Origin of the sequence: Saccharothrix tamanrassetensis, from assembly GCF_014203665.1 — a bacterium.
Taxonomy (GTDB): Bacteria; Actinomycetota; Actinomycetes; order Mycobacteriales; family Pseudonocardiaceae; genus Actinosynnema; species Actinosynnema tamanrassetense.
Map to the genome: position 1 here is coordinate 229,208 of NZ_JACHJN010000005.1, position 230,686 is coordinate 459,893.

General features: G+C 72.3%; 198 protein-coding genes, 1 tRNA gene, 3 pseudogenes and 2 riboswitches (2 of these 204 cut by a window edge). Of the genes and pseudogenes, 93 read left to right on the forward strand and 109 right to left on the reverse strand.

All coding sequences use genetic code 11. The features are described 5' to 3' along the window. Positions 1-235, reverse strand: partial view of a glycosyltransferase gene (locus FHS29_RS17495; RefSeq protein ID WP_184691731.1) — the beginning only. 911 nt of this gene lie to the left of the window's left edge; only the first 235 of its 1,146 coding nucleotides appear in the window; the start codon lies at positions 233-235; its stop codon lies beyond the left edge, outside the window. 144 nt (positions 236-379) lie between these two features. After that, positions 380-877, reverse strand: a complete 498-nt coding sequence (locus FHS29_RS17500; protein WP_184691732.1) for a MarR family winged helix-turn-helix transcriptional regulator — start codon at positions 875-877, stop codon at positions 380-382. A 76-nt stretch (positions 878-953) separates the two neighbouring features. Here FHS29_RS17500 and FHS29_RS17505 point away from each other — a divergent pair, with 76 nt between their 5' ends. The 3 genes from FHS29_RS17505 (at position 954) to FHS29_RS17515 (ending at position 5,313) form a co-directional block, all read left to right on the forward strand. After that, the gene (locus tag FHS29_RS17505; protein WP_312864964.1) at positions 954-2,954 is read left to right on the forward strand and encodes an MMPL family transporter; all 2,001 of its coding nucleotides are present in this window, start codon (positions 954-956) and stop codon (positions 2,952-2,954) included. A gap of 317 nt (positions 2,955-3,271) precedes the next feature. Then, the gene (locus FHS29_RS37710) at positions 3,272-3,973 is read left to right on the forward strand and encodes a LysM peptidoglycan-binding domain-containing protein (RefSeq protein ID WP_184691734.1); all 702 of its coding nucleotides are present in this window, start codon (positions 3,272-3,274) and stop codon (positions 3,971-3,973) included. A 287-nt stretch (positions 3,974-4,260) separates the two neighbouring features. After that, positions 4,261-5,313 carry a VanZ family protein gene (locus FHS29_RS17515; protein ID WP_184691735.1) on the forward strand — a complete coding sequence of 351 codons (1,053 nt, stop codon included), beginning with the start codon at positions 4,261-4,263 and terminating at the stop codon, positions 5,311-5,313. Positions 5,314-5,341: 28 nt separating this feature from the next. Here FHS29_RS17515 and FHS29_RS17520 read toward each other — a convergent pair whose 3' ends face one another. The 6 genes from FHS29_RS17520 to FHS29_RS17545 form a co-directional block, all read right to left on the reverse strand. Continuing rightward, positions 5,342-6,160 (reverse strand): intradiol ring-cleavage dioxygenase, encoded by an 819-nt coding sequence (locus FHS29_RS17520; protein WP_184691736.1) that lies wholly within the window; start codon positions 6,158-6,160, stop codon positions 5,342-5,344. Positions 6,161-6,276: 116 nt separating this feature from the next. After that, the gene (locus FHS29_RS17525) at positions 6,277-7,278 is read right to left on the reverse strand and encodes an alpha/beta fold hydrolase (RefSeq protein ID WP_221456196.1); all 1,002 of its coding nucleotides are present in this window, start codon (positions 7,276-7,278) and stop codon (positions 6,277-6,279) included. A gap of 134 nt (positions 7,279-7,412) precedes the next feature. After that, positions 7,413-9,041 (reverse strand): ABC transporter substrate-binding protein, encoded by a 1,629-nt coding sequence (locus FHS29_RS17530; protein ID WP_184691737.1) that lies wholly within the window; start codon positions 9,039-9,041, stop codon positions 7,413-7,415. Further along, positions 9,038-10,882, reverse strand: coding sequence for a dipeptide ABC transporter ATP-binding protein (locus tag FHS29_RS17535; protein WP_184691738.1), 1,845 nt, complete (start codon positions 10,880-10,882; stop codon positions 9,038-9,040). The genes FHS29_RS17530 and FHS29_RS17535 overlap by 4 nt, the downstream gene beginning before the upstream one ends. Further along, positions 10,879-11,679, reverse strand: coding sequence for an ABC transporter permease (locus tag FHS29_RS17540; RefSeq protein ID WP_246440426.1), 801 nt, complete (start codon positions 11,677-11,679; stop codon positions 10,879-10,881). The genes FHS29_RS17535 and FHS29_RS17540 overlap by 4 nt, the downstream gene beginning before the upstream one ends. Positions 11,680-11,732: 53 nt before the next feature. Then, positions 11,733-12,713: an ABC transporter permease gene (locus tag FHS29_RS17545; protein WP_246440427.1), complete on the reverse strand. Its 981-nt coding sequence runs from the start codon at positions 12,711-12,713 to the stop codon at positions 11,733-11,735. 51 nt (positions 12,714-12,764) lie between these two features. On the opposite strand from FHS29_RS17545, the gene FHS29_RS17550 reads away from it, so the two are divergent. The 6 genes from FHS29_RS17550 (at position 12,765) to FHS29_RS17575 (ending at position 19,328) form a co-directional block, all read left to right on the forward strand. Then, the gene (locus FHS29_RS17550) at positions 12,765-13,304 is read left to right on the forward strand and encodes a GNAT family N-acetyltransferase (RefSeq protein ID WP_221456198.1); all 540 of its coding nucleotides are present in this window, start codon (positions 12,765-12,767) and stop codon (positions 13,302-13,304) included. Between the two features lie 79 nt (positions 13,305-13,383). Beyond that, positions 13,384-13,707, forward strand: a complete 324-nt coding sequence (locus tag FHS29_RS17555) for a RedY/HapK family protein (RefSeq protein WP_184691740.1) — start codon at positions 13,384-13,386, stop codon at positions 13,705-13,707. A gap of 5 nt (positions 13,708-13,712) precedes the next feature. Continuing rightward, positions 13,713-14,648 (forward strand): LLM class flavin-dependent oxidoreductase, encoded by a 936-nt coding sequence (locus FHS29_RS17560; RefSeq protein ID WP_184691741.1) that lies wholly within the window; start codon positions 13,713-13,715, stop codon positions 14,646-14,648. Continuing rightward, positions 14,645-16,900 carry a N,N-dimethylformamidase beta subunit family domain-containing protein gene (locus FHS29_RS17565; protein WP_184691742.1) on the forward strand — a complete coding sequence of 752 codons (2,256 nt, stop codon included), beginning with the start codon at positions 14,645-14,647 and terminating at the stop codon, positions 16,898-16,900. Before FHS29_RS17560 ends, FHS29_RS17565 begins: the two co-directional genes overlap by 4 nt. Beyond that, a complete protein-coding gene (locus FHS29_RS17570) occupies positions 16,897-18,273 on the forward strand; it encodes a transaminase (RefSeq protein ID WP_184691743.1) in 1,377 nt (458 codons plus the stop codon). Before FHS29_RS17565 ends, FHS29_RS17570 begins: the two co-directional genes overlap by 4 nt. After that, positions 18,270-19,328, forward strand: a complete 1,059-nt coding sequence (locus FHS29_RS17575) for a hydroxymethylglutaryl-CoA lyase-like TIM-barrel protein (protein ID WP_184691744.1) — start codon at positions 18,270-18,272, stop codon at positions 19,326-19,328. Before FHS29_RS17570 ends, FHS29_RS17575 begins: the two co-directional genes overlap by 4 nt. Positions 19,329-19,367: 39 nt before the next feature. On the opposite strand, the gene FHS29_RS17580 is transcribed toward FHS29_RS17575, so the two are convergent. From FHS29_RS17580 to FHS29_RS17610, 7 genes are all read right to left on the reverse strand, one after another. Beyond that, positions 19,368-20,333 carry an NAD(P)H-dependent flavin oxidoreductase gene (locus FHS29_RS17580; protein WP_184691745.1) on the reverse strand — a complete coding sequence of 322 codons (966 nt, stop codon included), beginning with the start codon at positions 20,331-20,333 and terminating at the stop codon, positions 19,368-19,370. A 43-nt stretch (positions 20,334-20,376) separates the two neighbouring features. Next, on the reverse strand, positions 20,377-21,996 hold the full coding sequence (locus FHS29_RS17585; protein WP_184691746.1) for an AMP-binding protein: 1,620 nt from the start codon (positions 21,994-21,996) through the stop codon (positions 20,377-20,379). Beyond that, positions 21,996-22,766 carry an enoyl-CoA hydratase/isomerase family protein gene (locus tag FHS29_RS17590; RefSeq protein WP_184691747.1) on the reverse strand — a complete coding sequence of 257 codons (771 nt, stop codon included), beginning with the start codon at positions 22,764-22,766 and terminating at the stop codon, positions 21,996-21,998. Before FHS29_RS17590 ends, FHS29_RS17585 begins: the two co-directional genes overlap by 1 nt. Beyond that, positions 22,763-23,965, reverse strand: coding sequence for a CaiB/BaiF CoA transferase family protein (locus FHS29_RS17595; RefSeq protein WP_184691748.1), 1,203 nt, complete (start codon positions 23,963-23,965; stop codon positions 22,763-22,765). The genes FHS29_RS17590 and FHS29_RS17595 overlap by 4 nt, the downstream gene beginning before the upstream one ends. Positions 23,966-23,970: 5 nt before the next feature. Continuing rightward, positions 23,971-24,735 carry an enoyl-CoA hydratase/isomerase family protein gene (locus tag FHS29_RS17600; protein WP_246440428.1) on the reverse strand — a complete coding sequence of 255 codons (765 nt, stop codon included), beginning with the start codon at positions 24,733-24,735 and terminating at the stop codon, positions 23,971-23,973. Continuing rightward, the gene (locus FHS29_RS17605; protein WP_184691749.1) at positions 24,735-25,685 is read right to left on the reverse strand and encodes a hydroxymethylglutaryl-CoA lyase; all 951 of its coding nucleotides are present in this window, start codon (positions 25,683-25,685) and stop codon (positions 24,735-24,737) included. Before FHS29_RS17605 ends, FHS29_RS17600 begins: the two co-directional genes overlap by 1 nt. A gap of 75 nt (positions 25,686-25,760) precedes the next feature. Then, positions 25,761-26,273, reverse strand: a complete 513-nt coding sequence (locus FHS29_RS17610; protein WP_184691750.1) for a MarR family winged helix-turn-helix transcriptional regulator — start codon at positions 26,271-26,273, stop codon at positions 25,761-25,763. A 147-nt stretch (positions 26,274-26,420) separates the two neighbouring features. Here FHS29_RS17610 and FHS29_RS17615 point away from each other — a divergent pair, with 147 nt between their 5' ends. The 10 genes from FHS29_RS17615 to FHS29_RS17660 all read left to right on the forward strand — a co-directional run bounded on the left by FHS29_RS17615 (position 26,421) and on the right by FHS29_RS17660 (position 39,788). Continuing rightward, on the forward strand, positions 26,421-27,863 hold the full coding sequence (locus FHS29_RS17615) for an NAD-dependent succinate-semialdehyde dehydrogenase (protein ID WP_184691751.1): 1,443 nt from the start codon (positions 26,421-26,423) through the stop codon (positions 27,861-27,863). Between the two features lie 11 nt (positions 27,864-27,874). After that, positions 27,875-29,224, forward strand: a complete 1,350-nt coding sequence (locus FHS29_RS17620) for an aminotransferase family protein (RefSeq protein WP_246440429.1) — start codon at positions 27,875-27,877, stop codon at positions 29,222-29,224. Between the two features lie 141 nt (positions 29,225-29,365). Then, the gene (locus FHS29_RS17625; protein WP_184691752.1) at positions 29,366-30,301 is read left to right on the forward strand and encodes an extracellular solute-binding protein; all 936 of its coding nucleotides are present in this window, start codon (positions 29,366-29,368) and stop codon (positions 30,299-30,301) included. A 5-nt stretch (positions 30,302-30,306) separates the two neighbouring features. Further along, on the forward strand, positions 30,307-31,224 hold the full coding sequence (locus tag FHS29_RS17630; RefSeq protein ID WP_184691753.1) for an ABC transporter permease: 918 nt from the start codon (positions 30,307-30,309) through the stop codon (positions 31,222-31,224). Between the two features lie 58 nt (positions 31,225-31,282). Continuing rightward, positions 31,283-32,023 carry an ABC transporter permease gene (locus FHS29_RS17635; protein WP_312864965.1) on the forward strand — a complete coding sequence of 247 codons (741 nt, stop codon included), beginning with the start codon at positions 31,283-31,285 and terminating at the stop codon, positions 32,021-32,023. After that, positions 32,020-33,066, forward strand: coding sequence for an ABC transporter ATP-binding protein (locus FHS29_RS17640; protein WP_184691755.1), 1,047 nt, complete (start codon positions 32,020-32,022; stop codon positions 33,064-33,066). The genes FHS29_RS17635 and FHS29_RS17640 overlap by 4 nt, the downstream gene beginning before the upstream one ends. Positions 33,067-33,069: 3 nt before the next feature. Further along, positions 33,070-34,098: an extracellular solute-binding protein gene (locus FHS29_RS17645; RefSeq protein WP_184691756.1), complete on the forward strand. Its 1,029-nt coding sequence runs from the start codon at positions 33,070-33,072 to the stop codon at positions 34,096-34,098. A gap of 16 nt (positions 34,099-34,114) precedes the next feature. Continuing rightward, positions 34,115-35,194 carry a zinc-binding dehydrogenase gene (locus FHS29_RS17650; RefSeq protein WP_184691757.1) on the forward strand — a complete coding sequence of 360 codons (1,080 nt, stop codon included), beginning with the start codon at positions 34,115-34,117 and terminating at the stop codon, positions 35,192-35,194. Then, positions 35,194-38,142 carry an aminotransferase class III-fold pyridoxal phosphate-dependent enzyme gene (locus tag FHS29_RS17655; RefSeq protein ID WP_184691758.1) on the forward strand — a complete coding sequence of 983 codons (2,949 nt, stop codon included), beginning with the start codon at positions 35,194-35,196 and terminating at the stop codon, positions 38,140-38,142. The genes FHS29_RS17650 and FHS29_RS17655 overlap by 1 nt, the downstream gene beginning before the upstream one ends. Before the next feature lie 2 nt (positions 38,143-38,144). After that, positions 38,145-39,788 carry an amidohydrolase gene (locus FHS29_RS17660; RefSeq protein ID WP_312864966.1) on the forward strand — a complete coding sequence of 548 codons (1,644 nt, stop codon included), beginning with the start codon at positions 38,145-38,147 and terminating at the stop codon, positions 39,786-39,788. A gap of 96 nt (positions 39,789-39,884) precedes the next feature. On the opposite strand, the gene FHS29_RS17665 is transcribed toward FHS29_RS17660, so the two are convergent. The 5 genes from FHS29_RS17665 to FHS29_RS17685 all read right to left on the reverse strand — a co-directional run bounded on the left by FHS29_RS17665 (position 39,885) and on the right by FHS29_RS17685 (position 44,806). Continuing rightward, the gene (locus FHS29_RS17665; RefSeq protein ID WP_184691760.1) at positions 39,885-40,100 is read right to left on the reverse strand and encodes a hypothetical protein; all 216 of its coding nucleotides are present in this window, start codon (positions 40,098-40,100) and stop codon (positions 39,885-39,887) included. A gap of 10 nt (positions 40,101-40,110) precedes the next feature. Then, positions 40,111-41,364: an NAD(P)/FAD-dependent oxidoreductase gene (locus FHS29_RS17670; protein ID WP_184691761.1), complete on the reverse strand. Its 1,254-nt coding sequence runs from the start codon at positions 41,362-41,364 to the stop codon at positions 40,111-40,113. Between the two features lie 112 nt (positions 41,365-41,476). Beyond that, positions 41,477-43,021, reverse strand: a complete 1,545-nt coding sequence (locus tag FHS29_RS17675; protein WP_184691762.1) for a PucR family transcriptional regulator — start codon at positions 43,019-43,021, stop codon at positions 41,477-41,479. 49 nt (positions 43,022-43,070) lie between these two features. Next, a complete protein-coding gene (locus FHS29_RS17680) occupies positions 43,071-43,892 on the reverse strand; it encodes an SAM-dependent methyltransferase (protein ID WP_184691763.1) in 822 nt (273 codons plus the stop codon). A 119-nt stretch (positions 43,893-44,011) separates the two neighbouring features. Continuing rightward, positions 44,012-44,806 (reverse strand): alpha/beta hydrolase family protein, encoded by a 795-nt coding sequence (locus FHS29_RS17685; RefSeq protein ID WP_184691764.1) that lies wholly within the window; start codon positions 44,804-44,806, stop codon positions 44,012-44,014. An 813-nt stretch (positions 44,807-45,619) separates the two neighbouring features. Here FHS29_RS17685 and FHS29_RS17690 point away from each other — a divergent pair. The 3 genes from FHS29_RS17690 to FHS29_RS17700 are packed head-to-tail and all read left to right on the forward strand — an operon-like array spanning position 45,620 to position 47,836. After that, the gene (locus FHS29_RS17690) at positions 45,620-45,772 is read left to right on the forward strand and encodes a hypothetical protein (RefSeq protein WP_184691765.1); all 153 of its coding nucleotides are present in this window, start codon (positions 45,620-45,622) and stop codon (positions 45,770-45,772) included. A gap of 11 nt (positions 45,773-45,783) precedes the next feature. Next, positions 45,784-47,352, forward strand: coding sequence for an acyl-CoA carboxylase subunit beta (locus FHS29_RS17695; RefSeq protein ID WP_376774440.1), 1,569 nt, complete (start codon positions 45,784-45,786; stop codon positions 47,350-47,352). Between the two features lie 13 nt (positions 47,353-47,365). Continuing rightward, the gene (locus FHS29_RS17700) at positions 47,366-47,836 is read left to right on the forward strand and encodes a tetratricopeptide repeat protein (RefSeq protein WP_184691766.1); all 471 of its coding nucleotides are present in this window, start codon (positions 47,366-47,368) and stop codon (positions 47,834-47,836) included. Here FHS29_RS17700 and FHS29_RS36865 read toward each other — a convergent pair. Beyond that, positions 47,812-47,991 carry a hypothetical protein gene (locus FHS29_RS36865; RefSeq protein ID WP_184691767.1) on the reverse strand — a complete coding sequence of 60 codons (180 nt, stop codon included), beginning with the start codon at positions 47,989-47,991 and terminating at the stop codon, positions 47,812-47,814. The two genes, FHS29_RS17700 and FHS29_RS36865, sit on opposite strands and share 25 nt — an antisense overlap. A gap of 106 nt (positions 47,992-48,097) precedes the next feature. On the opposite strand from FHS29_RS36865, the gene FHS29_RS38490 reads away from it, so the two are divergent. Next, positions 48,098-48,184, forward strand: coding sequence for a DUF397 domain-containing protein (locus FHS29_RS38490; RefSeq protein ID WP_376774450.1), 87 nt, complete (start codon positions 48,098-48,100; stop codon positions 48,182-48,184). 92 nt (positions 48,185-48,276) lie between these two features. Here FHS29_RS38490 and FHS29_RS17715 read toward each other — a convergent pair whose 3' ends face one another. The 3 genes from FHS29_RS17715 to FHS29_RS17725 form a co-directional block, all read right to left on the reverse strand. Continuing rightward, a complete protein-coding gene (locus FHS29_RS17715; RefSeq protein WP_184691769.1) occupies positions 48,277-49,683 on the reverse strand; it encodes a vWA domain-containing protein in 1,407 nt (468 codons plus the stop codon). After that, on the reverse strand, positions 49,680-50,099 hold the full coding sequence (locus FHS29_RS17720; protein WP_184691770.1) for a hypothetical protein: 420 nt from the start codon (positions 50,097-50,099) through the stop codon (positions 49,680-49,682). The genes FHS29_RS17715 and FHS29_RS17720 overlap by 4 nt, the downstream gene beginning before the upstream one ends. Before the next feature lie 168 nt (positions 50,100-50,267). Beyond that, positions 50,268-51,011, reverse strand: a complete 744-nt coding sequence (locus FHS29_RS17725) for a class I SAM-dependent methyltransferase (protein WP_246440430.1) — start codon at positions 51,009-51,011, stop codon at positions 50,268-50,270. Positions 51,012-51,250: 239 nt separating this feature from the next. Between FHS29_RS17725 and FHS29_RS17730 the strand changes: the two genes are divergently transcribed. Together FHS29_RS17730 and glyA are read left to right on the forward strand one after the other, a co-directional pair. Beyond that, entirely contained in the window at positions 51,251-52,522 is a 1,272-nt protein-coding gene (locus FHS29_RS17730; protein ID WP_184691772.1) for a hypothetical protein, read from the forward strand. Positions 52,523-52,594: 72 nt separating this feature from the next. Beyond that, positions 52,595-52,681: riboswitch (ZMP/ZTP riboswitch) on the forward strand. Positions 52,682-52,697: 16 nt separating this feature from the next. Beyond that, the gene (glyA, locus tag FHS29_RS17735; RefSeq protein WP_184691773.1) at positions 52,698-53,954 is read left to right on the forward strand and encodes a serine hydroxymethyltransferase; all 1,257 of its coding nucleotides are present in this window, start codon (positions 52,698-52,700) and stop codon (positions 53,952-53,954) included. Positions 53,955-54,134: 180 nt separating this feature from the next. Here glyA and pip read toward each other — a convergent pair whose 3' ends face one another. Then, on the reverse strand, positions 54,135-55,073 hold the full coding sequence (gene pip, locus FHS29_RS17740) for a prolyl aminopeptidase (protein ID WP_246440431.1): 939 nt from the start codon (positions 55,071-55,073) through the stop codon (positions 54,135-54,137). Between the two features lie 207 nt (positions 55,074-55,280). On the opposite strand from pip, the gene FHS29_RS17745 reads away from it, so the two are divergent. Continuing rightward, positions 55,281-56,663 carry a carotenoid oxygenase family protein gene (locus tag FHS29_RS17745; protein ID WP_184691774.1) on the forward strand — a complete coding sequence of 461 codons (1,383 nt, stop codon included), beginning with the start codon at positions 55,281-55,283 and terminating at the stop codon, positions 56,661-56,663. A 61-nt stretch (positions 56,664-56,724) separates the two neighbouring features. Here the strand turns inward: FHS29_RS17745 and FHS29_RS17750 are convergent, their stop codons facing one another. Next, complete coding sequence (locus FHS29_RS17750) at positions 56,725-57,003, reverse strand: isoamylase early set domain-containing protein (protein WP_184691775.1); 279 nt, start codon at positions 57,001-57,003, stop codon at positions 56,725-56,727. A gap of 130 nt (positions 57,004-57,133) precedes the next feature. Between FHS29_RS17750 and FHS29_RS17755 the strand changes: the two genes are divergently transcribed. Next, on the forward strand, positions 57,134-58,027 hold the full coding sequence (locus FHS29_RS17755; RefSeq protein WP_184691776.1) for an ankyrin repeat domain-containing protein: 894 nt from the start codon (positions 57,134-57,136) through the stop codon (positions 58,025-58,027). Positions 58,028-58,069: 42 nt separating this feature from the next. On the opposite strand, the gene FHS29_RS17760 is transcribed toward FHS29_RS17755, so the two are convergent. Then, on the reverse strand, positions 58,070-58,891 hold the full coding sequence (locus FHS29_RS17760; protein ID WP_184691777.1) for a class I SAM-dependent methyltransferase: 822 nt from the start codon (positions 58,889-58,891) through the stop codon (positions 58,070-58,072). Between the two features lie 128 nt (positions 58,892-59,019). Here FHS29_RS17760 and FHS29_RS17765 point away from each other — a divergent pair, with 128 nt between their 5' ends. The 3 genes from FHS29_RS17765 to FHS29_RS17775 all read left to right on the forward strand — a co-directional run bounded on the left by FHS29_RS17765 (position 59,020) and on the right by FHS29_RS17775 (position 62,046). Continuing rightward, positions 59,020-59,625, forward strand: a complete 606-nt coding sequence (locus tag FHS29_RS17765; RefSeq protein WP_184691778.1) for a TetR/AcrR family transcriptional regulator — start codon at positions 59,020-59,022, stop codon at positions 59,623-59,625. Positions 59,626-59,650: 25 nt separating this feature from the next. After that, positions 59,651-61,204, forward strand: a complete 1,554-nt coding sequence (locus FHS29_RS17770; RefSeq protein WP_184691779.1) for an MDR family MFS transporter — start codon at positions 59,651-59,653, stop codon at positions 61,202-61,204. Positions 61,205-61,455: 251 nt separating this feature from the next. Beyond that, positions 61,456-62,046 carry a TetR/AcrR family transcriptional regulator gene (locus tag FHS29_RS17775; RefSeq protein WP_184691780.1) on the forward strand — a complete coding sequence of 197 codons (591 nt, stop codon included), beginning with the start codon at positions 61,456-61,458 and terminating at the stop codon, positions 62,044-62,046. On the opposite strand, the gene FHS29_RS17780 is transcribed toward FHS29_RS17775, so the two are convergent. Both FHS29_RS17780 and FHS29_RS17785 read right to left on the reverse strand, forming a co-directional pair. Next, positions 62,043-63,308 carry a cytochrome P450 gene (locus FHS29_RS17780; RefSeq protein WP_184691781.1) on the reverse strand — a complete coding sequence of 422 codons (1,266 nt, stop codon included), beginning with the start codon at positions 63,306-63,308 and terminating at the stop codon, positions 62,043-62,045. The two genes, FHS29_RS17775 and FHS29_RS17780, sit on opposite strands and share 4 nt — an antisense overlap. Before the next feature lie 92 nt (positions 63,309-63,400). Beyond that, the gene (locus tag FHS29_RS17785) at positions 63,401-63,952 is read right to left on the reverse strand and encodes a TetR/AcrR family transcriptional regulator (protein WP_246440433.1); all 552 of its coding nucleotides are present in this window, start codon (positions 63,950-63,952) and stop codon (positions 63,401-63,403) included. Between the two features lie 100 nt (positions 63,953-64,052). On the opposite strand from FHS29_RS17785, the gene FHS29_RS17790 reads away from it, so the two are divergent. Both FHS29_RS17790 and FHS29_RS17795 read left to right on the forward strand, forming a co-directional pair. Further along, positions 64,053-64,517, forward strand: coding sequence for a MarR family winged helix-turn-helix transcriptional regulator (locus FHS29_RS17790; RefSeq protein WP_184691783.1), 465 nt, complete (start codon positions 64,053-64,055; stop codon positions 64,515-64,517). After that, a complete protein-coding gene (locus tag FHS29_RS17795; protein ID WP_184691784.1) occupies positions 64,514-66,088 on the forward strand; it encodes an MDR family MFS transporter in 1,575 nt (524 codons plus the stop codon). The genes FHS29_RS17790 and FHS29_RS17795 overlap by 4 nt, the downstream gene beginning before the upstream one ends. A 51-nt stretch (positions 66,089-66,139) precedes the next feature. Here the strand turns inward: FHS29_RS17795 and FHS29_RS17800 are convergent, their stop codons facing one another. Then, a complete protein-coding gene (locus FHS29_RS17800) occupies positions 66,140-67,102 on the reverse strand; it encodes a beta-propeller fold lactonase family protein (RefSeq protein ID WP_184691785.1) in 963 nt (320 codons plus the stop codon). Between the two features lie 11 nt (positions 67,103-67,113). After that, positions 67,114-67,917: a hypothetical protein gene (locus tag FHS29_RS17805; protein ID WP_221456203.1), complete on the reverse strand. Its 804-nt coding sequence runs from the start codon at positions 67,915-67,917 to the stop codon at positions 67,114-67,116. Between the two features lie 422 nt (positions 67,918-68,339). On the opposite strand from FHS29_RS17805, the gene FHS29_RS17810 reads away from it, so the two are divergent. The 3 genes from FHS29_RS17810 to FHS29_RS17820 all read left to right on the forward strand — a co-directional run bounded on the left by FHS29_RS17810 (position 68,340) and on the right by FHS29_RS17820 (position 71,998). After that, positions 68,340-69,011 carry an arsenate reductase/protein-tyrosine-phosphatase family protein gene (locus FHS29_RS17810; protein WP_184691787.1) on the forward strand — a complete coding sequence of 224 codons (672 nt, stop codon included), beginning with the start codon at positions 68,340-68,342 and terminating at the stop codon, positions 69,009-69,011. Further along, positions 69,008-70,132: a chromate efflux transporter gene (gene chrA, locus FHS29_RS17815; protein ID WP_184691788.1), complete on the forward strand. Its 1,125-nt coding sequence runs from the start codon at positions 69,008-69,010 to the stop codon at positions 70,130-70,132. The genes FHS29_RS17810 and chrA overlap by 4 nt, the downstream gene beginning before the upstream one ends. Before the next feature lie 279 nt (positions 70,133-70,411). After that, entirely contained in the window at positions 70,412-71,998 is a 1,587-nt protein-coding gene (locus FHS29_RS17820) for a pentapeptide repeat-containing protein (RefSeq protein WP_184691789.1), read from the forward strand. 177 nt (positions 71,999-72,175) lie between these two features. Here FHS29_RS17820 and FHS29_RS17825 read toward each other — a convergent pair whose 3' ends face one another. Then, positions 72,176-73,858 (reverse strand): PHP domain-containing protein, encoded by a 1,683-nt coding sequence (locus FHS29_RS17825; RefSeq protein ID WP_184691790.1) that lies wholly within the window; start codon positions 73,856-73,858, stop codon positions 72,176-72,178. A 324-nt stretch (positions 73,859-74,182) separates the two neighbouring features. Between FHS29_RS17825 and FHS29_RS17830 the strand changes: the two genes are divergently transcribed. Continuing rightward, positions 74,183-74,259, forward strand: a tRNA-Arg gene (locus FHS29_RS17830). 43 nt (positions 74,260-74,302) lie between these two features. Here the strand turns inward: FHS29_RS17830 and FHS29_RS17835 are convergent. From FHS29_RS17835 to FHS29_RS17850, 5 genes are all read right to left on the reverse strand, one after another. After that, positions 74,303-75,007, reverse strand: a complete 705-nt coding sequence (locus FHS29_RS17835) for a DUF899 domain-containing protein (RefSeq protein ID WP_184691791.1) — start codon at positions 75,005-75,007, stop codon at positions 74,303-74,305. Between the two features lie 20 nt (positions 75,008-75,027). Further along, a complete protein-coding gene (locus tag FHS29_RS37715) occupies positions 75,028-75,162 on the reverse strand; it encodes a hypothetical protein (RefSeq protein WP_281391615.1) in 135 nt (44 codons plus the stop codon). Further along, on the reverse strand, positions 75,155-75,538 hold the full coding sequence (locus tag FHS29_RS17840; RefSeq protein WP_184691792.1) for an ArsR/SmtB family transcription factor: 384 nt from the start codon (positions 75,536-75,538) through the stop codon (positions 75,155-75,157). The genes FHS29_RS37715 and FHS29_RS17840 overlap by 8 nt, the downstream gene beginning before the upstream one ends. Continuing rightward, positions 75,528-75,959: an SRPBCC domain-containing protein gene (locus FHS29_RS17845; protein WP_184691793.1), complete on the reverse strand. Its 432-nt coding sequence runs from the start codon at positions 75,957-75,959 to the stop codon at positions 75,528-75,530. Before FHS29_RS17845 ends, FHS29_RS17840 begins: the two co-directional genes overlap by 11 nt. Before the next feature lie 139 nt (positions 75,960-76,098). Then, entirely contained in the window at positions 76,099-76,947 is an 849-nt protein-coding gene (locus FHS29_RS17850) for a helix-turn-helix domain-containing GNAT family N-acetyltransferase (protein WP_184691794.1), read from the reverse strand. A gap of 101 nt (positions 76,948-77,048) precedes the next feature. Between FHS29_RS17850 and FHS29_RS17855 the strand changes: the two genes are divergently transcribed. After that, positions 77,049-78,356 (forward strand): NAD(P)-binding domain-containing protein, encoded by a 1,308-nt coding sequence (locus FHS29_RS17855; RefSeq protein ID WP_184691795.1) that lies wholly within the window; start codon positions 77,049-77,051, stop codon positions 78,354-78,356. Between the two features lie 69 nt (positions 78,357-78,425). Here the strand turns inward: FHS29_RS17855 and FHS29_RS17860 are convergent, their stop codons facing one another. Then, complete coding sequence (locus FHS29_RS17860) at positions 78,426-79,142, reverse strand: polyamine aminopropyltransferase (protein WP_184691796.1); 717 nt, start codon at positions 79,140-79,142, stop codon at positions 78,426-78,428. A 163-nt stretch (positions 79,143-79,305) separates the two neighbouring features. Continuing rightward, entirely contained in the window at positions 79,306-79,890 is a 585-nt protein-coding gene (locus FHS29_RS17865) for a TetR/AcrR family transcriptional regulator (protein WP_184691797.1), read from the reverse strand. A 111-nt stretch (positions 79,891-80,001) separates the two neighbouring features. Here FHS29_RS17865 and FHS29_RS17870 point away from each other — a divergent pair, with 111 nt between their 5' ends. Continuing rightward, positions 80,002-80,949 (forward strand): SDR family NAD(P)-dependent oxidoreductase, encoded by a 948-nt coding sequence (locus FHS29_RS17870; RefSeq protein ID WP_184691798.1) that lies wholly within the window; start codon positions 80,002-80,004, stop codon positions 80,947-80,949. A 165-nt stretch (positions 80,950-81,114) separates the two neighbouring features. Here the strand turns inward: FHS29_RS17870 and FHS29_RS17875 are convergent, their stop codons facing one another. Both FHS29_RS17875 and FHS29_RS38145 read right to left on the reverse strand, forming a co-directional pair. Then, positions 81,115-82,155, reverse strand: coding sequence for a CU044_5270 family protein (locus FHS29_RS17875; RefSeq protein ID WP_184691799.1), 1,041 nt, complete (start codon positions 82,153-82,155; stop codon positions 81,115-81,117). After that, positions 82,148-82,729 (reverse strand): RNA polymerase sigma factor, encoded by a 582-nt coding sequence (locus FHS29_RS38145; protein ID WP_184691800.1) that lies wholly within the window; start codon positions 82,727-82,729, stop codon positions 82,148-82,150. The genes FHS29_RS17875 and FHS29_RS38145 overlap by 8 nt, the downstream gene beginning before the upstream one ends. 361 nt (positions 82,730-83,090) lie before the next feature. Here FHS29_RS38145 and FHS29_RS17885 point away from each other — a divergent pair, with 361 nt between their 5' ends. The 4 genes from FHS29_RS17885 to FHS29_RS17900 are packed head-to-tail and all read left to right on the forward strand — an operon-like array spanning position 83,091 to position 86,055. Continuing rightward, the gene (locus FHS29_RS17885) at positions 83,091-83,465 is read left to right on the forward strand and encodes a lycopene cyclase domain-containing protein (protein WP_184691801.1); all 375 of its coding nucleotides are present in this window, start codon (positions 83,091-83,093) and stop codon (positions 83,463-83,465) included. After that, positions 83,458-83,772 carry a lycopene cyclase domain-containing protein gene (locus tag FHS29_RS17890; RefSeq protein WP_184691802.1) on the forward strand — a complete coding sequence of 105 codons (315 nt, stop codon included), beginning with the start codon at positions 83,458-83,460 and terminating at the stop codon, positions 83,770-83,772. The genes FHS29_RS17885 and FHS29_RS17890 overlap by 8 nt, the downstream gene beginning before the upstream one ends. Beyond that, positions 83,769-84,500, forward strand: coding sequence for a class I SAM-dependent methyltransferase (locus FHS29_RS17895; protein ID WP_312864967.1), 732 nt, complete (start codon positions 83,769-83,771; stop codon positions 84,498-84,500). The genes FHS29_RS17890 and FHS29_RS17895 overlap by 4 nt, the downstream gene beginning before the upstream one ends. Continuing rightward, complete coding sequence (locus FHS29_RS17900) at positions 84,487-86,055, forward strand: FAD-dependent oxidoreductase (RefSeq protein ID WP_184691803.1); 1,569 nt, start codon at positions 84,487-84,489, stop codon at positions 86,053-86,055. Before FHS29_RS17895 ends, FHS29_RS17900 begins: the two co-directional genes overlap by 14 nt. Here FHS29_RS17900 and FHS29_RS17905 read toward each other — a convergent pair. Next, positions 86,019-86,996, reverse strand: a complete 978-nt coding sequence (locus tag FHS29_RS17905; protein ID WP_184691804.1) for a DUF5914 domain-containing protein — start codon at positions 86,994-86,996, stop codon at positions 86,019-86,021. The genes FHS29_RS17900 and FHS29_RS17905 overlap by 37 nt on opposite strands. Before the next feature lie 30 nt (positions 86,997-87,026). Continuing rightward, positions 87,027-87,959, reverse strand: coding sequence for a phytoene/squalene synthase family protein (locus FHS29_RS17910; protein ID WP_184691805.1), 933 nt, complete (start codon positions 87,957-87,959; stop codon positions 87,027-87,029). 165 nt (positions 87,960-88,124) lie between these two features. Between FHS29_RS17910 and FHS29_RS17915 the strand changes: the two genes are divergently transcribed. The 9 genes from FHS29_RS17915 to FHS29_RS17955 all read left to right on the forward strand — a co-directional run bounded on the left by FHS29_RS17915 (position 88,125) and on the right by FHS29_RS17955 (position 97,701). Beyond that, positions 88,125-89,228 (forward strand): polyprenyl synthetase family protein, encoded by a 1,104-nt coding sequence (locus tag FHS29_RS17915; RefSeq protein WP_184691806.1) that lies wholly within the window; start codon positions 88,125-88,127, stop codon positions 89,226-89,228. A gap of 7 nt (positions 89,229-89,235) precedes the next feature. Further along, a complete protein-coding gene (gene crtI, locus FHS29_RS17920) occupies positions 89,236-90,699 on the forward strand; it encodes a phytoene desaturase family protein (RefSeq protein ID WP_312864994.1) in 1,464 nt (487 codons plus the stop codon). Positions 90,700-90,883: 184 nt separating this feature from the next. Further along, complete coding sequence (locus FHS29_RS17925; RefSeq protein ID WP_184691808.1) at positions 90,884-91,426, forward strand: hypothetical protein; 543 nt, start codon at positions 90,884-90,886, stop codon at positions 91,424-91,426. Between the two features lie 723 nt (positions 91,427-92,149). Continuing rightward, positions 92,150-93,406 (forward strand): ABC transporter substrate-binding protein, encoded by a 1,257-nt coding sequence (locus tag FHS29_RS17930; protein ID WP_184691809.1) that lies wholly within the window; start codon positions 92,150-92,152, stop codon positions 93,404-93,406. Then, entirely contained in the window at positions 93,403-94,380 is a 978-nt protein-coding gene (locus FHS29_RS36875) for a carbohydrate ABC transporter permease (protein ID WP_184691810.1), read from the forward strand. Before FHS29_RS17930 ends, FHS29_RS36875 begins: the two co-directional genes overlap by 4 nt. Further along, complete coding sequence (locus FHS29_RS17940; RefSeq protein ID WP_184691811.1) at positions 94,373-95,206, forward strand: carbohydrate ABC transporter permease; 834 nt, start codon at positions 94,373-94,375, stop codon at positions 95,204-95,206. The genes FHS29_RS36875 and FHS29_RS17940 overlap by 8 nt, the downstream gene beginning before the upstream one ends. A 3-nt stretch (positions 95,207-95,209) precedes the next feature. Beyond that, positions 95,210-96,385 (forward strand): Gfo/Idh/MocA family protein, encoded by a 1,176-nt coding sequence (locus tag FHS29_RS17945; protein ID WP_184691812.1) that lies wholly within the window; start codon positions 95,210-95,212, stop codon positions 96,383-96,385. Positions 96,386-96,480: 95 nt separating this feature from the next. After that, a complete protein-coding gene (locus FHS29_RS17950; protein ID WP_184691813.1) occupies positions 96,481-97,119 on the forward strand; it encodes an acetoacetate decarboxylase family protein in 639 nt (212 codons plus the stop codon). A gap of 165 nt (positions 97,120-97,284) precedes the next feature. Continuing rightward, on the forward strand, positions 97,285-97,701 hold the full coding sequence (locus FHS29_RS17955) for a VOC family protein (RefSeq protein ID WP_184691815.1): 417 nt from the start codon (positions 97,285-97,287) through the stop codon (positions 97,699-97,701). A 250-nt stretch (positions 97,702-97,951) separates the two neighbouring features. On the opposite strand, the gene FHS29_RS17960 is transcribed toward FHS29_RS17955, so the two are convergent. Continuing rightward, positions 97,952-98,824 carry an SDR family oxidoreductase gene (locus FHS29_RS17960; RefSeq protein ID WP_184691817.1) on the reverse strand — a complete coding sequence of 291 codons (873 nt, stop codon included), beginning with the start codon at positions 98,822-98,824 and terminating at the stop codon, positions 97,952-97,954. A gap of 670 nt (positions 98,825-99,494) precedes the next feature. After that, a complete protein-coding gene (locus FHS29_RS17965; RefSeq protein WP_184691819.1) occupies positions 99,495-100,520 on the reverse strand; it encodes an LLM class flavin-dependent oxidoreductase in 1,026 nt (341 codons plus the stop codon). Between the two features lie 410 nt (positions 100,521-100,930). Here FHS29_RS17965 and FHS29_RS17970 point away from each other — a divergent pair, with 410 nt between their 5' ends. Continuing rightward, the gene (locus FHS29_RS17970) at positions 100,931-101,557 is read left to right on the forward strand and encodes a GNAT family N-acetyltransferase (protein WP_312864995.1); all 627 of its coding nucleotides are present in this window, start codon (positions 100,931-100,933) and stop codon (positions 101,555-101,557) included. A 130-nt stretch (positions 101,558-101,687) separates the two neighbouring features. Here FHS29_RS17970 and FHS29_RS17975 read toward each other — a convergent pair whose 3' ends face one another. Next, a complete protein-coding gene (locus FHS29_RS17975) occupies positions 101,688-102,269 on the reverse strand; it encodes a TetR/AcrR family transcriptional regulator (RefSeq protein WP_221456205.1) in 582 nt (193 codons plus the stop codon). Positions 102,270-102,494: 225 nt separating this feature from the next. Then, positions 102,495-103,490, reverse strand: coding sequence for a hypothetical protein (locus tag FHS29_RS17980; RefSeq protein ID WP_184691825.1), 996 nt, complete (start codon positions 103,488-103,490; stop codon positions 102,495-102,497). Positions 103,491-103,698: 208 nt separating this feature from the next. On the opposite strand from FHS29_RS17980, the gene FHS29_RS17985 reads away from it, so the two are divergent. Together FHS29_RS17985 and FHS29_RS17990 are read left to right on the forward strand one after the other, a co-directional pair. Continuing rightward, positions 103,699-106,260, forward strand: a complete 2,562-nt coding sequence (locus FHS29_RS17985) for a sensor histidine kinase (RefSeq protein WP_184691827.1) — start codon at positions 103,699-103,701, stop codon at positions 106,258-106,260. Beyond that, positions 106,257-106,934: a response regulator gene (locus tag FHS29_RS17990; RefSeq protein WP_184691829.1), complete on the forward strand. Its 678-nt coding sequence runs from the start codon at positions 106,257-106,259 to the stop codon at positions 106,932-106,934. The genes FHS29_RS17985 and FHS29_RS17990 overlap by 4 nt, the downstream gene beginning before the upstream one ends. A 13-nt stretch (positions 106,935-106,947) precedes the next feature. Here the strand turns inward: FHS29_RS17990 and FHS29_RS17995 are convergent, their stop codons facing one another. The 3 genes from FHS29_RS17995 to FHS29_RS36880 form a co-directional block, all read right to left on the reverse strand. Beyond that, complete coding sequence (locus FHS29_RS17995; protein WP_184691831.1) at positions 106,948-108,336, reverse strand: alpha/beta hydrolase family protein; 1,389 nt, start codon at positions 108,334-108,336, stop codon at positions 106,948-106,950. Between the two features lie 93 nt (positions 108,337-108,429). Then, positions 108,430-109,089 carry a response regulator gene (locus FHS29_RS18000; protein ID WP_184691833.1) on the reverse strand — a complete coding sequence of 220 codons (660 nt, stop codon included), beginning with the start codon at positions 109,087-109,089 and terminating at the stop codon, positions 108,430-108,432. Continuing rightward, entirely contained in the window at positions 109,086-110,204 is a 1,119-nt protein-coding gene (locus tag FHS29_RS36880; RefSeq protein ID WP_184691835.1) for a sensor histidine kinase, read from the reverse strand. The genes FHS29_RS18000 and FHS29_RS36880 overlap by 4 nt, the downstream gene beginning before the upstream one ends. Before the next feature lie 153 nt (positions 110,205-110,357). On the opposite strand from FHS29_RS36880, the gene FHS29_RS18010 reads away from it, so the two are divergent. Beyond that, positions 110,358-110,948, forward strand: coding sequence for a hypothetical protein (locus tag FHS29_RS18010; RefSeq protein ID WP_184691837.1), 591 nt, complete (start codon positions 110,358-110,360; stop codon positions 110,946-110,948). 527 nt (positions 110,949-111,475) lie between these two features. Here FHS29_RS18010 and FHS29_RS18015 read toward each other — a convergent pair. After that, positions 111,476-114,298, reverse strand: a complete 2,823-nt coding sequence (locus FHS29_RS18015) for an AfsR/SARP family transcriptional regulator (RefSeq protein WP_184691838.1) — start codon at positions 114,296-114,298, stop codon at positions 111,476-111,478. A 210-nt stretch (positions 114,299-114,508) separates the two neighbouring features. On the opposite strand from FHS29_RS18015, the gene FHS29_RS18020 reads away from it, so the two are divergent. After that, positions 114,509-114,730 carry a hypothetical protein gene (locus tag FHS29_RS18020; RefSeq protein ID WP_184691840.1) on the forward strand — a complete coding sequence of 74 codons (222 nt, stop codon included), beginning with the start codon at positions 114,509-114,511 and terminating at the stop codon, positions 114,728-114,730. A 287-nt stretch (positions 114,731-115,017) separates the two neighbouring features. Here FHS29_RS18020 and FHS29_RS36885 read toward each other — a convergent pair. Beyond that, a pseudogene (locus FHS29_RS36885) lies at positions 115,018-115,368 on the reverse strand (transglycosylase SLT domain-containing protein); the annotation flags it as partial. A gap of 994 nt (positions 115,369-116,362) precedes the next feature. Between FHS29_RS36885 and FHS29_RS18030 the strand changes: the two are divergent. Continuing rightward, the gene (locus FHS29_RS18030) at positions 116,363-117,952 is read left to right on the forward strand and encodes a TlrC/CarA/OleB/SrmB family ABC-F type ribosomal protection protein (RefSeq protein ID WP_184691844.1); all 1,590 of its coding nucleotides are present in this window, start codon (positions 116,363-116,365) and stop codon (positions 117,950-117,952) included. A gap of 87 nt (positions 117,953-118,039) precedes the next feature. Here FHS29_RS18030 and FHS29_RS18035 read toward each other — a convergent pair whose 3' ends face one another. Further along, positions 118,040-118,879, reverse strand: coding sequence for a bifunctional 5,10-methylenetetrahydrofolate dehydrogenase/5,10-methenyltetrahydrofolate cyclohydrolase (locus FHS29_RS18035; RefSeq protein WP_184691846.1), 840 nt, complete (start codon positions 118,877-118,879; stop codon positions 118,040-118,042). 27 nt (positions 118,880-118,906) lie between these two features. Beyond that, positions 118,907-118,986: riboswitch (ZMP/ZTP riboswitch) on the reverse strand. A gap of 409 nt (positions 118,987-119,395) precedes the next feature. On the opposite strand from FHS29_RS18035, the gene FHS29_RS18040 reads away from it, so the two are divergent. Together FHS29_RS18040 and FHS29_RS18045 are read left to right on the forward strand one after the other, a co-directional pair. Next, positions 119,396-119,656 (forward strand): hypothetical protein, encoded by a 261-nt coding sequence (locus tag FHS29_RS18040; protein WP_184691847.1) that lies wholly within the window; start codon positions 119,396-119,398, stop codon positions 119,654-119,656. Between the two features lie 40 nt (positions 119,657-119,696). Beyond that, on the forward strand, positions 119,697-123,059 hold the full coding sequence (locus FHS29_RS18045; protein ID WP_184691848.1) for a CHAT domain-containing protein: 3,363 nt from the start codon (positions 119,697-119,699) through the stop codon (positions 123,057-123,059). A gap of 100 nt (positions 123,060-123,159) precedes the next feature. Here the strand turns inward: FHS29_RS18045 and FHS29_RS18050 are convergent, their stop codons facing one another. Next, entirely contained in the window at positions 123,160-123,732 is a 573-nt protein-coding gene (locus FHS29_RS18050; protein WP_184691849.1) for a DUF4232 domain-containing protein, read from the reverse strand. A 52-nt stretch (positions 123,733-123,784) separates the two neighbouring features. Continuing rightward, a complete protein-coding gene (locus FHS29_RS18055; RefSeq protein WP_184691850.1) occupies positions 123,785-125,251 on the reverse strand; it encodes a flavin-containing monooxygenase in 1,467 nt (488 codons plus the stop codon). Positions 125,252-125,391: 140 nt separating this feature from the next. Here FHS29_RS18055 and FHS29_RS18060 point away from each other — a divergent pair, with 140 nt between their 5' ends. Next, on the forward strand, positions 125,392-126,618 hold the full coding sequence (locus FHS29_RS18060) for an NAD(P)/FAD-dependent oxidoreductase (RefSeq protein ID WP_312864968.1): 1,227 nt from the start codon (positions 125,392-125,394) through the stop codon (positions 126,616-126,618). 147 nt (positions 126,619-126,765) lie between these two features. Here the strand turns inward: FHS29_RS18060 and FHS29_RS18065 are convergent, their stop codons facing one another. Next, a complete protein-coding gene (locus FHS29_RS18065) occupies positions 126,766-127,704 on the reverse strand; it encodes a lysyl oxidase family protein (protein ID WP_184691852.1) in 939 nt (312 codons plus the stop codon). A 143-nt stretch (positions 127,705-127,847) separates the two neighbouring features. Here FHS29_RS18065 and wecB point away from each other — a divergent pair, with 143 nt between their 5' ends. Further along, positions 127,848-128,960, forward strand: a complete 1,113-nt coding sequence (wecB, locus tag FHS29_RS18070; protein WP_184691853.1) for a non-hydrolyzing UDP-N-acetylglucosamine 2-epimerase — start codon at positions 127,848-127,850, stop codon at positions 128,958-128,960. On the opposite strand, the gene FHS29_RS18075 is transcribed toward wecB, so the two are convergent. Both FHS29_RS18075 and FHS29_RS18080 read right to left on the reverse strand, forming a co-directional pair. Then, entirely contained in the window at positions 128,883-130,481 is a 1,599-nt protein-coding gene (locus FHS29_RS18075) for an FAD-dependent oxidoreductase (RefSeq protein WP_312864969.1), read from the reverse strand. The two genes, wecB and FHS29_RS18075, sit on opposite strands and share 78 nt — an antisense overlap. Next, positions 130,478-131,278, reverse strand: coding sequence for a glycosyltransferase (locus FHS29_RS18080; RefSeq protein WP_184691854.1), 801 nt, complete (start codon positions 131,276-131,278; stop codon positions 130,478-130,480). The genes FHS29_RS18075 and FHS29_RS18080 overlap by 4 nt, the downstream gene beginning before the upstream one ends. A 391-nt stretch (positions 131,279-131,669) precedes the next feature. Here FHS29_RS18080 and FHS29_RS18085 point away from each other — a divergent pair, with 391 nt between their 5' ends. Continuing rightward, positions 131,670-133,067, forward strand: coding sequence for a sugar transferase (locus FHS29_RS18085; protein WP_312864970.1), 1,398 nt, complete (start codon positions 131,670-131,672; stop codon positions 133,065-133,067). After that, positions 133,049-134,536: a putative glycoside hydrolase family 15 protein gene (locus tag FHS29_RS18090; protein WP_312864971.1), complete on the forward strand. Its 1,488-nt coding sequence runs from the start codon at positions 133,049-133,051 to the stop codon at positions 134,534-134,536. Before FHS29_RS18085 ends, FHS29_RS18090 begins: the two co-directional genes overlap by 19 nt. 61 nt (positions 134,537-134,597) lie before the next feature. On the opposite strand, the gene FHS29_RS18095 is transcribed toward FHS29_RS18090, so the two are convergent. The 9 genes from FHS29_RS18095 to FHS29_RS18135 are packed head-to-tail and all read right to left on the reverse strand — an operon-like array spanning position 134,598 to position 144,249. After that, positions 134,598-135,686: a glycosyltransferase family 4 protein gene (locus FHS29_RS18095; protein WP_184691856.1), complete on the reverse strand. Its 1,089-nt coding sequence runs from the start codon at positions 135,684-135,686 to the stop codon at positions 134,598-134,600. Further along, positions 135,683-136,771 (reverse strand): glycosyltransferase, encoded by a 1,089-nt coding sequence (locus FHS29_RS18100; protein ID WP_184691858.1) that lies wholly within the window; start codon positions 136,769-136,771, stop codon positions 135,683-135,685. Before FHS29_RS18100 ends, FHS29_RS18095 begins: the two co-directional genes overlap by 4 nt. Next, positions 136,768-138,174: an oligosaccharide flippase family protein gene (locus FHS29_RS18105; RefSeq protein WP_184691860.1), complete on the reverse strand. Its 1,407-nt coding sequence runs from the start codon at positions 138,172-138,174 to the stop codon at positions 136,768-136,770. Before FHS29_RS18105 ends, FHS29_RS18100 begins: the two co-directional genes overlap by 4 nt. Continuing rightward, a complete protein-coding gene (locus tag FHS29_RS18110; RefSeq protein WP_312864972.1) occupies positions 138,171-139,448 on the reverse strand; it encodes a glycosyltransferase 87 family protein in 1,278 nt (425 codons plus the stop codon). The genes FHS29_RS18105 and FHS29_RS18110 overlap by 4 nt, the downstream gene beginning before the upstream one ends. After that, the gene (locus FHS29_RS18115; protein ID WP_184691861.1) at positions 139,445-140,278 is read right to left on the reverse strand and encodes a hypothetical protein; all 834 of its coding nucleotides are present in this window, start codon (positions 140,276-140,278) and stop codon (positions 139,445-139,447) included. Before FHS29_RS18115 ends, FHS29_RS18110 begins: the two co-directional genes overlap by 4 nt. Beyond that, complete coding sequence (locus FHS29_RS18120) at positions 140,275-141,339, reverse strand: glycosyltransferase family 4 protein (RefSeq protein ID WP_184691864.1); 1,065 nt, start codon at positions 141,337-141,339, stop codon at positions 140,275-140,277. Before FHS29_RS18120 ends, FHS29_RS18115 begins: the two co-directional genes overlap by 4 nt. Next, positions 141,321-142,493, reverse strand: a complete 1,173-nt coding sequence (locus tag FHS29_RS18125; RefSeq protein WP_184691865.1) for an O-antigen ligase family protein — start codon at positions 142,491-142,493, stop codon at positions 141,321-141,323. The genes FHS29_RS18120 and FHS29_RS18125 overlap by 19 nt, the downstream gene beginning before the upstream one ends. Continuing rightward, entirely contained in the window at positions 142,490-143,428 is a 939-nt protein-coding gene (locus FHS29_RS18130; protein ID WP_184691867.1) for a polysaccharide deacetylase family protein, read from the reverse strand. The genes FHS29_RS18125 and FHS29_RS18130 overlap by 4 nt, the downstream gene beginning before the upstream one ends. Next, the gene (locus tag FHS29_RS18135; RefSeq protein WP_184691869.1) at positions 143,425-144,249 is read right to left on the reverse strand and encodes a hypothetical protein; all 825 of its coding nucleotides are present in this window, start codon (positions 144,247-144,249) and stop codon (positions 143,425-143,427) included. The genes FHS29_RS18130 and FHS29_RS18135 overlap by 4 nt, the downstream gene beginning before the upstream one ends. A gap of 372 nt (positions 144,250-144,621) precedes the next feature. Between FHS29_RS18135 and FHS29_RS18140 the strand changes: the two genes are divergently transcribed. Then, positions 144,622-146,061 (forward strand): GMC family oxidoreductase, encoded by a 1,440-nt coding sequence (locus tag FHS29_RS18140; protein WP_184692345.1) that lies wholly within the window; start codon positions 144,622-144,624, stop codon positions 146,059-146,061. Between the two features lie 51 nt (positions 146,062-146,112). On the opposite strand, the gene FHS29_RS18145 is transcribed toward FHS29_RS18140, so the two are convergent. From FHS29_RS18145 to FHS29_RS18160, 4 genes are all read right to left on the reverse strand, one after another. Further along, positions 146,113-147,291, reverse strand: coding sequence for a family 2 encapsulin nanocompartment cargo protein terpene cyclase (locus tag FHS29_RS18145; RefSeq protein WP_184691871.1), 1,179 nt, complete (start codon positions 147,289-147,291; stop codon positions 146,113-146,115). A gap of 143 nt (positions 147,292-147,434) precedes the next feature. Beyond that, on the reverse strand, positions 147,435-148,916 hold the full coding sequence (locus tag FHS29_RS18150; protein WP_184691873.1) for a sugar ABC transporter ATP-binding protein: 1,482 nt from the start codon (positions 148,914-148,916) through the stop codon (positions 147,435-147,437). After that, positions 148,916-149,962 (reverse strand): sugar ABC transporter substrate-binding protein, encoded by a 1,047-nt coding sequence (locus tag FHS29_RS18155; protein WP_184691875.1) that lies wholly within the window; start codon positions 149,960-149,962, stop codon positions 148,916-148,918. The genes FHS29_RS18150 and FHS29_RS18155 overlap by 1 nt, the downstream gene beginning before the upstream one ends. A gap of 26 nt (positions 149,963-149,988) precedes the next feature. After that, positions 149,989-151,014: an ABC transporter permease gene (locus tag FHS29_RS18160; RefSeq protein ID WP_184691877.1), complete on the reverse strand. Its 1,026-nt coding sequence runs from the start codon at positions 151,012-151,014 to the stop codon at positions 149,989-149,991. 147 nt (positions 151,015-151,161) lie between these two features. On the opposite strand from FHS29_RS18160, the gene FHS29_RS18165 reads away from it, so the two are divergent. Then, the gene (locus FHS29_RS18165) at positions 151,162-151,968 is read left to right on the forward strand and encodes an SDR family NAD(P)-dependent oxidoreductase (protein WP_184691879.1); all 807 of its coding nucleotides are present in this window, start codon (positions 151,162-151,164) and stop codon (positions 151,966-151,968) included. A 154-nt stretch (positions 151,969-152,122) separates the two neighbouring features. Here FHS29_RS18165 and FHS29_RS18170 read toward each other — a convergent pair whose 3' ends face one another. After that, entirely contained in the window at positions 152,123-153,850 is a 1,728-nt protein-coding gene (locus FHS29_RS18170; RefSeq protein WP_184691881.1) for a LamG-like jellyroll fold domain-containing protein, read from the reverse strand. Positions 153,851-154,071: 221 nt separating this feature from the next. Here FHS29_RS18170 and FHS29_RS18175 point away from each other — a divergent pair, with 221 nt between their 5' ends. Both FHS29_RS18175 and FHS29_RS18180 read left to right on the forward strand, forming a co-directional pair. After that, positions 154,072-154,917: a hypothetical protein gene (locus FHS29_RS18175; protein ID WP_184691883.1), complete on the forward strand. Its 846-nt coding sequence runs from the start codon at positions 154,072-154,074 to the stop codon at positions 154,915-154,917. Then, entirely contained in the window at positions 154,914-156,089 is a 1,176-nt protein-coding gene (locus FHS29_RS18180; RefSeq protein ID WP_184691885.1) for a helix-turn-helix domain-containing protein, read from the forward strand. Before FHS29_RS18175 ends, FHS29_RS18180 begins: the two co-directional genes overlap by 4 nt. Here FHS29_RS18180 and FHS29_RS18185 read toward each other — a convergent pair. Next, the gene (locus FHS29_RS18185; RefSeq protein ID WP_246440435.1) at positions 156,079-156,294 is read right to left on the reverse strand and encodes a Rossmann-fold NAD(P)-binding domain-containing protein; all 216 of its coding nucleotides are present in this window, start codon (positions 156,292-156,294) and stop codon (positions 156,079-156,081) included. The genes FHS29_RS18180 and FHS29_RS18185 overlap by 11 nt on opposite strands. A 55-nt stretch (positions 156,295-156,349) precedes the next feature. On the opposite strand from FHS29_RS18185, the pseudogene FHS29_RS38150 reads away from it, so the two are divergent. Both FHS29_RS38150 and FHS29_RS38155 read left to right on the forward strand, forming a co-directional pair. Then, positions 156,350-156,577, forward strand: a pseudogene (locus tag FHS29_RS38150) (LysR substrate-binding domain-containing protein); the annotation flags it as partial. Positions 156,578-156,597: 20 nt separating this feature from the next. Further along, positions 156,598-156,813 (forward strand): type 2 periplasmic-binding domain-containing protein, encoded by a 216-nt coding sequence (locus FHS29_RS38155; protein WP_312864996.1) that lies wholly within the window; start codon positions 156,598-156,600, stop codon positions 156,811-156,813. A gap of 52 nt (positions 156,814-156,865) precedes the next feature. Here FHS29_RS38155 and FHS29_RS18195 read toward each other — a convergent pair whose 3' ends face one another. After that, positions 156,866-158,290, reverse strand: coding sequence for an APC family permease (locus FHS29_RS18195; protein WP_246440436.1), 1,425 nt, complete (start codon positions 158,288-158,290; stop codon positions 156,866-156,868). A gap of 138 nt (positions 158,291-158,428) precedes the next feature. Here FHS29_RS18195 and FHS29_RS18200 point away from each other — a divergent pair, with 138 nt between their 5' ends. Together FHS29_RS18200 and FHS29_RS18205 are read left to right on the forward strand one after the other, a co-directional pair. Then, positions 158,429-159,034 (forward strand): TetR/AcrR family transcriptional regulator, encoded by a 606-nt coding sequence (locus FHS29_RS18200; protein WP_184691887.1) that lies wholly within the window; start codon positions 158,429-158,431, stop codon positions 159,032-159,034. Next, a complete protein-coding gene (locus FHS29_RS18205) occupies positions 159,035-160,108 on the forward strand; it encodes a DmpA family aminopeptidase (protein WP_184691889.1) in 1,074 nt (357 codons plus the stop codon). A gap of 262 nt (positions 160,109-160,370) precedes the next feature. Here the strand turns inward: FHS29_RS18205 and FHS29_RS18210 are convergent, their stop codons facing one another. Continuing rightward, positions 160,371-161,111: a zf-HC2 domain-containing protein gene (locus FHS29_RS18210; RefSeq protein WP_184691891.1), complete on the reverse strand. Its 741-nt coding sequence runs from the start codon at positions 161,109-161,111 to the stop codon at positions 160,371-160,373. Between the two features lie 63 nt (positions 161,112-161,174). On the opposite strand from FHS29_RS18210, the gene FHS29_RS18215 reads away from it, so the two are divergent. Further along, on the forward strand, positions 161,175-161,369 hold the full coding sequence (locus FHS29_RS18215) for a hypothetical protein (RefSeq protein WP_221456208.1): 195 nt from the start codon (positions 161,175-161,177) through the stop codon (positions 161,367-161,369). Between the two features lie 469 nt (positions 161,370-161,838). Here the strand turns inward: FHS29_RS18215 and FHS29_RS18220 are convergent, their stop codons facing one another. Continuing rightward, positions 161,839-162,972, reverse strand: a complete 1,134-nt coding sequence (locus tag FHS29_RS18220; protein WP_184691893.1) for a hypothetical protein — start codon at positions 162,970-162,972, stop codon at positions 161,839-161,841. A 696-nt stretch (positions 162,973-163,668) separates the two neighbouring features. On the opposite strand from FHS29_RS18220, the gene FHS29_RS36890 reads away from it, so the two are divergent. After that, a complete protein-coding gene (locus FHS29_RS36890; RefSeq protein ID WP_246440437.1) occupies positions 163,669-164,274 on the forward strand; it encodes a hypothetical protein in 606 nt (201 codons plus the stop codon). 1 nt (position 164,275) lies between these two features. After that, complete coding sequence (locus tag FHS29_RS18225; protein WP_246440438.1) at positions 164,276-164,473, forward strand: hypothetical protein; 198 nt, start codon at positions 164,276-164,278, stop codon at positions 164,471-164,473. 25 nt (positions 164,474-164,498) lie between these two features. Here FHS29_RS18225 and FHS29_RS18230 read toward each other — a convergent pair whose 3' ends face one another. The 5 genes and pseudogenes from FHS29_RS18230 to FHS29_RS18250 form a co-directional block, all read right to left on the reverse strand. After that, a complete protein-coding gene (locus tag FHS29_RS18230; RefSeq protein ID WP_312864973.1) occupies positions 164,499-165,092 on the reverse strand; it encodes an HD domain-containing protein in 594 nt (197 codons plus the stop codon). 210 nt (positions 165,093-165,302) lie between these two features. Beyond that, entirely contained in the window at positions 165,303-166,811 is a 1,509-nt protein-coding gene (locus tag FHS29_RS18235; protein ID WP_184691895.1) for a hypothetical protein, read from the reverse strand. Between the two features lie 30 nt (positions 166,812-166,841). Beyond that, a complete protein-coding gene (locus tag FHS29_RS18240) occupies positions 166,842-168,407 on the reverse strand; it encodes a PH domain-containing protein (RefSeq protein WP_184691896.1) in 1,566 nt (521 codons plus the stop codon). Between the two features lie 235 nt (positions 168,408-168,642). Then, a pseudogene (locus tag FHS29_RS18245) lies at positions 168,643-169,410 on the reverse strand (oxidoreductase); the annotation flags it as partial. A gap of 97 nt (positions 169,411-169,507) precedes the next feature. Further along, complete coding sequence (locus FHS29_RS18250) at positions 169,508-170,200, reverse strand: TetR/AcrR family transcriptional regulator (RefSeq protein ID WP_184691898.1); 693 nt, start codon at positions 170,198-170,200, stop codon at positions 169,508-169,510. Between the two features lie 131 nt (positions 170,201-170,331). On the opposite strand from FHS29_RS18250, the gene FHS29_RS18255 reads away from it, so the two are divergent. Beyond that, entirely contained in the window at positions 170,332-170,736 is a 405-nt protein-coding gene (locus tag FHS29_RS18255; RefSeq protein ID WP_184691900.1) for a VOC family protein, read from the forward strand. 144 nt (positions 170,737-170,880) lie between these two features. On the opposite strand, the gene FHS29_RS18260 is transcribed toward FHS29_RS18255, so the two are convergent. After that, positions 170,881-172,074, reverse strand: coding sequence for a thiolase family protein (locus tag FHS29_RS18260; RefSeq protein WP_184691902.1), 1,194 nt, complete (start codon positions 172,072-172,074; stop codon positions 170,881-170,883). A gap of 310 nt (positions 172,075-172,384) precedes the next feature. Here FHS29_RS18260 and FHS29_RS18265 point away from each other — a divergent pair, with 310 nt between their 5' ends. The 3 genes from FHS29_RS18265 to FHS29_RS18275 all read left to right on the forward strand — a co-directional run bounded on the left by FHS29_RS18265 (position 172,385) and on the right by FHS29_RS18275 (position 173,699). Beyond that, positions 172,385-172,987, forward strand: coding sequence for a DinB family protein (locus FHS29_RS18265; RefSeq protein WP_184691904.1), 603 nt, complete (start codon positions 172,385-172,387; stop codon positions 172,985-172,987). Positions 172,988-173,151: 164 nt separating this feature from the next. Continuing rightward, complete coding sequence (locus FHS29_RS18270) at positions 173,152-173,508, forward strand: hypothetical protein (protein WP_221456209.1); 357 nt, start codon at positions 173,152-173,154, stop codon at positions 173,506-173,508. A 53-nt stretch (positions 173,509-173,561) separates the two neighbouring features. After that, a complete protein-coding gene (locus FHS29_RS18275) occupies positions 173,562-173,699 on the forward strand; it encodes a hypothetical protein (RefSeq protein ID WP_184691908.1) in 138 nt (45 codons plus the stop codon). Positions 173,700-173,951: 252 nt separating this feature from the next. Here the strand turns inward: FHS29_RS18275 and FHS29_RS18280 are convergent, their stop codons facing one another. The 3 genes from FHS29_RS18280 to FHS29_RS18290 form a co-directional block, all read right to left on the reverse strand. Beyond that, the gene (locus FHS29_RS18280; RefSeq protein WP_184691910.1) at positions 173,952-174,407 is read right to left on the reverse strand and encodes a DUF4383 domain-containing protein; all 456 of its coding nucleotides are present in this window, start codon (positions 174,405-174,407) and stop codon (positions 173,952-173,954) included. A 351-nt stretch (positions 174,408-174,758) separates the two neighbouring features. Then, on the reverse strand, positions 174,759-177,359 hold the full coding sequence (gene rph / locus FHS29_RS18285; RefSeq protein WP_184691911.1) for a rifamycin-inactivating phosphotransferase: 2,601 nt from the start codon (positions 177,357-177,359) through the stop codon (positions 174,759-174,761). 496 nt (positions 177,360-177,855) lie between these two features. Then, positions 177,856-179,157, reverse strand: coding sequence for a M28 family metallopeptidase (locus FHS29_RS18290; RefSeq protein WP_184691913.1), 1,302 nt, complete (start codon positions 179,155-179,157; stop codon positions 177,856-177,858). 203 nt (positions 179,158-179,360) lie between these two features. Between FHS29_RS18290 and FHS29_RS18295 the strand changes: the two genes are divergently transcribed. Next, on the forward strand, positions 179,361-180,059 hold the full coding sequence (locus tag FHS29_RS18295; RefSeq protein WP_184691915.1) for a hypothetical protein: 699 nt from the start codon (positions 179,361-179,363) through the stop codon (positions 180,057-180,059). A 35-nt stretch (positions 180,060-180,094) separates the two neighbouring features. On the opposite strand, the gene FHS29_RS18300 is transcribed toward FHS29_RS18295, so the two are convergent. From FHS29_RS18300 to FHS29_RS18315, 4 genes are all read right to left on the reverse strand, one after another. Next, on the reverse strand, positions 180,095-182,494 hold the full coding sequence (locus FHS29_RS18300; protein WP_184691917.1) for a protein kinase domain-containing protein: 2,400 nt from the start codon (positions 182,492-182,494) through the stop codon (positions 180,095-180,097). Next, positions 182,491-183,477 (reverse strand): patatin-like phospholipase family protein, encoded by a 987-nt coding sequence (locus FHS29_RS18305; RefSeq protein ID WP_184691919.1) that lies wholly within the window; start codon positions 183,475-183,477, stop codon positions 182,491-182,493. The genes FHS29_RS18300 and FHS29_RS18305 overlap by 4 nt, the downstream gene beginning before the upstream one ends. A gap of 325 nt (positions 183,478-183,802) precedes the next feature. Next, positions 183,803-184,747 carry a DNA polymerase domain-containing protein gene (locus tag FHS29_RS18310; protein ID WP_184691920.1) on the reverse strand — a complete coding sequence of 315 codons (945 nt, stop codon included), beginning with the start codon at positions 184,745-184,747 and terminating at the stop codon, positions 183,803-183,805. Between the two features lie 51 nt (positions 184,748-184,798). Continuing rightward, positions 184,799-186,004 (reverse strand): ROK family transcriptional regulator, encoded by a 1,206-nt coding sequence (locus FHS29_RS18315; protein ID WP_184691922.1) that lies wholly within the window; start codon positions 186,002-186,004, stop codon positions 184,799-184,801. A gap of 148 nt (positions 186,005-186,152) precedes the next feature. Here FHS29_RS18315 and FHS29_RS18320 point away from each other — a divergent pair, with 148 nt between their 5' ends. After that, positions 186,153-186,875, forward strand: coding sequence for a GntR family transcriptional regulator (locus tag FHS29_RS18320; RefSeq protein WP_184691924.1), 723 nt, complete (start codon positions 186,153-186,155; stop codon positions 186,873-186,875). Between the two features lie 48 nt (positions 186,876-186,923). Here the strand turns inward: FHS29_RS18320 and FHS29_RS18325 are convergent, their stop codons facing one another. Next, on the reverse strand, positions 186,924-190,208 hold the full coding sequence (locus tag FHS29_RS18325; RefSeq protein WP_184691926.1) for a DUF3376 domain-containing protein: 3,285 nt from the start codon (positions 190,206-190,208) through the stop codon (positions 186,924-186,926). Between the two features lie 235 nt (positions 190,209-190,443). Next, the gene (locus tag FHS29_RS18330; protein WP_184691928.1) at positions 190,444-193,890 is read right to left on the reverse strand and encodes an indolepyruvate ferredoxin oxidoreductase family protein; all 3,447 of its coding nucleotides are present in this window, start codon (positions 193,888-193,890) and stop codon (positions 190,444-190,446) included. Between the two features lie 159 nt (positions 193,891-194,049). On the opposite strand from FHS29_RS18330, the gene FHS29_RS18335 reads away from it, so the two are divergent. Then, the gene (locus tag FHS29_RS18335) at positions 194,050-194,511 is read left to right on the forward strand and encodes an Lrp/AsnC family transcriptional regulator (RefSeq protein WP_184691930.1); all 462 of its coding nucleotides are present in this window, start codon (positions 194,050-194,052) and stop codon (positions 194,509-194,511) included. A 99-nt stretch (positions 194,512-194,610) separates the two neighbouring features. On the opposite strand, the gene FHS29_RS18340 is transcribed toward FHS29_RS18335, so the two are convergent. The 5 genes from FHS29_RS18340 to FHS29_RS18360 form a co-directional block, all read right to left on the reverse strand. Continuing rightward, positions 194,611-196,890, reverse strand: a complete 2,280-nt coding sequence (locus FHS29_RS18340; RefSeq protein WP_184691932.1) for an ATP-binding protein — start codon at positions 196,888-196,890, stop codon at positions 194,611-194,613. A 273-nt stretch (positions 196,891-197,163) separates the two neighbouring features. Further along, positions 197,164-198,921, reverse strand: a complete 1,758-nt coding sequence (locus FHS29_RS18345; protein WP_184691934.1) for a M28 family peptidase — start codon at positions 198,919-198,921, stop codon at positions 197,164-197,166. Positions 198,922-199,156: 235 nt separating this feature from the next. After that, positions 199,157-200,302 carry a hypothetical protein gene (locus FHS29_RS18350; RefSeq protein ID WP_184691936.1) on the reverse strand — a complete coding sequence of 382 codons (1,146 nt, stop codon included), beginning with the start codon at positions 200,300-200,302 and terminating at the stop codon, positions 199,157-199,159. Positions 200,303-200,338: 36 nt separating this feature from the next. Continuing rightward, positions 200,339-200,854, reverse strand: a complete 516-nt coding sequence (locus tag FHS29_RS18355) for an OsmC family protein (RefSeq protein ID WP_184691938.1) — start codon at positions 200,852-200,854, stop codon at positions 200,339-200,341. Continuing rightward, the gene (locus tag FHS29_RS18360) at positions 200,851-201,015 is read right to left on the reverse strand and encodes a hypothetical protein (protein WP_184692403.1); all 165 of its coding nucleotides are present in this window, start codon (positions 201,013-201,015) and stop codon (positions 200,851-200,853) included. Before FHS29_RS18360 ends, FHS29_RS18355 begins: the two co-directional genes overlap by 4 nt. Before the next feature lie 219 nt (positions 201,016-201,234). Between FHS29_RS18360 and cph the strand changes: the two genes are divergently transcribed. After that, a complete protein-coding gene (cph, locus tag FHS29_RS18365) occupies positions 201,235-202,089 on the forward strand; it encodes a capreomycin phosphotransferase (RefSeq protein ID WP_184691940.1) in 855 nt (284 codons plus the stop codon). 150 nt (positions 202,090-202,239) lie between these two features. Here the strand turns inward: cph and FHS29_RS18370 are convergent, their stop codons facing one another. Beyond that, a complete protein-coding gene (locus tag FHS29_RS18370) occupies positions 202,240-203,091 on the reverse strand; it encodes an alpha/beta fold hydrolase (protein ID WP_184691942.1) in 852 nt (283 codons plus the stop codon). Positions 203,092-203,312: 221 nt separating this feature from the next. Next, positions 203,313-204,629, reverse strand: coding sequence for a M20/M25/M40 family metallo-hydrolase (locus FHS29_RS18375; RefSeq protein WP_184692351.1), 1,317 nt, complete (start codon positions 204,627-204,629; stop codon positions 203,313-203,315). Between the two features lie 205 nt (positions 204,630-204,834). On the opposite strand from FHS29_RS18375, the gene FHS29_RS18380 reads away from it, so the two are divergent. Continuing rightward, on the forward strand, positions 204,835-207,126 hold the full coding sequence (locus tag FHS29_RS18380; RefSeq protein WP_184691944.1) for an Orn/Lys/Arg family decarboxylase: 2,292 nt from the start codon (positions 204,835-204,837) through the stop codon (positions 207,124-207,126). Between the two features lie 19 nt (positions 207,127-207,145). On the opposite strand, the gene FHS29_RS18385 is transcribed toward FHS29_RS18380, so the two are convergent. Next, positions 207,146-209,209, reverse strand: a complete 2,064-nt coding sequence (locus FHS29_RS18385; RefSeq protein WP_184691945.1) for a toll/interleukin-1 receptor domain-containing protein — start codon at positions 209,207-209,209, stop codon at positions 207,146-207,148. A 429-nt stretch (positions 209,210-209,638) separates the two neighbouring features. On the opposite strand from FHS29_RS18385, the gene FHS29_RS18390 reads away from it, so the two are divergent. Beyond that, positions 209,639-211,294, forward strand: coding sequence for an amidase (locus tag FHS29_RS18390; RefSeq protein ID WP_246440442.1), 1,656 nt, complete (start codon positions 209,639-209,641; stop codon positions 211,292-211,294). A 57-nt stretch (positions 211,295-211,351) separates the two neighbouring features. On the opposite strand, the gene FHS29_RS18395 is transcribed toward FHS29_RS18390, so the two are convergent. Further along, positions 211,352-212,614, reverse strand: coding sequence for a hypothetical protein (locus FHS29_RS18395; protein ID WP_184691946.1), 1,263 nt, complete (start codon positions 212,612-212,614; stop codon positions 211,352-211,354). Continuing rightward, positions 212,607-213,200, reverse strand: a complete 594-nt coding sequence (locus FHS29_RS18400) for an RNA polymerase sigma factor (protein ID WP_312864974.1) — start codon at positions 213,198-213,200, stop codon at positions 212,607-212,609. The genes FHS29_RS18395 and FHS29_RS18400 overlap by 8 nt, the downstream gene beginning before the upstream one ends. A 323-nt stretch (positions 213,201-213,523) precedes the next feature. On the opposite strand from FHS29_RS18400, the gene FHS29_RS18405 reads away from it, so the two are divergent. Both FHS29_RS18405 and FHS29_RS18410 read left to right on the forward strand, forming a co-directional pair. After that, positions 213,524-214,378 (forward strand): hypothetical protein, encoded by an 855-nt coding sequence (locus FHS29_RS18405; RefSeq protein ID WP_184691949.1) that lies wholly within the window; start codon positions 213,524-213,526, stop codon positions 214,376-214,378. Then, positions 214,378-215,499, forward strand: a complete 1,122-nt coding sequence (locus FHS29_RS18410; RefSeq protein ID WP_221456211.1) for a hypothetical protein — start codon at positions 214,378-214,380, stop codon at positions 215,497-215,499. The genes FHS29_RS18405 and FHS29_RS18410 overlap by 1 nt, the downstream gene beginning before the upstream one ends. Before the next feature lie 152 nt (positions 215,500-215,651). Here FHS29_RS18410 and FHS29_RS18415 read toward each other — a convergent pair whose 3' ends face one another. Next, positions 215,652-216,956 (reverse strand): glycoside hydrolase family 18 protein, encoded by a 1,305-nt coding sequence (locus tag FHS29_RS18415; protein WP_184691953.1) that lies wholly within the window; start codon positions 216,954-216,956, stop codon positions 215,652-215,654. 409 nt (positions 216,957-217,365) lie between these two features. Between FHS29_RS18415 and FHS29_RS18420 the strand changes: the two genes are divergently transcribed. Further along, positions 217,366-217,590 carry a hypothetical protein gene (locus FHS29_RS18420; RefSeq protein WP_184691955.1) on the forward strand — a complete coding sequence of 75 codons (225 nt, stop codon included), beginning with the start codon at positions 217,366-217,368 and terminating at the stop codon, positions 217,588-217,590. A 29-nt stretch (positions 217,591-217,619) separates the two neighbouring features. Then, on the forward strand, positions 217,620-217,955 hold the full coding sequence (locus FHS29_RS18425; protein WP_184691957.1) for a DUF6968 family protein: 336 nt from the start codon (positions 217,620-217,622) through the stop codon (positions 217,953-217,955). Between the two features lie 148 nt (positions 217,956-218,103). Here the strand turns inward: FHS29_RS18425 and FHS29_RS18430 are convergent, their stop codons facing one another. The 4 genes from FHS29_RS18430 to FHS29_RS18445 form a co-directional block, all read right to left on the reverse strand. Continuing rightward, positions 218,104-219,876 carry a hydroxysqualene dehydroxylase gene (locus FHS29_RS18430; protein WP_376774443.1) on the reverse strand — a complete coding sequence of 591 codons (1,773 nt, stop codon included), beginning with the start codon at positions 219,874-219,876 and terminating at the stop codon, positions 218,104-218,106. Positions 219,877-220,110: 234 nt separating this feature from the next. After that, on the reverse strand, positions 220,111-221,343 hold the full coding sequence (locus FHS29_RS18435) for an RNA polymerase sigma factor (RefSeq protein ID WP_376774444.1): 1,233 nt from the start codon (positions 221,341-221,343) through the stop codon (positions 220,111-220,113). Next, positions 221,340-221,669: a YciI family protein gene (locus tag FHS29_RS18440; RefSeq protein ID WP_184691961.1), complete on the reverse strand. Its 330-nt coding sequence runs from the start codon at positions 221,667-221,669 to the stop codon at positions 221,340-221,342. The genes FHS29_RS18435 and FHS29_RS18440 overlap by 4 nt, the downstream gene beginning before the upstream one ends. Positions 221,670-221,900: 231 nt before the next feature. Next, positions 221,901-222,506: a dihydrofolate reductase family protein gene (locus FHS29_RS18445; RefSeq protein ID WP_184691963.1), complete on the reverse strand. Its 606-nt coding sequence runs from the start codon at positions 222,504-222,506 to the stop codon at positions 221,901-221,903. A 456-nt stretch (positions 222,507-222,962) separates the two neighbouring features. On the opposite strand from FHS29_RS18445, the gene FHS29_RS18450 reads away from it, so the two are divergent. The 5 genes from FHS29_RS18450 (at position 222,963) to FHS29_RS18470 (ending at position 228,308) form a co-directional block, all read left to right on the forward strand. Next, positions 222,963-223,685, forward strand: coding sequence for a hypothetical protein (locus FHS29_RS18450; protein ID WP_184691965.1), 723 nt, complete (start codon positions 222,963-222,965; stop codon positions 223,683-223,685). 23 nt (positions 223,686-223,708) lie between these two features. Then, positions 223,709-224,650, forward strand: coding sequence for a U32 family peptidase (locus FHS29_RS18455; RefSeq protein WP_221456213.1), 942 nt, complete (start codon positions 223,709-223,711; stop codon positions 224,648-224,650). Positions 224,651-224,670: 20 nt separating this feature from the next. After that, positions 224,671-225,417 (forward strand): iron-containing redox enzyme family protein, encoded by a 747-nt coding sequence (locus FHS29_RS18460; RefSeq protein ID WP_221456214.1) that lies wholly within the window; start codon positions 224,671-224,673, stop codon positions 225,415-225,417. A 98-nt stretch (positions 225,418-225,515) separates the two neighbouring features. Beyond that, positions 225,516-226,985 carry a peptide ligase PGM1-related protein gene (locus FHS29_RS18465; RefSeq protein WP_184691966.1) on the forward strand — a complete coding sequence of 490 codons (1,470 nt, stop codon included), beginning with the start codon at positions 225,516-225,518 and terminating at the stop codon, positions 226,983-226,985. Positions 226,986-227,054: 69 nt separating this feature from the next. Further along, the gene (locus FHS29_RS18470; protein ID WP_184691967.1) at positions 227,055-228,308 is read left to right on the forward strand and encodes an MFS transporter; all 1,254 of its coding nucleotides are present in this window, start codon (positions 227,055-227,057) and stop codon (positions 228,306-228,308) included. Between the two features lie 92 nt (positions 228,309-228,400). On the opposite strand, the gene FHS29_RS18475 is transcribed toward FHS29_RS18470, so the two are convergent. The 3 genes from FHS29_RS18475 to FHS29_RS18485 all read right to left on the reverse strand — a co-directional run. Further along, positions 228,401-229,564: an alanine--tRNA ligase-related protein gene (locus tag FHS29_RS18475; RefSeq protein ID WP_184691968.1), complete on the reverse strand. Its 1,164-nt coding sequence runs from the start codon at positions 229,562-229,564 to the stop codon at positions 228,401-228,403. Between the two features lie 339 nt (positions 229,565-229,903). Beyond that, on the reverse strand, positions 229,904-230,083 hold the full coding sequence (locus FHS29_RS18480) for a hypothetical protein (RefSeq protein WP_184691969.1): 180 nt from the start codon (positions 230,081-230,083) through the stop codon (positions 229,904-229,906). Beyond that, positions 230,080-230,686 carry the 3' portion of an NADH:flavin oxidoreductase gene (locus tag FHS29_RS18485; RefSeq protein ID WP_184691970.1) on the reverse strand. The gene runs 764 nt beyond the window's last position, so the window shows 607 of its 1,371 coding nt (coding positions 765-1,371); its start codon lies off the right edge, out of view — the gene reads right to left on this strand; the stop codon is at positions 230,080-230,082. The genes FHS29_RS18480 and FHS29_RS18485 overlap by 4 nt, the downstream gene beginning before the upstream one ends.

Genomic DNA, 230,686 nt, shown 5'->3' on the forward strand with positions numbered 1-230,686 from the left:
CGGGCAGTTCGTCCTCGGGCACGTCCGGGTCGTGCGAGCCGTGCGCTTCGGTGAACGCCGACCGCATGTCCAGCCCCGCCGCGAAGTGCCGGAGGCCGAGCCGCTCGATCGTGGCGGCGAAGTCCGCACTGGTGGCGAAGGTGACGTCGTGGCCCTGCTCGCGCGCGGCGATGGCGAGGGGCAGTAGCGGGTAGGTGTGTCCGTGCGAGCCGAGGCTCGAAAACAGGATTCTCACCACGTCGAGCATAGCAACTTTTTCGCCGGCGGGTGAATTCCGACATATCGCCGGGGTGAGCGGCCGGTGACGCCGGGTGGTCCACCAGCGCCCGACCCCGGACGCGGTGTTCGCCGCCGGATGCCGCTATCTCCGGCGGACGGGTCAGTCCGGTCCGGTCGAGGCCTCGGACCGCGGGGGCCTCGGGAACGCCGCGAACTCGCCGCGCACCGCCACCGTCGCCTCGATGCTCGCCGCCAGGAACCGCGCGATGGTGGCCTTCTCGGCGTCGCTGAACCCGGCCCACGCCTTCCCGAACGCCCCGTCCAGCGGCGCGAAGAACCGCCGGCCCAGCTCCAGCGCCCGGTCCGGCACCCGCAGCTCGACCCGCCGCCGGTCCCGGGTGCTGCGGGTGCGCTGGACGTGGCCGGCCGACTCCAACCGGTCCAGCACGGACGTCGTCGCCGACGCGCTGAGGTGCATCGCCTCGGCCAGCGTGCCCGGCGACAGCGGCTCACCGCGCCACTTCGCGTCCATGATCAGGGCCAGTGCGTTGAGATCGGTCCGGTGCATGCCCTGCACCTCGCCGAAGATGCCGACGAAGTGGTCGGACTCCACGATGAGCTGCCGCAGCAGCCGCACCAGCGCCGCGTTGTCGACCATCCACCCTCCGGTTACTATTTCGACGATCGAACTATCAGATCATCGAAGCACCTGCTGTCCCGGAGGTCATTCTCCCGTGCGCGCCCGCTGGATCCTGCCCGCCCTGATCACCGTCGCCTGGCTCGCCCTCGGCGGGTTCGCCGGGCCGTACACCGGCAAGCTCAGCCAGGTGGCGGTCAACGACAGCACCGCCTTCCTGCCGGCGTCCGCCGAGGCGACCGAGGTGGCCGAACAGCTCAAGGCGTTCGGCGACCAGCGCAGCCTCCCGGCCATTGTGGTGGCCGAACGCGCTTCCGGCATGACGGAGGCCGACCGCGCCTACCTGGCGGGCATCGCCTACCCCGGCAAGGCCTCCCCGGTGCTGCCGTCCGAGCAGGACGACCAGGCCGCGCAGGTGATCGTGGCGATCGACGCCGCCGAACCCGCCGACGCCGTGGCGGACCTGCGTGCCGCGCTCGCCCACCCGCCGGACGGGCTCACCGTGCTGGTCGCGGGCCCCGCCGCGCAGATCGCGGACCTCAAGGAGGCGTTCGGCGGCATCGACGGGCTGCTCCTGCTGGTCGCGGGCGCGGTGGTGGCGTTGATCCTGATCATGGTCTACCGCAGCCCGCTGCTGCCGTTCATCGTGCTGCTCTCCGGCGGCTTCGCGCTCGGCACCGCCAGCCTCGCCGTGTACCTGCTGGCCGACAACGACGTGCTCGACCTCAACGGCCAGAGCCAGGGCATCCTGTCCATCCTGGTGTTCGGCGCGGCGACCGACTACGCGTTGCTGCTGGTGTCCCGGTTCCGCGAGGAACTGCGCGACACCGACGACCGCTACCAGGCCATGCGCACGGCCTGGCGGGCCACCATCGAGCCCATCGCCGCGTCCGCCGGCACCGTCGTGCTCGGCGTGCTGTGCCTGCTGTTCAGCGACCTCAACTCGAACAAGGGCCTCGGTCCGGTGGCCGCCATCGGCATCGGCGCGGCACTGCTCGCGTCCATCACGTTCCTGCCCGCCGTGCTGGTGCTGTTCGGGCGCACGGCGTTCTGGCCCAAGCGCCCGACGCTCGGCTCGCCGCACCCGGAGTCCGGCGGCCTGTGGGCGCGGGTGGCCGGGCTGATCTCCGCCCGGCCCCGGCTGACCTGGGTGCTCACCACGCTGGTGCTGCTGGTCGGGGTGGCGTTCGTGCCGCAGCTCAAGGCCTCCGGCACCGCGCAGTCCGACGTGTTCCTCAACGACGTGGACTCGGTCGCGGGCCAAGAGTTGCTGTCCCGGCACTTCCCGGGCGGCAGCGGTGCGCCCACCGTCGTGCTGGCCCGTGCCGCGCGGGCCCCGGCGGTCGCGCGGGCGGCCGACGTCGACGGGGTGTCCACAGTGGAGCCCAGGGGCGAGGCGAACGGGCTGGCGCGGCTCGACGTGGTGCTCGACGACCCGGCCGACTCCGAGGCCGGCATCGCCACCGTGCAGAGGCTGCGCGACGCGGTGCGGGCCGTGCCCGACGCGGACGCCAAGGTCGGCGGGCCCACCGCCACCCAGCTGGACACGCAGCGGACCTCGAAACGGGACCGGCTGGTCATCATCCCGATCGTGCTGCTGGTGATCTTCCTGGTGCTGGCCGCGCTGCTGCGATCACTGCTCGCGCCGCTGCTGCTGATCGCCACCGTCGTGCTGTCCTTCGGCGCCACCATGGGCGTGTCCGCCCTGGTGTTCAACGGGATCTTCGGCTTCCCCGGCGCGGACCCGGTGGTGCCGCTGTTCGGGTTCGTGTTCCTGGTGGCGCTGGGCATCGACTACAACATCTTCCTGATGACCCGCGTGCGCGAGGAATCGCGGGCGCTGGGGGCGCGGGAGGGCGTGCTGCGCGGCCTGACCATCACCGGCGGCGTGATCACCTCGGCCGGGGTGGTGCTCGCGGCCACGTTCTCCGCGCTGGCCGTGCTGCCGATCCTGTTCCTGGCCCAGATCGCGTTCATCGTGGCGTTCGGCGTCCTGCTGGACACCCTGATCGTGCGATCACTGCTGGTGCCGGCGCTGGCGGTGGACATCGGGCGGTGGATCTGGTGGCCGTCGCGGCTGTCCCGGGCGGATGACTGACCACGGCACAGATCACGGCGCCGACCACATCACCGGCCAAAGCGCCGATCACGGCGCCCAAGGTCACCGTTTCGAGTGGACTTGATCCGGTAGCCGAGGGTGACAAGGGGTGACTCGGCGTGCCGTTGTGCCCGAACGTTCCTATGGTCCGCTCGTGGCCGGTCCCAGACCGGCCGCGGGTACCACCGGGTGGTCGGGCACCAGCTCTGTCCGCCGGCTTCCCGGGCCACAGGTCACCGCACGAAAGGCCAGGCCGTCGGACAGGGGCAGTCGGACCGCGGTGCGGGCCGGTGCGGGTGCGGCGGCCGAGTCGGACCATGGGCTATCACGTAGGCACCCCCGACAGCGGCACCACCTCCGACCGCGGCACCACCCGCGACAGCGGCATCGTCCAGTTCGGCCGGGCGGCGTTCCTCGCCGTCGCCACCGCCTGCCTGCTCGGCCTCGCCGGCGGCGTCGCGTCCGCCCAACCGGGTCTGGACTGGGACGCGGTCGCCCGGTGCGAGTCCGGCGGCAACTGGTCGATCGCCACCGGCAACGGCTACTACGGCGGCCTCCAGTTCCTCCCCGGCACCTGGGCGGCCAACGGCGGCACCGGGATGCCGCACGAGGCCAGTCGTGAAGAGCAGATCCGCGTCGCGGAGAACGTGCTCCGCACCCAGGGCGCGGGAGCGTGGCCGAACTGCGCGGGCGGTCGTCCCGCCCGGTCGGCCCCGTCGCAGACCAGCGGTACCCGTGCCTCGACCGGCACGGTCCACACCGAACCCGAGGTCCACGTGGCGCCCGCGGCTCCCGCGGAACCGGTGTTGCCCGCCTCGACGGACAACCCGGAGGGCGACTACACGATCAAGGACGGGGACACCCTGGGCTCCATCGCGGCGGAGCAGAACGTCGAAGGTGGTTGGCAGGCCCTCGTCACGCTGAACCCCGAGCACCTGACCAACCCCGATCTCATCCTCGTCGGGAACCGCATCCGCACCGCCCCCGACCGTCCTCTCAAGATGGCCCGCATCCGATAGCCACCGCCGCAACCGATTGATCCACGTGACCGCCGTGTGGTCCGGGCATGCCCCTGCCCGCACCGCACGGCGTTCTCGTGTTCGCACCCGGATGGAGGACCTGCGGGCTCCGGGGCGATCGCCCGCCCGGAACCGCATCCCCGTCGTTCATCTACCAAGGACCGTAAGCGATACCCGCGTGATCGTTCCGCTACACCACTCGATCGAGTGGATCACTTCCCCGTGGTGGAGAGGGCACACTGTCCACAACGGACCGGAAGTGGGAGGCGTCGCGCGTGTCGGTTCGGATGAGCGAATCGGTCATCACGTTCATCCTGTTCGCACTCGTGGTGCCGCTGGTGGTGCTGCCCTGGGTGCACCGCCAGTACCGGCTGTTCGGGCGACTGCGCGGCTGGTCGGCCTTCGTGGCGGCGGGCGGCATCCTCTACGGGTGCGGCCTGGTCGCCTTCACCCTCTTCCCGCTGCCGGTGGTGACACCGGACTTCTGCCCCGACCGCCGCCTGGTGGACGACTGGCAACTCACCCCGTTCGCGTCCCTGGACGACATCCTGCGCGACGGCAGCCCGGCGCTCTGGCAGGTGCTGCTCAACGTGGTCCTGTTCGTCCCCCTGGGCTACCTGCTGCGCTACCGCTTCCACCGGGGCCTGCCCACCAGCACCGCCATCGGCCTGGCGACCTCGCTCTGCATCGAGATCACCCAGGGCACCGCGGTCTTCGGCCTCTACCCGTGCCCCTACCGCCTGGCGGACGTGGACGACCTGATGACCAACACCGCGGGCGCCGTCCTCGGTTGGCTCGCGGCCCGCCTCACCGGCCGCCGGCTCCCACCGTCCACAGCGGACCCGACCGACGACACCGCACCGCCCGGACTGCCTCGCCGAGGCCTGGCCTTCGCCGGTGACCTGCTGGTCATCAGCCTGACCCAGTTCACCTGTCAGGTGGCCTTGATCCTGGCCGGCGGTCGACTGCGGGACCTGGCCACCACCGACTGGTTCAGCCCGACTTCGGGCGCGGCAGTACTCGTCACCTGCGCGCTCGTGGTCCCCCTGCTACGCGCCGACCGGGCCACCCCGGGCCAAGTCGTCTTCCACCTGGCCGTACTCGACCCCGCCGACAACCCCGCACCGCGACACGCGATCGTGCTCCGGTTCGCCGCCTGGTGGCTGCCGGTCCTGCTGCTGACCACCACCGGCCACACCGGACCGGTGTTCGTCCTGGCGGCTCTCGTCGCCCTGCTCGCCCGCCTGCGGGCCGACCGCCGCACCCTGCTCGGCTTGGTGTCCCGCACCCACACCACCACCCGCGCCACCTACCTGGCCCGCATCACGGCGGACCGGTAGGGCGGTCGACCCGTGCGGCGCCGGCGGGTCACACCGCAACGGTGAGGGTGGCGGTGTAGCCGGAGATCACGTCGCCGGTCACGTCGGCGAGTTGTTCGTCGTGACCGTCGCGGAACACGTTGTCGGTCTCCAGGGACGTCTGCGCGAGGTGGCGAACGCTCTGCACGTACCCGGCGGTGCCGTAGACGGTCTTGCAGATGTTCTCCGGCAGGGCCAGCTGAGAGGTGGTGATCCTGCTCCCCGCCTTGGTCGCCTCCGTCAGGCTCGGGTAGACCTCGAAGTGGATGTGCGGCCAACGGCCGGAGTACGCGGCCGGGAAGATGCTCTTGAAGGTCACCATGCCGCGCGCGTTGGTCACCTGCACACCTCGCAGGTAGTTCTCGTCCGTGATGCCCTGCGAGTACATCGAGTACTTCCCGTCGATGTCGCAGTGCCACAGGTACACCGCCGCCCTCACGTAGGGCGTGCACCCGGCCCCGGTGTTCTGCACGGTGAGCGTGATGGTCAGCGGCACGCCCTCGGCGGTCCGGGAACCGGTGCCGAAGCTGGTCCGGATGTCGCTGCGCAGGATGCCGCTCTGCGTCAGGGCGTTCGGCCCGTTGGAACCGTCGCCGGGGTACGGGCCGGCCGTCTCCTCGGGGATCGCGTCCCCGCACTCGGCGGCCGTCGCGACGCTCGACGACGAGGCCGAGGGCGAGGTCGGCGCGCCGAACGAGGACGAGGTGGACGGTCCGCTCCCGCAGGCGGACAGCACGGCCAGGCCCGCCCCACCCAGCAGGGTGAGCGCCCGCCTGCGGTCGAGCGTGGCGAGGTCGAAGGCGAGTCCGCGGTCATGGATGGGCGTCATGCGTTCTACCTTGACCCGAATCCCCGTGCGCCGCCTGCGGAGTTCCCGTGCGGCGGTGCCCCCGACCGCATTCCGGTCGGGGGCACCGGTCCGTCCGGGCCGGCTCGTGCGCCGGCTCAGCGGCAGGACTCCCGGGGGAACCGGGCACCGGCGAGGAACCTCAGCACGTCGCGGTTGAAGTCCGACGGCCGTTCCCAGCTCGCCGAGTGCCCGACCGTGCGGTAGACCAGCGTGGCGGCGTCCGGCAGGTGGGCGGCGATCATCCGCAGGATCGGCGGCGGCAGGTAGAGGTCGGCGTCGCCGGTGATGATCAGCGTCCGCACGGACAGGGTCTCCAGGCGGGGCCAGTCGATCGGCGAGGACAGTTCCTGGCTCGTCACCGAGTGCCCGCCCAGCGACAGGTCGGACATCGCCTGCCACCGCCGGGCGCCTTCCTCGTTCGCCGCGCGGTAGTACGGGCTCAGCTCCAGGAAGTCGTGCGGCATGTCGTTGAAGCCGGGTGGCCGCAGCAACTTGGTGACCCGCAGGTACTCCGGGTCGGAGATGCCCATGAAGCTGCTCAGGATGACCAGGTTGAGCAGCCGTTCGGGGTGCAGCAGCGCGTAGTCCGTCGCGTAGTAGCCGCCCAGCGCCGCACCGAGCAGGTGGAACCGCCGCAGCCCGAGGTGCTCGACCAGGGCGTGCAGGTCGGCGGCGCCCACGCCCGGGTTGTCGGCCTCCGGCGGCGTGGAGTTGTAGTGGCCGCGTCGCGAGTACGCGATCACCCGGTAGCCGGCGCGGGCGAACACCGGTTGCTGGTACGGCCACGACAGGGCGCTGCCGCTGCCGGGGTGCACGAGCACGATCGCGGGGCCGTTGCCGCCGGTATCCCAGAACCACAGCCGTGCGCCGGGCACGTCCAGGAAACCTTCCCTGGCGGGCACCTGGGCCGGGATGGGCTCGGGCACGTACGGCTCGCACCGGTTCCGGCCGGACTCCGGAGCGGCTGCCGAACCGGTCGACGCCACCGCCGTCCCGGAGGCGGCGAGGGCCGCCGCCGCGGCGGCCGTGGAGGCGAGGACGGTGCGTCTGGCTATCCTTCCCCGGCTCATGTCGCCGGGGTTCGCTGAATCGGTCATGTGGGTTCCTGCGGTTTCTGCTCGGCGGGGGTCGTCGATCGGGATGCCGGTGCGGTGGGGAGCACCGGCGGGTGCCGCCGCGGGTGGTGGCGGCGCGCCGTCGCCGGCCGGGTCGGCGGCTCGGCGCGATCGTCCTAGTCGGTGCGGTAGACCTGCTCGAAGTGGCCGTTGCCGAAGGTGCGGCCGGGGAAGTCCTGCTCGGGCCAGCCGGCGGTCCGCACGTTGTGCGCGTTCTCCACGTTGGCGAAGAACGGGATGATCCACCCGCCGCGCTCGTACTGGATCTCGTACATCTTCCGCGTCAGCACGGCGCGCCTGGTCCCGTCGGTGCTGGCCTGCGCCTGCTCGTAGAGCCCGCGCAGCTCAGCGAGGTCGGCGCCGCCCGGGTGGGTCAGGGTCGTGGTGTCGCTGAGGTCGGTGAGCGCCATCAGGGTCAGGAAGTCGCCCTGCGGCGGCCACTTGTCCACCGAGAACGGCCAGTGGTGGAAGTTCGGGCCGAACAGGGTGGCGGTGTCCACCTGGCGCACCTTGACCTTCATCCCGATCTCCGCGGCGTTGTCGGCCAGCACGGTGCACATCGACACCGCCTCGGTGGACACCGGACCGGTGACCAGCTCGACCTCGACGCCGTCCTGCCCGGCCTCCCTGAGCAGCGCCCGCGCCCGGTCGAGGTCGCGCTCGCGCACCAGCGACGCCGGGTAGCCGGTGGCGAACGGCTCGGGCAGGTCGTTGGCGACCACGCCGTGGCCGGACAGGCACGCGGTCAGCGCCTGCTCGCGGTCGATCGCCAGGCGCAGCGCCTGCCGCACGCGGACGTCGTCGAACGGCGGCTGCCGCATGTTCATGTAGATCCCGGTCCACGCCCCGGTCCGCGACTCCAGCAGCTTGAGCTCGCGGTGCCGCTCGATGGTCGGGATCTGCGCGTACTGGAGCAGGTTGATCGCGTCCACCTGTCCGGTGACCAGGGCGTTGATCCGCGCCGAGTCGTCGTTGACCACGTTCACCACCAGCTCGTCCAGGTACGGCTTCGGGCCGAGGCCGGGCGGCGCGGGTGTGGCGCTGGGCTGGGAGGGGCCGTCGGCGTTCCAGTAGTCGGCGAACCGCTCGCACACCCACTGGCGGTTGGGGGTGAAGCTCTTGTACTTGAACGGTCCGGTGCCCACCGGGTTCCTCGGGTCGAACCCGACCGGCACGATCTTGAACGGGCTGGCCAGCGCGGTGTGGAAGGTGGCGCTGGGGCGCAGCAGCTTCATCCGCAGCGTGCGCCGGTCCAGCTTGGTGAACCCGTCGAGGTCGACGAACGCCTTGAACTTCCCCACGGTCACCGCGCCGGGCAGGGAGAACGTGCGCTGGAAGGTGAACAGCACGTCGTCGGCGTCCAGGGTCTTGCCGTTGTGGAACAGGATGTCCGGCTTGAGCCGGATCGTCCACTCGTCGCCGGTGCCGTTGGACTCGATCGACTCGGCCATCTGGAGGTGGTACTCCATGTCGTTGCCGAAGTCGGCGAGCTGGTCGTAGATCACGCGGGCCATGTAGCTCACCGGGATGCTGTTGAGCAGCATCGGGTCCAGGGTGTCCGAGCCCTTCGCGCCACCGGTCGCCACGGTGAGCGTGCCGCCGCGCCGCGGTGTCCCGCCGGTCCGCGCGCCGCTGCCGCTGCCGCAGGCGGCCAACGCCTGCCCGGCGACGGTCAACCCGACAGCGGCGGCGGCGGTGTTCAGGAACCCTCGCCGGCTCAGTTCGCCGGCTGGTCGCGTGGTCATGTGCGGTCCTCCCGTGACGTCGGTGCGGACGGAACACCGGGTGGCGCGGCGCCGAACTCGGGCGTGGCCGCGATGAGGGCCCGGGTGAAGGGGTCGCCGGGGTGGTCGAGCACGTCGTCGACCGGGCCACCCTCGACCAGCCGGCCGGCGCGCATCGCGATCACCCGGTCGGCGACCGTGCGGACCAGCGCGAGGTTGTGCGTCACGAACAGCAGCGCCAAGCCCTCCTCGTCCTGGAGCCGGCGCAGCAGCCGCACGATCGAGGCCTGCACGGACACGTCCAGCGCCGAGGTGACCTCGTCGCAGATCAGCACCTCGGGCCGGCACACCAGCGCCCGCGCGATCGCGACCCGCTGCCGCTCGCCGCCGGAGAGCTGGTCGGGGTACCGCGCGGCCACCGTGGGGGAGAGCGAAACCCGTTCGAGGACTTCGGACACCGCCGCCCGGGTCCGCCCCGCCCGGCCCTTCCCGGCGGGCACCGGGGACAGCACCGCCAGCGGCTCCCGCAGGATCTCGCCGATCGAGCGCCGGGGGTTGAGCGAGTTGTAGGGGCTCTGGAAGACGTACTGCACCGCGCGGCGCAGCTCCGGCGGCCGGTCCCGGGCGCGGGTGGCCATCTCCCCGCCCCGGAACGTGATCCCGCCGCTGTGCCGGTGGTGCAGGCCGATGATGCTGCGGGCCAGCGTGGTCTTGCCGCAGCCGGACTCGCCCACCAGCGCGAGGCATTCCCGCGCGGCGAGGGCCAGCGACACGTCGTGCAGCACCTGCCGCCGGCCGTGGAAGGCGTCGAGGTCCGCCACCCGCAGCACCACGTCGTTCTGTCGCACGGCACGGGGTTCGACCGCCCTCGGCGCGGTTCTGGCCGGTCCGAGCCGGGTGGCGCGCAGGCAGCGCACGACGTGGCCGGGGGAGACCTGGACCGGATCCGGCGTGGTGGTGGCGCACTCGGCGACGGCGTCCGGGCAGCGCGGGTGGAACGCGCAGCCGGACGGCCGGCTGCCGGGCAGCGGGGTGTCGCCGGGGATCGCGGTCAGCTCCCGGCGCTGCGACACCAACGGCACCGCGGCCAGCAACGCGCGGGTGTAGGGGTGGGTCGCCGCGTCGAAGATCTGCGCGCTCGTGCCGGCCTCCACGATCCGACCGGCGTACATGACCAGGATGCGGTGTGCGAGGTTCGACACGACCGCCATGTCGTGGGTGACGTACAGCGCGGCGACGCGGTGTGTCGCGCACAGGTCCCGGACGGTGCTCAGCACGCGCGCCTGGGTGGTGACGTCCAGTCCGGTGGTCGGCTCGTCCAGCACGATCACCCGTGGCCGCAGCACGAACGCCATCGCCAGCGTGACCCGCTGCTGCTGCCCGCCGGAGAGCTGGTGCGGGAAACGGGCCAGGAACGCGTCGTCCTCCTCCTGGTCGCCGCTGCCCAGCCCGACCTCGCGCAGCGTGGTCCGGATCCGCTCGTCCCGCGCGGCGTCGGGCAGTTCCGGCCGGTGGAACTCGAACAGCTCGTCCAGCTGGCGGCGCAACCGCAACGCCGGGTTCAGCGCCATCGACGGGTCCTGCGGCACGTAGGCGACCGTGCTGCCGCGCAGCTTCGCGAGCCGGTCCGGCCGCAGGCCGACGACCTCCTGCCCGTCCACGACCACGCTGCCGCCGACGATGGCCGCGCCGCGCCGGGCGTCGCCGAGCAGCGTCACGCCGACGGTGGTCTTGCCGGAGCCGGACTCGCCGACCAGGCCGAGCACCTCGCCCGCGTCGATCGTGAAGTCCACGCAGTCGACCACGTCCACGCCGCGCCCGCTCAAGTCCACCCGCAGGCCCTTGACCGCCACCGCGGTCATGTCGTCACCTCCAGGGGCGAAACCCTGGCGACCGTCCGGGCGAAGCCCTCGGTCATCAGGTTGGTGCCGAACGTGAACACCGCGACGCACAGCACCGGCACCACGACCCCCCACGGTTGCAACGCCAGACCCTGGTAGTTCTCCTTGATCATCAGACCCCAGTCCGCCGCCGGCGGCTGGAGGCCGACACCGAGGAAGCTCATCGCGGACACGATGCCGATGGACCAGGTGAGCCGAAGGCCGAAGTCCACCATCAGCGGGGTCATCACGTTGGGCAGGATCTCCCGGCGCACGATGCGCATCCGGGGCGTGCCGAGCGCTTCCGCCGACTCCACGAACTCCCGCCCCACGACTTCCTTCGCCGCCCCGTACGCCACCCGCGCCACTTGGGGCACCCACGCGATGGCGACGATCAGCGGCATCAGCGCCGACTCCGCCCGCGCCACCGAAACCAGCAGCAGGATCAGCACCAGCGGCGGGAACGCGCGCAGCACGTCCATGGTGCGCATCAGCAGCTCGTCGACCACGCCACCGCTGTAAGCGGCCGTCATGCCGATCGCAGCGCCGACCGCGACGCCGACCAGCGTGCCGACGAAGGAGATCCACACGATGCTCCGCCCACCGGCCAGCACCCGGGAGAGCACGTCCTCGCCGAGGTAGTCGGTGCCCAGCAAGGCGGTTGCCGACGGGGGTGAGAAAGGGGCGCCGATGATGTCGCTGTGCGCGTGCGGGGCGAGGAACGGGCCGATGACGACGACCAGCAGCACCAGCCCGGTCAGCACCAGCCCCACCCGCATCCGCGGCTCCCGCAGGCAGCGCCCCGGCAGGCTTCGTGGCGACCGCGGCGGATTCATCGGCCCGCCGTTCGAAGGCGGGGCGTGACGTACACCGTCATCGCGTCTCCGAGGAGGTTGAAGGCCACGTAGCAGGCCGCGAACACCAGGCAGATCAACTGGATCACCGGGAAGTCCCGGTTGTTCACCGCGTCCACCAGCGCGCTGCCGAGGCCGGGGTAGTTGAACACCTGCTCGACGACCACGACTCCGCCGGTCAGGTAGGCCAGTGCCAGCGCGGTGCCCTGGACCGCCGGCACCAGCGCGTTGCGCAGCACGTGCCGGCGCAGCACGACGTTCTCCGGCACGCCTTTGAGCCGCGCGGTTCGTACGTACTCGGACTCGTACACGTCGATCACCGAGCCGCGCACCAGGCGGGCCAGGTAGGGCAGCACACCCAGCACCAGCGCGGTCACCGGGAGCACCAGCTGGGCGGGCTCGCCGAAGGGGTTCTGCCCCGGTGCCAGCAGCACGGTGCCGGGCAGCAACGGGAAGACCGAGGTGGAGAGCAGGATCACCAGCAGCAGCGCGATGATGAACTCGGGCAGGGCGGTGAGCCCGAGCGTGACGACGAGGACGGCGCGGTCGAACGGGCGGTCCCGCCGCCGGCCGGCGACGGCGCCGACGAACACCGACAGCGGCACCACGACCGCCGCCGAGACCAGCACGAGCACCGCGGAGTTGACCGCCCGGTCGCCGATCAGGCCGCCGACCGGTTCCCGGGTGACCAGCGAGTGACCGGGCTCGCCGGTCAGGACGCCGCCCAGCCACGCCAGGTACTGCGCCACCAGCGGCCGGTCCAGGCCGAGTTCGGTGCGCAGCGCGGCCACCCGCTCCGGCGTCGCCTCGTGCCCGAGCACCGCGCGCGCCGGGTCGCCCGGCAGCACCTGGGTCGCCGCGAACACGAGCACGGATCCCAGCAGCACCACGGCCATGCCGAACACCACCCGGCGCAGCAGCCACAGCCGCCCGGTGGCCGAGGAGGGTCGTCGGTCCAACGTCATCACCCCGTCCCGGCCTGTTGATCCGTGAGGATGCGCCTACCTGTTGTGACTGTCAACACCCTGCTCCCCGGTACCGTGCCGGTCGTGGAGATGTCGATCGAGCCGGCGACCCCGGCGGACGTGCCCGACGTGCTGCGGCTGCGCGGTGATGCCGAAGAGTGGCTGGCGCTGCGCAACATCGACCAGTGGCGCCCGGGATGGCTGTCGTTTTCCAAGGTCAGCGAGCAAATCGACGATGGGCAGTGGTACGTGGCGCGGGACGGCGACGCGGTGCGCGGTGCGTTCCGGCTGCTCTGGTCGGACGAACCGGTCTGGCGGGCCGACAACGCCTTCGCCGCCTACGTGCACGGGTTGGTGACCGACCGCCGGTGCGCCGGGGCCGGTCTCGGCGCCCGCATCCTGGCCTGGGTCGCCGAACACGGCCGCGAGGCCGGCGCTACGCGCGTGCGGCTGGACTGCGTCGCGCACAATCGGCAACTTCGCCGGTACTACGCGGGTCTCGGCTTCCGCGAGGTCGGGCGTCGGCGGTTCGACGGCGGGTGGGTCCACGTGCTGCTGGAGAAGTCGACCGATCTTGGCTGTTGACATCGACAACAGAACGCTCGGATACTCGGAGCCGCTCCGCTGTGGACATTCCGTCCCCTCCGTGGATCGCGAGCCGCGAATGGAGAACCCAGTGCAGAAGGTCTACTGCCTCTACAAGTTGAAGCCCGGTGTCTCGGCCGACGAGTACGTCGAGTGGTCGAAGACCGTCGACCAGGCGATCACCAGCCGGCAGGACTGCGTGCACCGGTTCCGGGTCTTCGAGCTGGCGGGCTCGCGCGCCGGTGCTTCGCCGTGGGACGTGGTGGAGGACATCGAGGTCGAGTCCTGGGACGCCTGGCAGGCCTGCCTCGCCACGCCCGAGATGGCCGAGGTGGTCGAGGGCTTCCGGCGGATGGCGGACCGGGACTCCGCGGTCACGGTGTTCGGCGACGAGATCCGGTAGTCCCGGTGCACACGCCGACCCGGTTCTCGCTCGGCGCTCCCGGCGACCCGGACCTGCTGGTGCCGTTCGCCCGCCGGGCCGAGGAACTGGGCTTCGGCGGGCTGTGGACCCAGGACACGCTCAACGGCGCGAACTTCTCGTTGGACGGGCTGCACGTGCTGTCCCACCTGGCCGCGGTCACCGAGCGGGTGCGGCTGGGCATCGGGGTGCTGTACTCCGGTCGGCGCAACCCGGCGGTGCTGGCCCGCGAGCTGGCCACCGTCGACCAGCTCTGCCGGGGACGGCTCACCGTCGGGCTCGGCGTCGGCAACGCCTACCACCGGGGAACCCTTGCCGCGCTGGGCATCGACACCACCCGTCCGGTGCGCCGGCTGGTCGAGGGCATCGAGGTGTTGCGCGCGCTGTGGAGCCGCGAGGACTACCACGGCGAGCTGTACTCCTTCGCCGGCGTCCGGTCACAGCCCGAGCCGGTGCAGCGGCCCGGTCCGCCGATCTGGATCGGCGCGAGGGCCGAACCGGCGCTGCGGCGCGCGGTGCGGATCGCGGACGGCTGGACCGGCGCCGCACCGGTCTCCACGGCGGACTTCCTGCGCCAGCTCGACGTCGTGCGCCGGGAACTCGCCGCGACCGGGCGTGACCCGACCGGTTTCGCGGTGTCCAAGAGCGTGTACCTCGCGGTCGAGGACACCGTCCAGCGGGCGCGTGAGCGCCTGGCCCCGGTGTTCGACCGGTCGTTCGGGGCGAACCCGGTGTACGACGCGACCGACATGGCCGACCGCGTCGCCGTGTTCGGCCCGCCGGACCACTGCGCGGAACAGCTGCGCGAGCTGGTCGACGCGGGAGTGGACGAGCTCATCCTGTACCCGATGTACGACAGGCTGGATCAACTCGACGGATTCGCGGAAGTGGTCGCGTCGCTCGTGGGAGCGCCGCGCCCGTGACCACCCCGCCCACTGCCTCCGCGCCCACTGCCTCCGCGCCCACGACCGCCGTGCTGCTCGGCTACGTCGACCCTCTCAGCGTCGCGGCGGGCGACGAGGTCCGGTTGATGGTCAGCGCGACGGCGGACTACGAGGTCGCCCTGCTGAGGCTGGGACACGGCTCCGACGACGTTCGCGGTCCCGGTGTCCGCGAGGAAGTCGTGCGGCTGCTGGGGACGCGCGCCGGACGGGTTCAGGGGCTGCCGTCCGGCTCCTACCTCCGCGCGCCCGCCCACCCGGTGCTCGACATCGACGCCTTCACGGTCACCGCCTGGATCATGCCGACCCTGGCCGCCGGTCGTCCTCAGGTCATCCTCGCGCGCCGGGACCAGAGCGGGCGGCGCGGCTGGGCGCTCGGCCTGACCGCCGACGACCGGCTCGCGGTCTGGGCAGGCGGACAGGCCGCCCCGGTGGCCGTCACGGACCGCCCCCTCCTCACCGGGCGCTGGACGTTCGTCGCCGCCTCCTTCGACCACACGGGCGTAAGTTCGACGCAGATCCCGGTGCCGGAATGGCCGGTCGGGTCCTGGCGCGCGTCGGCGCGGCACGTCGGACCGGTGGACGCCGGGGCGGTCGGCATCGAACCGCAGGTCGCGGCCTGGTGGTCGGACGGGGTCGCGGCCGGGCACTTCAACGGCCGGATCGACCGCCCGACGATCTTCGCCGGGACCGTGGACGCCGCCGTCATGAGCGAGATCGGGGAGGCGCGCGACCCGGAGTCGCTCGGACTGCCGGTGCTGGCGCGGTGGCGCCCCGGCCTCGAACCCCACGGCACCGCGGTTCCCGACGACGGCCCGCACGCGCTGCACGCCGAGGCGGTCAACACGCCGGCCCGAGGTGTGCCGGGCGCCCACTGGACCGGCCGCGAGATCGACTTCCGGCTCGCGCCGGACGAGTACGACGCCCTGCACTTCCACGACGACGACCTCACCGACGCCTGCTGGACACCGGAGATCACGCTGCGCCTGCCGTCCGACCTCCGCAGCGGCGTCTACGCGTTCCGCCTGCGCGCCGGTCCGGAACAGGTGGACATCCCGTTCTTCGTCCGCCCGCCCGAGGGCACGACCACCGCCCGCGTCGCGGTCCTGATCCCGACGTTCACCTACCTCGCCTACGCCAACTCCCACTCCGGCATCGAGCGCGCCGGCCCGGACGGGCCCGACTACCGCACGACCCCGCAACACCGCTGGGCCGCAGCGCACAAGGTGTGCAGCCTCTACGACCACCACCGCGACGGCAGCGGTTGCTACTACGCCTCGCGCCTGCGTCCGCTGACCACGATCACGCCGGGCTACGTCGGGCCGTTCGGGCTGTGGAACCTCAGCGCCGACCTGTGCCTGACCGACTGGCTCGACCACGAGGGCGTCGACTACGACGTGGTGTGCGACGACGACCTGCACGCTTCCGGGGTCGCCGCGTTGGCCGATTACGACGTGGTGCTCACCGGTTCGCACCCGGAGTACTACACCGGGGCGATGCTCGACGCGCACGAGGCCTACCTCGCCGGCGGTGGCCGGGTGATGTACCTGGGCGGCAACGGTTACTACTGGGTGACCGGGGTGTCGCCGGCCGCGCCGCACGTCATCGAGATCCGGCGCGGCCACACGGGGACGCGGGGCTGGGAGGTTCCGCCGGGGGAGACCCACCTGAGCACTACGGGGGAGGCCGGTGGGTTGTGGCGGCACCGCGGCCGGGCGCCGCAGCGGCACGTCGGTGTCGGCTTCGCAGCGCAGGGCGGACGTGGCCGCGGACGCCCTTACCTGCCGGTGGACCTGCGCGACGGTCGCGGTGCGTTCGCACTGTCCGGAGTGGACGGATTGATCGACGCGGAGGGGTTGGTGAGCGGTGCCGCCGCGGGGATGGAGATCGACCGCGTGGACCACTTGCTGGGCTCGCCGCCGCACACGGTGGTGCTGGCCACGGCCGAGGGGTTCAGCGACCACTTCCAGCTCGCGATCGAGGAGGTGCTGTCGTCGAACTCGCGGCAGGGCGGCAGCGTCGAGCCACGGGTGCGCGCCGACCTGGCGTTCTTCGAGTACCCGTGCGGCGGCGGGGTGTTCGCGGCCGGCTCGATCGCCTGGTGCACCGCGCTCGGCGTCGACGGCTACGCGAACCCGGTGGCCGCGGTGACCGGGAACGTCCTGCGCCGCTTCCTCGACCCCACGCCGCTCGACCGCCTGCCCGACGACCACGTTCCCGAGGAGCCGCGATGACCAGCGACCGGCCGGACCCGGCGGCGCCGGGGATCGACCCCCGCCGACTCACGGACCTGCTGGCGCGGGAACGCGCGGCGTGGACCGAGGGCAGGCCCAAGGCCCGCGCGCTGCACGAGCGGGCCAAGCTCTCGCAGGTCCACGGCACACCGCAGCACTGGATGAACCAGTTCCCGCCCCCGGTGCCGCTCATCGTGGACCGCGCGGCCGGCGCGCGGCTGTACGACACCGACGGTCACGAGTACGCCGACTTCGGCCTCGGTGCCACGGCGGCGCTGTGGGGTCACAACCACCCCGCCGTGGTCGCCGCGCTGCGCGACCAGCTCGACCGCGGTCTGACGACCCTCTGGCCGCACGAGGACCACGTGTGGGTGACCGAGGAGTTGGGGCGCCGGTTCGGCCTGCCGTTCTGGCAGTTCACCGTGTCGGCGTCGGACGCGAACCGGTTCGCGCTGCTGCTGGCCAGGGTCGCCACCGGGCGGCAGCGGATCCTGGTGTTCCACCACGCCTACCACGGTTCGGTCGAGCAGACCTGTGCCGTCCTGACCGGCTCCGGTGTCGCCGCGCCGCCCGGCGTCGACCCCAACGGCGTGGACGTGCGGCAGACCACGAAGGTGGTGGAGTTCAACGACCTGCCCGCACTCGAACGGGCGCTGGAGCCGCGTGACGTGGCCGCGGTGCTGGCCGAGCCGGTGATGACCAACGGCGGCGCGGTGATCCGTCCGGACCCCGGTTTCCACGCCGCCCTGCGCGACCTCACCCGCCGCACCGGCACGCTGCTGGTCGTCGACGAGACCCAGACCATCCCGGCGGGCCCCGGCGGCTGCACCGGCGAGCTGGGCCTGGAGCCCGACCTGATCACGATGGGCAAGTGCCTCGCCGGCGGCGTCCCGGCCGGGGTCTACGGCATGTCCGACTCCGTCGCCGCGGCCACCGCGCGCTACACGGCGACCGGCGACGGCGGTCTGGGCAGCACGCTGGCGGGCGGCGCGCTCGCCGTCCGGGCCATGCGCGCGGTGCTCGGCGAGGTCATGACGGAGCGGACCTACACCCACATGAACCGGCTGGCTTCCCGCTACGAGAGCGACGTCGACTCGGTGATCGCCCACCACGGCCTGCCCTGGCACGTCGGGCGCCTCGGCGGCAGGGTCTCGTACGCCTTCACGCCGACGCCGCCGCGCAACGCCGGCCAGGTGTACTCCGGCGGCGGCTCCGCGGTCCGCGAGGCGTTGTGGCTGTACCTCGCCAACCGGGGCGTCGTGCTCAACGGCATGAGCGGGGCGGCGCTGTTCTCGCCGATGACCGAGGAGGCCGACGTGGACCTGCACGGCGAGCTGTTCGGCGCGGTGATCGCCGAGCTGGTGGGGCGGTGACGGCCTTCGGCGGCGGGGAGATCGAGGCGTTCCGGGCCGACATCGCCCGCTCGCGGGTGCCGGGTGCCCACTCGCCGGGCCGGTGGTCGGTCGCCCCCGGCAACCGCGACCCCGGTGTGTCCGGGGTGATGCCCGCACGGGTGCGGCTGCGCGACACGACGATGCGCACGATCGGATCGCTGTCGGTGACGCGGGACGCCAAGCAGGCCTTCCTGCGCCGGCTGGCCGCCTGCGGCGTGCCCGAGATCGTCCTTCCCCGCACCGACGACTCCGGCGAAGCCGTGGCCGCGGTGAAGTCGGAGAATCCCGACTGCGTGGTGGTGTGCCCATTCGTGTCCACTGTGGACTCGGTCGGATCGGCCCGGCGCGCGGGCTATGACGGAGTGCAGGTGACGGTACCCGGCTTCGGCCCGGCGTCGTCGGTCTACGACCCGGTCGGCCGTGGCGAAGCCTGGACCCGCGCGGACTTCGTCGCCCGGTCCGCCGCCGTCGTGGCACACGCCCGAGCCTGCGGCCTGCGGGTCGTCGCGGCCCTGATGATGGCGTCCTACCTCACCCGCGAGGTGCTCGCCGAGACGCTCGCGGCCCTGGCGGACGCGGACGAGATCACCCTGTTCGACGGCCCCGGCGCGCTCGGGCCGGAGGCGTTCGCCGACCTGGTCCGCGCGACCGGCACCCCGGTCGGCGTCCACCCGCACAACACCTTCGGCCTGGCGGTGGCCTGCGCCGTGGGTTCCGCCCGAGCCGGCGCCGAGGTGGTCGAGGTGTCGGTGAACGGTTACTGCGGCGGCCCCGGGAACGCCGACCTCGCCGCGACCGCCGCCGCCTTCGAGGCCCTGTACGGCGTGCGCACGGGCCTGCACCTCGCCCACCTGACCGGGCTGTCCCGGGAGGCGGCCAGGCTCACCGGCCACCCGACCGCCCGGAACCAGCCCGTGGTCGGTTCCGACGCGTTCTACTGGGGCGACGGTGACTGGGTGCGTCGCGAAGCCGAAGTGGACCCGCTGCTGCACAACTGCGTCGAGCCGACCCTGTTCGGCAACGAACGCCGCTGAGCGGCAGCCGGCCCGGTGCCGCTGGCTGTCCTGCCTCGATCAGGCGTTCGGCGGCTCGGGGTGCGGCAGTCGAGCCACCACCGCGGCGTACTCGTCGGCGATCCCCCGGACGATGTCGGCGGCCGGGAGGACCCGGTCGACCAGACCGGCGGACTGCCCGGCCTCGACCTTGCCGTGCGCCACGTCGCCGTCGTGCGCGGCCATGCGCAGCGTCGCCTTGGTGAACGCGGCGCGACGGGTCTCCAGGTCCGCGCCGGAGCCCTCCAGTTCCGCCATGCGCGCGGAGAACTCGTTGACCAGGGTGCGCACCGGGCCCAGGCCGTGACCGACCAGGCGCGTGTCGGCCACTCCGGCGCGCAGCACCGCGTCCCGGTAGGCCGGGTGCACGTTGGCCTCCTCGCTGAGCAGGAACCTGGTGCCGAACTGCGCCGCGCCGGCACCGAGGGCGAGTGCCGCCGCCAGGCCGTGCCCGTCCGCGAAGCCGCCGGACGCCACCAGGGGGAGGTCCACGGCCGCCGCCACCGCGCGCAGCAGGACCAGGGTCGACACCTGGCTCGCAGGCGGGTGCCCACCCGCCTCGCCGCCGACCACCACGAGACCGTCCACACCGGACTCCGCTGCCTTCAGCGCGTGCTCCACCCCGGCCACCACGTGCAGGCACACCGTGCCCACGTCGTGGAAACGCGACAGGTACCGGCGCGGCCCGCCCTGCGAGGCGATCAGCACCGGCGGTCGCCGGGCCACCAGCAGGTCGATCACCTCGTCCACGCCCGGCCGGTACAGCGGCAGGTTCACCGCGAACGGCCGGTCGGTGCCGTGCCGCACCTCGTCCAGCACCGCGGCGAGGTCCGGCAGGCGCATCGGGCCCGCCGCCACCACCCCGAGGCCTCCGGCGCGGGACACCGCCAGGGGCAGTGCGGCGGCGGAGGACGCCCAGGACATGCCGGCCTGCACGATCGGCAGGTCGACACCCAGCAGCCGGGTCACCGGCGTGACGATCCTCATCGGGCACCTCCGGCGTCCGGCCGCGCCACGGGCGTGGCTGTCCTCATCGGGCGCCCTCGGCATCCAGCAGCCGCACCGCGTGCTCCACCAGGTGCCGCTTCTGCACCTTCGCGCTGGCGGTCATGCCGAACCGCTCGAACCCGTCGACCAGGCACATCCGGCGCGGCACCTTGAACCCCGCCAGCAGCGGGCGCACCCACTCCAGCAACTCCTCCGGCGTGGCCGTGCAGTCCTCGTTGAGCACCACGAAGGCGAAGGGCACCTCCACCAGCCGGGCGTCCGGCACGCCGACCACCACCGCCTGGCGGATCTTGGGGTGCCGGTGCAGCACGTTCTCCACCTCGGTCGGCGCCACGTTCTCGCCGCCCACCCGGATGATCTCCTTGAGCCGCCCCAGGAACTCCAGTCGGCCGTCCTCGCCCAGCCGGCCGAGGTCACCGGTGCGCAGCCAGCCGTCGGCGGACAGCACCGCGGCGGTGTCCTCCGGCAGCTCGAAGTACCCGCGCATCACGTTCCAGCCCCGCACCACGATCTCGCCGGGAGACCCGACGGGACAGTCCACATCGGACGAAGGCTCGCACACGCGCACCGTCACTCCCGGTTCCGGGAGCATCCGTGCCGCCGCCCGCACCGGCTCCGGCTCCCACCAGGCCGACTGCGCCACGTTCGGCGACGCCTCGGAGAGGCCGTACCCGACGACGCACTCCCGCGCGCCCAGTTCGTCGATCACGCGCCGGACGATGGTCGGCGACGCCGCCAGCCACGCGCCGCGCAGCACCAGCCGGCGCCGTGGTCGGTCCGGGTGGTTGAGCAGCATCAGCGCGATCGTGTCGTTGCCGGAGAAGTGCGTGCACCGCTCCTCCTCGAACAACCGCAACGCCTCGCCCGCCTCGAAGCGCTCCATCGCCACCAGCGTCACGACGTGCTGCAGGCAGGAGAGGATCGACAGCGTGGTCCCCGCCACGTGGAAGAACGGCCGTGCGCTGTGGAACCGGTCGCCGGTCCGCAACCCCAGGCGCCCGCCCGAGAAGAACGCGTCCGCGCACATGCTCCGGTGCGTCAGCAGCACTCCCTTGGGGTAGGAGGTGGTGCCGGACGTGTACTGGATCAGCAGCACGTCCTCCGGCTCGCAGCACGCCGGCACCTCCGCGCCGCCGGCGGCCAGGAAGTCCGCCCACGAACCCGCCCCGGCCGGCACGTCCGCGCCGACCACCACGACCCGGCGCAGGTCGGGCAGTGCCGGGTCGGGCAGCACGCCGTCCACCGCCGGGCACGCCTGCCGCAGCAGGCCGGCGAGGTCGGCGTTCAGCAGCCGGTCGGCCAGGAACAGCAACCGCACCCGGGACTGCCGCAGCACGTAGCCGAACTCCTCGGACCGCAACCGGGTGTTCACCGGCACCGCCACCGCGCCGAGCGAGCCGATCGCCAGGAACAGCGCGACCCAGCCGGGTCCGTTGCCCAGGCAGATCCCGACGTGGTCGCCGCGCGCGACCCCGGCCGCCGCCAGCGCGGACCGGATCCGGGGCACCTCGGCGGCCAGTTCCGCGTAGGTGGTCCGGCCCTGCGGGGTCACCACCGCCTCCAGGTCGGGTGCGATGGCCACCGCCCGCCGCAGCGCCGCGTCGGTCGTGAGCGGACAGATGCCGGCCGGGTCGACGTCCATCAGTCCTCCGCTGTCTCGGCCGAGCCGCTGAAGTGGGCCACGCCGGTCCGCCACCCGCCGTCGGCGAGGTTGCGCTCGATCGCGGCCATCTCGATCCGGATGCCCCGGTCCAGGTCGGTCTCCGCGCCGAGGTCGACCGCCTGCTTGGTCAGCGCGATCGCCAGCGGCGGCGCGGCGGCGATGGCGGCGGCCACCTCGGCGCCGGCGGCGTCCAGCCGGTCCGGTTCGACCAGGCGCGCCACCAGGCCCACCCGGTGCGCCTCCTCCGCCGACATCACCCGGTTGGTGAACAGCAGCTCCTTCGCCCGCGCGCGGCCGATCACCCGCTGCAACCGCTGGGTGGCGCCGACCGTGCCCCAGTGCGGCTCCGGGAACCGGAACGTGGCCGCGCTGGAGGCGACCACGAAGTCGCAGCTCATCGCGATCTCGCCGCCGGAGCCGACCACCGGGCCCTGCACCAGCGCCACCACCGGTTTGCTGCACCGCTCGACGGCCTCGTAGGCGGCGAAGGACGCCTGCCGCCTACGCCGCACCCAGGACGCGTCCCGGCCCACCCGCTCCTTCAGGTCCGCGCCGGCGCAGAACACCGGGCCGTTCGCCCGCAGCAGCACCACCCGGACGTCGTCGGCGGAGTCCAGCTGCTCGAACGCCGACCGCAGCGCCCGGCACATCGACAGGTTCAGCCCGTTGCGGGCGCGTGGCCGGTTGAGCACCACGCTCGCGATCCCGTCGGCGATCTCGACCAGCACCTCGGTGCCGCTGTCCGTCATCCGATGGCCCCTTCGCCGCGCAGCGACTCGATCTCGCTGTCGCCCAACCCCAACCGTTCCCGCAGCACCGCGTCCGTGTCCGCCCCGAGCCGCGGCGGCACGCCGACGGGCGCCGCGGCGAACCCACCGTCCACGTCGGACATCCGGAGCGGGGTCCGCAGCGCCGGGAACGTCCCGGCGACCGGGTGCCGGAAGTGGTCGACCATGCCGCGTGCCGAGGTGTTCTCGTCGGCCAGGATCTCCCGCACGCTGTTCACCTCGCCGGCCGGCACCCCGGCCGCCCGCAGCGCCGTGGCGGCCTCGGCGCGGGGTCGTGCGGCGAACGCCTCGGCCAGCGCCGACATCACCCGACCGCGCTGCGCCAGCCGCCCGGCGTTGGGCCGCAGCTCCGGGTCCGCGGCCAGCTCGTCGAGGCCGAGCACGGCGCACAGCGGCAGCCAGTGCTGGTCGCTGCAGCTGATGTGCAGCCACCCGCCGTCGGCGCACTCGAACGCCGCCGAGGGCACCCGGCCGGGGTGCTCGGTGCCGGTCCGGCCCGGGTCCTCGTCCAGCGCGAACAGCCGGGCCGCGGCCAGCGCGAGCAGGCTGACCTGGACGTCCATCATGGCCAGGTCCACGTGGCTGCCCCGGCCGGTGCCGCCCCGGCCGACCAGCCCGGTCAGCGCGGCGATCGCGATCCACAGCCCGGAGGTCATGTCGGCGACCGGCACGCCGGCCTTGGCCGGCGGCGAGTCCGGGTGCCCGGTCAGCGACATCAGCCCGGACAGCGCCTGGAACACGGTGTCGTAGCCCCGGCGGTCCGAGTACGGCCCCTGCTGCCCGAAACCGGTGCAGGACACGTAGACCAGCCCCGGGTTGACCGCGGCCAGCTCGCGATAGCCCAGCCCGAGCCGGTCCATCGCGCCCGGCAGGAAGTTCTCCACCACCACGTCGGCGGTCGCGGCGAGGTCGCGGGCCAGCCGCCGGCCGCGCTCGGACTTCAGGTCCAGCACCACCGAGCGCTTGCCCCGGTTGAAGGCGAAGTAGTACGCGCTCTCCCCGCTCGGCAACACCGGTTGCATGCCCCGGGACTCGTCACCGGCACCCGGCCGTTCCACCTTGATCACCTCCGCGCCGAGCTCGGCGAGCACCTGGGTGGCCATCGGGCCCGCCAGGACGCGGGAGAAGTCGAGGACGGTGATTCCGGACAGTGGTCGCACCGCGATCAACCCCGGAACCCGCGCATGATGGCGTTGACGTCGCGTCCCGCCCGCATGGCCTGGTCGACGGGCAGGTCCGCCACCCGGTAGAACAGCTCCTTGGTGGCCGCCAGCGCCACCGGGTTCGCCTCGGCCCACCGGCCGGCGATCTCCAGGCCCAGGTCGAGCACCCGGTCCGGTTCGGCCACCCGGTTGGCCAGGCCGATCCCGGCCAGCTCGTCCGCGCCGAGCAGCCGGCCGTGGCTGACCAGCTCGAAGGCCAGCTTGCGGCCGATCTGCCGCTGGAGCCCGGTCATCACGATGGCCGGCACGATCGAGTGCCGCAGCTCCGGGTAGCCGAAGGCGACGTCGGTGGCCACCACCATCATGTCGCAGCCGATGGCCAGCCCGGCGCCGCCGCCCAGCGCCGCGCCGCGCACCACCGACACGATCGGCTTGCGCAGCTGTTGCGGCAGCAGCTGGGTGCGCGCGGTCAGCTCGGCGCGGTGCAGCACGGCGGTCTGGTCGGCCGGGGTGAGCCCGGCGAACTCGGTGATGTCCGCGCCGGCGCAGAACCCCGGCCCCTCGCCGGTGAGCACCAGCGCGCGGACCGACTCGTCGGCGTCGGCGGCCAGCATCGCGTCCAGCAGCGCCGTGGTCAGCTCGGTGTCGAGCGCGTTGCGCTTGTGCGGGCGGTTCATCCGCAACACCCGGACCGCGCCGTGGTCCTCGGTCAGCAACACCTCTTGGCGCACAGCGGTCTCCTCGGACATCACGGTCGACTCCGACATCACTGCCCCGTCCCGGCCGGCACGGCCCGTCCCGGCAACCCGAACCCGGCGCGCGCCACCGTGCTGTGCAGCGGACGGCCGAGGGCTTCCTCGCAGCGGGCGGACGCGGCCAGCACCAGGTCCAGGTCCAGCCCGGTGGACACGCCCATGGCCTCGAACAGGTTCACCAGGTCCTCGGTGCAGGTGTTCCCGGTGAGCCCGCCGCCGTAGGTGATGCCCGCCGGGTGCCCGCCGACGCCGCCGAACGCGCTGTCGAAGTACCGGCAGCCCGCGTCCAGCGCGGCGACGCAGTTGGCCAGGGCGGTGCCCCTGGTGTTGTGGAAGTGCGCGACCGCGGGCACGTGCGGGTACTCGGCGGCCAGCCGGGCGAACAGCCTGCCCGCGGTGATCGGGGTGCCCAGGCCGGTGGTGTCGCCCACGGTCACCAGCGACACGCCGAGGTCGGCGAACCGGCCGAAGTCCTCGGCCACCCGACCCTGGTCGACCGGGCCCTCGAACGGGCAGCCCAGCGCCACCGAGAGCACGCCGACCAGGGTGAACCGCCCGTCCGCCAGCCGCACCATCTCCGCCACGTTGTGCCACTGGCGGTCGCGGGTGGTGCGCAGGTTGCGCTCGGTGTGCGACTCGGTCGCCGAGACCAGCAGGCTCAGCTCGTCCGCGCCGCGCCCGGCGTCCAGGTCGGCCAGCGCCCGGTGCACCGCACGGGGGTTGGGGCAGGTCGCCTTGTACGCGACCCCGGCCCGGCGGGGTACCCCGGCGAGCACCTCGGAGGCGTCCCGGAACGCGGGCACCCGGTCCGGGTGGCTGTAGCTGGTGGCCTCGATGCGGCGGAAGCCCGCCGCGACGAAGGCCTCCACAGTGGACACCTTCGTCGCGGTGGGGACGAAGTCCGGTTCGTGTTGCAGCCCGTCGCGGGCGAAACACTCACAGAGCGTCACGCGGTCGGCCACCGGTCGCACCTCCTGACGACGACGATGGCGCCGAGCGTGGCAGAGCGGTGTTGATAGTGTCAACAGTGAGCTGGGTTACCGCTCCTCGGCCCGTTCCAGCGCCCGCGCCAGTGTGGCCAGCTTGTCCAGCGCCGAGTCCAGCGCGTCCCGCTCCTGCTCGGTGAGGCAGACCAGGAAGGCCCGGTCGCGCTCGTTGGCCGCGCTGATCAGCCCCCGGTACAGCGCGGCGCCCTTGCGGGTCAGGGTGAGCTGGGTGGTCCGCCCGGCGCCGAACTCGCGCAGCACCAGTCCGCGCTCGCTGAGCTTGGCCACCACCCGGCTCATCTGCGCTTTGTCCAGTGCGGCCAGTCGCGCCAGCTTGTTCAGGGTGAGCGGGGCCTCGGCCCCCAGCAGGGCGATCGTGCGCCACTCGCCGAGGCTGACGTCGAACTCCCGGCGGTAGCGCAGGGCCGCGCTGCGGGACATCGCGTTGGCCACCCGGCTGAGCCGGTACGACAGCAGGCCGTGGATCGGCAGCCGTCCCGGCGTCGAGGTCTCGGTCCGGCCCTGGGGTGCGGGCTCCGGCGAGGCGCTTCGAGAGGTGTTCATGCGGTGCACTGTAGGCGTCCGACGCCGTACCGTGCGGGTAAACCTGCCGGGAGTAGCGGTTTCCGGTTCATCTGTTGACAATCACAACAGCGCGACCGACACTATGCCGCCAAGACCACACGTCACGCGATCGACGAAGGGCTGGTCATGCCGACGGACTCCTGGGCAACGTTGTTGGTCGACGGGCAGTGGCGTCCGGGCGCCACGAGCTTCGAGGTGGTGGACCCGGCCACGCTGGAGCCGGTGGGCCGGGCCGCCGACGGCACCGCGCGGGACGCCCTGGAGGCGCTGGACGCGGCCTGCGCGGCGGCCGGGCCGTGGCGGTCGGTGACCGTCGAGGAACGCGGCGGCTACCTGCGCCGGGCCGCGGCCGCGATCCGTGACCGGGTCGACGCCCTGGCCGAGCTGCTGACCAGCGAGAACGGCAAGCCGCTCGGCGAGGCTCGGGCCGAGCTGCTGGGCAGCGCGCGGATGCTGGAGTGGAGCGCCGAGGAAGCCCGCCGGGCGGGCGGCCGGGTGCTGCCCGCGTCGCCGAACGGACCGGGGCTGGTGCTGAAGTCACCGGTCGGCCCCGCCCTGGCGATCACCCCGTGGAACTTCCCGGCCAGCATGCTGATCCGCAAGATCGGCCTGGCGCTGGCCGCCGGCGCGCCGCTGATCGTCAAGCCGGCCGAGCAGACCCCGCTGATCGCCACCGAGCTGGTGCGGATCCTGCACGAGACGGGGCTGCCCGCCGGAGTGCTCCAGTCGATCACCACGTCGCGGCCCGCCGAGGTGGCCGGTGCGCTGCTGGCCGACCCGAGGCTGCGCAAGGTGAGCTTCACCGGCTCCACCGAGGTCGGGCTCGGACTGCTCCGCAACACCGACACCCACCTGCGGCGCACCTCGCTGGAGCTGGGCGGGCACTCGCCGGCGATCGTGTTCGCCGACGCCGACCTGCCCGCCGCGGCGGCCGGGGTGGTGGCGGCCAAGTTCTTCAACGCCGGCCAGAGCTGCGTCGCGGTGAACCGGCTGTACGTGCACCGGTCGGTGCACGACGACCTGCTCGACCTGATCGAGGAGAAGGTCGCCGCGCTGCGGGTAGGGCACGGGGCGGCCGAGGGCACCGGCATCGGGCCGCTGATCGACCAGGCCGGGCTGGACAAGGTGGAACGCCAGGTCGCGGACGCGGTCGCGGGCGGGGCGGAGGTGCGCCTCGGGGGCAGGCGGTGGTCCGGCCAGGACGGGCTCAAGGGCGCGTTCTACGAACCCACCGTGCTCACCGGGGTCGGCGACGACATGCTGGTCACCCGTGAGGAGACCTTCGGCCCGGTACTGCCGGTCTACTCCTTCGACACCGACGACGAGGCCGTGACCAGGGCGAACGACACCCAGTACGGCCTGGCGGCCTACCTGTTCGGCCGGGACCTGAGCCGGCTGTGGACCGCCGCGGACCGGCTGGACTTCGGGGTGATCGGGGTGAACGACCCGGCCCCGGTGCGACCGGAGCTGCCCTTCGGCGGCATGCGGAACAGCGGGCAGGAACGCGAGGGCGGTGCCGAGGGCATCGAGGCGTTCCTGGAGACCAAGGCGATCGCGATCAAGCTGTGAGGACCACGGACATGACCACCCAGAAAGATCGGGTTCCAAGAGATCCGGCCCCGGAAGGCAGTGCACCGGGAGACCGGGCACCGGAAGGCCGGCCGGGCGTCGCCGACGAACTGGCCGAGCTGGACAAGCGCGCGATCATCCACCCGCACACCACGATCGGCGCGCCGGACGAGCCGGTGATCTTCGACCGCGGCGAGGGCGCCGTGCTGTGGGACGTGCGCGGCGAGTCCTACCTGGACGGCACCTGCGGCCTGTGGCAGTGCCCGGTCGGCCACGGTCGGCCGGAGCTGGCCGAGGCCGCCGCCGAGCAGATCCGGCGGCTGGAGTTCTACTCCTCCTTCGGCGACTACTCCAACGAGCCGTCCATCCGGCTGGCCGAGCGGCTGCTGCGGCTGGCCCCGCCCGGCCTGGAGAAGGTGTTCTTCACCAACGGCGGCTCCGAGGGCAACGAGACCGCGATCAAGCTCGCCCGGCTGGCCCACCACCACGCCGGGCACCCGGAGCGGACCGTCATCCTGGCCCGCACCGGCGGCTACCACGGCATGGCCGGCGGCTCGCTGGCCGCCACCGGCATCGACCGGCTCCGCGAGGGCTTCGGGCCGCTGCTGCCGGACGTGGAGTTCCTGGGCAAGCCGCACGCGCTGCACCACGACACCGACGCGCTGGTCGCCGAGCTGGAGCAGCGGATCGCCGAGCTGGGCGCGGACCGGATCGCGGCGTTCATCGGCGAACCGGTGCTCGGCGTCGGCGGCATGGTCCCGCCACCGCCGGACTACTGGCCGCGGGTGCAGGAGGTGCTGCGCCGCAACGACATCCTGCTGGTCCTGGACGAGATCGTGACCGCGTTCGGGCGGGTCGGGCACTGGTTCGCCGCCGAGCACTACGGCATCGAGCCGGACATGGTCGTCACGGCCAAGGGACTGACCAGCGGCTACATCCCGATGGGTGCGGTGCTGGTCGGCCGGCGGGTGCTCGACCTGGTCGACGGGGCGTGGTTCCCGCACGGCTTCACCTACAACGGGCACCCGGTCGGCGCCGCCGTGGCGCTGGCCAACCTGGACATCCTGGAACGGGAGGACCTGCCGCGGCGCGCCAAGGCGGTCGGCGCCCGGATCATGGACGGGCTGGCACCGCTGGCCGAGCTGGACCACGTGCGCGAGGTGCGCGGGGTCGGGCTGATGCTCGGGATCGAGCTGGACCGGGACGCCGCCGGCGTGCAGTCCGGCGCGCGGGCGGACGGGCTGATCGTCCGCGCCGCCGGCAACAACATCGTCATCTCGCCGCCGTTGGTCATCACCGACGAGCAGGCGGACACGCTCGTGCGCCTCGTGTGCAAGCACGTGGCCGCAGTCGGGAACTAGCGCCCGTCGCGGGCTCCACTGTCACCGCCGACCTCGGAGGTCGCCGTGCGTCGAAATACCACCACCGGATGTCTGGCCCTGGTCCTCGTGCTCGCGACGGCCTGTGGCGCGAGCGGGCCGAGTGCCCCGACGCTCACCTTCGTGTCCACCGGGAGTTCCTTCCAGGACAACCAGAAGACCGCGTGGCAGCAACCGTTCACCAACGAGACCGGCACCGCGTTCCGCAACGACGGGCCGGTGGACGAGGCCAAGCTGCGCACCATGGTGGAGGCCGGGAAGGTCACCTGGGACGCGGTGGACACCAGCGCCGCCGCCGCCGAGCAGTACTGCGGGACGTACCTGGAGAAGCTGGACTTCTCCGTCGTGGACCGCAGTGCGTTCCCGCCGGGGACGGTCAGCGAGTGCGGGGTGCCCGCGTACTACTACAGCATCATCTTCATGTACGACACCAGGAAGTTCGGCGCGAACCCGCCCACGAAGATCGCCGACTTCTTCGACCCGGTGCGCTTCCCCGGCCGCCGGATCGTGCCGCCGGAGGTCGCGGCGGGGCTGCTGGAGGACGCGTTGCTCGCCGACGGCGTGCCGGTCGAGCAGCTGTACCCGCTCGACGTGGACCGGGCGCTGGGCAAGCTGGACGTGATCAAGAGCACCACCACGTTCGCCAAGACCTACGGGCAGATCCAGCAGTCCATGGTGGACGGCCAGGTGGACCTGGCGCTGGTGTCCACGGCGCGGGCGCACCAGTCGCTCAAGGCCGGCGCGCCGTTCGAACCGGTGTGGGACAAGACGATCGTGAACTGGAACGACCTGGTGGTGCCGAAGGGTTCGGCGAACCGGGACCTGGCGATGAAGTTCATCGCCTTCACCAGCAGGCCCGAGCAGTCCGCGAAGTTCTCCGAGCTGGCCTCGGTGCAGCCGGTGCACGAGAGCATCAAGCCGAAGTTCGACGACGTCCAGCGCCGCATCGACGCGTTCTCCCCGGAGCACAAGCACAGCGTGGTGCTGGGCAACGCCAAGTGGTGGGCCCAGAACTTCGACGCGGTGACCAAGAAGTTCACCGCGTGGATGGCCGGGTGATGCCGATGACCACGACGCCCGCCGAACCCGTGACGCCCGCCGGGCCCACCGTGCCCGGCGAGCCCGCGGCGGTGGCCGAGCCGCGGCGCAGGCGGCGCGCCGCGGCCGGGTGGGTCCTGCTGCCCGCGGTGGCGGTGCTGCTGGTGTTCTTCTTCTACCCGCTGGCCACCATCGTCTGGAGCAGCTTCACCGAACCGACCGTCGGCCTGGCCAACTACACCGCGCTGTTCACCGACGGCGTCTCGGTCACCGTGCTGCTGAGGACGCTTCGCACCGCGTTGATCGTGGCGTTGGTGGCGCTGGTGGTCGCCTACCCGTACGCGTACGCGATGACGCGGGTGTCCCGACGCACCCGGGCGGTGCTCACCGTGCTGGTGCTGCTGCCGTTCTGGACCTCGGTGATGGCCCGCAACTTCGCCTGGTACCTCCTGGAGCAGCGCGACGGGCTGATCGACCGGTTCTTCTCGTTGTTCGGGATCGACGGGGTGGTGCTGCTCGGCAGCGTCACCGGGGTCACCGTGGCCATGGTGCAGGTGATGCTGCCGTTCATGGTGTTGCCGCTGTACAGCAACCTCAGCTCGATCGACCTGCGGTTGATGGACGCGGCGACCAGCCTCGGGGCGAGCCGCCCGAAGGCCTTCGCGCGGGTGTACCTGCCGCTGTCGCTGCCGGGTGTGGTGTCGGGCTTCTCGCTGGTGTTCATCGTGACGCTGGGGTTCTTCGTGACCCCGGCGCTGCTGGGCACACCGCAGCAGTCGCTGGTCTCGCAGGTGATCGAGACCAGGGTCGGGGACCTGCTGGACTTCCCCGGCGCCGGCGCGATGGGCTCGGTGCTGCTGGCGGTCACGCTCGTGGTGTTGTTCGCGGTGAGCCGGATCGCCAAGCCCACCGCGGCCCTGAACCAGGCGGTGGATCGTGCCTAGTACGCGGGCAGGGCGGCCTCGCTCGATCGGCTGGGGCCTTCGGCTGTGGGTGACCGCGGTGGCGGTGCTGCTGCTCGCGCCGACCCTGGTGGTCATCCCGATGAGCTTCGGCGCCGGCCAGACCTTCGCGTTCCCGCCGAAGGAGTGGTCGCTGCGCTGGTACGAGGAGTTCTTCTCCTCGCCGCAGTGGATGTCGTCGGTGGTCACCTCGGCGCAGGCCGCGCTGCTGACCGGCGTGCTGGCCACGGTGATCGGGGTGGCCGCCGCGATCGGGCTGGACCGGGGCCGGTTCCCCGGTCGCGAACTGCTGCGCTCGGCCATGATGGCGCCGATGATCGTGCCCGGCATCGTGGTCGCGGTGGCCATCTACGGCACCTTCCTGCGCTGGCACCTCAACGGCACGCTGCTGGGCTTCGTGCTGGCGCACACCGTGCTGGCGGTGCCCTTCGTGATCACGTCGGTGTCCACCAGCCTGGCCGGCTACGACAGCACGGTGGAGGTCGCCGCCGCCAGCCTCGGCGCGTCCGGCTGGACGGTGCTGCGCCGGATCACGCTGCCGCTGCTGATGCCCGGCATCGCCTCCGGGTTCGTGTTCGCGTTCGTCACCTCGCTGGACGAGGTGGTGATCGCGCTGTTCCTGCAGACCCCGGAGATCCGCACGCTGCCCGTGCAGATGTACGACTCGATCACGCTGGAGATCGACCCGACCATCGCCGCGGCGTCCAGCCTGATCGTGGTGGTCACCACGGTGGCCCTGCTGCTGCCGCAACTCGTCCGCCGACGCCGGAGTGAATCATGAGGCCCTCCACCGCACCGACCTCGACCAGCCACGGGATCCGCATCTCCGGTGTGTCCAAGGTGTTCCCCGGCCTGCCCCGGCCGGCGGTCGACGACGTCACGCTGGACGTCGCGCCGGGGGAGTTCATGACCTTCCTCGGCCCGTCCGGCTCCGGCAAGACCACCACGCTGTCCATGATCGCCGGGTTCACCCCGCTCACCGCCGGCTCGATCTGCGTCGACGGCGAGGACATCAGCCGGCTCAAGCCGCACAAGCGGGACCTCGGCGTGGTGTTCCAGCAGTACGCGCTGTTCCCGCACCTGACGGTGACCAAGAACGTGGCCTTCCCGCTCCAGCAGCGCGCGGTGCCCAGAGCGGACGTCGAGGCCAGGGTGCGCGCGGCGCTGGAGCTGGTCGGGCTGGCCGACTTCGCCGACCGGCTGCCGCGCCAGCTGTCCGGCGGCCAGCAGCAGCGGGTGGCGCTGGCCCGCGCCGTGGTGTACCAGCCGCGCGCCCTGCTGATGGACGAGCCGTTGGGGGCGCTGGACAAGAAGCTGCGCGACCAGCTCCGGCGGGAGATCGCCCGGATGCACCGCGAGCTGGGCATGACGTTCCTGTTCGTCACGCACGACCAGGAGGAGGCGCTGACGCTGTCCGACCGGATCGCGGTGTTCAACAACGGCAGGGTCGAGCAGGTCGGCACCCCGAATGAGCTGTACGAGCGGCCGAGCACGCTGTTCGTGGCCCAGTTCCTCGGGGAGTCCAACGTGTTCGCCGACGACGGCGCCGAGGTGGTGGTGGTCCGGCCCGAGCGGCTGGAACTGCACGCCGAACCCGGCGCGGTGCCCGACGGCTGCCGCCACCGCAAGGCCGTGATCACCGACATCGTCTACGTCGGCAACCACCACCGGATCGGCCTGCGGTTCGCCGACGGCACGGAGGGCTCGGTGATGCGCCTGGCCGGCACCGCGCTGCCGGCCGCGCCGGGCGAGTCGGTGGTGGCCAGCTGGAGTCCGCGACACCAGGCCGCCGTGCCCCGGCCGGCCGCCACGTGGGGAGTGTGAGACGTGCGCAGAACCGGGATCGGGGTGGCCCTCGCCGCCCTGTTGCTGACCTCGTGCGGCACCGGCGGCGACACCAGGTCGCTGACCTTCGTGTCCTACGGCAAGGGCGCCTACCAGGAAGGGCAGCAGAAGGCGTTCCTGGAGCCGTACCAGAAGCAGTCGGGGGTCAAGGTCACGCTCGACGGGCCGTCGGACAACGCGAAGCTGCGCGCCATGGTGGAGGCCGGCCGGGTCACCTGGGACGTCATGGACACCGACGCGTTCATGGCGCGCGAGCACTGCGGCACGCTGCTGGAGAAGATCGACGTCGGCGACCTGAAGGACAGCTTCCCGCCGGGCACGCTGTCGGACTGCGGGGTGCCGGCGGCGTTGTTCGGCCTGATGCTGATGTACAACGAGAAGACCTACGGGGACAAGCCGCCCACGTCGCTGGCGGACTTCTACGACCCGGCGAAGTTCCCCGGCAAGCGGGTGGTGTACGCCAAGGACCCGGCCATCGGCCAGTTGGAAGCCGCGCTGCTCGCCGACGGCGTCGCGCCGGAGCGGCTGTACCCGCTGGACGTCGACCGCGCGCTGAAGGTGCACGACCGGATCCGCCACGACCTCACGCTGGCGCAGACCTACGGGCAGCAGCAACAGGCCATGGTGGACAACCAGGCCGACCTCGCGCTGGTGGTCAGCGCGCGGGCGTACTCGACCCTGCGGGCCGGCGGCACGCAGTGGAAGCGGGTGCCCACCAAGGTCCCGGTGACCTGGGACGTGCTGGTGGTGCCCAAGGGCAGCAAGAACAAGGACCTGGCCCAGGAGCTGATCCGGTTCGCCTCCCGGCCGGAACCGGGCGCCCGGTTCGCCGAGCTGTCCGGCGCCGGCGCGGCGAACACCGCGGCCAAGCCGGAGCTGAACGACGTGCAGCGGCAGATCGACGTGCTCGGTCAGGACCGCGCCGCGGACAAGGTGTTCATCGACGCGGACTGGTGGACCGCCAACTACAGCAAGGTCGTCCAGGCCTGGACGGTGTGGCAGACCAGCTGAGCAGGAGGAGGACTTCATGCGTGCCGCGGTGTTGCAGCGCAGCGGGCTGGACGGGATCGCGATCCGGGACGACGTGTCCACTGTGGACGTCTCGGACGTGCTGGTGCGGGTTCGGGTGCGGGCTGCCGGGGTGTGCCACTCCGACCTGTCGGCGGCCACCGGCCGGCTCGGGTTGACCCCGCCGGTGGTGCTCGGCCACGAGGCGGCCGGCGAGGTGTCGGCGATCGGGTCCGACGTGGACGGCTTCGAGGTGGGGGACCGGGTGATGGTGTCGTGGGTGCCGCAGTGCGGCGAGTGCGCGAGCTGCCGGCGCGGGCAGCCGGAGCTGTGCGGCTACAGCGCGCGGCCGGAGTACCGCCGGCCGCGGTTCGTGGTGGACGGTGAGCCGGTGGCCGCGCAGGCGGGCTGCGGCGCGTTCGCCGAGGAGATCGTGGTCACCCGGCACAACCTGGTGCCGCTGCCGGACGGGGTGCCGTTCGAGATCGGCGCGCTGGTGAGCTGCGGGGTGACCACCGGGGTCGGTGCGGTGCGGAACACGGCGGCGCTGGCGGCGGGGTCCAGCGCGGTGGTGATCGGCTGCGGCGGCGTCGGGATGGCCATCGTGCAGGCCGCCCGCGCCGCCGGCGCCGCCGCGGTGCTGGCGGTGGACCCGGTCGCGGCGAAACGGGAGCTGGCACTGGAACTGGGTGCCACCGACGTCGCGGAGCCGGCCGGCCTGGCCGCCGCGGTGGCGTCGGTGACCGGCGGGGAAGGCTTCGACGTGGCGTTCGAAGCGGTGGGCGTGCCGGAGACCATCCGGTCCGCCTACGACGCCACCCGGAGGGGCGGCACCACCGTGGTGGTCGGCGTCGGGGCGGCCGACGCGGTGGTGCCGTTCACGGCCCGCGAGCTGTACGCCAGTGGTCGCCGGCTGGTCGGCTCGGTGTTCGGCTCCAGCGACGTGCGCCGGGACTACCCGCGGGTGATCGAGTCGTGGCGGGCGGGCGACCTGCGGCTGGAGAAGTTGATCAGTGACCGGATCGGGCTCGCCGATCTCCCGGAAGCGCTGGCCGCCCTGCGGGCGGGCTCCGCACTGCGTTCGGTGGTGGTGTTCTGATGTCGATGACCGACGAGCGGTACCGGCGGATCACGGCCGGGGTGCCCCGGCTGGACGACGACCGGCTGCGCGAGGTCCTGCGAGTCTGCTTCGGGGTGTCCGCGGTGGACACGCGTCCGCTGGCGGGGGAGACCGACCAGAACGTGTGGGTGGCCGACGCGTCGGGCGCCGAGTACGTGTTCAAGGTGTGCTCGGCCGGGGACCTGGGCGCGGTGCGGTTCCAGAACGCGTTGCTGCGGCACCTGGCCGAGCACGCTCCGGACCTGCCGGTGCCGAGAGTGGTCGCCGCTCGCACCGGGGTGGCCACCACGCCGTCCGGTGACGTGATCCCGGTGCCCGGCGAACCGGACCTGGTGGCGCGGCTGCTCACCTGGCTGCCGGGCACGCCGCTGGCCGAGGTGGGCGCGCGCTCGGCGGAACTGCTCGCCGACGTCGGCGAGGTCGCCGGCCGGCTGGCCGCCGCCACCGTCTCCTGGCAGCACCCGGAGCCGCCCGCACCGCACTACTGGGAGTTCCCGCACGCCGCCACCGTGCTCGCCGAAGCCCTGCCCGCCGTCGCCGACCCGGACCTGCACGCGGCGATCAGCCGGGTCGAGGCCGAGTTCGTGCCGCTGCTGGACCGGCTGCCGGAGCTGCCGCAGGGCGTGGTCCACCACGACCTCAACGCGTTCAACCTGCTCGTCGGCCCCGGTCCGCGTCGGCGGGTGATCGGGGTGATCGACTTCGGCGACGCCCAGCGCACAGCCCGCGTCGCCGACCTGGCCATCCTCTGCGCCAGCGCCATGCGCGGCGTGCCGGACCCGCTGCACGTGGCCGCCGCACTCGTCGCCGCCTACCACCGGGTGTGCCCGCTCACCGACGCCGAGGTGGACCTGCTGTACCCGCTGCTGGCGATCCGGGCGGCCACCGTCGCGGCCACCGCCGCCCGGTTGGACGCCGCCAGGGAGCACGGCGACCCCCGGCACCGCTCCCCGGCGGCGGCGGAACTGGTCCGGGTGCTCGCGGAGACCCCGGCCGAGTTCGGCGTCGCCACCCTCCGGCACGCCTGCGGGCTGCCCGCCCAGACCCGGCAGGCCGTGGTCGACCGGCTCGCCGGCCGGGCGGTCGAGCCCCTGGTGGCAGGGGATCTGCGACCGGTCGACCTCACGGTGAGCAGTGCGGTCTTCGACGACGTCGACCCCCGCGACCAGGACGCGGTGCGCACCGCCTCGGCGGCGGCGATCCGCGCCGCCCGTCCCGCGGTGGCCGTGGGCCGGTACGGCGAACCCCGGTTCACCTCCGGCGGCGGCACCGTTTCCGTCGGACTCGACCTGTTCGCCGAAGCGGGGGCACCGGTGTCCGCGCCACTGGCGGGCTCGGTCGGGCACGGTCCGCCGGGCGTCGACCTCCTGCTCCGGCACGAGACCGCCGAGGACATCCGCTTCTGGACCATCTACACCGGACTGTCCACAGAGGTCTCTTTCGGCGACGAAGTGGCTGCGGGGCAGAACATCGGTGCGGTCGGACCGAACGCGCGGCTGCTGGTGCAGGTGTCCACCGTGCCGGTGACCGGATGGCGTGAAGTGCCCGCAGAGGTGCCGCACGCGGACGCCCCGGTGTGGCAGGCGCTGCTACCGGACCCGACCCCGCTGCTCGGCTCGCGGCACGCCGTGACCGCGTGGCAGTCGTCCACCGAGCAGACCCTGGCGGCCAGGCGGAAACACCTGTCGCACACCCACCCGACCTACTTCAGCGCGCCGATCACCATGGTGCGCGCCAGGGACTGCCGCTTCTACGACGAGAACGGCCGGGGCTACCTGGACGCGCTGAACAACGTGACGCTGCTGGGGCACGGCCACCCCCGGCTGGTCGACGCGGCCACCCGGCAACTGCGGCGGCTCAACACCAACAGCAGGTTCGTCTACGAGGTGCTCACCGAGTACGCCGAGGCGCTGACCGCCACCCTGCCGGACGGCCTGGACGTGGTGTACTTCCTCAACTCCGGCAGCGAGGCCAACGACCTGGCGCTGCGCATGGCCCGCTACCTCACCGGCCGCGACGACGTGGTGATCATCGACGACGCCTACCACGGCTACACCACGACCGTGGCCGACGTGAGCCCGTCCCGCTACAAGCACTACGGCAAGCCGGACACCACGCACCCCACCCCGGTGCCGGACCGCTACCGGGGCGGCTACGGCTACGACGACCCGGAGGCCGGCGCGAAGTACGCCCGCCACGTCACCGACACGTTCGAGCGGCTCGCCGGCGCCGGTCGACCCCCGGCGGCGTTCCTGTACGAGGGCCTGCTGGCCGGTGGCGGGCAGATCGTGCTGCCGCCCGGCTACCTCGCGCCGATCCACGCCGAGGCCCGCCGGCACGGCGCGTTCACCATCGCCGACGAGGTGCAGGTCGGGTTCGGCCGGCTCGGCGAGGCGTTCTGGGGCTTCCAGACCCAGGGCGTGGTGCCCGACTTCGTGACCATGGGCAAGGCGATGGGCAACGGGTTCCCGGTGTCCGCCCTGGTGACCACCAGGGAGATCTCCGAGGCCTTCGACCGCACCGGCCGGTTCTTCTCCACCTACGGCGGCAACCCGGTCGCCTGCGCGGTCGGCCTGGAACTGCTCCGGGTGCTGGACGAGGAACGCCTGCAGGACAACGCGTCGACCGTGGGCCGGTACCTGCGCGACCGGCTCGGTGAGCTGGCCGACCGGCACGAACTGATCGGCGACGTGCGCGGCCAGGGCTTCTACAGCGGGGTCGAGTTCGTGCTCGACCGCGCCACCAAGGAGCCCGCCGCGGCCGAGACGCTGATCATCTGCGAGCGGCTGAAGGAGGAAGGTGTGCTGGTGTACCCGACCGGACCGGCGTGGAACATCCTCAAGCTCAAGCCCCCGCTGACGTTCACCAGGGCGCACGCGGACGAGCTGGTCTCGGCGCTGGACCGGGTCCTGGAAGCGGGGTGGTGACGGTGACCGCGGACCTGGTGCTGCGCGGCGGCCCGGTGGTGACCGCCGACGAGCGGTTCACCGTCGCCTCGGCGCTGGCGGTCGCCGGAGACCGGATCATCGCCGTCGGCGACGACGACGCGGTCTCCGCCCTGATCGGGCCGACGACCCGGGTGGTCGACCTGGACGGCCGCGCGGTGCTGCCCGGGGTCAACGACGCGCACCTGCACCTGGCCATGTTCGGGCAGTCCCGGCGCAACGCCGACCTGACCGCCGTCGACTCGGTGGCCGCGCTGCACGAGTCGCTGCGGGCCGAAGCCGACCGACGTCCGGACGGCGACTGGCTGATCGGGGAGGGCTGGCGGGAGGCGGCCATCGCCGAGTTCCGCCCCGGCGGTCCCGGCCCCCACCGCCGGGCGCTCGACGAGGCCACCGGTGGGCGCCCGGCCGTGCTGCACCACGCGTCCCGGCACTCCGTGCTGGTGAACACCGCCGCGTTGCGGGTGGCCGGGATCGACCGCGACACCCCGGACCCGGTCGGCGGCATCATCGTGCGCGACGGCGACGGCGAACCGACCGGGATGCTGCTGGAGTCCGCCGGCATCCTGGTCACCCGGCACGCGCCGGTGCCGTCCAGGCAGGAGCGGCTCGACGCGATCGTGGACGGCATGCGGGTGCTCAACACGCTGGGCATCACCAGCGTGACAGACCCGATCGTGTGGCCGGAACTGCTCCGCGACTACGTCGTGCTGCACCAGCAGGGCCGGCTCACGGTGCGCGTCAACGCCCTGCTGCACTGGGACTGGCCCTCGCCGTCGACCTCGCTGGAGCGGTTGACCACGATGCTCGACCACGCCGGCGTGGCCACCGGGCTCGGCGACGACTGGCTGCGCGTCGGCGGGGTGAAGCTGTTCGCCGACGGCGTGCCCAGCCACGGCACGGCGTGGCTGCACCAGCCCTACCCGAACGGCGGCTACGGCCACCTCGTCACCCCCGGCGCGGACGACGAGGAGCGCTACCGCGAACTGCTCGACCTCATCGAGACCGCGCACCGGCACCGGCTCCAGGTGCAGGTCCACGTGACCGGCGACCGCGCCGCCGACGCGGCCGTCGACGGCATCATCCGCGCCCAGGCGCGTGATCCGTGGCCGCAGGCCCGGCACGCCCTGATCCACGGCACGCTGCTCGACGAGGACACCCCGCGCCGGCTCGCCGAGCACCGCATCGGCGTGATCACCAGTTCGCTGATGAAGTCCCACAGCGGCGCGACGATCACCGCTGCGGTCGGCGCGGACCGGTGGGCCCGGGCGTTCCCCGCCGGCGCGCTGCTGGCCGCCGGGGTGCCGGTCGCGGACAGCTCGGACGCGCCGGTCTGCTTCCCGGACTGGCGGCGCGGGCTGGCCACCTTCGTCGGCGCGGCGGCGAACCCGCTCGCCGAGGTGCCCGCCGGGCTGCGCCTCACCCGGGAACAGGCGATCCGGCTGTGGACCAGCGATCCGGCGTACTTCGAGCACGCCGAGCACCGCAAGGGTTCGCTGACCCCGGGACGGCTGGCCGACCTGCTGGTGCTGGACCGCGACCCCACCACCGTGCCGGCCCACGAGCTGACCGACCTCGCCCCGCAGTTGACGATCGTCGGCGGGCGCACGGTGTTCGAAGTGGACTGACGCCGCCGCCGGTCGCGACGGTGGTCCGTCGCCATGATCGGAGGAGGGTGCCGTCAGGGCGGTCGGGGGCCCGCCCTGACGGCGGTGGATCCGTGGTCACCGGGCGTCGATCGCTCCGGTTCCCACGGGTGGGGAGTGGTCGGTGGGTCGGTGGTGCCGGCGCAGCATCGCGTCCATGTCGTGGGCGTAGCCGGTGGCGATGCGCACCAACTCGTCGCGCTGGGCCCGCAGGAACGTGTTCTCCGACCGCAGCCGGACCAGCTCGGCGCGTTCGCCCTCGGTCAGGCGGTCGTCGGTTCGCGTGGTGTCCATACGTCCTTCTTCAGCGCAACGGGTCGAACTCGCGCAGGGCGGCGGGCTGCTTGCCGGTGGTGATCTGCTCGGCCAGCAGCCGCCCGGTCACCGGGCCGTGGGCCAGTCCCCACATGCCGTGCCCGCCGGCGACGTACACGTTCGGCGCGCGCACCGCCCCGATGACCGGCCGCCCGTCCGGCGTGACGGGACGCGGCCCGACCCAGACGTCGGTGCGCGCGTCCCACCGGACTCCGCGCAGCAACGGGCGGGCCGAGGCGATGACGGCGTCCAGCCTCGCCGTGACACCGGGAGCGTCGGGATCGCGGAACTCCATGGTGCCCGCGACGCGCAGCCCGTCCCGGTAGGGCGTGCACGCCACCCGCACGTCCGGCAGGTACACCGGACCGGGAACGGGGTGCTCCACCGGCACGGTGAACGAGTAGCCGCGGCCGGCCCGCACCGGCACGCGCACGCCCCACCCCCGGGCCAGCCTGGACAGCCACGCGCCGGTCGCCACCACGGCGACGTCGGCGGACACGGCTTGACCGGTGCGCGGGTGGACGGTGACCCCGTTGCCGCGGGTGCGGATGTCGGTGACCTCGAACAGCCGGACGGTGGCACCACGGGCCACCACCGCTCGGGCGAGCGCCTGGACGAACGCGCCGGGGTCGACGTAGCGCTGGCGCTCGACGCGCACGCCGGCGGTGAGCGCCGACGACGCCAGGGGCACCTGCTCCCGCAGTTCGTCGGCCGACAGCCCGGTGTGCGCCACCGGCTGGCCCTCCTCGGCCAGCCTGCGCAGCTCGCGCAGCAGGCCCTGGGCCTGGCGGGGCGTCTCGAACGCCGCGGTGATCGGCGCGTCGACCGTGGGCGCGTCCACGCCGTTGCCGGTGAGCACGTCGAACGCCTCGACGCACTCCTCGTTGAGCGGCAGGTTGGCCCGCACCGCCCGGCGCCACGACGACCAGCGGCAGTTCGCGGCGAACCTCGCCAGGAACGCCCACAACGCGGGGTCCGGCGACAGCGGCACGTGCAGCGGCGCGGTGGGGCTGAGCAGCGACCGGAGGCCGTAGCGCAGCACGGTCGGCTCGTTGAGCGGGATCGCCAGGCCGGGGGCGATCCACCCGGCGTTGCCCCACGACGCCCCGGCCGCCACCGCGGTCCGGTCGACCACGGTGACCTCGACCCCGCGCTCCTGGAGGAACCACGCGGTGGACAACCCCACGATGCCCGCCCCGACCACGACCGCCGACCGCGGCCCGCCGTCGATGCGCCCGGCCATGACCACCTCCAGACCCGATATCGCTTCCTGGGACCAGGATGGATCGACCGGAGCACCGGACCCTTGTCCGTTCCCTACATCCGGAGGGCCGGTTTCGGTGGGTTCCGCACAATCAGCGGGGTTGGTCGAGCTCGGTGGCGGCCAGGCCGATGATCATGGCGAGCCGCTTGCGGGCGTCGGCCAGGTCGACCCCCGCCACCCCGGAGATCCGGCGCAACCGGTTGCGGACGGTGTTCTGGTGCACGCCGAGCCGCTCACCCGCTTCCGCGAGGTCGCCCTGGGCTTCCAGCCACGCCCGCAGGGTGGCCGTGTAGTGGGTGCCGTGCTCGTCGTCGTGCCCGCGCAACACGGCCACCGGACCGCGCGCCGGCGTCCGCCCGGCCTTCGCGGCGGTCCGCAGCCGTTGGAGCAGGATGTCGTCCCACGACTCGTCGTAGGCCGGTGGATCGGTGTCCGGTGTGCGCGCCTCGTGCAGCGCCAGGCACTCGTCGGCTTCCTGCCGACCGGCGGGCAGGTCCGCCGGCTGCGCCGTCCCCCCGATCCCCGCCCACACCGTCACCTGGGCGGGCAGCGCCGCCCGCAGCGCGGCCACCCACGACCGCGCCGGCGACGCCTGCTCGCCGGGCAGGACCGTGTAGAGGGTGTTCCCGGACAGCGCGCTGCGACCCGGCCGTGACCAGCCGAAACCCGTGGTGGCCCGCTCGAACGCCAGCAGCAGCGCGGCGTGCCGCTCGTCGGCGACGTGCGCGCGGACGGCGATCACCCGCAGCGGGCCCGGCGGCAACCCCAGCCGGCTGACCACCGTCGCGGCGTCCACCGTCCCCTCCAGCAGTTGGAACACCAGGTCCGACTCCACCTGGCGTTCCAGGTCCGCACTGGCGCGTGACCGCAGCACGTGCAGTGCGACCGTGCGCGCGCCGTCGGCGAACGCGGTGCGCCGGACACCGGTCAACGGCTCGCCGCAGGTCGCCCACACCGACCCCAGCACCTCCCGCCCGGCCCGCACCGCCACCACCATCCGCCCGGTCAGGCCGTGCTCCCGGTCCTGCTCCACGAACAGCGGCTCGTCCGAGGCGGCCAGGTGCGCGAACACGCCCCGGGCGTCGAACAGCGCCCTGAGCCGCTCCGGCGTCCGCCGCCCCAGGATCGTCTCCGACCGGGCCGGGTCGGCGTGCTGCTGGAGGCTCGAATAGGCCAGCACCCGGGACATCCGGTCCTCGATGGTCACCGCGCCGCCGACCGCTGCCGCCAGGCTGTCCGCCAGCGCGAACAGGTCCGTGGGGCCGCGCCCGGACTCGGTCTCCCGGCCTTCCAGCACCAGCCCGTACACCACGCCGGCCAGTTCGCTCCACGAGACCGCGGGGTCCACCACCATCACCGCGACGCCTTCCGCGTCCCCGGCCTCGGCAGCCTCCCGCTCGTGCTCGGCACCGCCGCGCACCAGGACGACGGCCGCCCGGGCCGCCGCCGCCCACCGCACCGCCTCCACCGCGGAGCCGGCCCCGACGGCGAGGAACACGTCGCCCGTCGCGGGTCGGTCGTCGGCGGCGTCGCGCACCACCACGCTGCGCAACTCGGCCGACCGCGAAACCGGGCAGCAGCACAGCCGCACCCCGTAGCCGCCCAGGACGTTCACCAAGCGGTCCAGCCTCACCATGAGCAACCCCAACCAGAAGCGCGCGGAACCGGCTTCGTCGCCGCCGGGTCTAGTCCACCCGGCCGACGCCGCCGTACCCGAGCGGGCGTGCCGCGCTCTGCTGCTCCAGGTGGTCGTCGGGGCGCCAGTCCGGCAGGCACACCAGCCCCGGTTCGACCAGGGTCATCCCGTCGTCGAACCAGCCGAGGATGTCCCGGTGGGTGCGGACGTAGACGTGCTCGTCGGCGGCGGCGTAGGCCTCCACCAGGCGCGCCACCTCGGCCTGCAGCGCGGGGCCGGCCTGTTCGCTGGCGATGTGCGAGATCGCGAGGAAGCTGCCCGGCGCCAGCCGCCGCCGGTAGGTCGCGACCAGCTCCCTCGGTCCGTCGTCGTCGGAGATGAACAGCAGGACCCCGACCATCAGCAGGGCGACCGGCTGGGAGAAGTCGATCAGCCGGCGGGTCTCGGGGTGGTCGAGGATGGTGTCGGGGTTGCGGATGTCGGCCTGGACGATGCTCGCGAACGGGTTGCCCGCGAGCAGTTGCCGCGCGTGGGCGTAGGCCACCGGCTCGTAGTCCACGTACACCACGCGGGCGGCCGGGTCGACCTGCTGGGCGATCTCGTGCACGTTGCCGACGGTCGGGATGCCCGAGCCGAGGTCGAGGAACTGGCGGATGCCCTGGTCGAGGCAGAACTTCACCACCCGGCGCAGGAACGACCGGTTGAGCTTGGCGACGGCCGGCACCGAGGGCGCGATCCGCAGGACCTGGTCGGCGAACGCGCGGTCGACCGCGAAGTTGTGGGCGCCGTCGAGGAAGTAGTCGTAGGCGCGGGCGGCCGACGGCACGCTGAGGTCGACGTCGCTGCGGGGCTCGAACGAGGAGGAGGACACGGTATTGGGCCTTCCGGGGGACGGAGCCTGGTTCCAGGGATCCCGAGCCTAAGCGGCGCACCCCCGACGGGCTCCCGGAAGGGCCGGCTCCCCGCTCCGGTGGCCGGCGTGCACCCCGGTCACGGTCCGGTGAGGTGGCGTCGGAACCACGCGGTCAGGCCCGCGTCCACCTCTCGGGCCAGGGGTAGCTGGGGCGCGGGCTCGATGCCGGGCTCCTCCGCGAGCGGATGCGCCAACCCGGGGATCGACAGCAGCTCGGACCGTTCTCCCAGCGCTTCGACGAGGTCGAACGCGTCGGCACGCAGCGCCGGGTGATCCAGTTCGCCGCTGACCACCAGCAGCGGCGCGCGACCGGCGATGGTGCCCGCTTCCGTGACGAAGTCCAGGCTGTCGACGGCCTTCTCGGACTCGGTGTCGTACGGGTAGTCGCCCGGGAACAGGTCGACCACGGACCGCATCCGGATGGCGGCGTTGACGACCGCACCGGCGAAGACCGGAGTCTCGGTGTCGGCGAGGATCCGCAGCGCGACGGCCCCGCCCAGCGAGCCGCCGAGCACTCCGATCGGTCCGTCATCGACCGGCAGTTGTGCACGGATCGCCGCCAGTGCGGCCGGGAATTCTTCGGTCGCCTGTCGGACGAACGGGTACAGGAAGGACATCAGGGGGTCTTTGCGCACCAGCTCCAGGACCGCGTCCGTGCTGCCGTCGACCATGCGCGCCCCGCACATCGGCATCCCGAGGTGCACTCGCCACGCGGGAAGGTCGTTCATCGGCAACGCGGCAGCGAACGCCGCGTCCGACCTCGGCGCGTCCAACATGTGCCAGCTGACGACCAGTGGCGCGGGGCCCTCACCGGCAGGCGGCAGTGCGGTGAACGGCACGCCGGCGGCCGTGCCCGTGATCGGTGGGTGCATGTGGCCACGGTAGGTCTGCGGTCGTGTGCCGGAAATCGATTACGCCACCGGCGGAATCAACGCGACGAACCGCCCTCCCGACCCAAGCCGTGCACGCCCGCACAGACCCGTCGCCTCGTGTTCTCCCCGTATGGCCTGCCCGGAGGGCTACCGCGCTTGTCCTGGGGGTGCAAGCACGCTCTTCGCTTGCGCCCCCAGGACAAGGGTGGTCGTCTTTGACAGGCCATACGGGGAGAACACGACCGCTCTTTCTTTGTTCTTCCTCCCCGGAGGTCTGCCCAGCGGCGAGCGTTTCTCTTGGTTTTTAGTCTGAGGGTTGAAGGCGATCTAAATCAAGTCACTGACAGATCGCGCTGAAAAGAAAAGAAGAAGAGCGTCCTCGCCGGACGGGCAGACCGCCAAGGATGAGGGCAAAGCTCTTCGAGCTTTGCGGGCGTGGTGCTGTGTGTCATCCCCGTACGGCCTGGCCTGAAGACAACCACGCTTATCCGGGGAATGCAAGCGAAAAGCGTGCTTGCATTCCCCGGATAAGCGTGGTTCGCTGCGCGCAGGCCGTACGGGGATGACACACAGCAGAGAAGGGGTGTGCGCTGCGCGCGGCTTTTGGGCGGCTACGGGGTGGCGTTGGGCGTGGGTGGGTTGGGCGACCGCTCATGGGGTGTTCGAGGTTGGTCGTCGGGTTCGGGCATGGAAGAAAAATAGGGTCGGACCCGACGATGGGCGTGCGGTTATTCCACGGTGAGAGGTACGTCGGGACGGGGCGATAGCGTGAAACGCGGGCAGTGCGAGCCCGCAGGGAGCGAGGGCTCGACCATGACCGCCCGGATCGACCTGCCCGGCCGGAGCGGGCCGGCGACGGGTCCGGCCTCCCGGCCTGCCGAGGTGTCCCCGACCGAGGTGCGCTCCACCCTCGCGCGGTTCGACGGGGCCTGCGGGCGGGTCGACATGAGCGAAGGGCGACGATGAGCATTTCCGAGATGGACCTCCGTCCCGCGGCACGGCCCGAGCCGCCGCGTCCGCCGCGCCGCACCATGCGCGCGCTGCGGGACCGCCGTGACGAGCTGACCAGCCGCATCGCGCTGGGCAACCAGACGGCCGTGGAACGCCAGCACCGCCTGGGCAAGCGGACCGCGCGGGAACGCCTGGAGCTGTTGCTGGACGAGGGGTCGTTCGTCGAGGTGGACATGTACCGGAAGGGCACGACGGGCGCGTCCACGGACGGCGTGGTGGCCGGTTCGGGCACGGTCGACGGGCGGCGGGTGTTCGTCTACGCGCAGGACTTCACCATCTCGGGCGGCTCGCTCGGCGCGGCGCACGCGGCCAAGATCCACAAGGTGATGGACATGGCCATGGACACCGGGGCGCCGATCATCGCGCTCAACGACAGCGGCGGGGCGCGCATCCAGGAAGGTGTGATGGCCCTGGACGGCTACGGCGGCATCTTCCGCCGCCAGGTGGCGGCCTCGGGCATCATCCCGCAGATCAGCGTGGTGCTCGGCCCGTGCGCGGGCGGTGCGGCGTACTCGCCGGCGCTGGCGGACTTCACGTTCATGGTCCGCGAGACCGCCCAGATGTACCTGACCGGCCCCGATGTCGTGCAGGCCGTGTCCGGCGAACGGGTCACCCACGACCAACTCGGCGGGGCGGACGTGCACGGCGGCAGGTCGGGCGTGGCGTCGTTCGTGCACGACGACGAGGAGACCTGCCTCGCCGACGTGCGCTACCTGTTGTCCCTGCTGCCCGGCAACAACCTGGAGTCGCCGCCGTCCTGTGAGTGCGGTCCGGGCGACGACCTGCGGCCCTCGCTGGCCGACATCGTGCCGGTGGAGCCGAACCGGCCCTACGACATCCGGGCCGTGATCGCGGAACTGGTGGACGACGGGGAGTTCCTGGAGGTCCACGAAGGTTGGGCGGGCAACGTGGTGTGCGCGCTGGCCCGGATCAACGGCGAAGTCGTCGGCATCGTCGGCAACCAGCCGTTGGTGCTGGCGGGCGTCCTGGACACGTCCGCGTCCCAGAAGGCGGCCCGCTTCGTCCGGTTCTGCGACGCCTTCAACATCCCGCTGGTGACGCTGGTCGACGTGCCCGGTTTCCTGCCGGGCACCGAACAGGAGTACGGCGGGGCGATCCGGCACGGCGCGAAGCTGCTGTACGCGTACTGCGAGGCGTCGGTGCCCCGGATCCAGGTGATCCTGCGCAAGGCGTACGGCGGTGCGTACATCGTCATGGACTCGCGTTCGATCGGCTGCGACCTGTCCCTCGCCTGGCCCACCAACGAGATCGCCGTCATGGGCGCGGAAGCGGCGGTGAACGTCGTGCACCGCAAGGAACTGGCCGCCGCCACCGACCCGGCTGAGCTGCGGGCGGTGCTCATCGCCCAGTACGCGGACGACCTCATGCACCCCTACTACGCCGCCGAACGAGGCCTGGTGGACGACGTGATCGACCCGGCGCAGACCCGTTCGGCGGTGTCCCGGGGTCTCGCGATGCTCCGCGACAAGCGCCGCCGCACGCCCGCCAGGAAGCACGGCAACGTCCCGTTGTGATTTGCTGCTCCGCATGGATTGGGAGCAGCGGATCACCGAAGCGTGGGCACGACTGGACGATCTGTCCGAGGAGGACTTCCGCGCCCTGGTGACCTCGGCTGTCGCCGGGGCGCCGGAGGCGGTCGGCAAGTTCGAGCAGGCGGCGGCGTTCGACTCCACCGGCCACTCCGACCAGGCCGTCCCGTTGTACCGGGAAGCGTTGGACCTGGGTCTGACCGGCGAACGCCGCCGCCGCGCCGTGATCCAGATGGCCAGTTCGCTGCGCAACCTGGGGCAACCGGAGATCGCGGTCGAGTTGTTGGCGGCGGAGCAGGACGCCGGGTCGGACCACTTGGACGACGCCGTGCGGGCGTTCCTGGCTCTGGCGCTGGTGGACGTCGGCCGTGAACGCGAGGCCGCGTCCATCGCTTTGGGCGCGTTGGCCCCGCACCTGCCGCGCTACCAGCGTTCCTTGGGCAACTACGCGCGTGCGCTGCTGGACTGATCGACCCACACCAGCCTGGCACTGACGTCGGGCGGCCGGCTGAGCAGCCGGGGTGCGTCCTCGGCCACCATCTCCGCCACGAACTCTTCGAAGCTCAACACTGCGTCGTTCGTGTTCAGGCCACCCCGTTCGAGGCGGGCGCGCACACGTCGCACGGTGTCTCGTTCACGATCCTCACGCTGGTCGCCGACCGGCCCGGCATCGTCTACGTGGAAGGGCTCACCTCGGCGGACTACCTCGCTGACCGGTGCACGGGCGGCGGTGCGGGACACCAAGAGTCGGGAGTCGCGCGCGTTGGCGTTCGGTGCCTCCGCGTTCCAGGCCTTCCTGACCTCTCTCAAGAGCTAGCGGACGCGCAACGGCCCACCGACCGGAGGAGTGGTCGGTGGGCCGCTGCGTGACTGGCTTCGAGCAATCACCCGGTTACAACGGATGCGCGTTTACTCGATCGCGGTAGCCCACGCCACACTCGCGCTCACCTCCCATTTTCCCACATCCACCGGTGGAGTCAGCCGCACGTGCCAGACGCCGGGTTTCGGAGTGGTCAGGCGGAGCACTTCGACCGCACCGAACTGAGTGCTGACGGCCCCGCTTGCGCCCGGCCCCGCTTTCGTCACCTCCGCACTCGACGGGTCGAAGTACTTCGCGGCCACCACACTGTCGCCTTTGAGCACGATGATCGACACCGCGACGGCGTGGGCCGGCACCGTGACGGGCAGTTGCACCTCGTCCCGACCCACGAGCGGGACGCTCCGCACCTGCCCCGACCCGGTACACCGGCTGGTCGCCAGGGTCGACACCACCGCCCTGGGGAGTTCACCGGAACCGCCCGCCATATGCGCTTCCGGGGCCGGACCCCGGCACGTCGTCCGGTACCCGCCCGCGGCGTACTCGTCGAGCTCGCCGCGATCCGCGGTGCCGAAGCCGATGGGCCAGATCTGGACGTGCTTGTCCCGTGCGACGGCGAGGGTTTCCTTCAGCCGGCCCATGGCGGTCCGGGTCCGGACGTCCGGGGGCGCGGTCGCCCCGTACTCGGGACTGTCGATCACGTCGAGCCTCCCATCGGTGAGCAGGAAGACCAGCCTCGGCCCGGTGTCCGTGGTGGCGGGTCCGAACTGGGCGACGGCATGGGCCAGCGCCTGGGCGTGGTCGCCCCCGACGCCCTCGCCGGGGGGCCAGGCCCGCGGCTTCTGGATGCACCCTGCGAACTGCTCGCGTTCGGCCGCACCGGACGACTTCATCCGGGGACAGACCACGTCCACCGCGGAACCGGTGCCCGTGTCGTCACTGGCGAAGCCGAGCACCGTGACAGTGGAGTCCGGGGACAGCTCGGAGGCCGCGATCAGCGCGGCGGCCTCCCGTTCACGGGCCAGGTCGTCCGGTACGACGCTGCCCGACTCGTCGATCAGCACCACGATCTCCGCGGGCTTGACCACAACGCCCAGGTGGGAACCAGCCCCCGAATCGTCGCTGAGGTAACCGATCGGGATGACCGCGGCGGCGACGGCTGCCAGCACGCTCAACACCGTGGTGGGCAGCCAACGGCTCCAACGAGCGGGAGAGCGTCCCACGGTGACGATCGGCCCCTTGAACGGAGTTTCGAAGACCGTCACCGACGCGGACGACCTCCCCGGCGGTACGAACAGCCTGACAGGTATCGGTTCGAGCGTGTACGCCCCATCCCGTTCGTCGGCGGGCACCAGGCCCGGTGCGGGTACGCCGGTCAGCGCCGCGAGGAAGCGGCGGCCGAAACGGCGATCGGTGGGTCCGGCGACGCGCCGCCCGGGGGGATGGCTGCCGGTCAGCGCGGCCCAGTAGCGGGCGGCGAACGAGGGGTGGGGAGTCACCGGGTCGCCTCCGGCCCGTCCGCGACGGGCTGTGGCGCCGCCATCCTCGGGGTGGCCGCCCCGTTGGCGGCGGGCTCGGCCCGGCTCTGCTGGACCGCCTGTCGGGCGGACTGGAACGAACCCAATTGCTGGAGCACCGCCGGCGCCGAGGCGCCGACGGCGATGGCCGCCGCGATTCCGGCGAGCTGGTCGTGGAACACCGCCCCGGCGGCGGCTCCGAGAACGAGTCTGGTGATGCCCGCGGCCAGCCTCGCGGGCAGGTCGACGAACCTGCCGAACGACGGAAGCCTTCCCCCGCGCCGCGCCCGCTGCTGCCTGCGGGCTTCCTGCCACGCGTCTACCTGTGCGAATACCGTGATTGCCTCGACCAGAGCTCCGCCTGCCGCACCCAGCGCGATGGCGGTCAGCAACTCCATCCGATCTCCGCTCCGTTCACCGGTGTGGACCCGGTCGATCGGGAAGTCGTCGGCGGACGTCGCTTCGTATCACCGGCGGCGAGAGAGTCACCGTGTGGGTGAATGCAAAGGTTGCTCTTTGCGTAATTATGCGGACCACTCGGCGGCTTCAGCCGCGCCGCGCAGCGGTCAGACGGCCTCCAGGACGAAGAACAGGAAGCTCAGGAAGGCCCCGGAGGGAAACCGCGCGAGTTCGTCGGAGAAGAGTTCGCGGGCTTCCGGCGCCGGGTGCGGTTCGCTGATGACGGCGGTGCGGAAACCTGCTGCGGTGAAGGCGTCGGTCATCGCGTGCAGCGGCCGGTGCCAGTAGGTGAGCACGGCCTTCTGGCCGTTGAAGGTGTACTCGCTCGACCACTTGCTGATCGCGAAGTAGTCGGCTTCGCGCTGCTCCATCTTGAGGATGACGGGGTGGTTGACGACCACGATCAGCCGGCCACCGGGCTTCAGCACGCGCCGCAACTCGGCCAGCGGTGCGGTCCAGTCCTCCAGGTAGTGCAGCACCAGGGCCGCGACGACGTCGTCGAACGCGGCGTCGGGATACGGCAGCGGACCGGCGATGTCGGCGACCCGCAGATCCGCGTCGTCGCCGAGCCGCTGCCGGGCCAGCTCGACCATCTTCGTGCTGCGGTCGAAGCCGGCCACGATGGCGCCCCGGTCGCGCAGCGCCGCGGACAGGGGGCCGGCGCCGCAGCCGGCGTCGAGAATCCGGCGCCCGGCCACATCCCCGGCCAGGTCCAGGATCGCGGGCCGGGCGTAGTAGGCGTTGATGAGGCTGGTCTCGTTCTCGGCCGCGTACGCCTCCGCGAAGCCGTCGTAGTCGTTTTCCACGGCCACGTCGGCGGCTCCGGCAGAACTCTCGGGAGTGGCAGGCATGTTTCCCATGGTGCCGAGTGATCGACCGGGACGCCAGGAGATCATCTCGGCCCCGGTCGCCCGCGCCGGACCAGCGACACCTCCAGGCCGCCGCGGGTGTGCCCCTACACGGTGTGCCGGCCGATCCCGGCGAGGTAACGTGGCATGTCCAGCGGGCGATATGCCGGTCACGGCTACTTCGGTCTTATTTCGAAATTCAGCGGATAATCAGCGGACAATCGGCCCAGTGGAGCTCAGCGGTGTCAGCGCGCAAGTCGAAGAAGCCAAATTCTCGTCGGGTGGGCACTGTCGCTGATGAAGCGGGAACCGTTGCCGAGCGGCCGAACGGAAAATCCTTCCTGCGCCGGTACGGCGTCGCGATCGGCACCGTCACCGGCCTCGCCTTGGCCGCCATTCCGATCTGGCCGACATTCCACTCCGCATATCTCGCTGAAGATGCGAACCGCGCCGCCCAGAACGCGGAACTGTCGATCGTACGCGTCGACGTGACTTCGACCGTCGAGTTGACCGAAGAGACCCGTTCGCCGAGCAATACCGACGAAGTCACCGGAACGGGGAAGTTCAACGCCGCCGCGGCGAAGATCATCCTCCACAACAAGGGCGAACAGGCGGAACTCGTCAAGGAGGTTCGTGTAGCGGTGTCGAAGGCGCGCCGGCCGGAAGGTTGCCACGGGGCCGGTGGGGCGATCACCTCCGTCCGGTACGACTTCGTCCTGCCCGGTGACATCGACCGGAGGACGTTCCCGCTGCAGCTGCCACCCAAGAAGATCGACTTCGAAGTCGCCGGTCAAGCGAACGATCGACTCGCCGTCACCATCGGTGAGGAGTACATGGGCGAGGCCGGGTGGCCCTGGCTCATCTCGGCGTCGGTCGAACTCGTCACCACCGACAACCGGACGCTCAAGACCGACGAGTTCACCCTGATGGACTTCGACGCCGTCGACCGGGTCATCGGCGTGGTGAACAGAGGTCTACGGCAAGGGGCGAACCCGGCCGAGTGCGTCCAGAGGAACATCGGGGTGCTCGAAGAGGCGATCGAAGCGCCCGGAGACCACTCGAAGTCCATCGACACTCTGCTTGCCAGGCTCAAGGAGATGGGCTTCACGAGGGACTCCGCCCCCGGCACTTCATCCGCGGACGCTCCGAACAGCGTTCCACCGGTGCCCCCTGGCACCGGCAAGTGGGTGGCCCAGCTCGGATCTTATCCCGAGTCGGCTGTGACCGAAGGGCAGCTGAACGATGTCGTCGCAACCCTCGAACAGAAAGTCGGCGCAAGAATCAGCCGGCTGCGAAGTTCCGACTACGGCTCGCTCAACCCCGGATATTGGTTCGTGTTCTACGACGGCGAGGACTTCAAGGACGGCCATGAAGCTCTCGCCTTCTGCTCGAACCGGGGGATGAGCGACGAAAACCTGTGCGTGGGCCGGTATGTCAGCAGGAGCCAGAGTGACAGCAAACTGATCTGCAGGCCTGCTGATCCACAAGGTTCGCCGAGCTGCGTGCGCCCGTAGGCGTCTGTGACCCGCTCCCGGCTTCGATCGACGCTGCGTCGTGCCCGCTCTGCCCCGCCCATCGGTTAAGCTGGCGGCGTTCGCGACTGGCGTGACGAGGGTGGGACCGACCACCGGGGAGCGACGAGCCGGCTCGCACCGCGCGCCTGGGTGCCACGGCGCCCTGGAGGCTGTCGTGCACCGACCCGCTGTTCCCGCGCTGTCCGCCACCGATCCGGAGATCGCCCGGCTGGTGGAAGCCGAGGCCCGCCGGCAGTTCGAGAAGATCCGGCTCATCGCGTCCGAGAACTACGTGTCGCAGGCCGTGCTGGAGGCCACCGGCACCGTGCTGACCAACAAGTACTCCGAGGGCTACCCCGGCCGCCGCTACTACGAGGGCCAGCAGGTGGTCGACCCGGTGGAGGCGCTGGCCGTGGACCGCGCCAAGAGCCTGTTCGGCGTCGACCACGCCAACGTGCAGCCCTACTCCGGCTCGCCGGCGAACCTCGCCGTGTACCTGGCCTTCCTGGAGCCCGGCGACACCGTCATGGGCATGGCGCTGCCCTCGGGCGGCCACCTCACCCACGGCTGGAGCGTGTCCGCCACCGGCAAGTGGTTCCGCAGCGTGCAGTACGGCGTGCGCAAGGAGACCGGCCGCGTGGACCTGGACGAGGCCCGCGACCTGGCCCTGCGGGAACGCCCGAAGGTGATCTTCTGCGGCGGCACGGCCATCCCGCGCACCATCGACTTCCCGGCGTTCGCCGCCATCGCCGAGGAGGTGGGCGCGGTCCTGGTGGCCGACATCGCGCACATCGCCGGCCTGATCGCGGGCGGCGCGCACCCGTCGCCGGTCGGGCACGCCCAGGTGATCACCACCACGACGCACAAGACCCTGCGCGGACCACGCGGCGCGATGATCCTGTCGGACGCCGACCACGCCAAGGCCGTCGACAAGGCGGTCTTCCCCGGCCTGCAGGGCGGTCCGCACAACCACACGACCGCCGCCATCGCGGTGGCCCTGGGCGAGGCCGCGGCCCCGTCCTTCCGGACCTACGCGCACGACGTCGTGGCCAACGCCCGGGCGTTGGCGGCGGCCTTGGCCCAACGCGGCTTCGACCTGGTGTCCGGCGGCACCGACAACCACCTGATCCTGGTCGACCTGACCGGCAAGGCCATCGCCGGCAAGCCCGCGGCGAAGGCCCTGGACCGGGCGGGCATCGAGGCGAACTACAACACCGTGCCGTTCGACCCGCGCAAGCCGTTCGACCCCTCGGGCCTGCGCCTCGGCACCGCCGCCATCACCACCCGGGGCCTGGGCCCGGACCAGATGCCGCAACTGGCCGCGTGGATCGACGCGGCCGTGCAGGCGGCCGGCGACGAACCGCTGCTGGACCGCATCGCCGCCGAGGTGGCGGAACTGATGGCCGGCTACCCGATGCCCGGCTGGGCCTAGCGCGCCGCGTGCTCGATGTCGCGGCGTGGACCGAACGCCGATCGCGCCCGGTCCACGCCGCGACACCCGGACCGGCGCCGGATCACTCCCGCCCCGCCCCGGCCGGGCCGGTCCAGCCCGTCGGCGGCGCGTTGATCGTCGTCGGTCCGGCCCGTGCGGCTCCAGCCGTCCGCCACGGCGTCACCGGAACCGGTCGGTGGCGGCGACCCTGGCCGCCGACATGTCCGCACTGCCGCCGTGCGCCGTGTCGCGGATCATCACCAGTTCCGCGTCCGGCCAGGCGTGCGCCAGCCGCCACGGCGAGCCGACCAGGTTCCCGAGGTCCAGTTCGCCCTGCACGATCACGCCGGGGATGCCGGCCAGCCGGGACGCGTTGGACAGCACGTACCCGTCGGGCAGCCAGCAGCTGTGCGACCAGTAGTGGCAGACCATCCGGGCGAACGCCAGCCGGTACTCCGGCGGGTCGAAGCGGGCGTTGGCGGGCGTCAGCGGAAGCATCGCGTTCTCCCACGCGCACCACTCGTCGGCCGCCTTCAGGTGCACCGCCGGGTCCGGGTCGAGCAGCAGCTCCAGGTACTCGGTCGGCAGGTCGCCGTCCGGGTCCGCCACCACGGAGGTGAACCGGGCGAACGCCTCCGGGAACATCGCCCCCAGCCCGCGCGACAGCAGGTCGATCTCCTCCCGCAACCCGATGCCGACGCCCGCGTGCACCATCGCCGACACCCGCTCCGGGTGCCGGACGGCGTAGGTCAGGCCGAGCACCGAGCCCCAGGACGCGGCGAACACCAGCCACCGGTCGATGTCCAGCTCGGTGCGCAGCAGTTCCATGTCCGCGATGAGGTGGTCGGTGGTGTTCGCGGACAGGTCGACCACGGGCGCTCCGGCGTGCGGCGTGCTGCGCCCGCAACCCCGTTGGTCGAACAGCACGACCCGGTACGCCTCCGGGTCGAAGTAGCGGCGCATGTTGGTGTTGCACCCGGAGCCAGGTCCGCCGTGCAGCACCACGGCGGGTTTCCCGTCGGGGTTGCCGCACACCTCCCAGTACACGTGGTGCCCGTCGCCTACGTCGAGCATGCCGTGGTCGTACGGCTCGATCTCCGGGTACATCCGTGCCCCCATCAGACTTCACGGGAAATGCAACAGTGCTGTCACATTAGCCGAGGGGTCGCCTCGTGGCATCGGCGCGGGGTTCCGGCACGCTCGGGCACGTGAGCGCTCGATGACGACACGGAGGTGCCCTCGGTCTGATCCACAGCATGGAGGGGCTTGACGCCAGGTTTGGTAACGGTGTTCTATAACACTGTTTCCAACCTTGGGGGTGGTGTCGTGCGAGTCGGGTTCACCAGCTTGGAACACGAGGTGGTCGCCGAACTGGAGGTGCGCGGAGAGCTGCCGCGCTGGTTGTCGGGCACGCTGGTGCGCAACGGCCCCGCGAAGTTCGAGACCGCCGGTCGTCCGTTCCGGCACTGGTTCGACGGTCAGGCGATGCTGCACCGCTTCCGCATCGCCGACGGCGCGGTCGGCTACCGCAACCGCTTCCTGGACACGCCCGCCATGAGGTCGGTGCGCGACGACGGGCGGATCGCGTTCCGGGAGTTCGCCACCGACCCGTGTCGCTCGATCTTCGACCGCTTCTTCACCCGATCGCGGGTGGTCGCCAACGCGAACGCCAACGTGAACGTGCTGCTCGGCGGCGACGAGGACCTGGCGCTCACCGAGACGCCGATCGCCGTCGAGTTCGACGCCGAGACCTTGGCCACGGTCGGCCTGTCCGTGCCGGACGGTGCGCTGACCGGCCAGGTCACCACCGCGCACCCGCACGTCGCGCCGCGGACCGGCGACCTGGTCAACTACCTGCTGAAGTTCGGTCGCCGCAGCGTCTACCAGGTCTACCGGCAGCGTGCCGGCGTCCGTGAACTGCTCGCCGCCCTGCCCGTCGATCGCCCGGGATACGTGCACAGCTTCGCCGTCACCGAACGGCACGTGGTGCTGGTGGTGTTCCCGCTGGTGGTCAACCCGCTGGCGTTGTTGTTGCGGGGCAAGCCTTTCATCGAGAACTACCGGTGGCGGCCGGAGCTGGGCACGCGGTTCGTGGTGTTCTCCCAGGAGGACGGGTCGATCGTGGCCGACCGGCGGACGGACGCGTTCTTCGCGTTCCACCACGTCAACGCTTTCGACGACGGCGACCGGGTGGTGGTGGACATCTGCTCCTACCCCGACGCCTCGGTGGTCGACGCGCTGTACCTGGACGAGGTCCGGGGCGACGCGGAGCTGCCGCTGCCGTTCCCCACGCGGTACGAGGTCGGTCCGGACGGGGTGGACTCGCGCCGGCTGGCGGGGGAGGCGTTGGAGCTGCCGCGCATCTCCTACGGTCCGCACAACGGCCGTGCCTACCGGTACGCGTACGGGGTCGGCGCGCACGGCGGCTCCCGGCACGACTTCTTCAACCAGCTGGTGAAGGTCGACGTCCACAGTGGACGGACCTCGGTGTGGCACGAGCCCGGTCGGTACCCCGGCGAGCCGGTGTTCGTCGCGGCACCGGACGCGCGGGCCGAGGACGACGGGGTGGTGCTGTCGGTCGTGCTGGACGCCGGGGCCGGGCGGTCGTGCCTGGTGGTGCTGGACGCGTCGACGTTCACCGAACTGGCCCGCGCCGAGGTGCCGCACGCGATCCCGTTCGGGTTCCACGGGCAGTTCAGCTCGCGCTAGCCGGTCGCGCCGACCGGACACACCGCGCGTGCCCGGTCGCCGACCGGGCACCTCGCGGTGGTCAGCCGGCGATGGTGATGGCGCTGTCGCCGTCGACCCGCTGGGCGTCCAGGTCGTCGAACCAGTGGCCGCCGGAGGCCAGGTAGCGGAAGCGGTGGGTGCCGGGTGGCAGGATGACGGTGACCGTGCGGGTGCCGTCGCGGCGGGGGACCAGTTCGTGGATACCGGGCGTCCAGTCGTTGAACGAGCCGACGACGCTCACCGGGCCCTCCGGGGTGTCCACCGGGAGCGAGAAGGTGACCCGGCGCTTCGGGCCGAACAGGGGCGTGCTGCGGACCATCGTTCTCCCTCGCGAGGCGATCTTGCCCGTGCGCAGCCTAGCGTTCCGTCGCCACTGCGCGGTTCCAAGTGGACGGTCACGCGTACGGGTGACATACCATCGTCGGACCGGACTCGGGGGAGGTACTGCGGTGTCGACTTTGCTCGCGGCGGTGGCAGACGGTGACCTGGCGGAGGTGCGCCGGCAGCTCGCGGAGGGCGCGGTCACCGACGAGGACGTGTTCTACCACGCCTGCGAACGGGGGGATCCGGCGTTCCTGGATGCGCTCTACGCCCCCGGCTTCGAGCGGATGGTCAACCGGAAGCTGGACTTCGAGGACGCGGCCGGTCTGCGTTGGTTCCTGGACCGGGGTATCGACGTGAACGACCACTACTGCCTGCACCACGCCATCGGACGCGGGCGAGGCGTGCGGATCCTGACCATGCTGCTCGACGCCGGCGCGGACGTGAACCGGCCGTGGGACCGGTGGGACGCCGGGCGTCGCCCACTGGCGCTGGCCGCCCGCTGCGGACACCTCGCGGCCTACGAACTCCTGGCGGAACGCGGCGCGGTCGCCGAACTGGACGACGTGGACGCGGCGGTGCTCGCGGTGGCACGAGGCGAGTCCACGACTCTGCCGCGGGCGGTGTCACCCGTCCGGGGGACGCCGGACGGTGACGACTACGGCTGGATCCTCGGCCAGTTCGCCGCCCTGGGGCGCACGGACGTGGTGAAAGCCCTGCTGGACAACGGGATGGCCGTGGACACGCGAGGGTGGAGCGACTTCACGCCGTTGGACCAGGCTGCGATGAACGGTCGACTCGACACGGTCCGGCTGCTGGTGGAGCGCGGGGCGGACCTGGCGGACACGGCGTTCGACGAGCACGAGCCGACACCGTTGGACTGTGCGATCTGGGGATCCTCCAACAACCGCACGGATGACGGCGACTACCCGGGCACGGTGGCGCTGCTGGTCGCGGCAGGCGCGCCGACCGGCCACACCAAGCCGACCGGTGACCCGCGGATCGACGCACTGCTGCCCTGACACGTCAGTGCCCGATGGGGTTCGCGACTCCCGACGAGCCCGTTACGGCCCACCGTCGACGGACCGGGGCTTGGTCGCCCTGATCGTGTAGGTCAGTGGCACGCGGGGCAGGCCGTCCGGGAAGCGGTATTCCCCCGCCTCGGTGCGGCGCAGGTTCCGGAAGACCTGGAACAGCGTCAGGTCGCGCTCGTGCAGGAAGTCGATGCGCAACCCGGCTCGCACCAGCGCGGTCACGACCTCCCCGAGCGGGTGCTGCCACTGCACGGACCGGGTCTTGGTGAGCGCGGGCCCGTCGGTGTAGGTGACCGGGTCGTCGTAGGTCGCGCCATCGGACGCGAAGTAGTCGTAGGCCACCGTCCGGCCGTCGTCACCGAGCACATCGCCGAACGGGTGGAACTCCGCCAGGTACAGGAACCCGCCGTCTGCCAACAGGGACGACAACACCTCGGCCCACCGCCGCAGGTCCGGCAGCCACACCAGCGCCCCGAAGCCGGTGTAGACGATGTCGAAGCGCTCACCGCCCAGCGCCGTCCGCGCGTCGTAGACGTCCGACACCACGAACCGGCCGGCCAACCCGGTCTCGGCGGCGAGGGTGCGGGCGGTCTCGATCGCGGCGGCGGAGAAGTCCAGGCCGGTCACCCGGGCGCCGAGGCGTGCCCACGACAGGGTGTCCTGGCCCATGTGGCACTGGAGGTGCACCAGGCGCTTGTCGGTCACGTCGCCGACCTCGTCCGGCTCGAACGGCCGGAGCGTCGACCGGCCCGCGCGGAAGCCCGGCAGGTCGTAGAACTCGCTGGTCGCGTGGACGGTGGTCCGGTCGTCCCAGTTCTCCCGGTTGAGGCGCAGCCAGTCCCCGTCGGTCATGGGCGCGACGGTAGCGACGGCCCGGCACGCGGCGCACCCGGTTATCCGGTACCGGGGAGAGGCGGATCACAAAAGCTGCATAGTTTGCAAACTTGCAGTGCGTGCACTTTTATTCGTACCCTGTTCGAGTGAACGGCGAAGGTCTGCGCGACCGGAAGAAGCGACAGACCCGAGCCGCGCTCAGCCGGGCCGCCCTCACCCTCGCCGCCGAACGCGGCCTCGACCACGTCACCGTCGAAGACATCAGCACCGCCGCCGGGGTCTCCCCGCGCACGTTCTTCAACTACTTCGCGGGCAAGGAGGAAGCCGTCGCCGGTCCCGATCCCGAGGTGGGGCCGCGGGTCGGGCGAAGGGTCGTGGAACAGCCCGTCGGGTCGACCGCGGTCGACGCGGTGAAGGCCGCGCTGCTCGCCGAGGTCGCCGAGGTGCCCACCGACGAGCGGGACCTGTGGTTGCTCCGGATGCGTGTCGTGCAGCAGCACCCGGTGCTGCTCGCCCGGCTGTTCGCGGGCGGCGAGGAGGCCGAGCGGCACCTCGTCGCGGGCATCGCGGAACGCGTCGGACTGGACGCCACGGACCTGTACCCGATGCTGCTCGCCGCCGCTGCGGGAGCGGCCTGCCGGGTGGCGTTCACGCGGTGGTTCGACCCGGACGACCCGCGCCCGCTGGCAACCCTGCTCGCAGACGCCCTGGACCTGCTCTCGGCCGGCCTGGCGAATCCGCCGAACACGTAACCGAACCACACCGAAGGGGGGAACGATGTCCGTCGAAACGACAACCGAGCCGACCGCGGGGAGCACTGCCCGCCGGGACGTCGTGCAAGCCATGTCCGGGCTGATGCTGGGCATGTTCATGGCCATCCTGGCCTCGACGATCGTGTCGAACGCGCTCCCGCGCATCATCGCCGACCTGAACGGCTCCCAGTCCGTCTACACCTGGGTGGTCACCACCGAGCTGCTCGCGATGACCGCGACCGTGCCGCTGTGGGGCAAGCTCGCCGACCTCTACAGCCGCAAGCTGCTCATCCAGCTGTCGCTGGGCATGTTCGTGGTGGGCTCGCTGATCGCCGGGTTCTCGCCGAACGTGGAGGTGCTGATCGCCAGCCGGGTCGTGCAGGGCCTGGGCGCGGGCGGCATGACGGCGCTGGCCACCATCGTGATGGCGGCCATGATCCCGCCGCGCGACATGGGCAAGTACGCCGGCCTGTTCGGCGCGGTGTTCGGTGTCGGCACCGTCGCCGGTCCGCTGATCGGCGGCGTCATCGTGGACACGTCCTGGCTGGGCTGGCGCTGGTGCTTCTTCATCGGCGTGCCGTTCACCCTGGCCGCGATCGCCCTGCTCCAGCGCACCCTGCACCTGCCGGTGGTGCGCAAGGAGGTCAAGATCGACTACCTGGGCGCGGCGCTGATCGTGGCCGGGGTGTCGACGCTGCTGGTGTGGACGACGCTGGCGGGCAACCAGTTCGAGTGGATGTCCGGCTGGAGCGCGCTGATGGTGGGCGGCGGCGTCGTGCTGCTGGCGCTCGCGGTCTGGGTGGAGGCGCGGGCGGCGGACCCGATCGTGCCGCTGTCGATCTTCACCAACCGCACCGTCGCGCTCACCACCCTGGCCAGCGCGCTGGTCGGCGTCGCGATGTTCGGCGGCACGGTGTTCCTGTCGCAGTACTTCCAGATCGGCCTGGGCAAGACGCCCACGCAGGCCGGCCTGATGAGCCTGCCGCTGATCTTCGGCCTGCTGGTGTCCTCCACGGTGGCCGGGCAGCTGATCACCAAGTGGGGCCGCTGGAAGGTGTTCCTGGTCGCGGGTGGCGTGGTGATGGTCGGCGGCATGCTGCTGCTGGCCACCATCGACGCGGGCACCAGCGTGTTCCTGGTGTCGGTGCACATGGCCGTGCTGGGTGTCGGCGTCGGGATGCTGATGCAGAACCTGGTGCTGGTGGCGCAGAACGACGTGCCCGCCAAGGACCTCGGCGCGACCACGTCCACGCTGACGTTCTTCCGCTCGCTCGGCGGCGCGGTCGGCGTGAGCGTGCTGGGCGCGGTGCTGGCCAACCGGGTGACCGGTCTGGCGGCGGAGAAGTTCGGCCCGGCGCCCGGCGGCGACTCGGGCACCGTGCCCGACCTGTCGAAGCTGCCGCTGGAGGCGCGGCGGATCGTCCAGGACATCTACGCGACCGCCACCGCCGAGCTGTTCCTGATCGGCGCGCCGATCGCGGTGCTCGCCCTGCTGGCCGTCCTGTTCATCAAGGAGAAGCCGCTCAAGACCCAAAGCGGTGACGAACGCCTAGCAGCCGAAATGACCAGCGCCCCCTAACCCACCCCTCTCCACCACCAGCACCACCCCCGCCCCTCACCCCCTCCCACCCCTCACCCCCTCCGGTCGCCTCCAGTCGCCGACGCGCAGGTCGCGTCGACAGTTCGAGCCTGATTTCCCGGTGATCACGCTCTTCGATCGCCGGGAAATCAGGCTTGAGCTGTCGACTTCCAGGCGACCAAGCCGCCGCCTGCGAAGCAGCGGCCATCCAACACGAGCAGCGGCCATTCAACACTGCGACAATCTTCGGCATGCAGCGACCTGTTGGACTGCGGGAGCGCAAGAAGTTGGCGACCCGCACCGCTCTGGCCGACGCCGCGCTACGACTCTGCGTCGAGCGCGGCGTCGACGGCGTGACGGTCGAGCAGGTCGCGCACTGCGCCGGGGTCTCGCTCCGGACGTTCTTCAACTACTTCTCGTCCAAGGAAGAAGCCGTGGTCGCGGGTGACGTGGCGACGGCCGAAGCGCTCGTCCACGCGTTCGCCGAGCGACCCGGCACCGAACCGGTGCTGGAAGCCCTGCACCGCGCCCTGGTCCAGACCGTCCCCGAACGCATCGACCACGCGAAGGTCGAGCAGTTGCGGGTGCTGCGTCAGACGCCCTCGCTGCTGCCGCACCTGGTGGCCGCCTTCCACGCCCAGGAACGCGCGCTGGCGAACGTGGTCGCCCAGCGGGTCGGCACCGACCCGGACGAGGACCTGTACCCGCACATGTTCGCCGCCACCGTGATGGCCACCCTGCGCGCGGTGGCGACCTGGTGGCTGGACGCGGGGGACCGGCGCCCGCTGGCCGACCTGATCGGGATCATGATCGAGCAGCTGGACGCCGGTTTCGGCCGCTAGGCGTCCCAGGTCACCGGCAGGCTGTGCACGCCGTACACCAGCATGTCGCTGCGCAGCGGCACCTCCGCGGCGGGCAGGTCCAGCTTCAGGCCGGGCAGCCGCTTGAGCAGCTCGGTGAAGCCCACCACCATCTCCACCCGCGCCAGCTGCTGGCCCAGGCACTGGTGGACGCCGTGCCCGAACGCCAGGTGCGAGGGGCGCGGCCGGGCCACGTCCAGGGTGTCCGGGTGGTGGTAGTTGCGCGGGTCGCGGTTGGCCACCGGCACCGAGATGATCACGGTCGAGTCCGCCGGGATCGCCACGCCCGCGATCTCGACGTCCTCCAGCGTGGTGCGGATCGGCCCCAGGTGCACGATCGACAGGTAGCGCAGCAGCTCCTCCACCGCGCCCTCCACCAGGGACGGGTCGGCGCGCAGCTTCGCCAGCTCCTCCGGGTGCTCCAGCAGCGCGAACGTGCCCAGCGCCAGCATGTTCGCGGTGGTCTCGTGGCCCGCGATGAGCAGCAGGAGGGAGATGCCGATCAACTCGTCGTCGGTCAGCTCGGGCGCCGCTTCGATCAGGCCGGACAGCAGGTCGTCGGTCGGCTCGGCGCGCTTCGCCCGCACCAGGCCGAGCATGAACGCCCGCAACTCGTCGGACGCCTTCAGCAACTCGTCGGTCGGCGCGTTCAGCCGCAGCAGGGTGGACGAGCGTTCCTGGAACTCGGCGCGGTCCTCGTACGCGACGCCGAGCAGCTCGCAGATCACCAGGGACGGCACCGGCAGGGCGAACGCCCGCACCAGGTCGGCGCTCCGGCCGGAGGCGATCATCGCGTCCAGGTGCTGGGTGACGATCTCGTGGACGCGGGGCGTCAGCTGCCGCATCCGGCGCACGGTGAACTGCCCGGTGAGCAGCTTGCGGTACCGGGTGTGCTCGGGCGGGTCCATGGTGATGAAGTTGCCCGCGCGGCCGGACTCGTCGGTGAGCCGGGCGCGCAGTTCCGGCGGCAGCTTGGCCAGCACGCGCCGGCTGCGGAACCGGTCGGAGCTCATCCGGGGGTCGGCGAGCACGGCGCGCGCCTCGTCGTGGCCGGTGACCAGCCACGCGGGATCGCCGTCGCCCATGGTGACCTGGTGAACAGGGCCCTGCGCGCCCAGTTCGGCCTGGTGCGCCGCCGGGTCGAACGGGCAGCCCGGGGTGCGTTCGTTGTACTCGGCCGGCAGCCGTAAGGCCAGCCGGTCCTGGCTCGGAGCGCGGTCTTCGGAGGCGGTGGAGCTGGTCATCCGTGGATCCTTTTCCCGACTCCGGGTGACCGGGTCGCTGCTCAGGGTGTTGGTAACCCACGGTACCAAGATGTGCACAACGTGCAGCTTTTTTACGACAACGCCTCGGTGACCCACTCCGCGAGCGTCCGGTCGGGGTGTTCCAGCCAGTGCCGGGTGGCCGCACGCAGGGCGGCCAGGAACGTCGCGGCGAGCACCTTGGACCGCAGTTCATCGGCCCCGCGCGGACCGAGTTCGGCGGCCAGCTCGCGTTCGACGGCCGCGTAGGCGGCGACCTGGTGGGCGATCAGGCTCGGGTGCCCGCGCAGCAGTCGTCGTTGCGCCACCCACGCCGGGTCCAGGCGGTCGCTCTCGGCGAGCAGGGCCGTGGCGGCCCGGGTCAGCGCGGTCCGCGGCGGCTCGTCCGCCGGGCGTTCGCGCACCAGGTCGAGCAGTCGGCGCAGGCGCAGCAGGTCGCCGTAGAAGATCGCCTCTTCCTTGCCCGCGAAGTGGTTGGAGAACGTCCGGCGGGAGACGTCGGCGGCGTCCGCGATCGACTCGACGGTGACCCGGTCCGGACCGTGCTCCAGCGCCAGCCGCAGGGCGGCCTGGTGCAGGGCCAGTCGGGTGGCCGACTTCCTGCGCTCGCGCGGCCCGTTGTCCATCGAGATCCACGTTACTCGATTTCCCACTGGGCAAACTTGCACGTTGGGCAAGTTTAATAGATGCTTGTAGTAAGCAAGCATTCTCGGGGAAGGGGTCGACGTGGACACCAGCCCGTACCACGGTGAACTCGTAGAGCGGCTGCGCGAGCTGCTGAAGATCGCGCGGATGGTGCGCCACCAGCGCTCCGACCGGTACCCGCCGGTGCCGACCGGGCTGGTCGGCACGCTCACGCTGATCGACCGGGCGGCCGGCTGCCACGCCAAGGAACTGGCGCGGCGCACCGGGCTCGACCCGTCGACCGTCAGCCGGGCGGTGGCCGCGCTGGTCGCGGACGGGTTGGTGGAGCGGCGGGCCGATCCGGACGACGGACGGGCCAGCGTGCTGGTCGTCACCGCCGCCGGCCACGCCGTTCTCGCCGAGGCGCGGGGCTGGTACGCGGACCTGCTGAACCGGGCGCTCGCGAACTGGTCGCCGAGCGAGGTCGAGGCGTTGACCTCGGCGCTCGGCCGGCTGAACACCGACGTCGAAGGAGCCCTGGGCTCCACTTTGGAGGCCGCTCGATGAGTGCCGCACCTGCCACCGGCTCGGCCGGCGCCGCGCCGATGAGCCACCGGCAGATCCTGGAAGCGCTCAGCGGTCTGCTGCTCGTGCTGTTCGTGGCCATGCTCAGCAGCACCGTGGTGTCCACCGCGCTGCCGCAGATCATCGGCGCGCTGGACGGCTCGCAGACCCAGTACACCTGGGTCGTCACGGCGACCCTGCTCACCGCGACCGCGTCCACGCCCATCTGGGGCAAGCTGGCGGACCTGTTCGACAAGAAGACCATGGTCCAGGTCGCCATCGTGATCTTCGCGGTCGGCTCGGTGATCAGCGGCTTCGCGCAGAACGCCGAACAGCTCATCGCCGCCCGCGCGTTCCAGGGCATCGGGGTGGGCGGTCTGCAGGCGCTGGTGCAGGTGGTGATCGCGGCGATGATCCCGCCGCGCGAGCGCGGCCGGTACAACGGCTACCTCGGCGCGGTGATGGCGGTGGCGACGGTCGGCGGCCCGCTGCTCGGCGGCCTGATCGTGGACACCTCGTGGCTGGGCTGGCGCTGGTGCTTCTTCATCGGCGTGCCGGTCGCGGTGCTCGCGCTGTTCGTGCTGCAGGCGACGCTGAAGGTGCGGAGCGTGCGGCGGCCGGGCGTGAAGATCGACTACCTGGGCGCGACGCTGATCGCCGCCGGCGTGTCGGTGCTGCTCATCTGGGTCTCGTTCGTGGACGACTCGTTCGCCTGGGTGTCGTGGCAGAGCGGCGCGATGGTGGGCGGCTCGCTGGCGCTGCTGGGGCTGGCCGTGTTCGTGGAGTCGCGGGCGGCGGAACCGGTGGTGCCGCTGGAGGTCGTGCGGCGGCGGACGACGGCGCTGGCGATCCTGGCCAGCCTCGCGGTGGGCATGGCGATGTTCGGCGGCGCGGTGTTCCTGGGCCAGTACTTCCAGATCGGGCGGGGCTACACGCCGACCGAAGCCGGGTTGCTGACCATCCCGATGATGGCCGGCGTGCTGGGCGCGTCGATCGTCAGCGGGCGGCTGATCACCCGCACCGGGCGGGTCAAGCCCTACATCGTGGCGGGCGCGGTCACGCTGGTCGTGGGCTTCGCGCTGCTGGGCATGATCGACCACGAGACGTCGCTGGTGCTGGTCGGCGGCGCGATGTTGCTGGTGGGCGTCGGCGTGGGCATGAGCATGCAGAACCTGGTGCTGGCGGTGCAGAACACCGTGCCGCTGCGGGACATCGGGTCGGCCAGCGCGACCATCGCGTTCTTCCGCTCGCTGGGCGGCACGATCGGGGTGTCGGTGCTGGGCGCGGTGCTGGCCCGGGACGTGCGGGACCGCATCACCGAGGGCCTCGCGGCGGCCGGCTACCCGAGCACGGGCGGCGGCAGCGGCAGCGGCAGCCTCAACCTCACCGCCCTGCCGGAGGGGGTGCAGCACATCGTGCGCGCGGCCTACGGCGACTCGACCGGGCACATCTTCCTGATCTCGGCGGGCATCGGGGTGGTGGGCGTGATCGCGGCTCTGCTGCTGCGGCCGATCACCCTGCGGTCCAGCCTGGACCTGGCCGAGGTCGAGGCCGAGGTCAAGACCGGCGTGTGAGCCGGACCGACGAGGGGGTGGGCGTCGGCGGACGCCCACCCCCTCGCGCGGTCAGCAGTCCAGGGTGACGATCGAGATGCTGGCCGACCCGGTGTTGGCCACCAGGATGTAGCGCTTGCCCGGTCCCGACGCGGTGTAGCGGGGGTCCGCGCCCAGGGCGACCTCGCCGACGATCTTGTTCGTGCGGGTGTCGACCGTGTTGAGCGTGCCGGAGCCGGAGTTCGTCACGTAGAGGATCCGGTCGCCGGCGTGCAGCGCGAGGCCGCGCGGGTTCTTCCCCACGGTGATGGTCGCCGTGACCGCGTTGCGACGGGCGTCGATGACCGACACCGTGCCGCCGATGGTGTTGGTGACGTAGACCGTGCGGTTGTCCGGGGTCACCAGGATGCCGCGCGGTTCGTCGCCGACCGGGATGGTCGCGGTGACCTTCCTGGCCTCCGCGTCGACCACCGAGACGTTGTCCGAGTCGGAGTTCGCGACGTAGGCGACCCTGCCCCCGGGGGCGAACGAGATGCCGCGCGGCGCGGTGCCGACCGGGATGGTGGCGATCACCGACTGGGTCCTGGTGCCGATGACGGTGACGGCGTTCGACGCGGTGCTGCTGACCCAGACCTCGCGGCCGTCCGGGGTCGCCGCGGCCAGTCGGGGCGCGTCGCCCACCGGGATGGTCTTCACCACCTTCCGGTCCTCGGTGTCGATGACCGACACGTTGTCGGAGTCGCGGTTGGCGATGTAGGCGAACCGGCCGCGCCGGTCGAACGCCACGCCGTAGGGGAACGAGCCGACCGGGATGGTGGCCACCACGGCGCGGCGGCGGACGTCGATCACGGACACCGTGTTGGAGCCCGCGTTGGACGCGTAGGCGAAGCGGTAGTCGGGGGTGAACGCCGCCGTGCGCGGGTTGAGGCCCACGGCGATGGTGTCGACGACGACCGGCTTTCCCGTCGCGGCCACGGCGGTGGCCGGGGTCGCGACGAGCAGCACGGCGATCAGCAGGGCTAGGCGGTGCAACAACGGTAGTCCTTTCAGGCGCCGGACCGGATTCGGTCGCGGGCCGCCGCGTAGGTGGCCGCGCCGATGATCAGCACGAGCGGCAACACGTAGTCGCCGTCCCGTTCCACGAATTGGAACCACTCCTGGCCGACCAGCGGCCGGAGCAATTCGGTGGCGAGTTTCCAGCCGAGCACGAACCACAGCAGCGGCTTGGCCGGACGGACCAGCACGGCCAGTCCGAGGAGTATCTCGAACGTCCCGAAGACGACCATCAGGTTCGCCGAGTCCACCCCGGCGCGGTCGACGCCGAAGAATTCGAAGAACTTGTACCAATACGCCTTCTGCTCGAACGCGCCGAATCCGCCGTGCCCGATCAGCAGCAACGCGAGGCCGCCGCGGGCCGCCCAGTGGACGCCGACGTGCGCCCGGTCGGAGACGGTGGCGGGCAGCTCGCCCTTGCTCAGCCAGCCGCGCACCGACCACCCGCCGAAGCCGACCAGGATGAGCATGGCGAGCGGCATCCCGTAGTTGCCGCCGCGCTCCAGGAACTCCCACCAGCCCTCGCCTACCATCGGCCGCAGCAGCGCGGTGAACACGCCCCACACCGTGGCGTGCAGCAACACGATGCGGGCGGGCCAGAACAGCACGATCAGGCCGACCGTGATGTCGACCGCACCGGTCAGGTACATCATGTAGTCCACGGCGGCGTCCGCGGAGATGCCGAACAGGTCGTAGTAGGGCAGCCACGCGCGTGACCGGCTCAGGCCGGCCCAGCCGTGACCGAGGTATTCGACCGCGACGCCGATGCGCAGCAGCCAGTAGAGCTTGGTGACCACCGGGGTCTGCGCCCACTTCTCCCGAAGCGTCCTTCCGGTGGTCCCCCCAGGGGTCGTACTGATTATCTGGTCGGTCACGATTACCCCATTCGCCGAGGGGTGGTCAAGCTGACCGGGATGAACGTACGGAAACTTGTGCGCGGTGCCATCGCCGCAATGCACCAATTCGCTACGTGATCTGAATCACACCATAAACACAGCTAACGATAAATTGGGCGCGAAAAACCTGCCCCGATCTTCGAAGATAAACGTGCCGCATTTTCGGGACGTGTTGTCCCGCCGCGCCGGCGCAGGTCGGGTGCCGGTGCGGGAGCACGGTGCGGGGATGTCTCGGGTGGGCCGGTCTGGTCTGGGGGCCTCCGCGGGTTCATGGTGTGGACGACCGTTGACCGAAGCGAACCACCTCAGTGAGGATTGCCTCAATGGACATTGACGCCAACCTCCGCCGGCGGGCCGCGGTGCACCAAGCGCTGTCCGACCCGGTCCGCCTCGGCATCGTCGACCTGCTCGCGGTCGGCGACCGGTCGCCCGGCGAGCTCGCGCACGCCTTCGACCTCACCTCCAACCTGCTCGCCCACCACCTCAAGGTGCTGCGCGACGTGCGGCTGGTGGTGCGCACCCGCTCGCACGGCGACGGCCGGCGCGCCTACGTGCGACTGCTGCCCGACGCACTGGACGGCCTGCGGCCGGTCCCGTCGGTCACCGCGCCGCGCGTGGTGTTCGTCTGCACCCGCAACGCCGCCCGGTCGCCGCTGGCCGCCGCCGTGTGGAGCGAGCGCAGCGACATCCCGGTCACCTCCGCCGGCACCCACCCCGGCCCGCGGCTGAACCCGCGCGCGATCAGCACCGCCCGTCGGCACGGCCTGCGACTCGAACGCGACCGCACCGCGGACATCGGTGACGTGGTGCGGCCGGACGACCTGGTGGTGGCGGTGTGCGACAACGCCTACGAGGAGCTGGGGCCGGACGACCGGCGCGTGCACTGGTCCGTGCCCGACCCCGGCCCGGTCGACACCGACGAGGTCTTCGAGGACGTGTTGGCGCAGCTCACCGAACGCGTCGACCGGCTGGCCGCGATCGCGAGGGCCTCGTGACCCGGGTGGGCCTGGGCACCATCGCCCGCGAGTGGGGCCGGATCGGGTGCATCGGCTTCGGCGGACCGCCCGCGCACATCTCGCTGCTGCGCGACCTGTGCGTGACGCGGCGGAAGTGGCTCGACGAAGCCGAGTTCGAGGAGGGCATCGCGGCCACCAACCTGCTGCCCGGCCCGGCGTCGACCCAGTTGGCGATCCTGTGCGCGTGGCGGCTGCGCGGCACGGCGGGCGCGCTGGTCGGCGGGTTCTGCTTCATCGTGCCCGGCCTGGTGCTGATCCTGGCGCTGGCCGCGCTGTTCCTCGCCGCCGACCCGCCGCCGTGGGTGCTCGGCGCTGCGGCGGGCGCGGGAGCCGCCGTGCCCGCCGTCGCCCTGCACGCCGCGTGGGGGCTGATCCCGGGCAGTTGGCGTCGGGTCGGGGCGGTGCGGGCGGCTCGGGTGCGGTGGGTCGGGTACCTGGCGGCGGGCGCGGTGGCGGCGGCGGTCACCGGGCCGTGGCTGGTGCTCGTGCTGGTCGCGGCCGGGATCGTCGAGATCACCGTGCACGCGCCGTCGGGCAGGCGGACCGCGTGGCCGGTGGTGCTCGCGCTGCCTGCCGCGAGCGGGGGACTGGTCGCCGTCGCGTGGGTCGCGGCCAAGGTCGGCGCGCTGTCCTACGGGGGCGGGTTCGTCATCATCCCGATGATGCAGCAGGACGCCGTGCACACCTACGGGTGGATGACCGACGCGCAGTTCCTCAACGCGGTGGCGCTGGGCCAGATCACGCCCGGACCGGTTGTGCAGACCGTCGCCGTGGTGGGGTTCGCCGCCGCCGGGCTGGTCGGTGGGCTGCTCGCCGCCGTGGTCGCGTTCGCGCCGTCCTTCGCGTTCGTCATCTTCGCCGGTCCCCGCCTGGAACGCCTGCGGCACAACGGGAAAGCGCAGGCCTTCCTGACCGGCGCGGGCACGGCGGCGATCGGCGCCATCGCCGGCTCGACGCTCCCGCTGACCGCGTCACTGCACACGAACTGGCAGTTCGTCGTCCTCGCCGCCGCTCTCGGCTGGCTGCTGGTGCTGCGCCGGGGCGTGGTCACCGCGTTGCTGGCCGCGGGCGTGGTGGGTGCGCTCGTCGCCCTTTCCTGAGCGGATCCGCCGACGCGCTGCGGTCCGCCTGCGCCATGCGCGGCCGGCCGGCCGCGCGGAGCCGTGCGGCAGGACCGTCCCAGGCCGACGGTCGACCGTGAGCGGTCGCCGCGACGAGGTCCGGTGTCGTACCGGAACGGGCGTGGCTCACCGGACCTCGGCCGGTGCCGGCCTCCGACGTCCGGGGTGTTCCGCATCGGGGCGTAGGGAACGGCGACTATGCACCGTTAGCATCGCGACACCCCGGTGCTGCCGGCACCGGGCGATAGGGGGATGGGGATGACGACCGGGGAGATCCCGGCCGCGGAACTCGTGGGTGGGGACGTCGACGTGGTCGACGCCCACGTCACCGGGGTGCTCGAACTGCCCGACGCGGCGCCGCGCACGCTGCGGTTCACGCGCTGCCGGTTCGACCGGCCCCCGGTGCTGCGCGAGGCCGCCGTGCGCCGGCTGGAGTTCGACGACTGCGAACTGCCGGGCCTGGACGCGCGCCGGCTCGGCTGCCGGGGCGACCTCGTGCTGACCCGGTCGTCGGTGCACGGCCCGGTCGAGCTCGGGGACGCCGCGGTCGGCGGCGAGGTCTCGTTGCGGCACAGCAGGATCGCGACGCTGCGGGCGAACCGGCTCACGGTCGGCGGCGACCTGTGCCTGGCCGGCGCGGTGCTGGACGGCGCGGACGGCGTCGCGCTGGACGGACGTGGCATGAGGATCGGTGGCGGGGTGCTCGGCGAGGACGACGACCACATCGGCGCCACCGCGACCGGGGCCGTGGTGCTGGCCGACGCCCGGATCGGCGGCGCGGTGTCGCTGCGCCAGGCGCGGCTCGCCGACCTCGTCGCCGACCGCGCCCGGCTGACCGGCGACGTCGACCTGACCGAGGCGCGGCTGCGTTCGCTGTGCCTGGTGGGCGCGACCGTCGGCGGCTCGCTGGTGCTCGGCGCGATGGAGGTCGACGAGGAAGCACTGGCGCTGGACCGGGTCCGCGTCGCCGGGGACGTGCACCTGGCGTTCGCCCTGGTGAAGGCGGGTGTGCGACTCGTGGACGGGTGGATCGGCGGCGACCTGCGGGCGTCCCGCGTGGAACTGGGCGGGATGTCCGGCGCGCGGGTCCACGTCACCGGGGACGTCGACCTCGGGCAAGCCCGCAGCGACGACGGCGTGCGACTGCCCGGCATGGAGGTCGGCGGGCAGGTCGACCTGTCCGGCGCGGCGCTGCACGGTCCCGGCGGCGTGGCGCTGGACCTGCGCGAGGCGCGGGTCGGCGACGAGCTGCGGCTCGCCGACATGGCCGCCGAGGGCACCGTCGACCTGTCCGGGGCGACCGTGCGCGGTCGGGTGGAGCTGCGGGGCGCGCACCTGGGGGCACGGGCGGTCGCGCTGGCCGCGTGCCGGCTGGTCACCGGGGAGCTGGGGCTGGCCGTGGAGGACGCGCCGCAGGGCCGCGTCGACCTCCGGTACGCGCGGTGCGCTTCGTTGCACGACAACAGGTTCCTGTGGAGCGCGGGCGGCGGTGTCGAGCTCGCCGGGTTCGACTACCTGCGGCTGGAGCCGCGGCTGGAGGACCGGACGGCCGTGCGGCGGCGGCTGGCACTGCTGCGCGACGCGACCCGGCGGTTCACCCCCGACGCGTACGACCGGCTGGCGGCCGTGCTGCGCTCCGACGGGCAGGAGGTGGACGCGGACACCGTGCTGGTGGAGAAGCAGCGGCTGCGGTACGCGGAACGCGCCCGTGCCGTCGGGTGGGCCGGGCCGGCGGTCACCGCGTGGAGCGTGCTGATGCGGTCGCTCACCGGCTACGGGTACCGGATGTGGCGGGGGATCTCGGTGCTCCTGCTGGTCGCGCTGGTGGTGTTCCTGGTGTGGTGAGGGGTCGGTGGCCGCCGCAGCACTCGTGCGGCACCCGCACCTCCACCGCCCGCAGCACCCCGTCCTCGGGCGGGGTGCTGCACGGTCACCGGGCCGCCGAGGCGGCGATGAGCCGCGCGCCCCGGTGTGCGGCGCTGTGCCCGGCTGATGGGGCGGGCACAGCGCCCGGCCACCGGGTCACACGACGTCGACGAACACCGGGTTGGCGTAGCACCACAGGTCCGCCCACGGGTCCGCGTCGCCGACCACGTCCATGACCGGGCCGCCGTCCGAGGTGAGCCGGTTACCGTCACTGCCGCGCAGCCGCAGGTAGAACGCGCGCTCCACGTTGCGGAACGTGTGCCTGAACCGCACCGTCCCGCGCGCGGTGCGGGCCACCTCGAACGTCTCGACCACCCTGGTCCCCGGCGCGGACAGCGCGTCCCGGTCGGCCGCCGGGCCGGTGACCGGACCGCCGATCAGGTCCACCTTCGCCAGCCGGGGGATCACACCCCCGAAGTTCGGCAGCCGCGCCAACCGGACGTCGACGACCACTTCCACGTCACTGCCGCGCCGCACGAACGTCCGCCCGCCGACGGTCACGCCCCGAGGGTCGTCGTCCGACCGGACCCGCAGGTCGAGGCCGTCGATCAACCGGCCGTGCACCGCGACCACCTTGCCGCTGCGCAGGCCGCGCATCACGTCCAGGTACGACTTCGACGGTGCGCCGACCAGCGTGGAGCTGTAGCCGCCGGGCCAGTAGTCGCCGTAGACCTGCGGCTTGCCCGTGTCGACCGGCGCACCCCGGCTGCCCGTGGTGGCGTGGTCCCCGGTGCCCGGGACGAACGTGTCGCCGTGCACCTGGTGGCTGTCCGAGGTCGCGGTGACCCACCACGGGCGGCCTTCGGCGAGCAGCGAGTCCCACAGGCCACCGACCTTCGCGGTCATCCAGTCGAAGCCGCCGTAGGTGCGGTACGGGTTCTCCAGCGTGGTCGGCTGGTAGCCGGGGAAGCTGTCCTGGTTGGGGGACGCCTCGTAGTAGCCCCGCGCGCCGCCCCGACCGCCCCGGGCCGTCGGGATGCCCGCCGCCTGGTGCCCCGGCGCGCCTTCCATCCCGACCGCGACCCCGGGCGCCGCCTCGCGCCAGCCGCGCAGCTCGTGCGGGCTGTTCACGCCCCGGCGCGCGGGGTGGTTGGCGAACATCAGCGCGATCTCCGCGCGGCCGGAGAGCACCTGCGCCTCCAGGTAGCGCAGGGCGGCCAACGCGTACGGCTCGCCGTCGGCCGAAGTCGGCCTGGCGATCAGCCCCTTGCCGCCCTGCGGGACCGGCGTGGCCAGCACACCGCCGTCGTAAGCCGCCTCGAACGCCTTCAAGATGTCCACAGTGGACTTCCCGGGCGGCAGGAACACCGTCGCGTGCTCCGCGCCGGGGATGTTCCACTCCAAGCCCTGGTACACCAACGTGTCCCGGTACTTCGCCCGTGCCCGCTCGATGTCCGGCGCGACCTGGTCCACCGAGAACTTCTCGTGCGCCACCCCGCCGTGATCGGTGATGACCACCCAGTCCAGGCCGTGCTCGCGGGCGTTGGCGACCTGGGTGGCGACCTCGTACTGGCCGTCGGGGGAGTACTTGGTGTGGATGTGGTGGTCGCCCGCGAACCAGCGATCCCGCCCACCCCACGGGTTCACCGGCCGCGCCGGCCCGTGGTCGTGGTCGTGCGCCGCGGCCGGCACCGTGAACGCCGCCGACCCGGCCGCCGCGATCCCCATCCCCGCGAGGAACCGACGCCGCGCCACCGACAACGGCCGATCGTCCTCCGCGTCGATCGGCTCGGCGTGCCCGTGCCCGTGCCCGTGTTCGTGCTCGTGCTCGTGCGACATGGAAAACTCCGATCCGCCTGCACCCCGCGCCGAAGTATCGTGCGTCCGGCGGTGGGGGAACACGAACACCCGGTGAACACTTCCGCCCACCCGGCCACTCGGCCGAACCCCACTGGTGCGGATGAAGTTCGCGAGGGCGCACGCGGTAGTGCGCGGAGTCGGGGTCAGGCGGCGGAAATGCGATTGACCCGTGCGGACGGCGTTGGTGATGATGTGCGCGTCCTTTCCGCAAGACACCGCAGACTTTTCTCCGAGCCCGCCCCCGCCGCTGACCCACGCGACCAGGGCGAGCAGGCGACCGGCCACCGAAGGCCGGCCCGCCACGTCCTTGTAGCTCAGGTGGACAGAGCGCGACGCTACGAACGTCGAGGTCCCAGGTTCGAGTCCTGGCAGGGGCACCAACCCGCTGCGCGTCCGCACCCGTGTGCGTCGGCGCCGGTCCGCTCAGTCCGGGTGGCAGCACCCGGTCGGCGCGGCCGACTGCGCGGGTTCGTATTCGTCGTGCCAGTTCCACCATTCGTACGGTGGGGACTGGGGATAGCCCTCCGGCGAGTCCTCCCATTCCTCCTGCCGCCCCAGCGCGGTCAGGTCGAGATAGCTCCAGGTGCTCCCCAGGGCCTCGTCGCCGCGGTTGTCGACGAAGTAGGTGCGGAACACGCGGTCACCGTCGCGGATGAACGCGTTGGTGCCGTGCCATTCGTCCACACCGAAGTGGACGTCGAACTCGTCCGTCATGGTGTACCAGGGCATCGTCCAGCCCATCCGCGCCTTCATGCGCGCGATGTCCGGCTGCGGCGCGCGGGACGCGAAGACCAGCGTGGTGTCGCGGGCGTTCAGGTGGGCGACGTGAGCGACCTGGTCGGCCACCAGCGAACAGCCGCGGCACGCGTGGTCGGGCCAACCGGACACACCGGGTTCGAAGAAGGCGCGGTAGACGATGAGCTGGCGGCGGCCCTCGAACAGGTCGAGCAGGCCCACCCTGCCTCCGGGTCCGTCGAACGAGTACTGCTCCTGCACCGCCAGCCAGGGCATCCGGCGACGCTGCGCGGCCAGCGCGTCCCGGGCGCGGGTCAGTTCCTTCTCCTTCACCAGCAGCCGCAGGCGCGCCTCCTCCCACTGCTCCCGCGTGACGACCGGAGGGGTCTTCATCGTGGTGTCCACCTCTCGGCTCAGGTCCGCGCCGGGTGCCGGTCGGGCAGCCCGCTGCGCTTGTCGGGTCGTCCTTCACCGGTGACGTCGGTGATGGCGTCGAAGGTCTCGGTCGGGGTTCGGTCCACGGTGGAGGTGGATCCGGGATCACTCATGATGTCCTCGTCGTGGGTCGGGTGGGGTCGGGGTGGATCCGCCGGCGGACCGGTCGAGGTGGTCCTTCAGCGCGGCGAGCGGGCCGTCCCAGTCGCGCGCCAGCGCGGCCAGGAACTGCTGCGCCACCCGCATCGGCGCGGAGTGCAGCCGGTACCGCACCCGGCGGCGCTCGCCGGGTTCGGCCGTCACCAGGCCCGCCTCGGCCAGCAGCGCCAGGTGCTTGGCGATCGCCTGCCGGGTGATCGGCAGCCGGTCGGCCAGGTCGGTGGCCGTGGCGGGGCCCCCGGAGGCCAGCGCGGCCAGGATGGCGCGCCGGCTCGGGTCGGCCAGGGCGATGAAGACCTGTTCGGCGACGGCCTCGACGTCAGGCGGCATCGAGGTGGTCGACGAGTTCGCCCAACTCGTTCCGCCAGCCTTCGGTGTGGGCGTCGTACGCCTTGCGGTGGACGTCTTCCGGCAGCTGGGCGAAACCGGTCTCGACCACGGTCAGCCGGGTGCCCGCACCGACCGGTTCGAGCGTGAACTCGACGTAGGTGCGGCGCGGGTCGTCCTCGGGCAGGCCGTGGATGTGCCAGGTGAACGCGAACACCGACGGCTCGTCCGCCCGTTCCACGCGCAGCTCGGCTACCTGCCCGTCGGTCCAGCCGACGCGGGCCGTCCCGCCGGGACGCAGGTCGATCGTCGCCTCGTTGCCGAGCCAGGTGCCGAGCCCCTCGGCCGTGGTCAACGCCGTCCACACCGCGCTCGGCGGGTGGGTGACCTCAAGGGTCCGCTCGATGCGATCGGGAAAAGCCACGGCGGCCTCCAATGAGTAGCAACTGAACGGTTGCCACACTATGGCAACCGATCGGTTGCGACAAGAGGTCGGCTCGATGTGGTTCTCGGTCTCCGGCCAACGGCGAGCCCGTCGCCGCGTCACGCCCGGTCGGACCGCGTCAGCAGGCTGGGCCGGAGGTGGACTGGGCGCGGCGTTCGAGCATGACGGTGTTGCGCCAGGTGCCGTGGTGTCGGGCGATGCGTTCGCGGACGCCGATGGTGCGGAAGCCGGCGGAGTGGTGCAGGGCGATGCTGGCGCGGTTCTCGGGGAAGATCGCGGTTTGCAGGGTCCAGAGGCCGGCTTCGTCGGCGGCGGTGACCTGCTTGTGCAGCAACGCTTTCCCGACGCCTCGGCCGCGGAAGGCGTCGCCGACGTAGACGGAGGTCTCGGCGACGCCGGAGTAGCACTCGCGGGTGGAGGCGGGGGTGGCGGCGGCCCAGCCGGCGACCTGGCCGTCGACGACGGCGACCCAGCGGTGGCCGGGCAGCCACTTGGCGTCCAGGGCGCGGCGGGCGGGGACCTCGGTCTCGAAGGTGGCGTTGCGGGTGGCGATGCCCTCGGCGTAGATGCGGCGGACGTCGGCCCAGTCGGCGTCGGTCATGGCCCGGACCGTGACGTCGGGCGGCAGGTCGGTGGGGCAGCACGGGCCGGTGGCGATGGTGCCCATGACGGCGTCGGCCGCGTGCGGGAGTCCGGTGCAGCAGGCCGGGTTGACCGAGACCAGGGTCGTGGTGCCTTCCCGGCGGAGGCGGACGAAGCCGGTGTCGGCGAGTTTGCGCAGGTGGTGCGAACAGGTCGGCTGGCTGACGCCGATGGCCTCGGACAGCGCGCCCACGGTGATCTCGTCGGGGTGGGTGGCGACGGCGTGCAGGAGCCGGACGCGGGTCGGGTCGGCCAGGCAGGCGAACCACTGGGCGTAGGTGGTGGCGTCCCGGACCGGTAGGCCGACCGTCGGCGTCCTCGTCATGCCACCACTGTATAGACCGGTGTCGATGGTTGCATCAATCGATGGGTGTCTATACAGTCGCCTTCGTCTTGATAGAGATACATCGATGAAAGGGGTAGCTCATGAGCGAGCTTCCGGTGGTCGTGGTCGGTGCGGGTCCGGCGGGGTTGGCGGCGGCGGCGCACCTGCTCGAACGGGGGGTCCGGCCGTTGGTGCTGGAGGCCGGGTCGCGGGCCGGCGCGGCGGTGGCGGAGTGGAACTACGTGCGGCTGTTCTCGCAGTGGTCGGAGCTGGTGGACCCGGCCGCGCGCAGGCTGCTGGAGCCGACCGGGTGGCGGGCCCCCGAGGGCTACCCGACCGGTGGCGAGTGGGTGTCGCGGTACCTGGAGCCGCTGGCCCGGGTGCTGGGGGAGTACGTCCGGTACGACGCGCGGGTCGTCGGGGTCGCCCGGCGCGGGCGTGACCGGGTGGTGGACGCGGGTCGGGACGGCGAGCCGCTGACCGTGCACCTGTCCGGCGAGCGGATCGAGGCCCGTGCGGTGATCGACGCGTCGGGTACGTGGGGGTCGCCGAACCCGTTGGGCGGCGACGGGCTGCCGGCGCTGGGCGAGCTTGAGGCGGCGGACCGGATCGCCTATCGGGTGCCGGACCTGGCCGTCGAGCTGGAGCGGTACGCGGGCAAGCGGATCGCGGTCGCGGGTAGTGGGCACTCGGCGCTCACGGCGCTGGTGGTCCTGGCTGAACTGGCGGAACGGCACCCCGGCACGCACGTCACGTGGTTGTTGCGCCGGGGCGCGGTGGGCAGCGTGTTCGGCGGTGGCGAGGCGGACCAACTGCCGGCGCGCGGGGCGTTGGGGCTGCGGGCGAAGGCGGCGGCACGGGCGGGCAACGTGGAGGTCGTCACGGGGTTCCGCACCGCGTCGGTGGAGTCGGCAGGGGGCAGGCTGGTGCTGGCGTCGCAGGACGGTCACCGGCTCGACGCGGTGGACGAGGTCGTGGTGCTGACCGGGTTCCGGCCGGACCTGTCCTGGCTGTCGGAGGTGCGGCTGGAACTGGACCCGGTGTTGCAGGCGCCGGTGCGGCTCGCACCGCTGATCGACCCGAACGCGCACTCCTGCGGCACGGTGTACCCGCACGGCGCGAACGAGTTGCGCCACCCGGAGCCGGGTGTCTACCTGGTCGGCATGAAGAGCTACGGCCGCGCGCCGACGTTCCTCACCATGACCGGCTACGAGCAGGTCCGCAGCGTGGTGGCGGAGATCGCCGGCGACCACGAGGCGGCCGGCCGGGTGGAGCTGACGTTGCCGGAGACCGGCGTGTGCGGCGGGGCGGGGGTGTTCGACGCCGAGCCCGAGGCCGCGTCCGGCGGCTGCTGTGCGGCGCCTGCGGTGTCGGAGTTGGCGTTGTCGGCGCCGCGGGCGCGGTCCTGACGCCCGGCGGCCCGGCACGGTCGAGGTGCGTGCCTGGCCGCCCGCGGTCGAGTCGACGCCGCCGGACCGTCAGTCGGCGGTGCTCGCCAGGTAGACGGTGCTGAGCGCGTCGCGTTGCTGCAAGGGGTTCGGGAAGCGGACGACCTCGGCCCTGGCTTGGGCGAAGTGGTCGGCCAGCACGGCGGTGAAGTCGTCGTCGGGCGGGTCGTTGGACCACAGCGCGAACACCCCGCCGGGGTGCAGCCGCCCGCGGAGGCGTTCGAGCCCGGCGGGTCGGTAGAAGTCGGCGTTGGTCGGGTGCAGCAGGTGGCGCGGCGAGTGGTCGATGTCGACGATGATCGCGTGGAACAGCCGGCCGGGTGCGGTCGGGTCGTAGCCTCCGGCCGACCGCGACAGCGCGAAGAAGTCGGCGTGGACGAGTTCGCAGCGGGGGTCGCCGGCCAGTTCCTCCCCGCCGGGCAGGAGCCCCCGGCGGTGCCAGTCGATGACCTCGCCGAGCGCGTCGATGACGAGCATCGAGCGCACCTTGTCGTCGTCCAGCACGGTCCGTGCGGTGTACCCGAGCCCGAGGCCGCCCACGACCACGTCCAGCGGCGCGGGCAGGCCGGCGAGCGCCAGGCGGGCCAACTCCACCTCGGAGACGGTGAACAGGCTGGACATCAGGAACTCGTCGTCGAGCTTGATCTCGTGGACCTCGCGGTCGAAGACCGGATCCCAGCGCCGGCGCAGGACCAGCTCGCCCAGGGCCGTCCGACACCAGTCGAGTTCCTCGAAGCGTGCGCTCATCCGGTGAGCCTCCGGTGGGGTTCGCGGCGGCGGTGGCCGGTCCGGGGTGGACCGTCCGGTGCGGTGGGCGCCGAGTGGGCTGCCCATGATGGCAGTGCCCGGTGGCGGGTGCCTCGCCGGTACCGCGCCGGACGACTCGGCGAGGGCCGGTCGTCGGGTGCCGTCACAGGTCGGGCCAGCCCCGCTGGAGGTGGGTGAAGGCGGTGTCCAGGGCGGCGCGCGGGTCCGGTTCGGTGCCCGCCAGGTCGGGGATCTCCAGGACGTAGCGGGCCAGCAGGCGCAGGGAGAGGTCGTCGGCGTCACGGCCGGTCTCCTCGGCGATGACGCGGGTGAGTGCCGCTTCGCTGCCGGTCCACAGCGCCCTGGCGTAGGCGCGCAGGGCGGGGGTGCCGACCACCAGGGCGGTCACCCGTCGGTGCTGCGGGTCGGGCTCGGGCCGGAAGGGCCCGCGCGTGGCCAGGAAGTCCCGCAACGCGCGCAGCACCGGTGTGCCCTCGGGGCGGTCGCGCACGGCCGAGGTCAGCGCTGCCGCGCGCTCGTCGCCGTGGCCGAGGACCAGGGCCTCCTTCCCGCCGGGGAAGTGCGCGAACAACGTCGACACGGCCGTGTCCGCGGCGTCCGCGATCTCGGCGACGGTCACCCGGTCGAAGCCCCGCTCCAGGAACAGCCGCAGCGCCGCGGCGGACAGTGCCTGGCGGGTGGCTGCCTTCTTGCGTTCGCGCCGTCCGGGCGTCGGGGTCCGCGTCACACCCACCACGATACCCGAAGAAATCGGAGCAGTTGTGAAGTCATACTCTCTCTGAACTCGGAGCCACTTTGACTTTCTCGGACTGGCCGCCGTCGAACCGCAGGGAGCGCCATGTCATCCGCAGTCCGGCCCCAGCCGTGGGACGTCCATCGCCTGCCGTCCGCCGAGGGCAGGACCTTCCTGGTCACCGGCGGCAACGCGGGAATCGGGTACTTCGTCGCCGAGCAGCTCGCCGGCACCGGGGCCACCGTCGTCCTGGGGAGCCGGGACGCCGCCAAGGCCGACACCGCGATGGCGTCGATCCGCTCCCGCGTCCCCCGCGCCGACGTCCGCCACCTCCGCCTGGACCTCTCCAACCTCTCCTCGCTCGAAGCGTCCGCGCGCGCACTGGACCTGGACCGGCTCGACGCGGTCGTGTGCAACGCGGGCGTGTTGCTCGACCAGTCGCCACGCCGGGAGACCGGCGACGGCCACGAGCTGATGTTCGCCACCAACCACCTCGGGCACTTCGCGCTGATCGCCCGGCTGGCGCCGCTGCTGGCCGCCACACCCGCGAGCCGCGTCGTCACCACCGGCAGCTTCGTCGCGAAGTCCGCTCGACTGGACTTCGCCGACCTCCGGTCCACGCGGGACTACCGACCCAAGCGCACCTACGCGCGGTCGAAACTGGCGCAGATGCTGTTCGCCTTCGAACTCGACCGCCGCCTGCGCGCCCTCGGCAGCACGACGCTGAGCGTGGTGAACCACCCCGGCGGCGCGCTCGACTCGCTCACGCCCGCACGTCCGCCGCTGCACGTCCGGACCACCGGTCAACGGTTGCGCGGCCTGCCCGCCGGCGTCTTCGTGCAGGGAAAGCAGGCTGCCGCGTGGCCGGCGGTGCGCGCGGTTCTCGACCCGTCCGTCCGCGGCGGCCAACTGTGGGGCCCGAGAGTGCTCGGGCTGCGCGGTGAACCCCGGCTCGAACCCGTCCGAGGCCCACTGGCCGACATCGAGGCTGCCGCTCGACTGTGGACCGCGAGCGCCGAGCTCACCGGCGTCGATCCCGATTTCGCGGCGTAGCAGGCACTACTACTGCGGGCGTGGGTTCGCGCATCGGGACATCGTTCCGGGACAAGCGTTTCCCGGTCCCAGTGGCGGCCGGCCGGTACGTGGACGGATGCGGTCCACGGGCCCCGAACCCGTGGACCGCACCCTCGCGGCCGGCCGTCCCCGAACGGCCGGGTGTCACCTGGTGGGCGCGACCCCGATCCGGTCGGCGACGCCGGTGGTCGTGGCGCTGAGCTGGCGGACGGTGCCCTTCTCCAGACTGCCGTCGTCCTCGGCGACCACCTGGCGCCAACCGATGAACCGCCCGTTGGACGGGTCGATGATGACCTCGGTGAAGTCGTCGTGGTAGCGGGCGCCCAAGGCGATGCCCTCGGCGCCGTCCAGGTTCGTGCGGTCCGCGGTGACCTGGATGCCCGGCACGTGCGCCAACGCGCGGTACAGGCGGGCGCGGTACTCGGCGGGCAGGCGACCGCTGCTCAGAGCGCCGCACGCGAGCGAGAACGCGCCCGCGTCACCGTTCCCCCCGTCGGCGACCAGCCGGTGGTACAGCGCTTCCGGGTCGGTGGGCAGCCCGGCCAGGAACTCCGGGATGGGGTTGCGCCAGTCGCCCGCCGCGCACTTGTCCGGCTGGCCGGCCGCCATGTAGGAGAAGTCACCGCACGGGGCCCGGAACTCGCCGTTGCGCTGGGCGGGGTTGCCCGGCGGCGTCCCCTCGCCCTCCATGCCCGGCACCCAGTCGACCGGCCCGTCGTCCTGCTGCCGCTCCATCCACTCCTGGCGCGGGTCGGCCGGGATCCACTGCTCGTTCACCAGGCCGGAGGTCCAGGCGACGTCCTCGCCCACGGTCTTGGTCACCCCCCGGTACCGGCTGCGGATGTACCGGTACTGGGTGGGCGACAGCGGCTCGTCGGACACCGAGGCCGCCAGGTCGGCCGCGCGGTTGAGCGCGTCGGCGGCCGAGGCGGTGGGCGACGTCCCGGCACCGGTCAGGTCCAGGGACTGCACGACCACGCCCCCGGCGGCCAGCACGCCCACCGCCGCGGCGGCGGCCAGCCACCGCGTGCGGCGGGGCTTGGACCGGGTCGCGGTCCTCGGCTCGGACAGCGCGGCGACCAGCCGCTGCCGGCCTTCGGCGAGCTCCCGGTCGGTCATCGCGGGTTCGTCGGCGACGGCGAGGTGGAGTGCGTCGTCGAGGAGTCGGTCCAACTTGTCAGCCACGGTCGTTCCCCCTGTGGTCGGTCGGGTGGAGGGCGGCGAGGCGGGTGCGCAGCCTCGCGCGGGCCCGGTGCAGTCGCGTGCGGACCGTCGCGACCGGGATGTCCAGCGCCACCGCGATCTCGGACGGGGTCAGTTCCGCCCAGGCGGTGAGCAGCAGCACGTCCCGCTCCTCGGACCGCAGGTCGGCGAGCATCCCGGTCAGCGGGCCGGCCAGCAGCGCCGCGTCGGCCAGGTCGGCCGCCCGGTCGCCGATGTCGGCCACGTCGAGCCGCCCGCCGTGCTCGCGGCTCCACGCGCGGAGCTTGCGCTCCTCGGTGCGGACGTGTCTGCGCAACAGGTTCGTGGCCACGCCGAACAGCCACGCCCGCAACGCGTCCGGCTCGTGCTCGTGGCCCGCGCGCCGGTCCCACAGCACCAGGAACGCCTCGGACACCACGTCGTGGGCGTCCTCGGTCCCGATGCGGCGGGCCACGTACCGGTGCAGCCTGGCGGCGGTCGACTCGTACAACGTCAGCAGCGCACTCTCGTCGAGCAGTCGCCGCGCAAGCGCCTCGGGCGCCACATCACTTCGCACACCGGTTCCTGCCCGCCGGGCTGCTCGGCGTTCCCGGCGGGTGACCACCGACACATCATCACAGCCGACCGGTGCACGCGCCGCGCGCACCGGTCGATCCGTCCGCCGGAATTCCCGGGCGCATTCCGTCCGGGGAGCTGCCGTGGTTGCACCGCCGACCAACCGGGCGATTCCGACTCGCTGGAGCAGAAGATCACCCTTCTCCGACAGCAGGGCACCTGACGCCGGAGTGCGCTCCCGGTGGCCGGAGTCCGGGCAGTGCGCCCGGTCCGAGCCGTGGTCGGTGGTGCGGCCTGTCGTGCGGGCCGGGCGTGATCGCCTTACGGTGCTGGGTGAGGCGTGGACCGGGACGGAGGGCGTGATGGAGCGTTGGCAGTACCTGGCGGTGCTGGCGGCGTGTCTCGCGGTGACGCTTCCGCTGGAGTTCATGGGTTCGGGCGTCTACCGGCGCTTCCGCCGGCTCGTGCGCACGATCGTGCCGGTGATGGCGGTGTTCGCGGTGTGGGACCTGGTGGCCATCGCACGCGGGCACTGGACGTTCAATGAGGAGTTCACCACCGGTGTGGTGCTGCCCGGCGGGATGCCGCTGGAGGAGGTGCTGTTCTTCGTGGTGGTGCCGCTGTGCGGTTTGTTGACGTACGAGGGTGTGCGCGCCGTGCTGCAACGGCGCAAACCCGGCCGGTCCGCCCGGTCCGCCGAAGAGAGCCGAGCCGGCAGCGGGTACCCGCGTGGGTAGGGAGTACCTGGTCGCGGCGCTGGTGTCGGTCGTGCTGGTGGTGGTCCTCGAAGTGGCGGTGCTGCGGAGCGGGGTGTTCCGGCTGCCCGCCTACTGGCTGACGATGGCCGTAGTGCTCGCCTTCCAGGTGCCGGTGGACGGCTGGCTGACCAAGTTGGACGCGCCGATCGTCCGGTACGCCGAGTGGACGATCAGCGGGGTGCGGATTCCGTGGGACATTCCGGTGGAGGACTTCTTGTTCGGATTCTCGATGGTCACCCTGACGTTGATGTTGTGGGAACGGGCGCGCGCCCGGGAGGCGGCGTGACGCGCGAACTGGCCACGGGCGAGGTGCCGGGTGCGTTCGACGACGCGTCGGCCGGGTACGACCTGCTGGTGGGGCTGAACCCCGGCTACCACCGGGCGTTGCGGCGCTCGGCACGTGCGCTGCGGTTGCCGGCCGCCGGGGCGCGGGTGCTCGATCTGGGCTGCGGCACGGGCGCGTCGACGGCCGCGCTGCTCTCCGTCGCACCGGACGCCGACATCGTCGCGGTGGACGCGTCGGCGGGGATGTTGGCCCGTGCGCGCGCGAAACCGTGGCCGCGCAACGTTTCCTTCGTGCACTCGCGGGCGGAGGACCTCGCCGAGGCCGGGGTCGAGGGGCCGTTCGACGCGGTGTTCGCCGCCTACCTCGTCCGCAACCTGCCCGACCCCGACCCGACCCTGCGCGCGGTGCGTGGCCTGCTCCGGCCGGGAGGCCGCGTGGTGGTGCACGAGTACTCGGTGGCGGACTCGCCGGTGCGGGCGGCGATCTGGACGGCGGTGTGCTGGTCGGTGGTGATCCCCAGCGGCTGGCTCGTCACCCGCGACCGCAGCCTCTACACCTACCTGTGGCGCAGCGTCCTCCGCTTCGACGGGGTGGGCGCGCTGCGGGACCGGTTGCGCCGCAACGGTTTCAACGGAGTGCGCAGCGAGACCGCGACCGGTTGGCAGCGTGGCATCGTGCACACGTTCGTCGGCTGCGCGGGGGAGGGGACGACCGATGGCGGATCGTGACCGCAAAGCCGTCCGGATCGACGCCGCACCCGGCCGTTCATCCTTTTCGGACAGTGCTCCGGCGGTGGTCGTGGTGGGTGGCGGCATCGCCGGCCTGGCGGCGGCGACCTTGCTCGCCGAGCGGGGCGCGCGGGTGGTGCTGTGCGAGAAGGAGGACTACCTGGGCGGCCGGGTCGGCGGCTGGCCGACGCGGCTGGCCGACGGCAGCGCGGCGACCATGACCCGGGGGTTCCACGCGTTCTTCCGCCAGTACTACAACCTGCGGGCGCTGCTGCGCCGGGTCGACCCGCACGGGACCGCGCTGGTCGGGTTGCCGGACTACCCGCTGTGGCACGCGGACGGGCACCGCGACGGCTTCGCGGGCCTGCCCAAGGCCGTGCCGTGGAACGCCCTCGGGTTCCTCGCCCGCAGCCCCACGTTCAAGTGGCGCGACCTGATCTCGGTGGACGCGCGGGCGGCGCTGCCCATGCTGGACGTGTCGGTGCCGGGCACCTACGACGACCTGGACGACCTGGACGCGGCGGACTACCTGGAGCGGATCCGCTTCCCGGAAGCCGCGCACGCGCTGGCCTTCGAGGTGTTCTCCCGCAGCTTCTTCGCCCACCCGAGCCGGATGTCGGCCGCCGAACTGGTGACCATGTTCCACACCTACTTCCTCGGCTCCGGCGAAGGCCTGCTGTTCGACGTGGCCGCCGACCCGTTCCCGCACCGGTTGTGGAACCCGCTCTCCCGGTACCTCACGAGCCTCGGCGCGACCGTGCGGACCGGGACCGCGGTGTCGGCGGTCGAGCGCGGTGGCCGCCTGCGGTTCACCGTCCACGCCACGGGCGGGCCGATCGACGCGGACGCCGTCGTGCTCGCCTCGGACGTCCGAGGGCTGCGGCGGATCGTCGCGGCCTCGGGGGAGCTGGGCGACGCGTCCTGGCGTGCCGACGTCGACGGGCTGGAGACCACCCCGCCTTTCCTGGTGTCCCGGTACTGGTTGGACCGGCCGGTCGCGGCCGACCGGCCGGGCTTCGTCGGCACCAGCGGCTACGGCCCGCTGGACAACATCTCGGTGCTCGACCACTACGAGCACGAGGCCGGCGCCTGGGCGGCGCGCACCGGCGGCGCGGTGGTCGAGCTGCACGGCTACTCGCTGCCGTCCGGTGTGGACGAGGTCGAAGCCCGGAAACGCCTGCTGGAAGGGCTGCGCGAGGTCTATCCGGAGACCAAGGCGGCGCGGATCGTGGACGAGCGGCACGAACTGCGCGCCGACTGCCCGCTGTTCCCGCCGGGCGGGTTCGCCCACCGGCCCGCGGTGGTGACGCCGGAGCCGTTCCTGGTGCTGGCGGGGGACCTGGTGCGGATCGACCTGCCGGTGGCGCTGATGGAACGGGCGGCCACCACCGGGTTCGCCGCCGCCAACCACCTGCTGGGGCGGTGGGGCGTCACGGGGACACCGCTGTGGAGCGTGCCCACCGGAGGCCGGGTGCCGCTGCTGCGCGCCGTGGCCCGGAAGTGGGGCCGCAGCCCCGGTCAGCCCGGGAACCGGCCGGTGCTGCGCAACGCGTAACGGCGCTCGGCGTAGGCCAGGTCGTCGCGCCACAACCGGTTCGCCGCCCACCGCATCAGCGGCCGGATCACCGGCGCCGCCGGTCGGGCCAGGGCGAAGCCGCGCCGCGTGGAGTGCGCGATGGTCGCCTCGATCACGGCGGTGCGCGCCACCCCGCCCGGACCCGGCGCCAGGGGAGTGGCGTGCGTCTCGACCACGCTGCCCTCACCTTCGCCGGACACGATGTGCATCACCACCGTGCGCGGCTCGGGGCAGGTGAACGCGGCGACCACCGGCACCCCGACCCGTCCGGCGACCCGGAACGTCACCTCCACCAGGAAGCGGTCCTCCGCCTCGGTCGCCGACTCGACCACCCGCAGGTTGGCGAACGAGTACGGGTGGAACCAGGCCCCGTGCCACGGGTCGAGCCGGTTGGCCACCACGTCTTCGGGCTCGCAACGGCCGACCAGCGTCGCGACGGCTTCGATCGAACCGCGCGGAGGTCGGGCCGGCAGCACCGGCTCGGGCAGCGGTTCCTCACCCCCGACGTCGTCCAGCCGCACCCACGCCAGCACGCCGTCGTCGTGCGCCGGGTACGGGCTCCAACCGCCGAACCCCCGGCCGTCCAGCGCCAACCCGTGCCACCGGCACACCAACTGCCCTTGGTGGACGGCGCCGTCGCACAGCGGCGCACCGAGGTGCGGGCACGCGCCCGGACCGGCGTGCAGTCGCCCGCCCGCGCCGCGCCACAGCACGACCTCCCGGCCCGCGACGGTCCGGCCGAACGGCCGCCCGGTCACCACCTCCCGGCTCGCGGCGACCACGAACCAGTTGCCGGACGGCCGCGCCACCGCGCGCTTGAGCGCCGCCTCGATCAACGCCGGTTTCGCTTCCCGCCAGGTGGGCTCCTGTTCGGGCCACGGCCGGCTGCGGAACAGGCGCAGCGGAAGGCGTTGACGCATCTGGGACTTCTCCGTTCGGGTAGGTGGGCCTCAGCCGACCGCGCCCAGCGCGGCCTTGGCGAACGCGGGCAGTGCCACCGCGAGCCGTCCTCGGGTGGACACCACCACGCGGTGCGACACGATGTCGTAGTCGGCCCGCTCGATCAGGTCCAAAATCCGGCCGTACAACCGGTACGCGGTGTGCACGCACGGCCGGGAGCGCCGCGCGAGCATGGCCAACCCCGGCTCGGCCTCGCGGTACACCGCACGGGCCCGGGCCACCTGGTGCGCCAGCGCGCGCCGGATCCGGGGTTCGGAACGCCCGGTGCGCCGGGCCCACCCGAGCAGCTCCCGGTCCACGCCGAACGCGGCGAGCTCGTCGGCGGGCAGGTACACCCGGCCCCGGTCGAGGTCCTCGCCCACGTCCCGCAGGAAGTTGGTCAGCTGGAACGCGACGCCCAGCGCCGCCGCCGCGGGCTCGGCCTCCGCCCTGGGCACGCAGGTCCCCAGCACGGGCAGCACCTGGAGCCCGATGACGGCGGCCGAACCGTGCACGTACCGCGACAGCGCCGCGTAGTCGGGGTAGTCGGTGACCGTGAGGTCCATCCTCATCGACGCCATGAACGCGCGGAAGTGGTCGTGCGGGATGCCGTAGCGGCGGGTGGTGTCCACGACCGCGGCCACGACCGGATCGGTGCTGGTGCCCGTCGCCAACCCGTCGGTCAGCGCCGCATCCACACGCGACACCTCGGCCGCGCGTTCGGCGGTCGTCCGGCCGTCGTGGACCTCGTCCACGATGTCGTCGACCCACCGGGCGAAGCCGTAGAGCGCGTGGATCGCGGGCCGCTGCCCCGGGCTCAGCAGCCGGGTGGCCAGGTAGTAGGTGCGTCCGTGCTGTGCGTTGAGCGCGCGGCAGTTCCGGTAGGCGCTGCGCAACACCGGATCCGTGATCGCGGCGGCGTCGAGTTCGCGATCGACCGACATCGGGTTTCGAGTCCTCTCCGGTGGGCACCACCTCCAACGTTAGGACCGTCCACGTCGTTCCGCATGACAGGCCCTCCCACATGCCAGGAGTGCCCGTCATGCAGGGCTGCCGCCGCGCTGCTTAGCTCGACGGCGAAGCAGGCGGTGAACCGTGAGGAGACGAGCATGTCGCTGGCCGGCGCCGTCGGTCCTGTCACACACGCCACGTTGGACGACACGCTGCCCCAGCGGTTGCACGAGGAGTTGGAGACGTTCCTGCGGCGGAACCCCCACCGGGACCTCGCGCCGGAACTCGTCGGCGAGCTCACCGCTCTGGTGCTGTCCGGCGGCAAGCGCCTCCGCCCCACGTTCGCCTGGTGGGGGTGGCGCGCGGCCGGCGGCGAATCCGGCGGCCCGCTCGCCGACGTGGTCCTGCGGGCACTGGTCGCACTCGAACTCCTCCAGGCCTGCGCGCTGGTGCACGACGACGTCATGGACCGTTCCACCACCCGCCGGGGCAGGCCCACCGCCCACCGGCTCTTCGCCGCCCGCCACCGCCGGGACCGCTGGGCGGGCGACGCCGACCACTACGGCGACTGCGCGGCCATCCTGGTCGGCGACCTGGCGCTGGCGTGGGCGGACGACGCGCTGGTCACCGCCGGGCTGCCGGCCGACGCGCTGGGCCGCGCCTGGCAGCCGTGGCAGGCGATGCGCACCGAGATGATCGCGGGCCAGCACCTCGACCTGCTGGCCGGCACCCGCCGGGAGGAGTCGGTGGCGGAGACGGTGCGGGTCGCCGGCCTCAAGACCGCCTCCTACACCGTGCAACGCCCGCTGCACCTGGGCGCCGCGCTGGCCGGGGCCGATCCCGGGGTCACCGAGGCGCTGTGCGCGTTCGGCCGCGACATCGGGGTGGCCTACCAACTGCGCGACGACCTGCTCGGCGTGTTCGGCGACGAGCAGGTCACCGGCAAACCCGTCGGGGACGACCTGCGGGAGGGCAAGCGCACCCCGCTGATGGCCACCGCGCTGCGGCTCGCCCGCGCCGCCGATCGCACGGACGCGATCCGGCAGCTGCGGCACTGCCTCGACGGCGGCGCGGTCGACCCGGGCACCATCGCCGAGGTGCGGGCGCTGCTGCACGACCTCGGCGCGGTCGCCGCCATCGAGCAGTGGATCGCGGAACTCGCCCAGCGGGGACTCCGGGCCCTCGCCCGTGCGCCCATCGACCCCACGGCCCGCGGCCGGCTCGTCAGCCTGGCCGCCAAGGCCACGACCAGGAAGCGGTGACACCGTGGTGCACGTCGTGCGCGGACGGACGGACTCCGTCGTCGTGGTCGGTGCCGGGCTCGCCGGCCTGTCGGCCGCGCTCCACCTGCGCGGCGCGGGCCACCAGGTGACCGTCGTGGAGCAGCGCGGCCATCCCGGCGGCCTGGCCGGTCGGTCCGATGTGGACGGTCACCGGCTGGACACCGGACCCACCGTGCTCACCATGCCCGAACTCCTGGACGAGGCGTTCTCCGCAGTCGGGCAACGGCTTTCCGACCGGCTGGAGCTGCTGCCGCTGCACCCGGCGTACCGGGCGACGTTCGCCGACGGCAGCGCGCTCGACGTGCACACCGACGCGGAGCGGATGGAACAGGAGGTGCGCGACTTCGCGGGCGGCCGGGAAGCCGGCGGCTACCGCCGGCTGCGCGCCTGGCTGACCCGACTGCACGAGGTCGAACGCGAGCGGTTCATCGGTGCGAACCTGGACTCGCCGCTGGACCTGCTCGGTCGCGACCTGGCGGCGCTGGCCGCGCTCGGCGGTTTCGGCAGCCTGTCGCGGGCGGTCGGGCGCTTCCTGGACGACCCGCGCCTGCGCCGCGTCTTCACCTTCCAGTCGCTCTACGCCGGTGTCGCACCGCGCGACGCCCTCGCCGCGTACGCCGTCATCGCCTACATGGACACCGTCGCGGGCGTCTGGTTCCCGCGCGGCGGAATGCGAGCCGTGCCGCAGGCGCTGGCCGACGCCGCCCTGGACGCCGGCGTCGAGTTCCACTACGACACCGAAGTCACCGCACTGGAACGCGCCGGGTCGCGCGTCACCGCCGTGCGCACCGCCGGGGACCGGATCCCGTGCGACGCCGTAGTGCTGGCCACCGGCCCCGCGCAGTCCACCCGGCTGCTGCACGGCCGCCCCCGCAGGCCCGTGCCGCTGCGCTGGTCGCCGTCGGCGGTGGTGGTGCACCTGAGCGCGCCGGAAGCCTCCGCCGACCTCGCCCACCACACCATCTCCTTCGGCGAGGCGTGGGACGGGACCTTCGACGAGATCATCCGCGCCGGCCGGCTCATGTCCGACCCGTCACTGCTGCTCACCACGCCCAGCCTCACCGACCCGGCCCTCGCGCCCGCCGGCAGGCACCTGCACTACGTGCTGGCCCCGTGCCCCAACCTGGACAGCGCGCCGTTGCGGTGGGACGCCCTCGGCCCGCGCTACGCCGACGAGCTGGTGGCCGAACTGACCCGCCGCAAGCTGCTCGTCACCGACGTGACGCGGCTGGCGACGACCACGCCGGACGACTGGGCGACGCTCGGGCAGGCCGCCGGAACCCCGTTCTCGGCCGCCCACACGTTCGGCCAGACCGGCCCGTTCCGGCCGCGCAACCTGCCCCACCGCCGCGGCAACGTCGTCCTCGCCGGCAGCGGCACCACACCCGGTGTGGGCATCCCGCCCGTCCTCATCTCCGGGCGTCTCGCCGCGGAACGACTCCGGCGTTGAGGGGTCGGTCTATTTCGCGGCGGTCCACTCGAATGGTTTCACTCGAATGGCCCAGCAGTACCGAGCAATTCGTCACGGACGCTATTCGACACTCGTCCGAGTGATTTCACCGTCAATGACTTTTGACGCGCGGGCCCGGGGTACCTGGGGTGCGTCCAGTCACCGGATCACTTGGAGAACGCCCATGAAGGTCAAGGCAATCGCGCTCATCGGCCTCGCGACGGCGGCACTGGCCGTGCTCCCGACCGCCGCCTACGCCTCCTGTTCGATGGATACCGGGCAGACGGCGTCGGTATCCGGTGCGGTGGACGAGGAACTGGCCAGGCTCGCGCCCTGGAAACCGGGCTCGGACCCGCGGGACGTGGCCTGGCTGAAGGCCAACCTGGTGGACATGGTGCCGGACTGGCTGCCCGAGACCAGGGACCTCGCGACCCGCGCCAAGCCGGAGATCGACCAGTTGATCGAGAAGTGCTACCAGGCCGCCGACTACAGCGCCGTCGAACCGGGGCCGGACGATTTCTTCTCGTGCGTCAAACGGGCCGTGCTGACGGAGTTCCTGCCCACCCACCTGGCGGACTGGAGCGCCGTCTGCGGTGAGGTGCGAAACGCCGTCCAGGACCCGGGGATCGAGCAGAAGATCCGCGAGTGGGCCCGCAAGTGGGTCGACGCCTTCATCGAACACGTGAACTCGCGACCGACCCGGCACCTGGCGATGCCCGCGCTGTGACCCGGGCGGCAGTTCCCGGCCCACCACCCTGCGGCAGGTCGCGATTCACGTCTCCCGGTGTCCCCAACCCGCCTCGACTCTGAGCACGACGTCGCCCGGAGTGCGTCCCGCTGCCGGGGCGCACTCGACGGCGGCCACCCCGACCGGGAGGCACTGCCGGCCCGGTCGGCTGTCGAAGGTCGGTCCGGACGGCATCCGGTCCGCACCCGGCAGAGGGTGACTGTTGTCTCACGCTCGTGGGTGTCTGCAATCTGGCCGCCTGCACCTACCGCAAGCCTGACCACGTGCACTCCTTGTTCTATCGCGTCCCTCGCCCCTCCTCGGTCGCACCCTGTACGCAACTGTGGCCACGCCGGTTGCACACCCGCGGTGACGGTCGGGACGGGAAGCCTAGGCTCGGTGGGTGGACTTTTCGGCCGCCGGGAACATCGACCGTCGGCCCACCCATGACGCTCGACCGCGGGTAGCGCATCGGCTACCTGGTGCGATGACTCCGGCCGGCGGCACCGGAACAGGAACGACCACCGTCCGGCCCCGTCGCGTCGGCGGGCTCGGCCGAACGGGGTGTCGTTGCACCCCACGCATCACCTCTGCTCGAAGATGTCGCAAACCGCCGTTGACTGTGCAACATTGCGCACGTAGTGTCCGCTCCATCGCAACGGCTGTCGGCCCTGGTCGGCAGTGTCACGGCCGGCTTGGCGCGAGCAGCGCGAGGAGAACTGAATGAACAACCGTTGGTGGAAGGTGGCTCTGGCGGCGACCGTCGTCCTGGGCGCGAGCGCCTGTGGCGGCGCGGCGTCCTCGGACGGTCCCGTCACGATCACCTACGCGGTCTGGGACAAGGAACAGGTGCCCGCGATGGAGAAGATCGCGGCCGAGTTCGAGAAGGCCCATTCCAACGTGGACGTGAAGGTCCAGCTCACCTCGAACAAGGAGTACTGGACGAAGCTCCAGACGGCGGTCACCGGCGGCAGCGCGCCCGACGTGTTCTGGATGAACGGCCCCAGGTTCCAGCTCTACGCCTCGCAGGGCGTGCTGCTGCCGCTCGACGAGCAGATCGACGCCGCCAAGGTGGACACCGGCGCGTTCCCCGAGGCGCTGGTCGACCTCTACACCTACCAGGGCAAGAAGTACGGGCTGCCCAAGGACTTCGACACGATCGGCCTCTGGTACAACAAGACGCTGTTCGACGCCGCCGGGGTGGGCTACCCCGACGCGAACTGGACCTGGGACGACCTGCGCGAGGCCGCGCGGAAGCTGACCGACCCGGCCAAGGGGCAGTACGGCATCGCCGCGGCGGCCGACTCGCAGGCCAACTACTACAACACCATCTTCCAGGCCGGTGGCTCCGTCATCTCCGCCGACGGGAAGAAGTCCGGCTTCGACGACCCGGCCACCGTGGAGGGGCTGCGGTTCTGGGTCGACCTGATCAACAAGGACAAGGTGTCGCCGACCATCCAGCAGATGTCGGACACCGAGCCCGCCCAGATGTTCTCCTCCGGCAAGGTCGCCATGTACTACGGCGGTTCGTGGGAGGCCGTCGGGTTCGCCAAGAACGCCGACCTGACCGGCAAGGTGGACGTCGCGCCGCTGCCCAAGGGCAAGAAGGAGGCCGTCGTCATCCACGGTCTGTCCAACGTGGCCTACGCCAAGTCGAAGCACCCCGAGGAGGCCGCCCGGTTCGCCGTCTTCGCCGGGTCGCCGGAGGCGCAGCGCATCCAGGCCGAGACCGGCGCGGTGATCTCCGCCTACCAGGGCACCCAGGACGCGTGGCTCAAGGCGACGCCGCAGTACCGGCTCCAGGCGTTCCTGGACCAGGTGCCGGACTCGGTGCCGCTGCCGCACTCGAAGAACACCGCCGCGTGGACCAAGAAGGCCGAGGAACTGCTGCTCAAGGCGTGGTCCGGTGAGCAGGACGTCACGGAGGTCGCCAAGACGCTGGCCGAGGCCGTGAACACCGAGTTGGGCAACGAGAAGTGACCGCCGTCGCCGACCAGTCCGTGGCCGCGGAGGTCCCCGCGGCCACGGGCCGGCCAGCGCGCAAGCGGCGGCCGACGACCGTCGCCGGGCGGTGGGAGTGGCTGTGGGGCCTGGCGTTCATCGCGCCGACGGGACTGGGCCTGCTGGTCTTCTACATCTGGCCGGTGTTCCAGACGCTGTACTACAGCTTCACGGAGTGGGGCGCGTTCGGCGGGCACGTCTGGGTCGGCACCGAGAACTACGTGAAGCTCCTCGGCGACCCGGAGGTCCTCAAGGCGCTGAAGAACACCCTCGTCTACTCGGGACTGGTCCTGCTCGGCGTCCCCGTCTCGCTGGTGCTGGCCGCGCTGATCAACACGCCGGGCCTGCGCGGCGCGGCGGTGTACCGGGTGCTGTACTTCCTGCCCGTGGTCACCATGCCCGCCGCGGTGGGCATGGTGTGGCGGTGGCTCTACAACGGCGACCTCGGCCTGGTCAACCACGTGCTGTCGCTGATCGGCATCAGCGGGCAGCACTGGGTGGCCGACCCGCGCTTCGCCCTGTACGCCACGGCGGTCGTGGGTGTCTGGATGACCGTCGGCTACAACATGGTGATCTTCGCCGCCGGCCTGAACGGCATCCCCCGGGACTACTACGAGGCCGCCGAACTGGACGGCGCGGGCCGCATCCGCCAGTTCTTCTCCATCACGCTGCCGATGCTCAGCCCCACCGCGTTCTTCATCACGGTGCTGACGTCCATCGGCGCGTTGCAGGTGTTCGACGTCATCTACCTGATGCTGGGCACGAACAGCTCGGCGCTGCGCAACCCGGCGATCGACGAGAACAAGACGATCGTGTTCCTGTTCTACGAACGGGCCTTCATCGACAACGACAAGGGCTACGCGGCGGCGATCGCGTTCGTGCTGCTGCTGGTGATCCTGGTGCTGACCGTGATCCAGTTCCGGGCGCAGAAGAGGTGGGTGCACTATGCCTAGCCGGGTCGATCGGCGCCACACCACCTGGCACGTGCACCTCGTGCTCGTGGTCGGCGCGCTGGTGATGGTGGCTCCGCTGGCGTGGGAGTTCCTCACGTCGGTGAAGTCGTTCGGCGAGTCGGTGCGGGTGCCGCCGACGATCCTGCCGGAGACCTGGGACTGGTCGAACTACGGCAAGGTGTTCGAGGCGGTGCCGTTCGGCGAGCAGTTCCTGAACACGGTGCTGATGACCGCCGGGCGGACCGCCGGCCAGCTGCTGATGTGCTCGATGGCCGCGTACGCCTTCGCCCGGCTCCGGTTCCCCGGGCGGGACGCGTTCTTCCTGCTGTTCCTGTCCGTGCTGATGGTGCCGAGCCAGCTGTTCCTGATCCCGCAGTACCAGATCATGCAGGAGCTGGGCTGGCTGAACTCGCTGCCGGCGCTGATCGTGCCGGGCATGTTCAGCGCGTTCGGCACGTTCCTGCTGCGGCAGTTCTTCCTGTCCCTGCCCAAGGACCTGGAGGAGGCGGCGGCGCTGGACGGTGCGAACCCGCTGCGCATCTACTGGCACGTCATGCTCCCGCTGGCCCGGCCGGGACTGGTGGCGCTGGGCATCCTGACCGTGCTGTGGTCGTGGAACGACCTGCTGTGGCCGCTGGTCGCGAACAACGACCCGGAGAAGATGACCCTGTCGGCCGGGCTCGCCACGCTCAAGGGCGAGCACCTGACCGACTACCCGGTGCTGATGGCGGGGTCGCTGCTGGCCACGCTGCCCGTCATCGCGGTGTTCGTGGTCATGCAACGCCGGGTGCTGGAAGGCATCGCCTTCACCGGAACGAAGGGATAGCGCATGGAGGACCTGCGGGTCGGTGTCATCGGCTACGGGCTGCGCGGACCGCTCGCGCGCCACGCCCACCAGCCCGGCCGGGGTTCGGCGGTGGTGGCGGTGGGCGACCCCCGACCGGAGCGGCGGGAACTCGCCGGCGCCGACTTCGGCCCGGACGTGCTCCTCACCGACGACCCGGGCGAGGTGCTGCGGGCGGGGCTGGACGCGGTGTTCGTGCTCAGCCCGGACCACCTGCACGCCGAGCACGCCCTGGCGGCGTTCGACGCGGGCGTGCCGGTGTACCTGGAGAAGCCGCTGGCGATCACGCTGGAGGAGTGCGACGCGCTGCTGGGCCGGGCGCGCGAGGCCGGGGTGAAGCTCTACATCGGCCACAACATGCGGCACATGCCGGTCGTCCAGACGATGCGGCAGCTCATCCTCGACGGCGCCATCGGCGAGGTGAAAGCGGTGTGGTGCAGGCACTTCGTCGGGCACGGCGGCGACTACTACTTCAAGGACTGGCACGCCGAACGCGCCAAGGGCACCGGCCTGCTGCTGCAGAAGGCCGCGCACGACATCGACGTGATCCACTGGCTGGCCGGCGGCTACACCAGGCGGGTCAACGCGATGGGCGCGCTGACCCTGTACGACCGCGTCACGGACCGCGCGCCGGCCGCGCCGTTCTCGGAGTACAAGGCGAGCCACGAACTGGAGACCTGGCCGCCGCTGGCGCAGACCGGGCTCAACCCGGTGATCGACGTCGAGGACCTGAGCATGGTCAACATGGCGCTGGACAACGGCGTGCTGGCGACCTACGAGCAGTGCCACTACACGCCGGACTACTGGCGCAACTACACGGTCATCGGCACCGAGGGCCGGCTGGAGAACATCGGCGACACCTCGGACGCGACGGTCCACGTGTGGAACCGCCGCCACCGCGGCCACGCCCCGGCGGACGTGGTGGTGCCGGTGGCGTCGGCGGAGGGCGGCCACGGCGGTGCCGACCCCGGCATCGTGGCGGAGTTCCTCCGGTTCGTGCGCGAGGGCGGCGAGACGCTCACGTCACCGGTCGCGGCCCGTGAGGCCGTGGCGACCGGCTGCGCGGCGACGGACTCGCTGCGGTCGGGCGGCGTCCCGATCGACATCCCCGCGGTGCCGGCCGACCTGCGGGGCTACTTCGCCGCTGGTCAGGCCGGCTAGCGCCGAGACCGGACGTGCCGGCGCCCGGATGGGACGGGGGGAGCGCCGGCACGTCCTCCGACGGGGCCGGGCCGACCGGCCTACCCTCGGAACCCATGAACACGGACGGATACCCGCCCGAGCCGTGGCACCTGCGCGGCGACGGCTGGGCCACGGCGTGGCTGGTGGACTCGGCGGCGCTGCCCGTGCTGCCCGCGTCGGTCACACCGTTGGCGCTGCTGGGCAAAGCCGTGGTGGTCACCGCGTTCGTCGACTACCAGCCGGGCGGCGTGCTCGCCTACCGCGAACTGCTGGCCGCGGTCCTGGTCCGGCGTGGTGCGCGGATCGGCCTGACGATCCCCCGCATCTGGGTCGACAGTCCCGCCTCGCGGGCCGGTGCACGCGCGCTGTGGGGCATCCCCAAGGACCTGGCCCGCTTCGACCTGACCCCGGCCGCGCGCTTCACCGCCTCCGCGCACGACGGGGACCACGCCATCGCCACGGCCCGCCTGACCGTGCCGGAGCGGTGGTGTCCGCTTCGGGCACGGACCACGATCTGGCAGGACGCGCCGGAAGGACTGGCCCGGACGCCGCTGCGGGTCCGTGGACGTGTCGCGCCCGCACGGTCGTCGTGGCGCATCGACGCCACCGGGCCACTGGGATGGCTCCGCGCGGCCCGTCCTCTGTTCGGACTGGCCATCACCGGGTTCCACCTCCGGTTCGGTCCCCGGCACGCTCCGACGCCGCGCCAGTGACTTCGGCCTGTCACGTCCCGCCCGCCGGCCTCGTCCAGGGGGCATGATTTCCCTTCGCCCGGTCGGAGCGCACGGTACGGCGACGTGAGCAATGTGGACGCTCGCTGAGCGGCGGAATACGGTTCGGCAAGCCGGTTTGTCGTACCCCCGGCGTAGGTTCCGGTCATGGCACATCGGATCGATCTGACACTGGACACGGCGAACGCGCCCGTGCTGGCGGAGTTCTGGAAGCTGGCGTTGGGGTACGTGGACGAACCCCCACCGCCGCCGTACAAGACCAGGGAGGAGTGGCTGGAGCAGTTCGACCTCCCCGAGGACGACGGGGAAGGGGCGTGGCTGTGCGACCCGGACGGGGTCGGGCCGCGGTTGTCGCTGCTGGACGTGCCGGAGCCCAAGGTGGCCAAGAACCGGCTGCACATCGACATCCGGGTGTCCGGCGAGGGCAGTCCCGAACAGCGGTGGGCGCAGGTCACCGAGCACGTCGAACGGCTGACCGCGGCGGGCGGGAAGGTGCTGCGGGTGGACGGGCGCCACCACGTGACGATGGCCGATCCGGAGGGCAACGAGTTCTGCGTGGCCTGACCCGGTTCCGGCGAGCCGTGTTCGCGGGAGTCGACCGGCCCGCGGAGCCGCGCGCGCTCCTGCGCTGAGCCCGCGCAGGTTCGGCAGGCGGTCCTCGGCCTCCAGGCCTCCCGGCCTGCCCCGCTTCTCGATCTGCCCGCTTCCTGATTCGCCGAGGGCCCTCGACGTTCCGCGTGCGAGCGTGTTGCGGTGGGGGCGTCGATACCCCGACCCTCGCAGCCGTCAGCCGTCAGCCGTCAGCCGTCAGCCGTCAGCCGTTGGTCGTCTGCTCGCGCACCACGTCGGCCAGCGGCGTGGCGCGGTGGCCGGTGAGGCGCTCGACGTGGTCGGTGACCTCGGCCAGCTCGCCGGCGGCGATGGCGGTGTAGGTGGAGACCCACGCGTCGAGCAGCCAGTCCGGCGCGTCGTACGAGGCGCGCGATTCGTAGGCCTCTTCGACGGTCTCGCGCTGGTACCTGATGTTCCGACCGGTGGCCTTGGTCAGGATCGCGGCGACCTCGTCCAGGGTGAGGGCGTCGGGTCCGGTCAGGTCGTAGGTGGCGCCGGCGTGCCGTGGGGCGTCCAGCAGCACGGCGGTGGCGGCTTCGGCGATGTCGTCCAGAGCGACCACGGACACCCGCCCGTCCCCGGCCGGCCCCTTGATGACGCCGTCGTCACCGGCCAGCGAGGGCATGAGGTCGGCGTACATGTTGTCGCGCAGGAACGTGTGCGCCAGGCCGCTCGCGCGGATGTGCTCCTCGGTGACGTGGTGGTCGCGCGCCAAGGTGAACGTGGCGTCCGGCGCGGCGCCGTAGAACGAGATGTAGACCAGGTGCCCCACCCCGGCCTCGGCCGCCGCGTCGACGAATGCCCGGTGCTGGTCCACCCGGTCGGCCGTCTCCGAGGCCGACACCATCAGCAGGCGGTCCACACCGTCCAGCGCGGCGAGGACGGCGTCCCGGTCGGTGAAACTGCCGGGGACCGGGGTCGCACCGGGCAGTTCCGGCGCGCGGGCGGGATCACGCACCACCAGCCGTTGTGGGACGCCGGCGGCGGCCAGGCGCAGGGCGACCCGTCCGCCCAGGCGGCCGGTCGCCCCGGTGACCGCGATGGTGACGTCGGAACGGGTGGGCTGGTCGGTCATGTCGTGGCTCCCTGCGGATGCTGCGTGTGGGCGACCCGCCCGCGAGCGAACGGATCACCCGGGTGGGCACATCGAGCAGGTTAACGGTGCCGACCACGACCGGCAGGACTCGCCCGACCGGCGCGGCAGACCCCGGGTCGCGGTCTCTTCCCGGCACGGTGTCCGCCGATGCGGGTTCGCACACACCTGTGCCTTCGTGTTCTCCCCGTATGGCCTGCCCGGAGGGCTACCGCGCTTGTTCGGGGAGTGCAAGCACGCTCTTCGCTTGCACTCCCCGAACAAGGGTGGTCGTCTTTGACAGGCCATGCGGGGAGAACACGACCGCCCTTTCTTTGTTCTTCCTCCCCGGAGGTCTGCCAAGCGGCGAGCGTCGCTTTTTCTTTTACTTGGATTTGTGCGGATCGTTCGTAGCAAGAGCCTTCAAAAGCGTCCTCGCCGGACGGGCAGACCGCCAAGGATCTCCACAAAACCAAAGCCTAGAAGATGCAAGCGGTGCTGTGTGTCATCCCCGTACGGCCTGGTCAGAAGACAACCACCCTTGTCCGGGTAGTGCAAGCGAAAAGCATGCTTGCACTACCCGGACAAGCGCGGTTCGCTGCGCGCAGGCCGTACGGGGATGACACACAGCAAGGCAGAGGTGTGCGCGGTGCGCTGGGTGGTGGAAATCCGGTCAACGGGCGGGGATGTCGCGTACGGCGGCGAGCATCCGGGTGAAGGCGGGGTCGTTCTGGTCGTTGTCCGGTAGGGAGATGGCCAGGCCGTCGCAGCGGCCCCGGTACCAGGATTCGAGGACTTCGGGTATTTCCGCGTAAACACCCTGCGGGATCAGGTCCGCCATCGTCTGGTCGGTGAGGACCGAGGGCAGTTCGGCCCAACGTTCGTCGCGGACCAGGTCGGTGAGGCGTTCACCCAGGTGTTCGTGGCCCAGCATCGCCAGAGTGGGCCGATAGGCGGGCGTGGAGTACAGGAACGCCAGCTCGGTGCGGGCGTTGTTCCGGGCTGCTTCCAAAGCCGTGCGGTCGGAACCGGTGACGCACTTGGAAACCACGATCACCCGTGGTCCGCCGTCGGTCCGGTCGGCCGCGCCTTCCGCCAGCGCGGGCAGCAGTTGTTCGTCCAGATAGGACGGATGGGAGTTGGTGGCGTGGGTGACGAACCCGTCCGCGTGCGCACCGGCCACGACGCACATCCGGCGGTTGACGCCACCGGTCCAGATCTGCGGTGGGTCGACTCCGGACGGCCCGGGGTTGAAGTAGGGCTGCAACCGGTCGAAGCGGTAGTGGGTGCCTTCGTAGGCCAACGGGGTTTCCTGCGCGAAGGCGTCGAAGATGGCACGTAGCGCACCGATGTAGTCGGCGAGCCGTTCCGCCGGTGCCGACCAGGGCACGGAGAACCGGCCGACGATGTTGCCGCGCACCTGGGTGGCCAGGCCGAGTTGGAATCGACCGCCGGAGTAGCGGGCGAGGTCCCAGGCCGCGTACGCCACGGTCATCGGGCTGCGCGGGAACGCCAACGTCATGCTGGTGCGCACGGTCAGCCAGGTGGTGTGCTCCAACGCCAGCAGGGCGACGCTGAGCGAGTCGTGCACGGTTTCCGGGATGTGGACGGTGTCGAACCCGAGGCGTTCGATCCGGCGGACGGTGTGTGCCACGTCGGCCAGATCGGTGTGCGCGGGCAGTGTGGTGACCAGTTCCATGGTCACCCCGGCGGCTGGCCGGACAGCGCGCGGTCGATTGCCATGTCGCCGAGTGTTGCACGGGCGAGCCGTTCCGGACCGGGTGCGCGGCGCGGGCGCGTGCCGCCTTCCACGGGCAGCACCGCCCCGGCGGCCGACGCGCCTTGGCCCGAAAACGGGCTGTTCACACGGTGTCCCGTAGGGCGGATGAACGGTCCTTCGGCGGTGACGTGCACGCCATTCTCGGTACCGGTGCCAACGTTGTCCGGCTCGACAACACGGGTTTGTGAGCGCCCATCACGGTTCGGAACACGGTACGATCGCTGCCGATGATCATGAATACGCCACGCTTGGAGTCGGCCGGTGGCCGTAGTCCGTGGTGGGTCGACGGAGTGGGCTGGGTCGGTGGAGCGGGCCGGGTCGGGCGGAAGGTGCGGTTGCGGGAGATCGGGCCCGCGGACCGGCGCACGCTGATCGGGTTCGACCGGGACGCCGCCGGCGGTCGTGACCCGCGGATCGGCGGCTATCGGCACTGGGCGGCGCATCGGGCGGAGGGGGCCGGCTCCGGTGACGACCGGCACCTCGCGATCGAGGCGCTGCACGGTCGGATGCTGGTCGGGTCGATGTGGGTGCTGACCGACCCGGCTGCCGGTCGGTTCAGCTACGGCATCGGGATCGGGGCGCAGCACCGGCGTTGCGGCTACGCCGGTGACGCCGTCACCGTGCTGCTGGCGTTCATGTTCGGGGAGCGCGGCTATCGCAAGTGCGAGGTCGGCATTTACGGCGGCAACTTCGCCTCGCTGTCGTTGCACGGCGAGCTCGGCTTCCGCGAGGAAGGTCGTCCGCGTGACACCGAGTTGGTGCGGGGCGAGATCAGGTACCCGGTGCTGATGGGTATCACCGCGGGTGAGTTCGCTGCGCATCACCACGAGTATGCGGCGTCCAGTGGAGATGTGCGTCGTTGGCGAGGTCGCCACTGGCGGACGCGGCGGCGGGGGCGACACTGGCGCACGAACGCCGGGGTCGGCTTTTCATCGTTGGTCACGAGGTGGGGCTGAGGAGCTGGAAGCTGCCTCGCCGGACAGGCAGGCAGGCAGGCGAGCATCCCCTCAGAGCCGAAGCTCGAAAGATGCGGGCAAGGCAGGGGTGTGCGCTGCGCTGGGGTCCGTGCGGATGCCGCGTGTGGTGTCAGCGGGGAAGCAGGCCGTCGAGGAAGGTGGAGACGAAGTCGTCGGCGAAGTGCTTCCCGGAGTAGTCGGCGGTGGGCTTGAACCAGCGGACCGACAGCCAGAGGGCGTCGCGGAGCAGGCGGTACAGGACGCGGGGCGGGATGTCGGAGCGGAAGTCGCCGGAGGCCACGCCTTCGTCGAGCACCTCGATCCAGGTCTTCCGGATGGCGTCGGCGGTCCCCTCGATGTGGTTGCCGCCTTCGAGGGAAGCCAGGTAGGCGCCGCTGTTCTGGTAGATCTCGGCCGCGTGGGGGTGCGCTTCGATCACCGCCAGGGAGCCTCGGATCAGTTCCGCCAGCCGGCTGCGCGGGTCCGACGTGGCAGCCGTGATCTCCTCGTACCGGGCCTTCAGGTCGTCCAGGTAGCCGGTCAGGATGGCCAGCACCATCTCGTCCTTGGACTTGAAGTGGTGGTACAGGCTGCCGGACAGGATGCCGACCGCATCGGCGATCTCGCGCACGGTGGTGGCCACGATGCCCTTGGTCGCGAACAAGGTGGCCGCGTGCTGGAGAATGATTTCGCGACGGGCCCGTGTCGCCACCATGTCGTCCCTTCCGCTGCCTGACGGGCAGGCCGTTCGAATACCAATCAAGCGCTTGTAATACCACGGTCTGCACACGGTCGAAAACTCTCCGGCAGATTTGGGCCGGTTGGTGTATCGGGCATTGCGGTAAACGGGTCATGTGTGTGCATCGGCCATCACGTCGGGCAGGGCGGACGGCACCACCTGCCAGGACAGGCCGTGGCCGGACGAGTGTCCGTGCGGTCAGCTGAACAGGGCGGCCAGGTCGTTGCGCTGCAGGGCCTGCAACACCCGGCCGACCCTGGTGGCCGAGTCGGCCGGGGCGACGACCCGGACCGTGCCGGGGCGGTCGGCGGGGACCTCGGCCTCGGCGTCGCGGAACACCGTGGACCAGACCTGGCCGCCCCGGTCCGCGGTGGGCGAGTCGAGCCTGGCCTGCACGCGGTCGCGCAGGGCGGCCGGGTTCTCGTCCGGCACGCAGACGAACTCGGTCACCTCGTCCTTCGTCGCCCGCACGCCGACCGCGACGGCGGGTCCGCCGCGCCGGGACTTGCTGATCATCGCCACCGTCACCTCGCCCAGGCACGCGGCCAGGCCGCCGACGACCTCGTCCTGGGCCAGCGACGGGCCGGTGCCCGGGTCGACCACCCAGGCCAGCGACGTGCCGGACGGCCCGAACGCGATCGAGTCCGGCGCGACCCGGACCTTGTTGAACCCGCTGACGATCCCCAGCCGGCCGAGCTCGCCGGTCAGTCGCACCTCGTGGTCGGCGGCGGTGATCCACGTGGTGGAGTCGGGGCCGTCCACCCGCTGCGCGCCGAGACCGGCGAACTTGCCGTTGACCGCTTCCGCGTCGACCTCCATGCGCAGCACACCCGCCCAGTTCGGGGGCTGTCCGACGCGGATCGCCTCGGAGGCGTTCGCCGGGTCGAAGCCCACCGCGCCGGCGAGCGAGTCGGACCGCGCGGCGATGTCCGAGTACCCGACGCCCTGCAACGGCTGGAAGCGCTGCCGATCCCGGCGCACCAGCTCGCGGACGGCCGCGACGTCGCCGTACTCGACCAGCACGGCCGACTCCTCGGTCGCCCGGACCTTGGCCAGGGCGCTGGTCAAGCCGCTCGCCACGGGTGTCCCGGCGGTCGTCACGGGAGTCCCCGGGGTCTCGGACGCGCACCCCGCCAGGATCGCCACCAGGCCGACCGCCGCCACCAAGCGCGCCGCGCCGGAGTGATCGCTCATCTGCGGGATGCTAGGTCGACGCACCGATCCACGACACTGTTTCGGTGAACCGGCGGAGCACCGCCCAGCCGGACGAGCTCCAGCCGGACGAGCGGCCCGCTCAGCCGAGTTCCGCCGGCCGGACCGGAACGAGTGCTGTGTCCACGGGTGCCCAGCGGGTCTCGACGGTCGTACCGAGGGCCCGGGGAGCAGCGAGCACACTGAAGGCGTGGAGAGCAAACGCAAGCGCGGCGAGCTGCGGATCTACCTCGGCTCCGCGCCCGGTGTGGGCAAGACGTTCGCCCTGCTCGGGGAGGCGCACCGCCGGCGGGAGCGGGGCACGGACGTGGTCGTCGGGCTGGTCGAGACGCACGGCCGGGAGAAGACCGCACGGCTGCTGGACGGGCTGGAGGAGCTGCCGCGCCGGCAGGTGGAGCACCGGGGCGTCCGGTTCGCCGAGATGGACCTGGACGGGCTGCTCGCCCGCGCGCCCGAGGTGGCCGTCGTGGACGAACTCGCCCACACCAACGTTCCCGGCTCCCGCAACGCCAAGCGGTGGCAGGACGTCGAAGAGCTGCTGGACGCGGGCGTCGACGTGCTGTCCACGGTCAACGTGCAGCACCTCGAATCGCTGAACGACGTGGTCGAGCGCATCACCGGGGTCCGGCAGCGGGAGACCGTGCCGGACGAGGTGGTGCGCCGCGCCGAGCAGGTCGAGCTGGTCGACATCACGCCCGAGGCCCTGCGCCGGCGCCTCGCGCACGGCAACGTCTACGCCGCCCACAAGATCGACGCCGCCCTGGGCAACTACTTCCGGCCCGGCAACCTGACCGCGCTGCGCGAGCTGGCCCTGCTGTGGTTGGCCGACCAGGTGGACGTGGCGCTCCAGCGCTACCGCACCGAGCAGCGCATCACGGACACCTGGGAGACCCGGGAACGGGTCGTGGTCGCGATCACCGGTGGCAACGAGAGCGAGACGCTGATCCGACGCGCCCGGCGGATCGCGGTGCGGGCGGGGGCGGACCTGGTGGTCGTGCACGTCATGCGCGGCGACGGCCTGACCGGCGCTTCGCCGCAGCTCGTTGCGAAGCTGCGGCGGATCACCGAGGACGTGGGCGCGACCTTCCACACGGTGGTGGGCGACGACGTGCCGACGTCGCTGCTGGAGTTCGCGCGCGGGGTCAACGCCACCCAGCTCGTGCTGGGCACGTCGCGGCGGTCGCGGTTGGCGCGGGTGTTCGACGAGGGCATCGGCGCGGCGGTGATCCAGGCGTCCGGGCCGATCGACGTGCACATGGTCACCCACCCCGAGTCCCGGCGCGGCCCGCGCCGGCGGGTGGGGCGCAACCCGCTGAGCCGGCACCGGGTGCTGCTGGGCCGGCTGCTGGCCGTGCTGCTGCCGGCCGCGCTGACCGGCGTGGGCGCGCCGTTCCGCGACGACCTGGCCTTCTCCACCGACCTGGTCGGGTTCTTCCTGGTCACGGTGGTGGTCGCGCTGGTGGGCGGGCTGGGCCCGGCGGTGGGGGCGGCGCTGCTGGGCGCCGGGCTGCTGAACTACTTCTTCACGCCGCCCTACTACAGCCTGGCCGTGGCGACGCCGGAGAACCTGGTCACCCTGGTCGCGATGCTCGTCGTGGCGGTGCTGGTGGCGCTGGTGGTGGACCGGGCCGCCCGGCTGGCCGCGCAGGGCGCGCGGGCCCGCACCGAGGCGGCGTTGCTCGCCTCCTACGCCCGGACCGTGCTGACCAGCCCGCACCCGCTGGCCAGGCTGCTGGAGAAGGTGCGGGAGAACTTCGGGTTGGAGTCGGTGGCGCTGCTGGAGCGCCGCGACGGCGACTGGGAGCGGGTCGCCTGCGTCGGTCCGCGACCGTGCGACGAACCGGACGAGGCGGACGTGGACGTGCCGGTGACGGCCGACGTGCACCTGGCGCTGCGCGGCCGGGCGCTGCCGGCGAGCGACCAGCGGGCGTTGGAGGCGGCGGCGGGACAGGCGCTGATGGCGCTGCGGCAGCAGCGGATGGCGGCCGAGACCGCCGAGGCCCAGCGCCGTGCCGAGACCACCGAGCTGCGCACCGCCCTGCTCTCCGCCGTCGGTCACGACCTGCGCACGCCGCTCACGTCCATCAAGGCGGCCATCGGGAGCCTGCGGGACGCGGAGCTGCGGCTGTCCGCCGAGGACACCGACGAGCTGTTGGAGACGGTGGAGGTCTCCGCCGACCGGCTGACGGGCCTGGTGGACAACCTGCTCGACTCGTCCCGCCTGGCCACCGGGGCGGTGCGACCGCTGCTGCGGGCCGTGACGTTCGACGAGGTGGTGGCGAGGGCGCTGGCCGGCATCGACGACCGGCGGGTGGTCTCGGTGGACGTGGGGGAGCAGCTGCCCTCCGTGCTGGCCGACGTGGGCCTGCTGGAACGGGTCGTGGCGAACGTGGTCGACAACGCGCTGCGGCACGGGCGGCTCACCCCGCGCCGGCTGGTGGACGTGGACGGCGACGGCACGATCGACGCCGACGAACCCGAGATCGCGGTGCGCGCCAGCGCCTACGGCGACCGGGTGGAGCTGCGCGTGGTCGACCACGGGCGAGGCCTGCCGAAGAACACCGCGGACTCGGTGTTCGCGCCGTTCCAACGGCTCGGCGACCGCGACGCCACGCCCGGCGTGGGGCTGGGGTTGAGCGTGGCCAAGGGTTTCGTGGACGCGATGGGCGGCTCGATCGCCGCCGAGGACACCCCGGGCGGCGGGCTGACCATCGTCATCTCGCTGCCCGTCGCCGAGGTGGCAGTCGCGTGACCACCGTGCTGATCGTGGACGACGACCCGCACATCGTGCGCGCCTTACGCATCAACCTCACCGCGCACGGCTACCACGTGCTGACCGCGCACGACGGCGCGTCGGCGTTAAAGCAGGCGGCGTCCGGGAGACCGGACGTCGTCGTGCTGGACCTGGGGTTGCCGGACGTGGATGGGGTGGAGGTGATCGCCGGACTCCGCGCGCGGTCCACCCGGCCGATCGTGGTGCTGTCCGCGCGGACCGATTCGGCGGACAAGGTCGCGGCGCTGGACGCGGGCGCGGACGACTACGTGACCAAGCCGTTCGGGATGGACGAGTTCCTGGCGCGGCTGAGGGCGGCGGTGCGGCGCACCGGTCCCCGGCAGGTGGGCGAGCCCCTGGTGCGCACCGCGTCGTTCACCGTCGACCTGACCGCGAAGAAGATCCGCCGCGACGGCGTGGAAGTGCACCTGACCCGCACCGAGTGGGCCGTGCTGGAGGTGCTGATCCGGGCCGCCGGGCAGCCGGTGGGGCAGCGCGAGCTGCTGGACCGGGTGTGGGGCGCGGGCCACCGGTCGGAGACCCACTACCTGCGGGTCTACCTGGCGCAACTGCGCCGCAAACTCGAACCCGAGCCCTCCCGGCCCCGCCACCTGCTCACCGAACCCGGCCGCGGCTACCGCTTCCAGGCCTGACCGGCGCCACCGGTCACGGCAGCAGCAGACCCCAGTACAACGCCCACGGGACGAACAGCACGCCGCCCGCCAGCACCAGCCCGTGGCGCAGCCGGTCGGTCGACGCGCGCCACCGCACCGCCAGCAGGACTGTGGCAACCACCGCCGCCACCGCCACGAGCTGCAACGCCAGCCACACCACCGGACGATCGCCCAGCAGCGGACCGGCCTCGATCCCGTTCGCGGTCAGGCTGAACATCAGCGTCGACAGGTAGCCGACCGTGCCGAGCGACCCGACCACCCCGGCGACGACCGCGACCCGGGCCGGCCAGGTGCCCGCACGTCTCCGGCGCAACAGCGCGAGCACCGGGTACGCGCCGAACAGCAGCACGAACAGCCCCAGCACGCCGAACTGCACGGGCGCGGACTCCCACCACGCCGACGGCGTGACCTCGCTGCTCCGGTTCTCCTGTCGCGGCAACGGCTCCACGACCGCGCGCGGCGGGTTGCCGCTCGTCACCGCGTCCACCCAGTCCCCGACGGCGTCCGCGTAGCCGGGCATCAGGTCGGGCAGCCGCTTGCCCTGCGGGTCGCTGCGGTGCATGGCGTGCGGTGCGTCCGGGATGAACCGGATCGTGTAGTGGTGGTTGCCCGCCTCGGACAGCGTGTCGCGCACGATCTCGGCGCTCTCGGCGGGAGGCACGGCCGCGTCCTCCGCGCCCCACAGGGCGAGCAGCGGCTGCTTCACGTTCCGCAGCACCGGAACCGGGTCGTGGTGCGCGCCGCCGAACATCCCGGCGTCGGCGACCATCCGCTGCCAGGTGGTCGGGAACGTCCGGGAGAGCGAGCCGCCGATGCCCGACCACGCGAACTTGTTGGCCACGTTCCAGGACTGCTGCCGGATCGGCGACACCCCCGACCCCGCCGCCAGGACCGCGAACTTCACGTCCGGCGACTTCGCCGCCGCGACCGGCACCACCCAGCCGCCTTCGCTCAACCCCCAGATGCCCGCTTTCGCCGGATCCACCTCGGGACGGGCCCGCAGCACGGCGAACGCGGCCAGCGCGTCGTCGGCGAGCTGCGCGAAGTCCCGCTGGAACGGCGAATAGCCGTCCTGCCGCTTGTCCGGCGCCAGCACCACGATGCCCTGCCGGGCGAACGCCTCCGCCTCGCCGCGCAGCTGCTTGCGGAAGCCGGGGCCCCCGGTGCCCGAGCCGTGCACGAGGAGCAGCGCGGGCAGTCCGCCGCTCGCCCCGCGCGGGGCGAACACCGTGCCGCCCAACGTGATCCCGTCGCCGGTGCGGAAGCTCACGTCGGAGGTGGTCAGGTCGTCGGGTTCGGAGGGTGCGGCGTGCGCGGTGAGGGCGGCGGGTGCGGCCGGTGCGAGGGCCAGTAGTGCGGCCAGGGTGAGATTGGTGAACAAGGTGTCCCCCCAAGGGTTTTCGGTGACACCCGAATGCTCGTCGGCGGACCGGTCGCGCACATCGCCCGCGCGACCCGGTCCGCCGATCACCCGTCAGAGCGAGCCGGGCACGATCAGACCGCGCTCGTAGGCGGTGATCGCGGCCTGCGCGCGGTCCCGCAGGTGCAGTTTGGACAGCACGCTGCTGACGTAGGTCTTCACGGTGTGCGCGCTGACCGCCATCTCGACGGCGATCTCGGCGTTCGACAGCCCGCGGCCGAGCAGCACCAGCGCTTCCCGCTCACGGGCGGTGAGCACGTCCAGGTCCGCCGTGGGCGCGGGGCGGACGGCCTTGCGGCGCACCACGTCGTCGATCAGCCGCCGCGTCACGGACGGGGCGAGCAGCGCTTCACCCGCCGCCGCGACGCGGACCGCGTGCGCCAGGTCGTCGCGCCGGACGTCCTTGAGCAGGAACCCGCTCGCCCCGGCGGACAGCGCCTCGAACACGTAGTCGTCCTGGTCGAACGTGGTCAGCATGACCACCCGGGTCTCCGTCTGCGCGCACACGATCCGCACCGCCTCGATGCCGTCCATGCGCGGCATCCGGATGTCCAGCAGCAGCACGTCCGGCCGGTGCTCCAACACCGCCGCCACGGCCTCCAGCCCGTCGGCCGCCTCCGCGACCACCGCGATGTCGTGCTGCGCCTCCAGGATCATCGCGAAACCCGCGCGCACGAGTTCCTGGTCGTCCGCGACGACCACGCGGATGCTCACGCGGCCTCCAGCGGCAGCCGGGCGGACACCCGGAACCCGGTCGGGCCGGCGGTGAAGCCCGCCGAGCCCCCACACGCCGCCGCCCGCTCCCGGATGCCGAGCAACCCGTGTCCGGCCGTGGTCCCCGCGGGTGGAGTGCCGTTGTCGGCCACCGTGATCACGAGTTCGGCGTCGGTCCAGTCCAGGGTGACCGAGGCCGCGTCGCCGGTGCTGTGCTTGACCACGTTCGTCAGTGCCTCCTGCACGATCCGGTACGCCGCCGCGTCCACCAGGGGCGGCGGCTCACGCCGTTGCCCGGTCGTGGTCAGCGTGACGTGCGGGCCGACGCCCGCCACCAGCTCCGGCACCCGTTCCACCGCCGGACGCGGCTCGGCGTCGCCCTTGAGCAGTCCCAGGGTCCGGCGCAGCTGCCCCATCGCCTCCCGGCCCGCCGAGGCGATGGCGTCGAACGCCGCGACCGCCCGGTCCGGCGCGCTGCGCACCACCACCGGACCCGCCTCGGCCTGGACCACCATGAGGCTGACCGCGTGCGCGAGGATGTCGTGCGTGTCGCGGGCGATCCGGGCGCGCTCCCGTTCGGCGGCGCGTTCCACCTCGGCCTCGCGTTCCCGTTCCAGGGCTGCGGCGCGTTCCTCCAACACCGTCGCGTAGGCGCGGCGGACGTGCGCGCCACGGCCCAGCGCGTAGGCCGCGCCCCACAGGAAGCCCTCGCGGATCGCCGTGGACGCCGAGCCCAGGACGCCGCCGATGACGACGATCCCGATCACCGACGCGGCGAGCGTGGCCAGGCGGGTGGTGCGCGGCGACAGGTCCGCCACGGTGTGGATCGCGAGCAGGGCCCCGTACCAGACGGGCTGCTCCGGTCCGTCCGAGCCGACCACCGAGTACGCGGCGATGCCGAGCGCCGTCGAGCACAGGCACAGCACCGGGGCACGCCTGCGCCAGATCAACGGCAGCGACGCGAGCAGCACCGGCAGGAACTCCGCCACCGTCCACGGACGTCCCGTCACGTGCGTGGTGAACACGAACGGCGCGGTCTGACCCGCGAACGCCAACACGGTCAGCATCACGTCGACCGAGGCCGGCGACAGAGCGCGCAAGCGGTGCGGCGACATGGAATCCCCCTCGTCCGGGGCCGATGCTAGCTCCGCCGCGCGAGCGGTGTCCTCACCCGTGCGACCCGGTGCCGACTCCCTCGCGCCGGCGATGTGCGCGGCGTTCGGTGCGACCACAGTTCCTCCGTGTCGAACGAAGTGGGGAGTTCCGCCATGCGCACTGTCGTCACCCTGGTCACCGGACCCGTGCTGCTGCTCGTCGGGGTGGTGCTGATGCTGACGCCCGACCAGTGGACGTCGTCGCACCTGATCTTCCTGGCCGGGACGGTGGCCATGCTGCCGGTCGCCGTGCGGCTGGACACCCTCCTCCGGGACGCCAGTCCACCGTGGGTCCGGGTGCCGGCGCTGGTGCTCACCGTGGTCGGGGCGCTCGCGCTGGCCGGGCAGTTCGTCATCGACTTCACCGTGCTGCGGCTGGCGCACGGCGAGCGGGAGGCGGCCGGGGCGATGTTCGACACCCTCCAGGAGTCCCGGGTGTTCGCACTGGTCTTCTACCAGGCGGGACCGGCGCTGCTGTTCACCGGGCTGGCGCTGGCGGCGGTGGGGTTGGTCAACCGGTCGTGGCGGTGGGCGGGCGGGCTGCTGGTGGCGGGGGCGCTGCTGGTGGGGGCGGCGCGGGTGACCGGGCTGCGGGCGGGCGAGGTGGTCGGCCTGGCGCTGGTCGTGGCTGCCCTGGTGCTGACCGGTCGGGCGGCGGGCGGGGGTGCCGCCGGGCGGGAGGTCGGTGGTCGCGCGAACGTGTGACGCCGGGCCGGTGGGCCGGTGTCGGAGTGGCGGACCGGTCCGGCGTGAGCACGTTCGTGCGAATCGGGTGGCTCAAGGGGAAGCACCCGACGCGATATGTGGTCGTGCCGGCGGGCCGGTTGGTTCCCCGGTGCCCCGTGGTTCACCCGTTCGGTGGCCGAACAGCTTCGCCGGCCGGTAACTTCGGTGACCGCGCGCCTGGGTTTCCGGGTGCGTTGCACCGCACGGGGTACTGCCCTCGTGGCGGTGTCGGAGCCGGGGAGGCTCCGATCCGGGGACGGCGCCGAATCCACCGGGTGCCTGGCAGGGCAACGCCGTCCGCGGACAGCGGGGGTCGAGGGGGCACCACCCTCGGCCCCCGACGTCACCCCCGGTCCGAGGCCGGCCGGAGTTCGCGCGTCCACCGGGCCGGTGGTGCGGGACCTGGAGGCGGTGGCCGGTCATGCCGATCAGCAGGTACTCCAGGTGCGGGCGGGACGATCACCGGTGGCGCGCGGCGATCACCGGCCGGGACTGGGTGATCCCGCTCAGTCCGGCAACGCGCCCAGGCGGTCGCGCAGCCGGTCGGCGTCCTCGGCACGGCCCTGCGCGCGGAACATGTCGGCCGCCTCCGCCCAAGCCGCACGGGCCTCGGCGGACTGTCCCGACGCCTGGTGCGAGTCGCCCAGCCTCTCCGCGGTCTCGGCCGCCTGGAGCGTGCTGCCCAGTTCCCGGAAGAGGTCCGACGCCTCGCGGTAGTGGCCGATCGCCGCCGTGAAGTCCCCGGTGTGGTGGGCGATGTAGGCGAGGCTGTCCAGCGTGGTCGCCTCGCCGTACCGGTGCCGGTGCCGGCGGTGCAGGGCGAGGGCGGCTGCGCAGTGCTCGCGGGCCTCGTCGTGCTCGCCCAGGCGTGCCGCGTACCAGCCGACGCCGTTGAGCGCGTCGGCCTCACCCGCCGGGTCGTCCAGCGCCCGGTAGATGCGCAGGGCGTGGCGGGCGTGGGTCAGCGCCTGCCGCCCGTCGCCCTGCTGGTCCAGCGCCCACGACAGCGTCCGGTGCACCTGGCCCCGGTTCACCAGGTCGTCGGTCCGCTCGGCCAGCGCCAGCGCCCGGTACAGGTGCTCGACCGCCTCCTCGTGCCGGCCGACCTCCACCAGCGCGTCGCCGAGCAGGCGGTGCACGCGGGTCTGGACGGCGGGGTCGGCGAGGTGGTCGGCGGCGGTCATCGCGGTCCGCCAGGCGGCCAGGTTGTCGTGGCTGTGGCCCCGGCGCAGGTGGAACGTGGTCAGCGTCCACGCCAGCTGCCACACGGTTCGGTGCCTGCCCTGTGCGGCGGCGAGGTGCTGGGCGGCCAGGATGCCCCGGTGTTCGGTGTCGAACCACGCCAGCGCCGCGGCGGGGTCCGGCAGCGGGTGCGGCCGGGCGCCGGGGGCGGGGGGATCGAGGTCGATCGGGGTGGCGTGCGGGTTGAGCAGCCGGCGGCCGGTGAAGGCGGTGTGCAGGTGGAAGTCGACGACGCGGTGCAGGGCGGCGGACCGTTCGGCGGGCGGGATGGGGGTGTCGGCGGCGAACCGGCGGATCAGATCGTGCATCCGGTACCGGCCGCGGGCGTCCTGGAGCAGCAGGGACGCCTGTTCCAGCGCGCGCAGCACGGCCCTGGTGCGGTCCGGTGGCAGCCCGGTGAGCCCGGCGGCGGCGGGCAGGCCGATGTCGGGGCCGGGCGCGATGCCGAGCAGGCCGAACACGTGCGCCTGTTCGGCGGTCAGCGCCTGCCGCGACCACGACAGGACGGTGGGCAGGCTGGCGGTCGGGTCGTCGTCGTCCAACGCACCCGGGCCCAGGTCGCGCAGTTCGCCGGCGAGGGTGGCCAGGGGCAGCGCCGGGTGGCCGTGCGCACGGCCGGCGACGATGCCCAGCGCCAGCGGGAACCCGCCGCACAGCTTGATCAGGTCGGTCACGGCTTCGGCTTCGGCGGACACCCGGTCCGCGCCGAGCCGGGCGGTGAACAGGCCGTGCGCCTCGGCGTCGGTCAGCACGTCGAGCGACAGTCGGCGGGCGCCGTGCACGGTGGTCAGGCCCGGCAGCCGGTTGCGGCTGGTCACCAGGACGGTGCAGGACGCGCCGCCCGGCAGCAGCGGCGTCACCTGGGCGGTGTCGGCGGCGTTGTCGACCACCAGCAGCATCCGCTTGTCCGCGACCAGGCTGCGGAACAGCGCGGCCTGCGCGTGCGGGTCGATCGGGATGCGGCCGGGGTCCACGCCGAGCGCGTCCAGGAACCCGCGCACCGCCACCGGGGGCGGCATCGGCGTGCCCTCGGGGCCGAACCCGCGCAGGTCCACGAACAGCTGGCCGTCCGGGAAGCGGTGGGCGTTGCGGTGGGCCCACCTCAGGGCGAGCCAGGTCTTGCCGACCCCGCCCGCGCCCGCGATCACCGTCGTGCCGGTCGGGTCGAGCCGGTTCAGCTCGTCCTCCCGGCCGACGAACGACGACGGCACGGCGGGCAGTTGACGGGGCACCGGCCGCGCGGCGGGCGTTCCGGTCGGCACGTCGGCGGCCGGCCGGCTCGGGGGAGCGGTCGACGGTTCGTGCGTGGCCGGTTCGCCGGCCGGTGTGCGCGGGGTGGTCGAGGGGCGCGCGTCGCCGGTGGGGTTCGCGAGCAGCGCCGGGTCCGCCTTCAGGATCCGTTGGTGCATCAGCCGCAGCGCGGGGCCGGGGTCGGTGCCGAGTCCGTCGGCCAGCCGCGCGCGGACCCGTCGGTAGTGCTCCAACGCATCGGCCACCCGCCCCGCCCGGTACAGGGCGTGCAGGAGGTGGACGGCGACGCGCTCGTCCAACGGGTGCTCGGCGGCGCGGGACGACAACTCGGTGACCAGCCGGTCGTCGTGGCCCAGCCGCAGCCGGACCTCGGTGTGGTCGCACTCCGCGTCCAGCCGCTCCAGCGCCAGCCGGTCCCGTTCGGCGGTCGCCCAGTCGCCGTCCAGACCGGTCAGCGCCGGACCCCGCCACAGGCCGACGGCTTCGGCGAGCAGCCGCTCGGCGGTCGGGTCGTCGGCGGTGCGGGCCCGGTCGCGCAGGGAGCGGAACCGGTGCAGGTCCACCGCGGCTTCGTCGGCGACCAGGACATATCCGCCGGAACGGAGCACAATGTCGGTTCGGGCCCGGCGCAGCCGGGAGACGTAGCTGGACAGCGTCGCCCGCGCCCGGACCGGCGGGTCGTCACCCCAGACCCGCCGGATCAGCCGGTCCACCGACACCACCCGCCCGACGTCGACCGCCAACGCGGCCAGCACGCACCGCTGCCGGGCCGGGCCGAGGTCGGCGGGACGTCCGCCGACCACCGCGCAGACCTCGCCGAGCAGTCCGAACTCCACCCCTGGAAACCTCCCGAAACCGCCGCTGAACTGCGCATTGCAGAACCGTGCAAGCAATACACACGGCCGGTCGCGCACACTTGCACCCGAGGCGGTCTTGCAGCCAGGGGGGCCAGGGGGGAAGGCCGCCTCCCTACAACTTAGTGACCGCTCGGGGCGCCGCCGCCCCGAGCGCCCCACTGGCCTCCCCGAGAGCAATCGGGAGGACTCGTGACCACCGTTCGCCTGTACCCCGGCGTCTTCGCCGAGCAGCGCCACCTGGTGTCCCCGAACGAACCCGCGCACCACTCCGCGCACGTCGGCGACCGCTACCGCGCGGTGTGCCGGGCGCTGTGCCTGCCGAGTCCGGACCGGGGCAGCTACACGTGGCGGAACTGGCCGATCTGCCCCAACTGCGCCCGCCACCTGCCGGCCACGCCCGCGGTCGCCTGAGCGCACCGCCGGGAGCCGTCCGAGGGGTTCACCCGGGCCGACCGAGGTCTTCACCGGGGAGCCGACCGCAGGGCTCCACCCGGGAGCCGACCGAGGGCTTCACCGGGGGCCGGCCAGAGGGCTTCGCCCGGAGGCCGACCGGGGACTTCACCGAGGGCAGCCGTCGGGAACCGGTCACATCGGGGGGCTGCGATGGCGTTCGTCCTGCCGCAGGAGGCCGCCTGCGGCTCGTCCCTGGGCTTGTCCCAGGCTGGTTCTCGACTTGGTCCGGGCCGGAGAAGCCGGGCTCAGTAGCCCCGGTAGCCCGTGCCGGCGTTGATGCCCACCAGGCCGGGGTGGTTGCCGAAGCCGCCGTAGCGGGCGTAGGTGTAGCGGACGCCGGCGATGATGTTGTCCACCGGGTTGTAGATGTCGCCGTGCCCGGGCAGCTTGTACGCCTGGAACGTGGGGTCGATGCACTGCATCAGGCCCTTGGACGGGGTGCCGCGCGCGGCGTTGGAGTCCCACGTGTTGATCGCGTTGGGGTTGCCGTTCGACTCCTTCTGGACGATCGTCCAGATCTCGTCGACGCTGTCCTCGGTGATCGGGGTGCCGTTGGCGGCGAGGATCGCGATGGCCTCCCGGGCCCACGCCTCGACCTGCCGCTGGGTGGGGGACTTGCGCGCCTCTTCGGCGTCCTTCGCGTCCTTGGCGGCCTTCTCGGCGGCGGCCTGCTGGCGGGCCGAGTAGCCGTCCTGGGCGATCCCGCTGGCCTGGTTGAACGTCTGGAGGGCGGTGAGCTGCTCCTGGCGCAGGATGCGGGCCGTCTCGGAGCCGAGGTCGATCGAGTGCACGGTGTCGACCTTGCCGGCGCGGGCGTGCTCGTCCGGCAGGCCGCCGAAGTCCGCGCCGCCCGCCATCGGGTTGACGGCTCCGCTGGTCATCGCGTGGGCCGCTGCGCCCGCGCCCGTCACGATGCCGACCGCTACCGCGACCGCGGACAGCCTCTTCGGCATCGTCCGGTCGGGCTCGGCGCGGTGCGCGCCGACGTAGCCCGGGGCCTGTGCGCTGACCGTGTAGACGATCGGCTGCTGCCCACGGGGTTTCCTGTGGCGAGCCAAGGGTGGGGCCTCCTGCGTCGGGGAGCCCGATCACCGACAACCTGGCGGGGGATCCAGGCCGGGCCTCGTCCGGGGGATGACGGGCCCGTGTCCTTCCAGTGATCGAACCGTGATCTGCGGCCGGAAACGTAACCGCTGGTCACTTTTCGGGGCAAGCGATCCCCCATTAGTGGTGACGTTCCTCACGTTTGTTGACAGAAGCGCTACTGACTGTCGAACACCCGTTGTCGCAGTTCCCGATAGGCCATCCGGACGCCCGCCCGGTGTCACTGCGGCGGCCGGTCCGACCCGGCCCCCGACCGGTGCGGCCCGCCGGCCTGCGATCGCCGTCGCCTCCGGGCGCGACCCCGAGGACGAACCGCTGGCTCTTGTCGATCAACGCGGGCCGGCGTAAAGTCGTCCGCGCCATGGGCACCTTGTACTTCCTGTGATCGGTTTCGCGTCCGCGTAGAGCACGGCTCCGCGGCGCGGCCCAGCCATCCACCGCACCCGATCGACTCGGCCGTTCCCCGGTCGAGAACAGGAGCACGCCTTGCGCACCGCGCAACTGACCCTTCATGACGTCACCAAGCGCTACGCCGACCACGTGGTGCTCGACGCGATCTCGCTCACCGTGAAGCCGGGGGAAAAGGTCGGCGTCATCGGCGAGAACGGCTCCGGCAAGTCCACCCTGCTGGCCCTCGTCGCCGGCCACCTGACCCCGGACAACGGCGACCGCACGGTGGTGGCCCCCGGCGGCGTCGGCTACCTGCCGCAGACCCTGGACCTGCCGCCGCACGCCACCGTGGCCGACGCGATCGACCTGGCACTGGCCGACCTGCGCGACCTCGAAGCGCGGATCAGGGCGGCCGAGGCCGACCTGACCGACCTCGGCCACTACGCCGAACTGGTCGAGCGGTTCGAGGCGCGCGGCGGGTACGAGGCCGACACCAGGGTCGACATCGCCCTGCACGGCCTCGGGCTGCCCGGCCTGGACCGGTCGCGCACGCTGGGCACGCTGTCCGGCGGCGAGCTGTCCCGGCTGGCGCTGGCGGCGACACTGGCGTCCGCGCCGGAGCTGCTGCTGCTGGACGAGCCGACCAACGACCTGGACGACCAGGCCGTGGCGTGGCTGGAACAACACCTGTCCCGGCACCGCGGCACGGTCGTGGTGATCACCCACGACCGCGTCTTCCTCGAACGCGTGACCTCCACCGTCCTGGAGGTCGAGGAAGGCCGCGTGACCCGCTACGGCGACGGCTACGACGGCTACCTCACCGCCAAGGCCGCCGCCCGCGCCCGCCGGCTCCGCGAGCACGAGGAGTGGAAGGAGGAACTCGCCCGGCACCGCAGGCTGGCCGACTCGGCGGTGGCGAGCCTGGGCGCCATCCCGCGCAAGCTGCCGCTCGCGGTGTTCGCGGCCGGTCCGTTCCGGGCACGGGGCCGCGGTCACGGCGCGATGGGCCGCATCCGCAACGCCAAGGAGAGGATCACCCGCCTCACCGGGAACCCGGTCGCGCCACCGCCGGACCCGCTGCACTTCACCGCCCGGCTCGCCACCGCCGACGCGGAATGGGTCGCCGAACTGCACGACGTCCGGGTGGGCGACCGCCTGCACCTGCCGCACCTGGCGATCCGGCCGGGCGAACGGCTCCTGGTGACGGGGCCGAACGGCGCGGGCAAGACCACGCTGCTGCGCGTCCTGGCGGGCGAGGTGGTGCCCGACTCGGGTCGGGTCGTCACGCCCGCGCGGGTCGGCCACCTGCGGCAGGAGGAGACGCCGTGGCGGCCGGAGCTGACCGTGGCGGAGGCGTTCGCGCAGGGGCGGGGCCACCCCGCGGACCACGTGGACGAACTGCTGTCCCTGGGCCTGTTCACGCCGCGCGACCTCGGGCTGCGGCTCGGTGAGCTGTCCTACGGCCAACGCCGGCGGACCGAGCTCGCCCGACTCGTGACCGAGCCGGTCGACCTGCTGCTGCTCGACGAACCGACGAACCACCTGTCGCCGGCGTTGGTGGAGGACCTGGAGCACGCGCTGGCCGACTACCCGGGCGCGCTGGTCGTGGTGACGCACGACCGCCGCACCCGGTCCCGGTTCGAGGGCGCGCACCTCCGGCTGGAGGGCGGTGTGGTGGTCGGGTAGTGCGGTCTCCCGCCTCGCCACGGGGTGGACGAGGCCCGCGGCGGCGGAACGCGCGACTCGTGCGTTCCGCCGCCGGACCGCCGACGACTACGCCTTGGCCTCCGCGGCCTGGACGGTCTGCTCCAACAGCAGGGCGATGGTCATCGGCCCGACCCCGCCCGGCACCGGCGTGATGTAGCCGGCGCGCTCGGCCGCCGCCGCGTACTCGACATCCCCGACGTTCCCGGGGTTGTACCCGGCGTCCACCACCACCGCCCCGGGCTTGATCCACTCGCCGCGCACGAGTTCGGCCTTCCCCACCGCCGCCACCACGACGTCCGCCTCCCGCACCGCCGCCGCCAGGTCCGCGGTACGGGAGTGGCAGTACGTCACCGTCGCGTCCCGCGCCAACAGCAGCATCCCGACCGGCTTGCCGAGGATCGGGCTGCGCCCCACCACGACCGCGCGCTTCCCGGAGAGCGGCACCTCGTAGGCATCCAGCAGCCGCAGGATCCCGCCCGGCGTGCACGAGTGGAACCCCGCCTCACCGAACGCCATCGCGGCGAAGCTGTGCATGGTCACGCCGTCGACGTCCTTGCCGGGCGCGATGGCCTCGAACGCCGCGCGCTCGTCGATGTGCGCGGGAACGGGGTGCTGCAACAGGATTCCGTCGACCGAAGCGTCCGACGACAGCGCGGAGACCTCCTCCACCAACCGGTCGGTCGACGTGTCGGCGGGCAGTTCGACGGCCCGGGACGACAGCCCGACGCGTTCGCACCGCGACCGCTTCATCCGCACGTACGTCTGCGACGCGGGGTCGTCGCCCACCAGCACGGTGGCGAGGGTGGGCTTGCGGCCGGTGTTGTCGGTGAACGCGCGGGCCCGTTCGGCGGTCGACTCCAGCAGCGACCGGGACACGGCGGTGCCGTCCAGGATTTGTGCCGACATGGCGGTAGTCCTCACTCGTCGTCGAATGAGGGGCACCCAGGCGTGCGATGCCGACTCGCTTGCACTCCCCGGTGGTTGACCACCCGACGCCAGTCGTGCGCCGCCGAGTCTAGCGCGGAGCACCGCCGGGCGAAGCCGATCCCGCGGGCTCGCGCCCGCGCCGGGGTGTCCGTGCCGAACAGGCTGCGGAGCAGTGGTGTGACAGGCGTGGAACCGTGCGGGGAGGTGTTCGACGCCCCTGTCCGCAACGTGGAGCGCGGTGCGGGGCCGGCGGAGGCCTGCTCTACCGTGTGGGGCCCGTGCCCGCGCAGGACCGGCCGGCGCGCTGTGACGCGGTGTGCCAGGCGGCCCGTTCGGCTGAGCCGACCGAGGACCGGATCGCGGTAACCGGGCCGTCGGTCGACGCGTGCCCGTGACCCGCCGTGGCGCTCGACGGGCGCGAATTATGCTGTTCGGGGCTCCTCGAACGGGGAGCCGGGGGAAATCGGACATGGCGGACGACGGACAGGCGGACTGATGGCGGGGCAGTACGGACGATCTTCGGGGCAGCGCCGGCCGGCTTTCGGGCGGGTCGACCCGTTCTGCCTGTTCGCCGTGCTGCCGATGCTGCTGCTGGCAGGTCTGATGTTCTGGGGTGGCCTCGGGCTGGTGGGTGTCGCGCTGATCGTGGTCACGGCGCTGGTGGTGCTGTTCGACTCCTGGTCCAACCGGCCGCTGAAGACCGTCGAACCCGAGTACGACGACGAGGACGACTACGAGCCCAGGGGTCGCTATTGATCCACCGCTAGGGTCGCGGAGGGCGAACGGGAGGCGACCCATGCGATTACCCGAACCGGCCGGACGGATCGACGCCTTCCGCCGGACCGGCGACCCGGACGTGCTGTTCGCGGGCGATGTGCGGGCCGAGATCGCGGCGTGGCCCGACCCGCCCTCCGCCGAGCGGCGAGCCGCCCTCGGCACCTTGTTCCACCTGCGGTTCGAGCACGGCTCGCCGCCCGACCCGACCGATCTGGCGTTCGCCCTGGCCTGGCACTGGGAGGTACCGGCCGACGAACGGCCGGTCCTGCTGCGCCGCCTGCTCCCCGGCCCGGACGCGCACCCGACCAGCCAGTTCGGCGCGGCCATCGCGTTCGGCACGCACGTGGAGCACCCGATCGGCCTGCGCATGGCGCTCGCGCTGATGGAGGACGTGGTCGCGACCACCTCGCACCGCCACCACGCGCTGCACGCGAGCCTGCTGGTGACGCTGAACTTCGCGTACTACCGGGCGTCCGGCGACCTGCGCGCCGTGGACGAGTTCATCGACCGCGCCCGCGCCTGCCTGGACGTCCTGCCCCGGCGGCACCCCGAGCGGGCCTGGTTCCTGGCGGCGGTCGCCATCGGCCTCGCGGTCCGGGTGGAGGCGGGCAGCTTCGGCGACATCCGGGAGGCCGTGGAGACCGGGGAGCGGGCGTTGGCGATGCGAGGGCGGCGCACCCGCTTCGGGCTCCGGTTCCGCCGCTTCCACCACCCGTTCGAGCGCGTGCTGGACGACCTCGCCGCGGCCTACGAACCGGCCGACCTCCGACCGGTCCTGCTCGACCAGCTCGCCCGCGTGCACTGCGCCCGGCACCGGTTCTCCCCGAACCCGCCCGACCTGGACCGCGCCATCGACCTGTGGACCGCCGTGGACGCCCCGGAGGCGCACCACGGCATCGCGCGAGCCGCTCTGGAGCGGTTCGACCTGACCGGCGACGTGGACGACCTCCACCTCGTCGCCGACGCCGCCCGCCGGGCGGGATCCCTGGCCGGGCCCGGGTACGCCGAGGTCGCCGAACTCGCCCCGGCACTGCCCCTGGTGGACCGCTCGCTGCCGGCGCACACCCGCGGCGGACTGCTCAGACGCCTCTGGTTGGCCCACGACAGCGCCTCCATCGCCGTCGGCGAGCTGGCCCTGGCCGTGAACGGCCTGCCGTTCAAGTTCGACGAAACCCCGCTCGCGCCCAACGCCGACGACCCCGTGCGGGACCGCTTCCTGGCCCGCCTGTGCGACCTCTACCGCATCCGGTTCGGCACGACCGGCGACCACGCCGACCTGCGGCGCGCCGCCGAACTGGCCGACCAGATCGAGGCCCTCGCCGAACCGTCCGACCTCAGCGCGGTCGGCGAGGTGTACCGGCTGAGGTTCGCCGAGTCGGGCGCGACCGACGACCTGGCCGCCGCGATCTCCCTGCACGAGCAGGCGTTCGCCCTGGACGGCCGTGCGCACCGGCTGGTAGCGGCGCACCTGGCGGCGTTCGCGACGACCGGCACGGCGATCCACCTCGCCCGCGCTCTGGAGCTGGCCGACCGGGTGGACCCGGGACTCGCCGCACACGTCCACTGGATGCGCTACCGGGAATCCGGCCGGGCCGGCGACCTCGACCAAGTGATAGAGCTGTTGGCGCGGGCACCGGAGTCCGCCCGCACGCTCGCCGACCTGGCCGCCGCGCACAACGCCCGGTTCGCGGCTCGCGGCGACGTCGCCGACGCCCGCAGCGCGGTGCGAGCCGCGTCGGCCGCGATGGTTCCCGACCTCGACCCCGGCACCCGGATCGCCTGCCTGAACCACCTCGCCACGGCGAGCCGCCACCTGTACACCGTGGCCCCGGACGAGATCCCCGACGTCGACTCGCTGGTCGCGGCCTTCGACGCGCTGGGCGAGGGGTGGCCGGCACAGCGCGCGGCGGCCGGCCGTGCGGTCGGTCTGCTGGCGCTGACCGCGGGGCGGCCCGCGACGGCAGCGCGGGTTCTCGGGCAGGCCGTGAGCCGGTTGCGGTCCGTGACCTGGCGGGACAGCCGGTGGGCCGAACAGGAGACCGTGCTCGGTGCGCACCGGCATTTGACCGGAGAGGCGGTGGCCGCGCACCTGGCGGCCGGCGACCCGACGGGCGCGGTGGAGGTCGCCGAGCAGGGCCGTGCGCTCATCCTGGGCTCCGAACTGGACATCCGCGCCGACCTCACCGACCTCGGACGGGTCGCCCCGCCGGTCGCCCGCCGCCTCGCCGAAGTCCACGAACGCCTCAACACGCCGATGGTCGCCGACCTCACCGGAACCACCCGGGACACCGTCGGCACGTTGAACCGCGCCAACCTGTGGTCCGAGCACGACCGGCTGGTGGAGCTGGCCCGCACCCTCCCGGGCCTGGCCGACTTCCTGCGCCCGGTGCCGTTCCCGAGCCTGCGCGAGACCGCGTCGAACGGTCCGATCGTCCTGGTCAACGCCGCCGCGGGGCGGGCGGACGCGATCATCGTCACCGCCGGCGGCGGCCCGGTGGCCATCCCGCTGCCGCTCCTGATCGCCGACCTGGACACCCGCCGCGCCGACCTCCGGAAAGCGCTGGCCGCGACCAGGCCGAGCGGCATCCTGCGCGCCCGACGGGTGATCACCGAGCTGCTCGACTGGCTGTGGGACGCCGCGGTAGGCCCGGTGGCCGAGGTCGTCGGCGAAGGCAGGGTCTGGTGGCTCCCGCTCGGCCCGCTCGGCGACCTGCCGTTCCACGCCGCCGGCAAGGCCCTGGACCGCTTCGTCTCGTCCTACGTCCCGACCATCCGCACCCTGCACCACGCCCGGCAACGCCCACGACCGACCGCCCGACGCCAACTGGCGGTCGCCGTCGAACACGCCCCCGGCCTACCCCGGCTGCCCGGCACCACCGCCGAGGCCGCCGTGCTGCACACCGAGGGCGCCGAGCTGCTGGCCGACGCCACCACGGCGCAGGTGCTGGCCGCCTTGCCGAACTGCACGTGGGCACACTTCGCCTGTCACGCGACCGTGGACGCCGCCACGACCTCCCGCGCCGTCCTGCACTTGAGCGACGGCACCCTGTCGGTGGAGGCGATCAGCCGCGTGAGGCCGGAACACGCCGAACTGGCCTACCTGTCCGCGTGCTCGACAGCGGCCAGGGGCCGGCACGCCGACGAGCCGCTGAACCTCGCGGCGGCGTTCCACCTGGCAGGGTTCCGCCACGTGGTGGCCAGCCTGTGGCCGCTGAACGACGCGATGGCGGCACACGCGGCCAAGGCCTTCTACGACCACCTGCCGGACACCCCGTACGCCGACCGGGCCGCCGAAGCCGTCCGCGCGGTGGCCCTGCGGCTGCGCGCCGAGCACCCGCACCGACCGGACCTGTGGGCGACGCTCGTGCACAGCGGCCCCTAGCACCGGGCGCCCGGCGGGAACGGCGTCCCGCCCTGGGTGCCGGTCGCCGTCGTCAGGACTTGGCCCAGGGCTTCGGGAGTTCAGGACTTCGTCCAGGGCTTCAGGACTTCGTCCAGGGACTGACGCCGAGCTTGCCGGTGCTGCCCAGGTCGATCGTGACCGGGTTCGACTCCGCTCCGCCCGGTGCGCCGTCCGGTCCGAGGTGTGGCGTGAACGTCTGCCGAGGACGCCCGGCCAGCGGGGCGATGTCGATCCGCACACCCACCTGCGGGGGGTTGGTGGTGTCGTCGTAGGTGTTGCGCCACACCAGGCCCGTGGTGGCCGCGTCGCCGGGCTGGAGGGTGACCGGGGTCGGTGGCACCTCGAACGACTCGACCGTCGAGATCTCCTTGGACCCGCGCAACACCCGGACGTCCAGCACCCGGCCGTCCTCGTCCAGCAGCTTCAGGTCCGGGTAGCCCTCCACCGCGTACGGCTCGGTGCCGCAGTTGTCCATCCGCAACACGAGGACCCGCAGGCCCATCGCCGCGTCACCGCCGGCCGCGCTGAAGGCCAACCCGCCCGCCGGGCACGCCGCCGGGGAGGGGGATGGCGCGGGCGAGGGCAGGGGCGGCTGGTAGCCGCAAGCGGTCACGGCCAGGACGAGCGTCAGGGAAACCAGCCGTCCGATCACCGGGTGACTATTTCACAGCCGTGCCCGCGAGGAACCCGGTGGCCGGCCGCGGTCACCGGGCGAGCTGGAACGCGCGGGCCCTGGTGCCGGCCAGTTGCTCGCCCACGTCGCCGCGCAGGGTCTGCACCGAGTCGAGCAGGTAGTTCTGCCGCACCCGCCACGGGCCTCGGTCGCCCTGCCGGGGGAACGCGTCGATCGACCGCTGGACGTAGCCGGAAGTCAGGTCCAGCAACGGTTTGCGCGCCATCACCCGGTCCGGCCGGGGTACCGCGGAGGAGAACCCCTCGCGGTCCAGGTAATCGAGCACCTTGCACACCAGTCGGGACGTCAGGTCGGCGCGCAGCGTCCACGAGGCGTTGGTGTAGCCGATGCACACCGCGAAGTTCGGGATGCCGGTGATCATCGCGCCGCGCCACACGAACTGCTCGGACAGGTCGACGGTCCGGCCGTCCACGCCGGGCGCGATGCCGCCGAGCGCCAGCAGCCGCAGGCCGGTCGCGGTGACCACGACGTCGGCCGCCAGCACCCGCCCGGACCTCAACCGGATGCCTTCGGGCACGAACGTGTCGACGTGGTCGGTGACCACGGACGCCCGGCCCGCGTTGATCGCCTTGAACAGGTCGGCGTCCGGGATCGCGCACAGCCGCTGGTCCCACGGGTCGTAGGTCGGGGTGAAGTGCTCCCGCACCGCCCGTTCGTCCTCCAGCGCCCGCTTCGCCAGGCCGGTGAGCAGCTTGCGCGCCGTGCCGGGGAACCGGCGGCAGAACTGGTGGAAGCCGGTGGTGAACGCGATGTTCTTGGCCCGCACGATCCGGTGCGCCAGGCCGGCGGGCAGCAGCTCGCGGATGCGGTCGGCGACCTTGTCGCGTCCCGGCACCGGGCTGATCCAGGTGGGGGAGCGCTGGAGCATGGTCACGTGCGCGGCGGTGCCGGCCATCGACGGCACGATGGTCACGGCGGTCGCGCCGCTGCCGATGACGACCACCCGCTTGCCCGCGTAGTCCAGGTCTGCCGGCCAGAACTGCGGGTGCACCACCCGACCCTCGTAGGACGCGACACCGGGGAACTCCGGCTCGTGACCCCGCTCGTAGTCGTAGTAGCCCGCGCAGGAGTAGAGGAACCCGCACGTCAGCGTGCCGCCGTCGCTCAACGTCAAGGTCCAGCGCTGGTCCCGGGTCGACCAGTCCGCCCCGAGCACCTTGGTGCGGAACCGGATGTGCCGGTCGATGCCGTGGGTGGCGGCGGTGCGCCGGACGTAGTCCAGGATCGACGGCCCGTCCGCGATGGACTCGGCCTCGCGCCACGGCTCGAACGGGTAGCCGAGGGTGAACATGTCCGAGTCGGACCGGACGCCGGGGTAGCGGAACAGGTCCCACGTGCCGCCGATCGCGTCGCGCGCTTCGAGGATCGCGTAGGACCGGCCGGGGTGCTCGGTGCCCAGGCGGTACGCCGCGCCGATGCCGGAGAGCCCGGCGCCCACGATCACGACGTCGAGGTGGGCGGGTTCGGTGGTGACCATGTCCCCAGTGTGCTGGCCGTGCGACTCCGGATCCACGCGGCCACCGCCGGCAGCCCGCCGTCCGCGGTCGGGAAACGCGGCGGACCCGTCCGCCGGCCACCTGTCGTGCAGCAGGGCCGGCGCGCGGTTAGCTTCGGGTGGTGGACGTGGTGGTGGTAGGCGCGGGACTGGCCGGGCTCAGCGCGGCGCGGGCGCTGCGCGAGTCCGGTGTGGGCGTGACGGTGCTGGAAGCGGGCGACGACGTCGGTGGGCGGGTGCGCACCGACGTCGTGGACGGCGTGCGACTGGACCGGGGCTTCCAGCTCCTGCTGCCCGCCTACCCGGCGCTGTCCCGCGTCGACCTGGACGCGCTTGACCTCCAGCCGTTCCGGCGGGGTGTGTTCATCCACGACAACGGGCGGCACGACCTCCTGGCCGATCCGCGCGGAGGTCCGGCGGCGTGGCAGGGCGCGATGGCGCAGCGCGTGCTGGGGCTGCGCGACCTGGCCGGACTGGGCGCGTTCTCGGCCCGCGACCTGCGCGCCCGGACCATCCTGGACTCGCCCGACCCGACCACCCGGGAGGAACTCGGGCGGTGGCTGTCGGACGACGCGGTGGCCCGCGTCTTCCGGCCGTTCCTCCAGGGCGTCTTCCTGGAAGCCGAACTCGTCACTTCGTCGCGGTTCTTCCGCCTGGTGTGGCGGTGCTTCGGCCTGGGCGGTGCGGCGCTGCCGGCCGAGGGCATGGTCGCGCTGCCGCGTCAGCTGGCGGCCGGCATCCCGGTGCGGACGGGGGCCGAGGTGGTGGCGGTCCGCGACGACGGCGTGGACCTCGCCGACGGGTCACGGGTCGACGCCGACGCCGTGGTGGTCGCGACCGACGGCACCACCGCCGCCAGGCTGCTGCCCGAGTGCCCCGAACCGACCTGGAACGGTGTCACCACCTGGTACTTCCGGCCGCCGGAGCCGCCGTTGCGCGACCCGACGCTGCTGGTCGACGCGAACGGCGGCCCGATCGCCAACACCGCCGTCATCTCCGAGGTGGCGCCCGGCTACTCGCCCGACGCGCCGCTGGTGCAGGCCTCCGTGCTGGCCAACACCGGCGCCGGCTCCGGTTCCGGCGCCGATGTCGCGGAGCGGGACGTGCGCAGTGCGCTGGCCAGGCTCTACGGCGTCGACACCCGGTCGTGGGAAACCCTGGCCCGGTACGAGATCCCGCACGCGCTGCCGGCGATGCCCGCGCCGCACCGGTTCCGTTCGCCGGTCCGGATGGGCGGACGGCGGTACGTGTGCGGCGACCACCGGGACACCAGTTCGATCCAGGGTGCGTTGGTGTCCGGCCGCCGCGCCGCCCGTGCCGTGCTCGCCGACCTCCGCGGTGACCGCTGATCGGTGACCGGTGATCAGTGACCGCTGACCGCTGAACCGCTGACCGGTGATCGCCGAGGCGGGTGGAAAGAGGTGGCCGCCGATTGTGGGGATCGGCGGCCACCCGACTGAGGGGGACGGGCTACCCGGGGCCCGGACCGGTGCGGCTCACCGCTCCGCGCAGCGTTCGCTGTCCGGGCAGCTGCGCAGCAGCTCCACCCGTGGCGGGGCGGTGATCTCCGCCGGCCGGGAGCCGCCGCCGGGCCACTGCACGGAGACCGCGATCGAGGACGCGTTGTTGTCGTAGCGCTTCTCGACGAAGCTGCGGTCGGCGTTGACCACGTTCACCACGTCGTACACGCCCGACGGCAGGTCGGTCAGGTCGAGCCACTGGTAGTCGACCCGGTAGTCGTAGTCGTCACCGGAACCCACCGAGATGCCCTCCACCACGTCCAGCGCCTGCGGTTCGTGGTGGCGGCACCGGTTCTGCCGGAGGAACTCCGCCAGCTTGCCCTCCGGCGTCCGGGTGCTCTTCGGCCGGTTCGGCAGGTCGCGGGCGTCCCTGGCGGGGTAGCGGTCGCCGAGGCAGAAGCCGTTCTTGCGGTCCTGCACCAGGGTTTCGCCGCCGGGGGTGCGCAGCTGGAAGTGCTCGAAGTCCAGCAGGTGCCAGTGCACGTGCGCGGGGGCGGGCTCGTAGTACACCGAAGCCGGGATGGCGTGCTGGGCCTGGTCGTACGAACCGGGGATCGAACGGTCCGAGCGGGACTGGAACGCCTGCCGCGCGGTCATCGTCGGCACGTCCACCGAGTCGCGCTTGGCGTAGACCAGCAGTGGGCCCTCGCCGATGTTGTCCACCGATGTGGTGAACCTGAGCCGCACCGCGCCGATCGGGCCGGAGTCCACACAGGACCCGCTCGGCGCGTCCGCGTCGGCCACCATGCACACGTCCCAGTCGGTGCACAGCCCCGGATCCCGGTTCGTGCCACCGGCGCAGCCGACCGGCGCCTGTCTCAGATCCGGCAGCAGGGGCCCCTCGTCGGCCGGTGCGCCGCCCAGGGCGGCCACGGTCGTCACGGCCGCGGCCACCGTACGGAATTTCCTGATCACCACGACAACCTAGTGCGGGGACACCCCGGTCGACACCCTCGTTCACTCGATCGACTGAGGTGCAACGGAAAACGACCCGGCAGAACCTAACGTGTCGCGCGATCCGGCTCTGGTCGTCCTGGGCAAAGAGGAGATACTTCACGGTGGAAACCGTCACGCTGGTCTGCGGCACGCGCCCCGAGCTCATCAAGCTCGCCCCGCTGATCCGGCTGTTCGGCCCGCGCGCGGTCGTCGTCTACACCGGACAGCACTACGACCGCACCATGTACGAGCTGATCCGCCGCGACATCGCGGAACCGGGCGGCTACCACGAGTTCGCGCTCGGCGGCGCCCGGCGCGGCGCGCAGCTCGGGCTCGCGGTGGAGGCCGTGGACGACGTCCTCGCCGGGCACCGCACGACCGCCGTCGTGGTGCAGGGCGACACGACGTCCGCGCTCGCCGGGGCGTTGGCGGCCAACGCGAACGACGTGCCGCTGGTGCACGTCGAAGCGGGCCTGCGCAGCTTCGACCGGGCGATGCCCGAGGAGCACAACCGGGTGGTGATCGACCACCTCGCCGACCTGTGCTGCGCGCCGACCCCGCTCAACCGGGGGAACCTGCTGGCCGAGGGCATCCCGGTGGACCGGATCGAGGTCACCGGCAACACCGTGGTGGAGGCGCTGGAAGCCGCGCTGCCCGGCCCGGAGGCCGAAGCCGCCGTGCTGTCGGCCCACGGCCTGCACCGGGACACCTACGCGGTGGCCACCATCCACCGCCCGGAGAACGTGGACGACGCGGCCAACCTGGAGACCATCCTGCGCGAACTGGCCGCGCTGCCGCTGCCCGTGGTGCTGCCGCTGCACCCGCGCACGGCCAAGCGCGTCGAGCAGTTCGGCCTCGGCCACCTGCTGCGCGCCCTGCGCGTGACCGAGCCGCAGGCCTACCCGGAGTTCCTCGCCCTGGCGGGCGGTGCCGCCGTCGTCGTGTCCGACTCCGGCGGCATCCAGGAAGAGGTCAGCGTCCTCAAGCGACCCGTCGTGGTGGTGCGGCGCAGCACCGAGCGCCCCGAGATCGAAGGGACGTTCGGCACCCTCGTCCCACCCGGGCCGGGGGTGGGCGTCGAGGTGCGGAAGTGGCTGGACGACGTGGCCGGCCACCGCGACCGGCTCGCGGACATCCCGTCGCCCTACGGCACGGGCTCACCCTCGGTGCGGATCGCCGCCGCCCTGGAGCAGCTGGTCGGCGAGCGTCCCGGCGTCCCGGCGCTGGTCGGCTGAGTCCCGGCGGTCCGCCGGCTCCCGGTGGACCGCCGACCCCCGGCGGACCGCGTCGCCCAGCACGCCGACGACGCGGTTCGCCAAGGCCACGCTGGAGTTCCAGCTCGTCACCGACGGGTACACGTGCGCCGTGGTGGCCAGCAGCAGGGGCGTGCCCCCGACCTCGACCGGGGGCCGCTTCGCCAGGTACCCCAACGGGTACACGGGTTCCACGAACGGCGCCTTGAACACCCGCACGTCGTCCACGTCCGCCGACGTCAGGTCCGGGTACAGCCCGACCAGCTGCTTGGTCCACCGCGCCGCGATCCGGCCCTCGTCCTCGCGGTACAGCGCGGACTCCCGGTCGGTGTAGCGCATCACGTACACCAGGTGCCGGCCGTCGAACGGTCCGGCCAGCGCGGACATCTCGATCACCCCGTCGAAGTCCGTCCCGGACCGCACGACGGGCGCCCAGTAGTGCCCGGACAGCGGTCGCCTCAGGAAGAACAGCGCGTTCACCACGCCCTGGTACGGCAACCGCACGTCCGGGATCCGCCGCGCCAGCCCGTCGTCGGCGACCTCCCGCAGCACCGGCAGCGGCAGCGTCGACACCACCCGGTCGGCCTCGACGGTCCCGTGGCCCGCCACCGCGACCAAGGCCCGGTCGCCGTCGACTTCGAGCCCGCGGACCGGTGCGGAGGTCCGCACCACGCCGCCGGAGGCCTCGACGGAGGCCCTCAGCGCGTCGATCACGGCCCGGTAGCCGCCTTCGGGGTAGCCGCGCACCGAGACGTTGCTCTCGCGCCCCAGCCGCTGCCACAGGTACAGCGCGGGCACGTCGCCGAACGCCGCGCCGAACTTGGACCCGAACATCGGCGCGAGCAGCCGCTCCCACACCCGGTCGCCGTAGACGCCGCGCAACCAGTCCTCGGTGCGCAGCCGGTCCAGGTCCTTGCCCTGGCCCAGTCGCCGCAGCAGCAACGACACCACGCCGAACCGCAGCCGGTCGTGCAGCGGCAGGGGCGTGAACCGCAGCAGGTCCGCCGCCGAGTTGAACGGGAAGTGCCGCCCGTCCACGACCATGCCCATCCGGGTCGGCCGCCAGCGGACGGCGTCGCGCAGGCCGAGGTCGCCCAGCAGGTCCAGCAGGTCGTCGTCGGTCGGCATGACGCAGTGGTAGAACCGCTCGACCCAGCGGTCGCGCCACGGGAAGAACGTGCCGAGCCCGCCGAGCTGGTCGCTCGCCTCCAGCAGGGTCACCCGCGCACCGGACCGCGCGAGCCGGTGCGCGGCGGCCAGCCCGCAGATCCCGCCGCCCAGCACGGCGACCCGCGTGCCCGACAACGAGTCGCCCGCCGCCGACCCGTCCGCCGCCGAGCCGTCCCGCGGAGCCCCGACCACCGCGTCCGGACCGGTCCCGGCGACGGCGTCCCGCCCGGCTCCCGTCGCGGTGTCCCGACCGGTCGCGGTCGCCCGTTCCCGCGCGCCGCCGGTCGCCGCGTCCCGGCCGGCGTCCCCGGTGGCCGCCACGTCGTCCCTCACAGCGGGCGGTAGGGCGCCGGCGCGAGGCGGTCGCGCATGAGCAGCTTCAGGTACTGCGCGATCGTCCGGCGCAGCTTGAGCTTGCTCGGACCCTGCTTGCGGTCGTAGCGCAGCCGCAGCGGCACCTCGGCGATCACCGGGCGGCAGTGCCGCAGCTTGAGCAGCAGCTCCACCATGCACGCGAAGCCGCGCTCCTCCACCAGCCGCTCGCCCCAGTGCCCGGCCGCCCGGTCCAGCAGGCTGACCCGGTAGGCGCGGAACCCGCTGGTGAAGTCGCGCACCCCGTCGACCCGGAGCACCCGCCGGAACAGCACGGCCGCCCCGCGCGAGAGGAACCGCCGGAACGCGGGCGCGGTGGTGTCGTCGCCGCCGGCCACGAACCGGGAGCAGATCACCACGTCCGCGCCCGCCGCGATCTCCGCCCGCAGCGCGGTGATCAGCGCCGGGTCGTGGGTGTCGTCGGCGTCCATCACCACCACCAGGTCGTCCTGCCCGGCCACCGCGAGCACGGCCCGCAGCCCGGACTGGACTGCCTGCCCGAGCCCGAGGTTGACCGGGTGCCGCACCACGTGGACGTCCAGCCCGGCGACGCCGGAGACCACGTCGGCGGTGCCGTCGGACGAGCCGTCGTCCACCACCCACACCGCGACCTCCTCGGTGCGGGCGACCTCGGCGATCCGGTGCAGCAGCGGTGGCAGCGAGGCTGCCTCGTTGTAGGCGGGCAGCACCACGTGCGTCCGGCCACGGGTGCGGATCGTGTCCGGCGCGGCGGGCGCCTGTCGTTCGTCGACGGCCACTTGTCGACCCCATTTCCGTCGTTGCGGGTAAGCGGGCCAGAATTATTCGCCTGGGAACTCCACCCGGGTTCTGCCCACCCCGTGTTTCGCGCACCCCGGACGGTGACCGGAAACCGCACGAGACGCACACCTTTGTCGCTGGAAAGGAGGTTCCTCTCTCTCGGAAGAGTGAAACAGAGGTGTCTCATTCCATCTTTTATGCACTGAGTGATCAAAGTACTCGTTCGAGTGAACTCGGTCGGTTTACGTTTGTGGCGGTCCGGCGTGGTGCCGGTCCCGCCCTGCCGCCGCCGGCCGGCGGAAAGGACGTCGTCGGAATGTGGTGTGGCGTGGTGTTGGCGCTGCTGGAGCCGGTCTGCCGAGCGCTGGCCGGCCGGAGGGGTGGCTCGCGGTGAACCGGGTGGGTGCGACGGCCACGGCCCCGGCGCCGCCGGGCCGGGCGCGGCCCCAGACCAGGCGCGACCTGCTCAACCGGGTCAACGCGGTGGCCGTGCTGCTGGTGGTGGTGGACGTGGCGGCGCTCGGCGTCGCGACGGCTGCGCTGGACCGGGTGTGGGTCGGCGTGGTCGCGGGCGTGCTGCTCGGCGTGCGGGCGTCCTGCCGGCTCTACCGGCGCCGGCTGTGGCTGTCCTGGCTGCACGAGCTGCCGCGCTCGGTGATCGCGACCGCCACGGCGTTCGCCCTGGTCACCGGCGTCACGCTGGCGCTCGGCACGCCGCCGGAGACGACCGTCGAGGTGCAGTGGGCCATCGTGAACTTCACCTTGTGGAGTGAACCTGCTCGCCTGTTCGTGTTCACTTTCGGCCGCTGGGCCCGCCGGCGCTTCCACCGCTGCGACCGGACCGTGGTGGTCGGCGCGGGCAAGGTCGGGGCGACCCTGGCGGGCGCGATGCTCCAGCACCCCGAGTTCGGCCTGCGCCCGGTCGGGTTCGTCGACCCCGCGCCCGCGCTCGACCCGGCCGTGCTGCCGGCGCCGCTGCTGCCGGAGAACCTGGCCGACGCGATCACCCGGCTGCGCGCGGGCACGGTGGTGCTGGCGTTCTCCCACGCCGCGGACTCGCCGCTGGTCAACGCCGCCATCACGGCCCACCGGCTGGGCTGCGCGATCTTCGTGGTGCCCCGGATGTACGAGCTGTACCAGGACGGCCCGGACGTCGAGCGGCTGCGCAGCTACCCGCTGGTGCGGCTGAGCACCGCGCCCACCAGCAGGCCGAGCTGGTGGGTCAAGCGGGCGGTGGACGTGGTGCTGGCGGCGGTCGCGCTGGTCGCGCTCGCCCCGGTGATCGCGCTGTGCGCGCTGGCCGTCCTGCTGGAGAGCGGTCGCCCGGTGATCTTCCGGCAGGTCCGGGTCGGCATGGACGACCGCACCTTCGTGCTCTACAAGCTGCGCAGCGTGCGGATGACCGACGAGGACGACTCGCAGATCCGCTGGTCGGTGGTCGGCGACCGCCGGGTGGGCCCGGTCGGGCGATTCCTGCGCCGCACGTCCCTGGACGAGCTGCCGCAGTTGTGGAACATCCTCAAGGGCGACATGTCGATTGTCGGACCCCGACCGGAACGACCGGGTTTCGTTCGCGAATTCTCCGCTGTGCACGACCTATACTGGGCGCGGCACCGGGTGCCCACGGGATTGACCGGACTCGCTCAGGTCCACGGGTTGAGAGGGGACACCTCGATAGTCGACAGGTCCCGCTACGACAACTACTACATCGCGAATTGGTCGTTGTGGCTGGACGTGAGAATCCTGTTGTTGACGGTGGGTGAGCTGTTGTGCCGAAGGAACCGCTGATCCGTGCCCACACCCGACGCGTGCTCGCCGGCACGTGCGGCGTCGCGCTCCTCCTGGCCGGCTCGGCGGCGCTGCCGAGCCCGGCGGGGGAGCGGACCACGGCGGTCCGGGTGAAACCGGCCCCGGAGTGGGATCCGAGGGCGCACCGGGGCGTCCCTCCCGGGGTGGACCCGCTCGGCCCGCCGCCGAAGCCGCTCGCGCCGTGCGCCTGGTGGTACGGCATCGGCGAGCCGCCGACGTACGCGGACCTCAAGTTCGCCGCCCAGCACTACGACCTGGTGGTGCTCAACGCGACCGAGACCGCGGCCATGCGGCGGCTGCACAAGCTCAACCCGAAGATCAAGGTGCTGGTGTACAAGGACTTCTCCAGCACCCGCAACTACCCCGGCGCGGTGGTCGGCGACCAGGACGCGCCGCTGCTGCCCAGCGGCGTCGGGTACTACGCGGCGGAGCGGAAGCACCCGGAGTGGTTCGCCCTGGACACCGCCGACCGGCGCATCGAGTGGAAGGGCTACCCGCAGCACTGGCAGATGACCGTGTGGGACGAGGGCTACCAGCGGGCGTGGGCGGAGGCGGTGACCGCCGAGGTGGTGCGCGAGGGCTGGGACGGCGTGCTGGCGGACAACGACTTCAGCTCGCTCGGGCACTACTCGCCCGCCGTGCTGAAGGGCACCGCGGACACCGCCGCCACCGACCGGATGATCCGCGACGGCCTGGACCGCTTCCTGGAGGTCGCCGGCGAGTCGCTGCGCAAGGAGGGGAAGATGCTGATCCCCAACGTGTCCGAGTCGCAGCTGACCCCGGGCCGGTGGTCCGCGCACTCCCGCTACCACGGTGCGATGGAGGAGAACTTCAGCCTGCGCGACAACGGGGCGGGCGACCTCATCACGTTCAAGGGCAACGAGTTCAAGGAACTGCGCGCCCAGGCGGCGCTCGGCGAGTCGTGGCTGCTGCTGGTCACCCACACGCAGAGCCACCGCGAGGAACGCGTCGGCTACGCCACCGCGGCGCTGCTGGCCGGTCCGTACACGTGCTGGATCGGGGCGACCACCAAGGACTACCAGGACCCGGACTGGTCGCCGTACCAGGACGCGAACCTGGGCGAGGCGGTGGAAACGGCCAACCACCTGCCGAACGGCACGTGGACGCGCAAGTTCACCAACGGCTGGGTGGCCGTCAACCCGACCGCCACCACCGCCCACGTCATCCCGCCCCCCGGTCTGGTCACCATCGACGGCACGACCGTCCCCACCCTGGTCGACCTGGCCGGCGCGGACGCCCTGGTCCTGGTGAAACCGAAGACCACCAAGCCCACCGCGACCAGGCCGGCCCCCACCACGACGAGCAAAGCCCGACCCACGTCCACCACCACACCCGTTCCGACCACCACCACACTCACCACGACACCCACCACCACGACGACCACGCCCGTCACCACACCCACACCCACACCGACGGCCGCGGCCTGACCCATGCGGGTGGTCTTCGCGGAGTCCTCAAGACAGCGCCCGAGATGCGCGTGACCTCACCTCAAGAACCCGGAACCAGCTCCCGGTACAGCGCCAGATGCCGCTCCGCGCACACCTCCGGCGCGAACCGCGCCCGCGCCCGCTCCGCCAGCACCCGCCCCACCCGTCCCGGATCCGGGTCGGCGAACAGCGCCGCCAACCGTGCCGCCAACCCGGCCACGTCCCCCGCGGCCACCAGCCCTCCGGAGTCGGCGAGCATGTCACCCACCCCGCCGGTGTCGGTCGCGACCACCGGCTTGCCCGCCGCCATCGCCTCGGCGACCACCAACGGCTGCTGCTCCATGGTCGACGGCAACACCAGCGCGTCGTGCCGCCGCAACTGCTCCGGCACATCGGTCCGGAATCCCAGGAACTCGACCCGACCGGCGAGGTCGCGCGCCGCCTGCTCCTGAGCCGCCGCGCGCAGAGGTCCGTCCCCGATCACGGTCAGCGAAGCGTCCGACGGCATCACGCCGGGCATCGCCAACGCGTCCAGCAGCGACAACAACCCCTTGCGCGCCACCAGGAGCCCGACGAACACCAGCCTCCGCACCGGCCCTCGGGGCGGGCACGACCCGGGCAGCTCGACGCAGTTGTCGATGTGCGCCACCCGATGGGAAGGCACCCGCAGGCGCCGCACCAGGAATTCGCCCATGGCCGGCGCGGGCACCACGGTCCGGTGGACGAACCTGGCCACCCCGGCATCCGCCGCCAGCACAGTCCGGGTGTACCCGGACGGCCCGGCCGCGCCCCGCGAACCACGGAACCACGCCTCGCCCACGTCGTCCGGCACCCCGTGGTACGTCTGCACCACCCTGTGCCGCAACCGCAAACCGGCGCTCACCAGCCCCGCCCGCCGGTCCTGGGCGTGCACCACGTCCGGCTGCCAGGCCCGCAAGGCCTCCCGCGCCCGCCGGCCGGCCCTCAGGTCCCCCTTGCTCGCCACGGAGATCGCCTGGTGGTGCCCGGCGATCAGCTCCGCGCCGCGCGACGGCACCGGTCCGAACACCCGCACCTCCGCCTCGCCCGACGCGATCAGCGTCGCCGCGAGCCGGACCGTGACGTCGACCGGACCACCCTTGTCCTGCGTCAGCAGGTAGGCGACCTTCACCGGTTCCCTCCCACGAGCTTGTCCACCAGGGTCGCGATCTGGTCGGCGACCCGGCCGGAGTCGAACAGCACCTCGGCCCGCCGCCGCCCGGTCAGGCCCTCGTCCGCGGCGAGCACCGGGTCGGCGAGCCGGGCCGCGATCGCCGCGGCCAGCGCCGGCACGTTGCCGGCTTCCACGACCGCGCCCGCGTCGCCCACGCTCTGCCGCACCCCGCCCACGTCGAACGCCACCACCGTGCGGCCACTGGCCATGGCCTCCAGCGGCACCAGCGCCATCCCCTCGGCCCGTGACGGCAGCACCACCACGTCGGCGGCGGTGTAGAAGTCGGCCACCGCCGTGTCGTGGCCCCACCAGCGCACCGACTCGTGGTCCCCGGCCGCACGCCACCGGTCCCGCATCGGGCCGTCGCCGACCAGCACGAGACGCGCCTCCGGCACGGCCGCCAACACGGTCGGCCACGCCTCAAGCAGTTGGTCCTGGCCCTTCAGCGGAGCCAGTCGGCCCACGCACACCGCTGTCGGCACGTCGGGCAACCCGAGGCGGCGACGGGCCGCGACCCGGCTGCGCGGCCTCAACACCGTGGTGTCGACGCCGTTGCACACCACCTCGGCGGTCGTGCGGATCCCGTTCCGCCGTCCCGCGACGAGTTCGTCGTCGCTCACGCACACCAGTTGGTGCGTCCACCGGTCCGCCAGCCGTTCCCACAACGCCGACGCGTGCCGCAGGAGGCCGTGCGCGGTCTGGAACGACCACAGGTGCGGCTGGAAGACGGTGGGACGCCGACCGCGCAGCACGAGCCGTCCGGCGAGACCGGCCTTGGAACTGTGCAGGTGCACGGCATCCGGGTCCAACCGGTCGACGATCTTCCTCAGCCGCAGCGTTTCCGCCACGGTACGCGGGCCGGGGGAGCGGGAGGCGGGCCAGTCGTGCACGTCGACCCCTGCGTCCCGCAGCCGGTCCGCCAGCCACCCCGGCGGGCACACCACGTCGACCGACCAGCCGAGTCCCCGTTGGGCGACGGCGAGTTCCAGCACGACCGCCGCCACCCCGGCGGTCACCGGCTGGGTCACGTGCACGACCTTCATCGGCGCACCTCACGCAGTTCACTCACCGTGCGGCGGTTCGCGAGCAGCGCCACCGCCGTGTAGCCGAGCACCAGCACCAGCCCCTCGCCGAGCGCACCCGGCAGGGTCGGGCCGAACAGATCCCCGAACAGGTGCGCCACCACCAGGCAGCCCACCGCGCTCACCGCGACTCCGAACACCATCCGAGCCGGCTTCGGAGGTGCGAGTCCGTTGCGCGCCAACACCGACCACGCCAACGGCACCATCGTCCACACCACCACGAGCTGGGTGAGCGCGACCGCCACCACGCCGTGCCGGGTGAAGACGGCGAGCGCCACGACGAGCGCCACCAGGTGGGTCAGCTCCAACGCCAGGTAGCGGCGGGCGTGCCCGGCTGCGCGGATCGCCTGGTACCACAGGTGGAGCAGGCCGAATCCCAGCCCGTAACCGCACAGCAGCACCAGTGGGAGCGCCGCCGGGGCCCACCGCTCACCGAACAGCACCACGCGGTCGGACAACGCCGCCGTCACCACGTACAGGCCGCCGGTGACCACCAGCACCGCGTGCGTGAACCGACCGATGGCCTCCGGCAGCTCCGCCCGGCGACCGTTCCTGATCAGCTTCGCGCACAACGGGAACAACACCCCGCCGAGCACCACCGCCACCACGATGTACGGCACCCAGGCGATCCGGTAGGCCAGCGAGTACACGCCCACCGCTTCCGCGCCCAGCACGCGCCCGACGGCGAGGTAGTCCACGTTGATCAGCAGCACCGCCACCAACGCCCCCGGCCCGACCACCGCGATCCACCGCAGAGCCTCGGACGCCGCCTCCGCGTCCCACATCGGCCGCACCAGCACCCCCGCCACCGCACCCAGCAGCGGTTGCGCCACCGCTGTGCACAGCAGCCCGACCACCAGTGAGTACGGCCCGAATCCCCGCACCGCGAGCACGACCGTCACGACCGCGCCCAGCACCGCACCGCCCGCGTCGGGCAGCATCCGCCGCCGGAAGTCCAGATCCCGGTGCAGCAGACCCATCTGCACGCCACCGGCGGCGGTGAACGGCAGGCTCACCGCCGCCAGCGAGATCAGCGGGGCGATACCGGGCGCACCCGACGCGTCCGCGATCGGACCCGCCGACGCCACCAGCAGCACGGCCAGCGCCGCACCCGTGCCGACGCTCAACGTCAGCAGCGTGCCCGCCATCCGGCGCGGGTCCAGACCGGTGCGGCTGATCACGTCGTAGACGCCCATCGACTGCACCACCTGCCCGATGTTCACCAGCGACACGGTCAGGGCGACCAGCCCCAGGCCCTCCTCGGTGAGGAACGCGGCCAGCACCAGCGTGACGGCCACCTGACCGCCCTTGCCCACCAGGTTGACCAGGAACAGCCACAGCGAACCGCGAACCGCACCGGTCACGACGGTCCGGTGAGGACACGGGGTCGGCGCGCGAACATGACCAGGGCGGTCCAGGCGACGACGACGGCGATGCCGTCCACCGTCACGCTCGCCAACGGCCCCATCAGTCCGCGGATCGCCGTGTCGACGAAGTGCAGGTGCGCGAACGGGAAGACCAATGCCACCACCGCGACTCCGAGGCAGGGCAACCTGTTCCGCCACCACAGCGCGGCGACCACCACCAACGCCGGTACGGCGATCAGCACATCGCCGGGCTGGTGCACCACGGCGACCACGACGGCGACGCAGGTGAGGAGGTCCGCCACGGCGACCTCGCCGACCCGGTCCAGCCGCCGGACCAGCACCGCGCTGATAGCCGTCACGGCGACCAGGGCGAGGAGTTCGGCCGCCGGCGGCAGCCACCCGGTGACCCGGAAGAACACGGCCGCCAGGTCGACCCGTTGCGCGGTGAGGGAGTCCACCGCACCGTAGGGGGTCGCGGCGGCGTGGTCCAGGTTCGCCGCGATCACGTCGAGGAACGCCCCGATCCCACCACCGCCGACCACCAGCGGCACCACCACGAACAGGCTGGCCACCGCCGCGATCGCGGTGCCGCCCAACGCCACCTGCCGCGACCCGCGGACGAACAGCAGGATCGCCAGCGGCAACCCGAACTGCGGCTTGAGCCACGCCAACGCCAACGCGAGGGCCGCCCACCGGGGATGGCGCTCGCGCGCCAGCAGGGCCCCCGCCGCACCGACCGCGATCAGCGGGTTCACCTGCCCCACGTACAGCTGGGCCTTGCCGACCTGGCTGGTCACCAGCAGCGCTGCGACCACCGCCGTGCCGAGCACCGACGGGGCCCGCAGGTGTCCGGCCGCCAGCACGGCCAGGAAGACCAGCAGCAGCAACGAGACGACCGCGAACGCCACCGCGCCGAACCGGTAGTCCGGCAGCGCGAACGGCAGGTGCAGCACCAGGTGGTAGGGCTGGTAGAGGTTGAAGTTCTGCCGCACCGGCCAGTGCACGAACATCGCGGCCGGGTCGTACGGGTTGCCGCCGGCGAGGAACTCGCGGATCGGGAAGTACAGCGCGTCCCGGAAGTCCTGCATCCGCTCCTCGGGGCGGTTCGCCAAGGTGGGCAACGGAACTTCCCACGCCGGCCGCAACGCCCGCCACGCGCCGAACAGGCCCACCGCGATCGCCAGGACGGTGACCGCCGCCCGCCGGTCCACTGCGGCATTCCGCACGCCGGCGAAACGTCCCGGCTCCCCGGCCTCGATCCCGCGCTTCACGCCAACACCACCGCAACCACCGTCGTCCCGGCCGGCAGCGCGCCGACCACGCTCGCCAACTCGTCCTGCCGCGCACCGGTCGGCGCCACGGCGATCAACGCCACCCCGTCCGCGGGTTCGTAAGCCTTGTCGGGCAACCGCTCCGTCAACGACTCGGCCCGCGGCGCCAGCTCCGGGACCACCGCGACCACCCGTGCGGGACGTGCCGCCGCACCGCACAGCACGGTCAGCCGCTCGACCAGCGCCGGGTCGTCGTCCCGCACCACGGCCACCGGGTGCCCGACGCCGGCGGAGGACAACGCCGCCCGAACACCGTCCGTGACCCGTGTCCGCCGCAGGTGCCGCACCGCCGCCACGGCGATGCCGGCCGCCACCGCCGCCGCCAGCGCCAGCCCGATCGTCAACGGCCAGTCGGGCGCGACCCGGATGACCTCGGGGGTGTCCAGCACCCGCAACTTCCCGGCGGGGGCGAGCAGGTTCGCGTCCACGACGGCCTGCGCGACCGCCGCGGCCTCGTTGCCCGCCTGCCCGGCAGAAGGAGCCCGCACGGACAACCGCGCCAGCCCGGACGCGGGCACCAGCTCCACCGACACCCGCTCGGCCTCCGTCCCGGTCCGCACCAGGACGGAAGGGCTGCGCGCCACCTCCACCAGCGCGGGCAGCGACAGCGCGACCACCTCGCCGTACTGCGGGGCTTCGGGACCGGCCGGACCGGCGAGCAGGCCCACCCGCCCCTGGTACTCCTCGCCCTTCAGCACGGTCGCGATCAGCACCAGCGCCCCGACCAGCAGCGCCGCGACCGCGCTCTCGCCCACGAGCCGGGCTTTCACCGCCGACCTCCCCACGTGCGCAGCAACTCGTCGTAGGACCGCATCAGCACGCGCGGGTCGTGGGCCCGGGTCACCGCCGCCTGCCCGGCCGCGCCCTCGACCGCCCGCTTCCCCGGGTCGAACAGCAACAGCCGCAACGCCTCCGCCGTCGCCTCCGGGTCGCGCGGGGGCACCGCGAATCCGCCGCCCCCGGCCAGCGCCTCGCCGACCCCGTCGACCGCCGTGGCCACCACCGGGCGCCCGGCGGCCAGCGACTCCAGCACCGCGACCGGCATTCCCTCCCAGTCGCTGGTCAGCACGGTCACGTCCGCCGCCGCCAGCAGGTCCGGCGCGTCGGGCCGGTTGCCCAGGAACCGCACACCGGTCAGCCCCGCCGCGTTCCTCTCCAACGCGGGCCGCAGCGACCCGTCACCGGCCAGCCACAGCTCCGCGCCGACCCCGATCCGCGCCCACGCGTCGAGCAGCACGTCGTGCCGCTTCTGCGGCTCCATCCGGGCCAGGCACAGCGCCACCGGCACGTCCGGGTGGGCGCCGATGGCCGCCCGCACGGTCGCCCGGTCGACCCGGGGCTCCTGCGGGAACACGGCGTTCGGGATCACCACCGGGTCCGGCGTGAGCCCGGCCGCCCGCAGCCGGGACGCGGTCGCCTCGGCGACGGTCACCACCGCGCCCGACGTCCGCCGCAGGATCTTCGCCGCACCGGCGTAGTCCGCCTCGGCGACGCCGTGGAACACGGTCAGCAGCGGGACCTTGCGCGGCAGCAACGCCAACCGCGCCACCATGCTCGCGGACACGTTGTGCGCCAGCACGACCTCCGGGCGGAAGTCGTTGATCGCGGTACGGGTCGCGGCCGTCGCGCGCAGCACCCCGGATGCCCTGCGCCGCGCCACGGGCACCGTGAAGGTCGGCACGCCCTGCCCGCGCAGCGCGTCCGCCCGGTGCCCCCCACCGCTGGCGACGGCCGTCTGCCAGCCGAACTCGCGGCCGGTCCGGGCCATGCCGGCGACCAGGGCCTCGGCCCCGCCGGTGCCCATCTCGCTGATCACGTGGAGCACACGCATCCGGTTCCCCTTCGACGCAGATCGGCCGCGGCGACGACCGCGACCAGCGACCACAACGGCAGGTAGTACTGCTGGGACAGGAACGTCGACGCCACCGCGACGGCGATCAGCGACGCCTGCACCGCCGCCATCGGCCGCCGTTCACCGGACCGCAGCACCCGCTCGGAACCCACCGCCGCGACCGCCGGCAGTCCGACGAACAACCCGAAGCCGGCCAACCCCAGCTCGGCCGCGACCTCGAGGTACATGTTGTGCGCCACCGGCGTCTGCTCGTCGACCTCCGCGTTGTGCGAGGCGGCGGCGTACCCGTCCCGGAACCCGCCCGGCCCGACACCGAGCACCGGGTGCCCGGCCACCATCCGCGCGGCGGCCTGCCACCGCAGCTCGCGGGTGTCCACGTTGGTCCCCGCGATGTGGCTCTTCTCCTGCAGCGCCCTGTCCAGGGTCGGCCCGGCGAGCAGCACCACCCCGACCCCGAGCGCGGCCAACGCCGCCATCCCGCCCACCACGGCCCGCACCGGCAGCGCCCGCCGGGCCACCAGCCAGGTGACGGCGGCGGTCAACGCCAGCGCCCCGCCGCGCGAGAACGTCGCCGCCGCCCCGGCGGCCAGCACCAGCCCTGTCAGCGCCAGCCCGGCGGACCTGAGCCGCGAGCCCCGCGGGTCGAGCAGCGCCACCAGCAGCGGCAGTGCCGCCACCAGGAAGTACGCCAGGTCGTTCGGGTCCTCCAACGGCCCGGTGGCCCGGGTCTCGCCCTCCGCGACCATGCTGTGCAGCGCACCCAGGGCGGCCACCGCCGCGCCGGCGACGATCGACCCGAGCAGCGCCCGGATGGGCACCTCGCGGGCCGCGACGTCCACCAGGACCACCGTGACCACCAGGAACGGCAGCCACCGCTGCAGGTAGTCGACGGCGTACGGCCCGCCCGCGTGCAGCGCGGTGGAAGCCAGCAGCACCACCGCGAACAGCCCCAGCACCGCGTGCACCGGGTGCGGCGCGGGCATCCGCCGTTCCCGCACCCGTGCCGCCACCCACACCGCGGCGAGCAGCGCGGGCGCGATCTTCGCCAGCTGCCCGTGCGCGGCGAGCAGGTAGCCCTCCAGCGGGGCCAGCGCCACGGTCGCGCACGCGAGCACGCGCAGGAGCAACGTCATCCCGAGCGTTCCAGCCGCCTCGTGCCGCGCAGGTCCCCGTCCAGCCGTGCCACGTGCGCCCCGGTGCCCACGACCTCGTAGTGCCGCCGCAACGCGCCCAACACCCAGCCCAGCAGCGCGGCCTTGTCCCTCGCCGGAACGGCCATGCCGGGGAAGAACTCCATGCCGGGGGCTTCGCCCGCGCTCAGCACGTCGGTCGGGTGCAGCAGCAGCGACGGTGGCACGCCGAAGACGCGGCACAGCCGCAGCGCCGCGCGGAAGTGGCCACGGGCCAGCGCGGGGGAGAGCTGGTGCAGTTGCAGCAGGTACGACCCGTGGATCGGCACCCGCAGCAGGGGCATGGTCGTCACCGGCAGCTCGACCAGACCGCTGTCCCAGCGGTAGGGGCGGTTCGGCGCGAACACCTTGGAGAACCCGCCGAACAGCTCGGAGCTGTCCTTTGTGGACTTTGCGGAGCGGTTGTGGTAGAAGCGGGCCAGCGGACCGATCCAGGTGGGCAGCGTGCTCGCGTCGTAGCGGTAGCCGCGCTCGGACAGCACGTCCAGCAGGTCGGGCGTCACGCTGTAGCCGGGGCCCCGGAACCCGACCGGACGAGGTGCGCCGGCGGCGGTGATCGCCTCCTCGGTCCGCACCACCTCGGCTTCGAGTTCGGTGCGGGAGTACCGGTGCAGCCACGGCTCGTGGCCGAACGAGTGGTTGGCCACCTCGTGCCCGGCGGCGGTGATCGCGGCGACGGCCGCCGCGCCGTCGTCCCGTTCCGCGTCCGCGCCGACCACGAACACCGTGGTGGTCAGGCCGTGCTCGCCGAAGACCTCCAGCAGCCGGGGCGTGGCGGTGGCCAGGAAGCTCGGCATCCGCTCCCACTCCGGATCACCGTGGGTCTTCAGGTACGCCCAGAGGTTGTCCAGGTCGAGCGAGACGCTGGCGACGTTCACGCGGCCTCCTGCGCGGCGGGTGCGGGCGTGAGGCGGGACGCGTAGCCCAGCGCCAGCACGCCGAGCACGACGAGCGCGACACCGGCCGCCACCCACCACTCGCGGCCGGGCGCGATCCGGTCGCCCAGCGCCAGGATGCCCACCGCCGAGGTGACCACGACGGTCACCGAGTCCATGGTCGCGATCGTCGAGGTGGCCGAACCCCGTTGCAGCGCGACGGCCATGCCCGCCTGCCCGACCAGCGCCGCCAGCACCATCAGCCACACCAGCGGGTAGTAGGGCAGCTGCGACACCGGCTCGTCGGCCAGCGAACGGCTGGCGATCGCGACGACGGCGTACGCCAGGCCCGCCGCCACCGCGACCGGCACGACGCCCTTCGCCCCGCGGGACACCAGGAACACCGCGAGCAGCGGCCCGCCCAGCACCAGCAGGCCGACGTCGACCGGGATCTCGGCGGCCACCGACGGCGCGGACGCCCCGGCCAGCAGCAGCAGGCCCAGCGCCATCGCCACCAGCACGGCGACCTCGACCGGCCGCACCCGCCAGCCCAGCGCCAGCACGCCGAACACGGTGGCCACGCCGACCGCGCACGACGAGCCCGCCTGCACCAGGTACAGCGGCAGTTCGGCACGGGCGAAGAACGCCAGGACGAACCCGCCGACCTGTCCGGCGAACCCCAGCAGGTACAGCCGGTCCACGGCGAGCCGGGCGAGCAGGCCGAAGCCGTGCCCCGGCTCGGCGCGGCGCGCGGCGATGGTCTGCGCCACGATGCCCAGCGCGTACATCGCCGTGGCCGCCGCGAGTGCGAGATATCCGGGCACGCAACCACTCCCGTGGACAAGGAATTGAACGAGCGGCAGCGTAGGGCCACCCGATTCCTTGCCCGATCGGGCGATATTCCAAATCCTCGAACGAGTGACGAATAATGTCCCGGTTGAGCGCGCTGTCACGGAACAGCCGTGTTCCCGCCGGGTGCGCACGGCTGGGCTGTGCTCGGCAGCCGTTACAGCCGGGGCAGATCAATACCGACCTCGCTCAATTGCATCAAGAACGCGTTGCCGCGCCTGATGGAGGTCCGGCCCCAGGCCGAGCTGTCCCGCGCGGAGCGACCCCTCGCCGACGATGCGCGGCCGGTCAACGGGCGTGCGCTGCGGTTCAAGGACGCGGGGCGCCGGTTTGCTGGACTGGGGGGCATGGTCGACGCGGACTTCGTGGTGGTTGGTGGGGGCACGGCGGGTTGTGTGCTGGCGCGGAGGCTGCTGGACCTCACGGACGGCACGGTGCTGCTGCTGGAGGCCGGGGAACGGGACACCAACCCCGCCATCCACGACCCGGTGCGGATGCACGAGCTCTGGGACAGCGCGCAGGACTGGGGCCTGCGCACGGTGCCCCAGCGGGACGCGGCGAATCGCCCGTTGCACCTGCCGAGGGGTCGGGTGCTGGGCGGTTCGCACGCTCTCAACGCGATGATCCACGTCCGGGGCAATCCCGCCGACTACGACGACTGGGCGGCGCGGGGCAACGCCGGGTGGTCGTGGGCGGAGGTCGAGCCGGTGTTCCGGCGCATCGAGAGCGGTCCGCTGACCATACTGCGCGACTTCACCGCCGACCCGGTGCAGGAGGCGATCCTGGCCGCGGCGCAGCAGGCCGGTGTGCCGTTCAACGCCGACTACAACGACGGGGACCAGACCGGTGTGAGCCGGATGCAGTTCACCATCGCCGGCGGTCTGCGCCACACCACCGCCCGCGCCTACCTCGCGCCGGTGCTCGACCACCCGAGGTTCACCCTCGTCACCAACGCCCACGTGCGCCGGCTGCTGATGTCCGGCGAGCGGTGCGTGGGCGTCGAGTGGACCGAGTACGACCGCGTGCACCGCGTCCGGGCGGGCGAGGTGGTGCTCAGCGCGGGTGCGATCGGGTCGCCGCAGGTGCTGCTGCGGTCCGGCATCGGCCCGGCGGACGACCTGCGGGCGTTGGGCCTCGACGTGGTGGCGGACCTGCCGGGCGTGGGGGAGAACCTGCAGGACCACTGGCTGGTGCCGACGATCTTCAGCGCCGCCAAGCCGATCGAGCACACGCCGGGCGTGCCGCCGGCCCAGACGCACCTGTTCTGGCGCAGTCGGCCGGGCCTGCCCACGCCCGATCTGCAGCCGCTGCACTTCAGCGCCCCGCTCTACGAGACCTGGATGTCCGGCCCGGACAACGGCTTCTCCCTGATGGCGGGCCTGATCCGGCCGGAGAGCGTCGGCCGGCTCACGCTGTCCAGCCCCGACGGCCCGCCGCTGATCGACCCGCGCGTGCTGTCCGCGGCGTCCGACGTCGACGCCCTGGTGGAAGCGGTCCTGCTGTGCCAGGAGATCGGCCACGAACGCGCGCTGGCCGAGTTCGGCGCGGACGAGCTGTACCCGGGCAAGCTCGAACTGCGCGACTACGTGCGGCGGTCGGTGATCACCTACCACCACCAGGCCGGCACCTGCGCGATGGGCTCGGTCGTCGACCCGGAGCTGCGGGTGCGCGGCGTCGCCGGGCTGCGCGTCGCGGACGCCTCGGTCATGCCGACGATCGTGTCGGGCAACACCAACACGCCGACCGTGATGATCGCCGAGAAGGCCGCCGAGCTCATCGCCGGCTGACCCGCCGGTGGACGAACCGGTGCGGCGCCCGTGCCGGCCGTCCGCCGAGGCTCAGGTCCGGTAGCGCGGGTTCGTGTTGTGCCACTCGAACCCGCCGCCCATCCACGCCCGCAGCCCGCGCAGGAACCGGTGCAGCTCCGGGGACGGCAGCGCCGACAGCTCCCGGTGCCCGGCCTCGAAGTCGCGGACCAGCCGGTTGTGCAGCTCGACGGTGACCTCGGTGGCCTCCCGCACCGAGCACTGCCGGTCGGCGGCGATCTGGAGGACCATGTTGCACACCGGCGTCTCGTCGGCGGCGTCCTTGGCCACCGACAGCAGGTCGTTCACCACCACCGACGCCGTGCCGGCCTGGATCGCCGCCCGGCGGACCCGCGGCTCGTAGTACAGGTTCGCCGGCACCTCGTAACCGCCGACCGCGTCCACCAGCGTCATCGACGTGTAGAAGCTGTCGTGCTGCCGTGCGGCGAGGTACTCCCAGGCCGGCGGGTACTCGCCGGTGTACCGCCACGCCCCGTAGGTGTTCCAGCTGACGAACATCGCGAACGTCGAGTAGCAGGCCCGCTGCACCTGGGCCGGGGTGCCGTACCTGGTCAGGTGCTCCACGCCCGAGCGCAACGCGACCAGCACCGGGTCGGAGCGCAGCGCTTCCTCCAGCGGGGCCGTGAACTCGCCGACGTCCGGCACCGGGTCCATGGCCGCCATCGCCAGCGCGAGCTTCGGCGGCAGCGCGGTGGGCGTCGCCCCCATCCCGCTGTCGTCGGCGTACAGGTCGTCGGCGGCCCACCACGCGGCGTTCAGCTTGGCCGCGATCAGCAGGTGCTCGGGGTCGTCGGTGTCGGTGTGGGTGAGCACGGCCAGCCGACCGAAGCCCGCGCCGCGCAGCTGGTCCAGTTCCCCGCCGCGGAACCCGCAGTCCCGCGCCCACCCGACCAGCAGGTCCTCGACGACTTCGACCAGGGCGTCGTCGGTCCGCTCGACGACCGGCACGTACAGCGGGGACGCCGACCCGTCGCCCCACGGCCGGAGCGCGTAGGCGGGGTCGTGGACGGGCGCGTCCGCGCTGGCGGCGATGGCAGCGGCGGTGTCGGCAGCGGCAGCGTCGGTAGCCGCAGGGGCGGCAGCGGTCAGGACCTGGGCGAACCGGGCCGCGATACGTGCTGCGGAGGTACCCAGCCCGGTCGGCGTGGTCCAGTCGGCGGTCGCCTGCGCGGCGGGGGCGGTGTCCGTCACGAGGTCCGAGCCTGGCAGCCCCGCGCCCCGGCCGGCATCCACCGGCCGGGGGCAGGCCTCGCACTATCGAGTGGTTCACCCGGTCGCGCCCCGTGAGCCGCGGGTCCGGCACCTCGCCGGACCCGCTCGGCGTCGCGCCGGGGCTAGACCGCCCCGGTGTTCATCGTGTGCAGGATGGTGTGCTGGTCGATCCGGTCACCGGTCAGCTCCGCGCACACCGTCCCCTTGTGGAACACCACGACCCGGTCGCACGCCGACACCAGCTCGTCCAGGTCGGTCGAGCACAGCACCACGACCTTGCCCGCGTCGGCGACGCTGCGCAGCAGCGCGTGGATCTCCGCCCGCGCGCCCAGGTCCACCCCTCGCGTGGGGTCGTCGAGCAGCAGCACCGAAGGATCGGCCGCCAGCCACTTCGCCAGCACCACCTTCTGCTGGTTGCCGCCGGACAGCAGCCCGGCCCGGGCGTCCACGTTCGGCGGCTGCACCCGCACCCGCGCCGCCAGCTCCCGCGCCGACTCCCGCAGCGCGCCGGTGCGCAGCAGCCCGGCACCGGCCAGTGCCACCGGCCGGACCTGCGCGATGTTCTCCCACACCGGCTTGTCCAGCATCAACCCGACCCGCCGCCGGTCGCCGGACACCAGCGCCACCCCGGCCGCGATCGCCGAGCGGAAGTCGCGCGGCGTGCCGCCGCCCGGCAACGTCACCGCGCCGTGGCTCGGTCGCCGGATGCCCGCGATCACCTCCAACGCCGTGGTGTGCCCGGAGCCGGCCAGCCCTGCCAGCCCGACGATCTCGCCACCGGCGCAGGTCAGGTCGACCTTCGTCAGCCGGTCGGGCACCGACACCTCGCGCAGCTCCAGCTTCGCCGCGTTCGGCTTGCCGGTGGTCCGCACCGGCGTGGGCAGGTCCTGGCCGAGCATGGCGTGCACGATGTCACCGATGGTCAGGTCGGCCCGCGGCTGGGCGTCCAGCACGGTCCGGCCCTCGCGGAGCACGGTGATCTCGTCGCAGAGGTTCATCACCTCTTCGAGGATGTGCGACACGAACACGACCGCGACCTCGCGGTCCCGCAGCACCCGCAGGATGTCCAGCAGGCGGGCGGAGCTGTCCTTGTCCAGCGCCGACGTCGGTTCGTCCAGGATCAGCACCCGCGGCTGCACGATGAGCGCCTTGGCGATCTCGACGAGCTGGCGCTGGGCCAGCGACAGCGAACCGAGCTTGACCCGCGGGTCGATGTCCAGGCCGAGCTGCTTGAGCACCGGCACTGCCCGCTCCGCCATCGTCCCGCGGTCGAGCAGCGGGCCGCGGGTCGGCTCGCGCATCGGGTAGAGGTTCGCCAGCACGTCCAGGTCGGGGAACAGGTTGAGTTCCTGCGACACCACGGCGACCCCGTTGGTGGCCGCCTGGGCCGTGCTGGCGAACGCGACTTCCGCGCCCGCCAGCCGCAGCGTGCCCGCGTCCGGCGTCACCGCCCCGGTGATCACCTTGATCAGCGTGGACTTGCCCGCGCCGTTCTCGCCCAGCAGCGCGTGCACCGAGCCGGGGCGCAGCGTCAGGTCCGCTCCGGCCAGCGCCGTGACGCCGCCGTAGGCCTTGGTGATCCCCTGTGCGGTGAGGGCGTGCATCAGTTGGCCTCCCCGATGGGCCTGATGTACTTCGACGGGTCGGCCAGCTGCTTGTCGGTCTCCGCCTTGAACGCGGCCTTGCGGGAGTCCTCGTCCTTCTGGCGGTTCATGATCTGGTCGATGTTGGCCGCGTTGACCACCAGCGAGCCGGTGTTCCACCAGCCCTTGGGCAGCTCCTTGCCGGTGCGCTTGTGCTCGGCCAGCAGGCGCAGCGCCACGTAGCCCTTCATCCAGTGCTCGGGCGAGGCCAGCGCGAACACGTAGCCGTCCTTGACCGCCTGCAGCGCCGAGACGTCCGGGTCGCACGAGCCCGCGAGGAACTTGCGGCCGGTGTTCTTCTGGATCAGCGCCAGCGACACCGCGTCCTGCGCGCCGACGCCGAGGTAGCCGATCGCGTCCGGGTTCGACTTGACGATGTCGTTCCACTTGTTGAAGTTCGACGTCGGCTCCGAGCCGGAGTCGAACGGGCCGCTGATCTTCAGGCCCGGCCGCTTGGCCTCGATGACCGACTTCATCCCGTCCAGCCGCTGCTGCAGCAGGGTCAGGCCGGGGATCGCGTTGCCCAGCACGACCTGGCCGGTCGCGTTCTCCGGGACCTGCTTGACGAACTCCTCGCCGAGCAGCTTGCCCAGCTCGGTGTTGCTGTTGCCGATGAACAGGTCGACCTTGGTGCCCGCCGGGGGGGCGGTGTCCACCGCGACCACCGGCACGCCGAGGTCGGTGGCCTGGTTGAGCGGCCGCACGAACAGGTCCGGCGTCAGCGTCTCCAGCGCCACCCCGTCCTTGGAGTTGCGGATCGCCGACTGGAACAGCGACACCTCCTGCGGTCCGTCCACCCCGGACGGGGCGCTCAGCGCCAGTTCCACGTTGCCGGCGTCGGCCGCGCCGGCCTTCGCGCCGAACGCCATCTCCTGGAACGGATTCTGCGTCGAGGTGGCGTAGACGAACGCCATCTTGAGCGGCGCGTTCGCGGACGGCTCCGCCGTGCCACAGCCGGCGAGCAGACCGGCGACGGCCAATGCCGCCACGTACCGATGGGGACGCATCAGGACCTCATTTCCTACGCGGGGTTTCACAGTCCGAGCATTGATTCACGTGCCCGCTGGCGGCTGCGCAACGCGCTGTCCACCCCGACGGCCAGCAGGACGACCAGACCGGTGGCGAAGCCGCTCCAGTTCGCGGGGATGTTGAAGTAGACCAGTCCGCTGGAGACGACGCCGAGGAGGATCGCTCCGAACACCGCGCCGACCACGGTCGCGACGCCGCCGCGCAGCGGCGTGCCACCGATCACCGCCGCCGCGATGGCCTGGAGCTCGAACCCGATGCCGATGTTCGGATCACCGGACGTGAAGAAGGCCAGGCCCAGCACGCCCGCCAACCCGGCCACCGCGCCGACCAGCACCAGCACGTACAGCCGGGTGCGCGCGATGGAGATGCCGGAGAACGCGGCGGCGTCCGGGTTGGACCCGATGGACCGCACCCGGTAGCCGAACGGCGTCCAGCGCAGCAGCACGGTGAGCCCGACGGTGACCACGATGAGGATCCACACGCTCACCGGCAGTCCCAGCAGGTCGCCGCCGAGCACGGAGAAGAACGAGTGCTCCAGCGGCAGCCCGGTCACCTGCTGCCCGTCTCCGAGGGCGACCGCGAGTCCTCGGTAGAGCTGCATCGTCGCCAGCGTGGCCACGAACGCCGGGATCGCGATGTGCCGGACCACCAGCGCGTTCGCCAGGCCGAGGATCGCACCCAGCACGATGCCCGCCCCGCACGCCAGCCAGGGGTCGAACCCGTCCCGCATCAGCAGCGCCGACGTGATCAGGGAAAGCCCGAACATGGCGCCCACGGACAGGTCGATCTCGCGCATCGCCAGCAGGAACGCCATGCCCGCCGCGAGCAGCGCCACGTACACCGAATTGTTCAGGACGTCCTTCAACTGCCCGACCGTGAGGAAGGCCGGGCGCAGCACGCCGATGACGAGCACCAGCAGGATCGTCGCGATCAGCACGCTGCTGGATTCCGCGCGCAACACCTGCTTGCCGAATCCGACGATCGACTTTCCCCCGCTCTTCGCGGGAATACGTCGGTCAACCTCGGTCATGCCGCCTCCGTCCGCCTGTTACGGCCCCCAGCGTGCGGCGGCGACCGGACGAACGCTTGCCCGATGGCGAACACCCGTTGACCCCCAGCGCACCGGCTGTGGCCGGGCACACAGCAAGTCGGCAGGGCATAACTAGCGTCTGCGGCCATGGGCAGCATCGAGGGCAAGGTGGCGCTGGTGACCGGCGCCGGTTCGGGTATCGGCGAGGCGGTCGCCCGCAGGCTGGACGCCGAGGGCGCACTGGTGGCCGCGCTGGACGTGGACTCGACCGGTGCGGAACTCACCGCGGGTCTGCTGACGCGGGGCATGGCGGTGATCGCCGACGTGGCCGACTCCGCGCAGGTGGACGAGGCGGTGCGGACGGTCGTGGACACCTACGGCCGGCTGGACATCCTGGTCAACAACGCGGGCATCCGGGGTGGTCAGGAGGCCGACGAGGCGTTCGGCCGGCTCGCCGCGCGGCTGGAGGAGGAGGCGTCCGGGACGCCCACGACAGTGCTCGAAGCGACGGTGAACATCAGCGACGAGGCGTGGCACCGGATGCTCGGCGTCCACTTGGACGGCACGTTCTACGGCACGCGCGCCGCGCTGCGCCACATGCGCAGCGGCGCGGTGATCGTGAACGTGTCGTCCATCTGCGGCCTCACCGGCTGCGCCCACATCCCACACTACTCGGCGGCCAAGGCCGGCATCGAGGGCTTCACCAGGGCGGTGGCCCGTGACGTCGCGCCGCAGGGCATCCGGGTCAACTGCATCGCACCCGGTTACATCGACACTCCGCTGGGTGACGTGATGGCGCCCGTGGTGCGGCGTGACCTGGAGCGGCAGATCTCCTTGGGACGGTTCGGCCTGCCGACCGAGATCGCGTCGGCCGTGGCGTTCCTGGTCGGGCCGGACGGCACGTACGTGACCGGGCAGACGTTGAGCCCCAACGGTGGTTTCGTGATCAGCTGACGGCCGGACCGGACACGTGGTGCCCGGTGTGGCGGGCGGCCCGGTGCCCGGCCGGGTAACCGGCGCTCGCCGGGTCGAACGGGACCGACGTCCGCCACAAGCCGGCGTCGGTCCCGTTCCGTCAGGTCACGTGTACCGCACGTGGTGGCCCTGGTCAGCGGGCCGTCATGAACTTCTCGCGGGGCAGCGCGCGGTCCACGACGCGCAGGTCGCCGAGCCACCCGTGGTAGGACTTCTCCACGATCCGGTCATAGGCATAGGCGCCGACCAGCCACGGGTCGCCCGCAGTCGAGATGCCCGTCGCCGGGGTCGACGGGTTGCGCAGCAGTTCGGAGCCCTCCACGTAGAGCCTGGTGTGCCGGCCGTCGTTGACGACCGCGACGTGCCACCAGGTGTCCTCGTCCATCTCGTGACCCCAGTTGGTGGACAGGGCGTTGCGGTTCTTCGGGAACACCGCCCACTGCAACCCGCCGCCGCCGGCCACGTTGAGCGTGCAGATCGGTTCCTTCGGGTCGTCGCCGGTCTTGCCGGCCGCCGCGCCCGGCGCGAGCTTGGTGAACAGGCCGCACCACGGGTGGGCGAAGCCCTTGGGCAGCTTGATGAAGGTCTCGATGGTGTAACCGCGCTCGAACGTCATCCGGTTCAGCGGCGCGTTGTCCACCGTGGACAGGTAGCCGTTCCTGTCGAAGAACCTGCTGCCATGGCTCGGGGAGTCGGCGTGGTGGTCGTCGGTGGCCGTGAGCGCGCCGACCTGGCGCAGGTCGTTGCCGTTGCCGGACAGGTCCTTGAGCGAGTCGGACCGCCAGTAGGCGACGGTGCCCTGGACGAGCAGGTCGCGCGCGGGACGTGCCGGGCGGACCGGGACGGGCGCGAAACCCGCGAACCGCTCGGCGAAGTCGATCGGCACGCTGAACCGGTCGGCGTCACCGGTCAACTCGATCTCCCTGCGCTCCAACGTGTTCAGCGACCTCTTGGCGAGCAGCCACGGTGAGAACGTGCGCACGTCGATGACGTTGCGCGCGAGGTCGAAGTGGTACAGCCGGATCATCGCGCTGCCGCCGTAGTAGCGGTCCTGGTAGTTCGTGATGTGCACGTGCACGTCGTTGCCCGCCGCGTTGCGCAGCACGGCACGGGCGGGCGGCCAGAAGTGGCCGTTCAAGGTCAGGAAGACCTGGTCGCTGTCCTTGACCAGGTCGTCCCACAGCCGCCGGCCGTAGTCGGAGAGCTCGGCGTCGCCGGCTTCGCCCGGCTGCACCAGTTCGTGCGTGGTGAGGATGACCGGCAGCGTGGGGTGCTTGGCGAGCACCCCGCGCGCCCAGCCGAAACCCCTGTCCGACATCCGCCAGTCCAGCGCGAGCACCAGCCACTCCCGGCCCGCCGCCCGGAACACGTGGTAGCTGTTGTAGCCGTCCGGGCTCGCACCCCGGAACGTGGGCGACTCGCGGAACCGGTGCGGCCCGAACTCGTCCAGGTACGGGGTCCGGCCGCGCTGGTCGTCGGTGCGGGGATCCAGGTCGTGGTTGCCCGCGAGCACGCTGTAGCCGACCCGGCGCCGGTCCAACGTCCGGAACGAGCGCCCGATGTCCTCGATCTCGCTCTCCAGCCCGTTCTCGGTGAGGTCGCCGAGGTGCGCGATGAACGCGATGTCGTCCTGCCGGTGGTCGACCAGGTACCGCAGCGCCGCGTCGAGCGGTTCGGCATCACCCCGGTCCCGGTCGAACAGGTACTGGGTGTCCGGGATCACCGCGAGGGTGAACCGGTCGCCGCCGGTGTCCGGGCGGCCACCGGTCCGGCCGTCCGGTGCGGCGACGGCGGGAGCGGGGACCAGGGTGCTCGCGGCGGCAACGCCGGTACCCAGCAGGAACGTGCGGCGGGTCGTCATGCCGAGGATGCTAAGTCGGCTCCCACAACGGCCGACGAACCGCGCGTGAACCCTTCCCCCGTTGTCGCGGCAGGACGTTCTGCCCACTTCGACAGACCTGTGTGGACGGAATGCCGCGACTCCGCGCCGGCCTGCGACCCGGCGACCGCACCGCACCGCCGACACGCCGAGCCGGTTCATTTCCGCACACGATTTGCTGGTTTCCGGGTAGGTTGCGGGCCATGACCGAACAGCAGGAGGTCCTCGCGGACTTCGGCGCGGCCGGCGTGCTCGCGGGGCTGCGCTGGGCGTACCTGTCGGCGACCAACCGTGCGCTGGAGGACTACTCCGAGGCCGACGGCCACGACGCGGCCTGGCTCGGCAACACCCGGTTCACCCTGTTCCGCAACCGGCTGGACCGGGTCTTCCACTGCGAGCGCTACGCCGCGCCCGAGGAGGACTCCGGCCTGGACGAGCTCTACGCCCGGCTGTCCGGGCGGGACATCGACACCATGCCGCGGGTCGAGCCCGGCGTGGTGCGGCGGTCCAACCTCAACAACAGCCCCGGCTGGGCGGTCGGCGCGCGCCGGTTCCTGCTCGCCGCCGGTGAGTTCGGCAAGCTGGACGAGCTGGCGTGGGCCCGGCGCAGCACCACCAAGCAGCGGGTCGCCCTCCAGCGCGAGCCGCACCCGGCGCAGCCGTCGCTGTTCGAGCACCTGGCCGAGGAGGAGGTGGGCGGCCTGTTCGCGCTCTCCACCCGCAGCCTGGACCTGGACACCTACGTGGTCGCGCACAGCCTGGACCCGGTCAGCAGGCAGGCCGAGCTGATCCTCGGCCGCGCCCGGCTCAACGCGGGCGGCGGCCCGGCGTGGGCGTGGCGCACCGACGTCCTGCGGATGCCGGCCGCCGGCGGGAGCCGCCGCACGCCCAAGCCGGTGCCCGTGGGGCCCGACACCGCCCCGGACGCCCCGGTGCGCCTGCGCGGCCGGGCCGGGCAGCCCGGCTTCGACCAGCCCGCCGACCGGGCGCACGACAGCCGTGCCGACCGGCCCGACCGGCGCGGCGGTCGCGCCGGCGGTGAGCGGTGAGCCCTCGCACCCCCGCGCGGGCGGCGGACGTCGCCCCGCTGTTCGACGGAGCACGGCTCACGCTGGCCAGGAGGCTGGCCGGTCTGCGCAAGAGCGACCTGGCCGGTCGGGTGGGCAAGAGCCCGACCGCCGTCGCGGCCTGGGAGTCCGGCGCGAAGCGGCCCACCGCCGCGACCGTGGCCCAGCTCGCCCTGAGCCTGTCCGTGGACCCCGGTTTCTTCGCCGTGCGCGCGGACGACGTGGCCGCGCCGAGCACCACGCCGCACTTCCGCTCGCTGCGCTCCACCAGCCAGCTCGCCCGCGACCAGGCGTCCGCCTACGGGCAGGTGGCGGTGGACGTGGTGGCGAGCCTGGAGCGGCACGTCGAGTTCCCCGAGGCGGACGTGCCCAGCCTGCCGGTGCCGGTGGACGACCCGGACGGCGACGGCCCCGAACGCGCCGCGCGGCTGGTCCGCGAGCAGTGGGGGACGGGGTCCGGTCCGGTCGGGCACCTGGTGCGGCTGCTGGAGAACCGCGGTGTGCTGGTGGTGTTCAGCCCGCCGCAGGCGGCGTCCGTGGACGCGTACTCGTTCGACAGCGGGCTGCGGCCGGTGGTGGTGCTCAACCCGGTCAAGCGCGACTACTACCGGCAGCGGTTCGACGTCGCGCACGAGCTGGGCCACCTCGTGATGCACGGCGACGCCGAGCCGGGCGGCCGGGCCGTGGAGGACCAGGCGCACCGGTTCGCCGCCGAGTTCCTGATGCCCGCCGACGTGATCCGCGACCTGCTGCCCGCGTCCATGGGCGGCGCGGTGTGGCCGACCCTCGCGCGCCTCAAGGAGCAGTGGGGCGTGAGCCTCCAGGCGCTGCTCTACCGGGCACGCTGGCTGGGGCGCCTGGGCGACGTGTCCTACCGCAACGCCATGACGACCATCTCCACCCGTGGCTGGCGGCGCAGCGAACCGGGTCTGGTGGCCGCCATCGAACAGCCGTCGCTGCTGCCCCGCGCGGTGGAACTGCTGGCGCAGGAGGGGATCGGCGACGACCTGCTGATCCAGCAGTGCCGGGTGCCCGCCGAGCTGTTCCGCACCGTGACGGCACGGACGCCGGACCTGCCCGCGGCGGAGCAGGACGCCACCCGCGCACGGGTGGTGTCCATCCTGGACCGCGGAGCCGCTTCGCCTAGGGGATGAAGATTTGCCCCGTCTGCGCGCCCTCCACCGAACGCACGTAGCTCCGGGCGACGACGGCGAGGTCGACCGGCGGCATACCGGGGAAGAAGTCGCCGTAGTCGGCGAGGCTCTCGGTGAACACGGTGGGGCTCACGGCGTTCACGCGCCGGGGTGCGATCTCGACGGCGGCGGCGCGGACGAAGGACTCCACGGCGCCGTTCGCCATCGACGCCGCGCTGCCGGCGACGATGGGCTAGCGGGCCAGCACGCCGGTGACGAGGGTGAACGACCCGCGTTCGGCGATCCGGGACACACCCTGCCGGACCAGTTCCACGGCGCAGGCCCTGTACCGGGAGCCGCGGATCGCCGCCGTGCCGGAGAACGACCCGTTGGCGCTGCGAGACGTCGTGCGGCCGGCGGACTTGGCGGACCAGCCGGTCGCGCTGTGCTCGACGGCCGCCACCACGAGCGCCGACCTGTGGCCGGACGGCCTGCGCCCCGCCACGTTCGAGGTGCCGGGGGTGGACGAGTGGCTGACCACGATCGCGACCGGCGACGCGGTGGGGGCACCACCGATGCCACCGGCCACAGCCACCCGCACCCCGGCATCCGCTACCTGCCGCCGGCCGACGCCGGGCCGGTGACCGTGCACCTGGTGTGGCCGCGCAGGCCCACGCACCCGGCGACCCTCGCGTTCCGCGAACACGTCGCCGCGCTGCTCGGCCGGGCAGTCCACCCCCGGTAGCCGGGTCGTCGACCGGTCGGGCCGTCGACGCGCCACCGGGGGTGTCCGCCGCTCAGTCGTCGTCCTCCGCGCCCTTCAGCTCCCACGTCCCGCGCCGGCGCACCACCAGCAGGTAGTACAGCGCCGACACCACGCCGATCCCGGCCGTGATCAGCAGGCTCGGCCGGCCGATCACCGGGTCCATGGCGTTCTGCCAGACCACGTAGGCGAGGGCGGCGAGCGCCAGCACGGGCGCGACCGGGAACCACGGCATCCGGTACGCGGCGTGCTCGGTGCTCTTGTTGCGCCGTCCGTTGAGCACCGCCAGGCACAGCGCCGCGTACACCGCGACGATCGACGTGGCGGTCACCACGAGCAGCAGGTCCTTGTCCACGAAGCACAACGCGGTGGCGAACGCGCCGGTCGCGATGGTGGCGATCCACGGCGTGCCGGTGCGCGGGTGGACGGCGGCGAGGGCCCGGCTGATCGTGCCCGGCCACGCCGCGTCCCGGCCGGTGCTGAACACCATCCGGGACGTGATGAGGATGATCGCCAGCACGGCGTTGAGGATCGCCAGGGCGACCGCCAGGCTGATCACCGTGTTCACCGTGGACCCCGCCTGCGCGGTGACGAAGTAGCCCATCATGTTCTCGGCGGCGAACAGCTCCTCCAGCGACGGCGCGCCCAGCAGCACGGCGGTCACCGGGATCAGCTCGGACGCCACGGTGATCGCCAGCGCCCACAGGATGGCGCGGGCGATGCCCCGGTGCGCGTTCGTGGTCTCCTCGCCGAAGTACACCGCCGAGCCGTAACCGTTGTAGGAGAAGATCGCCACGGCCGCCGCGGCGGTGATCAGGCCGAGCGCGGCGGGACCGACGACACCGTCCGACGCGGCCACCGGGGCGGTGATCAGCTCGCCCAGCGGGCGGGCCGGGTCGAACAGCCCCAGTGCGCTCACCACGAGCAGGGCGATCATCTCGATGACCAGGAAGACGCCAGTGATCCACGCGTTGAGCTTCACGTCGAACACCGCCAGCGCGGTCACCAGCGCCGTGGTCACGGCCGCCACCAGCGGACCGGGCAGGCCGGGGATCAGCACCTCCAGGTACGTCCCCACGCCCAGCGCGATGACCGCGATGATCAGCAGCTGGGTGACCATCAGCAGGCCGAGCGTGACGAAGCCGGGCAGCTTGCCCAGGGTGCGCGCGACGATGGCGTACTCGCCGCCGGTGAGCGGGTAGGCCGACGCCAGTTCGGCGTACACGAACGCCATGAACACGCCCACCACGGCCGCGACCACGAAGCTCCAGAACGCGCCGCTGCCCGCCTGCGCCACCACGCCCGGCGCGATGATGAAGACCGAGGACGCGGGCGAGATCGCGGAGAGCGTGATGAGCAGCGTGCCGAGCACTTTCAGGCCCCGGCGCAGGACCGGGGCGGACGTCGGGCCGGACTGCCGGTCGGGTGGTGCGGTTGAGGACGACGACGGATCCGTCATGGCGGTCTCCTCGGTCGTGGTTCTTTGACTGGCCATCAAAGAACCCGGCGCGGCTGTAGTCAATACCACGTCGAGAAACGAATGTGTTTCGGTGCACCGCACTTGCGTTCTTTGATGATCGGCCGAAGAATCGGGCACATGCCGAGACCCAGCCGGGCCCACGAGAAGCGCGGCGAGCTGGTCGCCGCCGCGCGCCAGGCCGTCCTGAACCGGGGTGTGCTCGACCTGCGCCTGCGCGACGTCGCAGACCAGGCGGCCATGTCCACCGGGTCGGTCCTGTACTACTTCCCGACCTTGGGCGACCTGCTCTACGAGGTGCAGCGGGAGGCGATCGAGCGGTTCTGCGTGGACCGCGAGCAGGCCGCCCGCCGCGAACCGGACCCGCGCCGGCGGCTGGTCGGCACGATCCGGGCGGGCCTGCCCACCGGTCAGGACGACGAGCTGTGCGTGCTGATCTACGAACTCGGCGCGTACGCCCGCCGCGACCCGGCCTACGCCGCCCAGCACATCCGGCTGTGCGAGCGCCAGGTCGCCCTCTACACGGCGATCCTGGAGACCGGCGCGGCCACCGGCGTGTTCGACCTGACGAGGGACGCGACCACCATCGCCCGCGCCCTGGTCGCCCTGGAAGACGGCCTCGGCCTGCACATCACGCAGGCCGTGCCCACGTTCACCACCCCACAGGCCGAGGCGATCCTGCTGGCGTACGCGGCCGACGCTACCCGATGCGACCTGGAGGCGTGAATGCGCGCACGTGACCTCGGCCTGCGACTGCTCGGCGACACCGGACCGCACAACGCGATCACCGACGTGCCCGGCGTGGAGGTCGGCTACACCACGCTGATCGAGGGCGACGCGGTCCGGACCGGCGTGACCGCGATCCTGCCGCGCGGGCGTGCCGACTTCGACGTGCCGTGCACGGCCGGCTGGTTCTCGTTGAACGGCAACGGCGAGATGACCGGCACCGCCCTGCTCAGCGAGACCGGTGCGCTCCGGCTGCCGGTGCTGATCACCAACACGCACGCGGTCGGCCCGTGCCACCGGGGCGTGATCGACTGGGTGGGCCGGGAGAAGCCCGAAGTCGCCGACCAGTGGCTGCTGCCGGTCGTCGCGGAGACCTGGGACGGCTACCTCAACGACATCAACGGCCCGCACATCCAGCCCGCCCACGCCATCGCGGCGATCGACAACGCCCGGCCCGGTCCGGTCGCCGAAGGATCGGTCGGCGGCGGCACCGGGATGAACTGCTACGCGTTCAAGGGCGGCAGCGGCACGTCCTCGCGCGTGGTCCCGTACGGCTCCGACAGCTACACCGTCGGCGCGTTCGTGCAGGCGAACTTCGGCTCCCGCAAGGAACTCACGGTGTGCGGGGTGCCGGTCGGCGGAGCACTGGCCGACGACAACCCGATGGAGGACGGCGACTGGAAGTCGCCGCCCGGGGCGGGCTCGGTGATCGCCGTGATCGCCACCGACGCGCCCTTGCTGCCCGGCCAGTGCACGGCGCTGGCCCGGCGCGTCCCGCTCGGCCTGGCGCGCACCGGCACCACCGGGTCGCACTTCTCCGGCGACATCTTCCTCGCGTTCTCCACCGGCAACGCGTCCACGCAGACGCCGTCCGCGTTCCCCGAGGGGGAGCCCGGCTACGACCACCTGCGGCACGTGCCGTGGAACCGGATGGACGACTTCTTCGCGGCGGTCGTGCACGCGGTGGAGGAGGCGGTGCTCAACGCCCTGCTGGGGGCGACGACCATGGTGGGCCGCAACGGCCGCCGTTCGCCGGGCCTGCCGGTGGACCGCCTGGCCGAACTGGTGCGGTAGGTTCCGCCTCGTCGTCGGGCGTGCGCACGGGGTGCGGGTCGCCTGGGCGAGGTCGTGCAGGGTGCGGTCGCCTGCACGCGGTGGTGCACGGGTGTGGGTCGCCTGCGCGAGGTGGTGCACGGGTGTGGGTCGCCTGCGCGAGGTGGTGTCCGCCTCGGATCGCCGCGGGGATGTCCGGTTCCCGGCGGTGCGCCCGGTGGCGGCTGCGGTGGCCCGTCGTGGGTGGTGAACAGCCTCGGTCGGTCGCGTGGAACCGGCCGGATCACGCCGCGCGTCGCCTGCTCACCGGGCGCAACCGCGGCCGGGTCGGGGCGGTGGGTTCCGCCGGGCGCGAGCCGCCCTCCGTTCCGACGACGTCCGGCGAGTCCGGCAGCGGGTCCGCGACCCGCCCGCCGTCCGGATCGCGCCACCCCCGGTGCACCACCACCAGCAGCACCAGGCCGAGGAGCAGGATCGCGTGCGACGTGACCCGCTGCACCGTCGCCTGCCCGGCCACCAGGTCCTGCACCGAGAACACCCCCAGCACCACCACGAACCCCGCCACCACCGGCAGCATCCCGGTGGTGGCCCGAGGGCGCAGGGCCGTCCACAGCAAACCCAGCCCCAGCGCGAGGTTCCACGCGGTGCTCTCGTTGAACAGGTGACTGCCGCTCGCCCCGTGCACCCCGTGCCCGGCCGCCGCCGGGGCCGTGCCGGAGCCGAGCACCTGCGCCAGACCCAACGTGAGCTGCGCGACCGCGACCCCCGCCAACGCGGCACGGGGGTACCAGCCGCGCGTGGTCGCCTTCACCGGCGCTGCCGCGTCCAGCACCGCGGCGGCCAGGTCCGGCGTCGGCGTCGCCGGGCGCAGGCGCAGCGACCGGGTCAGCGCCGCCGCCTCGTCCTGCCACGCCCGGCACGCGGCGCAGCCGTCCAGGTGCGCGTCGGTGTCGCCGGCGGGCACCGGCTCCGGTTCGCCGTCCAGCCGCGCCGACAGGGCCTCCCGGCAGGTCTCGCAGTCCACGGTCCTATTGTCGGCCAAGTGGGCGCGGAAGTTCCCGTTCCGGGTGCACCAGCCTGGTCGACTGTGCCGATTTCACGCGGTGACGACGACACGGTCACCACGTGGGCGTTGGCCGCCCGGTCCGGTGACCGTGCCGCACTGGAGCGCTTCACCCGCGCCACCCAGCGCGAGGTGTGGCGCCTGGTGGCCCACCTGACCGACCCTGGCCGTGCCGACGACCTGGCCAAAGAGGTCTACTTGCGGGCGCTGCGCAGCTGAGCGGGCGGGGTCCGAGGACCGACGAGGGCTTGCTGGTGCGTTCGCGGTGTCCGCTGCGTGTCGGTCGCTGTTCGCTGCGCGTCGGTGCTGGGTGGTGCTCCGTGCTGGGTGGTGCTCCGCACTTCGTGATCTGTGCTGGATGGTGCTCCGTGCTCCGTGCTCCGTGCTCCGTGCTCCGTGCCCGGTGCTGGGTGGTGCTGCGTGCTCGGTGGTGCGTCGCATCGCCGATGCGGATAGTGCGTGGGTGCTGGAGGTTCCTGGGCGGGGCCTTGATCTGCCTGGAGGTGCAAGCCCTGCCTGAGCGCGGCGTTCTGTTTCAGGCAATGAAAAATCTCGCGGATTGGTGCCCGGATCGCAAGCAGTTCAGCCGATGTGGTGACCCCGGCCGGGACAGGCGGCCCGGCCGGGGTGTTGGGTTGCTGCGGGTAAGAACAACTGACGTTCGTTGATCACCCGGTCGGGCTGGTGATCACCTGGTAGTGGTTGGCCAGGTGGGCAGGACGCGCCACTTCGCGGCTCGGTAGCTGCCGTCGGCCGCGGTGGTGTGGCCGACGACGGTGCCGAAGTTGTTCAGCGCCACGGGCACGCTGTACGCCCCGCCCAGGGTGCCCAGCTCCACGACCCGGCCGTGCCGCCACAGGAACGCCTGCCGCTGCCCCGACGCCGAGCTCCAGCCGACGATGTCACCGGAGTCGCTGATCGCGAGAGCCTCGGCCGGCCCCGGAACGTCCAGCACCACCTGACGGCCGCCGCGCCACACGGTCGCGCGCTTGGTGCCCGTCGCGTCCTGGGTCCAGCCCACGATGTCACCGCGTTCGTTGATCGCCTGCGGATTCGCCGCCACCCCACCGACCCCACCGGGCAGCACGGTCACCCCTTCGCCTTCCCACCGCAGGGGCTGGTTGTCGCGCGTGCCGACCACGACGCCGGACTCGTTGGCCGCCGACACCGCGTACCGCCCGGTACCGGGCACGGACGGCAGCCGCCCGCACGAGGCCTCGCGGCAGCGGAACGCATGGCTGTCGGTGCCGAACATCGGCAGGTGCGAGCCCGCCACCAGGCCCGCGTCGTTGATCACGGAGATCGTCAGGTGCGGACCGCCGGCCAGTTGCAGGCCCTGCTGACGACCGTCCTTCCAGAGGGACGCGGCCTCCTGGTGGTAGCCGTACGGGGACGTCGAGTACGTCATCGGCACCGCGCCGGCGGAGTTGATCGCGGTGGCGCTCACCCAGCCCGAACCCGACGGTGCGATGTCGGTGGTGGTGCCGTTGTGCCAGATCCTGGGGTGCTGCACGTACGTGCCGCTGCCGCTCAGGTACTCCAGGCCGAGCACCTGGCCGCGCCGGTTGATCGCGGTGGCGTTGCCGCGGCCGAGGTCGGTGGTCTTGCCGCGGTGCCACAGCACGGCGTGCTGCGGGCCGTTGCCGGAACTCGAGCCGGCGACCTGGCCGAAGTCGTTCACGCCGGCCACGCTCGCGGTCTGGCCGGGCAGTGCGGGCAGTTCGGTGACCGACACGCGGTCGGCGGCGTGCGCGGTCGGCGCGGCCGACAGTGGCAGGGCCACGGCCAGCAGCAGGGGAACCAGCAGGCGGGACTGGGGCATGGTCGCTCCGATGCGGAAGACGTTGGCGGCCCTGGTCAGGACGTTATCCGCGATGGGGTGGCATCGGCGTCGGCCGGACAGCGGAATGATCGACGCGACCGGTGACTGGTCTGAACCGGACGGCCGAGTGAGTATGGTCCGACGCGCGCCGCAAGCCCGCGTTCGGCACGAGTCCGCCGTGGTCGGCGTTAGGCCGAACTTCCGCCGAAGAGCAACGGGATAGCACTCTGCGGTGTCTTAGTCACCGAGGGGAGTGGCGGCCGAAGAGGTGCAGCCCGGTGACTGGGGGAGAACTCCGATGACCCGCAGGAGGACACCACTCCTGGTCGCGGGCCTCGTGACGGCGGCTGCCATGACCGCCGTGACCGACTCCACGACCGCGACTGCGACTGCGAACACGACCGCGACCACGACCGCGAGCACGACTACGGCTGCGAACGCCCAACAGCGCACCGCGCAACCCGGCCCGGACGGCACGGTCATGCTGGTTACCGGCGACCAGGTCACGCTCTACCAGGGGGAAGTGCAGGTGCGGCCGGGCCGACCTGCTGTTCCGCCAGCTCCGCGACGAGCGGGGCGACCTGCACGTCGTGCCGTCCGACGCCGCCCCGGCGGTGCGCGAAGGGCGACTGGACGAGCGGCTGTTCGACGGACAAGCGCGGGTTCCGCGATCAGCTGGCGGGCGGGCCGCTTCCGTTGCGGCGCACCGAGTACTACTCGCCGGGCGTGGGCCGGCACGGCGCGTTCCTGCAGATGACGGCCCCGAACGCGTACCCCCCGGACACGTACCAGCAGACGGGGCAGGCACGGCGGTTCACGGCCGGTCGGACGGTTGCGGAGACGTGGAACCTGGCCGTGTACGGGCCGGCTTTCCCTTACATGCCAAGACCTGCCGAGTGGGCGGGGCGGCTGGGTGACCAGGTGCGGGTGTCGGTGCCGATGTTCACCGACCAGGACCCGCGCCGCTTCGGCTTCTCGCAGACCGTGAAGGCGCGGACCACCCTGCACCGTGACGGTGTGCTGGTGGGTGAGTCGCCGTCGGCGGGTTCCCTGCGGGGCACCGTGCCGGCGGGCAGGGGCGCCTTCAGGCTGCACACCCGGGCACAGCGGGCGGACGTGTCCGAGTTGTCCACTGATGTTTCCGCGACGCGGACGTTCGCCTCGGACACGGTGGCCGGTGAGACCGCGGTCGACCTGCCTCTGCTGGCCGTCCGGTTCGCGCTGCGGCTGGACGACCGGAACCGGGCGTCCGTTCGCGTTCCCGGTGTACGTGCAGCGCAACGGGGCGGTCGAACCGCGTGACGTGCGGACCACCGTGCAGGTGTCCTACGGCGACGGCGGCAGGTGGAAGCCGGTGCCCCTGGTCAAGCTCGGTGAACGCCGGGTGGCGGCGGTGTCGCACCCCGCCGGCGCGAAGCACGTGTCGCTACGGGCTTCCGCCGAGGACAAGGACGGGAACGCGGTCGAACAGACCATCATCCGCGCCTACGCCCTGAAGTAGTCCCCGCGACCCGTTGGGCCCGTCGTCACTGCGGGTCCAACGGGTTGGTCAACACCCGCTCGGGCCAGCCGGACCGCATCAGGTCGGCGGCGGCGCAACCGGGCTTCCGCTCGGCCTGGTCCTCGGCCTTCGCGAGGAAGGCGGGCGCGAAGCCCAGGCGCGGGAGGCGTTCCAGCAGCTCGGCCTTGAACTCCGGCGAGAACTCGTCCAGCCGCCGCCCCGACACGTCCGCGCTCACGGCCACCTGCAGCAGGTGGCTCTCCGGGTCCTCCCGCGCCTCCACGTCGTCCCGCATGTGCAGCACGATGATCTCGGCCAGCCTGTTCCGCCTCGCGACGGACCACCCCGCGCCGGTGGCGAAGACCCTCGCCAGGTGCGCGCCGGCCTCCTCGAAGGGCATGGTGTGGCTGTCGAACGGCGGCGTCAACGCCAGGTCGTGCAGCAGCGCGGCGACGTAGAGGAGTTCACCGTCGTAGTCGACCCTGGTGGCGGCACCGTAGGCAGCGGCCCACGAGTAGGCGCGCAGCGAGTGGTTGCGCAACCACGGCTCGGCGTACTCGTCGCACACCTCGAACGCGGCCCTGGCCGCCTTGCTGTCCGCTCCGGAGAAGAAGTCCACGACGACGAGCCTAGAACGCCGCGCGGACCCGCTCCACAACACCGCGCGGACCCGCTCCACAACACCGCGCGGACCCGCTCCACAACACCGCGCGGACCCGCTCCACAACACCGCGCGGACCCGCCACAACACCGCGCGGACCCGCCACAACACCGCCCTGCGCCGCTCCGACCCTGCGCCGCTCCGACCGGGGGGCGGTACCGGCCGGGGTCAGGTCGTGCGCAGGCGTTCCAGCCACGCGGCGAACGTCATCGTGCGGGTGGGCGGGGTCTCCAGGTCTTCGGCCAGGCTCCGCCAGCGTTCCTCGGAGGTGCCGCAGGCTTCGGCCACCAGGCAGGCGACCTGTTCGGCCTGTTCGGTGCTCTCCAGCACCCGGTAGGCGGGCAGCGCGCCGAGGATCTCCGGGGTGGTGAACCGGCAGCGGAGCAGGCCGTCGACCGTGGTGTCCCGTTGTGCCGCACGGGTTTTCAGGTGACGCAGGTGCGCCCGCAGCTCCGCCTCCGGATCGTCCAGTGTGGCCAGTTCGTCGTCGCTCGGCACCTCGATGTACTTCGGCAGTCGCTCCTCGGCCTCCTGGCGGATCCGCGTCAGGTGCTCGACGCACACGGTCCGCAGGTCGCCGTCCGCGCGGCGCAGGACGGCTTCGAGAGCGCGTTCGTCCAGGGCGGGCACCACGGCGATGAGGTCGGACCGGGACACCAGGGGGTTGCCGGTGAGTGCTTCCATCGCCGCGGCGCGCCAGGCGAACCACTTGTCCAGTTCGTCCGGTTCCTGCAAGCGGTAGTCGGACGGTCCGTTCGCCGCCGCGGCGACCGCCTGCGCCAGCAGGGGGGCGTCGGAGCTGAGTTCGGCGAGGGCGGCGATCTCCTCCCACTGCGGTCCGAGGTAGTCGTCCACCGGCGCCCAGCCGTCCGCCACGACCTCGTGCACCAGGCGCTCGAACGCTTCCGGCGCGAGCCGGCGCAGCCTCGGCCACCGGGCGGCGTGGCGGGCGGCGGTGCGCAGGCGTTCACCGGCGGCGAACTCCTCGCCGCGCAGCTCCTCGGTGAGGACCTCGGGCAGGCAGGCGAGGAGCACCTCGTCGGTCAGCTCCTCCGGGCGGGTGAGCAGGATGCGGCGGATCCGGGTGGCCTGCCCGCCGTCCCGGGCCAGGTCGACCCACAGGTCGGGGTGCCCTTCCATCAGGGACCACGCCACGTCGTTGCGGGCGGACCGCTCCCGGCCCAGCCGCTTGATCGTCTCGTGCTGCTCGATCTCGGTCAGCGAGGAGAACTCGGGGGTGGCGCCGCGCTCGACCAGCGCGGCCTCGACCAGCGCGACCCGGATCGCGTCCGGCATCCGCCCGGACACCTGCCGCGTCCACAGCTCGGCGGCCTGCCGGACGTCGGTCCAGTCCAGCAGCGCGGCCGACTCGACGGCCGCGGCCGGCCACCCGCGTGACCCGCAGTAGGCGACCAGGTCGGGCAGCGCGCCGTGCGCCTCGGTGGCCACCCGCACCAGGTCCGGTTCAGCCGGCCAGAGCGCCAGCAGGTCGACCACGAGGTAGGAGGGTGCTTCGTGCAGCAGGTGCCGGCGCAGTCCGTCTTCCACGTCGTCGCGTCGGGCCAGCTCCACCAGCAGGCTCGGCTGCACGCTCGCGACCGCGGTGACGACACCGCGCAGCTGGGCCTCGGACAGCGAGCGGGACCGGGTGAGCGCGGCGAGCAGAGCGGGTTTCACCATGCAACTCTGACACAGGTCGGCCCCGGATCACGTGAACCACAGCACCGCGCCCGCCACCAGGGCGAAGATCGCCACCACCGGGAGGGCGCCGCCGAACCGGGAGGTCAGCTCGTCGCCGTGGGGCGCGGTGTCGTGCAGGCGGCGGGCGATGGCGCCCAGTTCCGCCACCGGGCGCCCGCTCGGGGCGAGGGTGAAGCGGGCGCCCGAGTCGAGCTCCAGGACCAGCCGGTCGCCGTCGCGGCGGATCGAGGTCACCTCCGACCACGGCACGTGGTAGGTGCGCAGCCACGAGCGGACCGCGGCGTGGTGCTGGTGGAAGACGGCGGACGGCCGGCCGCGCACCCAGCCGGCGACCGCGCAGGTGCCGGCGGTCCACAGGGCGGTCAGCACCACCGGGCCGTTCAAGGTCGCCGCGCCGGCGGTGAGGAACACGGCGGCGGCGAACAGCCAGCGACCGGCCACCACGTCACGGCGGTGCGGCGGCACCGGGAACGGCAGCGGCGGGGTCTCCAGCGCCACCCCCAGCAACTCCTCGCCCGGGTCGTCGAAGCGGGGGAGCACCCGGTGGAACGGGCGCAGCGGGCGGTTGGGCAGCAGGACCCGGTCGGCGGTCACCAGGACCACCCAGCCGCCGTAGCTCAGGTCGCCCACCGCGAGCATCCGGTCGTCGTCGAACGCCCCGGTCACCGGGATCGAGCCGAACGGCGTGCCGTCGACCGTGTGCAGGACCGCGCGGCCCCGCGGGTCGGCCCGGACCAGGACCTCGACGGAGGCCGACGGGGTGGACCGCACGCGTTGCCACGCGCGCCGGCCGGCCACGTCGCGCATCCGCAGGAAGACGGCCATGCCCAGGGTCAGCGACATGACGGTCAGCGGGAACGTCACGTCCTCGGGTTCGGCCACCAGTTCCGCCCAGGAACCGTCGACCAGCACCGGCACGGACATGCCCACCGAGTACGACTCCGGGGCGAGCACGGCGAACGTCTGCCTGGACGACGGCAGCTCCACCGTCACGTCGAGATCGCCGACCGCGACCACCGTCGCGCTGACCGGCACGGCCGCCGCCGCGTGCTCGGCGAGGTCGGACGAGTCGACCACGTACTTCACCAGCGCCAGCCCGCCGACGACCAGCATCAGCAGCGCGGCCACCGTGCGGCCGGTGAACCGGACCGGTGCGGCGTGCGGGACCACGGTCGGGGTGCTGATCCGGCCGAACACCCGGTGCTGCTCCCGCCGGGCCTCCACCAGCCACAACGCCACCAGCGCGCACGCCAGGCCGTGCAGCCCGAAGGCCAGCCGGATGCCCTCGTGCGACTCGGACAGCACTTCCGCCAGCCCGAAACCGGCTCCCAGGGCGCAGCCGACCACGGGTTCGCGCCACAGCAGGAAAGGGGTGGCCAGCAGTGCCGCCGCGAACACCGACAGCCACGGGTCCGGGTAGCAGGGCGTGGCCGACGTGCAGCCGGTCGTGGTGGTGATGGAGTAACCGAAGGCCACCGCCCAGCCGACCACCAGCACGCCCTTGTAGACCCAGGCCGGTACTGCGTGCGCCTCCCAGCGGCGCAGGTCTTCGGTGGTGAACGGTCGACTCATACCGGAGATCCTCCGTCACGGGACGAGCCCGTCCGCCACCAGCCCCGCGTTCACGGGGCCCTCCCGGTGCGAGGCCGATCGGACCGGCCGCGCCGCGTCGCACGCGTCGTCGCCCGGCCCTGGCACCCGGCTCGCCCGCCCCGTCGTCCGGCCGCGGCTCCACCACCCCGCCACGAGTGTCGGCCGGATCGCCGACGCCCCACTCGGCACGCCACTGGTCCAGGTCCGGCGCGGGCGAGGTGGTGTGGGTCAGGAACTCGCTGACGTCCACCCCGATGCCGCCGGCCCCGATCACGGCCACCCGTTCGCCGACGACCTCGTCCCAGGTCTGCCCGTCCGGGACCAGGTCGAGCACGGACAGCCGGTAGATGATGACGAAGTCCGGCCCGGCCGCCTCCCGGCACCGCCGCACGACCTCCACCGCGGTCCGCCGCCGGTTCTCCGCGCTGCCGCCCCACCGGTCGGTGCGCCTGTTGGTGCGTGGCGCGAGGAACTGGTTGATGAAGTAGCCCTCGGAGCCCATGATCTCGATGCCGTCGTAGCCGGCCTCGCGGGCCGGCGCGGCACTGCGCGCGAACGCCTCGACCTGCGACCGCACACCCCGGTCCGACAGCGCACGCGGCCGGAACCTGCCGATCGGGGCCTTGATCGCGGACGCTGACAGCGGGTGGTAGGAGTACCGGCCCGCGTGCAGCAGCCGCACCGCGATCTTGCCGTCCGCCTCGTGCACGGCGTCGGTGATCACGCGGTGGTGGCGCGCCTCGCGATGGGTGGAGAGCTTGGAGGAGAACGGGTAGAACCAGCCCGCGCGATTGGGGGAGGAGCCGCCGGTGACCATCAGGCCGACGCCGCCGCGGGCGCGTTCGGCGAAGTACTCGGCGAGCGCGCCGAAGTCCTTGAAGCGGTCCTCGTTGCCGGTGTGCATCGAGCCCATCAGCACCCGGTTGCGCGGGGTGGTGAAGCCCAGGTCCAAGGGGCGCAACAGGTTCGGGTAGCCGGTCATCGCGGGTCGTCCTCTCGCAGCGCCGCCGGCACCTCGTCGCACCACTCGACCAGCCCCCGCTCGGCCCGGATGTGGTCGGTGCGGTCGGGGGTCGGTTTCAGCGGCGGCTGTCGATGAGCACCGCGAGGCCGTCCAGGATGCGCTCCAGGCCGAAGCTCCAGCCGTTGTCGCGCGCCGAGCCGTTGGTCGAGCCTTCCGCTTCGAGCAGTGCGGGGAACCGGTGGCTGTGGTCGCGGAGGATGTCGCGCAGGTGCTTCTCCGCCGTCCACGGCTGGGTGCCGGCCGTCGCCGCCGACTGCGTGTTGCGGATGTGGCCGCTGAGCAGGAACACCGCGTCCATCCGCTCGCTGCCGTCCAGCCCGGTGTCGGCCAGCGCGGCGACCGCCGACTCCGTCCACCCGACCTCGCGCGGACCGGTCAGCCGTTCGCCGGTCGTGGCGGCGGGCAGCCACGGGTGCCGATCCCAGGCCGCGCGCATCAGGTCGGCCCACCGCACGAGCCTCGGCCGCCACCCGCCCGGCACGGTCGTCAGGTCCGGCGGCTCGCCCACGGCCGACTCGATCATCACCGCGACCAGCTCCGCCTTGCTCGCCACGTGGCGGTAGAGCGCCATCTTGGTGACTTCCAGCTGCGCCGCGACGTGCTGCATCGACACGGCGGCCATGCCCTCGGCGTCGGCCACCTCGATCGCGGCGTCGGCGATGCGGTCCACGGTGAGCGCGAGCCTCTGCGGCCGCGCGGTCTTCCCGCGCGAACCCCACAACAGCTCCGCGCCCCGGCTCTCACCCATCCGCACACCGCTTCCGAAACAGGGGCTTGCACCCGTTGTCGAGCTGTGTCTAGGGTACACCTTGTGTCCGCCGGACACACAAGTTACCGCAGGACACGGCAGTGTCCGCCAGTGCCGACAGTGGGGGCCTCATGTCCGTCAAGATCTTCGTCAACCTGCCCGTGGCCGACCTCGCGAAGTCCATCGAGTTCTTCGGCACCCTGGGCTTCAAGCACAACCCGGAGTTCACCGACGAGAACGCCACGTGCATCGTCTTCGGCGACACCGTCTACGCGATGCTGCTGACCAAGCCCTACTTCAAGACGTTCGTCACCGACCGGGAGATCGTCGACAGCGACAAGGCGGTGGAGGCGATCCTGGCGCTGGGCGTGGACAGCCGCGCGGAGGTCGACGAGATCGTGGACAAGGCGCTGGCGGCGGGCGCTCGGTCGAGCAAGGAGCCGCAGGACCACGGCTTCATGTACTCGCGCGGGTTCGCCGACCTGGACGGCCACCTGTGGGAGCTGTTCTGGATGGACGAGTCCGCCCAGGGGTGAACCGGGGAGCACGGCGGCGGGCGGCCCACGGGAGCCACCCGCCGCCGTCGACCGCCTGACGGCCCGGGGCTCCGGTCGTGCGGTCGGGGTCCGGGTGGGAGTCAAGGTCGGAGTCCGGGTCGGCGGACGAGCCCGCCGCCCCGGTCAGAGCCGTTCGATGACGGTCGCGTTGGCCAGGCCGCCGGCCTCGCACATGGTCTGCAAGCCGTACCGCCCGCCGGTCTGCTCCAGCACGGACAGCAGCGTCGTCATCAGCCGTCCACCGCTGGCCCCGAGCGGGTGACCGATGGCCGTCGCGCCGCCGTTCACGTTGACCTTCGCCGGGTCCGCTCCGGTTTCCGCCAGCCAGGCCAGCACGACGCTGGTGAACGCCTCGTTGACCTCGAACGCGTCGATGTCCGAAAGGGACAGTCCGGCGCGGTCCAGCACCTTGCGGGTGGCCGGGATGACGCCGGTCAGCATGAGCAGCGGGTCGTCGCCGACGACGGCGAACGAGTGCAGCCGGGCGCGCGGCCGGAGGCCGAGCTTCGCAGCGGTCTCGCCGGACGTGATCAGCACGGCCGCCGCGCCGTCGTTGACGGGGGAGGAGTTGCCCGCCGTGATCCGCCAGTCCAGTTCGGGGAAGCGCTCCTGCCAGTGGTCGGCGCGGAACGCGGGGCGCAGGCCGGCCAGCACCTCGGGCGTGGTCGCCGGCCGGACGGACTCGTCGTGGTCGACGTCGACCGGTTCGCCGGCGGCGTTCGGTGCTTTCAGCGGGCTGACCTCGGCCGCGAACCGGCCTTCGGACCACGCGGTCGCGGCGCGGCGGTGGCTCTCGGCGGCGAACGCGTCCAGCTGCGTGCGGGGGAAACCCCAGCGCAGCGCGATGAGTTCGGCGCTGATGCCCTGCGGCACCAGGCCTTCCGGGTAGCGTCCGGCCGCACCCCGGCCGAGGAAGTCGCGGCCGGCGGTCTGGCTGCCGATCGGCACCCGGCTCATCGACTCCACGCCCGAGGCGATGACCACGTCGTACGCCCCGCCGAGCACGCCCTGCGCGGCGAAGTGGATCGCCTGCTGGCTGCTGCCGCACTGCCGGTCCACGGTCACCGCCGGCACCGACTCGGGCAGCCCCGCCGCGAGCGCCGCCCACCGCGCGGTGTTGGAGCTCTGCTCGCCGATCTGCCCGACCGCGCCGCTGATCACGTCGTCCACCAGCGCCGGGTCGATGCCGGTCCGCTCCACCAGGGACCGGATGGCGTGCGCGTGCAGGTCGACCGGGTGGACGCCGGACAGCGCTCCGCCGGGTTTGCCCTTGCCGACCGGCGTGCGCACCGCGTCGACGATCACCGCGTCCCTCATGGTCCCTCCTCGCATCGAAGCTGAAATCAAGGTCTACACCTGCTGAGTTGGATTTCACAACCCACTGTGACGCGTTGGGTGGACCTACGGACGTCGAGGCTGCGGCCGTTCGGCACCACCGCGACGACTCGGGGCTGACCGTCGTCCCGGCACCGTGCGTGCGATCGGATGCACCTGACGGGATTTCCGGCGCTCGACCCGTGCGGTCTCGGTCAGGATCCCGGAGGGGACGTGTGACGAACCTGCCCACACAGCAGCGGAACCACGGCATGGCCAAGGCCTTGCAGGCTGGGCGCGGGGCTGTTGGTGCATGCTCGTACCCGTGATCGATGACTTCGCGAAGGTGTACCTGCACAGCGACCTGCGGGAGATCCGTGAGGCGATGCTCCGGAAGCTCGACGGGCTGTCCGAGTACGACATCCGTCGCCCCCTCACCTCGACCGGAACCAACCTGCTCGGGCTGGTCAAGCACCTGTCGGTGTCGGAGTCCCGGTACTTCGGCGAGGTCTTCGATCGTCCGTTCCCCGAGCCCGTTCCCCGGTGGGACGATCTCGAACAGCGCGGTACCGACTTGTGGGCGACCGAGGACGAATCACGCGAGGAGATCATCGATCGCTACCGACGCGTCTGGGAACACTCCGACGCGACCATCGCTGCTCTCTCCATCGACTCGCCCGGCCACGTGCCCTGGTGGCCGCGTCCTGACGTGATGCTGTTCAACGTTCTGGTCCACGTGCTCACGGAGACCAGTCGGCACGCCGGGCACGCCGACATCCTGCGCGAGCAGTTGGACGGCGCGGTCGAGATGGACGCGGAAGGCATGGCCCGGCGGGGGCAGGATGCAGCCTTCTGGGAGGCCCGGCGGGTGGAAATCGAGCGGGCGGCCAGGGCAGCCGATCCGACCGCGTCCTGACAGGTTCGCCCGGCCATCCGATCGTGGCGGGGGCAGCACGGTCGGCCCGCTTCGTCGATCATGACTCGACCTTGGTGCGAGGCCGGGGAAAGGGGAAGTTTCCAGCCGACTGCGGAGCCGTGAACAGGCAGGATAGGGGCATGACGGTACGCGGCGAGTGGCGTATGGACCCTGTCCTGCACAGTGCGCTCGCGTATCTCGCGGGGCTGTTGCTCCTCGTCGGCGCGGGCGGCCTGCTCCTCACCATGGAGGAGGAGGTCGGCGGCGAGGAGTTGATGTGTGGCAGCGCGGTCACCGGACTGCACGGCTCCATCACCTATGACCCGCACGGGGAGCGGGCAGCGGAGGTGCCGGTGCACAAGGCCGTCTGCGAGAAGGCGATCAGCACCAGACGGGCCTGGGCGTGGCCGGTGACGGTGCTCGGGGTGTTGATGACGTTGGGACTCGTGTTGGCGGTGCCGTTCGTCCACCCGCAGCCCACGTGGTGGTCCGACAAGCCTCCCTGGGGCGGGCATCGATGAACGGTTAGCCGCGTCTTCCGGTGGGCACTACTCGGGCACGAAGGAGGTGCCGGATGACCACACCCGAGCCGGACGAGCGCCAGCTGGAGCGCACGCAGCAGCTCATCGACGAGGCCGACGCCATCGCGCGGGACCTGCGGCAGACCACGCCGGACCCGTTTCCGGAGTCGGAGGAGGCGGAGGAGCACTGACCCTGCGGGGTCCGACCGTCCGGGGGACACCGGAGAACTCCCGCCAAGAACCCGGACGGCGTTCCCGCTCCTGGATCGAGGTGCTGCTGCGCACCCAGGGAGGTGGTCACCGGCGGCCGGCAACCCGGCGACGGCCGCCCCCAAGGCACCATCGGCTCAAGCCGGACGAAGCACCCCGTGACGTCTCGTGACACCGATGACGCCCGGGGTGCGATTCGACAGGTGACGTCCGGCAGGTGTCGCCCGGGGGAGTCAGCCCCGTTGCTCAGGTCCCGGGTACTGCCCGCGCGACCGCTCCACCGCCGTTGTCGCCACACCCAGCACGACCATCGCCGCCCCCAGCCCGAAGTGCAGCCAGTTGTCCGCCGCGTTCACCGGCAACGGCCCGCCTTCGTGGATGATCGAGCCGTAGACCCACAGCAGCAGGTAAAGCCCACCGCCGACCACCAGGAACATGCGAGACGGCCCGCGCCGCGCCGACGCGAGCACACCCAGCACCCCGAACAGCAGGTGCACGAGGTTGTGCAACGCCGACACCGCGAACACGCCGAACAGCAACGCGTGCGAATGCGGCCCGGCGAACGCCAGGTCACCAGAGGTCGCGCCGGGGATGAACCCCAGCACGCCGACCGCCAGGAATGCCACACCGACCAGCAGCGCGGCGGCCTGCACCGGACGCCGACCGGTGCGGATGGTCGTATTCGCCATCGTCCGTCCTTCCCTTGCCCCGGTGATCGGGTACCCGTAGGGGTGGTGGGAAACCCGGTCTTGTCGCCCATCCGGGTGAAACTGATCGGGATCTGCTCCAACGAGCGACGGCCCTGCGGACGTCGTGCCGATGTGCCGAAAGGCCGCAGGTGGCACACGGGTGTGCCGGAGGGACCGCGGATGCCGGATAGGACGAAGCGCCGCAACACCGCCCACCTGCCCGAGTCCGCCATCAGCGCCCGAGACCGCTCAACGGTGGCACGCGCCTGACCCGGTGACCGTCCCGGTCGACGTCCAGTGCCGTGCCCTGGGACGTCGACCGGGTGGTCAGCGTGGCGATGGCTCAGTTCGTCACGTCGCGGGCAGGATCTCGACGTACCCGTCGGTGCCGTTCACGCGGATCCGCTGCCCGTCCTGGATCGAGCGCGTGGCGTGTTCCACCCCGACGACGGCCGGCAGGCCGTATTCCCGTGCGATCACGGCACCGTGGGTCATCAGGCCCCCGACCTCCGTCACCAGGCCCTTGACCGCGACGAACAGGGGCGACCAACTGGGGTCCGTGTGAGCCGTGACCAGGATGTCGCCCGGTTCGAGATCGGCCTCTGCCAGGTCCAGGATGACCCGTGCCCGTCCTTCGACGGTCCCGGCGGAAACCGGCAGGCCGACCAGCGCACCGGCCGGCAGGTCGTCGCGTCGGTACGCTCCGGCGACGGCCTCGCCGTCCGACGTGAGCACCCGGGGCGGCGTGAGCGCTTGGTACGACCCGAACTCCTCCTTGCGCCGACGGATGAGCTCGCCGTCGACCTGGTTCGTGCGCACGACTTCCTGAAGTTCCTGGAACCTCAGGAAGAAGATGTCCTCCACCTCGCCGAGCACGTCGGCCCGGACGAGGCGCTCGGCCTCGCCCAGCAGAGCCTGCTTGTAGACGAAGTAGCGGCTGACCATGCCGTACTTCGGGTACTCCCGGTACCCGGCGAACGTCCGGACGCGATCGATGTTCCGTTTGGTCTCCTCGGCCTTCCGCTCCCCGTCCGGCAGGGCCCGCAAGCGCTCCAGCAGTTCCTGTTCCTTCTTCCACGCCTCCTGCCGCCCCTGCTCGAAGCGGCGTCCGCCGGCGCCCGGCTCGGAGTTCCTGATGTTGGTGAGGAGCATGGGCAGGAGCGTGCTGGGGCGTTCGCTCCAGCGCGGCCTCGTGATGTCGATCTCGCCGACGCAGCGCATGCCGTACCTGTCGAGGTAGGCCCGGATGGCGTCGCGTGCCTCCCGCCCGCCCGTGAGCCCGTCCAGCTCGTCCAGGAAGCCATCGTCCTCGACGTCGTGCAGGAAGGCGACGACTTCCGGGTACGGGCGGATCACGTCCGCGACGTCGAGGAGCGCCAGCCCCATCTCCGAGGTGACGTTGTGGGGGACGGACTGCGTGAGGGTGTCGGCCGCGTTCTTCTCGCCCAACCACTCCTGCAGTCGCTCGTTGAGCCACCACGTCGTCTGCATCCCGGCCATGATCGCCTGGTGGCTCTGCGGATCGAACAGGATCCGTCGCAGTTCCTGGATGTCCGACAGGATGAAGTCGAGCAGTTCGGGTCCGGACTTCGCCCGGATCTCTCCCTTCAACGCGGCAACGGAAGCCTCGCCGCGCCCGATCAGCTCGGTGACGATGGCCGGATCGGTCTCGATCGTGGCCGGCGCGACGCCCGGCACCTGCTCGCCGGGACCGTCGTCCGGGAGCGTCGGGAGGAAGCCGTCGCGTTCGACGATGGTCCGCAGCGCGTCCCCGATCAGCGGATCGGACTTCCCCACGGCGCCCATGAGGTCGACCCGGCTCGCGGGCGACGCCAGCATCCGGGTGACGTCGACGAACAACCTCCCACCGGCCTCGGCCATGGGCCGGGGTGTGGTGAGTTGCCACAGCGAGAGCCCCAGGGGCTTCATGGGGTCGGTCATCATCTGCTGGTGACCGACGGAGACGTAGACGTGGTTCTCCCCGTCGCCGGTCTCGGGCACGGGGAACAGCGTGGTGATCGGCCGGCTCTGGACGACCTGGAAGCCGTCGTCGACCAGGCACCACTCGATGTCCTGGGGACGGCCGAAGTGCGCCTCGATCCGTCGACCCAGTCGCACGAGCCGCACGACCTGCTCGTCCGTCAGCGCCGGCTGCTCCTGCCGCGCGGGCTCGATCGCCTGTTCCCGCGTTCCCCCTCCCGACACGGCGCGGATGGCGAGCTTCTTGGCGGCGACCGCCTTGGCGACGACCTCGTCGTCCCGCACCTGGTAGCTGTCGGCGTTCACCAGGCCGGAGACCAGGGCCTCGCCGAGGCCGAAGCCGGCCTCCACGGAGGCGACCTTCCGGTTGGACGTGACGGGGTCGGCGGTGAACAGGACGCCGGCCGCGTGCGGGAAGACCATCTGCTGCACGACCACGGCCATGTGGACCTTGCGGTGGTCGAAGCCGTTGCGCAGCCGGTAGGTCACGGCCCGCTCGGTGAACAGCGAGGCCCAGCACCGGCTGATGTGCCGGAGGACCGCCGTCGGCCCCACCACGTTCAGGTAGGTGTCCTGCTGGCCCGCGAAGGAGGCCGCCGGCAGGTCCTCCGCCGTCGCGCTCGACCGGACGGCGCAGGCGGTCCGCTCGCCGAGCCCGGCGAGTGCGTCGGTGATCGCCGCCGCCACGTCGTCGGGGACGACGATCCCTTCGAGGGTGTCTCGAATCTCCGCGCTGCGCGTGCTGATCGCCTCCCGGTCGTCCGGTTCCAGGCGCGACAACCGATCCAGCCGATCGCCGATGGACGGCGCGTCCTCCATGATCCGCCGGAAGGCGTCCGTCGTCACGCAGAACCCGGCCGGCACGCGGATGCCTTCGATCCGCGAAAGCTCCCCCAGGTGCGCGCCCTTGCCGCCGACCACAGCGACCTGCGTCCGGTCGACCTCCTGAAGACCGAGCACGTAGCTGCCCACCCGTTCACCCTCCCCGTCCGCCCCATCGGGCCTGTCTCGCTCCTCTTCCGCCCCCCGACCCTCGGGACCGGGCTTATTCGCCTGTGGTGACAGCTTGTTGATGGAGTCCTCATTTCCGCAGGTTCCGGCTTCGGCCGGTGATTCTGCGGTACGACCGGGGTCTTGCCGCAAGACCCCCTCTCTGCTATATGTTGAAAGTGGCAGGAATGGTCGGCCTCTTTGCCGTGCCGTCGATCACCGGGTCCAACCCCGGGAAGCGGTGCTCAGCCGCCCGGCCTGGTCCGCCGCAGTGCTTTGGTCCGCCGCAGTGACCCGGTCCGCGGGCTGAACCGCTCCACGGCGTCCTTCAGGGAACACCCGAACCCGTCGCGGACTGCCTTGATCGTCTCTCCACGGTGACGGGCACGTCCGGCACGTCGCGGACCGGGGCACCGCCACCGGACGGTTCAGCCTGCCGGCGGCGGGGCTCCGGACGAGCCCCGCCGCCGGTGCCGGCTCAGAACTGCAGGTACCAGCTGTTCAGCGTGCCGACGTCCTGCGGGCCCGCGTCGCGGACGCGCAGCTTCCAGACGCCGTTGGCGGCCTCGCCGGAGGCGTCGACCGTGTAGGTCGTCACGAGGTTGTCGGCGCTGTCGCTGCTGGAGTTCTTCACCCGGAACGCCGTGCCGTCCGGCGCCACCAGGTCGATCACCAGGTCGCCCCGGTAGGTGTGGGTGATGTCGACGCCCAGGACCAGCGCCGAGGGCGCGTTGCCGGCGACGCCGGAGACGGTGATCGGGCTCTCCACCGTGGCCTGGTCCGGCAGGGCCAGGTCGTCGGTGTTCTCGAACTTCGACGCCGGCGGGGTGCCGACGCCGGCCAGCGTCCACAGCGAGTACGCGATGGCGTCGCTCATCCGGTCCAGCGAGGTGGTCTCCAGGTTGGCGGTCGTGTCGCACGAGCGGTGGTAGCACCGGTCGAACGCGACACCCGCCGAGCCGCCCCACTTCGACGCCTGCGCGGAGGTCTTGATGGTCTCCGCGCCGGTGAACAGGCCGCCGACCGGGATGCCCGCGCGGGCGAACGCCGCGTGGTCGGACCGTCCGCCGACCGAGGTCAGCTCGGTCGCCACGACGCCGCTGAACGCCGCCTGCAGCGTCTGCTGGAGCTGGGCCGAGCCGGTGGGCTGGCCGCTGGCGCTGTAGACGAAGTAGCCGGGGTTGGGCGAGCCGATCATGTCGAAGTTCAGGTAGCCCTTGATCCGCGACTTCTCGGCGGCCGGCAGCTGGGCGACGTAGTAGTTGGAGCCGATCAGGCCCAGCTCCTCCGCGCCCCACCAGCCGAACCGCAGGTGCTTCTGCGGCTTGAGGTTCTCCCGCGCCACGGTCAGCGCGACCTCCAGGATGCCCGCCGACCCGGTGCCGTTGTCGTTGATGCCCGGGCCCGCGGCCACGCTGTCCAGGTGGCCGCCGAACATCAGGGTGTTGTTCACGTCGCCGCCCGGCCAGTCGGCGATCAGGTTGTACCCGGTGGCGCCGCTGTGCGTGAACTGCTGGACGGACGTCGTGTAGCCCACCGCGTCGAGCTTCGCCTTGACGTAGTCGATCGACGCCCGGTAGCCCGGCCGGCCGTGCGCCCGGTTGCCGCCGTTGCTGTTGGCGATCGTCTGGAAGCTGTTGAGGTGGGCCTGGACGTTGGCCAGCGAGATGTCCGGCACGGCCAGGGTGCCGGCCGGGGCCGCGGTGACCACGGGTGGGCTCAGCAGGGCCGCGGCGAGCAGGAGTGCGCTCGCCAACGGTGTCGTCCGCTTCAGGGACATGGCTGCCTCCGCAGGGTTAGGGATAGCCACGATGAGCCTGCGGGCTGGGACCATCCGGCGGTAGCGACGTTCGTTGTGGCACGTTCGGACGCAAAAACGACATCTCTGTTTATTCCATGACTTCAGTGCAGACTGGAATAAAATCCCGGCGGTACGCCGGAAGGCTGGACGCACGCACGTGACCAGGCACTACGCTGCGGAACGTGACCCCTGTCCGGAACACCCTGCTCGCCCTGTGCGCCGTGCTCGTCGTCGGCGCGTGCAGCGGCACCCCCGCCCCGACGACCCCGACGAACTCGTCCGGTGCCTCGCCGACCGCCGGCACGGCCGCTGCCGACGAGACGGCGGCGGTCCGCACGGCGTTCGAGGACTACAAGAAGGCCGCCCTCGCGAAGGACGGTGCCGCCACGGTGAACCTGCTCTCCGCCGGCATGCACCGCTTCTACGACGAGAGCCGCGTGCTCGCCCTCACCGGGGGCGCGGACAAGGTGGGCGCCCTCCCGCCGTCCAGCGCGTTCGTGGTCTACGCCCTGCGCGCCGAGTTCGACGCCGCCACCCTGCGCGCCGCGTCACCGGCCGACCTGGTGAAGTCGGCCGTGGAGAAGAACCTCGTCGGGGAGAACGCCCGGAGCGCGGAGCTGGGCGAGATCACCGTGAACGGCGACGCCGCGACCGCGCTGATGGTCATGCAGGGCAAGCAGACCGACATCGAGCTGCCGTTCGCCAAGGAGGGCGGCCGGTGGCGGATGGACCCGCGTCCGCTCCTCGCGCACGCCGACGACGCGCTGCGCGATGCCGCCAAGCAGCGGGGCGTGGCCGTCGAGGAGATGTTGGACGGCGTGCTGGCGCAGCGGTACGGGGCCGAGCGGGTGCCCGCGTTGAAGAAGCCGCTGGAGGGCTGACGTCGGACGTGCCGGCCGCCGTGCGCCGGGCCGCTTCAGTCCGGGTTGGCGTGCACCGGATGCTTCGGGGCGGCGAGGGGTCGCGGGCGGTGGTTCGCCTCTGCCTCGTAGCGGAGGCGTTCGGCCGCCAGGAAGCAGCGGTTCAGGCCGGTGCGCACGTCGAGGGCGTTGATGCCGGTCTTGAGCACGTAGAACAGGCCGATGTTCACCAGCGCCACCGACAGGGCGTACACGTAGGTGTCCTTGAGCGTGCCGTTCATGATCAGGTAGGCGAAGACCCACACCGTCACGCTGTACAGGGTGACCGTCGGTCCCCACTGCCGGAACGCGTCGAGACCGATGATCTTCTGGTGCTCCGGCGGCACGGTGCTGAGCTCGGCTGCCCGGGCCAGCGCGAGGTACCGGGTCGCGAACGCCGCGCACAGCACGTTGGAGAACACGACCCCGGAGTAGCCGATGGCGGTGCTGAGCGGCCAGTCCCGCACGTCGACCAGGTTCACCCAGAGGATCAGCCACGACGCCCACGGCGCCATGGCCCGGATCGCGATCTCCGCCGCGATCCGCAGCGGTGCCCCCGGCAACGCGGATGACCTCGCCACCAGCGTGGTGACACCGCTCAGGATGTTCTGGTAGTAGCGGACCGACGCCAGCGCGAAGCTCAGGCCGATGATGCGGGCGGGGAGGTTCTCCCACACCAACCCCAGTTTGTAGTCCGGTACGCGCAGGTCGTCGACGAGGGGGATGACCCCCGGCGGCACGTCCCAGGGGCGCAGCACCAGCTGCACCGGCGGGCCGAGCACGTCGATGCCGATGTCGCGCAGGAACCACAGGACGCAGACCGTGGTACTGGTGAAGTAGCTCAGCGACGACACCACCGAGAAGAACAGCAGCCACCGCGCGTGCATCGACCTCCGCGGATCGGCGAGCACCCCCTGCTGCTTGCGCATTCGGTAGATGCGCCGTCGTCGCTTGGGTTCGCGGGACGCCGGGAACAGCGTCCGCACGGTCTCGGTCACGGTGTGCCGGTCGTAGGGGATGGCGCGCGGGCGCAGGTCGGGGTCGTCCACCAGCGCGGCCTGGGTGACGTCGAGTTCCTGTTCCAGCACCTGCCGCAGGTAGTGGTAGACGTCGGCGTCGTCGATCGGGACCGGGAAGACCAGCAGTCGGCGGTCGGGGCGCACGTCGATCAGGTCCTCGACGACGCGGGCGATCAGCGGTGCCTGGCCGTAGAAGCGGTCCGGGATGGTGTCGTCGCGGTTCGCGCCGACGTCGCCGAGTGCGATCAGGATGTGGCCGAGGGAGTACAGGTCGGCCTTGGCCACGTCCTCGGAGTTGGCGCGCACCTCCGGCGCGACGTACGCGCTCTGCGCGGTGCGCGGGCCCGCGAACGCCCCGCTGTAGAGGTAGTTGCGGCCGAAGTCCACGAAGGTCAGGTCGTAGGCCCGGCCGTCGCGGTCGGGGACGCGGCGGTGCACGATGACGTTGGTCGGCGACAGGTCCTCGTGGCGCTTGCCGGACCGGTGCAGTTCGGCCAACGCGGTCAGCAGGGGCAGGCCGACCTTGCGGATCAGGTCCAGCCGCACGTTCCCGGCCGGTGACGGCTGCCGTCGCCGGAAGCGGCCGACCACCGGGAGGGCGGCTTCCCGCTTGAGCTCGTCGATCTCCTCCGCGAGGGTGCGGCCCTCCGCGAAGTCCATGAGGATCCAGTTGTCCGTGCTCGCCCAGACGCGGACCATGTGGCCGACTGTCCGCCCGCTCGCGTCGAGCGAGTTGTGGTCGGTCTCGTAGGAGCGGGTCTTCGCCGCGATCACCGGGATGTCGGCGTACGGGAAGAGCACGCACTTGAGGGCGAACTCGGTGTGCCGCGCGGTCACCTGGCCGGGCTTCCCGCGCAGCAGGAACGACGTCGACCCGTGCCGGTGGAACTCGAACCGCGCGTCCCGCACGACCGCCCACTCGCTGCCGACGTGGTGTTCGGCGGTGCGGGCCGGCGAGTACAGCTCGACGAGGGCGCGCCGCACCGAGTCGTCCTGGACCAGGGGGTGGCACACGCCCTGGCAGTCGTGGGCCTCCTGGGCCGCGCCGGCGTCGGACTGCGCCATGGTGGTCAGCGTGATCAGCAGGACCGACAGGTACCCGAACACCTCGGACTCGTGCCGCTGGTGACCGCCCGCGCGACGGGTCTTGAAGCTGCGGCACCAACCGGTCAGCGCCGCGATGGCGGTCGCGCGCTCGACGCCCGCCTCGAGCTGGAACGACAGCTTGTCGAGCGGAATCCGCACCAGGACCTGCCGCCACTCGGCCGCGCTGCCGCACAGCTCGTGGATCTCGCGCAGCGCCCGGCTCTCCGAGTCGTGTCGCCCGAGGCGCAGGACGTGGCGCAGCACGTGGCGCAGGACATCGGCACCCGTGGGCTCGGTGCGGATGTCGGTCATGTGGGGCCCTCCGCGTCGGACCTCGGCGGGTACACCGTGAGCCGGGGCACGACGACGACGTCCTTGCCTTCGAGCACCTCGTGCGCCAGCCGGTACGCCGACCGCGCGCCGTCGAGGAGCTTGCCCCGGTCGACCTCGTGCCGTTTGACCTCGGGTGTGCCGGGGAGCGGCGCGAGGTCGAGGATCGCGGGTTCGCCCGGGTGCAGCCGGCTGCGGGCGAGGCGAGGTCGGTCCTGGAGGCGGTAGTCGTCCATCGAGGTGATGAAGCCCGTGCCCAGGCCCGGACGCAGCCGCTCCAGGTGCCGGGCGACCAGGCGGTTGATCAGCGGCGTGCCGGCCTGGGAGGGGGCGATCGGCCTGGTACTCAACGAGAGGACGTGCGTGCAGCCGTCCAGCACGGCCGCGCGGAAGGGGTGGAACCGCAGCACGCCGCCGTCGATCGCGCGCTGCCCCCGGAAGTCGGTGGTGCCCCGGATCGCCAGGGGCAGCCATGTGCTCGCGCGCAACGCCGACCGCAGGTCTTCGGGCGAGTGGAACTCGTGCACGTCGAGGGTGCGCAGCTCGTCGACGATGGTGACCATGACGTGCAGACGCTGCGGTGCCGCGATGATGGCGGCGTAGTCCAAGGGTTTGCGGACGGCCAGGACTTCTTCGAACACGTACTCCAGGTTCATCGGACCCGCGCCGCGGAACACCCGCCGGAAGTCCAGGAACACGCCGGTGGTCAGGTCGTCGAAGTAGATGGACAACGGGAACCAGGTCCGCCGCGTGATGAAGTACGCCCCGTTCACCGCGCCCGACGAGCACGTGTACACGTCGTCGAAGCTGTCGGCGAAACCCATGTCCTCCAGCGCGCTGAGCATCGCGCCCGAGACCACCCCGCGCAGGCCGCCGCCCTCGATGGCGAGTCCGACTTTGAACCCGTCCGACCGCCGGCCGGGTTTACTGCCGCCGGCCCGGCGCCGGTGCAATACGTCGCGCACCGGGTGGTCCGCCGACCAATGCGATTCCGCGTGGGTTGTACTCGGATCCGCGTCATGTGCACCGGGTAGAGCCGTGCGCCACCTGCGCACACTGCTTGGCCACGCCATGGGACAACGCCTCCGAAAGAAGGGTCAACGTGGCCACGGTAGCCGATCACCGCGTCGGATGATGCGGGTTCGAGTCCGGTCGACGTCCAATCAATTCGAGGTGGAATCAGGCGTCGAATATCGGCGATTGCGAGGCTTCCTCGGGGTGGGCTGGTGAATGCGGCCGATCGAATTCATCACGTGACGTGATTCGAGAGCGGACTTGAGAGGCGGGGCACTAGCCGCGCCGTTCGCGGGCCCGTCGCTTGCCTTCGTGCATCGCGACGACCCGTGCCACCGGGATCCCGCGGCCTTCCTCGACCAGGTCCGCGGGCAGGGTCTGGGGCGCGGGCAGCCGTTCGGCCCACGGGTCGGTGTCGCCCAGCAGGTCGAGCGCGGTGCGGAGGGTGAAGTCGCGCGGCGTGATCCGGTCCAGGTCGTCCCAGGCGACCGGGAACGACACGGGTGCGCCGGGGCGGATGCGCGGGCTGTACGCGGCCACCACGGTCGCCCCGTACGCGCGCGTGGAGTCCAGGAACACCTTCCCCTCGCGTTCCTCGCGGATGTACGCGGTGGTCGCGATGGCCGGGTCCAGCCGCTCCGCCCGTGCCGCGAGCGCGCGGGTGGCCGCCGCCGCGTCGTCGTCACTGGCGGAGATGGGCACGAAGACGTGCAATCCCTTGGCGCCGCTGGTCTTCACCGCGCCGCCGAGCCCGCAGTCGGCCAGTGCCCGCTGGACCAGGCGCGCCGCGCCGACGACGGACGCGAACTTCTCGCCTTCCGGCGGGTCCAGGTCGAGCACGAGGTAGGAGGGCCGCTGCCGGTCGTCGGCCCGGGGCAGTGTCACGTGGTACTCGACGGCCCGCTGGTTGGCGAACCACAGCAGCGTGCGCCGGTCGTCGCAGAGGGCGTAGTTGATCCGCCTCTTGGACGCCTCGGCCCACACCTGCGTGGTCCGCACCCACTCGGGCGTGTACTTGGGGAGGTTCTTCTGCATGAACGGCTCCTGGCCGGGCCGCACCCGCACCACGGACAACGGCCGGCCGGTCAACCCCGGCAGGATCCGCTCCCGGACCCCGTCGAGGTAGTCCACCAGGTCCCGCTTGGTGGCCTCGGCGCCGTCGAACAACGGCTGGTCGAGATTGGTCAACGACACGCCGTCGCGTTCTTCCGCAGCACCCACTCCCACACCCTCCCCGGTCGGCGACGGGTCGGCAAGTGCTCGCGGGGCCGATCAGAGCAGTGCGGTGAGGCGGGCTTCCACCTGGTCCAGGGCCATCCGGACGGCGCCGAGGGCGACGTTCCCCACGCCCAGTGCGGACACCCGCAGGTCGATCGGGACCAGCAGCAGGCGGCTGAGGCGCTTGCGGACGGCGTCGAACAGCACGTCGCCCGCCCGGGACACGCCGCCGCCCACCACGACCCGCTGCGGGTCCATGATCAGCAGTTGCACGGCCAGGCCGCGGGCGAACCGGGTGGCGATGGTGTCCACGACGGACAGCGCGGCCGGGTCGCCGGCCAGGGCCGCGTCGAACAGGGGCGCGATGTCGCCGGTGTCGGCCAGCCGGTCGCGCAGCGGGCTGTCGCAGCGCTGGATGCCGAGGCGGAGGATCTCCCCGGCGCCGACCAGGCGCTCGAACGCGCCGAGGCCGTCGGCGGGCGGTTTGGGCTCGTCGTCCAAGTCGGTGACGAGGTCGATGAAGCCGAGTTCGCCGGCGGCCGACGACGCCCCCCGGTAGGGCTTGTCGTCGATCACCATGCCGGTGCCGATGCGTTCGCCCCACTGCACGAACAGCAGGTTGGCGCCCGCTTCGCCGCACCAGCGCTCGGCGACCACGGCGAGGTTCACGTCGTTCTCGATGCCGACCGGGCAGCCGAGCCACTCGCGCAGTTCGGCGATCACCGGCAGGGTGCTCCAGCCGGGGATGCTCGGTGCCAGCACCACTTCGCCGCGTTCGTGGTCGACGATGCCCGGCGTGCCCACGGCCACCGACCACAGGTCGGTCGGGGTGACCTCGGCTTCGGCGGCGACCTCGGTGAGGGTGGCGCGCAGCAGTGCCACCAGGTGGCTGCCGGTGGCGTTGGGCGGGGTGGCGACCTGGCGTTCGGCGAGCACGTTGCCGGCCAGGTCGGCGACCATGACCAGGACCTTGTGCGGGCCGATGTCGATGCCGGCCACGTGGCCCAGTTCGGCGCGGAAGCGGGCGCGTTGGGCGGGGCGGCCGATCTGGTGCTCGGTGGTGCCCGCGAACTCGGCGATGCCCGCCTCGGCGAGGGTGGTCAGCGCCCTGGTCACCGCCGGGCGGGACAGTCCGGTGGCCACCACCAGGTCGGACACCGTGGCGGTGTGGCCGTCCGCGTCGCGCAGCGCGTTGAGCACGGCGGTGGCGTTGATCCGCCGCAGCACGTGGGGCCCGGTGGCCGCTGGTCCGGATGACACCACGCCTCGCTTTCACCCTCGTGCCGCGCACGCTAGCAGAGCCAAAGACTTGACAAGTGGTCCAGACCATAGCAGAGTATCGAACGGTTCGTTACTAAGTGCGCCCAGCTCACGTCCCTGCGGTGAGAACGGCTCGGGGGAGGCCACGGTGGAAGACGTGAAGTACCGGCTCATCGCCGATCACCTGATCGGAGCGATCGACCGGGGCGAGTACCCCGTGGGCAGCGCGCTGCCCACGTTGCACGAGCTGATGAGCCGCTTCGGCGTGGCCCGTGGCACCGCGCGCGCCGCCGTCGCGGTGCTGGTCGCGCAGGGCGTGGCGACCTCCAAGCAGGGCCTGGGCACCCTCGTGTGCGGCACCACCACCCCGTCGGACAAGCAGCTGCCGCGGATGCTGCCGGACGGCGCGACCTACCCGAAGGTCGTGCTCAGCGGCTGGACGGCCGCCGGCCCGGAGATCGCGCTCCGGTTCGGCCTGACCACCGGCAGCCTGGTGGTGCACCGCATCCGCCACCACCACACGGGCGCCCGGGTGACCAGCATCGACCAGCAGTGGCTGCCGCGCGCCGTGGCGACCACCATCGAGCAGCACACCGGCCACGACATCTCCGACCGCAACGACACCCCGCACCCGGACCTGACCCCGCTGCTGCGCAACGCGGGCCTGGACCCGATCGTGGCGACCGTGCAGCTCGACGCCCGGCTGCCCAGCCGTGCCGAGGCGGGCACGCTGGACATCCCGACCGATGCCCCCGTCCTGGTCGTGCACCGCATCACGCACGGCTCTTCCGGCGTGCCGGTGGAGGCGACGACAACGGTGTCCAGCACCGGCGGCGCGGCTCCGAAGTTCACCATCCCGCTGACGGGCTGACACCCCACCGCCACAGCGACTCGCTACGCGGCATCCGACTGCCGACGCTCATGCCGCCAAGGCGACGCCTTGCGGGACCTCCGGCTCCGACACCGCGCCTACACGCGGTGTCGGAGCCGGGTCCGGCCCGGCGGGCGCGTCCGGGAACCGCTTGGTGAGCAGGCAGGTCTCCAGCGCGAGCGCCAGGTAGACCACCAGCACCGCCGGCCACCCGCCCAGCGGGTCGGCCACGAAAACCTGGAACAGCAACGTCAGCACCACGGCGAGCAGCGCGGGCAGCGCCCCGATCAGGAACACCCGCCGCCACCTCCGGCCGCCGCCCGCCAACCCGAACCCGGCCACGCTCCACAACGACGTCAGCACCGCGAACCCGGTCAACAGCCCCACGAACACCGACCGGAAGTCCCGCACGCCCTCCGGAACGCGGTCCAGCCACCCCACGACACCCGCCACCACGGCGGCCACGGTGACCACGCCGACCAGCACCGCGCGCACGGTCGCCCGCCAGTCGCGCCGATGCGGCCACCACCGCCACACCGCGCACCCCACCGCGACACCCGCGCCGAGCGCCACCAGCACGTGCGCGGGCCGGCTGAACGCGCTGTCGGTGGCCACGGTGATCGCGATCCAGCACAGCGCGGCGGCGGCCATGCTCGCCACCGGAGCCAGGAAGCCGACCAGGACCGGTGGCAGCACAACGGGTTTCACCACCGCGGACAACGCGCGGGGCAGCCGCGCCAGACCGTCGCCCGCCGGCTGCACCGCCCGCCACGCCACCAATCCCAACCGCATCGCCGCGCGCCGCAACGACGACCTGGTCAGCAGGTCCCGCACGGACTCCCCGCCCACCTCGGCGAGCACGGCGCAGTCCGCCGCCGTGTACTGAGCCGCCTGCTGCATCACCTTCGGCGCGGGCGGCAGGTCGCGGTTGTGGCCGGCTTCGTCGAGCGCCTTCAGCAGCGGGATCTCCTGCCGCAGGACGTTCCAGTGCAGCCAGGTCTTCAGCAGTCCGGGGAGCCGCTCCGCCACGTTGTCCGCGTCCACGTCGTCCGGGAACGCGCCGATCAGTGCCGCCAGTTCCGGGTGGTCCGCGACGAGCACGGCGTGCAGGTCCCGCAGGCGCGTCACGAGGTCGGCGGCGTCGGCCCGCCCGGTGTTGGCCTGGCCGGTGTCGGTCTGCCCGGCGCCGACCCGTCCGGTGTCGGTCTGGCCGGTGTGTGCGCGTTCGGTGCGTGCCACGACGTCGACCAGCGCGGACGCGGCGTCCATCCGCCCCCACGTCCAGTCGTTGAGCCGCCACCGCGAGGACAGGAAGCTGGCGAAGTTCATCAGCGTGTTGCCGCTCAGCTTCCGGTCGACCAGGTGCTCGGGCTCGGGTGCTCCCCCGAACAGCAGACCCTCCAGCGGGCTGTGCGCCGCCGCGTTGACGGTGTGCAGCCTGATGCGGGTCGGCTCGGCCAACGGGTCCGGCCGCAACGGGCCGAGCACGAGTTCCGCGTAGGTCAACACCTTCCGCATCGCGACCGCGTCGGACGCCTCGGTCAACGCCCGGAACCCCGGCGCGGTCGCCTCGCCCGCCAACGCGGCGCGCAGCGCGACGCACGTCCTGGCGACGTGATCCAGCACCGCGTTCGAGAACGGCTCCGCCGAACCGGCCGGGGGAGTGCCCAGATCGTCGTGCACGGCCCGGTGCGCCACCTCCGCGAGCATGTCGACACCGCAGTCCCCGAGCCCACCCGCGTCCTGCACGAACCGGCCCAGCCACCGGTCGGCCTCGGCCACCCAGCCGTCCACCTCGCGACCCGGATCACCGATCCGCAGCAGCAGCCGGTCACGTGCCGCCAACAGCACTTCACACGCGAACCTGGCTTGGTACAACGACTGCCGCGCGTCGCGGAGCGCCTCCGGCGGCGCGTCGACGGTTTCCTCCACGGCGTGGACCCAGTCCAGCGCCAACGCCACCGCCCGCGCCCCGACGAGCGGCGAGCGGAACGACGAGTCGGCTGCGGCCAGGTTCGTGTCGACGGGGCCGCGCAGGTCCGCCAGCAGCGGCCACGGCTCCGCGCCCGCGAACGCGCTGGTGTCCGGGATGGGCAGCGGATCGGGGCCGACCAACGAGATCGGGTCCTCGATCAGCCGGGCCAGCCGGTCGGCCTCCACGCACGCCACGGCCTCCGCGTACCGCTTCCGGTCGTGCGCGCTCGGGTCGGGCAGGTGCGCGAACGCCGGGTCGCCGGGTATGCCGCCGGTCGCGCCGTGCAGGCGTTGCGCGTTCGTCCACGCCTCGCGCAGCTCGGTGGCGTCCTCCAGCAGCGACTCGCTGTTCGCCTTGGCCTGCAACAGGGCCCGGATCACGCCGACCAGCCGGGCCAGCGACCGCGTGCCGTCGGCGGGCTGCGCCGGCGGCGACGGCGGCACGGGTTCGAGGTAGAGCAGCCAGCGGTCCACCGACTGGTTCGCCGCCGCGCCCGCGATCGCCCGGATCGCCCACGCCAGCGGCACGTTGTCCAGCACGCCGCCGTCCATCAGCTGCACGCGGCCGGCCCCGCCCGGGTCCGGGGCGCACGTCTCGCTGATCAGACCGTGGAAGTTCCGCTCGGCGGCGTCGGCGGGCTTGACGACCGCCACCTCGGCGGGCTCGAACGCGACCGGGAACGACGACGTGGTGCGCGCCGCGTAGGCGAGCCGGTCCAGGGTGGCGTTCCGGTCGTCGGCGGAGAAGTCGGTGAAGATCGCGTCCGCCGTGCCGATGCCGTGGTGGCGGAACACCATGTGCGCCCGAGACCAGTTCACCAGCATCGGTGTGCCCAGCGAGGTGCGCAGGTACTCGTTGCGCGGGTGCAGCCGGGTCGCGGTGAGGATCAGCCGCAGCATCGCGGGCGGGGCGGCCGGCTCGCACCCACCCACCAGGCGGTCGAGCTGCTCGAGCACCTTGCGGTGGAAACCGTTGCCCTCCAACAAGGACGGTGGCGTGGGCTCGTCGGGTCTGCGGGTCAGCCCTTCGAGATCGCCCAACTGCAGCCAGATGTCGCGTATCCGACTGTCGAACGGCATCCCGTACATCAGGTGACTGGCGAACAGCACCCCGTTCAACCCACCCGCACTGGTCCCGGTGAGGATGTCGACGGTCACTTCGTCGTACCCGGACCGCTCCAGCAGGAACCGGTAGATCTTGCGCTGGGCGGCGTCGCAGTCGTCGGCCGGAGCGGGACCGTCGCCGAGCGCGGACCGCAAGGTGGCGATCTCCCGACACGCACCGCCCATCCACACCGCGAGACTGACCCCGCCGCGCATGCACAGGGCGAGACGGAGTTCCTTCGGCAACGCGCCCATAAGCACCCCTCCGCTCCTGCCGGGCCGTGCGCGGACCGTGTAACTAGAGGTCGCCCGCAGGGCCGGGAGGGTTACTCGGTTCACCCGAACGGTGGTGTCGCTCAGGCGGGGTCGTGCTGCCCGACACCCCGGTCACGCGGGCCAGAAGCCGGCGTGTCCGCGACCGGGTGCGGTGGCCTACCTGCGGACGGCGTGATCCGCGGGTAGGCCACCTCCGCGACGGGCGCGGACCGGATCAGGAGGCAGCGGGAACGGCCGTCTCCGTCAACCGCGCCAACAGTTGCGCCTGCTGCTCCCGATACCGCTCGACGTTCGCCAGCTTCACCTCTTCGTACCCGCGCACCACGTCCGGCAGCGCGGCCAGCTCGGCCACCACCGCCCTGTCCACGTCGGACGCGCGCAGCGCCTTCGTGATCACGGCCCGGTATTCGGCGACCAGTTCCCGCTCGACCCGCCGCACCCCCGCGTACCCGAAGACGTCGAGCGGAGTGCCGCGCAGTCGTCGCATCGCCCTCAGCAGCCGGAACACCGGCCGGAACCACGGCCCGAGTGCGACCTTCTTCCGCATCCCCAACGCCCGCAGCACAGGCGGGTGCAGTCGGTACGCGAACCGGGCGCCATCGCCGAACTCGGCCCTGATCCGCGCCGTGAGCGCCGGGTCCAGCGAAAGGCGGGCCACCTCGTACTCGTCCTTGTACGCCATCAGCTTGTAGAGGTTGCGGGCGACTTCCTCGGTGACCGCGGTCGGGCCACCCTCCAGCACCCGGACCTCTTCGACGAACCCGGCGTAGGCGCGGGCGTAGCGCTCGTCCTGGTAGGCGACCAGGTCGGGCACCCGGATGTCCAGCACCCGCGCCAACTCCGACCCGGGCTCGGCGTGCACCAACGCCCGGACCCGCGCTGCGGCGGCATTCGGCGAAGCGATTGCCGGGGCGGGCTCGGCGTCGGTGGTCGGGGTCGGCAGGGGCTCGTGCACGAGTCGACGGCCGTGGCGGAACGCCTGGATGTTCTTCGCCACCGCCACGCCGTTCAGCTCGATCGCCCGTTCCACCGCCGACGCGGGCAGCGGCAGCGCGCCGGTCTGGTAGGCGGCCCCCAGTTGCAGGATGTTGGCGAACTGCCCGTCGCCGAACAGCTCCTCCGCCACGGCACGCGCGTCCAGCGCCACGGTCCGCGCGGTCGCCGACTCCAGGGTCGAGCGGACCCTGTCCGGGTCCGGGAACGCCACGGACGTGTCGATCACCATCCGCCCGGTCGGTACCTCGGTGGTGGACACGACCGCCGTGGTGCGGGTCGGGTCGGCGACGGCCAGGTTCGTCGCGTCCGCGCCGACCAGGGCGTCGCACGCCAGGTACAGGTCGCACTCGCCGGCGGCGAGCTTCGGGGCCTGGTCCGTCGGCACGGTGCTGACCTTCAGGTCCGACACCACCGCGCCGCCCTTCTGGGCCAGCCCGGTCTGGTCGAGCGTGCGCACGTGCCGACCGTCCAGCACCGCCGCCGTGGCCAGGACCTGCCCGACGGTCACCACGCCCGTGCCGCCGATGCCGGTGATGCGCACCGCGAAGTCCGGCCCGGTCCGCGGCTCCGGCTCGGGCACCGCGTCGAACGCCAGCTCGGTGGACTCCAGGCGCGGCTTGCCGCCGCCCGGCACGACGGTCAGGAACGACGGGCAGTCGCCGTCCAGGCACGAGTAGTCGACGTTGCACGACGACTGGTGGATCGCGGTCTTGCGGCCGAACTCGGTGCCCACCGGCTGCACCGACAGGCAGTTCGACTTGGTGCCGCAGTCGCCGCACCCCTCGCACACCCGCTCGTTGATCACGACCCGCGTCGCGGGCGTCTCCTGCTTGCCACGACGGCGCTTGCGGCGCTTCTCGGCCGCGCACTCCTGGTCGTGGACGAGCACCGTGACGCCGGGGATCGCGGCCAGCTCCTCCTGCGTGCGCAGCAGCTCGGACCGGTCGCGCACGTCCACCCCGGACGGGAACGACCGGCGGCGCAGCCGGCGCGGCGCGTCGCTGGTCACCACGACTTTCTTGACGCCTTCGAGCAGCAGCAGCGCGGCGATCTTCTCCGCCGGCAGCCCGCCGACCGCGTCCTGGCCGCCGGTCATCGCGACCGCCGAGTTGTAGAGCAGCTTGTAGGTGACGTTCACGCCCGCCGCGACCGCCGCCCGCACCGCGAGGCTGCCGGAGTGGGTGAACGTGCCGTCACCGATGTTCTGGGTGAAGTGCGGCGACTCCACGAACGGCGACATGCCGATCCACTGCGCGCCCTCGCCGCCCATCTGCGTCACGCCCACCACCGAGCCGACCTGCTCGGGCTCCATGAACAGCGCCATGGTGTGGCAGCCGATGCCGCCGCCCACCAGCGTGCCCTCCGGGACCTTGGTGGACGAGTTGTGCGGGCAGCCCGAGCAGAAGTACGGCGTGCGGGCCAGCAGCGGCACCGCGATCCGTTCCCGCCGGCCGCGCCGCCGCCACGCCTCCACCGGTTCGACGCCCAGCGGGGCCAGCAGGCGGGCCAGGCCGGTGGCGATGCGGTCCGGGTCCAGCTCGCCGATCTCCGGGAACAGGCTGCGGCCGTCCGGTCCGGTCTTGCCGTGCACGGCGGGCGCCCCCGCCCGGCCGTAGAGCAGCTCCTTGACGGCGGTCTCCACGAACGACCGCTTCTCCTCCACGACGACGACCTGGTCGAGCCCGTCGGCGAACTCGCGCACGATGCCCGGTTCGACCGGGTGGATCACGCCGAGCTTGAGCACCCTGATCCCGTGCCGTGCCAGCGCTTCCTCGTCCAGTCCGAGGTCGCGCAGCGCCTGTCGCACGTCCAGGTAGGACTTGCCGGAGGTGATGATCCCGATCCGGTCGGCCGGCGTGCGGTGCACGATCCGGTTCACGCCCGACGCGCGCACGTACTCCAGCGCCAGCGGCAGCCGGACGTGGAAGAGGCTGCGCTCCAGGGCGGCGAGTTCGGTGCCCAGCAGCCGGGAGGTCGGCTGGTGCCGGTAGGCGTTGTCCGGCAGCGCCGGCGCGGCCCACTCGCGACGGACGACCGCGGTGCTCGACGCGTCGGCGACGTTCGCCACCACCTTCAGCGACGTCCACACCCCGGCGGCCCGCGACAGCTCCACCGCGTGCAGGCCGAAGTCCAGCACGTCCTGCGAGTCGGACGGGAAGAAGACGGGCATCGCCAGGTCCGCCAGCGCCAGCTCCGAGGCGCACGGCACGGTGGACGACTTCGCGTTCGGGTCGTCGCCGACCAGCGCGACCGCGCCGCCACGCGGGTCGGTGCCCGCCAGGTTGGCGTGCCGCAGCGCGTCGGTGGCCCGGTCCAGGCCGGGGGCCTTGCCGTACCAGAAGCCCGTGACGCCGTCGTAGCGCCGGCCGGGCAGCGACCCGGTCAGCTGGCTGCCCATCACCGAGGTCGCACCGAGCTCCTCGTTCAGGCCCGGCCGGTGCACCACGTTGTGCTTGTCCAGCAGGGTGGCGCGCCGCGCCAGCTCCAGGTCGTAGCCCGCCAGCGGCGAACCCTCGTAGCCGGACACGAACACCGCCGTGTCCCGGCCGGTGCCCCGGTCGTGCCGGACGCGGTCGAACAGCACCCGCACCAGCGCCTGCACCCCGGACAGGTGGACGATCCCGTCCTCCCGGAGATAGCGGTCCTCCAACGTGAACGCTTCCACGCCGACTCCTCCACTCAGACGCCACTGCGGTGTGCGTCACACCACACGGAAGCGATCCGATCCGCAACATCCGGCCTCGTATTCGCGGCTGCGACGCAAAGAAGCGTAGCGGTTCACCTGAACGAGGCGGATCCTTTGCGTGCCGACTACGCTGGGGGCGTGCCGGAAGAGCTGGTGGACGAGATCGACCACGAGATCCTCGCCCTGCTGCGCGAGGACGCCCGCCGGACGCTGTCCGACATCGCGAGCCGCGTGACGCTGTCCACGGCGGCGGTGAAGCGGCGCATCGACCGGCTCCAGCAGGTCGGCGTGATCACCGGGTTCACCGTGCAGATCGACCACGCCAAGCTGGGCTGGGGCATCGAGGCGTTCACCGAGCTGAGGTTCGCGGGCAACACGAAGGTCGCCGACATCCTGCACACCACCACCCGGATGCGGGAGGCGCAGGCGGTGTTCACCATCGCCGGCGACCCGGACGCCCTGGTGTGGCTGCGCGTGCGCGACATGGCGCACCTGCAGCGCACCATCGACGAGATCCGCCGCCACCACCAGGTCACCGGCACCAAGACGCTCATCGCCCTCGACTCGTGGTCGCGGGGCCAGGACGATTCCAAAGCCTGAGCGGACGCGCGGAAGACTTGGGGTGCGCACCGAACTCCGAGGCGCACCCCGACGAACCGGTACGACTACCCGGTCAGGGCAAGCAGGGCACAGCCGGTCTCAACGGGCCTGTTCCGCGCCGGACAACGCGGCGTCCAGGTAGCCCTGGATGCTGTCCTGCCGACGGCGGTCGCCGAACCGCTCGGCCAGGTCCGCCGCGGCACGCAGCACCCGAACGGCCTCCGCGTAGTCGTGGGCATCGAGGTGGAGGCTGCCCAGTGCCTCCAGGCACGCCACCTCGCCGACCCGGTCGCCGACCCGCCGGGACAGCGACGCCGCGCGGTGCAGGGCGTCGCGCGCCTCGTCGTGCCGCCCGGCCCGGTGGTGGTTGACGCCGATCCGCCGCATCACCCCGGCACTGCCGTGCCCATGACCGGTCTCCTCGTAGAGGCGCAGGCTGATCCGGTAGTGGTGCAGGCCGTCCGCCGGCCGGCCCGTCCGGTCGTACAGGCTGCCCAGGTACTCGTGCGTGGACGCCTCGCCGGCCGGGTTGTCGCGCAGCTCCCGGTGGATCGCCAGGCTTTCCTCGGCCTTCGCGATCGCCTCCGCCACCCGGCCGAACAGCTCCAGCGCCTGCGCGGTGTTGACCAGGCAGCCCGCCGCGCCCCGGTCGTGGCCCAGCGCCCGGAAGTCCGCGAGGCTGCCGTCGAGCTGCTCGAACCCCTCCCGCGGGTCGCCGGACCACGCGTGCGCCAGGTCGACCAGCGCCAGCCCCAGGTCCTGCCGCACGATCGCCCGCGCCACCCGGTCCGACCCGACCGCGTCCAGGGCCGCCCGGGACAGCAGCGACCAGTCCAGCCAGTAGCCCCGGCTCAGGTAGAAGGTGAACAGGCCGGGCGCGAGCCGCAGCAGCCGCTCCGGCGGGACGCCCGGCGTGCGGGTGACACCGACCAGGTGGTGGCGGTGGTCGTCGAGCCACGCGAACGCCTCGGCCGTGTCGGCGAAATCCGGGCTGCCGGCCTGCCACGCCGGGTCCGCCCACGTCTGCCGGATGGATCCGCGGGCTCCCAGCGCGAGACTGCGCCAGGCCGCCGCCACGAACAGGTCGGCGGCACGGGTGAGCGCCCGGACGCGGTCGGCCTCGGCGACCGTCTCGGCGGCGCGTTCCCGTGCGTAGGTGCGCAGCAGGTCGTGCATCCGGTACCGGCCCGGTGCGGCGGCGTCCAGCAGGTGGGCGTCGGCCAGCCGTTCCAGCAGGCGTTCGGCGTCCCGTTCGGCCAGGTCCAGCAGGCGGGCCGCGACCGGCAGCGAGACGTCCGGGGCGTCGGGCAGGCCGAGCAGCGCGAACGCGGTCGCGTCCGGCGGGTCGAGCTGGTCGACGGAGACCGCGAGACTGGCCCGCACGCCGGAGTCGCCGCGCTCCAGCTCGTCCAGCCGGTGGTGGTCGGCGAGCTTCCGGGCGAGGTGCGCGATCGGCCAGTCGGGACGGGCGGCCAGCCGCGCGCCGACCAGGTGGACGGCCAGCGGCAGCCGCCCGCAGCGCCGCACCACCTCGGCGGCCGCTCCCGGTTCGGCGTCCACCCGTTCCCGGCCGACCGACGCGGCGAGCAGGCGCAGCGCCTCCTGCTCGGTCAGCACGTCCAGCCGGATGTGGTGGGCCTGCGGCAGCGCGTCCAGCGCGTGCCGGCCGGTGACGATCGCGGCGCAGCCGGGAGTGGCCGGCAGCAGCGGCCGGACCTGCTCGGCGTTCGCGGCGTCGTCCAGCAGCAGGAGCACCCGCCGGCCGGCCAGTCCGGAGCGGAACCGGGCGGAGGCCTCCGCCAGGTCGGTCGGGACCTCGTCATCGGCCACGCCGATCGCGCGCAACAGCTGCCCCAGCGCCTCGTGGACGGGCAGGGGCGCGCCGCCGCCGCGCAGGTCGACGTGCAGGAGACCGTCCGGGAACCGCTCGGCGACCCGGTGCCCGACGTGCACCGCCAAGGTCGTCTTGCCGACGCCGCCCATGCCCGCGATGGCCGACACGACCACCGTGGACGAGCGGTCGAGCAGCCCGACGATCGCGTCGACCTCGGCGTCACGCCCGGTGAAGTGGGCCACCGGTGGTGGGAACTGCCGGGGCGGGCCCGTCGGTGCGGACTGCCGGGGCGGTGGCTCGGTCGACTCGGGTCGCGGACCCCGGTGGCGGGCGGCTGCCGCGACCAGTTCGGCCCGGTGGCCCTCGTCCAGGCGCAGCGCGTCGGCGAGCCGGTCGACGGTGTCCCGGTACGGGAACCGCCGGTCGCCACGCTCCAACGCGCCGACCGCCTGCCCGCTCAACCCCGCGCGCTCGGCCAGCGCCTCCTGGGTCAGGCCGGCCGCCCTCCGGTGCCGGCGCAGCACAGCGCCGAAGGAGGTGTCCATTCGTCTCTCCCCGGGGACGAAGTGTGCGGGGCGACTGTAGAGGTTGTCGCTGTCGCAGTGCGCGGGATCGGGGAAAACTGTCGATCCGCGGGCCGGGGAATCCCAACCGGGGGGAGTACGTGGATGCCCCTACCAGGGGGAGGGACATCCACGTACCCGGTCGATCGCCGATGGGTCCGGTGCGGCATACCAGGCCATCGGCGTGGGTCCGGGTGGCTGTCGGCTCATCGAGCCGACAGCCACCCCTGGTGCCCGAGGGCTCCGGTCACCGGGTCAGCAGGCGCCCTGGTCCTGCCAGACGGCCCACGAGCCGGGCGCGCCGGGCTCCGCGCCGGCCGAGTACCAGGTGGACTTCCACTTGTGGCTGTTGTGGGAGACCACGTCGTCCGGCACGTAGGAGGTCGAAGCGCTCCACGCCGCGACACCGTCGCAGCCGCCCGGGCCGCCGCCGCCGGTGACGGTCAGGCTGTACGTCGCGGTGCGGGCCGACGCGCCCGAGCCGACGACGGTGATCGTGTACGTGCCGTTGGCGACCGACGCGCCGACCGAGACCGTCGCCGTGGACGACGAGCCGGACTGCACCGTCGACGGGTCGAACGACACGGTGACGCCGGTGGGCAGGCCGGTTGCCGACAGCGCGACGTTCTGCGGCGAACCGGCCGTGGTCGCGGTGTCCACCGCGAACGTGCCGGAGTTGCCCACCGCGACCGTGCCCGAGGCCGGGTTGAGCGACAGCGAGAAGTCGTTGCCGCCGCCGCCGGTCACGGTCAGGTTGTACGTCGCCGTCCGGGCCACCGAACCGGTGCCCCGCACGGTGATCGGGTACGTGCCGCTCGACACCGACGACCCGACCGACACGGTCGCGGTGGACGACGAACCGGACTGCACGGTGCCGGGGCTGAACGCCACCGACACGCCACTGGGCTGCCCCGTCGCGGTCAGCGCGACGCTCTGCGCCGCGCCCGACGTGGTCTGGGTGCCTACCGTGAACGTGCCGGTGCCACCCACCGGGACCGAACCCGAGGTCGGGCTCACCGACAGCGAGAAGTCGTTGACCGGCGCATCGCTGACGGCCTGCTTCCAGATCGTGTACGCGATGCCGTCCGACGACCGGTCCAGCGCGGTCGCGTTGATGTTGCCCGTCGTGTCGCACGAGGCGTGGTAGCAGGGGTCGTACGCACTACCGGCCGTGCCGCCCCACTTCGACGCCTGCGCCTGGGTCTTGCGGTACGACGCGCCGGTGGCGTAGCCCGAAGACGGGATGCCCGCCCGTTGGAAGGAGGCGTCGTCCGAACGGCCCGCGCCCTCGGTGTTCTCCTCCGGGGACAGGCTCAGCGAGGTCCAGTACTCCCGCAACGGCGCGGCGGCGGCCGTGCTGATGTTGTTGATGAAGTAGCCCGCGTTGCGCGAGGCCACCATGTCGAAGTTGTAGTACGCCTTGATCGCCGACCGCTGTGCGGCGGGCAGCTGGCCGACGTAGAACCTCGACCCGTTGAGGCCCTGCTCTTCGTCGGTCCACCAGGCGAACCGGACGTGCTTGGTCATCGTCGGCTTCTTCGCCGCGAGCTGCAGCGCGTTCTCCAGCAGGGCGGCCGAGCCCGAGGCGTTGTCGTTGATGCCCGGACCCGCCGAGACGCCGTCCAGGTGCGCGCCGAACATGATCGTCTGGTTGGCGTCGCCGCCCGGCCAGTCCGCGATCAGGTTGTTCGACACGTAGGTGCAGGACGTGCACCGCTGCTCGGTGACGGTGTACCCGGCCGCCTGGAGCTTGCCCTTCACGTAGGCGACCGACTGCGTGTACCCGCCGCTGCCGGCGCGGCGGTGGCCGCCGTTGCCGGAGGCGATGGACTGGAACTGGGCCAGGTGCGCCTGCACGGCGGCGACGTCGATGTTCGGCGGTGCCAGGGCCGCGACGGTGGCCGTGGCGGCCGGTGCTTGTGGCTCCGGGCCGGCCAGGGCGGTGCCTGCGGACGTGGTCGCCCAGGCGAGCGCCGCCAGCGCGACGGCCGCACCCAGGGTTCTGTGCTTCATCCGATGCTCCTCGTAGGCAGGGAAAAGCCGGCCGCTCCGGGTCGCCACCCCGCAGGAAGGGCGATTGCTCGCACGGACGCGGCCGAACCAACGAAGCGTCGCATCACGGCCACCGCCGAAGTAGGGCTTGCGGTAGGTACCGGTGATCGCTTTTGGGAGCGACACTGACGGGTTGCCCGCCCGCGGCCCGCGGTCTCGCCGCCGGGCGCGCGGGCGGACGTCCGCCGATCGTGAGCTACGGGCCGCCGACCGGGCGCATGGTGAACTCCCCGGACACCGGCCCGTCGACCGTCAGCCGGCCCTGCCGCACGGCCCAGTCGAGCGTCGCGCGCACCTCGTCGACCGGCACCAGGGTCCGTTCCGCCAGCGCGGCGAGGGTCTGCCGCTGCCCGCCCCACAGCGCGACCGACACCAGGTCCGTTGCGAACGAACGGAAGCGGTCCATCTCGTAGTTCGAATCCAAGGCCGCCTTGCGCGACTCGGGGAGGGCCAGCACGTCCTGCGCCCTGGGCGGGTCGGCCACCGTGCGGAAGCGGTCGCCGTCGCCTGGCACGTCGTGGTCCGGTACGCCGTCGTTCGGCACCTCGTGGTGCGGCACGTCGTGGTCGGGCACGCTGTTGTTCGGCACTTCGTGGTGCGGCACGTCGCGGTCGAGCATTCCGGCGGCGGCGAACAGGGGCAGCAGCCCGCGCAGGGACCGGGGCGCTGGCGCGCCCAACTCGGCGGCGACGGTGACCGGGTCCAGTTCGTCGTACATCGGGGCGGGCAGCGGGTCGTCCAGCCAACTCGCGCCGCGCCGGTGTCGCAGCCCCCACCGCGCCAACGCCTCCACCGACGTCCAGCCCTGTTCGTCACGCGCGGCCCACACCGCGAACAGCAGGTCGGTGGCGTAGTGGCCGAACAGCCGCCGCCACCCCGGATCACCCGCCCGGACCGCCGGCCTGGTGCGGACCAGCCAGCGGGGCGGCGCGACCTGCGCCCGCCAGAACCGCAGCAGCCACCGGTCCGGCGAGCCGGACACCCGCAGCCGGTAGTCGCCGGGGCCGGCCAGCACCAGGTCGTCCGTCATCGGCGCGCCGGTGGTCAGGGTCAGCCCGACCGCGCCGCACAGGCTCCGGTACGGGATGTCGACCACCTCGTGCCAACCGCCGGTGTCGGGTGGCTCGAACTCGTGCAGCTCCAGCCGCACGGTCAGCGGTCCGTCGCCGGCGCCGACCTCCAGCCACCCGGCACCGGTGCGCGCGACCGTGCCGCACGGCTGGATCCGCAGCGCGTCCTGGCCGAACAGCCCGACGTCCGAGCCGTCCCACCGGGTGTCGCGCACGGTCAGCGTGCCGAACTCGGGCAGGTGTCCGTCTTCCTCGTGGAAACTCCGCAGCACGCCGCCACGCTAGCGACGGGCACCGACAATCCCGGATCAGTCCAGCTCGACGCGCACCGGCACGGCGTTGCCCAGGGTGTGGCCGACGGGGGAGGAGGCGCTCACCTTCGCGTGCAGCGCCTCGATGTCGGCGCGCGGCGCGGACGAGTCGATGTGCACCCGCGCGGTGATCGAGTCGAAGCCCGCGTGGCCTTCGGCGAGGCCGAGGAACACCCGCAGGTCGATGTCGCCCTTGAGGTCGATGGTGAGCGCGTCGATCGCGATCCCCGCCACGGTGGCGTTCGCCGCGTACCCGACCGCCAGGCAGTTGCCCAGCGCGCCGAGCAGCTGCTCGACCGGGTTGGCCGCGCTGTCCCCGCCGCCGAGGGCGGTGGGCTCGTCCGAGGGCGTCGGGGCGAACCCGCGCACGCGCGCCTCGGACCGGAACCCGCCCTGCCACCGGACGTGCGCGGCCCACGTGGTCCTGGCTTTCGCCTCGTCCTGCTGGATGGCGGCGACGAGCGCGCCCACCGCCTGGATGTCCACTGCGTTCAGCTGCGTTCCCACGGTCATCGGAGATCTCCCTCGGTTGCGGTGGCCCACGCTTCGGCGAGCAGTTCGTGTGACCCGACCCGGTCCCGGTGGTCGTGCGCGATGGTGGTGACCACGAGTTCGTCCACGACGGCGGAGCCAGTGGAGCCGGGCACCGGGCCGAGCACCGGGAGCGGAACCATGAGCCGCAGTGTGCGCAGCCGCCCGGTTTGCCGACAGGGCCCACCACGTCGTGGGACGCCGGTCGGATCGCGGGAATAACCCGCGCCGCCCACGATCCGGACGCGAACGCGTCAACCGGTGGGCACCCCCGAGATCGTGCCAGCCGGTAGCGGGTCGAACGCCGGAGGGTCGGCGAATTCGCTGGCCTTGCGCCCGGTGCGACGGCACCATGCGGGAACATGATCTTGCCCCACTACGTCGACGTCGTCCGGCGGACCCGGGCCGGCGCCGACCTCAGCGACGTCAGCCTGCACGGCGGCCAGTTCCACGACGTGCTGATCGCGCCGGACCGGGTGTACCGCTTCCCCCGGACGGCGACCGCCGCCGCCGAGCTGCCCGACCGCGCCGCCCTGCTGACCGCGCTGGACGAGCTCGACCTCGGCGTGGAGGTCCCCACCCCGCTGTCCGACTTCGACCCGAGCGCACCGGTGGGGGAGGGCTACCTCGTCCTCAGCCGGGTCCACGGCACCCCGCTGGACCGGGCCGACGCCACCGCCGACGCCGTGATCGACGTGGTGGCCGCCGAGTTCACCCGGGTGCTGCGGGCGATGGCCGCCACCGCACCCGTCGACCTGGTGCCCACCGCCGACCCGCACCGGTGGGCCGGTTTCGCCGACGGCGTGCGGGCGGAGCTGTTCCCGCTGATGGACACCGCCGGTCGGGAGCGCGCCGAACGGGAACTCGCCGCCGTCCGGGAACTCGACCACCTCGCCACCGGCCTCGTGCACGGCGACCTCGGCGGTGAGAACGTGCTGTGGCAGCAGATCGAGGAGTTGCCGAGGCTGGTCGGCATCGTGGACTGGGACGGCGCCATGGTCGGCGACCCCGCCGAGGACCTCGCCGCGGTCGGTGCGAGCTACGGCCCGGACCTGCTGGACCGGATCATCGCGCTGCTCGGCGTCGACCGGGCGTCCACCGAGCGCCGGATCGAGGCGTACCAGGGCACGTTCGCCTTGCAGCAGGCGCTGGCCGGGGCCCGCGACGGCGACGACGAGGAGCTGGAGGACGGCCTGGACGGCTACCGTCGAGCCTGACCACCCGCGCCGGTGGTGCCCACCCGACGCGGGTGGTGCGAGCGGATCATCATGGCCACCCGGGCTGCCGGCGTGGCGACTCGGCCTGGGGTCGGCCAGGGAGGTGCCCGAGGTGGTGGAGCCCCGCGACCCCTCCCGCCGACCGACCGCTCAGGAGCCCAGCTTCACGATCTGCGCCGCCACCTCCGCCGGGCTCTCCAGCGGCAGCATGTGCCCGGCGTCGTCCACCACGACGGCCTCCCCGCCGACCGCCTCGGCCAGCGCTCGGGCGTTCGACTCCGGGCACAGCCGGTCCTCGTCGCCGACGATCGCGATCACCGGCCGTTCTCCCGCCACGGTGAGAGCGGCCTCCCGGTCGTACCGGTCCACCGCGGGCCGGAACAGCGCGACGGTGTCCGGCCAGTGCGCCCACACCATGTCGGCGGTCAGCTCGACGTCCTCCGGCCGGGGTTCGTCCCCGAACAGCCACCACCGCAGCCCGGCCGTCTTGGCGGGCTCGATCTTCTCCCGGATCGTGCGCACCAGCGGCCCGAAGGCCCGCTCCAGCTCCCGCACCAGCTTGCCCAACGCCTTGGGCCAGGCCAGGGAGGTCTCCGCCAACCCGGTGGCGGCCGTCGACACGAACACCACGCCCGCCACGCGCTGCCGGTACAACCGGGGGCGGCGCTCCGCCATCGCCATGGCCGCCATCCCGCCCATCGAGTGCCCGGCGATCACCACCGGCCCCTCGGGCACCAACCGCTCGACCACCTCGCCCAGGTCGTCGCCGAGCTGCTCGATCGACGCGGTCTCCCGGGTGGCCGCTCCCGACTCCCCGTGCCCGCGGTGGTCGTAGCTGATGACCTGCACCGACGCGGGGAGCTCGGCCACCACCCGGTGCCAGCTCCGGTGGTCCAGCGCGTACCCGTGCACGAGCACCACGGTCAACCGTGCGTCGGACGCCCCGCTGCGCTCCACGTTCAGCTCGGTGCCGTCCTCCAGCCGCAACCGCTCGGTCGCCATGCCGCTGTCCCTTCCGTCGTCGGACCTCGTCGGTTCCAACGACCGGACGAACCGGACGTCACGGTTCAGTAATGCGTCGGACGTCGACCGGGCCCGCGAGTCGGACCCCCGGTACGGCGTGGCGGCGGGCTGCGGGCGAGCACGCGGGCTCCGCGGGGTACCCGTCGCCGGGCACCCCGCAGGTGCCCCACCGATGCCCGGGTCTCACCGGTGCCGGGGTCTCACGAGTTGCGCAGGAACCGGTCCAGCACCCGGACCCCGAACCGCAGCGCGTCCACCGGCACCCGTTCGTCCACCCCGTGGAACAGCCCGGTGAAGTCCAGGTCGGCCGGCAGCTTCAACGGGGCGAACCCGAAGTTGCGGATGCCCAGCAGCTGGAACGACTTGGCGTCCGTCCCGCCCGACAACATGTACGGCAGCACCTTCGCACCGGGGTCCTCGGCCGTGATGGACGCGGTCATGGCGTCCACCAGCGCCCCGTCGAACGTCGTCTCCACCGGGGGCAGCCCGAGCCACTCCCGCTCCACGTCGGGCCCCAGCAGCTCCGCCAGCTCCCGGTCGAACGCCTCCTCCCGGCCCGGCAGGATGCGACAGTCCACAGTGGCCTCGGCCAGCGACGGGATGACGTTCGACTTGTACCCGGCGGAGAGCATGGTCGGGTTGGCGGTGTCCCGGATGGTCGCCCCGATCATCCGGGACAGCGCCCCGAGCTTGCCGATCGCGCCGTCGATGTCGTCCTCCGGGAACTCCAGCCCGGTGATCTCCGAGACCCCGGCCAGGAACTCGCGCACCGACGGCGTCAGCACCACCGGGAACCGGTGCCGGTCGAGCTTCGTCACCGCGGCGGCCAACTTCGCCACCGCGTTGTCGTGGTGGATCATCGAGCCGTGCCCGGCGGTGCCGCGGACCCGGAGCTTCAGCCACCGGATGCCCTTCTCGGCGGTCTCGACCAGGTAGGCCCGCACGTCGTCCTTCAGCGTGATCGAGAAGCCGCCGACCTCGCTGATCGCCTCGGTGACCCCTTCGAACAGCTCCGGCCGGTTGTCCACCAGCCACTTGGCGCCGAACACGCCCCCGGCCTCCTCGTCGGCCAGGAAGGCGAACACCAGGTCCCGGGGCGGCACCACGCCGTCGCGCTTGAACCGCCGCGCCACGGCCAGCGTCATCGCGACCATGTCCTTCATGTCGACGGCCCCGCGCCCCCAGACGTACCCGTCCTGCACCGCCCCGGAGAACGGGTGGACGGACCACTCGGACGCGTCGGCGGGCACCACGTCCAGGTGCCCGTGCACCAGCAGCGCGCCGCGGGACGGGTCGGCGCCGCTCAACCGGGCGACCACGTTGCCCCGCCCCTTCGCCCCGGACTCGACGTAGGTCGTCTCGTAGCCGACCTCGCCCAGCTTCCCGGCCACCCACTCGGCGGCCGCGCGTTCCCCGACCAGCGTCGCCGGATCCCCGGTGTTGGTCGTGTCGATCCTGATCAGTTCACTGGCGAGGGTGACGACCTCGTCCTGCGCCACCCGGAGGCCCTCGTCCACGTTGCTCACCAGGCTTTCCTATCACTGCCGCCGCCGGGAGCCCCTCCCAGGCCACGTGCCGGGATTCCCGGGTGGCACCCGGCCGCAGTACGTCGCGCCGGGAGCGCACGGGCGTACGCTGTCACGCTTTCGATACATCGACAACTGCGCCGTTCGGCCGCACAGTGTGCTGGACCGTCCGTTCCGGACTGCCGAGGAGGCCGCGGTGCCGCGTTCGACGATCCTGGTGGCAGTGGACGACAGCGCGGAGGGGTCGGTGCTGGCCGACCAGCTCCGGGCGCTCTGCGGACGGCTGGACGAGCAGGGTTACCAGGTGGTGCGGGCGCGCACCGCGCAGGACGCGCTGGCGCTGACCCGGGTCCGCGTGGACCTCGCGGCGGCGGTGGTCGGCTGGGACCTCGGGGGCGACGACGGGCAACGCCCCGCCGAGTCGGTGCTCAAGGCGCTGATGGCCCGGTTCACCCGCCTCCCGGTCTTCCTGGTGCCGACCGGGACCGACGTGGACGACCTGCCGCTGTGGGTCGCGGAGGTGGTCAGCGGCTACGTCTGGCTGCTGGAGGACACCCCGGACTTCATCGCGGGCCGCATCGGGTTCGCCGCCACGCGCTACCTGGACGAGATCCTGCCGCCGTTCTTCCGCGAGCTGCGGCGGTTCGACGACACCCACGAGTACTCCTGGCACACCCCGGCCCACGCGGGCGGGGTGGCGTTCCTGAAGTCACCGGTCGGCCGGGCCTTCTTCGACTACTACGGCGAACGGCTGTTCCGCACCGACCTGTCGATCTCCGTCGGGGAACTGGGCTCGCTGTTCGAGCACACCGGCCCGATCGGCGACGCCGAGCGCAACGCCGCGCGGGTCTTCGGCGCGGACTCGACCTACTTCGTGGTGCACGGCGACTCGACGGCCGACCGGATGGTCTGCCACGCCGGCGTCACCCAGGACGACCTCGTCCTGGTCGACCGCAACTGCCACAAGGCGGTCTACCACGGCCTGACCATCACCGGCGGCCGACCGGTGTACCTGGTGCCCACCCGCAACGGCTACGGCCTGATGGGACCGATCCCGCCCGCCGCCCTCACCGCCGAAGCCGCGGCCGCCGGCATCCGCGACAGCCCGCTGGCCGAGGGCGCGACCGACCCCGAACCGGTGTACGCGGTGATCACCAACTCCACCTACGACGGGCTGTGCTACGACGCCGTCCGGGTGGCCGAGCTGCTCGGCGCGAGCGTGCCCCGCCTGCACCTGGACGAGGCGTGGTTCGCCTACGCCCGGTTCAACCCGCTCTACGCGCGCCGCTACGGCATGTCCGTGGACGCCTCCGCGATCCCCGACGAGAAGCGGCCGACCGTGTTCGCCACCCAGTCCACGCACAAGCTGCTGGCGGCCTTCTCGCAGAGCTCGATGGTGCACATCAAGAACTCGCCGCGGGCGCCGGTCGAGCACCGGCAGTTCAACGAGACGTTCATGATGCACGCGACGACGTCACCGATGTACCCCATGCTCGCCTCGCTGGACGTCGCCGCCGGGATGATGGACGGCGCCGGCGGGCAGTGGCTCACCGACGAGGCGATCACCGAGGCCGTCCGGTTCCGGCAGGCCGTCGCCCGGCTCGGCAGGCGGATCACCGCGGCCGCCGACCGGCCGGACTGGTTCTTCGGCACCTGGCAGCCCGACACCGTCACCGACCCGCACACCGGCGCTAGGTTCGAGTTCGCCGACGCCCCGCTGGACCTGCTGCGCACCGAGCCGGGCTGCTGGACGCTCGAACCCGGCGCCGACTGGCACGGCTTCGCCGGCCTGGAGGACGGCTTCTGCCTGCTGGACCCCATCAAGGTGACGATCACCTGTCCGGGCACCGACGCCAAGGGCACCCCGGCCACGCCCGGCATCCCGGCGCGCATCCTCACCGCGTACCTGGAGACCCGCCGCATCGTGGTGGAGAAGACCGACGCCTACACCTGCCTGGTGCTGTTCTCGATGGGCATCACCAAGGGCAAGTGGGGCACCCTGCTGGACGCCCTGACCGACTTCAAGCAGCTCTACGACACCGCCGCGCCCCTCGCCGCGGTGCTGCCCGCGCTGGTCGAGCAGCACCCGGACCGCTACGCGGGCCTGACCCTGCCCGACCTGTGCGACCAGGTGCACGCCGAACTGGGCAGGGGCGACCTGGTGGCGCTGCTGGACGAGGCGTTCACCCACCCGCCGCGGCCCGTGCTCACCCCGGCGCAGACCTACCGCGGCCTGATCAGGGGCGGCGCCGAACCGGTCCGCCTGTCCGACCTGGCCGACCGCGTGGTGGCGACCATGGTCGTCACCACGCCGCCCGGCATCCCGGTCCTGATGCCCGGTGAGTCGGCGGGGCACGCCGACAGCGCGACCATGCGCTACCTGCGCACCCTGGAAGCGTTCGACCGTAGGTTCCCCGGCTTCGCCAGCGAGACGCACGGCGTCACCAGGGACTCGGCGGGCGACTACTGGATCCTCTGCCTGCGCTGAAGTGTCGAGCGCGTGGACCTCATTCGTCCTTCTTCCTGTTGTCTCGCATATGACGCAGGTAGAGGTCCCGGAGGAGGTTCACCGTGTCGGCCGGCAGGATCGGCTGACCGTCCGGTTTGGTGGGCATGCGCCCCGAGCCGGGGTCCAAGGCTCCCACGGCGAAGTCGCGCACCGTGTTGGTCAGGTTGTCGACGATGTCGCGCAACGGTTCGAACCCGGGTGGCGTCTCCGGGGTGCCGCTGTTCCGCTGGAGCTGGTCGGTGAACTTGCGCGTGGCGCTGAGCAGCGCGTCGATCGCCGCGCCGCGCAGCGGGTCGGACGTCTGGTCGGCGCCGGCCAGCGTCTCCAGCAACGACATGACTTCCGGGATCTGCCAGTCCCGTTTCCCCATCTCACCGGCGATGGCCCTGGCCAGTGGCCCGGGCTCGTCCAGCCGGTGGAGCACGCCGGTGATCAGCGGCTCGATCCGGCGAGGTGCCGCTTCGAACAGGGCGGTGACGGCCGGGAGCAGCCCGGGGTGTCGCGGCAGTGCCCGGCCGAGCACGGTCAGCGCGGTGGTGAGCCAGTCGTCGGGGAACGTCGCGACGAGCGTCGTCACGAGCGCCGGCTGCGCGCCGAGGGTCTCCGCGACGAGGTGTTCGCCGAGGAGGTCGGGGCTCAGCGCGCTCACCGGCGGTGATCCGGGGTGCAACCGGGACCAGAGCTCGGCGTACTCGCGGGTGGTCTCCGCGTCCTCGCCCAGGACGTCGGACAGCCTGGTCACCAGCGCGTCCGCCTGCTCGGTCGAGGCCGGTGCGCACAGCGTCGCCAGGGTGCCGACCGCGGCGAGCGCGGTCAGCGCGGTCTCGGGATCGTCACGGCCGCCGACCGCCAGGCGCCACCGGTCGCGATCACGCTTGAGCACTTCGGCGAGCGGGTCCGCGGGTTCGGTTCGCGCCAGGACGGCGTTGAGGGCCAGCGCGTGGAGTTCCAGCACCGTCTCCGGCATCCGGGTCGGCGGCACCACCGTCGGCAGGCCGAGCGCGCCCGCGAACGCGGTGACCGCCGCGTCCGGCGACGCACCGACCGGGATGCCGTCGAGCACCATCGCGCCGATGCGGTCCGCCTGGCGGAACAGCCCCGCCACCCGGTCGTCCCGGTGCTCCCGCAGGGGGTCCAGCCAGCTGCCCGCGCCCCGACCCAGCACCAGCAACCGGGTCGGCGCGTCGCGCACCGACGAACGCGCGACGATCGCCTCCGCCAAGGACGCCAGCCGGTCCGAGCTGAGCTCGCCGTCGGCCACCACGGCGAGCAGCGGCTTGTCGACCGCGCCGGCCCGGCGGATCTGCGCCGTCGGCGCCTGTCCGTCGATCACGCCGGCGAGCCACCCGGAGTCGCGGAGTCGCCGGCACAACTCCAGCGCCAACCTCCGGCGACCCGAACCGGGACGGCCGACGAGCAGCCGCACGGCGTTCGACGTCGAGTCGTGGGCCCACGCCGTCAGGTCCGCGAGTTCCCGGTCCCGACCGGCGAACGGCACCACACCGCGTTCCGGCCGCAGCAGCGCGCTGGGCGCCGCGTCGGCACCCGGCTCGGGCAGCGGCCGGCCGAACAGCCGGGGTACGGCCAGGGAGGGCACCAACTGGACAAGCCGCTCGACGAGGTCCGCCATGTCCTTCGTGTACCGCTGCTGGCTGAACCGCGCCGCCTGGATGCTCGCGAACCGCTTGATGTCGTCGGGCAGCTCGTCGTGGCGCGGGGGGCGGGCGTTCTCCGGCGTGTCCTGCAGGAGGACGGGGACGATGGGTATGCCGCGGTCGAGCGCGTGGGCGATCTCCATGCGGACCCAGTCGTTCTCGGATTCGATGCGTGGCCGCGACGTCGCGGGATCGAGTGCCAACCAGTGCGGGCCGACGACGGCGACCAGGACGTCGGCGTCGTGCAGCGCCGCACGGATGGCATCCGGGTAGCGCACCCCGGGATCCATCGAGACGGAGTCGCGGAACACCAGCTCCTTGCCGAAGTGGTTGCTCAGGACCTGGGCGATCGCCGCGGCGGCGATCGGGTTGTCCTTGGCCCGGTAGTTGACGAACACACCTGCCATGCGGGTCGGTCCTCCGGCTCCGTGGGATGGGCGTGACGCGGTGATCGAACGGGTCACGCAGCTCCCGATCCGTTCGAGGACGACAACCTGACCACCGCCGACCGGCCCACGGCAACCGGACGAACCCCGATGGCCTAATCGGGAAGATCGCGCCGAGCAGCCTCCGACGCCGCGCAATCCACAGTGGACTGTTCCGGTCACCATCAGTCTCGGATGCAACGGTTCACCCGCAGTGGCACGGGTCGGCGAGGAAAGTCGGCGGTGTCGGTCTTCGTGGGTGACGTGCCCCATCTGGCGGGTAGCCGCCCGACGCACACCGACCCAGAATTGGGCGGTACTGGTCAGCCACTATTGATGCTCGGCGGGGCGAACCGCACATCTCAAGCGTGCTGCACGCCCGAGGTGTCAAGCGGCGATGAGGAGCCCGGCATGGCACGACGGTGGCGGAGTTCGCGTACCCGAGCCGCCGGCCTCGCGGCCGCGATGGTCGTGCTGATTGCGGGCGGAGTCCCGGCCGGTGCGGCAACGGGTAGCGGTGCCGGGCGTGGCGACGCCGGCAACGGGGCGACACCGACCGACATCGCGGAGTGGGTGCTGGAACTGGACGCCACCGCGTTGGGCGATCTGCTGGCGGGCGGTCGGGTCACCTCGGTCGGGTTGGTCAAGGCGTACCAGGCACGTATCGATGCCTATGAGGAGGCGTACGCCGACCAGCCCGGTATCAATGCGGTCATCCGCAGAGACCCGACCGCGATCGCCGATGCCGCCCGGCTCGACACCGAACGCCGTCGGGGGCACGTCCGCGGTCCGCTGCACGGCATCCCGATCCTGATCAAGGACAACTACGACACCGCTGACCTGCCCACCTCCAACGGCTCGCGGGCGTTGCAGCGCTGGCGCACCGCCGATGACGCCGAGCTGGTCGAGCGGCTCCGCGCGGCCGGCGCGATCGTCGTCGCCAAGACCAACCTGCACGAGTTCGCCTCCGGCGTCGAGACGATCAGCTCCCTCGGCGGGCAGACCCGCAACCCCTACGACCAGACCCGCAGCCCGGGCGGCTCCAGCGGCGGCACGGGGGCCGGCATCGCCGCCGGGTTCGGCGCGGTCGGCCTGGGTTCGGACACCTGCGGCTCCATCCGCAACCCGGCGGCGCACAACAGCCTGGTGGGGTTGCGGCCGAGCCGGGGGCTGTCCAGCCGCGACGGCATCGCGCCCCTCTCGGAGACCCAGGACACGGGCGGCCCCATCGCCAAGTCGGTCAGCGACGTCGCACTGGTGCTGGACGCCACCGCCGGCCACGACCCGGACGACCCGTCGACCACGGCGTCCATCGGACGGATCCCGCGCACCTACACCGCCGCGCTGGACGACACCGCGCTGGCCGGCGCCCGCATCGGCGTGTTCACCGACTACCTGGGCACGTCGGCCCCGGAACAGGCGACGACGGCGCTGGTCCGGGCGGCAGCCGGGGCCATGGCGGCGCAGGGCGCGACCGTCGTCGAACTGCCGGCCCAACCCGCGCTGACGGCGGCCGTGGACGCCTCCTGGCTGATCGTCGACGAGCACGAGCGCGACCTCAACCGCTACCTGGCGGCGCCGGGTTCCCGCTTCCCGCGCCCGCTGGCCCGGCTGGAGCCGCCGACGGACGTCGTGACCCTGGACGACATCATCACCTCCGGCCGGGTCACGCCGACGGTGCTGGAGCGGCTCAAGGACCGGCAGGGCCGCTCGACCGGCCCGCAGGACGCCTACCACCAGCGGCTGGCCCAACGCGTGCAGGCGCAGCGGCTGCTCCAGTCGCTGCTGGACGACCACCGCCTGGACGCACTGGTCTACCCGACCGTGCAGCAGCAGGCCGCGCCGATCGGGCAGCCCCAGCAGGGGACCAGGACCTGCGCCCTCGCCGCCAACACCGGTTTCCCGGCCCTGACCGTCCCCGCCGGCTTCACCCCGGACGGCATGCCGGTGGGGGTCGAACTGCTGGGCTCGCCGTTCAGCGAACCGATGCTGCTCGGGCTCGGCTTCGACTACGAGCAGGCCACGCACCACCGCCGGCCACCGGCCGGCACCCCACCCCTGCGCTGACCCCGCCGGCAGCGCATCGATCGGAGGCTGTCCACACGGGGGTGTCGGCGGCCCCTCTCACAGGTTCCGCCGCACCTCGTCCAGCACGGTCCCGCCGGCGTCCCGAGCGGTGATCGTCACCTCGGTCTGCCCGGTGTGGTTCAGTGCCAGACCCGGCACGACCACGGAGCCCGCCACCGGTCGGACCGTCACGTCGGGTCCACCGGTGATGGTCGCGGTCACCGTGGCCACGCGCGGATCGGTCACCTCGGCGATCAGGGCGACGGTGGACGAAGTCGAGGCCGAGCCCGGCGTGCTCTCGACGAAGTCGTAGAACATCTGCACACCGCGCAGGGTGTTGCCGAACCACACCGACCCCGCCGGCTCCCGGGCGTCGGCGCGTTTGAGGTCGCTGATCGAGACGGCCCCGTTCTGGTGGCACAGCAGCAACAGGTCCTCGTAGTGGGCCAGCTGCACGGATTCCGTCGCGGTCAGCCTGGCGATCTGACCGGCCCGCCAGGCGGACGGGTCCGGGACGGCCTTCGAGGTGCCTGCCAGGCACTCGCCCAGCCTGCGGCCTTCGGGACCGGTGCGGTCCTGGGGCGGGACCGGCCGGTCGATCACCGGCGTGGACCGGACGGGTGGGCTCAACTCCGTCCGCTGGACGAGTTCCCCGGAGCCCGCCACCTCGGGTTGCGCGGCCACCGCATCGGCGACGAATCCGGCCGGTGCCAGGAAAACCCGCCCGGAGCGCGCCGTGACAGCCTCCCTGCCGGTCGCGTCCGGGCGGTCGCGGAGCACGAAAGGACGGGAGTCGGTGCCGGCGAAACCCGCCATCGAGCCCGTGGCGGTGCTGAACGACAGCGTGAGCACGCCGGGGTCGGTCTGCGGAGACGACACGGTGACCGAGGAGGGGGTCGTTTCGCAGAACACGGTCCCTGTGGCGGTCTTGAACGCCGTCAGGTCCACGCGGTACAGCGACGTCGTGGCGATCGGGGTCCACTGCTCGAACGGCGGCAGGCCGGTCGAGCCCGCGTGGCAGCGCTGCGCCGCACCCTCCGGGGCGGTGCCCTCGCGCAGTTCGTAGTGCTCGGCAGCGATGGGCAACGGCAGCTCGGGGACCTCCGAGCGTTCCTGGCCGGGCGACACGGCGGAGTCGTGGCGGTCCACGGCCTGCACGACCAGGGTGGTCGCGGTCGCCAAAGCCACGATGGCCGCGCCCGCCTTCAACGGGAGGTGGCGCGGCCGAGGGGTGTCGAACCCGGCTCGCAGGCGCAGCAGCGCGGTGTCGCGGGCCCCGTCGGGGAGCGACCTCGGGGGCGGCAGGTCGAGATCAGGCATCGTTGTCCTCTTCGATCAGTCCGCGCAGTCGGGCGCGGGCGCGGGAGGTGCGGGAGCGGACGCTGGCCTCGGCGATGCCGAGCAGTCGGGCGGCGTCGCTCGTGGAGACCTCGCCCAGCAGGCACAGCCGGACGACCTCCCGTTCGGCGCGTGGCAGGCGGTCGACGGCTTTCAGCACGCGTCGCAGCCGGCGCTCGGTGAAGTCGTGCTCCACCACGGCGTCGGCGTGGTCGCGCTCGGGGGTCACGCGGGAGAGCCGTTGGACGACGGCTGCCAGGCGCGCGCCGGCGCGGCGCTGGTCCCGGGCGAGGCGCGCGGTGACGGTGAACAGCCAGGGACGTGCCGAGTCCCTCGCGAGCACGGCTCTGCCGCGGGTGCGCCAGGCGTTGAGGAACGTGGTGGACAGCAGGTCGTCGGCCTGGGCCCAGGACGCCGTCAACCGGTAGGCGTAGTTCCACACCGCCTCGGCGTGGCGCTGGAACAACTCGGTGAAGGCCGCGTGCGCGTCCGGCCCGTCGCCCGCGATCCTGCGCCAGATGTCCGCGTCCGTCCCGACGGGCGGCCCGCTCCCGGTGGTTTCGCTCACGGCCGACACCTCCGGGAGCTGTGGTGGGGCGTGTGTCATGCACTGTATGAGGCCGCAACCCGACCGACGCTGCACCGCCGCGTGGTGTCCCCGGTCACACCGCCGGAAGCGTTCCTGCGGACGTTCGAGTGAAGGCGGGTGATTCGCGCGGGGGACCATGATCGGATCGATACGATCGACGGCGAGGAGATCGTTCGTCGGCAATGACTGACCGGGGGGTCGGCATGGGGCGCCGGAAGCGTGGAAAGCCCACAACGAGGCGATCCTCGGCGAGGCAGGAGCAGGCAACGCGCCGGAAGCGGTGGTCGTTGTGGATATCGGGCGTGGTCTCGGCAGTCGTCATCCCGGCGCTTCTCGTGGTTTTCGGTGCCCACTACACGGCGGAAGTCACGCTGACCCAGGCGGGGGAGCAGGAGGCGAGCGCCCAGGCAGGCGCCGAACGGGCCAAGGACGCCGAACTGGCCAAGGAACCCGCGGTGTCGGCCCGGGTCCGGCCGGTGCACGAGGACTTCTGGGTCTGGGTCTACCCGGAACCCGTCGACGAGTCGGTGCTGCGCGCCGGCGGCCTGGGCAAGTCGCCCGAGGAGCGGTACCGCCTCTTCCGCGAGCAGCGCGGGGTCATGGGCGGCTGGATTCCGATGAAGATCGGCGACGTGTGGAAGAAGACCTCGCGGTACCAGGTTTCGCTGGTCGGGAACCGCCGGGAAACCGTGAGGGTCCTGGACATGCGGGCCCGCGTCATCGAGAAGACCCCGCCGCTGGACGGCACGCTGCTGACGTTCCCCCCGCAGGGCGAGGGTGACGTCCGGGAGGTCCTCCTCGACCTCGACGACCCGCGGGGCAGGCTGCTGCTGCCGGCCGAGGCCGGCTCGGACGCCGCACCGAAGCCCTTCTTCGACGTCAAGTACCTGACTCTGACGAAAGGGGAGGAGGTCGCCTTGGACCTGACCGCGCTCACCGAGAAGCACCACTACAAGTGGGAGCTGGAGTTGACCGTGGCCTACGACGGCGTGGCCGAGGAGAAGGTGCGCGTGACGTCGGACGGGTCGGCGGGCGGTCCTCCGTTCGAGGCCGCCGCGTGGAAAGACATCCACGCCGAGGGCGGGGCCTACCCCTACCGCGGCGGGATCTACGAGATCCAAGACGGCGGCGCGGGAGGCCTGGTGAAGGTGGGCTGATGGGTCACCGGGCAACCTGGTCCGCAGCGCTTCTCGCGGCCGTGATGCTGCTGCCGGCCTGTAGCGGACCCGGACCACAGCCGCAGCCACCGGCACCGACCGGAACGTCATCTGCATCGTCGCAGCCGCCCTCGGCCTCGCGGTCGCCGACGCAGTCGATGGTGTGGACGACCTCGGAAGGGGTGTTCGTCCGATCCCGCGACGCCTCACGTCGGATCGGCGCGAGCGTGGTCGACGAGTTCGCGTGGTCGCCCGGCGGGCACGTCGCCGCCGGGGTCGTGGAGAACCCGGACTCCTCCGGTCGCCAACTCGTCGTCTGGCGACCGGAAGGGGACGCGCCGGCCGGCATCGCGTGTGCGCGGTGCCGGGGCGCGGCGATCGTCGGCGACGAGGTCCGGACGGCGGAGGGGAACGTGATCCACCGGTTCGCCCTGGCCGACCTGTCGTCACGCGGAGACGTCCGGGCGGTCATACCGGAGCCCGATCCGGACTTCACCAGCATCCCGCCTTCGGTCGTCGCGGCGACCGACGACCTCACCGTCGTCAAGCACGCACCCGTGGTAGGGCCGAAAGGCGGCCCCGAATTCATCCTCGCCGTCGATGCAACCGGGGCCGTCCGCTGGGAGCACGCCGTCGAAGGCAACCTCGCCATCACCCTCACCGCGCTCGACCCGGCGGGAGAACTGCTGGCGATCCCGCCCGGCGTGCAGTTCGACTGCGCTCAGGTGAACACCCGTCTCGTGGTGCTGGAACTCGACACCGGCCGCACCGCGTTCCTCCCCGACCAACCCAGGCCCGAGGCGGGCCACACCGCCATCACCGACCTGTGGTGGAACGGCACGGAGATCGTCGTCCCCACCGCCACCACCGACCCCGCGGCCGAGGCCGACTGCGACGCGCCTTCCACTCTGCGGGTGTCGACGTTGGCCGGCAGGCAGTGGCGCGAGGCCCCGGAAGGCCGGGCAGCGCGAGCGGTCCGGGTTCTGCCCAACGGCGATCGCGTCAGGTTGACGGCGGACGGCACCCTGGAACTGGAACGAGACGGATCCGGTCAGACCGTGGCGGCCGAAGTAGACCGGTTCTGGAGCCCTGCGTCACCGGACACCGTGCCACTCTGGTAGCCCGGAACGCCGGTGGCGGGCCGTTCGGTCTGTCCACACCGGACAGCAGAACTGTCTGATGTGGACAGGAGGACGGCGGCGGGTGCTGCTCGATCCGGTGACGCCCGTGGGGGCGGGTCGTCGCAGACCCGCCCCCACGGGCGCGGTTCGTCTCAGCGCCGGTGCAGACCGGCGTGCAGACCCTTGATCAGTTCACCTTGTGGCGTGTCGCCGTCCAGCGACCAGATCATCGCGCCGCCGAGCTTGCGGTCGCGGATGAACTCGCCCTTGCGCTTGAGCTCGGTCGGGTCGTCGTAGGTCCAGAACGTGGTGCCGTCGAACAGCCAAGCGTGGCCCGCCTTCCCGTCGCGGTAGAGCTTGTACTTCCCGCCGGCCAACAGGGTCTTGAGGTTGCGGTAGTCGTCGTAGCCCGGTTCGTAGGTGGCCGGGGCCGGGCCGGTGGACTGCTGGAACAGGCCGTTGTTCTGGTTGGTCACGCCGGTCCAGCCGCGACCGTAGTACGGCACGCCGAGCGTGATCTTGTGACGGGGCGCCCCGCGCTGGATGTGCGCGTCGACGACGATCTCGCCGCTGTCCTTGGGCGTGGTCGGGTCGCCTTCGGGCACGCGGATGGCCGACTGCTGGTTGGTGGTCTTCTCCCAGGTGCCGTGGTAGTCGTAGCCCTGCACGGTGGCGAAGGTCAGCAGCCGGTAGACCGCGTCGAGCTCGTACCCGCGGTCCATCGCCTCGCGGTTGGCGGGCAGGAACGCGGTGAGGTCGTAGCGCTTGCGGTCCTTGAGGCCCTGCTTGAACAGCTGCTTGCGGTACTCGCGCAGCAGCTCGGTGAAGTTCTGCTTGTCCTCGGGGCGCACGACGTTGCCGGCGTTGCCCTCGGTGGCCGGCCACTCCCAGTCCAGGTCGATGCCGTCGAACACGCCCTTGGCCGCGCCGGCGGGAGCTCCCGGCAGGTCGCCCTTGAGCCACAGGTCGATGCAGGACTTCACGTGTGCCGCGCGCGACTGCGGGGTGAGCGCGGCGTTGGAGAAGTACTTCGACCCCGTCCAGCCGCCGAGCGAGATGTAGACGCGCAGCCTGGGGAACTTCTGCTTGAGCTGCTTGATCTGGTTGAGGTTGCCCGCCAGCGCCTGGCCGGGCTTGTCGGCCTTGCCGTTGACGGCCTGCTCCGCCGGGATCGGCCGCTGGTAGTCGGCCCACGGGTCGGAGCTGACGCAGCCGCCCTGCTCGTCGAGCAGGCCGAAGGCGTAGTTGAGGTGGGTGAGCTTGGCCGCGGTGCCGTTCTCGACCAGGTAGCGGACCGGGATGCCGCGGTCGGCCAGGCTCCACTGCGTGTAGTAGCCGACGGTGCGGACGGCGTCGCCGCCGTGGCGGTCGTGGGCCTGGGCGGGGGACGCGGCGACCGACAACCCGATCGACAAGGCACCGGCCAGGAAGGCGGCACCCCATCTCTTCATCGACATGGTTCTCCTCGTGCTGGCGGCGACAACTGGTTCAGACCACGCTAGATCGAGGTCTAGACCACTGCTACGCCCGGACGGCGCAACCGCAGGGCTCCCGTCGGCTACCCGGCCGGCGGCCAGGCGGCCTTCGCGAGGCGGCCCTCGCCGGGCGACCGCACCACCTCCGGGGGCACGACGAGTTCTCGTCATTTTTGCGGAGAATGTGCGGCGGTTGGATTCCGGAGCGCAGGAATGAATATTCCATTTATTACTGAAATGCATTCTGCGCCATCCGGGTGAAGGTGCGTCGAGGTCTTCCCAGCGGGGGATTCGACTGAGACTCTTGGTCGGGTCGGCGAAGCTCCACAATGTTCGGAAGTCGGTACTCGATTAGCAGGGGGATTCCATGTCGGTATTCAAGCGTGCGGTAGTGATCGGCACAGCCGCCTTCGCGGCCATGCTCGGCGGCGGCGTCACCGCGATGGCGGCTCCGACGGCGGATGTCTCGTCGGTGGTGTTCAAGGCCAAGGGGGTCTGCGAAACCCTCTACAACCGCGATGTCCGGATCTGCCGGGCACTTCCCCTGCCGCAGGCACGGGCGGTCTGCTACGCGGCCGCGGCCGCCAAGTACGCGGCGTGCCTGGCCGGGAACTGACACAATCATCCGCCATGGGTATGCATTCCTTGGACGACGTCGTGGCCACCCGCACGCTGCAGGGCCCCGATGGCCCGATCCGGTTGTCGATCGGGCGGCCGAGGCCGTTCGACGAGGCGGAACCCGAGGGGGACCATGCCTGCCCGGTTCGCATCGAGGGCTTGGAGGACGCTCCGGTGGAGCTGTCCGTCGGCGGTGTGGATTCGCTCCAGGCCTTGATCCTGGCGCTCGGGGTGGTCGGCGATCGGGTGAATTCGGCCCAGCGGGAAATCTCGTTCCTGGGCCGACCCGAACTCGGGCTCCCGGTCACGCAGCGGACATCATCGGGTTCGACGGTGTTGAGTGTGCGGATGAGCACTGAATGACCGCTGTGGTGGGCGCTCGCAGCACAAGGCGCCCACCACAGCGTGGTGCGCGACGGGGTGAAGCTTCGAGGCCGAAGATCTACCACCGTCTACGGACGAGCGGAAGCACACCGGTCCGCTGGTCCCGGAGCGGTTCGGCCGCCGTCCCTCACCGCACGGGCAGGGGGACGAGGTCGAACGCGTTGGGCAGCCCGAGCCGGTACTGCAACGAATCCTCGGTCTTGATCAGCTCGAACTCGGGCGCCCGGTACAGCTTGTGCACGACCGCACGGGGAGCGCTGGACCCCGCCTCGTCCAGCAGCGCGTTCACCGCCGTGCGCGCGGCGCTGTTCGCCGCTTCCATGCTGGCCCCGTTGATCGGCGCCTGGACGTAGTCGCCGGCGAGGAAGAGGTTCGGCACGGCGGTGCGGGCGGTGGGGCGTCGATGCCACGAGCCGACCGGGTGCACCACCAACTCGTCGGCGTTGACCGGGTTCGGCCCGCCGATCCCGCTCACGCCGGGGTCCAGGAACCAGGTCACCAGGGACGACTCGTCGAGCACCGTCCGACCGGAGTCGTCGAGGTGCTGCTTGAGCTGGGCCAGCACCTCCTGGACCACCTGCTCTCCGGTCAACTCCTTCGCGGGTCGACCGAAGAGGACGCCGGGTTCGTCCCAGTCCGAGATGATGACGGACACGCAGTCCGCCACGGTGCCGTCGCCGTAGTCGTCCCGGAAGTCGCGCCCCGGCCAGAACGCGGCCTGGCTGATCGAGGTCAGCGCCCACGGTGCGTGGACGTAGTAGGCGTGGCCGTGCACGAGCGGGGTCGGGCGGTCGAAGTAGAGCATCAGCCCGGTCATCCACTCCGTGTCCAGCGTCGCCGCCTCGCGCAACCGCGGATCGGCCGCCAGGAGGTCGGCGTTCCACACGTGCCGGGCGTGGTCCACGGGCAGCGCGCAGACGTAGAAGTCGGCGCTGACCGCCGCCTCGCGCCCCTGCGGGTCGCGCGTGCGCACCGCCGAGATCCGGCCGCGGTCCACGACCAGGTCCCGGACTTCCCACCCGAGGCGGAACTCGACGCCGAGATCACGCAGGTGCCGTTCCCACGGGTCGATCCAGGCTTCGTTCGTGGGCAGGTTCAGCACCCGGTCCAGCGGCCCTTCGGCGCCGCGGCCGAGGAGGTTGAACAGCACCCGCTCGGCCACGAGTCCGGCCGTGTGCGCGCTGGCGGTGTCCGTCTTGGTCGAGCTGAGCACGCGCGTCAGCCCGTGGACGAGGATCCGTCGGTAGTCCTCGGACTTGCCCTGGGCCTGGAGGAAGTCCGGCCAGGTGGTGTGCTCCCACTGCCCCAGTCGGCGCTCCTCGCAACTGGTGAGGTAGACCAGCATCCGCTGGGCGAAGACCGCCGCCTCGTGCGGCGGCAGGCGGAAGGCGGTCTCGACCAGGGCCCGCACCTGCCGCAGCAGGTCGGCCGGCGTCAGCTGCGCCAACAGGCCGTCGGGGAGGGTCAGCGGGATGCGCAGGTCCTCCCGTCCCCCCGAGAGCGACGTCAGGAGTTCCGTCCCGGGGACCAGGTTGTCGTGCACGCCGTTGCGGTTGCCCGGGAACGGGATCCTCCGCAAGGTGTCCGGCAGGTCCTGGTAGAAGCCGAAGAAGATCCGGAAGCCGTGCTCGCCCGGGAGGTCGCGCCGACCGCCCCGCCCCGTGCCGGGCACCGGAACGCTGCGGGACTTGCCGCCCAGGGCGCGCCGCTCGTAGAGCGTGACCGAGAACCCGCGCTCGGCCAGTTCGTGCGCCGCCGTCATCCCGGCGACCCCACCGCCGAGAACCGCCACGGTCGACCCGGAAGCGCGGCCCGCCGCCACCCCCGACCGACCCAGTCCCGCCAGACCGGCGCCGGCACCCGCCAGAAGAGCGCGGCGACTCAACCCGAACCGGTCCACCAACCCGCACCCCTTCGACCCGGCGTCAACGGGGCGACACGGTAGTCCACCGGACAACCCGCACGAGGACCGGCCGATCGGCGTGTTCGGGAGCGGAAGCCTTGTGCCCCGGGCACTTCCGTCGATCAGAGTCCAAGTGCGACTCCCCGACACCCGATGCGCACCCTGCGCGAGGACGATCGGAAAGCCCGGAATCACCTGTTCGTGTGTCACTCGGATTCCGTGGTCCGGGCACTACCCCAGCTGGTCGCGGCGGCGCGTCAGGTAGGCGGTCTCGGCGGTGTTGCCGGCCAGGTCGATGGCTTTGTCGTACGCCGCGCGTGACTGCCGACCCCGGCCCAGTCGCCGCAGCAGGTCGGCGCGGGTGACGTGGTAGGGATGGTAGCCGGCCAGCTCGTCCTCGAGGCGGTCGACGATGGCCAGCGCCACCTCCGGGCCGTCGAGCTCGGCGACCGCGATGGCGCGGTTGAGGGCGATGATCGGCGAGGGGTCGAGGCGGGCGAGCTGGTCGTAGAGGGCGAGGACCTGCGACCAGTCGGTGTCGCGCACGTCGCGGGCGGAGGTGTGCACGGCGTTGATCGCGGCGAGGATCTGGTAGCGACCGGGGGCCACCCCGGTGGCCAGGCGTTCGCGCACCAGCCGGTGCCCCTCGGCGATCAGCGCCGCGTCCCAGGCCCCGCGGTCCTGCTCGGCGAGGGCCACCAGTTCTCCGCTCGCCGAAACCCGGGCGGTGCGGCGGGCCTCGGTGAGGAGCATCAGCGCCAGCAGCCCGGCCACCTCGCCGTCGTCCGGCACGAGGGCCCGGAGCAGGCGGGTGAGCCGGATCGCCTCGCCGGTCAGGTCGTGGCGCACGGGACCGGTGTCGGGGCCGGTCGCCAGGTAGCCCTCGTTGAACACGAGGAACAGGACGGCGAGCACGCCGGAGACGCGTGCCGGGAGATCCGCCGCGGACGGCACCCGGTAGGGGATGCGCGCCGCCTTGATCTTGGCCTTCGCGCGGGTGATCCGCTGTCCCATGGCACCCTCGGCCACCAGGAAGGCACGGGCGATCTCGGGCACGGTCAGCCCGCCGACCATGCGCAGCGTCAGCGCCACCCGGGTCTCCATCGCCAGCGCCGGGTGACAGCAGGTGAAGATCAGCCGGAGCCGCTCGTCGTCGATGACGCCCGGCGGCTCGGACGGGTCGTCGTCGTACACCGTCCGAGCCTCCCGGTGCTTGTCGTCGCGCTTGCCCTCGCGCCGGATCCGGTCGATGGCCTTGCGGTTGGCGGTGGTGGCCAGCCAGGCGCCGGGGTTGGGGGGCACGCCGTCGGCCGGCCACCGCTCGACGGCGGTCGCGAACGCCTCGGCCGCCGCCTCCTCGGCGATGTCCAGGTCACCGAAGCGCCTGGCCAGGTGGGCGACCATGCGCGCCCACTCCTCGTGGTGGGCCCGGGTGACCGCGTCGGCGGCGTCGATCGCGCTCACCCGCCGAGGAACGGCCGGACCTCGACCCGCCGGTTGCAGCGTTCCGACCCCTCGGCGGCGAGTTCGAGGGCCGCGTCGAGGTCAGGGGCCCGGATGACCCAGAACCCGGCGAGGTACTCCTTCGACTCCAGGAAAGGCCCGTCGGTGACCATCGCCCGCCCACCCCGGTTGTCGATGACGGTGGCCGTACCGGGGTCCGCGAGACCGCCGGCGAAGACCCAGTGGCCCTCGGCCTCCAGCCGGTCGTTGAACGCGTTGATGGCAGCCAGCTCGTCCGGGGTGGCGGAGCCGGTCTTGTCGTCGATCACGGAAACCAGGTACTGCATCTCGAATCATCTCCCGTGGTCCGAGGGCGTCCTCGTGGACGGCCGCCCCACCCCTGCCCCGAACACCGCTGCCCCGATCCGACACCGCCCGTTGTTCCACCCGGCACGCCGGGTCGTGAGCGAATCCGGCAGCGACAGTATCCCTTCGGGTGACTCGCAGCCCGGGTCTGCGCGGAAGGCGGACGGCAACCACCGCCGGCACGCCGTGCTCGACCACCAGGCGCCCGCTGCCTACGCCGCGTACTGCGGGTGCCCGCCGGGCCGGTAGACCTGGATCGTCACCCCCTTCGAGGTGGCTCGCGAGTCGACCAGGTCGAGTGCCGTGTCCGGGCCGGTGGCGGGGAACAGCCGCGTGCCCTGGCCGACCACCACGGGATAGGTGAGCAGGATGATCTCGTCGACCAGGTGGTGGTCGAACAGCCGGCGGACCAGGCTGCCGCTGCCGTGCACCTGGAGTTCACCTCCCGGCTCGGCCTTCAGGTCCGCGATGGCGGCCGTGACGTCACCGGAGAGGACGGTCGTGTCCGCCCAGCCCGGATCGGTGAGCGTGGTCGACACCACGTACTTGGGCCGCGCGTGCAGCGCCGCCGCGATGGGGCTGCTGCTCGGATCCTCCATCGCTCCCCAGGAGCCGGCGAAGATCTCGTAGGTCCGCCGGCCGAACAGGAACGCGTCGGTGCGCTGGTAGACCTCACCGAGGAACGTCTCGGCCTCGTCGTCGAACAGCGGCAAGGCCCATCCGCCGCGCTCGAACCCGCCCCTGCGGTCCTCGTCCGCCCCGCCGAGTCCCTGCATCACTCCGTCGACGGAGACGTTCGTGACGGTCGTCAGCTTCATGGGTTCCTCTTCCTCCCGGGCGCCCCTCGTGGGCCGCCGCTCACCCCTTCTACGAACAGCCCTGCCCCGATCCGACACCCATGTCGGCCGGATCCTCATCAAGCTCGCGCTCACCAGTCGGCTGCCCTCGACCACCACGCCGGCCCGCTCGACCAACCGGACGATTCCGCGGTGTTTCCGCTCGGCGGATTCGAGAGCTTTCGAGTAATCCGCCTTTTACTGCTCCGGTCTGCCGTGCGAGCGCGTTTGTCTTACGCAGTACGCTCGTCCGATCGGCCGATCAGGGCTGTTCAGGGCTGGTGCGGGCGGATCGTCGCGCGCTGTGATCCCGCTGCGCAATATGGGTGACGGCGTTGTCGGCCCAAGGTCGACATGCTAGCGTCGGTCAAACGGGGGTCCTTCCGACGAGTGCATTTAACCGGCTGCATCCCGCATGCCTTCCTAATGGGTGGTTGCGTGCGCACTGTGGAAATCCGCTATCTGGGGAACGGGAATTCACTCGACACCGCGCGGCGCGCTCGGCTGGCCGCCGAACTGGCCGCGGCCATGCCGAGGCACGAGGTGGACCACTACCTCCGGGCCAAGCCGGCCATCCTGGCCGAGAGCGATCACATCGCCGTCGCCGAGGCGCGCGGGGCGTGCGTCGGGTTGATGGCGGCCAACCGGCTCAGCGCCGACGGCCTGGACTTCACCTACATCGAGACCCTGCTGGTCGGTGAGCGCCTGCACGGCTCCGGGGTGGCGCTGGGCCTGGTGGCGAGCCTCTTCGCCGGCGTCGTCCGCGAGCTGGACGACTTCCCGGACCTGGTGGCCATGAAGACCTACACCCCCAAGGCGTACCTGCTGATGCGCCGGTTCGCCCTCGGCGGCGACATCGTGTTCTACCCGTCGCTGGACGGACCGGTCGACGCCGGGATCCCGGCCCGCCTGGCCAGGGCGCTGTCACCGGGCTGCGAGTTCCGCGCCGGGACCGGCGTCGTGCACGGCGGCGGCGGGCGGATCAGCAGCCGGTTCTGGCGCGACGCCCCGCTGTCCGGCGACACCGCCGTCGACGGCTTCTTCGCCCGCGAGGTCGGCGAGCGCGACCGCCTGCTGTGCGTGGTGCACGCGCCGACCCCCGCCGCGAAGGGCGCGCTGATGGCCGCCCTGCGCATCTCCCAGCCCATTCGGACGGACTGAGGCACGAGAACAGTGGAGGTCACATGGGCAGCGTCGCGATCACCGGCGGTCCCGGTCTGGAGTGGTTGGCCGGCAAGTCCTACCCCTTCAGCGACGGCGCCGAGCTGGAGCACTCCGCCGGGGAGTTCGACGGCGGCGGCCAGTACGGCGTGGAGATCCCGGTGGTCAACAGCCTCGCCGAGCTCGAACGGCTGGTGAAGCTGCTCGGCGACCACGGGCTCTACGTCACCCGGTTCAACGAGACGCGCGGGTCGTTCCTGCTCTCCGACGGCGAGCTGGGCGACATGTTGGCGCTGTGCCGGGAGAACGGGTACGGGCTGGTGGTCAGCATCGGCCCGCGCCCGGAGTACGACGTCAAGGGCAGCTTCTACCGCTCGGACTTCGGCCTGGAGATGGGCAGGCAGATCAACAACAGCGACGCGTTCCGGGCCTGCGTCGAGGAGGCGCTGCGGCTGGCCGAGTTGGGCTGCCGCGGCATCACCGTCTACGACATCGGCGTGCTGCGGGTGTTCGACGAGATGCGCCGCGAGGGCGTGCTCCCGGCGGAGATGGTGTTCAAGACCTCCAGCCACTGCATGGCGACCAACCCGTTCCTGGCCAGGATCTTCGCCGAGAACGGCGCGGACAGCATCACCCTGGCCCACGACCTCGGCGTGCCGATGATCCACCAGATCCGCCGGCTCAACCCCGGCCTGCCCATGGACGTGCCGACGGACGTCTACAAGGCCAAGGGCGGGTTCATCCGGTTCTACGAGCTGGCCGAGATCGTGCAGGTGGGCGCCCCGGTGATGCTGAAGATGGGTGCCAGCGTGCAGGGGCACCCCTACGACCGGCTCGGCGACGCGATCACCCGCGAGCGGGTCGACCGGGTCGCGCGCGGCATCGAGGTGCTCGACCGGCACCTCCCCGAACGCACGGCGATCACGACCAAGAGCAGGCACTACGGGCTTCCAGCGGCCCAGTGAGCGAAAGGGTGGGCAGCGCGGTGACCAACACTGTCGTCAAGGAGAAGCACGCGGAGTTCAAGAAGGAAGTCGACGCCCTGCTGCACGACATGGTCGAGCGGTTCTACCGGGAGGTGGAGGGTGCCGACCACCTGTTCCGCGCCAAAGAGATCAACCTGGGCTACTACAAGCGCCACGTCGTCGAGATCATCCTGCGGCTGCGGATGAAGCGCTGGATCGACGCGCTGACCATCCACTACTTCACCAAGCACAACCCGGTGCTGGCCAAGAAGTGGTGCGCCTACACCGAGGACGAGATGCTGCACGACTCCATGTTCGCCAAGGACCTGGAGCGGGTGGGCGTGGGCAAGGAGGAGATCTACTCCACCGAGCCGCTGTTCACCACCAAGCTGCTGCAGGGCTACTTCTACTACGGCCTGGAGCACGAGGGCAGGCCGCTGGCGTCGTTGGCGAGCTCGTACTTCATCGAGAACGTCTCGCTGATGACGCAGCCGAAGTGGATCGCGAACGTCGAGGAAAGGCTCGGCGCCGGGACTGCCAAGGGCCAGCAGGCCCACGTCGACCACGACCTCGAGGACGACCACGGCGACTTCGTGTGGAACGTGCTCATGACGTTCGTGGAGACCGAGGACGACAAGCGGCGCATCGTCGAGCACATCACCAACGTCTACAAGCTGTTCTGCGCGTTCTACACGGAGCTGTACCAGCGCACGGTGAAGGGCGAGGTCGACGACGTGGCGTTGCTGGAGGTGCTGGTCCGACCGTAGTCGATCACTGGTAGCGTTCGCGCCTCCGCGATGACTGCGCACACGATCCCCCGGGAATCGTCCCGGGGGATCGTGGCTACGGCCTTTTAAGGAAACCGATGTCCTATCCCGCCGTCGTGTCCGTCCAGAGCCGCGAGTGCAGCCCGGAGCTGCTGGAGCGCCTCAGCGGCTCGACACTGTTCCCCGAGCGCCCGGTGGGCGCGTCGATCGTCTCGGTGGTGCGGCGCGGCGGCGGATCGCTGCTCTACGTCACCGCGCCCGCGATGGCCGACGCGGACGAGCAGGTCGACTACTTCCTCGGCCTGCTGCCCGAGGAGCGGGAGGAACGGCGGCAGGCGCTGCGCGACCGGGTCGAGGTGGGCAGCCTGGACGACGACACCGCGCGGTGGCTCAGCACCAAGCTGCTCGACGCCGGCAGCCCGGCGGCGGGCGCCCTGCGCGAGCGGATCCACGAGTTCGTCACCCGGGAGCGAGCTGCGGGCGCGGACGTGCGGCTGGACTGCTTCGAGCCCTCGGTCAACCTGGAGAAACTGGCCGCGTCCCTGGGCGTGCCCACCGACCAGGCCGACGCCTCGGCGATCCCGTTGGGCACCAAGGCGGCCGGTCGGCGGATCTTCCGCGACGCGCAGGTGCCCCTGGTCGCCGGCACCGACGAAGCCCGTTCGGTGGCCGGGCTGGCCGAGGGCATCGCCGACCTGGTCGACAGCGGCCACCGGAGGATCGTCATCAAGCTCAGCAGCACCGAGTTCGGCGCGGGCATGGGCAACGCGCTGCTCGACCTGGGCGAGATCGCCGTCCCGCCGGGCCGCGAGGAGGCCGTGGCCGCGGTGGCGGCGGCACTGCCGGCCGCGGACCTGGTCGACGCCAAGCTGACGTGGACCCGGTACGCCGGGATGATCACCACTTCCGGCGTCCTCGCCGAGCGCTGGGTCGAGGGCGACGAGGTGCGCAGCCCCAGCTTCCAGGGCCGCATCACCGAGGACGGCACGGTGACCGCGGTGTCCACCCACGACCAGGTGCTCGGCGGTGCGGGTCTGACCTACGTGGGCAGCCGGTTCCCCGCGGACGCCGCCTACCGCGCCGAGGTGCTGCGGCTCGGCCTGTCGGTCGGGGCGCGGTTGGTGGAGAACGGCGTCCGCCGCGGCGACTACGGCGTGGACTTCCTCGCCGTGCGCGAGGGCACCGAGTGGCAGATCCTGGGCTGTGAGCTGAACCTGCGCGCCACCGGCACCAAGCACGGCTTCACGATGGCCACCGCGCTGCTGGACACCATGCCCGACGCCGAGGGCGAGTTGGTCGTGGACGGTTCCCCGCGGGTGTACGAGGCTTCCGACGCGATCGCGGACCCGAGCCTGGTCGGCCTGCGCCCCAGCGCGCTCATCGACGCGGTCCGCTCGTCCCCGCTGCACTACGACCCGGTCACGCGGACCGGGGTCGTGCTGCACATGCTCAGCGCCCTGCCGACGTACGGCAAGTTCGGCGCGATCGGCATCGGCCGCGACCGGGAGGAGTCCGCGCGGCTGATGCGCGAACTGCGCGCACTCGCGTTGGCGCTCGTCGAGCGTTGACCGGGCTTTCGCCTTCCGCGTTCACCGAAAGCCGGTGGTCCGGTCGGCGGATTGTGGTTGGATCATGGCATGGGGGAGTTCTCGGGGGAGAACCGCACATCCGTTGCGCGGACGCTGTTCGCCACCGGCGCGGCGGTCACGGTGGGCGGATTACCGACGTACCTGGTCAGCGCGATGGCCGTCCAAATCGGACAGGAACTCGGCCTGACCGTCGCGATGGTCGGCGCGGCGACGGCGCTGTTCTTCACCGTCGCGGCGCTGACGTCGCGCCCGCTGTCGCGGTTGACCGAGCGCATCGGTCCCACGGCGGCGCTGCGGCTCGCCGCGCTGTCGACCGGGGCGTGTGCGCTGGGGATGGCCGCGGCGCCGTCGATCGGGTGGCTGCTGGTGGGGGTCGGCGTGGCGGGGATGGCCAACTCCCTGGCACAGCCGGCCACCGCCGAGGTCCTGGTCGTCCTGATCCCGGGGCACCGCAAGGCTTTCGCCTTCGGCGCCAAGCAGGCGGCGGTGCCCGTGGGTTCGCTGTTGGCGGGCCTGACCGTGCCCGCGGTGGCGTTGACCATGGGGTGGCGGTGGGGGTTCGTCCTCTGTGCGGTGTTGGCGGTGACCACCGCGCTCGCCGCGCCACGGGTGCCCGCCCGAACGACGCGCGCGGACGCCTCCCGGATCGCGTCGACGGATCTGTTCCTGCTGGCCACCGCCGCCGCGCTGGCGGCGGGGACGGCCAACGCGATGGCCGCGTACATCGTGGTGACCGCGGTGGATTCCGGGCTCGGCCCGGCGGGGGCGGGGCTGATGCTGTCGCTGGGGTCGGCCACGAGCGTGGCGTCCCGGCTGCTGGTGGGGCTCGCGGCGGACCGGTGGCGACCGGACCTGCTGGTGACGGCGGCGGTGATGATCGCGCTGGGCGCGGTGGGGCTGGGCCTGTTCGCGGTGGGCGGGACGACGACGTTCCTGGTGGGACTCATCCTGGGGTTCGCCGCGGGCTGGGCGTGGGCGGGGGTGTTCAACCTGGCCGTGGCCGACCGGTTCCCGGACCGGGTCACCTCGGCCACTTCGGTCACCCAGGTCGGGGTGTACGTCGGCAGCGCGACCATGCCGCCGTTCTTCGGTTGGTGTGCGCAGACCTTCGGCCTGGCCGCGGCGTGGTCGGTCACGGGCGTGGCCATGCTGGCCGCGGCGGGCCTGCTCGTCAGCGTCCGCCGCAGGCCCGGCAACCGCTTCACCGCGCCACCGCGCCCGCCCGACCCGCTTTCCACTGTGGACACGACCGGGGACGCACGCAGCCGGCCGATTGCCTCGTATTCAACCGAGAGTGTCTAGTCGCCTGCCTGGCCGCACCTCGGGCAGGGGAGTAAGCGCGTGAGCAAGGTCGATGCGCACTGGAGTGACCCAGCCGCGCCCGTGGCAGGCGGTCACGGAGTCGGACCGTCGTCCTGCCGCAACAGCATCACCAGACCACGCGGAATGCCGTGGGTTTCGTGCAGGTAGCGCAGGTCCTGCTCCGTGAGGGGCTTCGGGTGGCGTGGCACCAGAACGCGGCCTCGTGACACCAGCGACCGGAACCGGCGCTCCTCCCGCTCCAGCACCTCGCGGACCCCGTCGGTGCGCAGCCCGAAGTGCGAACCGGTGTGCCGCAGCAACGGTTCCGGCAGATCGGACAGCGTCCGGGTCCAGTCGCCGCGCCAGAGCGTCGTCAGCGTCCGCCGCAGCAGCCTGCGCAGGACGTACCCGCGTCCGGTGTTCGACGGCGCCACGCCGTCGCCGATCACCACGACGCTCGACCTCAGGTGGTCGACCACCAACCGCCGCGACCTCTCCGGCAGCTCCCACGGCAGTTGCCCGGTCCACGGCGAGAGCAGGTCCGTCTCGAACACCGATCGCTTGCCCTGCAGGAACATCAGCAGTCGTTCCAGTCCCATCCCGGTGTCCACAGTGGAGTCCGACAGCGGCGTGAGGGTGCCGTCGCCGTGCCTGACGTAGCGCATCATGACGTGGTTCCACACCTCCAGCCAACGGTCGTCCGTGGTGGGGCTGCCGGTCGGCGGTCCGTCCCCGGTCCACACGAACACCTCGCTGTCCGGACCGCACGGGCCGGTGGGGCCGTTGGACCACCAGTTGTGCGTCCGGGTCGGCTCCACCGGGACGCCGAGGGAGCGCCAGGTGTCGAGGGAGCCGGTGTCCGGGCCGACCTGGTCGTCACCGCCGAACACGGTGACGTGCAGCAGGCCCGGGTCGACGCCGAAGCCGTCGCACAGCAGCTCGAACCCCCACCGCAGGCTTTGCGACCCGTCGTAGGAGCGCAGCGACCACGACCCGAGCATCTCGAACACCGTCAGGTGCGTCGGGTCGCCCACCTCCTCCAGGTCCGTGGTGCGCAGGCAGCGCTGGACGCCGACCAGCCGGTCGCCCAGCGGGTGCGGGAGTCCTTCGAGGAACGGTGTGAGCGGGTGCATCCCCGAGGTCGTGAACAGCACCGGGTCTCCCGGCGGGGACAGCAGCGAGGTGCCGGTCAGCCGCCGGTGGCGGCGGGAGGTGAAGAAGTCGACGAACGTGCGGATGACGTCCTGGGTGTCCACGGCAGTGGTCCTTCCGGGTGTGGACGACCGGAAGGCCCACGCCGCGACCGGACGGACCGTTTCCGGTCGCCGGTGGGTGTCGGGAAGAGGTCAGGCAGCGGCGGCGACCGACGAGCGGGGAGCTCGCGCGGCCGCGGCGACGTGCTGCGGGATGACCGACATGGTCCAACCCTAGAACACCGGACCAAACCCTTTAGCGGTACGCACTGGAACGAGGGCGTCGACCCGTATGCCGTGCCAGGCGGGTTCCACTGCCCACGCGACGGTCATCAAGGCCACAGCGGCGCCAAGGGACGCGGCGTGCAGGGCATATGCGGCCCGGGGAATCCCGGCACGTCCTCAAGAGCTGGTACGTCGTCGGAGGGTCACGCCGATCGCTGCGACGCTCAACAGGATCACGAGCGCTCGCACCGCCCACTTGCGGTACAGGTGGTTGCGGAACTCGTCGACCGGGGTGGTGCGGATGGGGTCTTCCAGGACGTAGTCGCGGGTCCTGATCCGGGAGACCTTGGCGGTCATCGCTGGTCTTCCTCTCGGGTCGTCGCCGGCGAAGCGGGGAAGGACGGCCGGAAGGTGGACATCACCTCGCGGATCATCCGGTCGTAGTCGCCGTCGTAGCGACGCACGTCGTAGCAACCGACCGGGCTGTGCAGCACGCTGAACAGGCACCGGTTGCAGAAGCTGCACGGCTTCTCCGGCAGGTTCCGGCCGGCGGCCAGCACCAGCGGGAGGTCGGGGTTCGCCAGCAACGGACGACCGATGGCCACCGCGTCGACATATCCCTCGCGCAGTACCCGGCGGATCAGGTCACCTTCTTGGAACCCGCCGCAGCAGATGACCGGAACGTCGACGCGGTTGCGCACTTCACGGGCGTATTCGACCGCCACCCCCTCCACCGGGTGGTGCTTCTTCATCCTGTTCCACGCCCCGGTGAAGATCTTTCGCAAGAGGGGGTTGGACATCATCAGGTAGTTCCTGGTCCGCCAGACCCCGTAGAAGTACGGGGCGCTCCACCGCATCTCGTCCGGGGGGAGCCCGCCCGGCGGCATCAGCGGATGGGGGAAGGCGCTGCCGACGGTCGCGTGAATCGCGTCCACGCCCGCGTCCGCGGCCCACTGGCAG

Coding starts and splice junctions, on each gene's coding strand:
- FHS29_RS18360 (WP_184692403.1), bottom strand. CDS start 201,015: ATGGTTCCGCTCCCGGTGCTCGGCCCGGTGCCCGGCTCCACTGGCTCC.
- FHS29_RS18280 (WP_184691910.1), bottom strand. CDS start 174,407: ATGGCGAATACGACCATCCGCACCGGTCGGCGTCCGGTGCAGGCCGCC.
- FHS29_RS36880 (WP_184691835.1), bottom strand. CDS start 110,204: ATGTCGCCGCACCGCTTGCGCGCTCTGTCGCCGGCCTCGGTCGACGTG.
- FHS29_RS18255 (WP_184691900.1), top strand. CDS start 170,332: ATGTCCGTCAAGATCTTCGTCAACCTGCCCGTGGCCGACCTCGCGAAG.
- FHS29_RS17685 (WP_184691764.1), bottom strand. CDS start 44,806: ATGCACCCACCGATCACGGGCACGGCCGCCGGCGTGCCGTTCACCGCA.
- FHS29_RS17520 (WP_184691736.1), bottom strand. CDS start 6,160: ATGACGCCCATCCATGACCGCGGACTCGCCTTCGACCTCGCCACGCTC.
- FHS29_RS17640 (WP_184691755.1), top strand. CDS start 32,020: ATGAGGCCCTCCACCGCACCGACCTCGACCAGCCACGGGATCCGCATC.
- FHS29_RS18170 (WP_184691881.1), bottom strand. CDS start 153,850: ATGACGACCCGCCGCACGTTCCTGCTGGGTACCGGCGTTGCCGCCGCG.
- FHS29_RS17960 (WP_184691817.1), bottom strand. CDS start 98,824: ATGACCGACCAGCCCACCCGTTCCGACGTCACCATCGCGGTCACCGGG.
- cph (WP_184691940.1), top strand. CDS start 201,235: ATGATCTTGCCCCACTACGTCGACGTCGTCCGGCGGACCCGGGCCGGC.
- FHS29_RS17580 (WP_184691745.1), bottom strand. CDS start 20,333: ATGAGGATCGTCACGCCGGTGACCCGGCTGCTGGGTGTCGACCTGCCG.
- FHS29_RS18155 (WP_184691875.1), bottom strand. CDS start 149,962: ATGCGTCCCCATCGGTACGTGGCGGCATTGGCCGTCGCCGGTCTGCTC.
- FHS29_RS18355 (WP_184691938.1), bottom strand. CDS start 200,854: ATGACCGTGGGAACGCAGCTGAACGCAGTGGACATCCAGGCGGTGGGC.
- FHS29_RS17670 (WP_184691761.1), bottom strand. CDS start 41,364: ATGGCCGGGCGCATCGACGGCGGGCCGCGGTCGGCGGTCGTGGTCGGG.
- FHS29_RS17910 (WP_184691805.1), bottom strand. CDS start 87,959: ATGTCGGTCGATCGCGAACTCGACGCCGCCGCGATCACGGATCCGGTG.
- FHS29_RS17515 (WP_184691735.1), top strand. CDS start 4,261: ATGAGCGAATCGGTCATCACGTTCATCCTGTTCGCACTCGTGGTGCCG.
- FHS29_RS17770 (WP_184691779.1), top strand. CDS start 59,651: ATGTCCGTCGAAACGACAACCGAGCCGACCGCGGGGAGCACTGCCCGC.
- FHS29_RS18370 (WP_184691942.1), bottom strand. CDS start 203,091: ATGGCGACCGAGCGGTTGCGGCTGGAGGACGGCACCGAGCTGAACGTG.
- FHS29_RS18125 (WP_184691865.1), bottom strand. CDS start 142,493: ATGACGTTGCTCCTGCGCGTGCTCGCGTGCGCGACCGTGGCGCTGGCC.
- FHS29_RS17850 (WP_184691794.1), bottom strand. CDS start 76,947: ATGACGAGGACGCCGACGGTCGGCCTACCGGTCCGGGACGCCACCACC.
- FHS29_RS18165 (WP_184691879.1), top strand. CDS start 151,162: ATGGGCAGCATCGAGGGCAAGGTGGCGCTGGTGACCGGCGCCGGTTCG.
- FHS29_RS18220 (WP_184691893.1), bottom strand. CDS start 162,972: ATGCCCCAGTCCCGCCTGCTGGTTCCCCTGCTGCTGGCCGTGGCCCTG.
- FHS29_RS17855 (WP_184691795.1), top strand. CDS start 77,049: ATGAGCGAGCTTCCGGTGGTCGTGGTCGGTGCGGGTCCGGCGGGGTTG.
- FHS29_RS17900 (WP_184691803.1), top strand. CDS start 84,487: ATGGCGGATCGTGACCGCAAAGCCGTCCGGATCGACGCCGCACCCGGC.
- FHS29_RS17885 (WP_184691801.1), top strand. CDS start 83,091: ATGGAGCGTTGGCAGTACCTGGCGGTGCTGGCGGCGTGTCTCGCGGTG.
- FHS29_RS17655 (WP_184691758.1), top strand. CDS start 35,194: ATGTCGATGACCGACGAGCGGTACCGGCGGATCACGGCCGGGGTGCCC.
- FHS29_RS17695 (WP_376774440.1), top strand. CDS start 45,784: ATGGACCTCCGTCCCGCGGCACGGCCCGAGCCGCCGCGTCCGCCGCGC.
- FHS29_RS18395 (WP_184691946.1), bottom strand. CDS start 212,614: ATGCCTGATCTCGACCTGCCGCCCCCGAGGTCGCTCCCCGACGGGGCC.
- FHS29_RS18410 (WP_221456211.1), top strand. CDS start 214,378: ATGGGTCACCGGGCAACCTGGTCCGCAGCGCTTCTCGCGGCCGTGATG.
- FHS29_RS18390 (WP_246440442.1), top strand. CDS start 209,639: ATGGCACGACGGTGGCGGAGTTCGCGTACCCGAGCCGCCGGCCTCGCG.
- FHS29_RS18140 (WP_184692345.1), top strand. CDS start 144,622: ATGGTCGACGCGGACTTCGTGGTGGTTGGTGGGGGCACGGCGGGTTGT.
- FHS29_RS17860 (WP_184691796.1), bottom strand. CDS start 79,142: ATGAGCGCACGCTTCGAGGAACTCGACTGGTGTCGGACGGCCCTGGGC.
- FHS29_RS17955 (WP_184691815.1), top strand. CDS start 97,285: ATGGCACATCGGATCGATCTGACACTGGACACGGCGAACGCGCCCGTG.
- FHS29_RS17540 (WP_246440426.1), bottom strand. CDS start 11,679: ATGCGGGTGGGGCTGGTGCTGACCGGGCTGGTGCTGCTGGTCGTCGTC.
- FHS29_RS18300 (WP_184691917.1), bottom strand. CDS start 182,494: ATGACCGACATCCGCACCGAGCCCACGGGTGCCGATGTCCTGCGCCAC.
- FHS29_RS17530 (WP_184691737.1), bottom strand. CDS start 9,041: ATGACCACGCGACCAGCCGGCGAACTGAGCCGGCGAGGGTTCCTGAAC.
- FHS29_RS18455 (WP_221456213.1), top strand. CDS start 223,709: ATGGGCAGCGTCGCGATCACCGGCGGTCCCGGTCTGGAGTGGTTGGCC.
- FHS29_RS18470 (WP_184691967.1), top strand. CDS start 227,055: ATGGGGGAGTTCTCGGGGGAGAACCGCACATCCGTTGCGCGGACGCTG.
- FHS29_RS17930 (WP_184691809.1), top strand. CDS start 92,150: ATGAACAACCGTTGGTGGAAGGTGGCTCTGGCGGCGACCGTCGTCCTG.
- FHS29_RS18175 (WP_184691883.1), top strand. CDS start 154,072: ATGACCGAACAGCAGGAGGTCCTCGCGGACTTCGGCGCGGCCGGCGTG.
- FHS29_RS18010 (WP_184691837.1), top strand. CDS start 110,358: ATGCGCACTGTCGTCACCCTGGTCACCGGACCCGTGCTGCTGCTCGTC.
- pip (WP_246440431.1), bottom strand. CDS start 55,073: ATGGGGGCACGGATGTACCCGGAGATCGAGCCGTACGACCACGGCATG.
- FHS29_RS18055 (WP_184691850.1), bottom strand. CDS start 125,251: ATGGTCACCACCGAACCCGCCCACCTCGACGTCGTGATCGTGGGCGCC.
- FHS29_RS17925 (WP_184691808.1), top strand. CDS start 90,884: ATGAAGGTCAAGGCAATCGCGCTCATCGGCCTCGCGACGGCGGCACTG.
- FHS29_RS18150 (WP_184691873.1), bottom strand. CDS start 148,916: ATGCACGCCCTCACCGCACAGGGGATCACCAAGGCCTACGGCGGCGTC.
- FHS29_RS17760 (WP_184691777.1), bottom strand. CDS start 58,891: ATGACCGACGGGGACTGGCTGCGCCTCAACCGGGAGAACTGGGACGAC.
- FHS29_RS18045 (WP_184691848.1), top strand. CDS start 119,697: ATGCGATTACCCGAACCGGCCGGACGGATCGACGCCTTCCGCCGGACC.
- FHS29_RS17620 (WP_246440429.1), top strand. CDS start 27,875: ATGACCACCCAGAAAGATCGGGTTCCAAGAGATCCGGCCCCGGAAGGC.
- FHS29_RS18160 (WP_184691877.1), bottom strand. CDS start 151,014: ATGACCGAGGTTGACCGACGTATTCCCGCGAAGAGCGGGGGAAAGTCG.
- FHS29_RS18040 (WP_184691847.1), top strand. CDS start 119,396: ATGGCGGGGCAGTACGGACGATCTTCGGGGCAGCGCCGGCCGGCTTTC.
- FHS29_RS18480 (WP_184691969.1), bottom strand. CDS start 230,083: ATGACCGCCAAGGTCTCCCGGATCAGGACCCGCGACTACGTCCTGGAA.
- FHS29_RS17795 (WP_184691784.1), top strand. CDS start 64,514: ATGAGTGCCGCACCTGCCACCGGCTCGGCCGGCGCCGCGCCGATGAGC.
- FHS29_RS18240 (WP_184691896.1), bottom strand. CDS start 168,407: ATGAGTCGACCGTTCACCACCGAAGACCTGCGCCGCTGGGAGGCGCAC.
- FHS29_RS17675 (WP_184691762.1), bottom strand. CDS start 43,021: ATGGTGAGGCTGGACCGCTTGGTGAACGTCCTGGGCGGCTACGGGGTG.
- FHS29_RS17750 (WP_184691775.1), bottom strand. CDS start 57,003: ATGGTCCGCAGCACGCCCCTGTTCGGCCCGAAGCGCCGGGTCACCTTC.
- FHS29_RS18275 (WP_184691908.1), top strand. CDS start 173,562: ATGACCACACCCGAGCCGGACGAGCGCCAGCTGGAGCGCACGCAGCAG.
- FHS29_RS18185 (WP_246440435.1), bottom strand. CDS start 156,294: ATGGCGAACGGCGCCGTGGAGTCCTTCGTCCGCGCCGCCGCCGTCGAG.
- FHS29_RS17665 (WP_184691760.1), bottom strand. CDS start 40,100: ATGGACACCACGCGAACCGACGACCGCCTGACCGAGGGCGAACGCGCC.
- FHS29_RS17570 (WP_184691743.1), top strand. CDS start 16,897: ATGACCAGCGACCGGCCGGACCCGGCGGCGCCGGGGATCGACCCCCGC.
- FHS29_RS18385 (WP_184691945.1), bottom strand. CDS start 209,209: ATGGCAGGTGTGTTCGTCAACTACCGGGCCAAGGACAACCCGATCGCC.
- FHS29_RS17525 (WP_221456196.1), bottom strand. CDS start 7,278: ATGACCGATTCAGCGAACCCCGGCGACATGAGCCGGGGAAGGATAGCC.
- FHS29_RS17780 (WP_184691781.1), bottom strand. CDS start 63,308: ATGACCAGCTCCACCGCCTCCGAAGACCGCGCTCCGAGCCAGGACCGG.
- FHS29_RS17810 (WP_184691787.1), top strand. CDS start 68,340: ATGGACATTGACGCCAACCTCCGCCGGCGGGCCGCGGTGCACCAAGCG.
- FHS29_RS17600 (WP_246440428.1), bottom strand. CDS start 24,735: ATGTCGGAGTCGACCGTGATGTCCGAGGAGACCGCTGTGCGCCAAGAG.
- FHS29_RS17535 (WP_184691738.1), bottom strand. CDS start 10,882: ATGACCGCGGTGGCGGTCAAGGGCCTGCGGGTGGACTTGAGCGGGCGC.
- FHS29_RS18270 (WP_221456209.1), top strand. CDS start 173,152: ATGGACCCTGTCCTGCACAGTGCGCTCGCGTATCTCGCGGGGCTGTTG.
- FHS29_RS17940 (WP_184691811.1), top strand. CDS start 94,373: ATGCCTAGCCGGGTCGATCGGCGCCACACCACCTGGCACGTGCACCTC.
- FHS29_RS17500 (WP_184691732.1), bottom strand. CDS start 877: ATGGTCGACAACGCGGCGCTGGTGCGGCTGCTGCGGCAGCTCATCGTG.
- FHS29_RS17615 (WP_184691751.1), top strand. CDS start 26,421: ATGCCGACGGACTCCTGGGCAACGTTGTTGGTCGACGGGCAGTGGCGT.
- FHS29_RS17825 (WP_184691790.1), bottom strand. CDS start 73,858: ATGTCGCACGAGCACGAGCACGAACACGGGCACGGGCACGGGCACGCC.
- FHS29_RS17555 (WP_184691740.1), top strand. CDS start 13,384: ATGGAGAACCCAGTGCAGAAGGTCTACTGCCTCTACAAGTTGAAGCCC.
- FHS29_RS18345 (WP_184691934.1), bottom strand. CDS start 198,921: ATGAAGCACAGAACCCTGGGTGCGGCCGTCGCGCTGGCGGCGCTCGCC.
- FHS29_RS17720 (WP_184691770.1), bottom strand. CDS start 50,099: ATGGAGTTGCTGACCGCCATCGCGCTGGGTGCGGCAGGCGGAGCTCTG.
- FHS29_RS18200 (WP_184691887.1), top strand. CDS start 158,429: ATGCCGAGACCCAGCCGGGCCCACGAGAAGCGCGGCGAGCTGGTCGCC.
- FHS29_RS18265 (WP_184691904.1), top strand. CDS start 172,385: ATGCTCGTACCCGTGATCGATGACTTCGCGAAGGTGTACCTGCACAGC.
- FHS29_RS18250 (WP_184691898.1), bottom strand. CDS start 170,200: ATGGGTGAGAGCCGGGGCGCGGAGCTGTTGTGGGGTTCGCGCGGGAAG.
- FHS29_RS17950 (WP_184691813.1), top strand. CDS start 96,481: ATGAACACGGACGGATACCCGCCCGAGCCGTGGCACCTGCGCGGCGAC.
- FHS29_RS37710 (WP_184691734.1), top strand. CDS start 3,272: ATGGGCTATCACGTAGGCACCCCCGACAGCGGCACCACCTCCGACCGC.
- FHS29_RS18340 (WP_184691932.1), bottom strand. CDS start 196,890: ATGGACACCTCCTTCGGCGCTGTGCTGCGCCGGCACCGGAGGGCGGCC.
- FHS29_RS17630 (WP_184691753.1), top strand. CDS start 30,307: ATGACCACGACGCCCGCCGAACCCGTGACGCCCGCCGGGCCCACCGTG.
- FHS29_RS18100 (WP_184691858.1), bottom strand. CDS start 136,771: ATGAAGGTCGTGCACGTGACCCAGCCGGTGACCGCCGGGGTGGCGGCG.
- FHS29_RS17965 (WP_184691819.1), bottom strand. CDS start 100,520: ATGGAACTGGTCACCACACTGCCCGCGCACACCGATCTGGCCGACGTG.
- FHS29_RS17835 (WP_184691791.1), bottom strand. CDS start 75,007: ATGAAGACCCCTCCGGTCGTCACGCGGGAGCAGTGGGAGGAGGCGCGC.
- FHS29_RS17650 (WP_184691757.1), top strand. CDS start 34,115: ATGCGTGCCGCGGTGTTGCAGCGCAGCGGGCTGGACGGGATCGCGATC.
- FHS29_RS17775 (WP_184691780.1), top strand. CDS start 61,456: ATGCAGCGACCTGTTGGACTGCGGGAGCGCAAGAAGTTGGCGACCCGC.
- FHS29_RS37715 (WP_281391615.1), bottom strand. CDS start 75,162: ATGAGTGATCCCGGATCCACCTCCACCGTGGACCGAACCCCGACCGAG.
- FHS29_RS17690 (WP_184691765.1), top strand. CDS start 45,620: ATGACCGCCCGGATCGACCTGCCCGGCCGGAGCGGGCCGGCGACGGGT.
- FHS29_RS18035 (WP_184691846.1), bottom strand. CDS start 118,879: ATGTCGGCACAAATCCTGGACGGCACCGCCGTGTCCCGGTCGCTGCTG.
- FHS29_RS18195 (WP_246440436.1), bottom strand. CDS start 158,290: ATGACGGATCCGTCGTCGTCCTCAACCGCACCACCCGACCGGCAGTCC.
- FHS29_RS17585 (WP_184691746.1), bottom strand. CDS start 21,996: ATGGACGTCGACCCGGCCGGCATCTGTCCGCTCACGACCGACGCGGCG.
- FHS29_RS17905 (WP_184691804.1), bottom strand. CDS start 86,996: ATGCGTCAACGCCTTCCGCTGCGCCTGTTCCGCAGCCGGCCGTGGCCC.
- FHS29_RS17785 (WP_246440433.1), bottom strand. CDS start 63,952: ATGGACAACGGGCCGCGCGAGCGCAGGAAGTCGGCCACCCGACTGGCC.
- FHS29_RS18465 (WP_184691966.1), top strand. CDS start 225,516: ATGTCCTATCCCGCCGTCGTGTCCGTCCAGAGCCGCGAGTGCAGCCCG.
- FHS29_RS17980 (WP_184691825.1), bottom strand. CDS start 103,490: ATGAGCGATCACTCCGGCGCGGCGCGCTTGGTGGCGGCGGTCGGCCTG.
- FHS29_RS17610 (WP_184691750.1), bottom strand. CDS start 26,273: ATGAACACCTCTCGAAGCGCCTCGCCGGAGCCCGCACCCCAGGGCCGG.
- FHS29_RS18445 (WP_184691963.1), bottom strand. CDS start 222,506: ATGAAGCTGACGACCGTCACGAACGTCTCCGTCGACGGAGTGATGCAG.
- FHS29_RS17945 (WP_184691812.1), top strand. CDS start 95,210: ATGGAGGACCTGCGGGTCGGTGTCATCGGCTACGGGCTGCGCGGACCG.
- FHS29_RS18415 (WP_184691953.1), bottom strand. CDS start 216,956: ATGTCGATGAAGAGATGGGGTGCCGCCTTCCTGGCCGGTGCCTTGTCG.
- FHS29_RS17840 (WP_184691792.1), bottom strand. CDS start 75,538: ATGCCGCCTGACGTCGAGGCCGTCGCCGAACAGGTCTTCATCGCCCTG.
- FHS29_RS18120 (WP_184691864.1), bottom strand. CDS start 141,339: ATGCGTGTGCTCCACGTGATCAGCGAGATGGGCACCGGCGGGGCCGAG.
- FHS29_RS17870 (WP_184691798.1), top strand. CDS start 80,002: ATGTCATCCGCAGTCCGGCCCCAGCCGTGGGACGTCCATCGCCTGCCG.
- FHS29_RS18290 (WP_184691913.1), bottom strand. CDS start 179,157: ATGTCCCTGAAGCGGACGACACCGTTGGCGAGCGCACTCCTGCTCGCC.
- FHS29_RS17915 (WP_184691806.1), top strand. CDS start 88,125: ATGTCGCTGGCCGGCGCCGTCGGTCCTGTCACACACGCCACGTTGGAC.
- FHS29_RS17700 (WP_184691766.1), top strand. CDS start 47,366: ATGGATTGGGAGCAGCGGATCACCGAAGCGTGGGCACGACTGGACGAT.
- FHS29_RS18205 (WP_184691889.1), top strand. CDS start 159,035: ATGCGCGCACGTGACCTCGGCCTGCGACTGCTCGGCGACACCGGACCG.
- FHS29_RS17820 (WP_184691789.1), top strand. CDS start 70,412: ATGACGACCGGGGAGATCCCGGCCGCGGAACTCGTGGGTGGGGACGTC.
- FHS29_RS18440 (WP_184691961.1), bottom strand. CDS start 221,669: ATGCAGTACCTGGTTTCCGTGATCGACGACAAGACCGGCTCCGCCACC.
- FHS29_RS17725 (WP_246440430.1), bottom strand. CDS start 51,011: ATGCCTGCCACTCCCGAGAGTTCTGCCGGAGCCGCCGACGTGGCCGTG.
- FHS29_RS18260 (WP_184691902.1), bottom strand. CDS start 172,074: ATGAGGGACGCGGTGATCGTCGACGCGGTGCGCACGCCGGTCGGCAAG.
- FHS29_RS18325 (WP_184691926.1), bottom strand. CDS start 190,208: ATGGGCGCGTTGCCGAAGGAACTCCGTCTCGCCCTGTGCATGCGCGGC.
- FHS29_RS17590 (WP_184691747.1), bottom strand. CDS start 22,766: ATGACGGACAGCGGCACCGAGGTGCTGGTCGAGATCGCCGACGGGATC.